We start from the raw sequence: 230,686 nt of genomic DNA, 5'->3' as shown, positions 1-230,686 counted from the left end.
CGCGGGTAATCAGGCAGAGCGAGTTATTCAAAAGCACAAAACCAAAGCTTTAGTCGCTATTTCTGTGTTAGTACTGTTACTTTGGTGGCTCAGTACACTTATTTAATAAATAAAAAATACTGATTATGGTTATCCTGTCTATACTTTGAATTAAGGAAAGCGCTTAATAAAAACAACAGGATGACCCATGAATACCCTAGTGGCTGCACTACCTATTTTGGTGCTGATCTGGATGATGGTAAAACGCAGCCCCATCGCTTCTTATATTGCCTTACCCATAACAGCGCTACTTGCTGCTTTACTGCAACTGTTTTACTTTCAAGCTGATTTAAGGCTGTTGCTTGCTAATTCGTTTGCTGGTGTGTTGTCTGTTATGACGCCCATTTCGATTATTGCAGGGGCTATTTTACTTAACCGAATGTTGGCAATATCTGGGGCTGAAACCACGATAAAACATTGGCTAGAATCAATTAGCAGTAATCAAGTTGCACAGTTGATGATCATTGGTTGGGCATTTGCATTTATGCTCGAAGGCGCATCGGGGTTTGGCACGCCTGCGGCTATTGCTGCGCCTATTTTGGTCGGGCTTGGTTTCTCGCCTTTTAAAGTGATTATTTTCACTCTTATTTTAAACTCGATCCCCGTATCCTTTGGTGCAGTAGGCACACCAACATGGTTTGGCTTTTCGGCGCTAAACTTAGATGATGGGCAAGTGCTGGCTATCTCAAGATGGACGGCGCTGTGTCATGTTGTTGCTGCTTTGGTTATTCCTATGATTGCGCTGTGTCTTGTTTTACCACTAAAAAAGGTGCGTCAAAATAGCGTATTCATTTATTTAAGTGTGTTTTCATGTGTCTTACCTTATTGGTTGTTTGCCCAGTGGAACTATGAATTTCCTTCGTTGATAGGTGGTGCAGTAGGTCTATTAGTGACTATCTATTTAGCAAGTAGGGGAGTGGGGTTAGATAAGTCAGCTGTAAATGCACAAAGCACGAAAGGCAAGGTTGAGCTCACACCCAAAGCGCTATTTTTAGCATTATTCCCGTTATTACTTTTGATTGTTGTGCTGGTCATAACCCGTATTCATCAGTTGGGCATTAAAGCATTGCTTAACGACGAAACGCTCTGGGTGAGTATTCATTTGGGCTTTGCACAATTTGAATTAAGCAAAGCGCTGATCTTATCTTTACATGAGATATTCGGCACCTCAGTGGGGTGGTCGTATAAAACCTTGTTTGTACCAGCGTTGATCCCGTTTGTATTGGTGGTGTTGATCTGTGTGCCGTTACTTAAAATGAGCAAGCCACAAGTAAAGCAAATGTGCTCCGACACCTTAGGCCGTATCGCTATGCCATGTATCGCTTTAATCGGGGCGTTGGTGATGGTGAATGTTTTAATGCAAGGCGGTCATAATGCGCCCATATTCTATATGGCGAGTACCTTTGCTGATTTAAGCGGTGAGCACTGGGTGTTATTTGCCTCGTACTTGGGAGCACTCGGGACTTTCTTCTCTGGCTCTGCAACCGTGTCTAATCTTACCTTTGGCGGTATTCAATATGGTATTGCACAGCAAGTGGGCTTATCAGAAGCCTTAGTGCTTGCGTTGCAATCAACGGGGGCGGCGATGGGGAATATGATCTGCATTAGCAATATTATTGCTGTAGCCAGTATTGTTGGAGTGAATAATCAAGAAGGGCCAGTGCTTAAGAAAACCTTTTTGCCAATGCTGATTTACGGTGCAATAGTTGGATGTTTTAGTTATTTATTTTACTGATTAAACATGTTCAGATAAAAAAGGTGCCCAGATAAACCGAGCACCCTTACGGAGTAATTTATTGAATGGCTTTTTTTACTTCGCGCCAGTCAATAATCTTAAAGTTTTGCGGTGCCTGTGGCATACGGTTGTAACCATCTTGCACAATTAGCACCCCTTCAGGGTATCCCGGTAACGCAGCTGGTGTTACCGTTAGGCCATCGGTTTCTGATACGCCATCAATTGCTAACTCTAGGTTATTACTGATTGCAAATTTACCCGCAAACTCAAGGCTAGGAGTATTGCCATCGATAATTTTATAAAGCACATAGCTGTAATCACCTTGGCTAGAAACCACTAAATAGCGGGCATCTTTTGCGTGGTAGATTTCCATGCCTTCTACATCATCAACCAACATATCGTTCACAGTTTGCAGCATTACAGGTTTATTTCCTGCTGTTGGCTCAGCGCCAATAAACCAAATACCTTCGTCTTCTTCACCTAAAAATAGCTGTGCGGTTTTATCATCTGCACTGCAACCTTCAGGTTGGCTTGGAACACTAAATTCGCGTACTAGTTGTGCTGATACGCTCTCATTATTACCTGTTAATTTGTATTGCTGAAATAGACCTGATTTGTCATTCATAAACACATAGTTGCCTGTGTTTGATGAGTACATACACATACCGTAAATTTCTTTTAGAGTCGTTGGCAGCTCAGCAAGATGTTGCACCTGATTGTGAGTATCGACGCTGTAAACACTGATGCTGTTATGAGTACGGTTACTACCTGCAATCCAGGTATTTGTTGCGTTGTTGATACTTGCATGTTGGCGCACATCAACATTATTTAAACGGCCTGTTTCTAGCGTTTGTAGCTCTTTACCTGCAAGGTCATACACCATTAAACCGCGGCGTTTATCGGTACCTAAGATCAGGCTTTTAGCTGCATTATTAGGGTTTACCCAAATAGCAGGATCATCGGCGGCATCACCAAAAGCACGTACTGCATCGGTTTGCGCTTGTGCATTGATGTAAGTAACAGCGGCTGGTTTAGCACTATTATGTTGTTTAGCCTGCCCATCTATTTGACCTTTTACATAATGACCTGATTCGTCATCGTATAACACGATATCAGCTTGCTTATTGTTGAAGCGCACTGCGGCAGATTCAATCGCCAGTTCACCAGCAAATTGCCAGCTGTTAAAACGTTTAGTACTCTTTTCGTAGCGATGTAATTGGTTATCTTCAGAGGTGGTGAACCATAAGCTACCATCATCTGTTGTGGTTAAACCGCCAACTTCAGGCGCTAAGCTGCCAAATGGCGACATCAAAGCCACGGGCTTTTTATCGGCGCGCGATTCAGCATCTGCGTTAATTTGCCAAATGCCTAGCTCGCCTTCACTTAAATAAAGAGTTTTACTGTTATCATCAACCGCACAGCCTGATGTTTCACTTACACCAGCAAACTCGCGTAATTCAAGGTTTAATGTGCGTTTGTTTGCCATATCAAACACCAGTGTTTCGCGGATAAGACCACGAGCGTCTGCCACAAATGCCGAAACAGCTTGAGTTGTCGGGTTAGTAAATAAACACACCGCCTCAGGTTTTGCTTTTGGTGGGCTGATACGGCTAATTTCAGTTAGCTGCCATTTAGCTGCTTTTTGTAAGCTAAAAATCACCGCTTGGTCGGCTTCGTTGTCGATACTAGCAACAAGATAGCTGTTTTTGTTGATCGCCTTAACAGATAACGCTTCGAAGTTACCTTTTTGTAATGCGTGCTGTTTACCTGTGGCATCAATAAGTTGCAGGCCTTGGCTTTGTGAGCTTAATAGCCAAGCGTCATCAGCAAGGGCTGCTGCTTGTGAGCCTTGCATATTTTCAGTCGTGCCAAAGGCTGTTAATTGGTTTTTACTTGGTGCCTCGGTCGCCGTTGTTTGGCTACACGCTGCTAGGGTGCTTAGCATCACTGCACTGGCAACAAGATTAAGTGGTTTTTTAAAATTCATGGGATCCCCAAATATACAACAAGGCAGCAATACGCTGCCTTAATAACTCTTATGTGTATTAAAACGCGTAGCGCAGCATTAACTGGATAACAGGGCCTGCTTCTTCAGACTCCAGTTCATACTCGTCAAAGTCGCGGTTGATTTGGTCATCAACCGTGTCGAACTTGTTAAAGGTTTCGTCTTTACTTGCATCTAATAGGTTTGAGCCCACTAAACGAAGCGTGACGTCTTGCCAGCGTTTTTCTACAAATACTTCAAGGTCTGCGCCGTAGTGTGTGGTTACTTCTTCACCCACGATACGGCCATAAGCATCACCTTGTTTACGGTAAGTTGCACCGAACGAAGCGCCTAAATCAGGTAGGTCTTGAATAAAACCAACGTTAAACACATAGTCAGATTGGTCGTTGAATTTACGGCTACCAAAGGTGTCATCTACTTCTGAATCAAGCCATGAGTAGTTAAAGAATACCCCTGTGTTTGGCATGCTAATGGCGCTTAGCGGCGTTGATAAATCAAGCTCGATACCTTGTACATTGCCATCACCGGTGTTACGCGGTTGCAAAATGTAAGTACCATCACCTTCTGAACCTTGTTGGCCTGTATTAGCTATTTCGATAAGGTCAGTCACATCGCGGTAGAACACATTGATACCCACGACGCCGCTTTTACCTAAGCGATATTCATAGCCTAAGTCCATACCCCAAGATGATTCTGGTTGTAGGTCTGGGTTACCTAAAAAGTCGTTATCGCCTAATTCTTTTTCAAGTAGAGCAGGGGTGATGTAATCAAAATCAGGGCGTCGTAAGCTACGTGCTACAGATGCACTGACACGACCGTTTTCAGAGACGTTAAAGCGTAAATGGGCCGATGGTAAGAAAAAGTCATAATCGTTTTCAGCGCTTACACCTTCTGCTTTGTCTGTAATAGTTGAGTCGGTTGTTTCGTAGCGCACACCTAACTCCCACGAGAAGTCTTGGTCTTCGTGCTTAACTAATGCAAATACATCAAGGCGGTCTTCTTCGAGTTTATTGACGCCACCGGCGGCTGCTTCAAACTCGTTGTTAAAGCCTGCTAGTGACAGTGGTGTTTTGCTGAACTGATCCCAGCTTGTAAAGCTTTGTTCACTTTCACCTTCTGCTTGATAAACCGCTGTATCGCGCTCTTTACCTTGGACAAAGGCACCGAATTGTATGGTTTTGCTCTCGCCTGCAAATAAGCTATGTTGCCATTGTAATGACCATTCTTTGTCATCAAGGTCTACGGTTTCTTCTTCTTCCTCAAACACCATAGGTAGCTCAGAAGTATCGATTTCTACTTCTTGCTCGTAAACAGACTCTTCAAAGCTTGCAAAACCAAGCTTAAATTTACTTGTGCCACCAAAAAGGGGTAACTCATAACCCGAGTTGATGTTGTAGTTAGTTTGATCGATGAAAGATACATTGGCGTTGTCGGTTTCAAGGTTACCGCCTTCAACAATTGAGTTATTGATTGCTGTTGGATCGTCATATTCGAATGAACGCTCATCTTCTGTACGGTCGGTATCTACCCAAATTGCGCTGATATCGAACTTGCTGCCGTCATCAAAAGCTATTTCGTAGCTGGCGTTTAGCGAGGTGTCGTCACCGTCACGGATGTCTGATTGATCTTCGCGGTTATCGAATTCTTCGGTTTTGTAATTGGCGTTATTCTCTGGGCTGTCGCCATAGCGTAGGCTTGATTTTTGTTTTGGGTTATAACGACCTTGTAAGTTCGCACCAAGTAATAAACGGCCACCAGCAAACTCAGTGCCGTATACACCAGCAAAGCTTTCTTTTAATTCGCCATCGTCATAACGCAGGCCACCCGCACGAAGGTAACCACCATCTAGGCTGTAACCGTCACGTAATACAATGTTTAGAGTGCCGGCAATGGCATCAGCAGAGCGGTTTGCACTTGAAGCACGAATAATTTCTACACGCTCAATAAGCTCAGCAGGAATACGGTCAACAAAGAATGAGCGGTCAGCACCTGCACCAGGTACTTCTTCACCGTTAATAAGTACCTTTGTGTAAGCTGGGCTTAAGCCACGCATACGCGCGCCATCAGACTCTAAAACATCCGATAAAAACGTCACACTCGGTACACGTTTTAATGCATCACCGGCAGTCAGCGGTTCAAAACGTTGAAAGTATTCTTGTGAGTATTCAAGCGTCGGTGCCAGCTCTTGTGAGCGGTTGCGATAACCAATTTCACCGTATACAACAAGCTCTTCAGAGACTTTTACTTTTTTCTCATCGCTGCTTTGTTCGTCTTGTGCGTAAGCGGCAAATTGGCATAAGGCGAGGGCGCTTACTAACGCCTTCGTTTTAAATTGTTTCATGGGTTTGCTCCTGGTTGTCCTTGGTTTGATGAGCAAAGTACGCAGCTTAAATGACGCAAATGTGACAGAAAATCGCTAACAGCCAGTAAAAACAAGTGATTAGTGGGTTTTAAAAGTGCTTTTGAGCTGCAATAACCCCATCTTTTTAAGGCAAATACAGTGCTTAAAGGGTTTAACAAGGTTTGACTGTCGTTTTGCTGTCACATCATTGAGCTAATATGACCCTGCTGCTTTAAACGCTAACGAGTTAGCATGGCAGCGTGAATTATTGTTAGGTACTGAGAATGCGATATAACCCTTTTACTCATCATCGATTTTTAACCAATGCTGTTATTGCACTGTTTGTAATTGCGTTTTTGCTAAGCGCGCAAGCAGGAGAATTAAAGCCTTTTGCTGATATCGCATGGTTAGATATTTTAGGCGAGGGTGGCATTGTGCTTATGACCCTTACTTGGATAGCTGCGCTGCTTATTTCGAGGCCGCCCGGCAAAGTCACCAGCTTTTTAGTGCTTGGGCTTGGGCTTTTTATGTTTTCAGCTTCCCTTGATTTATTTGATGAGTGGTTACATCAACCAACTAACACGTGGCTTACTTGGATTGAATCATTGCCTGCGCCGATTGGCATGATTTTCACAAGTCTTGGACTTTATCAGTGGCACCAAGAGCAATACGTACTGAATAGGCAGCTAAAGCGCCGTGAAGCACAGCATCGTGAGCATGAGTTAGTGTGCTCAATAACAGGGTTGTATAAGGCTGATTACTTACAAGATGTACTAAAAGAGCAGTTAAGTGAGCCACAGCCATTGCAACTAGCCGCCATTGATATTCGCGGTTTTGCTGATTTTAACGCTGAATTTGGTTTTATCGAAGGCGACCGCTTACTAGGCGAAGTAAGCGAGCTTTTATTGATGAATTGCCGCCTTAGCGATGTCGTTTGCCGTTATGCAGGAGACTGCTTTATGGTGCTAATGCCAAATACCAGCGCAGTACAAGCAAAAGAACTGGTGGCGCAAATTACCTCGGCGCTGAGCCATTGTGCATTTAAGGTCGAAGGTGAAAAACACGCGAAGTTTCAAGATGTAACAGCGGCATTAGTGGGAAGTATGCAAGGCGATACACCACAAAGTTTAAGCTCGCGTTTACACGCTAAGTTACAACAACAAAAACAACAAAGAGTCAGCCATTGTGAAGCCGTATCTTAACCAAGATGATAAATACCTAACCGCACAAGGGCTAATTACCACGCTGGTGGAGCTGGCCTTAAGTCGCGGCATTGCACTACATAAGTTACTCAGAGGCACAGGGGTGTTTGAGCAAGACTTAATGAGTGTGCAGCATCAGTTTAGTATTTCACAGCAAGTGCGTTTATTGACGCAGTTTAAGCAGCTGATGAAGTCCGCCGACAGCGGTTTTTTATTAGGCAGTCAGCTGGCGAACGATACCTCTGTTGCCGCCCAAGGCGTGTTACATGCAGCGCACATCGGCCAAGCTTTAAAGCAGTTACACAATTTGCGCATGCAACTGGCACCTTTGTTATTTAGTTACAGTTATGTACATAACGAGCAGTATTACATTGTGCTGCAAAATGCTGTGGGCTTGGATGATGAAATAAGCCAGTACGTAATGGAAATTTATAGCGCCGCGTTTTACCAAGTTCTTAAAAAAGTGGCGGGTGAGCGAATCCCTTGTCAGTTTGAGTTTGCCTATAAACGCGCCAGACATAGCCAAGAATATGAGCAACACTTGGGCCTTAAAGTCGCTTTTGAAAAACCTATAACCCGCTGGGTATTAAATAAACACGCGCTTAGGCTTACTAACCCCGCGTTTAGTAGTTTTAGGTTCTCACAAATTAACTCGCAGCTAGCTGCATTAAATTCTGCAAATAGCACCTTTGTGGAAGCCGTGAGCCGATTAATTTATCAAACTCCGGCGTTAAATTTAGACCAAGTAGCCAGTCAATTTGCCATGAGCCCTGCAACCTTCAAGCGCAAACTGAAAGCCCATGGCGTGCGGTTTTCTACCTTGTATGATGAGCAAAGTAAGCGCAAAGCGATTTACCTACTTGCCATGCGCGAACAATGCAATGAGCAAGTCGCCATGCGTTTATCATTTTATGATATTGCTAATTTCAGACGAGCGTTTAAACGCTGGACCGGGCTTACGCCAAGTCAATTAAAGGGGTAAGAAAGCCCGCTCTTATCGCTAAGAGCGAGCGTGCAGTTAAAGGGTTTCTAAAAATGCGATGAGTGCATTTTTTTCATCCTTACTGAGCTCTAACTTATGCAGTAACTCAGTTGTCTGTGGGTAGTTTGGATCATCTTTAAATTTTTTTCTCGGTTTTGGCCTTGCTCCACCTGCGTTGTAGAAGTTGACTATCCCTAGCAAACTTTGAAAGCCACCATGGTGCATCCAAGGCGTACTTTGTTGTAACGCTAAAAGAGAAGGGGTTCTAAACTTGCCAATATCAGCGGGGTCTTGGGTGGCATCAAAACGCCCTAAATCCTGAAGTTTTCTACCATAAAAATGTAGCCCCGTAACATGGAATTCATTGTCGCTGAGTAAAGCACCTTCATGACAAGTCATACACCTCGCCTTGGTTCTAAATAAATGTAAGCCTTCAAGTTGTTGATCGTTTAAAAGTGCAACCGCTTCACTAGGATTCGTTTGCGCTTTATCAATAAAGCGCGTGAATAATGACTCAGGTACATCAAAGGTGCGCTCAAAAGCAACAAGCGATAGAGCTAATAGCTCTTTATTAAGCGCTTCTTTGCCAAAGGCATTGAGTATTGGTTTTTTATAGTCCTCAGCACTGTTTACTTTTTTAAGCACAAGCTCAACCGAACTGCCCATTTCTATAGGGTTTTCAATTGGCATTAACGCTTGCTGAGCTGCAGTTTTAGCTCTGCCATCCCAAAAGAAGCTTTGCCAATGATCAATACCAATAATGGCTTGGGTGTTTCGTGTGCCGACTTGACCGTCAATGCCGACAGCTAACTTTCGCCTGTCTGAAAACGCTAAACGAGACTCATGACAACTTGCGCAGCTTACCGTGTTATCTCGCGACAAACGGGTATCGTTAAATAGTTTTTCACCTAATGCGATGATCTCATCACTTTGATTAATCGGCTTGGCTTTTAAAGGTTTGAGTGGTGCAGCTGGCACATCTTTACTGCTAATAATAGCTGGCCACTCATGTTGGGGCTTTGCGTATAATTCACGTATTGACTGCTCTTGCGCAAAGGCGCTCGTTGTAAAAATGCAGCAAGTTAATAAAAATAACCATTTATTCATAGTTATAAGACACCCCTAACCAAAACATTCTTCCGGGCTCAATACCAGAGTTTCCTTCTGTAATAGCATGACTACGTGCGTTGAATAAGTTGCTGACATCAAGGCGAACTTCAAGAGATTGAGATTGACTTATTTGATAATTCCAACGGCTACTTAAGGCAAACATAATGCGAGAATCAAAGGTATGTGCTTCGTATTTTGGTACAAATATTTCAACTGCTTCACACGTAGTACACTCACTACCAATACCAATTCGTTGATCACTACTAGACTTAATTGCAGTTGTGTAACTGCCGCTGTAAGTTGCTGTTAAACCAGTTGAAAAAGTATCAGTCCAATCTGTATTCCAACCAAAGTTAGCAGTTACTGGGCGACCAAAATTCGCTTTAAGGGTATCTAACTCAGATAAGCTCATGAGCTCACCCTCATAGTAAACCAGCGACTCAATAGGGGTGTTGTCGGGTGTTGCAGTGTAGTCACTATTGCTTTCACTATTTTGGCTATAAGATGCATTGGCCCATATTGAATGGTCGCCAAATTTTGCATCCCAAGACAGTGAGTAACGTTCGCTTTTGCCAGTACCATTATTATAAATAGTAATATATTGATAACCATCGTTTTTTAGGTTGGTTTCTTCATTTCTAGATAGCTGGTCTTTTTTGTCGCGATGTACGTATTTCACTGCAAAGTTACCGAAACTCTCGGTAGCATGGCGAAGACCTAGCGCAATTTCATCATCGTAAGGGCTTTTCACATCGTCAAAAATATAACGAAAGTTACCTGTGTAAGAAGAAGGAAGCCAAGCTTGTAAGTAACCACTTTGAATAGGACGGTATTCACGATAAGCGAACTTTTGTTGCTCTTTAATTTTATAACCGAGTAGGCCTGCATCGTAATAACGGTTTAAACCAGCAGTCAGTAGTGTATTGCCATCGTTAAATACGTCATAACCCATTGATAAGCGTGGCGCGATATTGTGATTTTTGAAAAAATCATCGTAGTCGTATCTAACACCTAAATGAAAATCAAACTGTTTCCAAGTGATCACATCGGTAGCATACAGTGCTGCTTTATTTAGGCTTACATCGATATTTTCACTTGGTGTGACAAGACGAGAGTTAAAATACTGGGCAGTTGTCGCTACGTTATTCGAGTAGGCAAGTAAGTGCTCTGGGTTATTAAAGTCGATACTGCCGCCTAATTGTTCGGCAAGGGTATCTAAATCAACATAAAAGCTTTGCTCAACACAATCAAGGGTATAGCCACTACAATTAAGTTGTGCGTTGGTTGATGAGTATTGAACTGGTGAGTCATACTTATAATAGTTTTGTTGGCGAGTACGCTCATAGTTTTGATGGTTAAGTTCAGCGCCAACGCGAATTGCGTGTTCAGTACTGCCCCACTGTTTACGCTCAAGTGTTAAGGTATTTCGCCAATTAATGCTGGTTTGCGTATTATCAAGATTGCCATAGCCGCCGTACTCTGAAACAGGAGTTGAGTCGGCGCTTTGATCTGCTAATTGACCCCACTCTTTCCCTTTTGCTTGAAGCCAAGTATAAAAGTGGGCAGGCCCTGTACGGTTGTTATCACTTTGACTCATATTAAATTTGCTGCTGAAGTGACCAAGGCGAGTTTCTTCAGCTAAATTTGCAGTAAAACCAATGCTGCCACCCTCAACTTGATAGTCACTATTGAGTACGTCTTTTAAATAAGAGTCCGATGTATATGGGGCATACATAACGCTTAAATCAAGTGAGTCAACCCAGCCATCGCGGTAGCTGTATTTCAGTAAGGCGTTGATGTTTTCTCTACTTTCGACCTTCTGCGCCGAGAGCGAAATATCCGAAATATCACTTTTTAAATAGCTCACGCTCATTAGTAAAGCATGTTGTTCATTTAACTTTTTTTGGATTGAAAAATCGATATTAGTTTTTTCATAGATTGGTGGCTCAAGGTCGTCTTTGCCCTCTGCGGTGTCATCAGGCTCATCGTTATCGATTATATGGTACTCCCCCCAATCACTGCGATTACCACGAATACCAAAGCTCACACGAGTATCTGTAGAAAAAGGTGAAATAGTTTCGGCATCGACCACGCCACCAGAAAAGTCACCAAAGTCTGCTGGAATGTTATGATCGTAAACAGTAATCGACTCAACAATTTGACTGTTAATGTTCATGCTCTGCACACCGCCTGACACCTCATTTTCAGAGGCTCCAATACGGCTCGCACTGGCAGGATCAAGACGATTGTTATAATTCATGCCATCAATCATAAAGCCTGTTTGCCAAGGCTTTGCACCCGAGATACTTATTTCAGGGGCGCTAATTTCAGCAAGGTTATCAATTGAGTAGTAGTCTTCACTTAATTGCACGCCCGGTAGTAAGGCAATCAATTCGTTGATATCACCATTACCTTTGGGGGTTGCTTCGATAAAGTTTCTATCTAAATAGGCACGACCTATCACCTCAGGTACTTCAATTCCGATGTATTGCCCTTTAACAGTAATGCGCTCTATCTCTTTGCATTGCTTATTGTTCTTATCGTTACATTGAGGATCTGTTGTTTGTTGCTTTACTTCATTAGCGTGTAAAGGGGCATTAAGTAAAAGCATCAAACACGCTGATAAGTAGCGCATTTGCATGGTAAAACTCCTGAAATAGTACCAATTAGATTAAAGAGAAGGCCGCTTAAGAGCTGGCAATAGTTAATTACCTTTATTAAATAGCTTAATTTGTTGCATATTTTGCACAAAGGTAATAGCGGGTGATTGTAACAATTAAAAATGCGAATAGAAATAGATCTCAATTGTATTTGTTGGTTTTTTAATTTTTTAAGGAATATTAAATTCTTTATGTTTGTATTTTTTATGAATTTTTTTGAGGTTTTTAACTTGGCGGGCGAGGCATAACTGCCTCGCCGTGATATGAACGTACTACTCCCCTAAAGGAGTTAAATCGATACTGTCTTCAATACCATCATTGTCGGCATCTTTATCAGCAATTAAGCCTGAGTCGGCAATTGCTTGCTCTGATGCGCCTGATAAGAAGAAGTTGGGTTTACCATCGTGGTCCGTATCGATACTCGCAATCGAAGATGTAGGGAAGTCATTTTTAGTTGCTCGAATTACAGCAAAATTTGCATAAAGCGCTAATTTATCGGCTTCACCAAGTACAGATTGATTAATTAGCTCAGTAACTGCTGCATCGTCTTCAAGTCTTGCAAATAGTGTGACTAGCATAGCAGTGTTATCTATTACTAATTTTTCAGATTGCTTCATTAATGCCTGATTTGCATCATTAGCTAAATCATGAAGTGCAGCTATAACTTCATTATAAATTGACAAATATTGAGAGTTGGACGTTTGGTATTTTTTCAAAGATGTAACAAACGAATCTTGATAATAAACTCCTGTAGTTATTGGGGCATCACTTATTGAGGCTATTGCCGCCTTTTCTACTAAATCTATGTAATCTTCAAATTCTAAAGATGTTTTGAGGTTTGAGATAATAAAATATGTTTGTAGTAGTTGTTGCTTAGCTACCTCTACTTCGCCTGCTTTAACTAAGTAACCAGTGATCGCTAAATATTCTTTAACTTTTTCACTATCATCAGAGAGTAATGCTATATGTTGATTAATTATCTCTAATGCAGCTGTTAGCTCAGAGTTATCATTAATAAAGTCGTATATATTAATTAAATTACGATAAGCCTCCAGTGCCACTTTCGTGGTGAATAGCTCTGAGTTCGGAGATAAATAAGTCGCGAGCATAGTTTTACATCTGCTTGCATAACTTTTAGCATGATCTAAGCCACCTAAAGAGATAGCTTTTTGCACTATCCCTGCACATCCATAAGTGCCTGTAATATATCTTGCATATTTTTGCTCTGTAATGAAAGCTTCAGAAAATAAGATGTCTGCAGCATAGTCTAGAACCTGCAACGCGAGTTCGTTTTCTCCTCTAGCTTCAAGTACAAGTACAGCGCCATCTTGGTTAGATTCCCAGGTTAAAGCTTTGTAAAAGCTGGTTATATTAACTTTGCTATCTTCTGTAAAATAAGTCTTTGCGTATGATACTGCATCGTCAATTTCCTGACCTGCAATGAGGTTTTTAGCAATGTCTTGTCCCATACTGTACTCAAGCGCGTCACTTATATTTGCTTCTTTTGTCATTAATTTCAAAGCAGGGTTTTCGTCGAGAGGTATGTTGTAAAGGCCGTGAATGAGTCCTGTAAGGCTTTCTAAGGGAAATTGATATTGATGTTTGGTTGCTTCATAGTAGGGACTGGCTTGGTACACATAGTTACTATCTAAGCCTGTAATACCATATAGTGATAAAGCTAAATTAACATACTTTTTGGCAAGCTCTGTTTCGTTTAGACGCAATGAAGCTTCAGCTGCCCTTAAGACGTATAGTGCTTTAATTCGATCACTAGGTAAGCCTTTAAAGTCACCACTTTTTTCGATGAAGTAACCTGTTTGCTCAGCTAGTTCACCCATAGCAATAACGCTCTCAATTGCTTGCTGTCTTTTTTCTTCTGTTCTATCAGAGTAGTAGTCTTCTCTTAATGAGTTAGATGTTTTGTAAAAAGAAGCTAAATATTTTGCGTAAGCGACTGTGTATTCATCGCTTTTTATTTCGTTTGCAAAAGTAGTGAGGGTATTGAGTAATTCCTTTGCTAAATTTGTTTGACCTGCACGATTATATAGTTTGATGACATTCTGATAAAAATCAGGATCGTCTGAACTGATATTATTTAGCCCTTTTTCTGCAAGGTACTGGTTGTAGGCTATGACAGATTTAGCACGAAACTCGGCTGCTATGTCATACTCCCCAAAGGAGTCATATTGTGAAGATGTGCTTCTGTAAGCCCTGGCTTTTTCATCTAAGCTGGTAATAGCATTAAAGTGTTGATTTGATTTTTCTTCGAAACCAGCAACAACATAACCAAGACCTAAGCTTGCATTAATTGTATTCAAATACACATCGTCATTGATATTTTCACTAATCGCTTCAGCTTGTTTTAAATGAGACTTATCTGAGCTGTAGTAGTAATTGAGCTTATCTTCGTTCGTAACATACGAAGGTTTTAATTCAATGGTTGCGCTGATAGGCGAGCTAATATTGCCATCGGTAAATTCAATAACAAAACTATCGTTAATTTCTGACAGCGTTTCTGCGGTAAATGTAAATGCCCCTGTTAGTTCATCTAGAGTAAGGGTACCGTTGGTAGGAGGCGTTACTAAAGAGACAGTTACAGTGTCACCGTCGGCATCATTAAAAGTTAATGAACCTTCAGTTGTTGTTGAGGTGGTTACAGTGATTGACTGGCTCGTAAGCGTTGGTGCATCGTTAACGTTGTTAACCGTAAAAGTAAGTACTGCATCAGTACTTAAGCTGCCGTCAGTGGCGGTAACGGTTACTGTGTCTTGGCCTGCAAAATTTTCTTTTGGGGTATAGGTAAATGTACCATCAGCATTTAAAGCAAATAGTCCGTTACTTGCTGCAGAGCCTAGGGTATAGCTAACAGCGTCATCATCTGCTGCCACAACTTGGCCCGTAATAGATGTATCTTCATCTAATGTGAATGTTAAGTTGCTGGTGAACTCAGGTGCATTATTACTATCTGAACCACCGCAGCCAGTGAGAGCAAATGCAATCACAAGTGGTAAATACTTTATTCTGTTTTTCATGCTGATACCTGTATTTATTATTGAGAAAGTTAAGGAGGGCTGAGATGTTATCATTATAATGCGAATGATAATAGATCTTAATTGCGTTTGAATGTGCTTTTTTATGCAATTTTGATTCTCTAGCTTGAAACAGTGATTTAAAAACGATGTTTTACAGCTGGGGGTAATTGTTTGGTTTCAAAAAATATACCTTTTCAGAGCAGTTATTTTTCCCGAGCTGCGTTAGACTATTGTTATTGATGTAATTAACCGAGGTCTCAAATGATTGAGTATCCTGTTGACCAACTTCCCCAGTTAATTGATGACTTGCTTCAGTGTGATACCACAACACGCAAAAATAAGTTACTTGCTGATGCTAAAGAAAAGCTTTCTACTGAACATTTATCGTTATTGTTTGAAGCCTTACCTAAAGAACAGCGTCTAGAGATTTGGCAATTACTTGATGAAGATACACAACATGAAATTTTCATTAACCTAGGTGGCGATAGCTGTCGCTGGTTATTGCAAAGTCTAGAAGAAGCCGAAGGCTTTAAGCTACTGGACGAAGTGAGCGTAGAAGAGTTACTTGAACTTGAAGAAATTATTCCTGAGCGCTTTGTTGATTATGCACGCAGACAACTCGATGAAGTTCAAACAAAGCAGTACGACCTTGCACAGCAATATAACCCAGAGCAGTTAGGTCACTGGCTCGATTTTGATGCACTAAAAGTGTCAGAAAAACTCACCGTGGCTGGCGCGCGTAAAATATTTCAAAAAGGCTTACCGCAATATACCGAGGTGATTTATCTAGTCAGCCGTAAGGGCACTCTCATTGGCGAAGTGGCTATCAATGCTTTATTTAAAGCTAACGATAACGACAGCCTGCTAGATTACGCGAACCTAGATGTATCGGCTTTACATGCTGATGACGACCTATACGAGGCTGCTGAAGTGGTTATTCACAGTGAACAAATGGCAATGCCAGTTGTGAATGCCGACAACAAACTATTAGGCCGATTGTCAGTGTCATCAGCTTATGAATTGCGTCAAGAAGTGACCGACGAAGCCGCTGCAAAAGCCGGTGGTCTTCGTGAAGACGAGGATCTGTTCTCAAGCGTCACTAAATCGGCAAAAAACCGCGGTATTTGGCTTGGTATTAATCTAGCAACGGCGTTTTTGGCCTCTTGGTTTATTGGTTTGTTTGGTGCAACTATTGAGCAAGTGGTTGCGCTGGCGGTATTAATGCCGGTTGTCGCTTCAATGGGTGGTATTGCAGGTAGTCAGACGTTAACGGTAATTGTGCGCGGTTTAGCGCTTGGTCAGGTTACCGACTCCAACCGTAGAGCACTGCTGAAAAAAGAGCTAAGAGTAGGGGCGCTAAATGGCTGTGTTTGGGCCTTTGTGATTGGTGTACTCACTTATTTTTGGTTCAACGATGGCATGTTAAGTTTAACCATCACTATCGCTATTTTACTTAACTTGGTTGCTGCTTCATTATCAGGGGTAGTGATCCCATCGATTTTAGATAAGCTTAAAATCGATCCAGCCCTTTCAGGGTCTGTGATCCTGACCACAGTCACCGACATCGTTGGCTTTGTCACCTTCCTAGGTTTAGGTAGTTTACTCCTTCTTTAAGGGATTGGATGCTGGCTAAAGTAGTGTTTAGCCAGCTTTTACAAAATTACTCCCCTCAAGTGATACCTTTCCAAGAAACATAAAATAAACACTTTTATTTACCTAATACACAGTTATTATGAATTGTGACTCAGTCAAACTAAAAGGACGTTAATATGGTATTAGGTAAAAAAGCAGCACTCGCTGCTTTATCGGTAATGTCAGTGTTTAGTGCATCAGCAGCACAAAGCGCTTCGGGTGAACAAACTAAACTGAGTGAAGATCCCACCAAGGTCGTCACTCAGTTTGGCGCAAGTTATTCAGATGAATTAAGGATCACCGGTTCGCTAAGTTTAGGAGCAGTTAAAAAGCTTAATGCTAGTGTGAGTGCCAATGGTGATGAATGGCGTGTTGGTGGCTCGTGGCTATTTGATATTGGCATTGTTAATTTTAACTTTGGTAAGCAAAGTTATGATCAAGGAGCTGAGCGCACAACCTACAGTATTGGCACTTTTATGCCACTGAGTTACTTTGATATTGCGCCCTATGGTTGGCAAATTTTCGCTATGGGTGGTTATAGCCATGTTGATGGTGACATTGCTTGTTTAGCAGGGCAAGGTGCGTGTTTAACAACAGAAATTCCTGGCCCTGAAGGTTGGGTGCTTATTCCAAACAGTAGTGATGGTGGTTACTTGGGCGCGTTTGCTTTAAAGCCATTATCCGAAAAATGGACATTAATGACTGCAGCAGCGTATTCGGTAGGTTCTAACGATTATTCAGGTTATTTCGCCGCTATTGGTGCAAGTTATCAATTTGATAAACAACAAAGTTTTAAACTATTTGCTGCAACAGAAGACAGTGATTACGGCTCAGATCAAAATTTAGTGCTGGGTTACACTTATCAATTTAATTAAAAATTACTGTTATAAGCTGTTAAATTTTGTTAGTTTTCTGAGTGAGTTATCGCTGAGAAAATAGTGCATGAAGAAAAAGTTAGCCTTGTTATTGTTAGGATTATCGAGCCTTAATGCCAATGCCTCTGAAAATTTTAGTGATCATGAGATGTTTTGTGAGAAACAATCACAAATTAGTTGCTTAGATTACATTAATCAACAGCTAGCAAGCAGTGAGCTTGGCTCTGCACGTTGGTATGAGATTAAATCTTATCAGTTTGATTATTTCTACGACAAAATGGAATATCAAATCTTGAAAGATAGCACTGAGCCTTTCATTACCAGTGAAGAGTTACCTGTTGTATTTCAGGTGCAAGTTTACTTTTATTACGCCAAATCAATGCATTATTTAGGCGACTTTGAAACTGGTCGTAAATATGCCGCAAAAGCATTTGAAAAACTGCAAGCAATCTTTGACTCTTTTGGTAACCCTATGCGTATGGTTGAATTGGCTAATTTGCAATACGTGTTTGGTAATAAAGAAACGGCATTGCAAATTCTTGATAGGGCAGAGCGACGCTTTGGCAAAAGCAAAGATCCCATTTTCCACTTTGAACTGGCTTCGAATAAAGCAAATGTTTTTCACTCATTAGGTGATGTAGACGGTGCACTTGCAAATCGAAAAACCGCCGCTGATTGGATTTTAAAAACCAACCATAACCGCAAAATCTCTGTTGCTTTAGGTAATTTAGCGCGTACCCACCAACTTCTGGCAAATTATGAGCAAGCCGATGAAGTTTATGTACAGTCTCTTAAGTACATGGATACAGATTCAGATAGGCATGTGATTGCTATTTATAAGTTACGTCTTGCTGAAATCAATTGGCAAGCAGGAAAGCAAGATCAAGCATTAAAATGGTTTAAGCAAGTGCATAAAGAAGACATTCGGCAATCACATGCGAAACTTTATGCACACCTAGGTAACGTGCTTTAGATAGTGTAAAAACACCCTGGTTTTTCGTCTTCACCCGGCGCTAAAATTTGTAGATGGGTTGACTCACCTTGTTCCATCAAAGGCTTCATAGTTTTATCAAACTGCTTAGCGGCATGTTCAATTAATTTTGCTTGCTGTTCCAGTGCTTTAAAATCGGCATCATGAGCAGCCATAAGTTTATTGAGTTCTTTGGCCAGCTTATCTTGCTCTTTTAATAAACTTTTATTAATTCGCAAGTGGTTCTCGTCTTCAATAACTGCTTCTTCGGTGATTGCTTCTATTTGCTCAGAGTACTCAGAAACTTGTAGCTCTATGTCATTAATTGGTTGCTCAAGTGCTTCTAATTTTACTTGCTCACGCTCAAGCTCTAGGTATGCTGCAATTTGCTCGTTATTGAGGGGACTTTCGCTTACCTTTTTACAGTCTTTAAAAGTGATAACGCGATAATCACCCTGGTTGTTTGTTGTGCTGGCATTAGAGAGGCCAATACAAGCAGTGGTGGCCGTTATTAAGAGTGCACTTACGCTAATACGTACTAAATTCATAATGATGTCCTAATGGGTTATGTTATTTAGTTAGTCGTCGCAAGTTTGAAAAAGGTTGTTTAAATTTTAAATTTATATCCCACGCCATAAATTGACTCAATGTAATGACTATCAGGATCGGCTTGAGTCAGCTTTTTACGCAAGTTTTTAATGTGTGAATCAATACTGCGCTCGTAGCTCTCAAAGTACTTTCCTTGAGTCATGGTTAGTAAATCTTGGCGTGAAAAAACCTTATTAGGTGAGGCAATTAATATTTTTAATAAACTAAATTCATTAATTGTTAGTTTCAGTTCTTCATTTTTTACCAGTACTTTGTATTCGCTCGGATCAACAATAATATTGCCTGCTTTGAATGTACTAGGTTTACTACTTGGCATTCGGCGTCGTTTTAAAATAGCTTTCACACGCGCCATTAACTCTTTTGGTTTGAATGGTTTAGTAACATAGTCATCGGCACCAACATCAAAACCAATTAAATGATCAATTTCTTCAACCCGTGCCGTAAGCATAATAATAGGCACATCACTGTATTGTCTTATCTTGCTGCATAACTCGATGCCGTTAGTGCCTGGCAGCATGATATCGAGAATAATCAAATCAGGGCTTAGCTCATTAACAGCATCCAGTGCGCAGTTGCCATCGTGAATTAGGCTTGTTTTAAACCCTTCAAGATATAAATACTTTTCTATTAATTCGGCAATTTTAACTTCGTCTTCAATAACGAGAATATGCTGTTTAGCTAAGGTTTCTGACATATTATTGCGCCTCTGCAAGCGGGAGTTTTAACGTTATACACAGACCGCCTAAGCGGCTTTTAGTTGCATTTATTTTTCCCTGGTGGGCTTCAACAATTGTTTGGCAAATCGCCAAGCCTAAGCCAAAACCGCCGGTTTTTCTGTTACGAGAGCTATCGGTGCGATATAAGCGATCAAATAGTTTTTCAAGAGCCTCATCAGGAACACCGGGGCCTGAATCTTCTATCGACAAAAATACATGATGGTTAGACACGGTTAAATCTAACCAGACTTTTTGCTGTTCATCGGTATAGCGTAAATTATTTTCTAAAATGTTTTGTAGAACTTGTGTAATACGATTTTGGTCGGCCAAAACCATCACTGTTTGCTCTGGTAAGGTGGCATTAAGCGTGATGTTTTTGGATTGAAATTTAAACGCATACTTATGCGCTTGTAGGGCCACCAAGGCATTAAAATCAATAGTTTCCATATGATAGTTAAAGCTGTGTCTGTCGAGTGAGCTGACTTTGTGTAAGTCGTTCACAAGTCGGCTTAACAGCGCCACTTCTTCTTGCAGTGAGCTTATTGCCTTTTGGTTTGGTTCGATAATGCCATCGTTAATGGCCTCTAGTTCACCCTCTAAAATAGTTAAAGGCGTGCGTAGTTCATGAGAAATATCCATGAGCCATTGGCTTTGCTGCGACTCAAAGCGTCTGAGCTCTGTGGCAATACGATTAAAATCATCCGCTAAGGTCGCAAATTCATCACTACTGTTGACGGTTATTTGGGTCTCAAATTCGCGTTCTGCAAGGGCTTTTGCGCCTTTTTTCAGCTGAGAAATAGGGTTAGTAAAATGACGTGCGAGTAAGTAACTAAACAATAACGCAATTAATAAACCAATCCCTGCTGTCCACAAACTGATATTAATTTGTGTATTTAGGTAATGCTGAGTTAGCGCGCTAACATGATTGCGGTTAGCATGCAGCTGAAGCACCGCAACAACCTCGCCATTGTGGGTGATTTCTTGCTCGTTCACGACCTCAGTTTCGGTATTGCCTGCAATCAATATTTCGCCTTTTTCATCAAGCAAACTTAGGCGCTTTTCAAAGGGCATGAAGTCATCAGCCATGGGGTTATTGCGAGGTGCCGGCTCATGCATGTCAGCAAAGTTTGCAGGCTCGTTAAACTCATTTGGTGGGGCAAATTCAGGTGGTTGGTCGAACGATGGTGGCATCCCAAAGTCATCGGGGGGTGGCATCGGCTCATTTTGCATATGCTTTTCAGGAGGCCCAATTAATGGAAAAGGGCCGGGCTCTCCTGGTTTTGGGCTATTGGGCGAAAACAATAAACGGCTTGAATGAAAATTACGGTTGATTAGCTCATACCACAGGGCTTTAGAATCGATAAACATCCCAATCGAACCCGTTTGCTGATACTGCAGGCTAATTTCAGTGGCTATTCGGTTAAATGCTTCGTTATCTATATCTTCAAACACATTATTGAGCATACGCTTATTGGAAATTGCATTTAGACCAAACATGGTCAGCACCAGTAGTAGCGTAATGATAAGATTGGTAATTAAGAGTTTGTGAATTAACTTCATAGATGTAATAGTAAAATGTAATAGCCAGAAATGAATATACTATAAATGTCTATTTTTTGGCATGTGCATCCTAGTCACTCTATAAAAGCACCACTTTTTCTACACAAAGTCTCTACATTTGTTCTTTATACTCAACGTTAATTACTCATGTTAGCGAAGGGGCACAAGATGACTTTAAAACCTGAACTTTATACTCGTAGAAAAATGCTTAAAACATTAGGTATTTCAGTTGCTGCTGTGCCTATGTTGGCATTTTTAGGCTGTAACTCAGATACAGTATCGTCCACCGATACAACATCAGACACCGATACATCAACAGATACAGACACCAGCACTGATACAGACGATACAACAACCACGAACGACAGTGATTATGTATCAGGCACAACAGCACTTATTACTGATGACTTTCCTGATGACAGCATTTTTGAAACATCAACCGCATGTGTGTTAGCACTCACTCAAGCAACAACCGAAGGCCCATGTTATTTCCAAGCTGATTCAGACGAAGACATCTCGGATGGCCTAACGGGTTTACCTATGATGCTGTGTTTACAGTTAATTGATAGCGACTGTAACCCATTAGCAAATTACGAAATATCGGTTTGGCACTGTGATACCAGCGGTATTTACTCGGGCGATACTAGCAGTAGTTCTGATAGCTCACGTTTTGCGGGTGACTTCTGTACTGGTGACGATGCCGAAGCTGAGGCAAGTACCTGGTATCGTGGTTCATTGATCACAGATAGCAGTGGTCGTGTGAACTTTAAAACGCATTTCCCAGGTTGGTACTCTGGCCGTACTATTCATATTCACTTTAAAGTAGCAAACAACAATAACGACTATGTAATTAGCCAGTTCTGTTTTACTGATGCGTTTGCAAAAGAAATTTGTACCACTCATAGCGATTACAAATCACGCGGTGAACAAGATACAACCCTTGCTAGCAACGACAACGTGTTTGGTAGTGATTATGAGCAGTTTATTTTAAACACAGCACAAAATAGTGATGGCACTTTATTGGCGTATCACACTATTCAAATTAGTTAATTTATTCACTTATCATTGTAGGTTAGGGCGTGTTAGCAATTGCTGCTTTCACGCCCTATTTTTTTAGAAGCTATAAGTGATGTTACCGTAAATAAAACGGCCATCTAAGCTGTATGGCGCAAAGCCACTATAAGGGAAAATTTGATTAAAATTACTAAAACCAATATTACTCACAGTATCTTGAGGGTACTGATCGAATAGGTTGTTGGCACCTAATGCGAACTTCCACTGCTCATCAGGGCGGTAAGCCACTTCTAAGTCAGCAATCCATTTAGCATCAAGTACTTCATCTCCATCAGGAGTACTTGATGTATCAACTACTTCACCATAACGAGTTGCTCGTAATGTAGTTTGGAAGTTTTCATAATCCCATGTTGCAGATAGGTTCCATTTATCGGCTGGTGTGCCTTTTTCAAAACGTGTGATTTCGCGACGAGAGAAATACTCGTAGCTATCACCTAGCGCTTCTAGCTCTGCTGGGTTTTCTTTAACATTCGTCACTTCTGTGTCGTTAAAGTTAACCGCTGCACTTAAGCGTAAATCACCATAGTTTTCTAAACCTAATGAGTAGGTTGCAACAATATCAACACCTTGCGTACGTGAATCAATAGCATTAGTAAAGTAACGAACGCGCTGCGTATTAACTTCGCCTGCTTCGGCTAAAATCGCTTCAACTTCTGGGCCGCTTAAGTTTTCAGACAATACGATACGGTCGTCAATTTCAATGCGGTACGCATCAAGGGTTAAGCTAAAGCCGCCTTGCGTAAAGATGAAACCCGCCGTCATATTAACTGACTCTTCAGCGTCTAAATCACGAGCTCCCAGTGCTTGCGCTGCAGGCTCATCAACAGGGAATAAACCCACTTCATTTGGCACACCATTTTCAAAAACAGTGCTTACTGATTTATAAGATGTTTGGGCAAGTGAAGGCGCTCTAAAACCTGTGCTAATTGCACCACGTAGCGACAGCGACTCATTAATGCTATAGCGCGAAGCAAGTTTAGAGGTAAAGGTACTACCAAAATCACTGTAATCTTCAAAACGACCTGCTAAAACAAGGTTCCAATCTGTAGTTAGGTAAGTATCAAACTCTGCAAATACCGCAATGTTATGACGGCTTTTATCGGTTGCACTTTCTGGTGAGAAACCAGGTAACACTTGCGCGCCACCGGCAGCAACTGGGTTGCCATCGTCATCTAATACAGTTAGGTAAGAGGCTGTTTCACCTGCTTTAATTTGGTAGTTTTCGTGACGATACTCAGCACCAATCGTAACAAACACATCATCAGGTAAACCTAAGTCTAGTGTGTTGCTTGCATCCATGTTCACTAAGTATTGTTCATAAACAAGCGAGCCATCATCAAACTCTGTTGGGCTGCTAACACCCATCGAGGTATTTAAGCTGTTGCTTACGCCAATGCCAAAATCGTTGCGACCATAATTGGTGCTTACATCCCAAGCCCAATCATTAGTTTCGCCATTTAAGCCAATTGCAAATGAGTAATCATCAACATCGGTATCAATTTGCGGTAAGAAACCGTCAGGATACACTTCAGTTAAGTTACGAGAATCTTTAGCGCGACGATAAAAACCGCCTGAGTTACCTTTACGGTTTGAGTAACTTGCAAATGAGTAAAGCGACAGCGAGTTATCAAACTCATAGCCTAGGTTATAAAAAAGCGCGAAGTCTTCGATATCGGCTTTACCAAAGCGGTGATTATAGCGGTCAAAGTCAAATTCACGTGAATCTAAATCGCCATTCTCATCACGGCTATATTGCTCACGTGCATCAAAGCCAGAGCGATTTGTTGGCTCGTTATTACGTGACTCAATCGACACGTTAATAAAGCCATTATCGCCAAGTGCAAAGCCCGCATTAGCACTTGCTGTACGCGTAATGCCGTCGTTTACTTCACGGTCGCTGCCAGTTTCAAAGCTTAAGTTGCCTTCGCTATCGGTTGTGGTGTTTAGTAGCTGAGGAGAGCCTGCCATTTGTGTGTCGTATTCACCGTATGTGTAGCTCACGCTACCGCCTTCATCGGCATCTTTTAATACAATATTGATCACACCGGCAATCGCGTCAGAACCATATTGAGCTGCAGCGCCATCACGTAGAATTTCAACACGTTTAATTGCAGAAGTAGGTATATTATTTAGATCTACTGCCGTTGAACCACGGCCAACCGTACCATTTAAGTTTAATAATGCACCGGCATGGCGGCGTTTACCATTGATCAGAACTAATGTGTGATCCGGAGCAAGGCCACGTAAAACAGCTGGTTTCGCGTGGTCAGTGCCATCAGCAATGGTGGCACTTGGGTAGTTAAAGCTTGGTAATTGTGATGCCAATACTTGGCTCATATCAAGCTGGCCTGTGCTTGATAAATCGCGGCTAGTTAATAAATCGACAGGCACGGTACTTTCAGAAATGCTACGAAGGCTACGGCGAGTACCAGTAACAGAAATAACCTCAACATCTTGAACGGTGTTGTCAGTTGTTTGCTCAGCAGCGATTGCAGTCACTGATGTAGCTAGCGTACTTGCAATTGCGAGTTGCAAAGGTACTTTTTTAAAAATTGTCATTGTTGGATCCCATCTAACGTTGATTTCGCTTCGCAGTTTATCAATAAAAAAGGAACAAACAAATAACATAAAAGTATACTATATGATTATCTAAACAAGCTATTTAGCTCACTGTATTTACATTATATTAACTTTTATTATGCGCTAATACTGATTTTATTTCTGCCCTCTGTTTTTGCTCGGTATAATGCAGTATCTGCGGCGCAAATTAATGCCTCTGAAGTACGATATTGATTATTAAACTCGCAAGCAATTCCTTGGCTTACACTTATTCTAAAATCACTCGGTAAACCTATATCAGTAAATGGCATGTTATTTACTTTTATTTGAATATGTTTAGCAATGGCGGCGGCCGTGTCTTTTTGACAACGGGGTAATATTACGGCGAATTCTTCACCACCATAACGGGCTGCTAAACAATCGCGAGAAGGGAGTGACTCTGCGATTATACTTGCTACTTTTTGTAAGCATTTATCGCCTTTTACATGGCCGAATCGGTCGTTGAATAATTTAAAGTAATCAATGTCGATTAATATAGTGCTAATAGCTTGATTGGTTTGTACGCTTTCTTGCCAATGCTCTTTTAATGACTCTTCAAGGGTTAATCTATTAGCAAGGCCGGTTAAATGGTCAGTAGTAGCCTGTTTTATTAAGCGGTTATATTGTTCTTTGTGTGATGATAAATCATGTAATACACAAATAAATAAATTTTCTGCAACGGCAATGTTTTTTGGCAGGCTCGATATACATAAATCCGCCTCAAGGGTTTTATTATCAGCGCGGTTTATTTTAACTTCGTTTGGCCCAAGACTTATCGGCGAGTCTTTATGGTCTAACCAACTGAGTAGGGTATACATGTATTTATCACGGTCGGTGTCGTGTAGGTAATGTAAAATGTTTTGCCCGATTAACGCTTCTTGGTTGTCACCTAAAAGCTGAGCCGCCATCGGGTTTGCAAATTCAAACATGCCTTGGCCATTAATGATAAACACTCCTTCAGGAATGTTCTGAAACATTTGGGCAATCAGTGCAAGTTGCTCTGAATTTATAGACTGCGCAAGTGCGCTTTTCGCTTCTGATTTATTAGTGCTTGGTTGTTCATTTTTATTAGTAGACACGTTCGTTTCCTTTTTGCCGATGCAAACGATTTTGGTGTCTATAAAGTTACTTAAAAAAGTGTAAATAAACCTTCTGGTAATCTTCTGGTTTTAAGTTGTTGTTTTAAAATAAAAAAGGCTCCTTGGTGGAGCCTTGTGTTGGTGTCATTTCTAGATTTTATACTTCTTCTTTATTTTCAAACTGTGGATCTTCGCTTTGATATTCCTCACCATTGCAGCTAACCGTGAAGATCATACATGCTGTACCGCTGTTTTCATCGGTATCTGAAATATTGATTACCGTACCAGCGTTTGTAACCTCGTAACTGAAATCTTTAGCACAGTCACCCTCATGATTACTAAAAGTAGCGGCAGAAAATAAGAACCCTCTTTTTTGAGTTTCTTCATTTAGGGTGTAAATACCAAGACTATTTCTTTCTGTAACAACCCCACCACCAGATACTTGTTGACCATCTTGGAAGTATGTAAATACAGCTTTTTTGTTGCTATCTAATTCAATATTCACTGTGAAATTGTAAACTTTACCTTCAATCATGTTTTTTCCTTTACTTTATAGTTGAAAATTAATTATTCCCAGTTCTCTTACCGGAACAATGGTCGCTTCTATTTCGTGTGATTTATTTAGGCAGGTATATGCCTGAATTAATGGGTAAGTAAATTTTATACTTTTAGTTTTTTTACTTATTTTATTTAGAGTGGTTGCTGCGTCTTCACATAAAGAATTTTTTTCTTGTTGTGATTCAGCCAATCCCGCTCTAATTAACAAGGTTCTTGTATGAAGTCGTGCATTGTCTATATCCAGTGCGCTGGATAACATGTTATTTTCATCCAGGCTTTTTAAAAGATCTAAAGCCCTTTTAATATTATTTCTATTAATGAAATATTCTATCAAGCTAATTTTTGTACCAATAACTTGTCTATTCGATGACTTGTTGGTACCTAAAAACTCTATTATTTCACTAACTCTATTATCTATATTTGGGTTATCAGAGAGAGAGAGTTGATAAGCTAGAAACTGATAGTATGTTCTTTCAATAGTTTTATTTTGAACATCTTGCAATCTCGCTTTGTTAATCGTTTCTGTTGCTTGCTTTGCTTTTTCGTAAGATTTTGATTTATCAGGGAAGTAACTTAATAAGTAGCTTTGCTGGATATGTTTATATGCTAACGATGTTAATACACTAGCATCGGCCGGATACTTAGTTAACATTTTATTTGTTTCATTTTCTGCATGTTCAAAAATCTTGAGAGCTTCATTGAAATGCCCTAAGTTTTCTTCAGTACTTGCAATCCAACTGATGGTATCTGTCTTATCGCGTAATAGATTTTTGTTATTAGGTTTTAGCTCAAGGGCTTGGTTTTTAAGTTTTAAAGATTCAGTAAAGTTCTGTTTTGCGAGAGCGTAGTCAAATTGCTTTAAGTACAATGAACCTAACGAGTTATAAGAATAAGATAACTCCATAATTGAGTTAAAATCGTTGGGTGCTAATGTGTACATTTGTTTGCTGTGCTCTTGGTAGCGTTTTATCCAAGGTTCGGCGCCTGTATAGTCACTGTTATCAAAGTTTAATTGCCCAAGCCAGAAAGCATTGGCCCCTGCAAGCATTAAAACATCAAGGTTGTTGGGTTGAATTTTTAGTAATGATTCTAGGCGCGTTCGCGCATTTTCAAAGGCGGTGAAGGCTTCGTCGGTTTTGCCGCGCGAGTAGGCCACTTCGCCCATGGCCTCTAAGGTTTGAGCGTATTGAAAACGGTTATTAAACTCGGCTTGTTTATCGCTAAAGTCAAACAACGAGGCCGCTTCTTCGTCTTGATTGGTAAAATACTCAAGGGCTTTATTGCTAATACCATCTAGTAAATCCATACGCTTAACGCTTCTCAGTTTATCGGCAAATTCACCGACCATAAAACCCAATAAACTCTCGGCCTCTTGGCGTTTTTGTTTTGCAACTTGCTCAGCATGGTAGCTACGCACGCTCATAAATGTAGCAATAAAGGTTAAGCAAACAAGTGCAGCCGCCGTTATTTGTAACATGCGTTTTTTACGTTTGGCTTTGTTGTTAGAAGCTTTAATTAACGCTTGTTCGTCGCTCGATAAGCTAAACATAGGGTTTTTAACTAGGCTTTGTGCTTCTTGCAGCGGTTTGCCTTGGGTTAATAAAAAGTCGCTGTGTTTATGTTCAAGCAGCCAGCGCTCGGTGGCTAGTTGCACGCGGCTTTGAATTGCTAAGCTTTGTTGGTGTTCTTGTACCCAATCTATGGCGCGTTGCCAATGGCGTAGCAGCGCTTCGTGGGCAAGGCTAAAACAGGCTTGCTCATTTTTAAGGTGTGACACAAACAAGCGGCTATCGACCATGGCCTGAACAAGCTTGGTTGCAGCAGGGCAGGTTAATTCGCTCCAACGTGCTGCACGGCTGGTGAGCGTTTCGCCATCTGGGTTTAAGGTGATCAGCTTAGAAAGGACTGCGGCAAGTTCAGTTTGTTGGTCTTTGGGTAATTGGCAAAATACCTGTTCGGCTTTTTGGCCGATGGCTCCTTCGATGGTGCCAAGGGCTTGGTATTCAGAGAACAATAATTCGTTGTCTGGGCTGCGCTGTAAATAAAGCTGTTGCAAGGTGTATTGCAGCATTGGCAATGCATCTGGGTTATTGGCAGTATCGTTACAAAGTTGTTCATCAAGCGGTGTGTGGTGCTCTGGGTGATGTTGCCAGCTTAAGCCTGCTGCAAGTGCTGGCAAACGGATCATTTGCTTAAGCTCAGAGCGAGTTGGCGCTAATAAGTCAAAATGTGCGCCATTGGCTTTGCCTGCCATTAAACTTGGTTGACTCACTACTTGCGGGTAAAAGTCATTACGACAGGCACTAAAAATGATCATGCAGCCACTTGTTGCTAAGCGCTCAATTAGTGCTAACAGCTGGTTGCGCTCGTCATCGTTAAATAGCGGCGATGACAATAGCACTTCGAGCCTGTCGATAAATAAAAATAAATAGGGCGTAGTGCGCTCTGCATTTAGCGCTGCAAGTGCTGCTTTACAGCGGGAAATAACCTGTTCTGGGTCTTTTAATAACAATTCAGCCAACGCATCGGCGCTTATATCGCTAAGTACAGGTGCGTCGTTTATTTCTAAATCGAGCAAGGTTGAGGCTAAATCAAGCAGTAAGCGCTCTTTGCTGACATCGGCAAAGTCGAGTTGGCAGTAACTATGTACTCTAATGCCATCGTAGCCATTACTCGACATTAAAGCGGGCAATACACCTGCGTTAACTAACGACGATTTACCTGAACCACTGGCTCCCAAAATTAAGCAAAATGCGCGACCAAACTCAATTTGAGCCGACACTCGCTGTAACAAGGTGGCAATTTGTTTGTTACGACCAAAAAACACATCAGCTTGCTCTGGTGCAAACGCACTTAAGCCAACAAAGGGCGAATCACCTTGCCAACTGGTTTGGCTGGCTTTTTGTTCTTCGTTGAGTGGAAAGTTGATTTCGGCAATTACTCGATAACCGCGTTTACGAATGGTTTCTATGTAATGCGGATCGCTTGCTTTATCGTCAAATGCTTTACGTAATTGGGTGATCACTTTATGAAGGGGATTGTCACCGAGCGCTACATTTGGCCAGCAGTGGCTGATAATTTCTTCACTTGTTAGTAGCTCACCTTGTTTTTCGCAAAGCAGCAGTAATACATCCATCGCCTTGGGTTCAAGATGCTTTGTTTGTTCACCGCGACGGATTGAATTAGTGGCCGGAGTAACTTGCCATTCGCCAACGAAAAACAGTGCCGTATTCATAGTGTTATCTTCATTGTTATTGTTAGAAACGCAGTCCGATTGGACCCGATTTTATATTAGATTACGGGATACTTTGATTAATACAATATTATGAGATTAACAGCAAGCACCTTGCCTTTTCTGACATTAAAAAATCATATTGATGTCGTGTATATAAAACTATTTGTAAAGTTTGTTTGACTTTTTGTGTTGCTAGTTTAATCTTTAGTCAAGTCTACTTTACTTTTAAGGTGAGAATAATGAATCAAACAGGATTAACCTTTAAACAACGTAATAAGCAGAACACGCTAAACCTCGCGAAATGGACATCTGCATGGGTGATTACTTTAGCAATTGCCTCATTTGGGCCGCACTTTTTATGGCAAGAGCAGGCTATTTTTAGTGTTGTGGCAATCTTAATTAATGTAGTAGTTGGCATCATGATGATTTTATCTAACAAACGACAACTACAAGGAATGGATGAGCTGCAGCAGCGTATGCACCTTAATGCAATGGCCATTACCTTGGGTGCAAGCTTGGTATTTGGTTTAGCTTATTCGGTGGTGCAATCAAGCGGTTTAATTAGCTTTAAAGAAGATATTTCACACCTCGTGCTCTTTATGGGCTTAACCTATTTGGTGAGTCTTTTAATGATGAATAAGCAGTTAAACGACGAGGGCGAAGAATGAAAAACCGCTTGAAAGTGCTTCGTGCAGAGCACAACTACACCCAAGCGAAACTCGCAGAGCTTTTGGATGTGTCTAGGCAAACCATTAATGCGATAGAAAAAGGTAAATTTGACCCAAGTTTGCCGTTAGCATTTAAAGCCGCGCGTTTATTCAACCTGAGTATCGAAGAGATATTTCAGGATGAGTAAGTCTGATAGCGTAGGAGGCGTTTTAACGCCGAATGTTAAACGCCACTTATCCTACGTGATATAAAATCGCTGCTACATTTTTGCTAACTTTCGACTCGTAGTCTTTTCATCTGCATCGCACTTAACGACCACATTAAAAAGCCACCTAAGAACAGACCCGCAGAAACATAGCCTGTTTGACTAGGGAGTGCGCCTTCGGCAATAGCCATACCGCCAAGCCAAGGGCCAATCGCATTAGCTGTATTAAACGCACACTGTACTAGCGCACCAATCATGGCATGCCCTTGTGGTGACACATCCATTAATAGCGATTGGATCACGGTACCTAAACCAACACTAAAGCCAATAAAGAAAATCACCGCGTATAACAGCCAAATATTATGGCTTGCGCTTACATAACTGGCTGCAAATACTACAGCACCAATCAGCGCTGCGCCTGTGGTTTTCAGCGGTGAATGGTCAGCGGCTTTACCTAATACATAGTTACCTAAAGTACAGCCAATACCAAACATGATCATAGCAATAGAGATAGTGTAAGCAGGGGTATGGGTGACTTCTAAAATAGTGTCGGCAATGTACGTGTAAACACAAAATACGCCACCAAAACCAATAATTATGATACCCAGAATAGTCCATACGAGCTTATTCTTTAATACACTTAACTCATCGAGAATTGATGTTGGCGCGGTATTTTTTACGTTAGGTACGTATTTCACTATCAATACCAAGGCAACTAATGCAAGTACAGCGGTACCCGCTAAACAATAACGCCAGCTAAAGTTTTGCCCCACTAGGGTGACCATGGGCACACCAACGATAGTGGCAATGGTTAAACCCATAAATACCTTTGACATAAAGCTTGCGCGTTTATCGGCAGGGGCAATGTCGGCTGCCAATAAAATAGCAGCGGCAAAGTAGGCACCGTGTGGTAAACCACTTAAAAAGCGAAATAAAATAAGTTGCTCAAGCGAGTTTGCAAAAGCACTTAAGCCATTGAATAAAAACATCATACTGACAAACATCAACAGGGCATTGCGCTTACGCATGTTGGCGGTTGTGATCATAAATAGCGGCGCACCGACGACTACGCCTATCGCGTAAGCACTGATGGCATAACCACTTTGCGCAGGCGTAGACGAAAATGTTTCGCTGATCAGGGGCAACATTGGCATCATAGAAAACTCTGATAGGCCTAAAATGAATGTGCCTAAAGCCAATACTATCAGAATGGTAAACGTGCTTGCGTTGCCTTGGGAGTTGGCTACGTTAGTCATGTAATTCCTTTAAAATAAATTTAAAAACAAAATAGATTTTTGATAATTGAAAATGCCAGTAACAAATACTTTGTTCTGGAGTAGAGATGTGTGCCCAGCGCTATTGTAATACAAATTAATGGGGTTGATACAGTACTTTTTGGAACGTTCTATATTTGTTTGCTATAAGAAAATAACCTGAACTTCTTAAGTCTTTGCTGTTCAAAATAAATACTGATAAAAAGCCAACTATACTTGGTTAACTAAATTGGTTTAAAGGAGAGCGCAATGAAAAAGATATTTGCTTGTATCGACGGTTCATGCATGACCGATGCGGTGACAGAAGCGGCTATTTGGATTTCTAAGCGCTCCAGCCATCCAATTAATTTTCTGCATGCATTAGAGCCACCTTTGCCGCAGGGCAGTGATGATTTAACCGCAATTATTGGTTTAGGTTCGCAAACCTCATTGTTAGAGCAATTGGCAAAACTTGAACAAGAGCGCAACAAAGTAGCGTCGCAGCACGGTCAATTATTGCTAGATGAAGCAATGAAAAAAGCCGAGCATGCAGGCTTAACCGAGATTGAGCAACAGCAGCTTTCAATGAGTCTTGTTGATGCCTTACTTGAACATGAAGACAATGCCCGTGTGATGATAATTGGCCGCTCTGGTAAAGGCCATTACGATGATTTTAAAGTACTAGGCTCGCATATTGAAACGCTGATCCGCCAGGTGCATACCCCGGTTGCGATTGTGCCGCCGCAATTTCATGAGCCTACAAACTTTATGCTGGCTTATGATGGTAGCGAAAGTACCGACAAAGCGATTACACAAATTATCAATGGCGGTATTTTATCCGGCTTAGATTGCCACTTGGTGATGGTTGATAAACAAGACGGTCACAGTCAAGACAAACTTGATACTGCCTCAGCAAGGTTGGCTGAAAATGGCTTTAATGTGAGAGCGCGCATGCTCGATGGGGATGTTTACCAAGCGCTGTGGCGATATAAAAGTGACCACGCCGTTGACTTAATGGTGATGGGCGCATTTGGTCACTCTAAATGGCGACAATTCTTTTTAGGCAGCACGACCTTAAAAATGCTTGAAGATAGCCGTATTCCATTAGTGGTGCTGCGCTAAGTTATTTACCTGTGACAGGGTGCGACAATATGTCACGTGTTCAGACTAATTAATGAGTTTTATAATCGGCGTCATTAATTATTTGCTTTGATTTTAAAAGAGTTATGAACACGCAATCTTCTCGCCCTGGTTTTTTATTTTCTAAAATTGCTGCAGCACTTAGCTGTGTTTTAAGTATTTCGGCCTTTGCTGATGATTCTATTGAAGTGATAGAAGTACAAGGTCATGCCCAAAATAACCATCAATTAGTTGGCTCTGCAGACGCGTTACTGAAAGATTTAGGTGTTGATTTTTCAGCTGCCGGAGGTGTGTCTAACTTGCCGGTGATGAACGGCATGATGGGCGATAGAGTTAAAGTTTTAGTCGATGGTGCTGATGTCACAGCAGCGTGTGCTAACCAAATGAACCCGCCACTCTCTTATGTTTCGGCAAACCAAATTGCCTCTTACAGTGTCGTTGCTGGTGTATCACCGGTAAGCAGTGGCGGTGATAATATTGCCGGCGTTATTAGAGTTAATACGATTGCCCCTGAATTTAGTGATTCAGACTCAGTGAACTGGCGCGCAGGCTATGTTACCGCCCAGTACAAAAGCGTTAACGATAGCCAAGCATACGCGCTAGGTGCCAGCCTTGCGAGCAAACAGTTTAGCTTGTCTTACCAAGGCAGCTTTGAAGATGCTAACAGCTATGATGATGGGCATGGTGAGCGTGTACTTGATACCTTATATCGAGTGCAAAATCATGCTTTAACGGGCGCTATTCGTGATGAGAAACAACAGCTTGTAGTTAAGCTGACGCATCAAAAAATTCCTTACCAAGGCTTTGCAAATCAATACATGGATATGACCGATAACACCAGCTATGGTTTCGTTGCTCAGTATCAACGTGAGCTTGAAAATGGTGATTTGCAGGTGCAAGTGAATGCGCATGATGTAAAACACGAAATGGGTTTTTTCAGTAATGAGAAAACCGGCATGATGCCAATGAATACCGATGCACAAGATTACAGTTATCAAGTTCATTGGCACACAGATTTATCAAAACAGTCATCATTAATGCTTGGGCAAGAATATTACGGATATCGAATTGATGATTGGTGGCCGGCGGTTGCAGGGTCAATGATGATGGGCCCAAATGAGTACGTAAACATTAACGATGGCAAACGTGACCGCCTTGCGGCATTTGCTGAGTACCAAAACCAAGTAAACCAAGCATGGTGGGTGTCGGCAGGTGTTCGTGTTGAGCAAGTCACCACAGATACTGGCGAAGTGCAGGCTTATAACGAAGGTGGCATGAGCGGTATGGCTAATATGGGCTCAATGATGGATATGTCAAAAACCGATGCCCAAGCTGCGATGGAATTTAACCAATTAGACCGTAAACGTGACGACACCTTAGTTGATATGAGTTTACTTGCTCGCTATCAATTATCGAACAACGATGAGCTACAATTTGGTTTAGCTCGTAAAAACCGCGCCCCTAATTTATATGAGCGTTACAGCTGGGGTGTAGGTAGGATGGCAACCACCATGATTGGTTGGTTTGGCGATGGTAATGGTTATATTGGTAACCCAGATTTAGAAGCCGAAACAGCTCACACATTGAGCTCTAGCTATACCAAACTTGCCAAAGACGATAGCTGGCAAATAACAGCAAATGTTTGGTACACGCAAGTAAATGATTATATTGATGCTGAAGTTACTAAGAGCTTTAATCGCACCGACATGGCGCATACCAAGCGCAATATTCTTACTTTTACGAACCTAGATGCGACACTTTATGGTGCAAAACTGGCGGGTTTGGTAGAGCTTTACAACACAAAGCAAGCAGGAAAGTGGCAGTTAAAAGGCTCACTAACCAGTACTCATGGCGAGCGTGATGATAGCAATGAAGACTTATATCAAATTATGCCACTGCACACTGAACTGAGCCTAGAGCACGAATACAAAGGCTGGCAAAACGCACTGAGCTGGCAATGGGTTGATAGTAAAACCCATGTTGATGAGCGCCGTTTAGAAAACCAAACCGACAGCTATCAGCTATTGGCTATCTCAAGTCAGAAAACGTGGCAAAATTTAACCTTTAAGTTAGCAATTACCAACTTACTTGATGAATATTACCAACAGCCGCTTGGCGGTGTAAGCATTGCTAATTATAAGCAAGACATGAGCAATGGTTTTGAGCAACTTGCCGGACAAGGCCGCTCGTATAATGCCAGTGTGAGTTATAGGTTTTAGGGAAGGGAGTTAGCGAGTTGCTAGAGTAAAGTTAGCAAGCTGCTAGGGGAAAGAGTAAAGAGAGCTGTCAGCTATCAGCCGTCAGCTTTCAGATTAAAAACCAGAGTTTCTAGTTACGAGAGTAAAGTTAGCGAGTCAGGTCACGTGTCCGATATAAATGTGAAATAAGCTGTCGTAGGCGTGAAATTTATTTCGCGCGAGGGTGCTTGTTTTGTGTGGCGGTTGAGACGCGCCAAGCAAGCGTGACGCCTACGGTGTAGGAGGCGTTTTAACGCCGAACAGCTTTATTCACGGCTAAAGCCGCTCCCACGTTTTTTGATGTAGGCGTGAAATTTATTTCGCGCGTTATCTTTTTATATTGCGCGATATAAAATCGCGCCTACAATATCTCGCATCTCGCATCTCGCATCTCGCATCTCGCATCTCGCATCTCGCATCTCGCAACTCGCAACTCGCAACTCGCAACTCGCAACTCGCAACTCGCAACTCGCAACTCGCAACTCGCAACTCGCAACTCGCATCTCGCAACTCGCAATCACTTTATCGGCAAATATATATCCGTTTGCAGGTCACATTCATCAACTTCATGGATGAGGTTGAGGTAATGAAAGAAGCAGGGGAAGTCTCTGACCTCTTCGCCGCTTTGCACCAGCCATTCACGGTATAAGTAGTAAACTGTATCGCTAATGGTGTCATGAGAGCCATTATGACGAACAACGGCGCAGCGTCCTGCTGGAATTTCACCATTTCGCACACCTTGCGGGTTTTCAGTAATCGGTGAGGTGATACTGCCTGCGAAGTCAAAACGAAATGCATGGTCTTCAGTGGTGGCCGGATCGCTATATGGGATCCCATATGTGTTACTGGTTTTAACAGGTGAAAAGCCTGATTCTTTTCGCCACTCAATAAATTTTGCAGCGGTATTCATTAGGGTATTAGCAGCGCCTTGGTGGGTTAATAAAGCCACCGGCTGTGTTTTAAAATCAACAATGTTTACATTCATAGGGCAAACCTTTTTGTCAGGTAATGAAAATTCAAACTGTGTGTGCCAATTAGGCCAGTTTGGTTTGCTTCTGAATTCGCTAGGCGACTGCGTAAAGGTGCGCTTAAAAGCACGGCTAAATGCTTCAGGACTATCAAATTGCGCTTCTAATGCAACATCAATAATTTTAAGTTGATGTTCAAATGCAAGTCGAAATGAGGCACGCTTTAAACGCGCAAGCTGCGCATATTTGGTAACGCTTAGGCCAACTCCAGCGACAAATAAACGATGAAAATGATATTTCGAACAACATGCCACCTCACTGAGTGTCTCCAGTGATAAAGGTTCATCAAGATGCTGGCTAATGTAGTCACAGACTAACTCAATGCGTTGTTGTTGCTTCGTTTTCATGGTTACTCGTTAATGCTTTTCAGAAGTGGGGCCAGTTTGCCATGGCCCCTAAGTCGTTACCTGATTGAAATTGCGCATTTTGAGTTTAGTTGATAGCTGTCACTTTAAAGGTGTTTTGATAGAGCAACTGTTGGTTTGCGCCCATCACATCTAGTGTCCACGTACCTGGAGTCGATGTTTCATCTAAAGTGCGGTAGGTAGACCATTCGGTAATTGGGTCGCCCCATAGAGTCTGATAGTAAACAAAATCATTGAGCGCTTTATCGTCAGGAGTGAAGTGCCATTTGGTAAACACAACAAGTCGATCTCTACGAGTATCGAGGCCATCACGATTCATGTAAAACTCTATGCCAAAGCGTTGTTCATCATCGAGTTTATAGATGAAATCTAATTGCTTTGATAGCTGTTCTATTTCAGGTTCACCGTTAAACTTATCGGATAGTACTAGTTTAAATAATCCTTTGCGTTCTAACTCCAAAATAGCATTCGGGTAATTCAAGCCATAAAGTTTAGCTAAGACACTGTGAAGACCTTTTAGCTCATTCTCGGAGTAGTTTCCTTCTTGCATAATGATTGATATTTGTTCTCGAACATGTTGGCGAGATTCATTATCAACTTTATTCGCATAGCTATTAAGCATAGATAAACACTTATCTACATCTCTGATTTCATTATCAGCGATACAATAGATAGAGGCTAAGTTAAATGCATTATCAACACTATGTTCTTTATCAAAGGCCGTTTGAAAGAACTCTTTTGCTTTATGATAATCCGGTTTAACTAGCTTACTCACAGAGTATATATAGCCTAAACGCTCCAGCGCTTGCTCATAGCCTAATTCTGCCGCTCGAGAGTAATACTCAATAGCTTCTTTGATATCGATTGGTCTATTATCACCACGATGATAATAACTACCGACATTAAACATTGCTCGGTCATGATCTAAGTTGGCAGCTAATTGGTAGTAGTCAAAGCTTTCTTTTTTACGATCAGTTTCTATAGTCTTACTGTCAAAAGTATCTGCTAACAATATGGCATCACGTTGAACCGCTTTCTTTTCTGATTCAGTATAATTAGTCAATGTACTGTTTAGATTAAGTTTTCTTTCAAGAAAGTCGTTAGCTAAAGCTGCTTCTACTTGATCGTAATACCAAATCTGATGGCCATGCCCTGAACGCTCGAAAAACGCTTTTTCAACATCATGACCTAAACGCTTTAAAACATAGTAAAAGCGATTACTTTGCTCAAAGCCCGATATTTCATCTTGTTTACCAGCAATAATAAGAACTGGGGCTTTTAAAGATGTAGCCTGATAGACGGGGGAAATATCTTTTAAATCTTGGCTATATTCACCAACCGTACGTTCTATAAGCTCTTGATAATCTTTAGTTAAAGCGATATTACTTGCGTTATAAAGTAGAGGTAAGTCATAAATACCAAAACTTGCAATCACGCATTCATAAATATCAGGGTGTTTAATTGCCAGCATCACCGCAGAATAACCACCATAGCTTGCGCCAATAGAGCAGGTATGTTTAAAGCTATATTGTGAACGAATTTCTGCCACTGCGGCAGAAATGTCTTGTTCGATAAGGTTACCAAATTGACCAACACCGCTTTCTAAAAACTCTTTACCAAACCCTGCTGAGCCTCTGAAATTAACACGTAAGATAGAAAAACCACGGGAAGCAAGGTATTGCACCTCAGGGCTAAATTCATCACTTTCACGAATACCTATTGGGCCACCATGTGGCATCACTAATAATACCTGCTTATCGTTGTTAATAGGTTTGGTTAAGTAACCTTCTAGGTTAGTTCCATCGTAGGCTTTAAAGTTAAAAAACGTTGTTTTAGCGTACGTTGCGTCTTTATTTTTGGCGACAGAAAACAGTAACTCCATGTGATTTGTTTCTGATTGGTATAAATAGTATTTGCCAGGTACGGTGGCTGAGTGACTGAATAAAATTTGTGTCTTACCATCGATAGAGCTATCAACCCAAAAAAACTGTTCGTCTCCTAAAGCTTCCGCAACTTTGCTATGTAATTGCTCATAGGCGTCAATAAAATAATCGGTAGTATATTTACCATGCTTGATATACGAGGCAGCAATAAGTTTGCCATTATCATCAAGCTCAGCGGACTGAATGTCATATTTTGGGTGCTGATAGAGTGTGTCGGTGATTTCTTGTGTGTTGATATTAAAAAGGCTCACCTGGCTCTTATCGGTATTTTTGTTGGTAATGACGGCAAGGTGATCTTGGTCTGTAAATCCAATTGGTAAAAACTGATAATCTGCGTCAGTGAGAGTAAAAATCGGGATCCACTTTTTATTGCCAATAACCTTATAGAAGAACTGTAAACTCTTTTCGTCTTCATCAAATTTTGCAGTAAAAAGCTGCTGTTTGTGCTCGTCAAAGAAGTAGCTATAGGCACCTTTTAAACCTTTTTCTATAGGAGTATAAGAGCTGTAATCATTACTGTATAAAGCTGTTAAGGGCACTTGATAAAGCAGTGTGTTTTTCTTATCAGGTTTAGCAAATAAGATATGTTCAGGATCACTGAGTAACCTATCTACGATGTAGCCTTTTGCTTTAACTCTATGCTGTTCAATTTTTGGTTTTTTTTCGCCTTCAATAACATTCACGACGACTTCAAAATCGTCACTATCGCGACTTTTTACACTGATAAAAATATCATCGTCTGTTAACCATTGATAATTGTAAAAATCATTATCCTCGTCGAGTTTGACGATATAGTACATTTTCATCGAATCCATATCGATGATATTGAGAGTTTTGGTTTTGTCTTCCTGCGCTTCTAAAAAGCTGATCCAACGGCCACTGGGCGATACTTTAACTTGGCTTTGATCGGGCGAATACATTAAGTCTTCACTCGATAACATTTCAGCATGCAAGGGAAAAATAAAAAATAATAAGATAAGTAGCTTTTTCATTATTTTGCTTCCTGCTGCGAAAATGTTTGTTCCAAATAATCAAAGAATGAGTCTTCGCCGGGGCCGCCATAATTTAGCGAGCGACCAGACAAAATCGTTGGGAAGTTTTGTTCCATGTATTGCAGTGCTTCAGAACTACGGTTTTCTAAAACAATATGAGAGCGTGTGTTCCAGTAACCTATAGTTGTTATGTCTAAATGGCCAACATAATTAACTTTGTTAGGGGCAAGTGTGAATTGCCAACTTTCTTCATCGTTATCAAATTTGAGAAATGAGTAATGACTTAAGTTCAAGCGTGTGATGGTGTAATCACCCAGTGGTAGATTCGCTAAAATATAATTGCTACCACTTCGAATGTCCTTAGCCGTAAGAACTAGCGACTTTGGACCATCAATATAAATGGCTTTTAAACTGCGGTTAGTTTCAATGCCAATCAGTAGGTAGCCTTCATCGGCTTTAGATAGTGTGTCTCGGTCTTCTTTTATGTTGGTAACTTTAGATGCGCATGCACTTAACAAAAGCGCACAGCTAAGCAGCAATAAACGTCTCATTCCCTTGTATCTTATTGTTGTTATTTTATTAATTTTAAAATACTTAAAAATCGGAACTATGTGAAGCACAATTTGTGAATGAGTGTGAAAAGAGTTGAGTTGCTAGGCGTGAAATTTCTACGCGCAAAACCAGAGTATCTAGCTACGAGAGTAAAGTTAGCGAGTCAGATCACGTGTCTGATACAAATGTGAATTGAGGTGTTGTAGGCGTGAAATTTATTTCGCGCGAGGGTGTTTGTTTTGTGGTGGCGTTTGAGACGCGCTAAGCAAGCGTGACGCCTACAGCTGGCAGCGGCGTGAAATTTCTTTTGCGTGTTGCGCGATGTAAAATCGCGCCTACAACCCTACCGCTGACCGCTAGGTATTTTAACTTTCCTGCTCAGCTTCTTGCTGTGCTAATTTTTCGCGTTCTGCCTTTGAGATGTATGCCGGTTTATTACTTTTATGCAATTTTGCATTGGCGCGCTTATCTTTTTGCTTAAGTTTAGTGAAGATCTTTTTTCTGCGGTTCATGAGTCTAACAAACGAATTAATAGGGTGAGTGGCTATTGTACCTTGTTGGTATTTTTAAGCGATCTATTTTGCTTGAATTAGAGATGTTATGTCGGCGTTATAAGCGTTACAATCAAGGCGACTTTCTAAAAACCTTCTTAAACTCTGGAGCTTATCTTGAAACATTCATTACTTGCTGCATTTTTATTAAGTGCTTTCTCTAGTCAGGCAGCTGTGTCTGAGCAAAGTGAAAAGCTGGCTAACTACGCGGTAGAGCAATATCAACAAGCGCAAATTCATACCTTAGAGAATTTAGTTTCGTATCCAACGGTAAATAAAGAAGGGCTAGCGAATCCAGATAACCCAGATTTCATTGGCTTTAAGTCGTTCTTAAAAATGAAAGCGGCGCAGTTTGGGTTTGATTATCAAGATTTAGGCTACACAGTATTAATTGGCATGGGTAACCAAGCTGACAAAGTAACCATAGTAACCCATGGTGATGTGCAACCAGCAGATGCCAGTAAATGGCAGCAAAGTCCATTTAAAATGGATAAAACCTCTGAGCCAGGAAAGCTAATTGCACGTGGTACAGAAGATGATAAAGGCGCAATTGCGACTGCACTGCATGCAATGAAGGCGATTAAAGACAAGGGTATTACATTAAATAACCGTATTGAATTAATGGTTTACCTTGCAGAAGAGTCTGACTGGGCACCACTCGAAGAGTTCATGAAAACCTATCAGCAACCAAAATACGCTGTCACTATTGATGCTTCATACCCTGTGGTTGTTGCAGAAAAAGGCTGGAGCTTAATTGCCCCGACTTTCTCTGCGACCTCTGCACAAACAGGCTTATATGTTAGTGACTTAAAAGGCGGCGCCTTTGTTAGCCAAATCCCTGAAGATGCCAGTGTGTTAGTACATAACGCTGATGCGGCAACTGTGGCTAAATTACACGACAATGTTGCTCAGCTTAAAAACGTCAAAGTGGCGATGACTGAGCAAACAAATGGCTTGTTAGTCCAAGTGAAGGGGATTTCAGCGCATTCATCTGAGCCAGAGGCGGGTGAAAACGCCATTGCGCACCTTGCAGAAATCTTTAAAGGTATTGATCTTGAGAACAATAGCGATGGTCAAGCAATTGAGTTTATCAATCAGCTAATTGGTCTTGACTTATACGGCGCGCAATTCGGTGAAATTGGTTATAAGCATGACTTTATGGGCCCGATGACTGTTTCGCCAACCTTATTAAGCCGCGATGGTAACGACATTAAGTTGTCGATTAATATGCGTCGTCCGGTAGGAAAACAAGAAGCGGTGCTTGAGCAGCAAATTAATGAAGCACTTAGCGCTTGGCAAACTACTAATGGTGTTACGTTAAAAGACACTAAAGTTGTGATTGGTACGCCAATGCTGTTAGATGGTGCGCCTCATGCAGAGGCGTTACTCGATATCTTTAAGCACTTTACCGGCGATAAAGACGCGGGCTTTGTGTCAATTGGTGGTGGCACAAATGCTAAGCTGTTTGATAATGCGGTGTCATTTGGTCCATCAATGCCAGGTAAAAAGTACACAGGCCACTCAGAGCATGAGTTTATTACTAAAGAGCAGTTAGAACTGAACTTAAAAATGTACACTGCAATGATGATGAAGCTAGGTAATATGTAATTCTAGAAACTGAAAACGCCGCTTTACAAGCGGCGTTTTTGTTTAAAGCTATTGGCTCATATCAGTTTAAAACTGGGCAACAAACTTAAGGTTATAAAGTTCAGCAGAGCCGCTTTCAGTGTAATTCGCGGTTAAATAGTATTTATCATTAATAAAGTACTTGCCTTGTAAAACGAGTTCAGAATCATCCAAACCTGCGCCTATGGCATAGTGATCGCCGAAGTAGTAGCTGATCATGGCATTGCTTGCTGAATCATTAAGGCTGTCTTGGTGGCCAACATCGACAGTAATGTAATGGCTACCACTTAAATGATTAAAGTATCTGGCAGAGACATTCCAAACGTCGAGTTCATCATCTGTTTCCGCGCTAAAACCAAGGTAATCCTTATCGTTTATTTGGAGGTTATACTGCGCTTTTAAGCGGAAATAATCATCACCATATTCACGCACATCCCTATTTACAGAGACCTTTAAGGCATCGGCAAATAAATAGCCTATTCCTAAGGTATAGTCATCAGCATCATCAACATCGTAAATTTCACCTGTAACAAACCAGTTTTTATAAAATCCTTCACCAAACATGCCAAGATAATCAGTGTAATCGCTATTAAAGTAATTCACTCGGATGTTTGAATCTGTATCTAGGTAACCATAATCATCAAGTACCCCAGAGCTCTGCTGCTCCTCAAAGTAGTAATGGCTCACTAATTGGTAAGCATTAAAACTATATCTGTTACTCTCTATGTGCGTATAGTCGATACTATTGAACCATTGTTTACTCATCTGTTGTTCTGTTGCGATTGAGCTGCTTGAATAAGCAAGTGCTGCCAGAGCAATAGGGGCAAGTTGTTTAAACATACATATCCTTGTTGTATTTGGTTTTGCTTCATCAAGATAATACAACAAGTAGGTATTTACATTGTAATAAAGTGTTGTGGGTCTGTTAGTTTGTGAAAAGGCCAAGCAGTGCTTGGCCTACAGAGATTAATTAAGCGTTGTGGTGAGTGATATTTCGGCATTCATCAGTTTAGAAATAGGGCAGCCTTGCTTGGTTTGCTCACAAAGTTGCTCAAACTTTTCGCTCGAAATTTCTTTTATCTTAGCACTAACATCAAGTGCAATGTGGCTCACTTCGAAGCCGTCATCAACTTCATCAAGACTCACTGTTGCTTTGGTCGTTATGTCGTCAGCGACAAAGCCTGCTTCAGTTAGTGCAAGCGATAGCGCCATGCTAAAACAGCTACTGTGTGCCGCTGCAACCAGCTCTTCAGGGTTAGTGCCTGACTTATCTTCAAAGCGAGTGTTAAAGCCAAATGGCTGTTTCTCAAGCGCGCCACTTTGACTAGAAATATAGCCTTTGCCAGATTTAATATCACCAGACCAACTCGTATGTGCAGATTTTTTAATCGTCATCGTCATCTCCTTTGTAAATTTTTTCGACAACCGTGAAAGGCTTTCAGGGTTTTGTGCCGAAAACTGTGAGTTAACGATATAAGTGCAACTTAAACGCCAATATTTCTTTTTGCTTCACGCTTGCAACGCTCTGAGCAGTACTTTACATGCTCCCAGTCACGTTGCCATTTTTTACGCCACATAAATGGCCTGTCGCAGACGGGGCAGGTTTTGCTGGGTAAATTAAGCTTTTTATGAGCCATGGCGTTGTCTTTTAAGGCTTGTAACATGCTTATGCAGTACGGCTTTTGTGCCACGCTTTACATCATCACGTTCTCGAAATGACCATAATCGCTCACGTGCTTGTTTGGCTGCATGTTCAATATCTACCATAGGCTCAGGGTAGTCTTCGCCGAGTTTAAAGTTATTAAATAAGGCCTCCATTGGCGGCTGTTGCCATGGCTGGTGGAGATCTTCTATGGGTAAGTTTTTAAGCTCAGGGCACCATGTTTTAATAAATATGCCATCTGGGTCTTTATCTTCAGATTGCTTTATTGGGTTATACAAACGAATCGTGTTGGTTCCTGTGACCGATGCTTGCATTTGGATTTGTGGGTAGTGAATACCAGGCTCAAAATCTAAAAAATAACGCGATAAAATAAAGCTGACGGATTGCCAATGAATGTTCATATGATGAGTCATAAAGCTGACTAACATAGCGCGCATTCGAAAGTTAATGTAACCCGTTGCCTTGAGGCAGCGCATACACGCATCAATAATGGGAATACCTGTTTGACCTTGCTCAAAGCGCTTTAGGTGCTCAGCAACATGTTCATCATCGCGATAAGGGTAGTGCTTGTAGCCCGCATTTTGCGGTGCAAACTCCATGCTGCATTGAGTTTCGAATTTTTGCATAAAATGGCAATGCCAGTGAAGCCTTGACTCGAAAGCATATAATGAGCGACGCCAGCTTAAAGGCTGCTTTGCTAAATAGTATTTTAGAGTTTGATAAACTTGTCTGAGGCTCAAGTTGCCAAAGGCTAAGTAAGGCGAAAGCCTAGAGCATGAATCTCTACTTTTGGAAGGACTCGAGATGCCACTTTGATAGCTCTTTGCACGCTCTTCTACAAAGCTCTGTAGGCAAGCTCTGGCTGCATGAGGGCCACCATATTGAAACTGCGGGTCGTGCTTTAGAAAATTATCAGCACAGGTTGCTGCTTGGTAATTATGAGGCTGCACTGCATTAAAGGCTTGCCAATTTGGCGTTACAAGGCGTTGGTTCATCACGCCATGCCAATGTGTTTGCCAATCAAACTGTTTTGGCCTCGCTCGTTTTACACCTCCAAGTGGCGTTTCATGCCAAGGAATTGCTTTGCTGTTTAGCCAGCGTTTGACCTGTTTATCTCGCTCAAAGGTATTGTAAAGACCTATTTCTTCATGACTATAAACCCCTGCAATATCAAAATCTTCACTAAGGGTTTCTAACAAGGTAATCATTTCTTGATTATAAATAGCGATTTCAGCGTTATATTTTTCGAGCTGTTGGTTGATGTCTTTAAGTGACTGAGCAACAAAACGCCAGTGCCTAAAGCTGTAATGGGGGTCTTCGAGTAATAGGGGCTCAAAGTTGTAAATAAGTAAGCAAGGCAGCTCTGATGCAATTGCACTGGCAAGTGGCTGATGATCAGATAGTCGTAGGTCACGTTTAAACCAAACAAGATTTACTTTTTGTTTTTTTGAGCCTGCCATAAACGTGGAGTTGAAAATTGCTTTGGTGCTTATACGTAGCAAGTCACAACTTAGATTAATTACTAAAGCAATCCACAAAGTTTCCACATTTGTAGCATATTGCCCACACACTTTTGGATGATATTCAGATTATGCTTACGGTCAATTGAATGACATAAGAGGTTCGCTATGAAGCAATTATCTGCACTTTCTGTTTTAGTTATTTCGTTGTTAGCCACAGCGCCCGCTTGTTTTGCTCGCGACCATCAAGGCGGTCCACCCCAGCGACCTGACTTTGCATCGATTGATATAGATGGCAATGGGGCGATTGATTTTACTGAGTTTAGTGAACAGCCTATGCCTGAAGATATGCTGCAAACCATTTTTAATGACATGGATGCTGATCAAAATGGTGAAGTAACTGAAGACGAGTTCAACAACCATAAACCACCAAAACGTAAGGAAAATCAACGATGATCAACAGTGTTTCATCGGGTGCGAATTTTCAGCCCATGCAACGACCTCAAGCAGAGCCGTTGACCAGTGAACAAACAGAGTTAATGAATAAAACCTTAGCTCAATTTGATCCTGAAAACTTAACCGCAGAAGATGCACAATCTATTATGCAAACATTTATGGATGCGGGTATTCAACCGGGTCAAGAAATGGAAGCAATTATGGCTGAAGCTGGCTTTGATGCCGCTGAAGTCGGTGAATTAGGTCGTCCTGAAGGTGAGCGTCCGCCTGGTCCGCCACCACCGCCGCCAAGTGGTAATTCACTTGAGCAGGTTGATAGCGAAGAAGTTGTCAGTTATTTAGATGAGTTGTTAGCGCAATATTCTGATCAACTGGGAGAAGAAGATAAAGAAGCGATTCTAGCCTCTGTGCAAGAAAAGTTTGGTTTATCTGAAGGTGATTCGCTGTTATCGGTCACAGCGTAAATCACAAAGCGGTCATGATGACCGCTTTTTTATATCTAGCTTTATTAATCACATATTAAAGTGACGCGGTGAAAGCCTTTATTTCGTTTTGTGCTGCTTCTAAGCTTTGCTCTGCACCTGGCATCGCAAGGCCTTCAGCGTAAATAAAGTTAACATCAGTCATACCCACAAAACCAAGTACATCATTTAAGTATTTAGTTTGTGTATCCATGTCGGTGCCTTGATATACACCACCACGGGCAGCAAGTACCACTACTTTTTTGTCTTTAATTAAACCTACAGCGCCTTGCTCTGTGTATTTAAATGTAATACCAGCACGAGCAATACGATCAATCCAAGCTTTGAATGTTGATGGAATACCAAAGTTATACATTGGCATACCAATAACAATCAGCTCGTTATCGTTAAGTTCAGCAATTAAATCGTCAGAAATTGCAGCAAGTAGCTTTTGCTCATCGCTACGTTCGTTTGCATCAGTCATCCAAGCAGCCATTTCTGTCTGCGTTAAGTGAGCAATCGCATTGTCGCTTAAATCGCGAGTTGTTACTGAAATTTGTTGGTTGTTAGCAAGCTGCTCAACAAATAGTTGGCTAAGCTTGGTTGAATTACCTTGTTCACCATTTAAAGATGAATTTAACACAAGTACTTTTTTCATCATGTCACCTAAGAAAACTGAAGTTGTGCGGCTATTATAATTAGCAAAAAATAAATTAATAATGCTATTAATCGAGCATTACGTTCGTTTTAAACGAATGGAAGGGGTGTCTAATTTTTTGAATTAGTCTTTTTTTGTAATTTAATGTTACTATTGCCGCGACAATAAAAAAGAAATGGACTTTATTATGAAGTACTTACTGCTAACTCTTTTTGCAGTGCTGAGCTTAATGCCTCGTGCTGCTGAAAACACACAACTCCCTGTAGAATCATTCGCCTCTTTACGCGCTTTTAGCCAAGTAAAATTTTCGCCAAATGGTAAAAATTTATCGTTTATTCGAAATGTAAATGGTGAGCTGGTTTTAATGGTTTATAACCGTAAAACTAAAGAAGCTGATTCTATTATTCGTTCAGATAATCACACTATTTTCTTCGATTGGTATGAATGGGCAAATGATGAGGTACTACTTTTAGGTGCCCGCTATATTCAACGCCAATTTGGCGGCCCTAAATATACCTCTACCCGTTTATATGCATATAAAATTGGTGGTGATGGCAAGGCGAAACTGGCTATAAAGCCTAACTTTAATCGTGATGAACGCCAACCGCAATTTGGTGATCAGGTAATCAGCTTTTTACCCGATAAAAAAGATAAAATTTTAGTTCAAGGTGATTTTGATGTTGCCAATGCCCCTGGCGTATATGAACTTGATTTAAGTACACTTCGTAAGAAAAAAATTCAGCGCTCACGTAGTAAAGTTATCGATTGGACAGCAGACCGCCAAGGTAATGTGCGTATTGCTCTAAAAATGGATGAAGACGAATTTGAATATATTCTTTATGACGAAGATCGAGATAACCGTAAAACGTTATTCAAATATAAAGCATTTAGCCCTGATGTAGTGACTGTTTTGGGATTTGATAAAGACCCTAATATTCTTTACTTCAAAGCTCTTAAAGATGGCTATGATGCGCTTTATAAAATGGACCTAACGACCATGAAAAAAGAGTTAGTGTTCAGCGATGATAACTATGACTTCGACGGTCATATATTCTATTCATCTCTTACAGGTGAAGTAGCAGGGTTTACGCACTCTCAATTAGATGAGGGGATCCGTTACTGGGATGAAGATTTAAACAACCTTTATAATGGCTTACGCGCTGTATTGCCGGCAGATAAGTTTGATATTGATATTATTGATACCAGTAAAGAACAGCGTCAATACGTGGTTTACGTTTCAGATGAGCAAATTCCTGGTACCTATATGCTGGGTGACCGAGATTCTAACGAGTTAACTGCATTTGCCTCGGCATTTCCAGATGTTGATGAAACTGTTTACAGCGGTAAAAAGCAAATTAGTTATAAAGCCCGTGATGGCTTAACTATTGAAGGATATTTAACTTTACCTGTGGGCTACAAAGAAGGGGATAAATTACCAACAATTGTGTTCCCTCATGGCGGGCCAATGGCTCGTGATTACGCTGGTTTTGACTATTGGACTGCGTTACTTGCTTATAATGGTTATGCAGTACTACAACCAAACTTCCGTGGTTCGAGTGGCTATGGGCATGAATTTGAGATGGCTGCAGTTCAAGGTTACGGTAATGAAATGCAAGATGACTTGCAAGATGCGGCGAATTGGCTTGTTGAAGAAGGTATCGCAAATAAAGATAAAATCTGTATTGGCGGGGCAAGTTATGGTGGTTATGCTGCATTAATGGCGGTGGTTAAACACCCAGAAACATTCAAATGTGCAGCAAGCTTTGCTGGCGTTACTGATCTTGAGCGTATTGTTAGTAAAGCGCGTTATTTCACTAATAAAGAAATTGTGCGTAAGCAATTTGGAACTGATGGCGATAAACTAGAAAAAGTGTCGCCTGTTAATTTTGCAAAGCAAATTAATCGTCCGGTGCTATTGGTTCATGGCTCTGATGATAACGTGGTGCCTGTTTATCATAGCCGTGAAATGGATGATGAACTTAAAGACGAAGGCAAAGATGTTACTTACATTGAGCTCGAAGATGGCGACCATTACTTATCGCACCAGCCGTATAGAATTAAAACGTTGAAAGCGTTTTTAGAGTTCTTCGATAAGAACTTAAAAAACTAGAATTAGCAAAGAAAAAGGCGACCTAGGTCGCCTTTTTTAATACCTGATTTTGCGTCAATTTTATTTATAAGCTAATTCAGCATCAATATTGCGCATTAAGTTGGTAACCCAATTGATATATTGGCGGTGGATTTTTTTGCCATTGTAATCAAGGTTTATCGAATCTTTGTAATCAATAGAATATTCTTGCTCGTTAAACGTAATATCAACACGTAATTGGTGTTTACGAATATCAAGTTTACCTAAGATTTGACCCTCGGCATTTGAACGACACGTCCAGCCTAGTTTCATACATGCTTTTAAAATATTGGTTTTGATACTTTCAAGGTCATGTTGGCCAGACGCCATTTGCGGTACAGGGTTTGCGTCAAAGTTACGAATAGGCACACTGGTGCTACAAGCAGAAAGTGTAAGTAGCGTAAGAAGTGCAAGAGCTGCCTTTTTCATAGTAAGTCCTTTTTGGAAATAAAATCAGCGCGATTATGCGCTTTTTTTACTGTAGGGTCTAGGCATCGGGTAAAAACCACGCACTAATTGCACCAAGTAAGCCTAAGATACTGTAGAAAAAAATTAACTCAGCAGTCGTTAAGTAGGTATTTAGTAAGCCGACGCTACCTAGCAGTAATAATATAACTCCGATCACCGTATTACTAACAGAGACATAGTCTGTGCGCTTGTTTCCTTCAGCCATATCAACAAGGTAGGTTTTACGACCAAGCCGAACCCCTTGATGAGCTACGGTGAGTAAAAAATAACATAGCGGTAATAGCCAAAATTCATTGAGTGTTTGTGGGCTCAGGTAAGCAACTAAATAAACGGCAAACCCGTTGAGGGTGACTAGCATTGCTGCGAATACTAATACTTTGCGGCTCGATAAATCACTTAATCGCCCCCAAATTGGCGCAGAGACTAAGCTGGCAAGCCCCGAAAGGGCCATAAATGTAGCAAGTAGTGAAAAGTCGAAAGCCTGTTCACTAGCAAGAACGATATAAAACGGGGCGCTCAAAGCAGAACATAGCAACAACGCACGAGTGATAATAAAGTGAGCAAATTGCTTATCCTGGTAAAGCAGTTTTAATTTTGATAAAGCATGTAAAAAGCCGTTTTCAGCGCCCTCGGTTGCGCCCTTGTATTCTTGAATGCGGCTATAACTGAGCGCTGCAAACAGCCACATTAAAGCGGCCAGCATTAAAGCTACATACACCCCATTTTCATAGCCAAGGCTTTGTAGATACCATAAACCAAGACCAAAAGTGAGCGTTGCAAATCCGGCAAAACTAGCAGCAAGGCCGCTAATGCTGCCTCGTTGTTGTTTAGGTATGACCTTGCCTAATACATCTTTTGCAGCAATGGAATTAAAGCCACGAGCAAGGCTAAAGATAATCAAAATAGCGATGATAGCAAAACCTGCCGTTGCACCTTGGAGTGTTAAAGCACATATAAGCATGCCAACAATACACAAGGCTTGCACTATGGCGCCAATCACCCAAACCCACTTTCTAACAGGCAGCCTACGAATAGCACTGGCGATGGCTAGTTGTGGCAACATTGAGCCTGACTCACGAATAGGCACAAGCCAAGCAATAAAACTACTTGGTACATTAATGCTCTGTAAAAGCCAAGGCAGGGTCACTTTAGGGTTTAACAGGGCATCGGCAAACTTACTAAATAGTTGGCTTACTAATAAGGTAAGAAAATTGCCGGGCACTACTTTACAAGCAGCTTCATCAATTGCTTTGCAGGCACGAGCATCCTCGGTGTTACTGAGGCGTTGGTAGATATCTTCTTTACTGAGCTTTTGCATACTTTTTATTTTTATGAAAAAGGGCATTTAAGCCCTTAAAAATCTTCCTTAGAGTGGCGCTCTGCTAACTGCTCAGCTTCATCACCCCATGTTTTGTTTACTCTGCGACCTCGTTTTACAGCAGGGCGGCGCTCAATTTGTTTTGCCCAGCGCATCACATGACTATATGACTCAACATCTAAAAACTCTGCCGCATCATATAAATTGCCAAGTACCAAGCTGCCATACCAAGGCCAAATAGCGATATCGGCAATTGAATATTCGCTACCAGCCATGTAGTCATGGTCGCTTAAATGGCGGTTTAATACGTCTAACTGGCGTTTTACTTCCATAGTGAAGCGATCAATTGGGTACTGCATTTTGAAAGGGGCATAACTATAAAAGTGACCGAAGCCTCCGCCTAAGTATGGGGCCGAGCCCATTTGCCAAAATAGCCAATTACGACATTCTGATTTACTGGCGTGATCGCTTGGGATCAGCGCATCAAACTTTTCTGCCAGGTATTGTAAAATTGCACCTGACTCAAACACGCGAGTAACGGGCGTTGTACTGTGATCCATTAAGGCTGGGATTTTTGAATTAGGGTTAACACTTACAAACCCTGAAGAGAATTGGTCACCATCGCCAATTTTAATTAAAAATGCATCGTAGTCGGCTTCATCAATACCAAGCTCTAATAGCTCTTCGAGCATGATAGTGACTTTTTGGCCGTTTGGTGTCGCAAGCGAGTAGAGTTGTAGGTTATGTTTACCAACGGGCAAGTCTTGCTCGTGGGTTGCACCTGAGACCGGACGATTCGTCTTCGCCCATTCACCACCGTTTTCTGCATCCCATTGCCACACTTTAGGTGGCGTATAACTGTCGGTATTACTCATTGAAACTCCTAAATTGTGCTTTAATGAATGTCATTACGAGATTACCATCCTAGTTGATCAGATAGAGCAAGGGAAGTACAGTTATTAATTATGAATAACAAGGAGGATGACATGAAAAAGCATGGTTTAGCCATTGGCCTTGAGCGAACTGGCACGACTTTTTATCTCACAATTAAAGTAGTCGGAAAGCTTACCCACGAGGATTATAAAACTCTCACTCCTCTTATAGATAATGCTGTAGCAGCAGTTCCGAGTGCAAAAATAAGAGCCTATGTTGATATTACTGAGTTAGAAGGCTGGGAGTTACAAGCGGCGTGGGATGATTTTAAGTTAGGCCTTAAACATAACAAAGAGTTTTGCCGTATAGCAGTGCTTGGTAACAAAAACTGGCAACAAGTGGCAAGCAAAGTGGGTAACTGGTTTATCAGTGGCGAAGTGAAATACTTTGAAGACCCAATTATTGCCACTGAGTGGTTACACGAATAAGGAATTAAGTGATAGAAAACAGTCAACTAAAGGTGGCAACGTTTAATTTATATAATTATTTAGCGCCACCTGACGCATTTTATGATTTTCAGCGCATTTATAGCGCTGAGCAGTGGGCCAAAAAGCAGCGCTGGTTGGCCGATTACCTTAAAAATCAGCAGCCAGATATTATTGGCTTTCAAGAAGTGTTCAGTATCAATGAACTAAAACAACAAGTTAACGCAGAGGGTTACCCTTATTTTGCATTGGTTGATGAGCCAACGGTGATTGATGACTTTATTTATCGCGATCCGGTTGTGGCCATTGCCTCACGCTATAAAGTTGTTGCTGTCAGTCAGGTTGAGGCAGATCAAGATGATATTTTAGCGATGGGCTTGAGGGATAATTTTAACTTTAGCCGCAGTATTATTCGCGCGACACTTGAAGTACCTCACTTAGGACACGTCGATTGCTATGTAGTGCACTTTAAATCAAAGCGCAGCATGCTCCATCACCAAGATGATGAAAGCCACAGCGAACAGCAAAACTTAGTTATGCAGTTAAAATCGCAAGCCCTTGGGCGCTGGGCATCAAGTATGCAGCGTGGCAGTGAAGCAGCGCTGTTACTCGTTGAAATCATTAAGCGCAGAGCGCACACCAATAACCCTGTGATTGTGATGGGGGACTTTAATAATGAGTTACACGATGGTGTGCTCAACCATTTAATCGCTGACCACCTTCGTTTTAGCGGTCATAGGCAAAATAGCCCATCTCGTTCAGAGTTCAAACTACAAGATAGTTGGCAACTCTATCAGCGCCATGTTGTCACCGAGAACGACAGAGAAGCCACCCACTATTTTGGCAGTAGCAGCTCAGTATTTGATTATATTTTGTTATCCCGTGAGTTTGATGCCGGGTTTCAGGGCAGCTTTTTTGAGGTCGTTGATTATCACACCTATGATCAGCACTTAATCAACCCACAGTTTGCCTATGACGATCAAAGTACCGACCATGGCGTTGTGATGGTGACAATGAAGTTAAGAGACTAGAAGCTTATAGCTTTCAGCTTTCAGCTTTCAGCTGTCAGTTTAAAGCTTAGGGCTCTTTTGTTTATCACGCTTTGCCATAATATAGCCAATGAATGCGCCGCTAATTGCGCCGAATAAATGACTTTCGAATGAAATATGAATGCGCTGCGGGAAGACCCCCCAAATCAGGCCGCTGTATAGCACAACAACCGCAATACTGATTAAAATGGCTTTGAATGAGCGGTGCATAATGCCATAGCTAATTAAATAGCCCCATAAACCGTAGATAACACCACTTAGCCCTACATGAATATTGCTGCGGCCAAATAGCCATACTAGTAATCCACCAATGAGCGCAGTGCCTGCAAACACCAGCCAAAAGCGCTTTACGCTAAATTGGCAAACTAGCCAGCCGAGAATAGCAAATGGCACTAGGTTACTGAAAAGGTGCGCCCAGCCACCATGTAAAAATGGCGCAAAAAACACCCCCGATAAACCAGACATTTGTCTTGGCAAAATACCTAAACCGTTTAAGTTTATGCCGGGTAGGGTATTAATTATTTGCAGTACCAAGCACACTAGCATAATGCCTAAAATTGCGAATCGCTTACTACTGATAGGAGGAATTCTGACAGCTTTTTTTTCAGTCATGATGAGAAGCTCTTAAATCAATGTGACCGAATGAGTATAACTTATTAAAAGTGAAGGTAAACACCTTGATATGCAAGGTGTTTACTAAAGGCCTAGGGCATGTTGACCTATTTTAACCTAATTTGGTTAATAGTTTTTTCGCAGCAAGCTCTGAGCTTGCAGGGTTTTGCCCTGTGATTAGTAGGCCATCTTCAATCGCAAGCTCGCCCCAATCATCGGTTTTTTGATACTGACCACCTTGTTTGATTAACTCATCTTCAACAAGTAATGGCACAACATTGGTAAGCTGTACGGCATCTTCTTCTGAATTACTAAAGCCGGTTACTTTTTTATCAAATACCACAGATTTACCAGCTGCATTTTTCGCATTCAGTAATACTGCACTGGCGTGACATACTGCACCCACTGGCTTCTCTGAATTAAGAAATTGCTCAATCAAGCTAATTGAATCTTGGTTATCAACTAAGTCCCATAACGGACCATGGCCACCAGGGTAAAATACCGCATCAAAATCATCGGCTTTAACTTCAGCCAGAGGTTTAGTGTTAGCCATTAAAGTTTTTGCCGCACTGTCTTGCTCAAAACGTTTTGTGGCATCGGTTGCTGCATCAGGAGCTGCACTGTTTGGATCAACCGGAGGTTGGCCACCTTTAACAGAGGCTAAAGTTACCTCTACACCAGCATCAATAAATGCGTAATAGGGCGCTGCAAATTCTTCAACCCAAAAGCCTGTTTTATGGCCGGTATCGCCAAGTTCATCGTGTGAAGTGAGTACCATTAAAATTTTCTTAGCTGACATAGTGAATCCCTTTTTGTGTATTAAGCATCGTTGATAACACTATAGGGGTGAAAATAGAGTTAAACAACGCAGATAAATTTGACTTCATTGGTTTAATAATTGATACAATCATTCAGGTTAGATTAGGAGTTTTTATGAAAGTATCGTTTGAGCAGCTAAAAAGTATGGTGGTGTTTGCCCACATTGTGCAGCAAGGCAGCTTAACTAAAGCAGCTCAGCAACTTGGTTTATCAAGGGCTGTTGTTAGCTATCACTTAAAGAAATTAGAACAGCAACTAAAGCTTACCTTGCTTAATCGCTCAACACGCACCATGACCCTCACCGAAGCAGGTATGGCGTATTATGAACGTTGTCAGGCTATCACCGAGCACGCTGAGGCTGCTAACTTACACCTTGAAAACTTAAAGAGTGAACCGGTTGGGGTTATTAAATTGAGTTGCCCGGTGAATGTAGGCTTGCAACTTGTGGTACCGGCACTGGCTCAGTTTAAGCGTTTGTATCCGAAAATTGATATTGATTTACAGCTTAGTGATGATGTGGTTGATATCATCAAAGAAGGCTACGACTTAGCGATTAGAGGCGTGGCCCTTGAAAGCTCAAACTTACAAGCCACTAAACTTGCAAGTATGGCTACTTGCTTATGTGGCTCAGTCGATTACTTTACAAAATACCCTATACCAAAGAGCATCGCCGATTTAGCGGAGCATACATGGGTGGTGTATCAACCAAGTAGTGCTGTTGTCACGCTCGAAAAAGATAAACGCCGCTTTGAGGTGGCAGTTAGTGGTGGCATAAGTACCAATAACGCTGCTGCACGAACTGCCTTTGTAGAAGCCGGGCATGGCTTAGCGAAAATCCCAGTTTATGATGCATTGCCAAGGATCAAAGCAGGATTGTTACGCACAATCTTAGATGATTACAAAACTGCTGATATTGAACTTTATGGCGTATTCCCGCCAGGGGCGGCGGGAAGTAAAAAGCTGCGGGTTTTACTTGATTACTTGAAGGATTATTTTACTAATCAAGTAGCCACTATGACGATTTAAACAAGTGTGCGATTAAATAAAGCGACTGCTTGTTGATACATGCTGATGGCAAGAGCTGGGTCGTATCGGTCGCCTTCGTCGCGCATAAACGCATGTTGGGCGTTCACTTCTTGCCACTGGTAATTAATGCCTGTTGCCACCGCTTGTTGGTAAATTTTAAGACGGCCTTCTTTTGGTACATGTGGGTCTTGTTTACCCCAAACAAAGTGGATCTCACCTTTAATATCTGCCATGCGCTCAAATGAGTTGTTACCCGCTTGTGCTGGTAAAGTATCGCTGTGTATATCTGTTGCGTATAAACAAAAAGCGGCTTTGATACTTGGGTTTAATGCAGCACGGTATGCAAGGTGACCACCAATACATACGCCCATCGCACCTACTTTTCCTGTGCAGTAATCTTGCTGACGTGCAAATGCAATTAAGGCGTCAGTATCTGAGTCATGGCTCTCAAGCGGTTTTGCCCATTTGTCGGCATTGCCTTTGTCTTTACCAGCATCGTCATAGGCAAGTACTGTCCCAATAGGATTTAACTCATGAAAAACTTCTGGCACTAACACGACAAAACCATGACCAGCAAGTATTGCCGCAGAGCGTGCAATTGGTGCTGTTTCTTGGAAAATCTCAGAATAGAAGATAATACACGGGTATTTACCTTCTTCTACAGGACGATAAATACTGGTGCGCATTACACCTGTGTTGGTCGCTATGTCGTGGCTATGGTGCTGAATAATCATGTTTATCCTTGTAAAAAACGGTTTAGCTAATAATACCTCAGCCCCACCTTTTGGACGAGTAAAAGCCCTTGAAATTTATTGATGCTCAGTTAACTCTCTGAGGCAGGATACTGCATACAGCTTGCGTAATAGGTAAGAGTAGCAGGCCAGTCAGAGAAAATAGCCATCACACCCACTTGCTTAGCAAGGACGTCTATCACTTTCATCATTTGCCCATCTTGTTTAATTACACGGGCAATCGACTGGTAATAATAACCACCGCCATTATTTAATGGACCAGAGCGCTCTAAACTCCAAGTAATGATGTTCAGACCGGCTTGTTTAGCTTTAATAGCATAAAGGGAAGGCACGATTGCACCTGACTCATCAAGGCTCAAAAGCATCCACATTGGCGGTGCGATAATGCGTACTCCATCGTTATATAGAGCCTGCATTGAAGGCTGCCAAGTTGTTTCATCCATAGCATCAAAGTCTGCTTGCTCATCTCGGCCATCAAGATAAATACTGTTGCTTGCAAATTCAGGGTGATTGTTTAGCCAATACTTCACATCTTCAAGATTAAATGATTGCGGATAAACATCTTGGCTATTCACACCTAAAGCTCGATACTCATCAAGCATTTTTTGCGCATAATCTTGCTGACTAAAACCGTTAAATGGCATGCTGACTTCTGGACTTTTTAGCTCGGGTGTCATTTTTACACCTAGAGATTTGAATAACTCAATGCTTTGCTGGTGGGTCATAACAGTGCCACTGTTTGCGTATAAATCAGTGCGCCAGCTTGGTGTGCCTTGCATATACTCTGCGACCGTTTTGGCATTTGCATTGGCACCATCCATTTTAGCTTTTAAGGTTAAAAACTCAGTTTGGGTGATATCGCTGGTGCAGCATTTAGCTTGAGCTGGTTGGCCGTCTTTGGCCGGAGTAAAAGGTTGGCTGCATTTTGCAGCGAGCTCAGGAATCGCTAAAATGTTGGTAGTGGTGTGTAAATCGCACTGTGAATGGCGACACACGAGTTGTTTGTCTTTAGTAAAGGCGACGTCACATTCAAGTACGCCAGCGCCCATTCTTGCAGCGGCTAAATATGACTCTTTGCTGTGCTCAGGAAACTGCATGGGGGCACCGCGATGACCAATTACAAAATCAGTTTTGTAAAAAGGGCCATTACCGCATTCAGCAAGTTGCTGCTTTAACGGCCCATCTGTCATCTTGTCGATTAAATAGTAAGGTCTAGCACCCACTTGCACTGCCTGATCCACAGGCAGATTCTTACAGCCTTGAATAACGAAAACTAAACAACATAAAACCAGTGCGCGCATAACAGCATCCCTCTAATCGAATAGAGTTTAGCCTATCATGACTCCGTGGCAGTTTTATTAAGTTTCTGATTTATAATAAGTGCTAATAAGATAATCGCTGCGCCGATGGCAAGCTTGATGATATCGGCATCACGATTCCAAATCACAATGTTAACGATGATCCCTGCTGGGATCAGTAGGTTATTCATTACAGCCAAGGCACCTACATTGACAATAGTTGCGCCCTTATTCCACGCGAAATAACCAAGCCCTGAAGCAATCGTGCCTAAGTAAATTAACACGCCCCATTGTGTCGTTGTGGTGGGTAGCTTACTGGTATCACCAAATAAGCCGTAACAAATTAGTGCGACAATTAAAGCGCCAATGAAGAACCAAGCAAACACCCGAGAGTGGGGGAGTTGCTCATATTGCATTAGACGTTTGTAAGTTACTTGACCGGTAGCAAAGCAAATATTAGCAGCCTGAACCATTAGCATACCAATGAGATAGTTTTCATCGACGCCTTCATAGCGAATAGCAACGGCACCTAAAATAGCTAGCATTGCGGCGAATAAAAACTTGGCATTAAAACGCTTTTCAAGCAAATCGTTTAACAAAGTGATGTAAAGTGGCGTCATTACCGTAAATAGCAGTACCTCGGGCACGCTAAGGTACAAAAAGGAATGGTAATAGAAGCTGTACATCACACCAAGCTGTACTGCGCCTATTGCCATGAGCTTTAGCGCTAAGGCTTTAGGGGTTTTACGCCAGTGTAAAAAGGGCAAAAACACGCAAGTTGCCAAGCCAATGCGCATTAACACACTAAACCATGCATCCACTTGGCCTGCTAAATAAACACCAATAAGACTAAACGAAAAGGCCCAAAGCAGGGTTACAGCAAATAAGTAGGTCATGTTTGATTAATTTGTAATTTTAAAAATTGCACTATAACAAAAAGCCCGCATTAATTGCGGGCTTTCATCATTTTGCGAATAATTTTAGATTATTCAACTAAACCACGACGCTTTAATAGTGCGTCTGTTGTTGGTTTTTGACCACGGAACTCAATGTAGCTTTGCATTAAGTCGCGGCTGTTACCTTTAGATAAAATCTCTTTACGGAAATTATCACCGTTTTCACGTGTTAAACCACCTTCTTCGGTCATGTGTGCAAACGCATCTGCTGCGAATACTTCAGTCCAAAGGTAAGCGTAATAACCCGCTGAGTAACCACCGGCAAAGGTGTGGCTAAAGTAACAAGACTTATAGCGTGGTGGTACTGGGTAGTAAGCAATACCGTGCTTGTCTAATGCATCATGTTCAAACTTTTGAACGTCTGTAATGTCAGCATCAACACCAAATGAGTGCCATTCCATATCAAGTAGTGCCGCAGCTAAATACTCAGTTGTATCAAAGCCTTGGTTGAATTTTTGTGATTCAAGTACTTTGTTTAAAAGCGCTTTTGGAATTGGTTCACCTGTTTTGTAGTGCTTGGCATAGTTTGCAAGTACTGTTGGTTCAATATTCCAGTCTTCGTGTGCTTGTGAAGGGAATTCAACGAAGTCACGAGCTGTTGCCGTACCCGCTAAGCTTGGGTATTTAACATCAGAGAATAAACCGTGTGCAGCGTGACCAAACTCATGGAACATAGTCGTTACTTCAGAGAAAGTCATAAGTGTAGGTTGACCTTCAGCTGGCTTAGGAATGTTCTGTGCGTTGTAGATCACAGGCATAGTGTTTTTAAGGCCGCTTTGGCTAACATAAGCACTCATCCATGCACCACCACGTTTACCTTCACGTGCGTAAGGGTCCATGTAGAATAGACCGATAGCGCTACCGTCTTCGTTAAATACTTCAAACACCATGACGTCTTCGTGATAAACCGGTAAGTCTTTACGCTCTTTAAAGGTAATGCCGTAAAGCTTATTCATCGCAAAGAATAAACCGTCGTGGATCACTGACTGCATTTCAAAGTAAGGCTTAACTAAAGCTGGGTCTAAGTCGTACTTCTCTTGGCGAACTTTTTCAGCGTAAAACGCCCAGTCCCAAGGTTGAAGCGCAAACGTTTCACCTGACTTTTTAATTACTTGTTGGATTTGCTCTGCTTCAGCTTCTGCTTTAGCAACCGCTTTCGGTGCTAAGTCATCAAGGATGCCGTAAACATTTTCAGTTGTTTGCGCCATACGATTAGTCATTACATACGAAGCCCAATCTTTATAACCAAGTAATGCCGCTTTTTCTGCACGTAGCTTAGTTTCTTTGATGATGATAGGGCTGTTTGTTGCTTGTGCACGCGTTGAAGAAGTTGTCCAAATCTTTTCACGAAGCTTGCGGTTTTCAAGGCTTTGTAAGATAGGTTGGCGAGTCGTGTTCACCAATGTGATCATGTAACCTTCTTTACCTGCTTTTTTGGCAGCAGCTGCAAGGCTTGCAATTTCACCTTCAGATAAACCCGCTAACTCGCTTTTATCTTTAACTAAAATCACATCTTCTTTAAATGATTTTAAGATATTTTGTGAAAACTCAGTTGAAAGCTTGGCAAGCTCTGCGTTGATTTCACGCATTTTTGCTTTTTCAGCTTCAGTTAGTTTTGCACCCGCGTTAACGAACTTTTTGTAGTAGTAATCAACAAGACGTTGATCTTCAGCATTTAAAGACGCTTTGTTGTCGTAAATGCTTTGTACGCGAGCAAATAAAGCTTTGTTTAAGTAAATGTCATCAGTGTGAGCTGACATAATCGGCGCCATTTTAGCGGCGATACGTTGGTACTCACTGTCAGAGATTAAACCTGATAAGTTAAAAAATGCCGCAGACGTGCGGTCTAATAGCTCACCAGAGTACTCCATTGCAACAAGGGTATTTTCAAATGTTGCTGGTTCTGGGTTGTTTGCAATCTTTGCAATTTCAGCTTTTTGCTGTGCGATGCCTGCTTCAAACGCTGGCTCGTAGTCTTTGGTCGAAATTTTATCAAACTCAGGAGCCATGTATTGTAAAGGGCTTGGCTTGAAAAGAACGTTTTCAACATTAGCTGTTTGTGTTTCAGCGGCAGTTTCAACTTGAGTTTGAGTGTCGGCTTGTTGTGAACTACAAGCAGATAATAAAAGCACACTAGCAATCGTAGTTGCTACTAAGGTCTTACGCATGAGAGCTCCAAAAATGTGGATAAATCTTTTCTAACTTATCAAATTTTTGGCTAGAAACAATCAAGTTTGTCGTTTGGTTAGGGAATTTGAACGCAAATAATGTGATTGAGAGGATAAATGTGTGTAAAAAGCCATCAATTGTGTATTAATGGCTCACTTAAGTAAAAAGTGGCACTAGCTGCCAGTTTAAATCTTGATGGTAATAAGTCACCATAGATTAGTTGTAACCCAACACAAACTTTTTCTCTGAGCCAAAGCTTTCAGGCATAGCGTTGCCAAACTCTTTGTTAATTAAATTCAGTGAGTGTTCTTGCTCAGCAAGTAAGTTTAAGATGCGGTTACGGTACTCCAAACTTGATTCAAATAAGTTTAGATCAACCAAAGGTTGTAAAGTGGCAAGTTTTTGTGTGAGTGTCATTTGTGACATTGTGTTCTCCTCGTGCTATTCAAAGCCTGTGAAACCTCAAGCTCTCTCTATGTATATAGCAGCTGTAGTCTAAAATAGTTAATAATTAGCGCATATTGCGCATAAAGAACTTAGTATTTACCAAGTTTTCACCTATTATGCCGTGCTAAACTTAGTCACAACTGAACCAAACTGATTTTTACTAGGAATGTTAATTTATGACCCTTGCTGATCTGCAATCTGCATTATCGTTTGTATTGTTCACCTATAATGATGTGCAAATTACTGTACTAAAAGTAATTCAAGTGCCTTTGGTGCTGTTTTTGATGTGGTTTGTGGTTACCTGGATTGGTCGATTAATTAAAAAAGCATTACTGGCAAAAAACCTAGGCCCTGACGCGGTTCACTTATTTACCCGTATTTACCTTGTTGTGACCATCGCAGTACTTGTGTTTACCTCGCTAGAGGTACTCAACATTCCTCTAACGGCGTTTGCATTTGTTTCTGGTGCCATTGCAATTGGTGTTGGTTTTGGTGCGCAAAATATTATCAATAACTTTATTAGTGGTTGGATTTTAATGTGGGAGCGACCAATTCGTATTGGTGACTTTTTAGAAGTGGGCACAGCTAAAGGAGTCGTTGAGACAATTAATACTCGCTCAACTCGTATCCGCCGTAACGATGGTGTGCATATGCTGGTACCAAATAGCCAGTTATTAGAAAACACAGTAACTAACTGGACCTTAATTGACCGTAATGCCCGTTCATTTGTGAATGTTGGCGTTGCTTATGGTTCAGACGTGGTGCTTGTAGAGAAGCTGATGAAGCAAATTCTTGATGATCACCCAGCCATTTTAAAAACACCAGCATCATCCGTGTTATTTGATGACTTTGCTGATAGCTCTTTAACTTTTAGCGCTATTTTCTGGGTATGTGCTGAATCAGAAGCACCGCTTCGCCAAGTGCGCAGTGAGCTGCGTTTTAGCATTTATAAAGTATTTGCTGAAAACAACATTACCATTGCATTCCCGCAGCGCGATATTCATATCGATGGTGAGATTGCTTTAACAAGGCGTAATAACCAAAAATAAAAAAAGCGGCTTAGCCGCTTTTTTTATGCTTGTTCATTGAGTTTTTTTAGCTTCATAGCAAGCAACACCATCATTATGCCAAATACGATGGCATAGGTTGCAACTAGCCAAAGTAGGGTGATTATGCCCGCGCCAGGGTTAAATATCAGATAACCACCAAAGATAATCGAAATAATACCGCTACCAATTAACAGCCATTCATTACTGATCTCTTTGCGTAGCTTACTCGCAATCAATATTTCAATCACTCCGATAGCAATGGCCCATGCGGCAATAAAGTACAGCATTAAGATAGCCGTTACGTTGGGAGCAAACAGGGTTACAAGTGCAGCAGCAATTGAAATTAAACCACCAACTAATAGCATCCACCAAAGTGGATTTTCATTTTTTGAAACAATAGCTAACCAAGTTCTAATGGCACCATCGACAAAAAAGTAAGCGGCGAAAATAAACATCAGAATCGCTAATGAGGCTTCTGGGGCAAACCAACCACATAAGCCAAAAACGATGGCAATGGCACCATGGATCATTAATGATGACCAATGGGGGATAAGTGAACTTGAGATTTGCATAATAGTATCCTTTGCTTAAGCCTCTATATAACTAACATTTCAGTGCTTGCTTGCAAAGATTTTTAATTATTTTTTGTACAGTTACACAAACCATGCTCTAATTTAATTAGCTGATTATTTCAGCGATTTAATGTTTATCGAACAAGGAATAGAGTGTGAGCCGTTGTAATACCAAGTTTTCATTACAATTTAGTAAGTTATTAGTGTGTTTTTTACTGTTGTTTAATGCGCCATTATGGGCAACAACTACACCTGAAGTGACCGTTAAATCCTTAATTGATAAAGACAACAAGGAAGAGCAAGCCGAACAAAAGCCGGCCAAACAAGAATCTGAAACGAATACACCTGCTACAACGGAAAAAGTGCAGGAGCCTCTTGAAGATGACTTACCCTATGATGCCTTTGACCGAATTACACCACGCAGCTCCATGCAGGGGTACTTAAAAGCGGCCCGGGACCGAGATTTTGAACGTGCCAGCCATTATCTTGACTATCGTAACTTACCCAAAGAAGTTGAGGCATTAGGAAAAATTCAGCTTGCTGAAAATCTATCAGTGGTACTTGACCGTACCTTGTGGGTCGATGTTGATAACTTGAGCAATAAGCCTAAAGGAAAGCAAAAAGAAAGCGTGCCTAGTTATCGTGATTTGGTTGGAGAAATCAGCACTTCACAAGGTAAGGTGCAAATTTTATTGCAAAGTGTACCTGATGATAAAACAGGTAACCGGATCTGGAAAATATCGAATGCCACCGTAAGTCAAATCCCTCTACTCACCAAAGAGTATGGCTATAACCGAGTTGGTGAGTGGCTTTACGATAACCTACCAGACATTGAATTTTTGGGTGTGATGCTTTGGCAGTGGATTTACTTTGCCTTCACATTTGTACTGTTTTTAGCGGTCGCGATTATCATTACCCGCATAATCACATTTATTCTCGCACACTTAAAAGTCCCTATAGAAAAAGACGTTATTGGTTTTATTAATGGGCCGGTTAGCCTGTTACTTGCGGTATTTATGGCGCGTTCATTGAACGACCAATCTAATGTAACTATTGCTGTGATGGCGCTATTCCATGGCGCGACCGTGTTATTGATCGCTTGGGGCTGGATTTGCCTACGGGCAGTTGATCTTGCCAAACACAGATTAAGCCAGCGCTTTATTAGACAAGATAAACCACAAGCGATTTTCTTATTACGCCCTATAAGTAATGTAGCAAAAACCCTGATTGTCATTTCGTTGCTATTCATGTGGTTTGAAAACTTAGGCTTTAATGCCACTACCTTACTGGCAGGTTTAGGTATTGGTGGCCTTGCAATTGCCCTTGCAGCGCAAAAAACGGTTGAGAATATCATTGCAGCAATCACTTTATATATTTCTGCACCAGTAAAAATAGGTAGCTTATGTAAGTTTGGCAGCCAGTTAGGCACGGTAGAAGAAATAGGACTAAGAGCAACGCGAATTCGAACGCTTGATCGTTCAGTTATCTATGTAGCGAATGCAAAGTTTGTTGATATGCAGCTTGAGAATGTTTCTGAACGAGAGCGTATTTCTTATCGACCTAAATTGATGCTCAGTGCCAATACTAAGCAACAAAACCTAATGTCGTTTATGCAAGCCCTAAGAGAGCTTTTAGAGCAACATAAGCACATTGCCTTTGAGCCTTGCCGTGTTCGCTTTAAAGGCTTCACGCCTTGGGCTTTACAAGTGGATGTACTAAGCTACGTAGAGACCGTCGACTTTGCTTTTTATATGGAAGTAATCGAAGAGTTAAACTTAGCAATCTTAGGCTTATTAAATGAGCATGAATGTGAATTAGCCAACCCAGAATTCGCACGTGTGGCTGATTAGTTGCTAAAAAAGGGGTAAATGAAAGCGGCTCTCATTTGTACATAATGTCTACACATTGTTGCAATTAGATGCACAGGACATATGTCCGCTTTGGTGAAAAATAATTGCATAAAATCTTCTAAATGCGGCGATGTTGCCGCTAATTGTTGTAAAAAAATTGTATATTTCTAATTTTTAATGCAGTAAAAGTGTCATAAAGTGTTATAATCGTCAGCGTTCGTTCAGCCTCTTTACTTCGTTTTGCACTCTCGAACTAGAGGTCCGCGCAGCTTATTACAAGGCGCGAAAAATTGGCCGAGCCCGTCAAATGAATTGACGCAACATCATCACCGTTGAATAAGAGTGCATAAAAAAGGTTAAAACCCGACATGAAAGCAATGAAAAGATCTACGTTAGCAACACTTATCAATGCAACGTTGTTCTCTGCCGTAGCAGGTACTTCATTTTCAACTCTTGCTGCCGACGAAGCGACAGCAGAAAAAAACAACCAACTAGAAGTTATTCAAATCACCGCTCGTAAACGTGTAGAAAACGCACAGGAAGTACCTGTAGCTGTATCTGCATTACAAGGTGACAGCTTAGACGCTTACAGCTCAGCTGGTATGGATATTCGTTTTATGAATGCGAAGATCCCAAGCTTATCAATCGAATCTTCGTTTGGTCGTTCTTTCCCACGCTTTTATGTTCGTGGTCTAGGTAACACTGACTTTGACCTAAATGCTTCTCAACCAGTTTCGTTAGTTGTAGACGAAGTTGTTCAAGAGAACGCAATCTTAAAAGGTTTCCCTGTATTTGACGTAGCACGTGTAGAAGTTCTACGTGGCCCACAAGGTACTTTATTCGGTCGTAACACACCGGCTGGCCTTGTTAAATTTGATACAGTTAAGCCATCACAAGAATTTGAAGGCTATGGCTCAGTATCTTACGGTAGCCGTGGCGCAGTTGATTTTGAAGGTGCTGTTGGCGGTGGCCTAACAGACCGTTTATCAACGCGTGTTTCTGTACTTTGGCAAGAAAAAGACGATTACATCGATAACCGTGCACCGGGTTTTGAACAAGATGACGTATTAGGTGGTTACACTGAAAAAGCTGCACGTGTTCAGTTCTTATATGAAGGTGACGATTTCACTGGTCTTTTCAACTACCACGTTCGTGATATGGACGGTACGCCAATCGCATTCCGTGGTAACGCTATTAAAGCAGGCACAAACGATTTAGCTGATAACTACGAACATGATGTGGTTTACCACGATGCTGCTTCTCGTGCGACACAGCAAGTTGAATCTCAAGGCGCAAGCTTAAAGCTTGAGTGGGATATCAATGATTTAACTCTTACGTCAATCTCTGCATGGGAAAGCGCTGAAATCTATTCTCGCGCTGACATCGACGGTGGTTACGGTGCAAGCTACTTACCAGATATGGGCCCAGGTTTTATCCCGTTCTATTCTGAAAGTGCTGACGGTATTCCAGATCAAGACCAATACACGCAAGAACTTCGTTTATCTAGCAACTATGCTGGCGACGTAAACTTCCAAGTAGGTGTTTTCTACTTTGATGAAGCGCTAACAATCGAAAACTTCAGCTACGACACTTATGGTTCAACACCAGGTGAGTTAAACGGCTATGTTATCCAGCAGCAAGATACAAAAGCATGGGCGGTATTCGGTTCATTAGATTACACAATCACTGACGACTTAAAAATCACTGCAGGTCTACGTTACTCAGATGACGAAAAAGAGTTCTCTGCAAACCGTACTTTAAGCCCAGCAGGTGGCGGTGCGTTATTCCTAACAGAAAACCCAAGTGACGATCACGTTAGCTGGGATTTATCTGCTAACTACAAGATCAACGACGACGTAAACTGGTACGCGCGTGTTGCTAACAGCTTCCGTGCACCAAGTATCCAAGGTCGTATTTTATTCGGTGATGAAGTAACTGTTGCTGAGTCTGAAACTGTGACGTCTTTTGAAACAGGTATCAAATCAGACGTACTTGACGGCCAAGGTCGTGTAAACGCAACTGTGTTCTACTACACAATGGATGACCAACAATTAACAGCTGTAGGTGGTGGTGCAAACTTCAACCGTTTAGTTAATGCTGATAAGACAACTGGTTACGGTTTTGAGTTAGACACTGAGTGGGTATTAACTGACAACCTAAACGCTACATTTAACTTAAGCTACAACAACACTGAGCTTGATGATAAAGACCTAGCCGTTGACGTATGTGCGCAGTGTACTGTAACAAACTCATTAAACAGCGCAGGTCAAGCTATCCTTGATGGTAACAGCTTACCGCACGCACCTGAGTGGATCTCTAACCTTACATTACGCTATAGCCGCGAAGTAGCTGACGGTGAATTCTTCACTTACGCTGACGTGTCTTACCGCAGCGAAATCAACTACTTCTTATACGAGTCAGTTGAGTTTGAAGGCAAGCCGTTAACTGAAGTAGGTTTACGTGCAGGTTATGCTTGGGCTGAAGGCGACAACGAATATGAAGTATCAGCATTCGTTCGTAACATGTTCGACGAGCAACAATCAATCGGTGCTATCGACTTCAATAACAACACAGCAATGGTGAACGAAGAGCGTTACATCGGTGCTGAGTTCAAAGTAAGCTTCTTCTAAGCTGAAATAATAAGTCCTATTAAAACCCGCTGTATAGCGGGTTTTTTCGTTTATAATCGCGTTGGTAACTGCTAAAGTGGCAGGATTAATTGAAGAGAAAGAGAATAACTATGGCTGGATTTTGGAACTACCGTGTAATTTTTTGTGAAGCAACAAAAGATGAAGCGGCACAATATCAAATTCATGAAGTTGAATATAACTTAAATGGTAAAGTAACTAACTGGTCAGAAACCGGTGCAGCACCATTTGGTAATACAGTCGAAGAACTTGAAGCAGATGCAGATCGTTTAAAAACAGCGTTTTCTAAGCCGGTTTTAAAAGTGGTAAGAAAGCAACGTGGCTACGAGCTGGTTGATGTAGAAACAGGCGAAGAAGCGTTTGCTGAGCCACCTGCGGGCTTAACTGAATAATCATATTTAAAGGTGCCTATGGCACCTTTTTACTTTGAAGGAATGAGGATGACTTTAAAAGCAGTATTGTTTGATATGGATGGCACCTTGGTTGACTCTGAAAGTGTGCATTTTAATATTTGGAATGATTTGTTAGCTCCTTTTGGCGTGCAGTATGATGAAGCTACGTTTTGTCAGCGCTTCTCAGGAAGACCAACACTTGAAGCCGCTAAAGAGGTTGTGACAAATTATGGGCTTACTATCAGCCCAGAACAGTTAACGGATGATAAGTACGCTGCATTTGGCCGTTTTGTTAGTACTAATTTGCCCGCCTTTATGCCACATGCAAAAGCGGTGCTTGAGCAAGTCAAAGCCAGTGATTTAAAAATGGCATTAGTAACAGGTAGTGCAAAAGATGAAGCCTATCCTATTTTAAAAGGCTATGGCATTTTCGATTGGTTTGACTGTGTGGTTACCAAAGATGATGTTAATAATCCTAAACCTGCTGGTGACCCTTATCAATTAGCTCTAGATACGCTAGATATAAAGGCTAATGAGGCTGTAGCCGTCGAAGATACCTTTACCGGTGTCACTGCAGCAAGCAATGCCGGTGTTGCTGTGTATGCGGTGCCAAATCATTTCACGTTAGAGCATGATTTTAGTAAAGCCGCGGGTGTGTTTGCTGATTTGAACGAATTTTTCAAATGGCTACAAACTAAACTATAATTAGCTGACTGTTGCTAAGCTGCTTTTGTTAAGTAGTCAAAGCCAGTTAATACTCACAAATTTGCAAGGAAGCAATGATGGTTAAATTCACTCGTGCGCTTTTGTGCGCAATCACGTTATTTATAGGCTTTTCAGCCGAAGCGCAACAAGCTCCTTCAGTCCTTTTAGCAAACGTCTATCAAGCCGAAAAGGTAAATGTATCTGACTATTTAGTTAGTGAAAAATATGATGGCGTTCGAGCTATTTGGACAGGGAGTCAATTAGTAACCCGAAATGGTAACCCAATTTATGCCCCCAAGTGGTTCACAGATCCACTGCCAGGTGTTTGGCTTGATGGAGAGCTTTGGACTAAGCGCCAAGATTTTGCCAATGTGAGCGGGATCGTTCGAAAAGTCACACCTGTAGAATCAGAATGGCAAACCGTCAGTTATATGATATTTGATATGCCGGATGCGACAACGCCATTTAGTCAACGCTATGAAAACTACACAAGGTTAGTAAACCAGCTGCAAAGTGAGCATATTAAAGCCGTTGCGCAAATGCACTTTAATGATAACAAGCAACTTAGTTTGTTTATGGATGAACTAATCGCACAAGGAGCTGAGGGCGTCATGTTGCATCTAGCAGCTGCAAAGCATAGTGCAGGGCGAAGTGATGCATTGCTAAAGTTAAAGCCTTATTTTGACGCTGAAGCGGTTGTAATCGGTTATATCGCAGGAAAGGGTAAGTATAAAAATATGCTTGGTGCACTCAAGGTGCGCAGCAGTGATGGTACCGAGTTTAAAATTGGCTCGGGGTTTACCGATCAACAAAGATCATCGCCCCCAGCGATAGGTAGTACTATTACCTACAAATATCATGGCTTTACTAAGAATGGCCTACCACGTTTTGCAAGCTTTTTACATGAAACGCCATAGCGTCATTCAAAAACGGCTGCGACTATGGTAAATTTCGCGGCCTTTTTATTGATGTATAGGTGTTAGAATGTTTGCAGGCTTTGATTACGGTAGCTCAAATTGTGCAATCGGTGTAATGAATAACGAGCAACAAGTCTCTTTAGTGCCGCTTGAGCAGGGCAAGCAATATTTACCCTCAACACTTTATACTCATCACAGTGCATTAGTTGTCGATTTTGTGACAAAACACCTTACGGGTAGCCCATTTGAGCACGACTTTAAAACTGAGCGACAAGCGCTTTTAAATACCATTCCTCGTATTAAATCTGATCTTGATATACAAGCTGGTGATGAGACCTTATTTATAGGTCGCGAAGCAATTAGCGAGTATGTGCAATTTCCTGAAGAAGGTTACTTTGTAAAATCACCTAAGTCATTCTTTGGTGCAGTAGGCTTAAAGCAAGGGCAAATAAACTTCTTTGAAGACATTGCCACGGCGATGATTTTAAAAATTAAACAACGCGCCGAGCAATCATTGCAAGACACATTAACAGAAACGGTAATTGGACGACCGGTAAACTTTCAATCAGTCGGTGGTGAAGAGTCTAATCAACAAGCGCTCGGCATATTAGAGCGAGCAGCAAAGCGCGCAGGCTTTAAAGAGGTGTCGTTTTTATATGAGCCATTAGCGGCGGGGATTGATTATGAAACCTCATTGCAGCAAGACCAAAAAGTGTTGGTTGTCGATATTGGCGGGGGTACTAGCGATTGCTCATTTGTACAAATGGGGCCGAGCTTTCGTGACAAGCAATGCCGTGACAATGACTTTTTAGCTCACAGTGGTAAGCGTGTGGGTGGAAATGACTTAGATATTGCGCTGAGCTTTCATGGTTTAATGCCATTACTAGGTTTAGGCACTGAGTTTAAATCGGGTCTTCCACTGCCGAATCAACCGTTTTGGCAAGCCTGTAAAATCAATGATGTGAATCTGCAAAGCCAGTTTTATAGCGATGCCCATCATCGTGAGTTACTGACTCAACTTCGAGAAGTTAAAGAGCCTGCACTTTTTAAACGCTTAATTCAATTGCAGCAAAATAAGCAAGGTCATCAATTAGTGCAGCAAGGCGAGGCGGCAAAAATTGCGCTCTCGTCAGCCAATGAATTTACTACAGATTTACGCTTCTTAGATTCAGACTTAATACAGTGCTTAACGCTAAAAGATCTAGCTTTAGCTGTTGATGACTCAATAAGTCAGATAGTGAGCCTAGCTAAACAAGCGATTCAAGAAGCTGGCACAACACCTGATGTCATTTACTTAACAGGCGGTAGCGCGCAATCACCGCTGATCAAGGCCGCGTTAAAATCCCATTTAGGCGATATAAATATGCTGAACGGGGATCACTTTGGTAGTGTTACTGCAGGTTTAACTAAGTGGGCGCACAAGCTTTATAGCTAATAGCCCCCACTTTGATATATCGACTTATAGAACTAAAGAGTCACTTGGCGCGTTGCGAGGTATTTTTCGTAATCTGGCAACGTGCGGCACAGCTCAGTTTCCATCATAGGTGAGCTTAATAGCATATCGGCACTGACTTCATTACAGGCAACAGGAATATTCCAAACCGCAGCTAAACGTAGTAATGCTTTTACATCAGGGTCGTGTGGCTGCGATGCAAGTGGATCCCAGAAAAACACCAGCATGTGCACTTCATGTTCAGCAATTTTAGCACCGAGTTGTTGATCGCCACCCATAGGGCCGCTTAGCAGCTTAATTACTTCAAGCCCTGTTGTACGCTCGATTAAATGACCTGTTGTGCCCGTACCGTATAGTGTGTGCTTACTTAAAATGTCTTGGTGCTTTTCACACCACGCCTGTAGGGCTGCTTTTTTACCATCATGGGCTACGAGGGCAATATTCTTTTTGGCTGGTAAGGCTTGTTGTTTTTGTTCCATAAGTGCTCTTATATCAATAGGTTAATTGCTAGTGCAATAAACACCAGCCCCGTGATCCGATCAATCCAAATTTGGGTTTGTGGGTGCTCACGAAAATAACTGGCTATCTTATCGCCGAAATAAATATACGTGCAGTCGATAGGAAAAGCAAAAAGCGGGTAGAGTAATCCAAAAAAAGCGAGCTGAAAGGTCGTTGAAGATAAGCTCGGATCGACGAACTGCGGAATAAACGCAATAAAGAATAGAGCGACTTTTGGATTAAGTACCTCGGTCATCATTGCTTGAAACATCACATTTTGCTTTTTACTGGTACTTACATGGGGTTTTTCTTCGCACTCTGACTCAGGCTGTGTAAAGGTGTCTTTTAGCGTCATTATGCCCAAATAGCACAGGTACGCCGCACCTAAATACTGAACTGTGGTATAGGCAACAGTCGACGCTTTTAAAATTGCCGTTAAACCTACCACCGCAAAAAAAGTATGCACCACACCACCTAAGGCAAAACCAAAGGCACTTTGCATCCCGGCTTTACGGCCATTGGCAAAGGTTTGTGCCATTAAAAATGCATTAGAAGGGCCGGGGGCCACGGCAATTAAAAAGCTGGCGCCTAAAAACGACAGTAGAAATTCTGGATTGATCATCGGCACAAAGATAAAAAGCTAGGTAGTTGATTTTAACAAGCTTCTAGAAAAAGAAAAAGCGGGCAATCAATGCCCGCTGATTTGGGTTGGGGAAAGTATTAGAACGTCACAGTGCTGTTGTTTGAACAAACAGTTGTGCTTTGTGCTTCACATACTTGGTAAGTGTAAGTGCCACCACCTTTTGTTGTGATAGTGTCAGTATAGCTGTTAGTGTTTGCCACTGAGCCTACTTTGCTACCATTACGGTAAACATCTACAGTGCTTGTAGCAGCGCCACTCCAGCTTAAATCAATGTATTTAGTGCCTTTTGACTTATAACCTGAAGTAGAAAGACTAATATCATCACCACCTGGTGTTGTGCCACCGCCATTATCGCCACCACCTGCACAGCCATTGGCTGTTAGGTATGCATCTGCGTCAGCTGCTTTAACAATACCGTGACCGAAGTAAACATCGTGACCAGAAGCACCTTGATCTTCTGCCGTTGCTTTTAGTGCATCACGGATTTCTGTACCCGTACACTCAGGGTGATTTGACCATACTAGCGCTGCGACACCTGAAACAGCTGGTGTTGCCATTGATGTACCGCTCATGAAACCATAATCACTGGTACCAATTGCGATATCAATAGTTGTGCTTGAAAGAAGAGCTGAACGGTCTTCAAGTGCCGCACCTACAGCTGGAATTGTTGTATCGTTAGTTTCGCCTAGTGTAGCGTATAACATGCCTGCTTCGTTATTGATGATAACAGCACCGATACCGCCTGAATTCTCGCAGTTATTTACCTTGTCATAGAACGAGATATTACCGCGGTCAATCATACAAATTTTGCCCGCTGCGCCAGCATCTACGCTTTCAGCAGTACCCATGTAATACGCCGTGCCTGATGCATTACCTGAGTTTTCCATTGATGAAGTAGCAAAGCCTGCGCCATCAGCTGCTAAGCTAGCTGACGTTGCCATACCAGCAGGGTAAGTAGAAAGAGTATCAACACCACCTGCTGTTACTTCAACACAGATAGTTTCATCTGTAGTAGCGCGTTTACCACGACCCGTTGTACAGCTAGGGAACTGCGAGAAATCTGCAATTTGGTTGTCCGCATCATTTGCGCCAACCATCATTACTGATGGATAGCCTGCAGGGTATGAACGTACGCTGTTACCATCGTTACCCGCTGCTGCAACGACTAAGCCGCCAGCACTTGTGAAATTAGCAAATGCGTTAGATTCGGTGCTATTTGAACCACCGCCACCAAGGCTCATGCTGATGATATTTGCACCTGCTTGAGAACATAAATCTGCTGCGTGTGCTAAGTCTGAAGAGTAACCCCAGCCTTCAGCGTTGAATACTTTGATGATGTGCATTGCCACACCTGGTGCCATACCAACCACACCAACATTGTTGTCTGCTGCGCCAATTGTACCTGCTACGTGAGTACCATGTGGGCCACCATTGTCGTACCAGTTGCCTGTGCCACTGTCATTATCACCTGTAATGTTACCCCAAATGAAATCAGGGTTTGTAGCATCTAAACCTGAGTCAATTACACATACTTTCATGCCAGCATTTGCATCGAAGGTAACTTGATCAGCTTGTGATTGGTAAACTGCGTAAGGCGTTAATTGCTGCTGCATTGCATTACCAGCGTCATCGTTATAAAGCGCCATTGGTACACGTTTTTGGTCTTCTTCAACCAGTTTGATGTGAGGGTTGTTTAGTAAGCCTTTTACACTTGCAAGGTCATGACCTGTAAATTGCGCTGCAATAAAGCCATTACCATCAACTTTAATATCACCACCAAGCTTTTTAGCGAGTGCTTTAACTACGCCTTTTTTATTGTTGTCTACTTGAATGATGTAACGGTCATTTGCTGCGTTTGCAGTTCCTGCTGCACATAATCCACTGATGATCAGTGCTAATGCTAATTTATTCTTTTTCATAATTCGTATCCCAAACATGTTGTTGAGTTAACCAAATGTTAACGCAAGTAAACAGTAGTTTAATGAAGCTATAGGTACAAGCAAAATAATCCATAAAACTGGAACAAATTATTCTAGAAAGATGCTTTTTATAACGGTAGGAAATAACAAGATGTCTAAACGGGTAAATAGAATATAACGATTCTCATTTACCCGTTATGACAAAAGTATGATAAAACTTTTTTATGACAAGTGCTTATGTTTGAACAATAAATAGGTAAATGGGATGAGCATTAAAAAGTGCACGCCAATTAATACCGGTGTTGTTAAATTTAACAATTGCGTTATAAACACTAATAAGCTTGCGCCACTCATTTGCATTAAGCCAATAAGTGCTGATGCTGTGCCTGCTTGCTTAGGAAATAAACTTAGTGCACGGCCTGCTGATGAGCCAAGTGTCAGTGCAAAACCAAACGCAGCAATAAACATCGGAAACATCAACGCAAGGGCCGTTCGTTGTTGGCTAAAGGCCAACATTAGGATACCGGCTGTTACAAGTAATAAGAGTCCTGCTTTTAACGCGCGTTTTGGTTGGCGTTTGATGTACAGCGGCATAATAAAGCTTGCAACAATGCTCAATACTGCATTACAGGTAAACCAGAAAGTAAAGTCGGTAACACTGCCACCTAATTCAGTAATAAGCCAACCAGGGGCTAAGGTAACGAATACTAAAATAGCCGACATAGTTACTAAGCAAATTAAGCTATGAAATAAAAACAATGGTGTGCCGATGATTGGCATAAAACGGCGTAAGTCAAGAATATGCCCACTATATACACTATCTGCAGGGCGGGTTTCTTTATACATTAACAAGGTTATGAATAAACCAATGAGTGCAAATACAGCCATGAATAAAAAGTTCATGCGCCAGCCAAACTGTACTGTGAGCCAAGCGCCTAAAATAGGCGCGAGGGCAGGGATAAAGCAGACGATACCATTAAGATAAGTAATGATTTGGCCGCTGCGTTCACTACCAAATCTATCTCTTACAATCGCAAATGCTACTACAAATGTGGCACAGGCCCCCAATCCTTGTAGTGCTCTTGCAATCATCAGGCTTGCAAAATCAGGTGCCAGATACGCGCCAAAAGCCGCTAAACCATAAATTGTCACACCGGTGATTGCCACAGGCTTACGACCAAATTTATCTGCTAATGGCCCTGCAATGAGCTGTCCAAGCCCAACGGTAAGCATAAAAATAGCGACGGTTTGCTGAATTTGCTTTTCTGAAGCGCTGAATTGTTCTGCAATGGTCGGAAATGCGGGTAAGTAAATATCAATTGCTAACGGGCTAAAGATAACCAGAAGGCCAAGAATAAATAGTAAGCTGAGGTTTTTGTGCTGGCGTGACTGCATTCGCTCTCCTTTAAAACGGTATTTTATGTGCCCCTAAAGGAAAAGAAAAGCGTTCAGGTAGTTAAAAGTGAAGTACATACGTAATCATCAAAACTGCTTACAATAATTTTCCATTCCGCTATCTGGTCTGATGTGTTAGTTTTTTATCTCTCATCATAAAAATAATGGATAAACGTCGTGAGCTCACAATCATCATTATTAAAAATATGGACTAAATGTCAGTCACTGCCGAAGGGTAACTGGTTGTTTAGTAAAGCCGTGTGCTTTAAAGCCCCTTACTTTGGTTCAATAAAGCCATTGATCACAGATTTAACTGCTGGGCATTGCAGTGCAACTGTTAAAAATCGCCGAGCAATCCATAATCACATTGGTACCATCCATGCAATTGCACAATGTAATGTTGCTGAGCTATGCGCTGGCTTGATGGTTGATGCAACTGTGCCGGCAAAAACACATCGCTGGATCCCAAAAGGCATGACAGTGAATTATTTAGCGAAAATTGACACAGATATGCGTGCTGTTGCAAAGGTTGAAGTGCCGAGTGAGTGGTTAGAAAAGCAAGACTTGCTAGTACCAGTGAAGGTTTATAATAGCCGCGATGAACTCGTTTTCACCGCGGATATCACAATGTATGTAACCGCCAAAAAGCGTTAAGACTTATCAGCGGCTTGTTTGTTTACAAACGACAGGTCGTTGTCATCATCAGCCAGTATTGAAGAGCTGTTTTGTTCTTCAGGCTTAATAGGCGCCACATTATCTTCTTCATTACGATGTTTTAAGCTGCCTTCAATGATTGCGCCGGCTTCGATGCTCAGGGTGTCATGAAATACATCGCCATGAACTTCTGCAGTGCTTTCAATTGTCACTTTATTGGCAATAAGCGAACCAATAATTTTACCTTTGACGATGACACTGTCTGCTTCAATAACACCTTCAATCATGCCAGTGTGACCAATCACTAAATGCTTAACACGTAAATCGCCTTCGATACGACCGTCAAGCTGAACTTCACCTTGGCTGCTGAGGCCGCCAGTTAAACGAACGTCTTCAGAAATAATTGAAGGAGTGTGGTTGGTTCTTTTTAAAGATGAGCCAGACGAGCTAGCTGCTGATTGTTTTTTTTTACCGAACACGAGAAAGCGCCTTTGTTATTTTAACAGGGTTGACATGTTTGCCATTCACTAAAACTTCGTAATGTAGGTGAGTACTGGTACTACGGCCAGTACTACCCATTAAGCCGATGACATCGTCTTTAGTCACTGTTTGGCCTTTTTTAACCTTAATTTTATTAAGGTGACCGAAGCGAGTAACGAAGCCATTTTTGTGTTGTAGTTCGATAAAGTTGCCATAACCGCCATTACGACCAGCACGCAAAACGGTGCCGTCAGCGGGAGCAAAAATTTCGGTTTTATGCCAACCTGCTAAATCAACGCCTTTGTGAAAAGCGCGGCGGCCATTCATTGGATCTTTTCGTAGACCATAACTACTTGAAATGTAGTAATCGGCAGCAGGAAGTGTTTGTGGTAATTCGCTCAGTAAGTTTTCGAGGTTATTTAATGCCAGCAATTTGTCGGCAATTGCTAAAAACTCAAGAGGGATTTTTGATTCGTCGAATAAGTCTAATGGACCACCCTGTGCGGTATCTGTACCTTCTAATACCGAACCATTGGCAAGGCTACTATCAAGGCCTGCGCCCTCTAACATCGCAACAATTTCTTGGTGGCGAAGTTTAATTTGCTCATCTAATACAACAAAGCTGTTGTTATAAGCTGCATCAAGGCGAGCTAGGCGCTCAGAAATGCTCTCTAAGCGTTTAACTTGTTTTGGTTGCTGTTCATCTTCTAAAGGTGCGTGAAACTCTTCAGCGTGCTCCTGAACAGGTAAAAGCAATGGCTCTGCGTCGGTTGGCAGTGCCGGTTTGTTCATTGATTCTGGTAATGACTCGATCATGCTTTGCAATAGCGCTTGTTTTTGTTCAAGTACGGCTAATTGCTCGAGCTGTTTTTCATAGACAGCTTGTTGCTGATAATGCTGTTTTTGCCATTCTTGCTGTTTCGTAAGCTGGGTTTGTTCAATGCTGGTGATCTTGTCAGCTTGAGAAATGATTTGTAGTGTCGAAATGCTTAACCAAACAATAGCGGTTAAAATGACTAGTAAAGTCGTTAATTGCACCCAAGGGGCTAATACTAAGTGTTTTACCTCGCCATTTTGACGGATCAACAGCTGACGAGCTGGAAAAAACGTGCGATAAAAAGACTTAAGTTTAACTAACATGGCGTACAAAATTTGACTAATAACCGAGCTAAGATAGCAATCTGATTTAAAAAAGCCAGCAAAAAATTGTAACTCAACTGAAAAAAATGCAAAAAAAAGGGCAAAAAATGCCCTTAATCGTTGTTCTGGAAATAAAAATAGCTAGTTATTTTTATTTGGCAGGTAGTACTGTACCTTCGACTGAACCAAAACCAATACGTGCAAAACCGTCTTTTTCACACCAACCACGCATGATTACGTTGTCGCCATCTTCTAAGAAAGCACGTTGTTCGCCATTAGCTAGGGTGATCTTTTCTTTACCACCGCGTGATAGTTCTAATAATGAGCCTGCTTCTTCGTGCTCAGGACCTGATTGCGTACCTGAACCTAACATGTCGCCTGGTTGGAAGTTACAGCCATTTACAGTGTGGTGAGTCACCATTTGCGCGACTGTCCAGTAAGAGTGCTTGAAGCTTGATTTAGATACTTGTGTTGGTGCTTCGCCAGCTGCACGCATCTTTTCAGTTTCGATTTGTACATCCATTTTGATATCGAATGCACCAAACTCACGGTTATGAGCTGACTCTAAATAGTCCATTGGTTGTGGATCGTTCTCGTCACGTGTCCAGTTTGTTCTAAATGGTGCCAGTGCTTCTGTCGTAACAATCCAAGGAGATACAGTCGAAGCGAAGTTCTTCGCAAGGAATGGACCAAGAGGCTGGTATTCCCACGCTTGTAAATCACGGGCAGACCAGTCATTAAATACACAGAAACCAAATACGTGGTTTTCAGCATTTTCGATGGCAATAGCATCGCCTAATTCATTACCTTTACCAAGGTAGATACCTAACTCAAGTTCGTAGTCTAGACGTTTACAAGGGCCGAATGATGGTACTTCTGCATCTGGCGCTTTAGTTTGACCGTTAGGGCGGTGGAACGTTTGACCTGAAACATCAATTGACGAAGAACGGCCGTGATAACCAATTGGTACCCATTTGTAGTTAGGTAGAAGTGGGTTATCAGGGCGGAATAGACTACCTACCGCTGTTGCGTGGTAAATAGAGGTATAAAAGTCAGTGTAATCACCAATACGGCACGGTAGCGCAAATTCGATGTCTGCCTGAGCGATAAGCGCTTCGCTTAATTGCGCTTGCTCACTCGCACCTTCACGGAGTGCTTTTGATAATGCTAGACGAAGTGCAGACCAATACTGCTGACCAAGACCCATAAATTCATTGAGTGTAGTTTGGCTTGCTGCTTTAACGGCAACCTGTGCATCACCAGAGAATAAACCAAGTTCATTTACTTTTGCTAAGTCGATAACTTGATCACCAATTGCGACAGCGCCACGGAACGCTTCGTCTGAATTTTTACGACGTACTTCTGCAAAAGGAAGATTTTGAATTGGGAAGTCACAGTTCGCTTCGTTAGCAGATGCAACCCAGCTTTTTAGATTAATATCGTGGGTTTCGTTAATTAGGCTCATACTCTTTCCTTATTGGTTCGCGCTGATTTATTAGTTATGTATATGGAGGCAATCAACGCAATTTAAACAGTTAGTTTAAAACAGAATTTAAAACGACAAAAAGCAGCGTGTGAATTTACCCAAACCACACGCTGCTTTTTATTCATTATGATGATTTAGATTACACCACGACGCTCTTGATCACGTTCGATTGATTCGAAAAGCGCTTGGAAGTTACCTTCACCGAAACCGCCGTCATCTACACGTTGGATCATCTCGATGAAGATAGGACCGAATAGGTTCTTCGAGAAGATTTGTAGTAGGTAACAGTTTTCGCTTTGGCTATCTACTAGGATCTGATGCTTACGGATCTTCTCTTTATCTTCTTTAACCCAAGGCACACGGTCAAAAATAGTGTCGTAGTACTCAGGGATGATATCAAGCGTGGCAATCGTTGATTGGTCAAGCTTATCAAGTGAACTTACTAGGTCATTCGTAAGGAATGCTAAATGTTGTACACCCGGACCATTGTACTCATTTAAGTACTCATCGATTTGGTTATTGTTGTTATCTTTACCTTCGTTGATTGGAATCGAGAAAGTACCGCACGGAGATTTAAGTGCGTAAGATAATAACGCAGTTTTTTGACCTTTAATGTCGAAGTAACGAACTTCAGTAAAACCAAATACGTCTTTATAAAAGTTAGCCCATGTTTCCATCGTGCCTTTATAAACGTTATTGGTTAAATGGTCGATACGGATGAAGCCTTTGTCTTCAACAATGTTTTGCTCGCTTAAATCTTCAAAGTCTGACTCATAGATAGAACCTTTGTCGCCAAATTGCTCGATGAAATAAATTAAGCTGTCGCCGATACCGTAAATAGCAGGGTATGGTAAGTTTTTGTGAGTTGAATCTGTCGCAGGTTTTGCACCGCGCTCAACAGCAACTTCGAATGCTTTTTGTGCATTCTCTACACGCCAACCCATAGAACAGATTGCTGGACCGTGGCTTTTAGCAAATTCAGCAGAGAAACCTTCACGTTCATTGTTTAATAAGAAATGAATGTCATGTTGGTTGTAGTAAACAATGTCTTTACCTTTGAATTTTTTTAGCTTTGAGAAGCCAAAATCAGTAAACACTTTGTCCATGTAATCTGCATCTGGTGTTGCGTATTCAGTGAATTCAATGCCCATTAGGCCTAATGGATTATTTACTTCGCTCATTGTCATTACTCCCGCAATTATAAGCACTGCGCTAAAAAAGAATTATTGTTCTGTAATGAGCGGATGATTAACCAGAATCTCAATAAGGGGAAGAGCCCTGCACTATTTAGCCAAAGCCCCTTTTGTAAATTAAATGGGACAATGATTTTAATTTCAGCAGTTGCAGTTTCAAAGGCAATGAGTAAGCCACCAGACTGACTAAAAGAGGTTAGCCTTTTTTATGTCTATCTATATGTAATTAATAGTAAATTTCATTGTTTATCAGGCAATAAAAAAGGCCTGAAACGACCTTTTTTATTAAGTTGATTGTATAGTTTAGTTTACAGTTTGGCGCGCTTTGTTAAAAAACTTGCTGCGTTGTTGTAACCAAGGGTTATTCATAATTTGTGGCGCAGCTTGATAATGGCGCTCAACCACTTGGTTTAAGGTACGGGTTGATTGCGTAAAATTAAGTTGCTGCTGTGCAGCACCCATATTAGCAATCTCGGCATCTGTCATTGCACGACCAGCAAATAACAAGGCGTTTAAGTAACCCGGCTTAGTTTCGTAGTCATTATCGGTTAAAAGTAAGGCCGCATCGTTGATTGCCCAGCGCTCATTGATTTCACCTTCATCTTTAATACCAATCAGCTCGCCATCAAGATAAATTTTTAGTGCCCCGTTGTTTGGAGCAGCATAAAACACAAAAGCAATACGGTGCCAGCTGTTTGCTGTAAGCTCGCCAAAGTAACCACTGTCACTGGTGGCAATACCGATGGCGTTATCTCGACTAACGTAAAGGTCTGCGTCATCACTATTGGTAAGATCTGTTTGTAGTAATGAGCGCCACTCATTGGTGCTTTGTTCTGGCCACATAATATCCATCACTAAGGTGTAATCAGCGATAAGCCCTTCAGATTGGTAATCACCGTTTGCAGCACTATTAGCCGTTAAGGTTAAGCCTTGCGTTGGGCTATGTCGAGCAAAGGCGAGCACGCCTGAAGCACCGTTTGGTAAATCAGCAACTTCAAGCTCAGTGGTGGTGGCAAATTGGCTATCTTCTGGGCCCCAATTTTTGTCTTCAGGGTCATAAAAGCTGAGTGTTGCAGGACCAAAGTCGCTGCTAAAGCCTTGCTCAGGGTTGTTAAAATTCCATACTGTGACCGCATCATCTGCTTTACAGGCATTAAGCATGTTATCGGTATCGATATATAAACATTGGCTGGTGCGTGCTCGCGCGTAGTTATCAAGCAGCCACCAACTTTCAGCGACCAATTGTACTTCTAAGTTTGGCAGAGCAGGGAAGAACAATTCGCTATTTAGCGCTGGGCCTTTAAATAAAGCAACCTGGTAAGTGCTTGCATCGTCAATGTTATCTGGCACAACCAAGACCCATTCAGGCTGGCTTTCGAGCATGCTTTTCAACTGGCTGCCAGTCACCTCAACTTGATAAATTGAATTAAAGCCTGGGGTGTTTGATGGTTGGCGTTCAACCTTAAATGCAGCATGGAAGTCTTCTTGGGTTAACGTACCCGGTAGCCAGCGATCTTGTACTTGGCTTGCATCAAGCAAGGCGGCATCAATCTCGGGAAACTGCTGCATAGTCGCTTTGGCTGTAATCGTGGTGAGTTCTTCTGCAGTGGGGTAGTTTTCTGAAACGGCAATTTCGGTGTTTGCGTCTGGAGCATAGCGACCCATGATTTCATCGATGGCGGTTTTAGTGCTTTCATCTAGGGTCGTAATGTTGGCGGTTGGAACTGTATTGTAATTAACATCCGCAAGTGTTTTGTCCTCAAGGTTAAAGGTTAAGGTAAGATCAGTCAGACCTTGTGCAAAAAAGTTTGGCTGAATAACAATACTGCCGTTATCTAAGGTTTGATAACTTTCACCGCCATGGGTATGCCCACCAAGCACTAAATCAATTCCCGTAACATTTTGTGCAATGCGGGTGTCAGTACCTTCACCTAAGTGACTCACCATGACCATGTAATCAACATCTTGACGATATTGGTTAACAATTTGCTCAGCCACTTCTTGCCACTGCCAATTCATTTTGAAATTAGCGATAAAATCAGGAATTGGCTCGTCTTCAACTGGTTCATCGAGTTCATTCCAAGGCACAGAAGTCATGCCAAAAAAGCCGATACGTAGGCAACCTACTTGGACAACCGAAAAATCGACACCGGCAAACGGCGTCTCGCTGCTACCATCATATTCGGTGTTACTTGAAAGCACGATGGCATTATCGTCATCGGCAAAGTCCAATAGTTGCTCAGGTCCCCACGCATAGTCGTGGTTACCAATCACACGTACGTCGAAAGCCATGGCTTTTATTGCTTCAACAGTGGCTAACCCTTGTGATGTTTGTTCAGCTACGGTGCCTTTTTCATAATCGTCACCGCCATTGGTGAATAAGGTGTTAGGGTTTTCAAGTTTTGCATTGTCGTAGTAACTGCGAATACGGCTGAATAACTGCTCTTTAAAGCCAAAGCGCGCGTGTAAGTCAGCAACATGAATAAAGCGTACTGTTTGGTTACTGGCTGTGTCATTACATTGCTCGCCAATGGTTTTACTGGCTGCAGGAACGGTGCGAGACATTAAAGCAAAGCTACCAAATTCTGTAATAGCACTGACTGCAAATCCATCATTGCTTTGTTCTGTACTGAGAGTTTGCCATTGCTCATCGACTAACTGCACTATGCTAAAAGCAAGGTTGGTTTGTTCATCGGGTAATTTAATCGCTAAAGTTAATGGCTCAGCAAATATCAGGTTATTAGGGCGAAAGGTATGAATACTCGAGACAATACCTTGCTCTATATCCGTGCTTGAAGCGCTCGTCTCAGTGTAAGTAAATGTGGTGTCTGTTGTGACTGTGTTACTTATTGCATTAAGTGTGACATCGCCTTGTGCGAATTCAGCTGATAAGCCATTTTCGACAGTAATAATCAAACCAGACTGATCAGGAGCTGTTGCGACTTCTTTTGTTGTTTTATCGCCACCGCATGCTGTTAGTAATAAGCTGGTCAGAAGAATGACCAGTAGTTGAGTGTTAGAGCGCACTTACTCAGTTCCTTTGCAAACCAAATTAATATCAGAATATAGTATCAGTTTTAAGGACGCTGAGGGAATAGGGGAGAGAGAAATTCCCCGCAGCGGGTGCTACGGGGAATAAGTATTATTGCTTTTCAGCTGTCACTTCTAGCTCTTCAGCTAGGATGTGCTCAGTAGTTTGTGGCTCGTGTTGACCTTCAGCACCATGCATCCAAGCGACTAGCTTGTCACTTAGTAAGTACATGATCACAGCAGAAAGAACCGCTGTTGCGCCTAAACCAATGAAGATACCCATCGCGTTGTCTAACGCTTCTTCACCTTCACCTAGGAAAGAACCTACGAAACCTGCAATCTTGTTTGCAACCGCTGTACATAGGAACCAAATACCCATAAGCATTGAAGCTAAACGTAGAGGTGCAAGTTTACTTACCATAGATAGGCCAATTGGAGATAAACATAACTCACCTAGGGTGTGGAATAAGTAGAATAAAACTAACCACATCATGCTGATTTGTAGGTGCTCACCTTGACCTTGTGTCATTAGCGCTAGGATCATAGTGATGAAACCAAGTGCTAAGAAGATAAGTGCAATAGCAAACTTAACCGGTGAATTTGGTTCACGTTTATCAAGCTTTAACCAAATAATGGCAACTAAAGGTGCAAAAACAATGATGAAAATTGAGTTTAAAGATTGGAACCAAGAAGCTGGTACTTCAAAACCAAGTAACATACGGTCTGTGTAATCGTTAGCGAAAAGGTTCATTAAACCACCCGCTTGTTCAAAGCCCATCCAGAAGATGATGCTGAATACACTCATAGTAAAGATAACTTTAATACGGTCAGTTTCTACTTTAGTTAGTGGCTCTTTAGTGTTTGATTCAGACTGTGCTTGAGAAAGCTTAGCAGAAGGCACAACACCGATATCGCCTAAGTATTTGTTGCTTAATGCAAGCTGTAAAAGTACAGATAACACCATACCAATACCGGCTACGATGAAGCCCCATTGCCAGCCCATTGCAGCTGCAGCATAACCCGCAACTAGAGGACCTAATGCACCACCTAAGTTGATACCCATATAGAAGATAGTGAACGCGCCATCACGACGTTGGTCACCTTCTTTGTATAGATCACCTACCATAGTTGAGATGTTTGGCTTGAATAAACCGTTACCCACACAAAGAAGTGTTAAACCAATGTAGAATACATTTTCTTCTTGGCCAGCTAAGTAGCTGTGCGGGATACCCATAGTGAAATGGCCTGCAGCCATCAATAAACCACCAAGGATAATTGCTTTACGTTGTCCTAATACGTTATCGGCTAACCAACCACCGAATAGTGGGGTGATGTATACAGCCATTGTGAAGGTACCATAAAGGCTTAATGCGTCTGCATTTGACCAACCAAAACCACCTTCTTGTACAAGCGCTACTAAGTATAAAACTAAGATGGCGCGCATGCCGTAATAACCGAATCGTTCCCACATTTCTGTGCCGAACAACAGGAATAACCCTTTAGGATGCCCTAAAAAGTCACCTGCTTTAGGTAATGAACTCATATTTACTTCCTAACTCTAAGTTTTTATTTGAGGCCTTATTGTTTTTGCTTTGGTCGTTCTATGTATTTATTTAGTGAACGGGCGGCCATGTTTTTTGATGCAGCTAAGATAATGGTTTGTTGCTCAAGTTTTGTACTCGAAGGAAAGGGACACACCCTTATCCTAGCTACAAGTGCGCTACAGTATACATAGACCTTATGGAGAGGGGAAGAACTTGCGACACTTGCCCCTTGTGATGCGACAGTTAGTAGCTTGCATAAGGCACAACAGGTTTACCCGGGAAAGCCAGTTCGCTATACACCGGATTAAAGTAATAACGGAAGTACAACTGAGCATAATTCGGCTCGTAAAAATCGGCTCTATCTAAGTTGACGTAACCACCAAAGAACCAATGAGGCGTGAATCGATACTCAAAACTTGCCCCTAAGTTATACGATAAACCACTGCTGGTATCGCCTTCAAAGTAAGGTACAACACCCGTGACAGCTGTTTGAGCCTCTGCTTGGCCTTGCAAAATAGGGTCGTTAGGGAAAAATGCAATATCGTCTGTCGTGGTGGTTGACCAAGATACGCCAGCGCGCAGTCGGTATACAAAATTATGACCAACTCGCTTATCAAAAATCACAGGTAATGAAGCGCCCAAGTAGTTTTGTGGACTGTAATAGCCACCATGTCCCCAGGTTTCTTCACTTAAATTATACTTATACGACCAGTGTAATAAGTTAAGGCCTAGACTTAATTCGGTGTCTCTTTCGCGAATATAACGATAATAACTGCCACCCATTAGGCTGTAGCTTTGATTGTCTTTTACGTTTTTACCTTGCAAGATTTGATAGTTAGTACTGCCCCAAAAACCCCAATCTAGGCCAAGGTCATGAGATAGACTAAGTTGTAATTGCGTAGCTCTAACACCGCCCCATACTTGGTTGGTAAAGACATCTTCAAGTCCGGCGTAAGATAATACAGAGCTGGTAACCGGGCGTTTATTAAACGTGACGCCATATCCAAAGTCGCCTAAATCACCATTGTAATTAACGCCCCACACGATATCTTCGACTAAAAAGCCAAGTGGAGTGGTACCAACATCAATTCGCCATTGCTCGTTTTGCCAAGCAAGGCCAATATCCATACCTTGTTGCTTTGGTTTTATACTTAAAAGTGGGCAGTCAAAAATACACAGGGCTCCTTGACCATAGCGGCTACCAGCAAAGGTTTCATCAAAGCGGGTTTCTTGGCTCGATATTGTCATTGGGTCTAATTTCACAATCCCAGTGCCACCCCATAGCGGGAAACCTGCTTCAATAGGCGTTGCGCCAGCGCCCAGTGTGGACTCATTTTGTGTGCTGGTTTGGCTACTTAAGTTGATTGCAGCAGTGATATACGCTTGCTCATCGCGCTCAATACCTTGCAATTGACGCTTGGCATTATTTACATACCAAGCTTCATTTTCATCAAGGGCATACAGTTCATAGTTCTGCTCATCGCTTAAGGTGCTCGTTGCCGTATCTGGATCAACTGCAGCGCGGTACCAGCTTTGAGCAAGTGTAGTTTGTTGCTTAGCTTGCGCAACCGCTGCTGCTTGATAATAAAGCTCTTGGTTGTTGTTTGATTTAGCTAGCAATTGCTCAGCTAGATTTATTGCACTTTGTGTATCTTCAAATTGTTCAAGGGCAGTCATCAATTGCTGCTGACGATAGCTTTGCTCACTCGAAACTTGATTAATTTGCCCAGCAATGATGCGATCTGCTAAATCATCTCTTTGCTGCTGACGAGCAAGTGTCGCAATAGCTAAAGCAGTATCCGTTGACACAGTTTGTCCTTTTGCAACGTGCTGCTCAAAGCGGATAATGGCCTGGCTACTATTGCCTTGCTCGATATGAGCATTGATCAGCGCCTCTGACAGTTCTGTGTTATCAGGGTAACGTGTTGCAAGCTCTGAGAGCTTAGCAACTCGTTGGTTACTTTCACTAAAGCGATTAACGTAATTAACTTGTAGTGCTAACCATTGTGATTGCTCTGCATCGGTTGCGTTACTCGGCAGTTGATAGTCTGCAAACCAGCTATCAGCAGCGTTTTTATCGTTGCTTTCAATTAGCCAATTTGCATATGTCATGTGCCAATATGGGCTCAAACTTGGGTCACGAGTAAGAGCTTTTTTCAATTGTCTAATCGCATACTGCTGCTCATTAATTTGTTGCCATTGGCTGGCAAGCTCAGCTTGCATTAAAGGTGTTAATGGCTTTGCTTCTAACTCGGTGAGCTTATAAATCACCGTGGCTTTATTAGTGGCTGTATTGTTGGCAGAGAGTCTTTCTAGTTTGGTATTAATGCTTAGCTGCTCTGTGAGCACATTAATTTGTTCAGTACGCGCGTTATTGGGGATGTAATCTAAGGTTGCCAGTGCTCCTTGGTAATCGTTCAACGAACGTAAAAATAGGGCATGGCTATAACGTAAATCTGCATCTAGCGGAAATTGCCACAAGGTTTTTTTATACAGAGCTTTGGCATGATCAACTAAACCTTGTTGTTGATATAAATTTGCAAGGTCGTAGTAAAGCCAGCTTTGACGTGGGCTTTGTTTGATTGCCATAAGTAGCACATCAACTGCTTCATCAAGTTGACCTTCAGCAGTAAGCTCATCAGCACGGGTTCTCAGTTGCTGTGTTTGTAATAGGGTATAATCTTCAGCAATTAATGCCTGTTGCTGACGAGTTAAGCCATTATAAAAACGGTGACTACGAGCATAATTACCATCTGAGGCGGTTAATTCAAGCATGGCACGCAAAGTAGACTGTTGCAGAGGATCGTCTTTTAGCACTTGCTTATAAAGGTTCATCGCGTTTTGAAGTTGGCCTGCTTGTTTGGCAAGTTCAGCACGGTAAAACAATACCGTATTAGGGTCTTCATTTAAGGTGTCAGCTAAATCCAGCTTAAGCGCAGCCTGTTTGAGTTCATTGCTACTAATGGCTGATTTAGCTTCATCTATGTATTGCCAAAAACGAGCAGTATTGGCGAGGCCTTTTAAAACTGTTATACGGTTTGCATCTATGCTGTATTTTTGAGCTTTTTTAAAGTACTGGTAAGCATTGGCATTACGACCTTGCCTTAAGTTCAATAAACCTAAGCTATTGTATATTTCAGGATCTTGAGGACGACCTCGCAGTGCTTTATTGAAAAGCTTTTCTGCTGCATCAAAGTGGCGTTTTTCAAGTTCGACACTGCCTTTAAGCCATGTCTGATACGCAGGGTCTGCTTGCTTTTTTTGCTCCGCTAAATGCGCTTTTTTAAAGTCACTAAATTGTAGCTGACCTTTACTGCTTTTAGGGTAGGCTGCAAAGTAACGCTGATATTCGCGCTCAGTTTGTTTATTAAGCGGCATATCCTCAAGGGCTGCAAGCCACGCAAACTCAGCTTCAACACCATATTGGTTACTATGTGCATAATGGCTCAGTAATTCAATGGCTTCTTTATTTGTTGGGTTTTGCTTTAACAGATGTCTTGCATAGGCAAGCTCAAAACGGCCACTATTTGGGTAGCGTTTTAGTAAAGAACGATAACCGCGCAGTGCTTGCTGATATTGATTTGGATCTTGAGCAAGCCAGTTTATGTGCTCCAGCTCATATTCAATATTAGGGTAGGCGGATTTAAATAGCCGATTGTAGATTTTTACCGCGTCACTGTATTGTCCGGCTCGGGCACGAAGCTTGGCTTGTTGAACCGCTTCTTTGTCTTGGTTATTGACGCGTGCAAGTAGGGTTAAGCTTGTTACGCACGGATGTGATAGGTTACTAAGCTCTGCTAAACGCGCATTGGCTTTGTCGGTTTCTTTGAGGCTATATAAAACACGCACCTCGGCGCATTGCACTTGAGTATTTTTAGGTGCAATGCTTTGCAGCTTTTCTAAGCTGTCGGCCATTAACTGATTATCACGCTCAATTTCACCAAGTTGTACTTGGCTAATTAACCAATCAATTGATTGACTATCAAGGTCTTTTTTTATTGCTGCGGATGCACTGGAGCTTGCTAAAACTGCAGCAAGTAGCCACTTTATCGGCATTCATTGCTCCAGTTAGTTGTTAAAGCCCCGTTTTTATCAATACTAAAACGTTTGTTCAATGCGCTGTTACCAAATAAATACAACACGCTGTCGTAGTAGCGGCTGGTGGTAAAGCGGGTATCCATCATAATTTGCTGTTGTAAAGCCGTCACAGTTTGTGATGCATCATCTTCAGCAAGCAATGGCAATAAGGCGGCTACAAAACCACTTGGGGCGTTGCCTGCCGTTTTGCCCGAGACTGCATTGGTTTCTAATGGCACTTTGCCTGAAGAAGCAATGCTATCAACAAAAGGTTTAAACTGCTGTGTAAGGGCATTTTTATAGGGGGCATCTTCTGCCATCATACTGGCCCAAAGGTAGACGCGGATAGCATTGTAACTACCTATAGCAGGGGCGCTTTTATCATGATAAAAGCCTTTTTCCACGCTGTAATTAACCCAATCAGGGCTCACGCCTTTTGGTGCTGTATCTATTAATAACTGCGCCGAGTTATCGTGTAATGTTTGCCAAGGCGAGTGCGGGTATAGGTGCGCAAATTGCGCAAATATAAATAGCGGTGCATAGCTTGGATTTAATTTCCAGCTACTGTCTTTTTCAAAACCTGTTGGCCCAGGTAAAAGAGTCAGACCGAGGTTTGGTATCTGCGCTGTTTCTTCACGAATGATGCGCTCAGCAAGCACTGAGCTGAGCACTGCGTAGCGTCTTTCATTCCATAAGATAGCCGCTTGCGACAGGGTATAAGCAATCCATAAATCTGAATCAGAAGCTGGATTTGAATCAAGGATTTGTCCTTGATTTTGCTTTATTCCCCATTGCCACGCTGGTAAACGGGTGCTTAGGTCACCTTCAGAAAGGTGTACTTCAGTCCACTCAAGTAACTTATCGAAGCTGGCTTTATCATTGGCAAGTAAAGCAAAGAATAACGCATAAGATTGCCCTTCAGAGGTGGTGATGCTGTATTCACTGCCTAAATCAACAACGCGTCCTTCTGGTGTAATGAAGTGAGTTTTAAAGTTATTCCACTGCGGCCAAGCGCTGCAGCTTAACTGAGCTAAGGCGTTGCTTGAAAAAACAAAAACGAATAGTAAAGAAGCGATAGTTTTCATTATGCCTGATCTCCTTCAGATAAACGTTTTTTGGTAAGTAGCGCGAGCACTCGCCACAACATAAATGAAATAAGTAATAGGGTTAGTAGTGATAGAATCGCTAACAATACTGGGCGGTCTGAAAAGTGGAACCAAATGAGGGTATGAATAGGCACGTGACCGACAAAATACTGTTCATCGGTTTTAATCGTTTTGATGCCTTGGCTATTGATAATAGCTGAGCTTCCCATTATTTGAGCTGTTTTATCATCATTCAGTAGAGCATCAGAGAGAAGTGCAAAAGCATTTTCATTACTGGCAATCAAAGAGACTACTGAGCGGTCTGAATCAAACGGTGACTGGAACCCGGACATCACGGCTAAACGACCAATGCTGCTGATGTTTACTTTAATTTTTTCAGCACCTTTAGTGTCGTAGGCACCATTATAGATAGCTTGATCAACAATGCGTTGGTTGTTGTTGATAAGCACACTTAGGGCGCTGTCTTTGGCAAGTGAGTTTAAGAAAGAGTCAGGTTTACCAATAATAATAATGTCTTTATCGTTTAGCGCCAATTGGTTACTTGGAAATTGAATGTCTAAACGGTGCGCTGGGTAGCCTGTTATGGCACCCAAATGACCTGTGAAATTAAGCAATAAACTAATCGCGTTAACTGAGCTGTTAGCTTCCATTACAAGCGTGCTTTGGTGTAAATCGGCATATTTGGTGAATGGGAAACCGCCATTTGCAAAGGCGCGTAGGTTTGGCATGGCAATATAGTGATGGAAGTCACTTACATCAATGGTAGAGCTGCCATCAATTGCACCAAATTCACCGCCGGCAGGAATGGCGCTACACTCACCGGTTTTTACGACTGCAAAATTAAAATCATAAGTCAGCTGGTTATTTGTTGTTAAATCTAACCCTGTTAGCTCAAAGTCTTGACGAGTTTTGGTTGGATTGAATTCAGATAAAAGCGGTAACAGGGTATCGGTTGTAATCGTTTTACCACCTTCGTTATCAAGAATAAAACCATCCACAAACTTACCGTTAATCAACATATTCAAACGCGACAACATGTTTTGCTCAACAGGTGTGTTGCGGTAATTCAAGGTAATTGGAATACCATTTTCACGCCAAGTGAATAAATCTGGTGCAAAACGCAAGTCTAACCGAACAGGTAGACCGCGATAGCCTTCCGATTGCAGCTGAGTTGGGTATTCAATAAATTCATCAAAGCTTACTGGGCGATCAGAACGCACCCACAGTGGCGCATCGTAGGCTTCTCGAAGCGGTAAGTTGCTAATTGCATCAATAATTGCACTGCGACCAGTCATGACTTTATAGCCAAAGACTAAACCTACTACGGCTTCTTTCAATTGTGCTGTGTCTTTACCTAAAACAAGCAGTACTTTGGCGTACCGCTGAGTAGGGCTGCTAATAATTTCTACAGTTGGCTTTTCAACATCAGGGTAATTCAGTAAAAAATCTGGCTTGTTGTCGTTTGTTGCGAATACGACACTATGTTCTGTCGGTGTTGCATTAATTTGCACAGGGAACTGTGCTTTGCGCCATTTTGCTTGTGCGCCAAAAAAGCTTGATAGTGCAGCTGCTGCTTCGAGTGTGTTTTCATCAGGTTGTGATGCAAACACAAATGGTAAATTGACCTTGTTGTAATCTCGCGAATCAAAAAATGGTGCAGGGAAATACTCAAGTAAGCTTTCAAGAGCAAGTGACTGACGGTCAATAGAAATACGGCTGCTTTTACTAAGCTCGGCCCATATTGTTTTACTATAGTCATCCTGACAAACCAGATCGTAAAAACCGACTAGTTCGAAGCGAATTTGGTTAAAGTCTTTAATTAGCTTAGGGTTAAGAACAATGCTGCGCTCAGAGACTGTGCCAATTGGCGTTGTCTTATCATCAATAGGTAGCACAGTGACAAGGTTTTCATTTAAGAAAATTTTCAAATGTGAGACACGACCAATAAGTGATGGTGAGGTTGTGTATGAAAAGTCTAGGGTCAGTTTTTTCCCTAATTTATCGAGGCGGTTTGTAAAATCAACACGGGTACTATTACTCACTCCATCAAGCTTGAACTTGCTTAAACCAAGCTTTTCAAAGCTTAGCGTCATGCTTTCAATTGGTGCTTGCTCTGGGTAACCATCATCAAAAATCGCTTTATTAGAGAGAGGCTCAGCACTTATCGCCCAGCCAGATATGCCGAGTGTGCCAAAAGCTAATAACAAGGTTAAAAAAGTTTTTATCATGATGTTTTTAGTACTTTTGTTGGTTTTTTAGGTAATAACGACGCCACAAAGTACAAGACTCTTGATGCAAACGCAATCGCGGGTCTTAATTCATTTGGGGCATGGAAAATCAAGTTCTTAAAGCCTCTTAGACTGGTATAAAAAACGTGAGAAAAGCTGTATGAAGGCTTGTCGTGTTTAAAGTTTTCTTGCCAATCAAGCCAAGCATCAGCACGTGAGAAAGTGCATTGAATAAAGGCTTTTTGTTTTTCTAAATCTAAATCCCTGAGGGTAAGACCCAGTTGTTTATCGCGGGTGTTACAGATATAAGTTGGGAATGAAAACTGCTTCAAGCCACGGCTCATGAGTAGCTCGACTTTATCATTTACACGGCAAAGGTGATTATGGTCAGTTTCAAGGCCAACACCATTATTTGAGTAGTCCGTAATTTTCACTTTAATGGTACGGCCATTAGCAAGGCGAATAGCAGCAGGGAAATTTGCTTTAATGCGGTGTGAGCTGCGTACTTGTTTGGCTTCAGCGGCAACAGCCACAGCTGCACCCAAAATTATCACGTTATAGCTTGCCCACAGCATGCTAATGACGAGTACACCTATCTGTGAACTATCGCCGAAGAGCAATCTAAACACGCCGTAGGTCATACCCAAAACGTTAACAAGCAACAAGATTATATAAGGCTTTGAAATCGTCCAATCGTAGTGATCTTGCTTGTTTAAACCGCCTTTTTCAGTCACGTTAAATTTACCCTTATTCGGGTTGATAAGCGCAACTGTCGTGGGTTTTAAGATATACCAAGCAAGTACTGACTCATAAACTTCGCCCCAAAATGAATAGCGGTATTTACCTTGAATTCGAGAGTTGGTTATTTTTACCTGTAACAGGGTTGGCACAATATAAAGAAAGATGGCAACAAACGGTGCATAGATAATTTGCGCATTAAAATAAATTAATGCCAGTGGCGCTGTTAAGAATACAATTCGCGGAATGCCTGATAAAAAGTGCAACATAGCGTTTAAATAGCACAAGCGCTGCGCGATATTTAGGCCCTTACCAAACAGCGGGTTATCTAATCGGAATATTTGTGCCATGCCGCGTGCCCAGCGAATACGTTGACCAACGTGGGCAGATAAACTATCTGTAGCCAGGCCGGCGGCTTGTGGAATATTAATATATGTTGTTTTGTAGCCAGCGCGCTGCATTCTTAGCGCGGTGTGGGCATCTTCAGTGACGGTTTCTACGGCAAAACCACCAATTTCTTCAAGGGCACTGCGCCTTAAAACAGCACACGAACCACAAAAGAAGGTCGCATCCCACATATCATTGCCATCTTGAATTAAGCCATAGAACAACATATTTTCATTTGGGATTTTCCGATGGTTTTTGAGATTGCGCTCAAATGGATCGGCAGAAAAAAAGTGGTGAGGTGTTTGTACTAAACACACTTTACTGTCATTGATGAATTGTCCCATTGTCATTTGTAAGAATGAGCGAGCAGGGATATGGTCACAGTCAAAAATAGCAATGTAGTCGCCATTAGTTACTTTCATCGCATGGTTCATGTTACCGGCTTTGGCATGTTTGTTATCAGGGCGAGTTAAATAACCAACACCAATTTGCTTTGCGAATTCGGCAAATTCAGGGCGCTTACCATCATCTAAAATATAAATGTTAAGCTTATCTGCAGGCCAATCAATACTTTGCGCGGCGATTGTTGTTGGCTTCACAACATCAAGCGGCTCATTATAAGTAGGAATATAAATATCAACTGTTGGCCAGTTTGCTGTGTCTTTTCCTAACGCGATTGGTTTACGGTTTAATGGATTGATGGTTTGGAAAAAGCCTAATATTAGTACTAACCAAGCGTAACTTTCAGCAAGCAGCAAACCAATCCCTAGGGTAAGGGCTAAAGGGTCACCCCAGTTAAGAGTGTCAGTGTAGCGCCACCATAGATAACGTGTAGAGGTTGTAACAGAAAGGGTGATCATTACAATAGTGGCCATTTTCCCTTCAACCCGTCTTAGAGAATAAGCAACAACCAAAATTAAACTAATGAACACTGCTTGCGCTTCAATACTAAATGGCACGGTTACAAATATAGCCACCGCAAAAACAATGAGAGTGAAAAAAGCGACCTTTAAGGTGCTGTTTTTCCAAAGTGGAGAGCTACTCACTGCTTTATATGATTTAGTTTTTGTTTGCTTTCTAGCAACTAACCAAAGCCCTTTACAAGAGCGTACTAGTTTACTGTCTGCCAGTCTCAATAAGCGAGCTGATCGTGTTAATTTACGCCAAGATTTACGCTGCTCAACGGCGATATGTTGCTGTGAGGTTGTGGTGGTATTGAATAGCGCGAGATACACACTTTGCAACGCAATCCGAATGCAATTGCTTGGTGTGAGTACAGGTTGAGAAACATGAGGATATAAGCGTTTAAGTTTAAGCTTTAACTCACGCTTTTTATTGTTATCTAATTTAATAAACAATGACAAAAAAAGCACAAAGAAGGGGAGTAAAATCGCTCCCAATAGGCTCATTTTGTGTTGGTTGTAATAACTATAAAATTTTATAAATACGAAGCGGACAAGTTGCTTCGTTAAAAACAACCCTAAAATACCTTTAAGTAGTCGGTGTGTGATACCGAGTGAGTGGATGCTATTGGTCATTCTGACTCGCGCGGCTTACAAGCCAACCGGCTAGCGTTTCAAAGTCATCATTAGCAACGCTGTATGGAGCACAGTTAATTGCCACATTTCTAAATGCAGTTGCTTCTTTGATGACTTCATCTTTATTGATATATAAAGGTGCAATTAATGGTAATTCAGTTTGCCAAAGCTGCAATAAATCTGATTCAAGCTCAGAGGCTGAATTATATTTATTGGTTAAAAAATAATGCTGCCAAGATGATTCAGCCTGCTTTAGAGTGTTTAAACGTTTGAAAGCAAAACTGTGACAAATAGCATCACAATTAATAATCTCAAGGAATATATCGTCTTCATTTAGCGAATAGCGGTGCACATCAACATGGGCAGGGCAGTCAAATAAAAACCAGCTGTCATCGCTGTCATTAAGCTGCTGACAACTCTCTATAATGCTTGAAAAGTCTAACCCTAAGTTCGAATGGCTGCCATAGGGTAAAAACTTTACGCCGTCGTTATCTTGATGAAACTGCTCACATGCAGAGGCAAAGTTTGGGTAATCACTCCAGCCTAGCTGATGCTCCCAAGCAAGACCAAGGTGTAGGCCTAAGTCGCCTTTTGGATCTAAATCGATGGCATACACAGGCACATTTGATTTTCTCAAAGCACAAGCAAGGTTGGCCACAATCGATGTTGTACCAGTGCCACCTTTAATTCCTTTTAAAAAAATTCGCTTCATTTATGATTCTTTATTGCGTTTTTGTTAATTTTTTTTGTGCTCTGTGTTTGTGTTGTTGCTAATGCGATATCGTTAAGCAAGGGGTACTTTTCAATCGTTTTTCGATTTTTTTCAACATCAACAATTTCAACATAATCCGTTTCCTTGCCGCCAAATTGGCGTAACAGCTTTTCAATATCGTATTGAGTTAAGGTGTGTGAATTTTTTACTGCAAAGTCATTCATCTAAAAAAACCGTTATGAGAAAAATTAGCTTAAAAATGTTCACGATCCATGGACATAATCTGCATTATATATAGAATAGCGTTTAAAACTAGTACTAAAGTATCTTTTTTAAGGGTTTGTTGGTGCCTCATTTAAATATTACAGGACTAAACGGAGCTTTCTCTGAGCTAAAGCGAGGCGCAAACTATGCTTTACTTGCCCCGCTAGATAATCAGCTATTAGAGTTAACAAGGCATCTTTTAACCAATCATAAAGACTCGGTTTTTTTGCTCTCTGAACAAGTCGAACTATTTTTCGAAGGAGAGGGAAGCGAGTTACTATTTACCTTGTTCGAAGAAGGGGTACTACGTCCTTTCCATTTACATCATAATGAGAATGTATCAAAAAGTTTGCATTTTTCCCGTGGTGTTATTAACGAAATAAAACAGTATGAGCAACTGAAAAACAGTACGGTTATCGTGCATGTCGATTCAGAACATTTAGTCTCTTTGAACGAACAGCAGCTTGGTGAAAAACTCAAGCTCTATGTTGCTTTGTCACAATCAAAAAATGTCACTTTAGTGTTTTTAATGTCAGGTGCTTATGTCAGTGAATTGAGACGTCAGTTATTAGCCTTAAACCGTTTCTTTGATGGCCTTATTTATATAACTCAAGAGGCATCAATTCGCACTCTTGAGTATGATTATTGGTGTCATAAAGAAGGAGTTATCGCTGGGCGTTCGGTTAATTTACAGCTTCATGATGGTCAACTTGCATTAGTTGAGGTAGAGCAAGAGGCTGATGATAAGTCGCAAGCAACGGAGCAAGACTTTGATGAAGACGAGGTATGGCTAACTCGCAGTGCTGTACCTGAGGGTACAAAGCTACCCGTGTTTTATAAAATAATTGATGATAATGATGCTCTTTTTTCTAAAGGGCTTACCAAAAAATCAGCGACGTTAGTTTTTGCAGTTACCCGATACACTGATTTAAAAGCGTTAGCCAAAGATTGCTTCTCTCTTCGAAAGAAGTGTGGTCGCCGACTGAAATTAGTAATTCAAAATGTTGATGGCATTATTCGTCACCAGGACGAGTGCTTATTTTTAACTTTAGGGGTTAACCTTATTTTATATAGTTATTCTGAGCCTTCGCGTTTACTGTCACAAATTCAGTCAATTCAAGGGTTTCAGTTTACAAGGCCACTACCGAAATCTATTGATGATGTTCTAAAATACAGCGAAAATGTATTAGCTAAAGGTTATTTGTCTCCAGATAAGTTCGTACAGCAGGTTGCTAAACATAGTGACTCAGCTGCCAATCTGGGTGTAAGTGGCGTGCTTGTTATGTTGCAGCTTTTACCGCGTATTGATGCCATACACCCATTACATTTATTTCATGTAAAACGTGAAGGGGATATTTTTAGTTTTGCTGATGGCACGGTTTACCTTTATCTACATGCTTGTCGAGAACACGATGTGGAAAGTGCGATTAAACATTTATTTAAATTACAGGTAAGCGACTTTTTTATGTCAAAAAATGTCATTGCTGATCATTTTTATATTCAGCAAGAATGTCGCCGCATGCAACGTCATTTTGCTAATACTGAAATAACAGACTTTACCCAGCAGTTACAAGAAAATGTAAGTTATATTTTTGATACAAAAACAGCAGATATTGCAAATTTAAATACAGAGACACCGGAATTTAAAAAAGTGATTCGACCTATATCTGAGCCAGTAAAAGTGACCTTAAAAGGTGAGCTATCATGAGCTTAAATCAGTTTTTTATTACTTTTATCATCGCAATGCTAATCGGTATTTTGTTGAGTAATACAGGTAAGGTATTGTTTAATAAAATAGTCGTGCTCTACCGAAAACTAACATTTAGGCATGTATTATTAACGCCCTATACGCCAAAACGACACAAGAAGGATAACAAGTGAGGCTTTCAGGATTAGGTATTTGGAATTTATACTTTTTAGTTAAGTTTGTTCTGTATAGCCGAGGTGATATTTCTTTTGATTTATTTGCAAACTTAGCATTTTTTGCTTTTCTAGCTATCTCTTTTCAACATGTTTGGTTGTCTCGTATCAAACACGCTATAAGTGTGGTGGTAGGAGTGGCTTTATTGTATCACGATTCGTGGTTGCCCCCGATTTCTAGGCTCACCAAGCAAGTTGGCAATGTACAAGACTTTAGCATCGGCTACTTTTTTGAGATCACAGCGCGCGTTGTTAGCCTTGATATGGTTTTTGCGCTCTTTGCTTTAGTGGTTTTTTATTGGTTTACGGTGAAATGGTTACGTTACACCAGTATTTCAATAATTGGCTTTATGTATGCGTTTTGGTTAGGTGGGGCTGTTACGAGTGATGAGGTTACAACTCAAGTTGCAAGCAATAACCAAACTACAAAAAAACAAGTACCCGTTTTAGTTTCTGATACAGCAAAACAAAAGACACCGGATCAACAGTTACAAGACTTTTACCAGCAACAGAATTTACTACAAAGCCAGTTTCCTGACGTATTTAATGGCCAACCATTTGATGTTGTTGTGCTCAATATTTGCTCTTTAGCGACGGCTGATTTAAATGCAATTGGTGTTGAGCCACGTAACTTATTTGCTGATTTTGATATTTTGTTTAGCCAATTTAACTCAGCAACGTCGTACAGTGGCCCTGCGGCAATTCGTTTATTACGAGCAAGTTGCGGGCAAACAAGTCAAGAGCAACTATTTAAACCTGTTGATGAGCAATGTCAGCTATTCACTAACCTTGCTGAGCTTGGCTATAAAACCAGTGTGGCTCTTAACCACGATGGACATTTTGATGACTTTATTGGTTTGATCAGACAATACGGTGGTGTTTCTGTGCCAAAACTGGATTTTAGCCAATTTAGTGCTGCGCAGTATGGCTTCGATGGCAAACCGATTTATTCTGATGCGGATATACTCACTAATTGGTTGAAAAAGCAAGGTTCGAGTGAGCAGCCTAGGGCTCTTTACTACAACACCATTAGCTTACACGATGGCAATCAACTTGCTGGTCGTGAACGTATGAATAGCTTTGAAAGCTATCCGCTTAGACAACAGCGCTTATTTAATGACATCGATAAGTTTATAACTGAGTTAAAAGCGCAAGGTCGAAATGTAATGCTGGTGGTTGTGCCGGAACATGGGGCTGCCTTACAGGGTGATAAACTACAATTCTCTGGTTTGCGCGAAATTCCGAGCCCTTCAATAGTTTCAGTGCCAACTGCGGTTAAATTCATCGGTCCTGATATAAAGCATGATGGGCTGAATGTCGTTGATGAAACAATGAGTTACTTTTCACTGTCAGAGTTAATCAACAATACGATGAAGCTCGATTTGTTCACAGGTACGGTACCCATTAACCGAGTGCTTGATAATTTACCAACTTCAGCCAAGGTCGCCGAGAATGAAGATACGGTAATGATGTATATAAAAGGGCAGCCTTACATCCAATTAGATGGTGGAGAATGGACCAGGTACCCGACTAATTAAGTTATTTGTCCAAAATTGTTTACAATAGACTACCCAGCTGCAGGGAGTTAGCGTATCATTCTCATACTATAGGTTCCCGTTTTTTGAGGATGTAATGCGTTTAGATATCCACTGTGCTGACCGAATTGGTATCGCACAAGAGATTCTCAATATCTTGGTTAGTTACCAAGTTGATTTAAAAGGCATCGAGGTAGATTCGGTTAATTGTCGAATGTACGTAAGCTTTCCGCCTATTGAGTTTGAACAATTCCAAAAAATTATGCCATCTATCCGTTTGATAGATGGCGTGAAAGACGTTCGTACAACTGCATTTTTACCTTCTGAGCGAGAGCATAATGAGTTAAATACATTACTACGTGCATTGCCAGACGGTGTGATATCTATTGACGCTAAAGGCTGGGTGCGTTTATGTAATGATGCCGCGTGTCGCGACTTGCAATTATCTGAGAGCGAAGTGATTGGCGCTAACATTAATAATTTGCTAAAAGGCTTTAATTTTACGCGTTGGTTAGAAGGCAAAGAAGTACTTGGTCAAACAACCCGAGTTGAAGTAGCTGGCGAAGACTTTATCGCCGATATTCTACCTATTTCAGTCCCCCAAGGTGCTGAAGGGGATGTGTTAGCCGGTGCAGTTATCAATATCAAATCACAAAGTCGCTTAGGCCAACAAGTCAGTGCGTTCCGTCGTTATGGCCAAGAAAGTTTTGCAACCATACATAACTTTAGTACTGCAATGCGCCGTGTGGTTCGTGAAGCGCGTAAAATGGCACAACTTGAAGCGCCAATCCTGATTACTGGTGAAACAGGTACAGGTAAAGAGCTACTTGCTCGTGCTTGTCATTACGCATCAAACCGCTCAGTAAAACCGTTTATCGCTTTGTCGTGTGCTTCGTTGCCTGATGATGTCGCTGAGTCTGAACTATTTGGTTACGCAGGCTATGAAGAAAACGCTGCACCAAAACGCGGCGTTTTAGAGCAAGCTGATGGTGGCACAGTATTTTTAGATGAAGTTGGTGAAATGTCGACTCAGCTACAAACTAAGCTACTACGTTTTTTACAAGACGGTACCTTCCGAAAAGTCGGTGATGAAAACGAAGTAAAAGTAAATGTGCGTATTGTTGCCGCAACACAAAAAGATTTACCAGCGATGGTGCAAGAGGGAACATTTAGAGAAGATCTCTATTACCGAATTAATGTTTTGACCCTAGAAATAGCCCCATTACGTGATAGAAAAGCTGATATCGGCCCGTTAGCAGAGCACTTTATTCAAAAGTATGCCCAGCAAAATGGTCATTCTGTGCCTGTGATGTCTGAGGATTGTTTACGCTTTTTACAAGATTACCCATGGCCGGGTAACGTGCGCCAATTAGAAAATGCGATTTATCGTGCTGTGTCGTTGTTAGATGATAACGAATTGCGTATTGAGCACCTGCAGTTACCAACGTTTACCCATGATTTAGGTTATCTTGAGTCTGACTTTGAGGGAACCTTAGACCAAGCGGTAAAACGTTTTGAGGCGACTTTACTTCGTAAGCTTTATCCTGCTTATCCAAGCTCTCGTCAACTCGCTAAGCGATTAGGTTTGAGCCACACGGCAGTAGCAAATAAGCTTCGAGATTACGGTATTAACCGTAAGACAGTGAAGGTTTAATTATAAAACTCAATTAAGCAAAAAAGGCTTAGGTAAAACCTAAGCCTTTTTCTTTTCGGTTAAAAACTATTGTTTGGTACCCATATCTTTGGTGACACCATCGATAGCGATATTTTTAATCCCCTCATCGTCGAACTTGATCACAATACTGATGTTATTACGGGCAAAAAAGTAATCGCGGTTATCTAGACTAATAATGTAATCACCTTTTACAGAATCACTAAATTTTCGCTTTTCGAGTTTTAGGGTGTGATCAGCAATTTGCCAGTTGAAACCTTCAATAAAACCATTATTGAATTCTTGCACCCATACTTGTTGCTCGTCTTTGCTGAGTGTTATTGCCACTGAATATGACTCTGGCAGAGACATGTCATAGCTTTTATCGCCAATAGTGAACTTTTCAGTATCTTGTTGCCAAGCAAAACCAAACTTGAATGCTTTCTCAACACCCGTTGGGTATTTTAAAGTGCCATCACCCGGAAAGTTGAAGTCAGCAAATGCTGAGCTGGTGAATAAGCTTGCACTGAACAAAGTTACCAAATTAAATAATTTCATTAGGTTATTCTTTTTTTATACTAATATATGCACAGATTAGAGCAGAAAATTCGCCTTAGCAATATGCTGTGATACACTTTGTTCATTATCAACTGGTTAGACCTTTGCCGTGAACCTCTATTTTCGACTTATACTACTGTTTTTTAAAATTAAACGTAATCGTGATTATCAACAATTGTTAGACACGATTGATATTGAATTTAAAGCGTTACCAACCGATTGCGATATCAATTTTCATCTAACTAATTCTCGTTATTTAGCGATGATGGATCTTGCCCGTACTTGGATGACTGAGCGAGTAGGCTTGTTAAAGCACATAATGAAACGCCGTTGGTTCCCAATCGTTAATGCAACTGCAATTACCTACATACGCGATATTAAACCAATGCAAAAGTACACAGTCAGTACGCGTTTAGTTGGTTGGGATCATAAATACTTTTACATTGAGCAAAGGTTTCACTCTGAACGAGGCCTGCATGCTATTGCTTATGTACGTGGTGTATTTAAACGTAAAAAAGGCGTTGTAAGTGTTGAAGAGATGCTTGAAGTTGCAGGCTTTAGCGGAGTTGCACCTATTTTGCCAGCAGAAGTGATGCACTGGAAAGAAATGTTAGAGCAAAAGAAGCTCACTAATAAGTGATACCTAAGATTAGCTAAAAAAAATGCCAGCTAAGCTGGCATTTTATGGCTTTAAACACAGTTTACTCTGCTGCGCAAACTGCTTCACTAACAAACGTTAAATCGTTTACGTGTGCTGGACCATCCATTACGAATGTCGCTTCAGCGGTGTTTTGATCTAAGGTGTAGATTTTTGCATTCTCGCCGCTTTCTCTACCTGAAATATAAATTGTACCGTCATCAGCAATCGCAATACCTGACGCCCAATTAACACCGTGCTCACCGATTCGAGTTAATTCAAGGTTACCTTCGTCTACTGTGTAAAGTGCTTGACCTGTTAACACGTAAAGTACGTTGTAATCACTTGAATAAGCGATATCGCCGTCTGCAAATGTATCGCCTTCATACGATAGTTTACCTAATACCGTTTTTTCACCTGTAGTTAGGTCAAAATCATACATGTATGTTTTGCTTGTCGCACGTAAAGATAGACCATCCGCAGTCACTGTTGAGCGATAAATAGGGAATGATGTCGCATCTGCAACTTCAGCTTGCGTATCAGTGGCTAAATCTAGGCTATAGATTTTTGACGCTTTGCTGCTTTTATCAAGTTGCTCCATGAAATAAAGCACACCGTCATTGCTAGCAATATTTGATGCTGTATTGCTCAGGCCTGCAACTACAGTTACAGCACTTGATTCTGGATTGAAGTGATATACATAGCCTTCAGTTTCAGAGCCAAAGTTATTAATACCGTATAAACCAGTAGTAACAGCGCAAGGCTCAGCAACTTCAGTAACAACTACATTGTCAATAAATGCACCTAATGAATCTGATGTACCGGCACCTGCAAAGCTTAGTAATGAACTGGCACTGTCAGCTTCAACAGTAAAGCTGTATTTAGTCCAACCTTGAGTGCTGCTATTAACAACTGCTAATGACTCGCCATTCCAAAAAACTTCAGCTTTATTTGTTTCTTCATTGCCAACTACACGCGCAGAGTAATAAAAGCTTAATTCGTACTTTTTACCTGCAGTTGTAGCAAGCGCTTGTGTGATGCTGTAATTAGATCTTGAATCAAGCTCAATGTGCTGCTCACCATCTTGTGCTGGAACAATGCCAAGTTTATTCGTTTGAATTTCAAACCTAGCGTTACTGCTACGAGTCCAACCTGGAATTTCGTAAAATAACTGCCACTTACCATTGTTAGCGGTAATTGTATCTGTATTTTCGAATGATCCGTTTTCTACTATATTTGTGCCAGCCATTGCAATACCTGATGCAATAGCTAAAGGTAAAACTGCTAGTTTAGTAACCAAGCTTTTCATGACACTCTCCGTTATGTGGTTAACATAAAATTAATATTGAATAGTATAATTTTACTGCTTTAAATGGCTTTTGTTCAATTAAGGAACAAGCCGAATCTATAGTGATTTTACATTTATTCGTTTAACTTTATGATTTATAAAAGCTTGTTTTTTGATCGGAAATTTCTGATTTTTCAAGATTTTTTTATAGCTCAAAAAAACCAAACCCGTAAGTATTGTGGTTTGGTTTTGGGTCTAACCCTAAAGTTAGTCTTGATTTGACTTGTTCGCGAACCATCCAGACTTTTGATTGCGACTAAGTTTACCGAGTAGCTTAATCGCTTTTTCTAAAGTGATACGCTGATCTGCAATATCGCGATAAATTTGGTTTGCGCGCTTTTTCCGTTTTACTGCAGCACCGGCATCTAAAAATGATTCAATTAGTTGATTGAAGTATTTCACAAGTAAGGCTTGTTGTTGCTCCTGCTTTTGGTTTGATTCATCTTCTTCAAGTTTTTCTAAGAGGCTAGATATTTCAGCCTGGCAAAACTCATTTTGCGCAAGGTGAGTTTTCTTTAAAGTTGCTAAATGTTGTTTCATATAGTCTATTTCAATGAGATTGAACGAAACAATCATATTTAAGTTTGTAAGTGCGGTACGAAACTCTTTAGCTGAACACTGTTCAGTAAATAAGTGACGTATGGTTTGATGTATTTTCTGCCACTGTTGCCATGCGTACACGTAGTTTAAACCCGCACCTTTTATGTTTTGCATGCCTACAATAACTTGATGCGTATTTGGCAGAGCTAAATCGGCGGTTGAAATAGTAAGTTCATCGGCAGATAAGTTACTATTTTCATGGACTGTTATTTTAGACTTAGTAATAGTTAATAGGCGCTCTTTTATTTCATTTGCATTTTCAGCTATGTTTTTTTGTAAAGCTGCAAGCGCATTTCGTTGAAAGTGGTGGCGGAAATAATTCAAAATAACACCTACTTGTGAGTCTAAAATATCTCCGAGAATTTCTTTTACGCAGGCTTTATTGAGTGTCCCTTCACTCAGCGACATTAATTTATCTGCATTGGTTTGCCCATATGCATGGATAAAGCGGGCATGGAGCTGCTCTGCAGTCAATAGGTTCAGTTGTACCAATAGGCTTTCAAGTTCTTCAATATCATTATTTTCAATGAGCTTATCAATTCGCTCTGTTAATGCATTAATAAAATAACTATAAAAGCCATCTACATTACTACCTATCACTACAATTCGGTCAAACCTTAAGTCATGGCTCAAAATATTAGCGAATACTTTCGAGCGAGCGACACGATCATTACGGTTATTAATCAATGCAATGACTTGTGTCTTAGGGCAATCATTGAGCTCATAAAGACTGAGTCTGCACCAATTCTCAAGCGTTGCTAAGCGCTCATTTGCCGACATACTATTTACAAAAGACTGCTCTATAGAACCTATTGGTGCCCGAGGAAACTGTTGTAATACGCCGATGTCAGGAATAATTCGCGCAGAGGTTTCTTTAAAGACATAATCTTTGCTGAGGCCAATGTGTTTTGCCATCTTACAAACTAAGGCAATATTTGCAGGATGCTCTTGATATGGATAAAGAGCTCGAATATCTTCGGTAATTTGTAGGCCGTCAGCCCAATGAACTTGAATTAAATTTGAATTCTTTTGCTTCGCATTCGCCTCAAGTATAGGGGCCATATTTTGCTCACTGGTGAATACTAAGCTGTTTTCACCAATAAAATGGCTTGTTTCATTAGCAACATCGATACCTGTTGGTCCTAAAATGTCTTCATGATCCGGATAGGCGTTAGTGATAGTTGAAAAGCTATCTTGCATCCAGTTGCGCAAAATTCTCACATAACGCGGAGTTAAGCCCATGCATTCCCATAAAAAAACATCCGCATTAACATTTTTGGCAAAGTGTAAAACGTCACTTTGTTCCCAAATGCTGGCTTTATCAAAGGGTCTAAATAGAGGGATTTCGAACTGTTCACCACTGGCTCGGGCATAGATCATGGTCGCTTCACAGCCTGTGGTTTTACTAACAACTTTTAACGTGAGGCTACTAAAAAGTGCGGCTTTTAAGCGCTCAGTTCCTGACTTTCCTCGCGTTCCCCAACCACCAATTGAAACAGGGATCTGTGCTCTATCAGACTTTATTTGACGACTTATTTTCAAATGCCTTGCCCAAAAGTAGGCAATAAAGCTGAGCACAAAGAATATAAGCTGGCCTATGCTATTTTGGTAAATTGAATAAGCATACTCTTTAAAGCTTGACCATAGATTAAAAAGAAATGGTGTAATTGCAAGTTTGTTATATAAACTACTGATACTTTTTTCTACCGGGAAGTTTGTATCAAGTACGCTACCATACGGCTGAAAATCAAGTGTAAACCCTTTACTTTTTAGTATCTCTAAAAACTGTTTTTGTTCAACTTCTGAGCCACTTCTCAGTTCGTTTAATTTTTCATAGTTAAACGATATCCAGCTATAGCAGTAAAGCCTTTTAAAAAGGCTATTCGGTGGGGTCACTATGAGAATACCATCCGGTGTATAGGTTTTTGCTGGCGTTTTTAGGTTGTCTTGAGAAAGGCTGCTCAAAAGAAAGTCGAGTAATGGCAAGTGTTCACGAGCACTAAATTGCTGTTCATCAAAGCGTGGTTCGCCAGGGACTTCTGTTTGACTAATTTCAGCCACTGTACTACTAGGAATATGCATAAATGCACTTGGTTTTCTTGCATGCAAGTGGTTAAAACTCTGGCGTTTATCAGTACTCGGCGTTTTGAATTCATGCCAAAGTCGCCAAAAACGAAAGCCTCGCTTGTAGCCATATTGTACTTGCCATGACTTCTTGTGCGCACTGACATTGTAGGCTTCATAATTTTGCGCTTGATTACTTAATAACCTGCCAAGTAACTGCTCATTCCAATCAGCTAAATCTAGATTTTTGTGGGCGCTCAGGTCAACTTCAAGTTGTGCTACTTGCTGCTGGTGCATAAAGCTGACAAGTTGTTCTCGTACACGGCTGATAATGCGACGAATAGCGAGGCTTGGCTCATCTTCTAGGCGCTGATTTAAAAATTCCACAAATGATTTAAATAAACTATTAGCTTGCTGCTCTGTATGGCAATCCACTTGCAGGTTAAACATAATGCGAGGACTTAACTCGAGTAATAAGCGCTTTTCAGCAAAGCTAGCCGTTACTATTAATTGCTGTTGCCAAACTTTGAATCCTTGCTGATGCTCACTGAAACGTGGATCGGCTAATTGCTTAATCAGAGTCAATCTAACAGCTTGTTGAGTCTCATTTTGTAAGCCGTCTAAAATAAGCTGTTGCGAGCATGGCCATGGCAATACAGCACACTGCTCATAGACACTTTGCCTTACTCTTGGGTAGCGATGTTTGGCGAGTAAAAATAATAGCTTAATGTTAACCTCACTGAGGTTAAGCTGTTTGCTAAGGATGCCAGCAAAGGCACTGAGTAAAAATAACTGCCTTCGGTCAATTTGCTCATTTTCAGGTAGCTCTAAATCAATATGAGAGCGCATATAGTAGCGTGTGAATGTTGGCCTTAAATTAATTAAAATTTCTAAGATATCGACTTTTGCAGCATGCGGGGTTGTTATTTTTTCAAGAGACTGTAGTAAGTTTTCTACTAATTCGGCATTAAACTCAGGATCATCTACATATTCACTTATTAGCTGCACTTGGTTTGCCAAAGCGCGAAAAATTGAGTTGCGAATGGCTTCATTGTCCGTTTTTTCTAATAACGACAAGAAAAAGCTTTCTAAATTTAGAGTCAACCATGATTGCGCAATTTCGTCAGCGTGGCTACGTAAATAGCGATTCGCTAAATCCCCAAGTTTACCAATTAAAAATTTCAGTGATTGTTCAAGCTCAGAGGTTTTATCTTGATAGCGATTAATCATCGCACCTTCATCAAACCAGCGCTGAAAAGCCTCTTGATCTTTTTTTAGCTGCAGTCGGTCTGCCCCTAAAATGTATGCGTAATCAAGAATGTGAAACTCACGTTCTGCTTTTAACTCCGCATGGCTCAAACGCTCTACAAAACGGCGATGGTCGGTATCAAGTTTAAGCAACTGATTCTGCAAGGTTTCAATCTTGTGAGTAAGGAAAGCAATCGCTTGTAATAAAAGCCAGTCATCTTCATCATCGTCGTCAGGTTGATTTTTTATCAGCTCCCATTGGCTTAATTCATCAACAAGTTCATGATACTTCTGACGGTATAAGTCTAGCCAAAAACTAGCTATATCAGCAAATAGCAAGGTTTCTAGGCGTTGTTTAAGTTGTTTACTGCTCATAATCACTGTGCTCTAGCAAATGGTTAAGTTGAAGTGCAGGGAAAATAATTTCATCATGAGCAAAAGGTGCAAAGCCGGTGTGCTGGTTATTACCTGATGAAAACTCGAGACTAATATTATGATTGTTCCAGACCCAGTCTTGCTGCCAGCTTAGTTTCAGCCAGCCATTAGTAAAACTGCCTAAATTGACTTGTTTTTGCCACGCAAAGCGAGTGATGTATTGCCATGTGGCTGTAGCTCTATGCTCATCGGCAAAGCGATAGTAGCTATCTAAACCAACTTGAAAAATGTGGCCACGATAATACTGATTCCAGCTTGAGTTGAAACGTAAGTAGTCTAGGCTTATCCAGTCATCGTTAGAGCCAGAGGAAACACCAAAGTTAAGGTAGTTATCAACCCAAGGTTGATAACGGTACTGGTAATAACTCAACCAGCCAGATGCATGATTTTCACGGTAGAAGTTGAAAACGCTCGAGTTTAGTTGCTCATCGGCTAAGTAATCATCAAGGTCTGCGCTGCTATAGCGAATGTAAGGCGTTACTTGCCATTGGTGACGGTGCACAGTATCGCGCTGCCAAGACTGACCAATACTGATACTTGCATCTAATGCATACTGTAAGTCAAAGCTATCATGGCTTGGCTGCCAACGTGAGTTGATTTGCGTGTCGATATACCATGGGCTGTTTTCATCTTGCCAAGAATGGTAACCATTTAGGGCAAAAATATCAGCCTGGCTATCGCTCATAGAGTAATAGCCCTCTAATTGATACCAGTGGTTATCATCATTGAGGCGTAAGCGGGCACCTATATCTACTTCTTCACGGGCAGGTATATCTTCGGCACTTTGGAAAATTGTTTGTTGATCGTAGCGAATAAATCCCTGCCAATTTAATTCGTCACTATGTAGGTTTATCTGCTTATTGATAATAGAAGGCTTTTCTGGCGCTTGATAAGTGACCAGTTCAGGCAACAGGGTTTTTACCTGTGAGTAAGGTGAAATTTTATTGCTTTGCTCACTTAGCTGCCAGCTATACAAACGAACGTATTGTAATTTATCTGCAGTCACTTCAACCTTACCTGCAGGGTGGAAGAAACGTCTTTCTGTTCGCTTAAACTCATTCATCTGTTCTAACTTAATGAGTCTGTCAGCAGGTAATTTGGCCATTAAAGGCGTATCAGGTGTCACTGTGTAAAAGAGTAACGTTGTCGGCAACTCTAGGTGTTGCCAGCGACCTGTAACATATTGTTCAGCCTCAATTGTTAGATGCTGCGATAGATACGGGTTCAACCACCTGACAGAAATGATGTTGTTATCCAATTCACGTTTGTTAAATGTGAAAGGAATGCTTTGCTGCTCTGTGACTGACCAGATCTTTTGATCATTTGCTAATTGTAATGACAGGTTAGCAACATTTGCACGAGCCAATTCAGCAGTAGAAAAGTTAAATTTAAAGCGAATTTGTTGCCCTTCAGTTTGTGCTAAATCAATGTTTAATGTGTGGAATGGGCGCAGCAGTATGCCTTTATTGGAGCCTGCCTGTGTATTAAGCAATGTAAAACGATCTGCAAAGCTACTTTGTGCTGTACTTTGCATGTCAAATAATCGCGTACCAGCAAAGTCTAGCAAACTATCTAATGGCTGCCATTGACCATAACTTTCTATTCTGTTTTGTAAAAAGGTCGACTTAGAATCCGCATCTAAGGTTTCTAAGCGCTGAAGAAGTTGTGTGTATTGGTTATTGGTAAGGCGCTTTTTACTAAGTAAATAAAGCCCATTTAATAAAAGTTCGGCTTGTGTAGCGTCTGCAGAGTAGATAAGCGACATAATATCATTTGATGGGGATTTATTTGCTGCGTCAGACACATAATCGAACTGACTAAATAAAGAGTCTGGAATGAAACTCACATCAAGATAACTCGTATGGTCAGCTGTTATTTTTAGCGCTTCACCAGCTTTAAGGCGAATTACTAGTGTGGCTGCAATTGAGGCCGCTTGTTGGTTTTTAACAAACAAAGTAGTTGCGGGTATATCACTAAAAATAGGCATGAGTTTATGCTGATATTGACTCTCAGCCATAAGCCAAGCGGTTTGATACTCACCGTTCTGCTTGGCTGCTGTGCGAGCCTTAATAACTAAATTAACAGGTGTTTGGGCTGTAAAGTGCCATGGCATTGTTTGTGTGATGACAGTATTTTGATATTTCCCCTGGCTGTTAATAAAGGTTTCTTGCATACCTGTTTTTTCTAAATAACGCGCTTCATCAATGAAGGGAGGGGCACTGAGAGTTTGATAGTCAAGCGCTTTAAAGCTTTCAGACACTTTAGTTGGCACAGTTGATGAGTGAGCCAGCCACGCAGCCAATCGATGTTTTTGCTGTTTTACCGCTAAATTAATCAAAACTGGCGGGCACTCATTTATGGTTGTTAAGTTACCTGCACACAGTGCAAATAGTTTAATATCTTGACTTTCTGTTTGATAACTATCAATCAAGGCTTTTGCTGCAAATTGCTTCAGCTCTAATTGTTGTGTACTTTTGTATAGGCCCTCTAAATAACTATTGGCTAAGTGGAACTGTTGCTGTTTACGTAAAATTGCGACTCTAAGTTGCCAAGCTTGTTTAGCAATTGTTGTATTCGCATTTTGGGTCAGAGGTTTTAAAAATGCTAAGGCATCGAGAGGGGCGCTATTAGCTAAGTCTTTCGCTGTTAATAATGATTGTTCGGCATTAAATGCAGAGATGTTTTTACGTGCTGGCGCGTAGGGCTCGATGGCCGCTAAATAATCAGCATGTTGTTTGTGTAAGTCATCTGCAATCAGTTTTGATATCGCAGGGCTCATATTCTTAGCATTAACTGCTTGTTGATATATCACTTCGTCGCTGGGCAGATCAGCAAGCGTTCTTGCATACAGCGCAAACTCAACTTTATTTGATTGACTACTTAAGCTTTGAATTGTTAATGACTGACTGCTCAGTGGCACAGAGATAAATAATGTTTGAAAGTCATTTGTTGCTTTTAGGTTTACTAACCAACTATTTTCACCTGCAGATAGTTTCAATTGGCTGTCTTTAGTGCTCTTTGCAATTAAAGTTAACCAAGGTGTTGCACGTTTTTCACTGGATAAATCAAATAGCTGTGCAGATTGGCTTAAAGTGGCTATAAGGCGGAGCTGTTGATTTATACGCGGATAAAACTGATCGTCTACTAAGCGTTGCTCAACGAGTTCAGTAACCATACTATTTTGAGACTCAACTGCGTTCAAAGTGCGATAACTACCCTTAAGCTGAGATTGCCCAGTCATCATAGATAGCAAGTTGGTACGGCGTTTTAGGGCAAGTGAGTTATTTGCTTTAAATACATCATCACTAAACACTTGCAATGAGTGGTCGCGATAAACCGCTGTAATGGCATCATCAGCGATTTGATACCAGTAGGGTAACAGTAATTTTTCTTGTTCTTTTTCTGCAGCATTATCATCATAAATTGCGCGGTGACTTTGCTCCAGTTTGATAAATGCATCGGTTTTACTTTTTATCGTTAAGTATTGTCCGGCAGCGATAGCTAGGTACTCAGTATTTTCAAGGCCTAACGACTGTTCTTTATATTCTAATGCTTGGCTATTAATGGTATTGATTTTAGCAACCAATTGTTTATCGAGATACGCATAAACAACACCTTTTTCATCAGGCTGTTGCATATTTTGGCGAACAGATAATTTAAGCTTTTTTGCCGCCGAGAAAAACAAGGTGACTTCGTCATTTTTGCTTAGTTGATAATAACGTTCACTGCCATTGCGATTTTTAGTTACAATTGAGGGCTTAGCAAGCGACAAAGCTCGTCTAAAGCTATCTACATTTTGTGGTATATGGCCAATCATAGCGCTGAACATGGCACCCTCATCTAGGTGATTTTGGATGGCGACAATTCGGTTATGGCCCATAGCGGGGAGTTGGCATCGCTTCGTATCGCATAATAAATCGCGATGCACTTGTAGGCGTTGTTGTATGTATTGCGTATTCCCCGCACTAATAATGAATTTATTAAGAAGCTCAGGGTCAATGTCTAGCCAATGTCCTTTAGGAAGCCAAAGATAGCGATGTTGCTTGGCACTAAAGCTCATATCTTGGCTGGTGGTATAGGGCGCGAGCTTTGGCGAAGTTTGCAGCCAATTTGCGGGCTCAAGAACACCTCTATTGGTATCAACAGCGTATGCAGGCTGCATTGAAAGCAGCAATAAAATAATAGCAATTATGAAATAAGGCATTGGTTAAACAACTTAAGTAGCTGGTTATTAGAAACTAATCGCTCACGCAACTGGCGACTTAACTCGATATGGAAAAACTGACTGTTTTTAGGAGCCAGCGATACAAGAATATTGGTGGTGCCTCCAAGTTCTTTAACATCAAGGCCATAAACCATAGCTGTAATATCTAGCTGTTCATTTAAACAGGCTGTGATTGCAATCGTCCGCTTGCTAGGTATTGCATGACCATTACTTATAATTGCATCAGCTTTTTTACCCTCAGGAGTCTTCCTTTTTTCTTTTGCGTAACCATGGATCTGATAAATCGAAAATGACTCAACATGTTCAGAGTATGCAAGAATAAAGGCATTACTCGCGCTTGGTTTATACTTACCAAAGTCAATAAGTTCTCCATGCTCATCACGGTCGTTGCGGTGTTTAGTGTTGCTTAAAAATACTTGGCAGTGTGCATATAGTGCCCTTGCAATAGTATGTGTGTGTTTGTCATAAAAGCGATGTGGTGCATAAGCAATGCACTTTTCACCTTGCTGTTTATAATGAATTTCACCACCGGAATTTAAAGATTCATTTGCAAATAGAGCACCTTGGTTGACATTAAAGTGTGTGGGAGTCTGTTGCTGATCAACAAGCCATAACTTTAAGCTCAAGGTAAGCTCATTTAAACTAGGTGTTGCGTGGCATGTAGATACAAAGATCCAAACTATAATCATCATTATTTTAGTTTTCATGGTTCCACCACCTTACTTTTTGCTCCTGCAAAGGATATTCCTCAAGTATAGAAACCCACACCGTGTCAGTTGTTTGCAGTGTTAGGGAATGTAATTCAGCAATGTCATTAGTGATTGTTTGTGTAACGCTAGGATAGCTTGTTAACTGACTATTTTTTGGGTGAATTAAAAAAGCATCGAGTAATGCCGATTGATGTAGCATAAAGCGTTGTTTAGCGATGCTGTATTCACTGGTCAGCCCAGACTTGTAGTCAGCATTTTGTGTAAGCGATAACTCAACAGGTTCGCTGCTATTTGCACGAAACACTTTAAATACTACGCTCATAGGGCGCTGTTGCTTTGTGAAATCAAGTGTCAAAGGGGTATTTTTATCAAGCTGGTAAATGCGTTGCTTTATCCATGGGCGATCTCCATACCAATTTTGATAAATAGTTTTCGCCTGTGACTGTAATTGCTGTAATGCCTCAACCGATAGCTCAGACATCGCGACTTCTTTGCTGCTTTTGTTAGTTAAGCGATAAACTAAACTATTGTCCTCAGAGTCGTCATAAGGTGCATAGTTATTTTTGTTATATAAGCCAAAGTTAAACACCTGCGGTGGTAACTTCGGCATAAAATAGCGATCAGGACTTAACACTAAAGCGACATTTGATAATGGCAGCTTTGCAAAGAGCTCTTTAGATTGATAAAAAGTTGTCACTAAATCCGGCTCTTTCGGCGGAGTAAAAGTACGGATATTAGTAAAATGTGCTAGCTGCGTTAACTCATAATGATTTGCAGCTCTTTGTTCATACCAAGCGGCAATATCGTAAAAACTATTGATTGGCTCGGGTAGATATTGATGAGAAATTGTTCGTTGATAATTGAAATCTGCTAACCGAGATTTTAATCGAACGTAGACATCTTTTTCAGCGCTAATTTTCAGATGATGAGCATTATCTGGGGCACGTAAATAGTAACTATTGAGCATACCGACACGCTGTCTTTGAGTTGTATCGGTGATCAATCGGTCGAAGTCTGACACTTCACCTTTTAAAGTCACTGTGTAATCTTCTATTGCTAGGTTACGTTCATCATAAATAACCACGTTAAGTTGACTACTTTGCAATGCACGAACGTCAATATTGAGATTACTATTTGGCTCTATATCAAAATCTACACTGGCAAATTCATTCACCAAATAGCTGCCCGCATAACTCGTTAAAATTGGTGTGCTTGACGCTGTTCGCCAATTAGTCAGTAATGGCTCTTCACTACAAATGGTGACTAGGCCAGCATCAATAAGCTCTGTCTTATAGCTATTTTTGCTATCGGTTGGAGATACACTGATTGGTACTGGCGCCTTGAACTGATGCTTATCATACCAAGTTAGCGATGGTAATAACTGCTCTGAGTTGACGGTGAAAATAAGGCTGTCAGTCACATCAAGTTTAATACTGGCACAGAGGCCAAGTTCAGTGTAATAAGCGCCTAAGTCATGCTGCTGCATGCTAAAGTCATAAGTAGTGACATTGTAAGGTAGCGTTTCATACAAAATGTCAGATTTAAAGTCGATACCAGGGATCCCTTGAGGTGCAATTTTTTGCCACCAAAATGCCATCGCATTACTAATTTCAGCGCTGGTTAGCGTGTTTTCACCCATAGTTAAATAGTCAGTGGCACGTCTTCGCCTTTCTAGAGGGCGTTTAAGCCAACTGTTGAGTGGGTCGATATTTTGCTCAGGAGTTTTTGCATGAACACGGACAACCACGCCTTGTAGTGATTTTTCTTCTGGGATCAGCGTTAAATCAAGGCTTTTGGCATTTGGATAATGAGTGATTGGCAAATAAAAAGACTGTCCAGAAGCAACGTTTAGTGATTGTTTATTCTCTATTATTTGTTTGATCTGTTGTTCTTCACTATTGTTAACTAGCTTTGAAGCGTGATGGTAAATTTTATCTAAAATCACATTACCTTTATCGTCATAAAGAACGTATTTAATTGCGTAATTGACCGGTAATTCAAGAAACACAGATTGGTCAAACACGGCATTCGAGAGAATTCGTAAAGAATGAGTTCGCTGATTAGAAAATGTAAATCGCAGTGGCTTTTCGCTACTTAACCACTGTACATTAGATCGCGTTTCGGTATTGCTACGTGCATCCACGGGCTCTGCTGAGTCTAGCCACACTAAAAAGCTGCGCCCTGCAAAAAATATAGCTAAAAGTAATGTCAAAATAAGTAATAGGGCGAATAAGCGTTTAATTAAATACACGCTGACCTCCTCCCATTAGCAGGTTAAATGCTTTTACATCAATCAGTTGATTGTTTGTCGGGTTATAGATCGCAAGGATGTTATTGTTCTGCTTTATCATTAGTGCGAATTTATCAAGGTGTTCCAGCTTGATGGTTTGTAAACTACAAGCGGGGATTTGGAAGCAAAAATCTCGCAATGATGTGAGACGCTGATTAGCGACATAGTTATTTACAAGGGTTTGTAGCTGTTGGTTCTTGTTAACATCCAACGGTTGCCAGTTAAATGGTGATAGAGTGGCAAGGTTTATTACCTTAACCTTAGAGTTACTCGAAATGGCTAATAAACGCTGTAATACACTACTTTGATCCATCGAAAACTGTTGTTTAAAGTCTGAAGCGAGCCACAAGGTTGCCAGCTCACTATTGGCATTAAACTGCTGGTAACCGGCTTGCGGAGAGCTACCAATCTCGAGACCGCGAGTGGCTTGTTGCCCCATGACTGTTTGATAATTGACACCTAACGCATTGAGTTCATTATCAATTTGCTTCATTAATGGGATCGCAGTATCGCTTATTTGTGTTGTTGAGAATGCGATTGCATTTGGACGTATCCATGAAGGTGCGCTATGGCTGCGAATTTGAATATTCAAGCTAGGCTGGTTTTGTGTAAATCGTAAGAAGCTTTGGTGAATAATATTGAATAAAGAATCAACATTATCTGCAGCTAATACATTTGCTTGTGGATGTGCATAAGGGTGCGCTCCTGCAACGAGTAGGTTAGCAGCGTTCGACTTAGCAAATAACTCACTGGCAAAGCTTAACGTATTACTTTCAAATAAAGGTCTAGGGACACTTAAGGTAATTGCTTCGTGCTCGGTCAAATTAAATAGGAATATGCCTTGGCCTTGTTGTAATGCAGCAGGAGTATCTAGCGGGCTCAGCAGTAAATAACGGCCACTGTTGTTTTTCACAAGTCTTAATTGATAGCTCAAAAGCTGTGCGGTGCCATTAATTTGTTTTAGCTGATTTAGCATATCTTCAGTCAGCGCATCATTACCAATGCGAGCAATCAGCTTGTAAAGTGGCGTTAAGACTTCAAACTCCCAAAGTGCGACCTGACTATTAGAAAGTGGTTGATAGTCAAAACTGCCCTTTTTGCTTATGTGAGTCGAATAAATATCAACTATTTGATTAATTTCTTCATTTAATTCATTCAACTGTAGATTACTGTAATTGAAATTATCACGGTATATACTGGCTAAAATATTGGTGTAATTATCACCATCTAAAAACATTTCGAACATTGAGCCAGAAAAGCTTGAAGAAGGTAGGCTGCTACTCGTTGCAGTGCCAAAAAAGGTTGTTTCACTGCCAACAAAATCATGTAGCTCGCGTTGACTTACTGAGCTTGGTAATTGGTTATAGATCCAATATTGGCTGTTTGCATGTGTTGTTTTTTCTGAAAACAAAGTTGTAGTATGGCGATTGGCCTCTCGAATTTGCAATATCTCTGTACCTTCTAATGCAGAGATAAACGCCAGATAAAATGGGCTTTGTTGATTTTCTTTCGCTAAGGTCTTTTGTGGTGTTTTACTTGTACCAAATACCAAAGCTTTACTTTGTAGCTGTTCGAAAATCAGGGCCGCAGAATCACTGGCTAAACTTTCAGTAATTGGAAATGGCACGGTGACTAATAAAGGGGTTTTAGGTTGTTTGTTTAAAACAAACAGTCCGCGTTGCCTATCTTCAATTGTATCAATCAGATAAATATAGTTTTCATCACCTTGCAATAAAAAGCCAATGCTAGAAAATAAAGCTGAGAGCTCAGCGGTATCTTGCTGTTCAATGATTGCCTTATTAAGCTGATAAACAGCATACTTAAACTCAGCAACGGCTTGATTTGCTTTATAACTACTTACACTAACTTTATTACTACGACTGGTATAAAGGTAACTTTTATATTGACTAACTTGCTGATTAAGCGTAATAACATGCTGAATTTCAGTTTCGGGTTTAAGGTTCGGCTTAGATAGTATCGAAGGAATTAGCATAACAATAAAGCCAACGATAATGGCAAGTACACCACCCACTATCGAAGTTTGTAATGTTGCTCTGACGACAAGACCTAACGCGTTTTTTTGATAAATCTTTAAAGCGAGTAAAGTCGCTAACATATAGCCAAACGCGAAAGTATCGGTCACTTTTATGGCAGGGAAATACCAGACCACAATGTAGTTAAGAATCAGTTTATAAATAAAGCCGATAGTGAAGAACAGCATCAATAATCTGGCACCTTCAATATTGGCGTGTCTAAGCCTAGTAAAGTGAATAAGTGACCCGCCAACGGCCAAAATAATGGCTGTTTCAGCAAATGAAGTTAGTAATTTACTCGGTTGAGTAAGTTGCAGGGCAAGAAGTGCTGGTAGCATGATACCGTTAAACTCCCAGCCGTACTTAATATTCGCCCGAGAGGCAAGAAAAGCGGTAATAACTAGGATGATATAGGCTTTGGGAGCCGCAATAATCGACGCAGCTACTGCTTCGTACATAATACCCAAGTTAGCAATACTAAAGTTTGTGAAAGGCATGAGCACAAAACGTACGAGAATAAAGGTAATAAGTAACTGAATAAAGGTTACTTTTAAGCCATATTTAAAGCCTCCGTTCCACATTACATTAGCTGTTAAAGCGATAATGATCAGACCAAGAGAGTAGAGCTGTGAAGCATAATCAAAGGTGATATCCCAGCGACTTAATTGGTTTGCAATTAACGGCCAAAACAAGGTATCCATACATACTCGAACTAGAATACTTATCAATATGATGGCAAAGAAACGATCACGACCAAACATTTGGCTATAGCCAAATTTTTCCATCATATAATGTGCGCTGAAACGCATTAAGGCATAAACAACAATAGCTTCAATGATAATAACTGCCGCAGAGGTCGGACTAATTATTAACAAAGGAACGATATAACCGGGTACTACAAGGCCTGTTAATGGAAAGCCGAAGCGCAAGTTAAGTAAGCATACAACTGCAGTGCCTACCCAAACTGTTGTAATAACAGATTGACCAAGGCCACTACCTGCAGGGAAGAGTGCTAACACAAAATCCATTAACCTTGCCCCTCATTACGAGCTACATGGTTATCGATAAATTCAAATAATATACCTGATACTTGAAAAGGCTCACCGGATGCCGCTTGTGAGCTGTCAGTGTGTAGGGCTTTAATATTTAAGGTATAGTCTTGTTCGCCAAACTTAGCTGGTAAGGCTACTTCTGCTTTGTTTAGAGTGATATAACGCAATTTCCCTTTAGCAATTTCAGCGTCTAAATCACAGCTCTTGCAAAGTAGGTCTAGTGCCGTCATTTCAAAAATCGCAAGTTGGTGCTGCTTGGCAAATTGTTCAAGGGATGCGTTTGTTTGAATTACTTGACCAAACAAATTAAATAAAACAGTGGCAGAGCGGGTGTGATTAAACACCATTTCTAAGGTTGTTAGCTTTTGCTCCATTTCATTAATAGATTGTTTAACCTGCTCACTAATCGGCTCATGAAGCTTTAAGGTTAGTAATTGATTTAATAAGCTATTGTTACTCGCTTGAGTCGTTTTAAATATATGATAATGGAAAAGCAATTCAGCAACTTGAGCTGCGAATTTATTGACGTTTTTTTCAAACGCTTGCTGATTGAAGTATTTGTTAGGGATAACAGATAATGCCCAAAAGCCGCGGACGTCACCGGCATAAACCAAGGGCGCCATAAATTCGATTTCACCTTCTTTAATATGTGTAAAGAAGGGGCGGGTAATTTGTACAACCCCTAATGATTTTAACGCTTTGCTGTAAGGAGTGCGCTTGTAATCACGGCGCATCTCTTGAATATCATCTAAATTACAATTAATCGCACGAATTTCAACAACACGATGATCGTCTTCTTTTCGAGCAAGGAAAATTGATTTTTCTAAGTCTAGCTGCTGGCTAATTAATTGAATGATTGGATCCCACGGCGAGGCTTGCTCAATAAAGCTTTGTGGGATAAAACGGCCCATCATTTTTTGCTGAATATTGTTCACAACAGTGTTCAGCTCGTTATCTTCAGACATCTTTCGAACAACAATCACCCAAAATAAGGTGATAAATGTCAATACTATGTATTGTCCGATCGGGATGAAAAGTTGACTAAATTCAATGAAAAAATAGCCCAATAAGCACCATAGTAGCACGCTATTTAAGGCAATAATAAAAGAATATATGAGCGACAGTTTTTGAAAGCTAAAAAGCAGTACAAAAACAAGTGCAAGCTCAATAAAAATAGTCAGTAAGTTATTTAGTTGTTTTACAGTCGTTTGTTTATCAATACTGTCAGCGAGATAGGCTATCAGTAATAAAGGATCATTTAAGCCGTCGACTTTTGGGGCGTGAATAAAGACATTAAAAGCGGCCGCTTTTTGACCAATGATAATTATCTTATTTTCAAGTTGCTCACTCATTACGTCAACATTTAGCACCCGTTCAGCACTAAATTTTGGCAGCGCAGTGACAGCTAAATCAAAGTCGATAAGTTGTACGTGTTCTGCATCATAATTAAATATCTGCTGCCAAATACTTTTGCATTCAAGCTCATTTGATTGAGGAATGCGCATTTGATAAGTAGCCCAATTATCAATTTGTGGTACGCAATATTCTCCCTCAGCGTATGGGTAATAGACATTTTCTAGTTTTGGTGCGACTAATGTTTCATTAGCCAGCACTACAATCGCACGAGGTTGATATTCAACCAACTTTTCAACGAGTTGCAGGTGGTTGTCTGTTAAGCGGTCGCTGGTAATAAGTACAACATTAGTTTGTTGAGTGTGACTTAGTGACTCTAAATTTTGATAGAAAAAAGCATTGCTCGCCTGAAAGAGGTTGAACATATTGCTTAACAAGACCACACAAAATAAGCTTAAAGTAAGCCAAAATGCGCGCAAGTTTTTTAAACGCAACAATTGTTGAACAGCAGACACATCTCCTCCTTAATCAAGTAATGTGAACGTAATTTTTACACTCGTATCATCACTTGCTGAGATTTTTAAAAAGTCAAAACCGTGCATTTTCTCGGTTTGCCATAGTCCATTATCTAAGCTGATAGCATCTTGCCAGCTAATTAGTGCAACATTATCTAAGCGAGAGATTGCTTCACCTTTACTTGGTGCATAATGTCTAAATTGCAGTTTCACACCTCTTGGTGGAAGTTCTTTTGGTCCTAAAGTGAACTCATCTGACGGTAAACTAAAGTCATGACTAAATGCATGCCATGCTTGGTCACCGCCTTCACTTACATCTATTTTATGTTGTGAAAAAGTAAGATCGTCTATTTCGGTTGTATAACTTAATAGTGCATCAATTTTTCCACCATTTTCTGATTGTAAATAACCATAAAATGAGAAGTCTTTACTCAGAAGTGGGTCGCCATTTTCATCTGTTAGTTCCATCACTCGCATTGTATGTCTAAACGGTATTATCGATGGCGTATTGTCGAACTCGTCACGACTTGAGCACAGTGCTTGAATCCCAGCATAAGGTTGGTCTGTACATGGAAAAACACTGTCACTGGTGTGATCCCAGCGGCTTACTTCAAACGCTTCGCTGTCGTTATCCCAATCTTCAAAATCACCAAACACCATTATGTCGCGGCCAAAGACCATACTACTGAGTTCGCCACTGGTTACTTCGATCTCGGATACGAATGCGGCTGATGAAGGGGCGTATTGTCGCAAGTCAATAATGTCACTATTGCTATTTACCTCAATAGTGACGTCTGTCGTGCTCTTGGTTGCCTGATTTTGACTAAAATAGACTTCACCATAATTATCACGAGGAATTAAAGTGATATTGTCATCAGAAAACTCAGCAAGGCGTCTTAATAAGTAGTGAGTTAAAAAACCGGTTGTAAAGCGTGGTTTATAATCTTCAACAAAAATAGGATAAGCAAAAGCCCGGTTGACGGTTTGCGTTTCCGTGTTTAAATCGATCATCACAGCAACACCGAGTAAGGTATCAAGGCGAGGTTGGTCAAATACGAAGTTACCAAGACCGAGTACAGCAGGAATATCGTTATAGACAGCAAAGCCTTGCGCTACATGGGGGTGGTGAGCAATAAGGAGATCTGTATTTTGCTTCGATAATGCTTCAAAGCGGCTGCCAATATAGCTTGAAGGAGAATAGGTGTATTCATCACCTCCATGCATTTGGGCAATGATAAATTGTGAAGAATCCTGTTCTTCTAGTGAAGATTTAACTGTATCCGAGTTGGTTAAATTTGCAGCCCCGCCTTTTTCAGTATCAGCAATGTAGCTGTATTCGTGTTCTGTCCCTGTGATTGAAGTGGCGGCAAAAAGCACGAGCGTTACATCTTCAAGTGTTTTACTCACTGTGGTCATTGCTTGGGTTTCATCAAGTCCTGCACCGCTATGTAGTAAGCCAGCATTGCTTACTTCAATGAGGGTATCTTCTAAGCCGGATTGCAAGTAATCGAAGATATGGTTATTACCAAGACCAACATAATCTATGCCTATCTCGGTTAGCCCTTGCAGTGAATCGGGTAGACTAAAAAAGCTAAACTCTTTGGTTGGATGGACGGTTGCTGGATTAGTCGTCACTGGCGATTCTAGGTTAACTGATGCAAAGTCAGCATTTTCAAATAGGGCTGCTACATCAGCAGTAATTGCAATGCTGTCTGCCCCTGCTGTATCTGGATGGATCAAGGCATCAGTTACATCGGGAATAGACGTGCCCATGGTTTTTAAATTGGGATCTAAATAACGACGGCCAAACATGGTATCGCCAGCAAATAAGAGGCTTTTACTGCTCGATGCTTTAGTTTGGAGTTGAACGGTAGTTGTCGATGAGTTTGGTTGATTAACGACAATACTTGCACGCGGAAAATATCCCGTTTGCTCAACCATAATCGCATGATTGCCATAAGCAAGGTTACTAACACTTATAGTACCATCGCTATCAGACTGATAGCTTTGCCCAGCTAAGGTAACACTGATATTGCTTAGAGGTGTTTGATTTTCATCGGTGATCGTAAAAGAAATATTTGCACTACCAGCAAGCAGTTTTTCGCGATCGCTGATTGCGACCTGCGTTTGCTCATCTGGTTTATCTTCGTTCGGGTCTTTTACTTTACATGAAGTTAAAATAAGACACGTAAGCAGAACTAAAGAATTAAAAAATATTTTCAACTAACGCCCCTCGTTATCACGCAATTTACATTCTATACGTCAAAATTATTATGGTTATTTTATAATTGCTGGCTAATAGGGACAACAATTGACCAGCTCTGAAAATTCAGATATTGCATGCTCTTGGGCATAGTTTCGATGATATTTTCTACTGGTGACTTAATAACCAATGATAAAGGTGTAGCTTAAGTTTTAAGTGTAGTTCAAATTTATTGGTTGGCAGAATTTGTCTTAAAATTTAGACAAATAGCAATTTGGTATTAGGAAATGAATGGAAATAAAAAAGGCCAATAAATGGCCTTTTTGTGCGTATGGGCTTTCACAAAATGAAAGTTAGAATTTGTATTTCACACCGAACATAGCAACAACTGGGTCGATTTCTACAGTTGAAGTTAACGCTTTTGCGCCGTCAGCATAAACTGTTGCGTCTGTATCGATGTCGATTAGTGAAACCATGCCATGTAGGCCCCAGTTTTCACTCATCATGTAGTTAAAACCAGCTTGAGCTGCAAAGCCAAATGAATCATCTAGTTTAACTTCTACATCGTCAGTACCTAGTGTTGCTTTTAGTGCAGCTGAAGGCTCTTCATCAAAGAAAACAGTATAGTTTACGCCTACACCCACAAATGGACGGAACTTATAAGTTGAGTCTAAGAAGTGGTATTGCGCTAAAAGTGTTGGTGGTAAATGTTTGATTTTTGCAATTTTGTTACCTGCTAAACCACCTGCACCTTGAACATCATGACTAAAAGGTGTTGCTGCTACTAATTCAATTACCCAATTGTCATCAAGCGCATAATCTACGGTAATACCTAGCTGAGTATCATCATCTGCACGTAGACCTAACGTTGGTGCTTCATTGATTTTTGAGCTGTCGTTATCAGGGTTTACATTAATTGCACCTACGTTCACGCTTAAGTTTGCGTTTGCAACAGGAGAGAGTGCTAATAGTGAAGTAAGTAATGCAATGCTTAATTTAGTTTTCATGTTGTTCTCCGCGAACTACTTGTCTTATTTGGTTGAGGCTATTATTACTAACTTGAAGCGGACAAAACCTGTTCTAGATCAAAGTTTCAAAAATGTTTGAACTAAGTGAAGCCATTTATTGATTTAGATTAAGTTTTTAAACAGGTACAGCAAAAAAAAGATTGACTCTTATTGACTCTATATTCAGTTGCGGCTGGTAAACTAACAGAGTTATTTGCTTAATTAGGTGTTTTTCATGGCTGATCCGCAGCACTTATTTCTTCATGGCTCGATTTCAAAAGCGTTACTTAAATTAGGTATCCCGATCATCTTAATCAATATTTTGCAGTCTGCTTATCAGTTGACCGATGCATTTTGGGTAGGGCGCTTAGGGGCAGAACAAGTGGCTGCCGTTTCTGTCAGTATGCCAGTTACCTTTTTGGTGATTGCTATTGGCTCTGGTTTGGCAATGGCGGGCGCTATTTTATCCGCTCAATACATGGGAGCTGGTCAGCAAGATAAGGTAAACCATGTTGCAGCCCAAACTATGTTGATGGTGACAATTACCGCAACCATACTTGGCTTAATAGGCTATGTGCTTTCTCCTTACTTTTTGACTTTATTAGGTGTTGAAGATCAAGTGTATGGTGATGCACTTAAATTTATGCACGTATCTTTTATTGGCGTTGTGTTTGTGTTTATTTATGCCATGTTTCAAGCCTTAATGCGTGGCATAGGGCAAACCAAGGTGCCGCTTTATATTGTAAGCGGTACTGTGTTACTCAATTTTGTGCTCGACCCTTTACTGATTTTTGGTTTGGGTGACTTTTCTGGATTTGGCGTAATGGGGGCTGCATTAGCCACACTAATCACACAAAGCTTAGCGGCTGCAATCGGGGTATGGGTATTTTTGCGAGGCCGCCACGGCATCCAACTTAAACTCTCTAGTTTTAAGCCAGACTGGCAATATATGAAACAAGCCTTCTTTTTAGGGGCTCCTGGCTCGGTTGAACTCTCTGCAAGAGCCTTTGGTCTAATCATTATGTCGTTTTTGGTGGCAAGCTTTGGTACACACACCATTGCCTCTTATGGTGTTGGTTCTAATATTTTACAAATGGTGATGATCCCTGCAATGGGCCTTTCAATGGCTGTTTCAACCTTGGTTGGTCAAAACATGGGGGCAAGAAATCCACAGCGTGCAGCACAAATAACACGTTTAGCCTCGCTTTGGGGGTTACTAGGCCTAACATTAGTGGGCGTTGTTGCTTATCTGTTTGCTGAATACTTTGTGGCTTTTTTCATTCCTGATGATGAGTCTGTGATTGCTGGTGGCGCAGAGTTCATACGCGTTATGTGTTTAACTTGGGGCGGAATAGGCGTGCAGCTTTGTGTGGTTGCTGCATTTAGGGCTTCAGGAAACATGCTCAATGCTATGGTTGTGTCACTACTTTCGCAATGTGTTATTCAATTTCCTACCGCGTATATTTTATCTAAGCATACCTCACTTGGAGCACAGGGAATTTGGTATTCGTTTGCTATTACTAATGTACTTGTGGCGATTATTACTTATCTTTGGTTCGCAGCTGGTCGTTGGCAGCGAACACAGTTAACCAAAGAAGACAAAGATATTGCCAAGGTAACCCAAGAAACCCTCATTGAAGAAGGAAATCATTAATTTAAGTTTCACACTGCGGTCATAATCTCTCGTTGTAATAACCTAAGCTTTCTAACTGACTAGGGTTATTATGAGTTTGATATCAAATGCAGAGTTAGCAACGCACTTCTCGGTGCAATCAGATGTGGTAGAAACATTACAAACCTTGATCCGATTTAAATCGGTTACGCCTGCTCAAGCTGGTGCAATTGATTGGCTTGAAGATAACTTAAGCCAGCTCGGCTTTGACTGTGAAGTATTTAGCTTTAATCATGTTACTAATTTAATTGCTAAAATCACCTTTGGTGATGGCCCTATCGTTGCTTTTTCTGGTCATATTGATGTGGTACCTGCTGCAGAAGGTGATTGGCGAGTTGATCCATTTAGCGCTGAGATAGTCGATGGCAATATCTATGGCCGTGGCGCAGCAGACATGAAAGGCGGCGTTGCTGCTATGCTTTGCGCAACAAAACGCTTTTTAGCGCAAAATAGCAATAAACGCGGCACATTTTACTGGTTAATTACCTCAGATGAAGAGGGCGAGGCTGAATACGGCTCTTTACTGATTGCTGAGCGGTTAGCCAAACAAGGTGTTGTGCTAGATGGTTGCTTAGTAGGCGAGCCGACGAGTCATTTGCATGTGGGTGATACCATTAAAAATGGCAGAAGGGGAGCTTTGTCTGCTCGATTATCTATTCAAGGTAAAGCTGGGCATGTTGCTTATCCAGCAAACACTATAAACGCAGCGCATTTAAGTGCAGAGGTTGTGAAGCGCCTAACGGCAATTAGCTGGCACAAAGATGAAGCCAGTTCGGCTACAACACTGCAAGTGACCGGAATTAATATTGCCAATGTGGTAGATAATCTTGTTCCTGCTCAATGTGAGCTCACGTTTAACGTACGTTATAGTCATGGCTATAAAAGTAAAGACGTTAAAGAAGAAATTCAGTTTGCATTGGCAGATCTAGCATCACAGCTAACGCTTGTTTGGGAGCGCCCGTGTGAATCATTTTATACCCTGCATCAAGCAAGCAATTGCTTATTACAGCAGCTTGAACAAGCCGTGCATGAAGTAACTGGCAGCTTCCCTATGCTTAGTACCAGTGGTGGCACATCAGATGGTCGCTTTTTTGCTAATGAGCACACGCAAGTGATTGAATGTGGCGTGCGAAACCATACCATTCATCAAGTTAATGAGCATGTTCCTATCGCAGATTTAAAAATTATTGAGCAAATATATTTAGCTGCACTTAGAAATATCTTTAATTAAAAAGAAAAAAGCCGGCGAGTGTGCCGACTTTTTTTTAGCTATTTTATAACGACTATTCGCGTGTCTGCCCTAAGTATCGTTTAGCTTTACTCGCTTTCACTTTATCTAAGTCGACAAGCACTAAACCATCAATGCAGTTATTAAACTCAGGATCGATGCTAAAACTTAAAAATTGTACGCCACCAGGTTCGCAAAGCTCTGTGTATTGTTTAAATAGGGTTGGGACTTGCGCGCCGATATTGGCAAGTACATGCTTAAGTTCAACAAAGTCTTCTTTAATATCATCCCCAGCAAATAGCTGAGCACATTGTTCTTTTTGTGATTCGGTATGGCGATATTCATTATTGGGGATAGCTAACACTTGTTTAGCACCATAATAATGCTGGTAATAATGAACGAGTAGTGATTTAGCTTGCTCGGGGAGTGCGTTAGATACGCTAACTGCGCCAAACAAATAGCGGTATTGCGGGTAGCGGTTCACAAATGCGCCAATGCCAAACCACAAATAGTCTAGGCTCTTTCTACCCCAGTACTTGGGTTGCACAAAGCTGCGACCGAGCTCAATGCCCTTTTCAAAATACGGCGCCATATCATCGCTGTAGCTAAATAGGCTGTCAGTATATAAACCTTTGCGGCCATGTTTTTCTATAATGTCTTGTGCGCAGGCAAGTCGGTATGCGCCGACTAGTTCAAGTTGCTTAGCATCCCACAGTACAAGGTGTTGATAATCCATGTCGTATTTATCTATATCTCGGCGTTTGCCACTGCCTTCACCGACTGCCCGAAACGCAATTTCACGTAGTCGCCCCAGTTCACGGAAAATCGGTGAGCTACCACAGTATTGATATAAGTAAATTTTCATACCATCAGAGGTTTCTCCCAATAACTCACACTCTTCAATGGCTTTTTTAAGGTCTTTCGTTGCTTCTGGACTGGCAATAGGGGTTTGCGTTTTTAACGGCAGAGGCTTTTTTGTGATCAGTCGATACAACTGCTTTCTTATCAGCTGAGCTATTTCTTTGTCTTTTAAATTCTCGATTAAATATGACTCAGGTGGGATGGACGCGCCAATTTCAAACTCTAATGATTTTTGTCGCTGTTTGAACATCTCTTTGACTAACAGCAAACTGGCTAAGGGTTTGTAGATCATTGAGGTGCCGTAAAATAATGGGCTGTTTTTCGCTTTAATGTAAATAGGCAAAATAGGTGCGTTGGCTTTCTTTGCCATACGTAAAAAGCCAGTATTCCATTTACAGTCTTTAATACCCGTTGGACTTAAGCGTGACACCTCACCTGCAGGAAAGATTAATAACGCACCGTCTGATTTTAAATGCTTTTGGATATTAGCAAGTTCTTTCTTTTTACTTGTACCAGAGAGGTTATCAACGGGAAGGAGTAACGAGTGCATCGGAGTGATTGACATCAGCATGCGGTTTGCAACGACTTTTAAGTCAGGGCGTACACTTGATAAGACTTTTATCAGCGCTAATGCATCAAGAGAGCCGATAGGGTGGTTAGCGACAATAACGACATTACCTTCACTTGGAATATGTTCCATTTGCTTTGGCTTATAGCGCGTGTCAAAGTCTAGCTCATCAAGTACTTGCTCTACAAACTCAAGTCCTTGTAAGTGTGGGTATGCATCACCAAAGGCAACAAACTCTTGCTCATGTAATAAATAACCCAAACCTTTCTTTACTAAGCCTTTTACTTTTGGTGAATTTTCTAACTGTGGTAAATTTGCTTCTATTACTTTATCAACACTGATCATACAAACCTCAAACATAAACGCATTCAGCGATGAGGTTAGGGTAAGAGTTCGCTGTGACAGTTAGGTTGCAGTTGTGTGACTTTTTAAAGAGCGCTTCGAATACGAGGCAAAATGGAGAAGACAATGATTTTACTTGTAGCTGTAACAGGCCGAGATTGCAGCCAATTAATTGCCCGATTACAAGCGTTATTACCAGAGGTTGACGTGCAGCTTTGGTCTGAGTGCACTGATTACCAAGCCGTTGAGTTTGTACTGGCTTGGAATGCCCCTGCTGACTTATGGCCTAAGCTGGTAAATTTAAAAGCGGTTTCTTCATTTGGTGCTGGCGTTGATAGCATCGACTTAACGAAGATAGCGGCGCACGTCCCCGTTGTTAGAATTGTCGATGATAATCTTGCAAATGATATGGCAGAGTACGTGTTGACCCATGTGTTGGCACACAAGCTGAGACTCAAAGAATATTATTTAAAACAATCAGCCAGTACTTGGAAGCCAAAGCGAGCGTATTCACATCAACATGTGGGTATTTTGGGTTATGGCGAACTAGGTAAAGCCTGTGCTAAGCGTTTACTCGCAAATGGCTTTAGAGTGAGTGCCTGGTCTAATAGTGAAAAACACGATGCTGAAGTTAATACCTATTACACACAGCAGGGGTTAGATGACATGCTTGGTCAAATTGATTATCTCGTGTGCTTGCTGCCACTTAACCAACACACTCAGGGTATCATTAACAAATCACTGCTAAGTAAATTGCAGAATCATGCGGTGCTTATTAATGTTGCCAGAGGCAAGCATGTTGTCGATGAAGACTTGCTTGAAGCACTTGATAGTGAGCAATTACGCGGCGCTACCCTTGATGTGTTTAGCGAAGAGCCTTTACCTAAGGCGCATGCTTACTGGTCTCATGAAAAGGTGACCTTAACACCTCACTGTGCTGCATTGTCAGATTTAGAGACTGTGACTTTGCAAATTGCGGGTAATGTCAAAAGATTAATTGAAGGGAAAAATCTAATAAATCAGGTCGATAGAACAAAAGGTTATTGACACATTACAAATTAGTTTAATATACACCTTGTTAACATCTGTAACTTTGCTATTCTGTTGTTGCTCAATAAAAAAACAATAATAAAAAAGAGGCGTTATGAAATCTAATCAAGGTGGAGCTAAATTTAGTCTAGTCGTAGTGTCAGTAATCGTTCTTGGTGTTTCAGCATGGTTTAATCAAGCGAATGCATCAGAGCAGCCGGCTCAGGTTATTGAAGTAAGCCAATCATAACCAACCAATCACAGTTAATATGTGCAGCATGTTTTTATGCTGCACTTCAACCACTTATTCTATTAACTTCTTTTTGAATGGATTTCTCTGTTCTCGTGTTTCTTCTCGTCTGACTTTTTAATCATCACATACGTCGCACCGCTACCACCATGATGCTTAAGGGCGCTATGAAAGGCTAAAACCGCTGGAATTTCTTGCAGCCACTTATTGGTATAGCTCTTTAAAATACCCGGCTGTGATTTATTTTTGATACCGATACCATGGCGAATTAGTACGACACGAATATTTCGTTTATGGCAGTCATCAATAAAATTAAAAAGCGTACTGCGCGCTCGTTGAAGAGGCTGGCCATGCAAATCAAGCGTGGCATCGAGTTGATATTTAGCTAAACGCAGATTTTTATATACTTGGCCTTGTACGCCATCTTTTTTAAATGCCAATATGGCATGAGGATCTAATAGCTCAACGAATTCAGTACGTAAATAGTTTTCATCAATTGCTAAATCACACTCAGCTGCTTTACGTTTTTCTTGTTGCGCTAAAGAAGGGCCCTGTTTCGTAGAATCAAATTGAACAGTGTCATGCTTAAGAGGTTTTACGTCTTCCATTGATGAGAGAAATAAGTCGAAGTCGTTTAATGACATAATGTACCTCCAAATTATCAATACTCAAACCACCTCAAGGTGCGAGTTTCAGTTGGAATTAAAAGCGATTTAGGCAAGGCATTGATTGCAAATAATAGTGGTTCTATTGTTAAAATCAATAACGCAGTATAAATCGCTTTTAAACCAACCCTCTGGGCGTTTCACAGGCACTTACTCTCATAGTTGTTACTTCTTAAAAGGGACCACCATTCTTGCAAAGTAACGCCTTGATATTAAGCACCTGTGAAACGCTGAATTCTGCATCTTGAGGTGGCTTGGGTATATATACGCCGTTTATGGTATCTAAGTTCAATCATTTTGTAAGTAAAAAAAAGCCCAAGCAGAGGGCTGCTTGGGCATAAAAGCTGATAGATGGGATAGCCTATTCTATCAATTTATCTTAGGAGAAGATTAACCTTGATTGATATTCAATTGGCCAAATGTGTAGACCTTGAATAAATAAAATGTGTTGATCAACACCAAGCTCATATTTGAGATAACGCTTGATGACATCAGATCTAAACTAAACGATAAAAATAATAAACTACACGCGCTAATCGCTGCAAAACGCAGTAATGTAAGCTGGTTAATAAAAAATGCACCTAGTCCTAGTGCAAGTAACGTTAAGTTTAAAAGCCAATCTAGCTCGTTTAGCATGGTCGTATCTGATCGTGTCTGTGTTGAAAAAGGAGCGCCATTATGGTGATCTTTTACACAGCTTTCAACCAAGTAATTTTAAATTTTCGGATTAGATTTTTTAATCCATTATTAGCTTTTTCATGGCAGCAAAAAAACCACTTTGCTCTGTCACGCGATACTTCTGGCAGGTATCTGGTTTGCGCTTATCCTGGCAGAGGTAAATAATGTTGCGGCTTAGGTCTGCACGGGGGCTGAGGGTTGAATCAAATAAGTTTGCACCATAACCAAAAACCCCTGGCCAAAATACACTTTGCGAGACCATACCTAGCTTTTCATAAGTGATTAACACAGGTTTGGGCGTAATTAGCAGAATTAATACAACTGCTGCGAGCGCATACCACCGTGTTTTACTTTTTTTAAGTTCGACTTCAGGAACGCTTTGCTGCGCAGCTTGTGCTCGCGCTTGTTGCTGGGGAGCTGGTCTTTGGCGCTTTGCTTGTGTTGGCTTTTTTCGTGCAGGTGTTTTACCAAGCAAAGATTGTTTTTTTATTTTATTAGACATAAAGCTTATCTGGCCTTTTTAATATAGGTCTCTATAATGAGATTATAACGAAGTTTTTGATATAATAGTCAAATTCAAATTACTTATAGCTTAAATGCGTTACACTCTTAAGTGCAATGAGTGTTTATCTTCATAGTTAAGAGGAATAGTATGGATACGCAGCTTTCAATTCTTATTGTGGACGACGTAGGCACGGTTCGCAGTTTTTTAAATCAAACATTAATGCACCTAGGTATCGACAATGTGCGTGAGGCTTCTACGGCCGCGCAGTGTTTAAGCGCATGTAAAGAAAAAGAGTTTAATATTATCTTTTTAGATATTGAATTACCCGATGGGGATGGTAAAGAGATTATCTCGCAAATCAACGAAATCTCGCCTGAAGCAAACGTTGTAATGGTTTCGGCTCATTCAACAGTAGAAAACGTTAAAGAAGCGATTGAGAAGGGCGCTAAAGGCTTTGTGGTTAAACCTTTCACACCTAAGAAAATTGCCGCAATGTTGAAAAAGTTCTACCCAGAGCTCGAAATTGTCTAGCTAATTAATTATTGGGCATTTAGAAAGTGCCTAATTAAATTACAGGTAAAAAAAAACCGGCAAAAGCCGGTTTTTTCATATTCATCAAAAACAAATTATAGCGCTTTGATTTTAGCTGCTAAACGGCTCTTATGACGAGCTGCTTTGTTCTTGTGGATTAGACCTTTAGTTGCGTAACGGTCTAGGATAGGTGTTGCAACAGCGAATGCCGCTTGTGCAGCTTCTTTGTCGCCCGCTTCAATAGCAGTAACTACTTTTTTGAAGTAAGTACGCATCATTGAACGACGGCTTGCGTTATGTTGACGATTTTTTTCGCTCGTAATAGCGCGTTTTTTTGCAGACTTGATGTTAGCCAAGGTTTGCTCCTAACAATCTTAAAATAAGCTTAATTTAAAGGCCGTGGAATATGCCTGTTTTTATCATGAATGTCAACGAAATTTTGACATCTCAAGAAAAACTGCTCCTTATAACGAACATCAATTTGCCGCTTTAGCAGTTAATATCGCTATTGTAACAAAGGGTCGGGTTCGAGCCTAGTGCTTTAAGGATATTTTAGGCATAATCGCCCATCTTAGAAGTTTTTTGATAATAGGTTTAAGGTGGCAAAAGGATTATTTCGTTCTGGGATGATTGTTAGTGCAATGACGATGATCTCGCGTATTTTAGGGTTAGTACGAGATGCTGTTGTGGCAAATCTGCTAGGTGCCAGTGCTGCTGCGGATGTGTTTTTATTTGCCAATCGAATTCCTAACTTTTTAAGGCGGTTATTTGCCGAAGGAGCCTTTGCTCAAGCTTTTGTGCCGGTTTTATCTGAGATAAAAGAACAACAAGGCGATGATAAAGTCAGGCTGTTTGTGGCTCAAGCAGCCGGCACCCTAGGAACTATTTTATTAATTGTTACCATTTTTGGGGTGGTTGCCTCTCCAGTCATAGCTGCTTTATTTGGTACCGGTTGGTTTATCGATTGGTGGCAAGGAGGCGAAAATGCAGAAAAGTTTGTACTGGCTAGTGCACTGTTAAAACTGACTTTCCCTTACTTATTTTTCGTGAGTTTGGTTGCCCTAAGTGGTGCGGTTATGAACGTATATAATCGCTTTGCTGTGGCGGCATTTACCCCTGTGCTGTTGAATATATCAATTATCACTTGTGCTGTTTTTCTACACGATAAATTTTCGGTGGGGGCATACGCGCTTGCCATCGGCGTGTTTGTAGGGGGCTTAGTACAGTTATTGTTCCAGTTGCCATTTTTGTATCGTGCCCGTATGTTGAGCCGCCCTAAATGGGGCTGGCAAGATGAAAACGTTAAGAAAGTCCGAAAACTCATGCTACCAGCCTTGTTTGGTGTGTCTATCAGTCAAATAAACCTGTTACTCGACACTATGATCGCCTCGATGTTGATGACCGGCTCTATCGCGTGGCTTTATTACTCTGACCGTTTAATTGAGTTTCCTCTTGGCTTATTTGGTATCGGTATAGCAACGGTCATACTGCCTGCATTGTCTAAGCTACATAGCACCAAAAGCACAAAAGATTTTCAACTAACCCTCGATTGGGGGGTGAGGTTTGTTATTTTCTTAGGCTTACCGGCCATGTTTGGCTTAATGGTGATAAGCCCGCTCATTATTACGGTTTTATTTGATCATGGTGCGTTTCAAAACGGTGAAATTGATCATGTAAAAGCGGTAAGTTACGGTGTGATGGCCTACTCTGTGGGACTGGTTAGCTTTATGTTAATCAAGGTGTTAGCTCCAGGTTTCTATTCACGTCAAGATACTAAAACTCCAGTAAAAATAGGCATTAAAACACTGGTGTTAAATATGGTGTTTAACATTATGCTAGCTCCATTTATTGGCTATTTGGGGTTAGCGTTAGCAACCGCGATGTCGGCCAGTTGTAATGCCTATTTGTTGTATCATCAACTACGTAAAGAAGGCGTTTATCAGTTTTCTGCGATGAGCCTTGGTTTTACCTTTAAGTGTTTGTTTTCAAGTTTATTAATGGCTGCTGCAGTGTGGTATGTTGGCCAGCAATTTGCGTGGAAGGCATGGTACTTTACTGAACAAGTGCTGCTGTTGAGTGGGTTATTAGTGCTGGCGGTTTTTGTTTACTTTGCGGCCTTATTCATTTTAGGTGTGCGACTAAATACGATAAAAAGTGTTGCAACTACTGAATCAAACTAAAAAAAAGATTATAATCGGCGCTTCAAGCCCGATATCAATGTTTTGGGCTCGCTGATAAAGGCAAAAAGGTGGTATGGAGTTAATTAGAGGTATTCACAATATTCGCGCGCAGCATTATGGCTGTGTGTTGACCATTGGTAATTTTGATGGCGTGCACTTAGGTCATGCAGAAGTGATTAAAGGCTTGCTGCAAGACGCAGAAAAGCATCAATTGCCAAGTACTGTGATGTTATTTGAGCCTCAGCCACAAGAGTTTTTTGCTAAAGATAATGCACCCGCGCGTTTAACGCGACTACGTGATAAGCTCAGTTTGCTTGCTAAATTAGGCGTGGAGCGAGTGATTTGCATTAGCTTCAATCAGCAATTTGCCAACATGGAAGCAGAACAGTTTGTCAGCCAAGTACTGGTTGAAAAGCTAGGCGTTAAAGCATTAACTGTTGGTGATGACTTTTGTTTTGGCAAACGTCGTCGTGGCGATTTTGCGTTACTAAAAACCATGGGCACTGAGCTGAACATGGATGTGAAAAGTACTGCAAGTTTTCGCAGACTCAATGATAGAGTAAGTAGTACCCTTATTCGCCATGCGCTTGCTGCAGGGCAATTAGAAGATGCAAAAACCATGTTAGGTCATGGTTATGCGATTTCTGGACGTGTTATTCATGGCTGGGCGAAAGGTCGTGAATTAGGGTTCAGAACTGCCAACATAGCACTAAAACGCCAAGTATGCCCTGTAAATGGGGTCTTTGCGGTACGAGCTAAAGTTGGTGATAAAGAATTATATGGGGTTGCAAATATTGGCAACAAACCCACATTTAATGGGACACGCGCATTGTTAGAAGTCCATCTTTTCGACTTTGCGCAAGATATTTACGGACAATTTATGCACGTGGAGCTAATTAAAAAGCTTCGCGATGAGAAAAAATTCGAGACATTAACACAACTGACGGCGCAGATTGCAGATGATGTAACCGCCGCTAAGCAGTGTTTTGGTTTAAATTAGGTAGCCGATACGGAAAGTAGGATTAATGAGCGACTACAAACATACTTTGAATTTACCGGAAACAGCGTTTCCAATGCGCGGCAATTTGGCACAACGTGAACCAAAGATGCTTAAGACATGGTATGAAGACGATCTTTATGGTCAAATTCGCAGCGCTAAAAAAGGTAAAAAAACCTTCATTTTGCATGACGGTCCTCCGTATGCAAACGGTGATATCCATTTAGGCCACTCGGTAAACAAAATTCTTAAAGATATTATTGTTAAGTCAAAAACTTTGTCTGACTTCGACGCACCTTACGTGCCGGGTTGGGACTGTCACGGTTTACCAATTGAATTAATGGTTGAAAAGAAAGTAGGCAAGCCAGGCGTGAAAGTATCGGTTGCTGAGTTCCGTGAAAAGTGTCGCGCATACGCTAAAAAACAAGTCGAAGGTCAAAAAACAGACTTTAAACGTCTTGGTGTATTTGGTGACTGGGACAAGCCTTACTTAACAATGAACTTTGACTTTGAAGCGAACGCGATTCGCGTACTTGGTCGCATCATTAAAAATGGTCACTTACACAAAGGTGCTAAACCTGTTCACTGGTGTACAGATTGTGGTTCAGCACTTGCTGAAGCGGAAGTTGAATACCAAGATAAACAGTCTCCAGCAATCGATGTGCGTTTTCAGTTTGCTGATCAAGATGCTGTAATCAATGCGTTTGAACTTGCTGAAGGCCATGAAGGTACAGGTGCAGTTAGTACAGTGATCTGGACGACAACACCTTGGACATTACCAGCTAACCGTGCAGTAGCGGTTCACGAAAAGCTTGAATATGCTCTTGTTCAAATTGATGATGAAGGTGCACAGCAACGTCTAATTTTAGGCTCTGAGCTAGTTAAAGATGCTATGGACCGTTATGGCTTCAAACATTACCACGTACTCGGTTATGTAAAAGGTGCTGCACTTGAGAACTTACAAGTTGCTCACCCATTCTATGACTTCACAGTGCCTGTGATTGTTGCTGATCACGTAACGACTGATTCTGGTACTGGTGTTGTTCATACTGCACCTGGTCACGGTCAAGAGGATTTCGCGGCAGGTCTTGCTTATGGTTTAGAAGTAGCTAATCCGGTTGGTGCTAACGGTGTTTACTTACCTGACACACCAATGTTTGCAGGCCAGCACGTATTTAAAGCGAATGCGAGCGTTATTGACGTATTAACTGAAAACAATGCGTTATTGCATCATCATGCGCTTACGCACAGCTATCCACATTGCTGGCGTCATAAAACACCTATTATCTTCCGTGCTACGCCACAGTGGTTCGTAAGTATGGACCAAGCTAACCTTCGTCAAGATTCATTAAACGAAATCAAAAAGACTGAGTGGTTACCTGAGTGGGGCGAGAGCCGCATTGCAAACATGGTTGAAGGCCGTCCTGATTGGTGTATTTCACGTCAACGTACATGGGGTGTGCCAATTGCATTATTCGTTGATAAAGACACTGGTGCGCTTCACCCGAATACACAGGAGCTTATCGAAGAAGCTGCGAAATTGGTTGAAAAATCAGGTATTCAAGCTTGGTATGACTTAGACCCAGCTACTTTACTTGGCGATGACGCTGAGCAATACATGAAAGTACAAGATACGCTAGATGTATGGTTTGACTCAGGTGTTACTCACGCATGTGTGGTTGATGCACGTGAAGATTTAACCGGCCCTGCTGATCTTTACTTAGAAGGTTCTGACCAACACCGTGGTTGGTTTATGTCGTCAATGATGACATCGGTTGCTATCAATGGTCATGCGCCATATAAGCAAGTGCTAACACATGGTTTCACGGTTGATGAAAATGGCCGCAAGATGTCTAAATCATTAGGCAACGTAATTTCGCCACAAAACGTGATGAACAAACTAGGTGCTGACATCTTACGTTTATGGGTTGCATCAACTGATTTTACAGCTGAAATGACTGTATCTGATGAAATCTTTAAGCGTTCAGCAGACCGTTATCGTCGTATTCGTAACACGAGCCGTTACTTACTTGCGAACTTAAATGGTTTTGATCCAAAAACTGATCAAGTTGCTATTGAAGACATGGTTGAGCTTGACCGTTGGATTGTGGGCCGTGCAGCTGAACTTCAAGATGAAATCTTAGCGGCTTACGACAAGTATCAAATGCTACTTGTAACGCAAAAGCTAATGAACTTCTGTACTGGTGAGCTAGGTTCGTTCTACTTAGACGTAATCAAAGATCGTCAATACACAGCGAAAAGCGACAGCCACGCGCGTCGTTCATGTCAAACTGCGCTTTACCATATTGCTGAAGCTATGACGCGTTGGATGGCACCGATCTTAAGCTTCACCGCACAAGAAATCTGGGAAGCATTACCAGGTGAGCGTGACAAATTTGTATTCACTTCAGTATGGTACGATGGCTTGCAAGCCTCTTCACAAGGTAAGTTCAGCAACGATGATTGGTTAACAATCCTTAACGTGCGTGATGAAGTAAACCGTGTACTAGAAGCAGCTCGTAAAGAAGAAGTTATTGGTGCAACTCTACAAGCAAACGTAAACATTTATGCAGGTGAAGAGCTAAGCGCGAAATTAGCTGCATTAGGTGATGAACTGCGCTTTGTACTATTAACGTCAGGCGTAACCGTTGAAACTGTGACAGCACAGCCAGAAGATACGCAAGCTACAGAAATTGATGGCTTATACATTAAAGTTGCTGCAACAACCGCTGAAAAATGTGAGCGTTGTTGGCATTACTGTGATGATGTAGGTGCTGATCCTGCTCACCCTGAGATCTGTGGCCGTTGTGTAAGCAATGTTGATGGCGATGGTGAACAGCGTCAGTTCGCATAGGAGTTGTTTGTGAGCAAACTAGCCGGAAAAAGTGGCTTGGTTTGGTTATGGCTTAGTCTACTACTTTTGGTAGTAGACTATGCGACAAAATCACTTGTCGTTAGTACCATGGCCTACGAAGAGTCGATTGATATTCTGCCATTCTTTAATTTCACCTATGTACATAATTATGGTGCAGCCTTCAGCTTTTTAAGTGACTCAGGTGGCTGGCAGCGTTGGTTCTTTAGTTTAATTGCAGTGTCGATCAGTGTGCTTTTAGTGTGGTGGTTGAAACGCTTGCCAGCGTCTAACAAAGTATTATGTTCTGCTTATGCGTTAGTATTAGCCGGTGCGATTGGCAACTTATACGACCGCATCGCTTATGGCTATGTCATTGACTTTCTGCATGTATATTACGAAAACTGGCACTTTCCTGTTTTCAATATTGCCGATTGTGCAATTTGTATCGGTGCCGCATTACTTTTATTTGATGCCTTCACAGGCGAAAGTCCTAAGGAGCAACAAGCATGAGCCAAGCTGTAATTGGTGAAAACTCTGAAGTGATCTTTCATTTCTCAATTAAGTTAGAAGATGGCTCTGCAGCCGACTCAACTAAAGTACATAATAAACCTGCAAAATTGCGAATGGGTGATGGCAGCCTGACAGCAAATTTTGAAAAGTGTTTACTTGGTTTATCTGCTGGTGACAGTAAGTCATTTGCATTAGAGCCTGAAGATGCATTTGGTCAGCCAAACCCAGATAACATTTATTATGTTGATCGCAGCAAGTTTGGTGCAGATACTCCAGCTGAAGTAGGTAATATTATTGCCTTTACTCAACCAGATGGCACTGAGCTACCAGGTCTTGTTCGTGAAGTTCAAGGTGACTCAGTCACGATTGACTTCAACCACCCACTAGCAGGACAGCGTCTAACCTTTGAAGTTGATATTTTAGAGGTAACAGGTTAATGGATATTTTATTAGCGAATCCTCGTGGCTTTTGCGCAGGTGTAGACCGTGCAATTAGTATTGTGGAGCGTGCACTGGATATCTTTGAAAAGCCAATTTATGTGCGCCATGAAGTCGTTCACAATCGATATGTTGTTGATGGTTTAAAAAATCGCGGTGCTGTGTTTGTTGAAGAGCTAGATCAGGTTCCTGACGACAGTATTGTTATCTTCAGTGCGCATGGTGTATCGCAGGCGGTACGTAGTGAAGCAAAACGTCGCGACCTTAAAGTGTTCGATGCAACTTGCCCATTGGTAACAAAAGTACATATGGAAGTTACACGCGCAAGCCGTAAAGGCACTGAGTGCGTGTTAATTGGTCACCATGGCCATCCTGAAGTAGAAGGTACAATGGGGCAGTACGACAACGAAGCGGGTGGTATTTACTTAGTAGAAACCCCTGAAGATGTTGCTAGCCTGACGGTTAAAAACCCTGAAAATCTATTTTACTGTAGTCAAACGACGTTATCTGTAGATGATACGGCAGATGTGATTGATGCACTTCGTACTAAGTTTCCGGCAATTGATGGCCCGCGTAAAGATGACATTTGTTATGCCACGCAGAACCGTCAAGATGCAGTTCGAGATTTAGCAGATAAAGTGGATGTGCTGCTTGTTGTAGGGGCTAAAAATAGCTCTAACTCAAATCGTTTACGTGAACTTGCTGACAAAATGGGCACCACTGCTTATTTAATTGATGATGCGAGTAATGTTGAAGCGGATTGGTTCAACAGCATCAATGCAGTGGGTGTAACTGCAGGTGCATCTGCACCAGAAGTTTTAGTTCAACAGGTTATTGCTCGTCTAAAAGAATTGGGTGGTAACCAAGTTGTTGAAAATCCAGGTGAAGAAGAGAACATAGTATTTGCCGTTCCTGTTGAGCTACGCTAATCTAAGCAAATAGTAGTCAACAGTTAAAAGAGGAGCCCATGAGCAAACAGCCAAATTCAAACGGCTTGCTGATTGCGGCTCTTTTTCAATCTCGCGGTGTCCTTGCCACACTGATCGTCAGCCAAGTCATTGCTATTTTGCTCGCCTTCTCACCCATGAGTTTAGGTGATGTTTGGTTACGCCTTGCTATATTTAGCTGCTTTTTACATCTAATCTTTCTATCAAGCTTGTCGTTACTGTATGTGTGCCGAGCCTTACTTACAGAGCTGTCACATTCAAAGCAGTTATTCATTCTGATATTCACATTACTGGCATTAACGTATGTTTTTAGTTGGCTGTTTTTGTCAGTGTTTTCAGATGTGTTCGCTATGGAGTCGAGGTCGAGTTTTATTGTCAGCAATTTACTGATCATATTTTTAGTAACGGCGCTATTTAGTCAGTTTTTGCTTATTCATAATCAAAAAGAGCAGCAAACGAAAGCGTTAGCGCAGGCTGAGCTTGATGCCTTACAAGCAAGAATTCGCCCCCACTTTTTGTTTAATAGTTTGAACACTGCAGCTGAGCTGACACATTATGATGCTGACGCGGCTGAACAAGCAATTTTAGCGCTGGCGGCGCTGTCACAGGCTGCTATGCGCAGTGGTAAAGCCATAAAGCTTGTTGACGAAATTACTTTGTGCCAACAGTATGTAGCCCTTGAGCGTTGGCGCTATGGCGAACGCCTAGCATTAAGCTGGCAATTACCTGGCGAGTTGCCAGACATTGATATTCCGTGTTTAACAATACAGCCAATTATTGAAAATGCGGTATTTTATGGCGTCGAGCCAGCAGAACAAGGTAATATTTCTGTTGAAATGCATCAATCGGATAAAGCTTATACCTTTATTATAACGAATCCTGTAGCTGCAGAAGTGAATAACTCACGAACAGGAAATGGGATGGCACTGGATAATATTCGCCAACGTTTGGCGCTTTTCTATCAACAAAAAGCGCAACTTACGACGACTATCCGTGATGGAATCTTTAGAGTGAAGCTGGTAATACCAAAGCAGAGGGATGCATGATAAAAGTTTTGATTGCTGATGATGAACCACTAGCAAGGGCGCGTATCAAACGTTTATTAGCTGCAAATGAGGGTTGCACTATTGTTGGTGAAGCAAGTAATGGTGAGCAAGCAATTGAACTTTGTAAGCAACTACAGCCCGATTTAGTGATGCTTGATATTAATATGCCTAAGCAGTCTGGCCTTGAAGTGGCCGCAGAGCTAAAACTGTTTTCGATCCCGCCTGCAGTTATGTTTTTAACGGCCCATTCAGAGCATGCTCTAACTGCATTTGAGCTCGCTGTTGATGGCTATTTAGTTAAACCTGTGTCTGAGCAGGCATTAACCAAAGCAATGACGCAACTTAGTAAATTAAACCGTACTCAAGTAACCGCCCCCGAAAATAACTACATTAGTTATCAACTTGCAGGTGTAATACGACGAGTCAATGTAGATGATGTGGTTTGCTGTATCGCAGAGCAAAAATATACCCGAGTAGTGTTTTTTGAAGGTGAGGCACTTGTTGAGCAAAGTTTAAAGCAACTAGAGCAAACCTATCCGCTGCAGCTACTTAGAATTCACCGAAATACACTTGTGAATAAGCAACATATTGTTAGCCTTAATAGCCCATCTTCAGGTGGGCATACAGTTACGATGAAGCAGTTTGAGGAGCCTTTGGCAGTTAGTCGCCGAGAGCTTAAAAATGTTAAAGCTCTCATGGGTAAATAATAACAATCTTCATTGCAGCATCTTATCTTCAATAATTACTTTCTTTAGTAGTCATTATCTAACTTTGAGCAAAGTTTAAGTACCGTTTATCGCGCATTTTGACCGCTCATCCATATACAGATTGTTATTTATTTGTGCCGTAATACTCTTACTGTATGTAAAAGTATCCATGAAACTTACCATGATTAAACATTCTGAGCAGCAAGGCTTTACCCTTATAGAAGTACTTATTGCCTTTGTTATTTTAAGCTTTGGTTTATTAGGCGCTGTGGCCCTGCAAGCAAAAGCGAAGCAGGCAAGCTTTGATTCTATGCAGCGTGCAGCTGCTGTAGCATTGGGAAATGACATTATCCAGCGTATGCGAGCGAACGACTCACCTGGCTTTGCAGCGTTATATAATGGCACTTTCGATAGTGATACAGCTCTAAATACGAGTTTGAGTTGCTATAACTCAGCATGTAGTGCTCAGCAATTGGCAGAATTAGATAAACAACAGTGGGTGCGTGCAATTCAGGCTCGTGAAAACACCGGCGCTTTAGACGATGCAACTGTGTGCATTAGTAGTACTCCCGTTGCTGCAGGCAATGCCAGTGAATTCAATATTGAGGTTGTGATCAGTTGGCAAGGCCGTCAAGAACTTAGTGCTAATAAAGATACAGCTGCAATTGATTGTGGTTCTAAAGGCGATAAGCGACGTTTGATTGTTCTACAAAGCTATATTTATTTAAGGTCTTGATATGAAAAAGCATAATGGATTTACTCTCGTCGAGATGATGGTTGCTTTATTCATCGGAGGTGTGGTGCTCGGCGGGGTGATGTTTACCTATATAAGCATGAAATCAACAACTCGTGACACGATGACAATTGGTGAGCTACAAGAAACTGGTAGACTGGCTATGAATATCATGCAACGTGATATTGAACAGATTGGTTTTTGGGGCACGTTTTATGAAGACTCATTTTCGGATGCAAATACAAACAGTTTAGGAAATCCGGGTAATGATTGTTCAGAAGGCCTTAATAATGGCAGCTTTCCAGATACAGCTGCAACCAGTAACTTTCGCTCGGTTTACGCAGTGCAAACAACCAGTAACTCAGCCCTTGGGTGTATTAACAACGTTGAGAAAAATACAGATGTACTGCAAATTAAGTTTTTAGAAGGCTTACAAATTCAACCTGCCAATACTAGCGATAACTATTACTATTTTATTGCCGAGCAAGAGCTTGCTGAGTTTCAGCGCGGCCCAATCGCGGCAGCAGCTGTAAATGGTAATGCCACGATTTGGCGTTATCGACATCATGTTTATTACATAACAAAGCAAACCTACACCATTAATGACCAAAGAGTGTCTGTTCCTTTACTTAGACGTAAACGCTTAACTCCTTCTGGGGGCATGACAACTGAAACGGTTATGGAAGGGGTAGAAAATATGCACTTTGTGTTTGGTCTTGATACTACAAATAACAGTCGTGTTGATACATATAAAAGTATCAGCCAGATGACCAACACTGATTGGGAAAATCGCCGTGGTATTTTGACAGTGCAAGTATTCTTACTTGTGAGATCGCTTTTACCAGATTCAAACCTTAAGTTAAAAAATCAAACTTATACATTGGGTGAAGACGCAAATAGCCGCGTTCTTACATTTGACGATAACTACCGACGCGCACTATTTACGACCACTATCCGCTTGAACAATGTTGGGGCAAACTTATGGCGCATTTAACTATGATGCATAAGCAACAAGGTGTTGTATTAATCGTTGCTTTGATCATGGTTATTGCGATAACCGGTATTGCTGTGACTTTGATGAGCAGCAGTAGTGTAGATATTAAAATCACAAATGCCGCTCAAGAGAGAGAAGCGGCAGAGAATGAATTAATTGGTGATGTACAAAACGTCATTGCTAATGAAGCAAAAAAATTAGGTAACAGCCGGTTTTTCTTTAGTAGAGGGCAAGTTCCTGAAACAGGCCTCGATCTAGGTAATACGAATGACACATCTAATACCATGTTTAACAAAAATGAAGGCCCTATGGCTTTAAGGTGCCCAAGACGTTTTGATGATACTGCAGGCTTAAGATGCAATATGGTTGAGATTAATTCAGTGATTGAATATGGCTCTAAAAGTAAGCATAACCTCACTATTACAACAGGGATTGCTCAAGAAATGCTGAGCTTAAATAGTGGAAATTAATGGAGTAAGGCGAGTATGAAAATGAAGTTAAACAGCCTATTTTTTATTTTTGCATGTGTATTTTGCCAAAACCTTTATGCTGAAGATATTGATCTATATGTAAATTATGACGTAGCGGAAGACGAAAAATTACGAGTCTTACTTGTTTTTGATACATCAAATAGCATGGCATTCTCGATAGAGACGGGCAAAGTCTGTAGAAGTAAGGGGAAACTCGCACTATGTCCTGAAGGAAGTCGTTTAGAAGTCGCACAGGAAGCGATGATTAAATTAATTAACGACAATAGTGATATTGAATTTGGTTTAATGCGGCTTATTAAGGGGACGGGTGGATATGTTATTCATGGGATTGGTACAAGCCATAAAAAGATAAAAAATACCATAAGAAACTGGGATGTAACGTCGTTACAGGCAGGAACACCCCTTGTTGAAACCATTACAGAAGGGTGGCGATACCTAACGGGCGATGAAATATCCTATGCGAATTTAGTAGACCCCATGGAACGTGATATTTCTATAGAACAAAGTGGCAAGTATATTTCTCCATTCAAGCACTACTCAGGTGATCCAATTCGTTGTGATAATAGCGTTAATATCATATTGATGACAGACGGTGAGCCTTATTGGGATGTTGGGCAAGATGACTATATTAAACGCTTGTACAAAAGTATTTATGGTACTGAACCTGAAGCAGTTGGTAAGAGTCATTTACCCTCAATGGCAACAATTCTTCATGGTAAAAAGAATGAAAATAGGGATATATATCCTGAAACAAGTGTTATAGATGGCGCGAATGTTTACACGATTGGTTTTGGTAAAGGTTTATCTAAAAACGCAGGAGATATTTTACAGGCAACTGCTGATAATGGTGGTGGTGATTATATTTTCGCAGAGTCTCCAGAAGAGTTAAGTAAGGCATTTAATAATGTTCTGACCGATATCAGAGAGGTCAACTCAACTTTTTCTTCGCCATCGGTAGCATCAAATAATTCAGATAAATTATCACATCGCGATGCAGTTTATTTTCCTATGTTTTTACCTTCTAACGATGCTCGATGGCGAGGGAACCTAAAAAAGTTGAAGGTGTCAGGTGGTAGCGTGGTTGATGCTAACTCAAAAATCGCAGTAGATAGTGATGGTGCAATTTTATCTACAGCTAAAACCTTTTGGTCCGAGGATACGGCACTACCAGACGGTAATATCGTGCAGTCAGGGGGAGTGAATGCATACTTAGCAAAACAAAATAGCATCGCTCTTGCACGTGGTTCTAGAAAGATTATTTCAAACCTTAAAGATGACATTATACGTCACTTTAGAGGCTTAAGTATTATGGCGTTTTACGGAACTGTTGGAAAAGCCGCAGCCGCTTTTGGTGATCCAAGTTTGAGAGTTTCTGATATTTATAACCTTTCTAATTGGTCTCGTGGAATTGATATCTATGATGAAGATGGTGATGGAGATCGACGGGAAACGCGAGAGGATGTATTTGGCGATCCTCTTCATTCTAAGCCTGTCACTATTGACTACGGAAAAGGTGATGTTCGGATCCTCATTGGTACCAACGCAGGCTATCTGCATATGTTTCAAGATAAAAATGATGTCTTAAAGGAAAGTTGGGCCTTTATACCAAGAAGCTTATATAAAATTATTAAGCCATTGCGGGATAAAGAAAAGCGCACAAAAGTTTATGGTGTCGACGGGCCTATCTCAATATTCTTCGATGATAAGGATAGTGACGGTGTAGTTAATGGTTCTGATCGAGTATGGGCTTTTTTTGGGTTAAGAAGAGGTGGCAATGAATATTATGCACTAAATATAACAAACCCCAACAAACCTGCACTAATGTGGAGAGGTCCTATTGTTGGCGGTACAGGAGACTTCAAAGAGTTAGCACAAACTTGGTCTAAGCCTAAGGTTACTTTCATTAATCTCAAAGGTTACGAAAATAGACCTCTATTAGTATTTGGTGCCGGCTACGACACGAATAAAGATAATTCTATTTCTGCTGACTCAAAAGGGCGGGGCTTATACATTGTCGATGCAGAAACAGGTAAACATGTTTGGGCGTTAACAAACTCAGAAGGTGGCTTTAAAGGTGAGCATAGTATAGCGTCAGACATACATTTACTTGATTCTGATTACGATGGTTACACAGACAGACTGTATGCAAGTGATACTGGCGGTGGAGTTTGGCGAGTTGACTTAGCTACAAACAACAAAAAAAATTGGACGCACTTTCAACTTGCAAAATTAGGCAATAATAACCGCCGCTTTTTTTATGAGCCATATGTTTCAAGAACTCTGTTCAGTAAAGTAACAGAAACAACACTTGATGGTGAAACAACTTACTCAAGAATTGATACTCCATTTGATGCGGTGCTTATAGGCAGTGGTGATCGCACAGATCCTTTTAATTTAAAGGTAAATGATAAGCTCTATATGATTCGTGATATGAACACGGTAACTCGAAGCTTTGAAGAGGATGAAATACCAGACTTAATTTGGCAATCAGATTTAATGAATGTAAATAGTGATCCATTTGCCAAAGTGACCGATAGCTTGAATGATTTTGTTGAGCTAGAAGCTGATTTAGCTGAAAAAGATGGTTGGTACTTTAATTTAGGGTGGGGTGAAAAGGCAACTTCGAAGGCTACTGTGTTAGGAGGCGTTGCTTACTTTACTACATATAAACCAGATACCAGTTCATCATCTGATTCACAGTGCTCGATTGCAGAAGGGCAAGGTTATCTTTATGCATTTCATCTTCATTATGGGACCAAAGTTTATGACTGGAGAAGGACCCCAACAGCGGCAGAACTACCAGATACACCAACCATGTATGTGGAAGATGGGGAAGTATTTATTTTACAGTTACCAAATGAAGATTCTAATTGTACAACTAACTGTAAGAAAACTGCACCAAAAGTAATTAATGGGCCTACCCCTAGCGTCGATGAAAATGGCAATGTTCAGCTTTATGATGAAGAACCTCTTAAATTAGAAGTCCATCAAAGTTATATTTATAAGCAAGAACAAAATGATAATAGCTTATGATTAAAATTTTCGTTAATTAGTTTTTATATTTAACTTTTCTTTATTTAACTTGTGTTTTTCAACCCGGATCTTTTTCTGGGTTGAATGCTTTTTATAATCACTTTTTCATTGCTAATTATCTAGCTTCATAATCTCTCACAGCAACTTTGTACTGAAAAGTTTACACTTAAGTTTTTGTAATATCGTTATTTTTTTGTTTTAACTCTAGGCAGTTTGTAACATTTTAAATTGATTGGAATTTTCTTTTTTACCTTTCTGTATTTTCTTGAATTAAATCTTTAAATTTTTTAATAAATAACTGGAATGATGTTGTTTATTTATTATAATACTAATTAGTTAGCATTAATAGGTTGTGTTTTTTAAATTTAAAAACACTTTTTACCTGATTTTTTTTGGCTTAGATATTACTAGGCGAAATGTAGATGAAATATCAACACGAAGGTTTGCTATGAAAAATTTTTCAATTAATCAAAATAGAAAAAACAGTGTTCCTAATATACGCAAACAACAAGGCATAGTGCTTATTATTGCTTTGATTATGGTCGTTGCTGTGACAGGTATAGCTGTGACTTTAATGAATAGCAGCAGTGTAGATATAAAAATTACAAATTCAGCTCAAGAGCGTGAGACTGCAGAAAATAGCTTAATTGGTACAGTGCAAAAAGTTATCGCTAATGAAGCGGCAGCAGGTGGCAATAGTGCTTTTTTAATGAAGGCATCTGAAATACCTGAGGGCGGTTTTGGTATGGATGATATGGATGGCGCATCTAATACTATGACAAATCTAAATAATGGTGCGCTAGATTTACCATGCCCACGTAAATTTAACTTTACCGCCGGTGTGTCATGTAACATGGTCCAAGTAGATACCACTATTACTTATGGCACTAAGAGTAAACATACCTTAACGATCAGCACAGGCGTTGCCCAAGAAATGGCTAGCCTCAATACCGGTGGTTAGTGGAGAAAAGTGATGAATTTAGAAAAAATAACTCAGCGTATACTGCTAACTTCTTTAGCAGTATTTAGTTTTTTGGGTCACGCGGAAGATATTGAATTATATGTCAATCACAATGCCAATCTAGATGAAAAGCCTCGTGTTCTTATCGTTTTCGATACCTCAGGTAGTATGGCTTTTTCGACTAGTTCCGGTAACAGTTGTGGTTACTCACGTGGTTATATTTTATGTAGTGATAGCCGTTTAGGCGTTGCCCAGGATGCTATTACTAAACTGGTTGATGGTAACGATGACATTGATTTTGGCTTAATGCGTTTTAACAGTACCAATGGTGGCTATGTGCTTGCAGGCATTGGTTCAGAAATATCAGCCTTAAAAACCACAATTGCGGGGCTGCCTGCCGATGGCGGGACACCACTGACCGAAACGCTTTGGGAAGCCTACCTTTATATAACAGGGCAAAGTCTTTTCTACGGTGAAAAAGTTAATGCCGCACTACGTGATACGTCCATAGAGAAGACCGAAACAAGTACATATATGGAGGAGGTATGTGAATGGCGCTATAACAGGGGGTGGAGGTATGTTTGTTGGGATGAGCCCCGCATTGCTTATAACAGCTCATACATTTCCCCGTTTGATAATTCAGAAGAAATAAAGCGCTGTGATAACTCAGTTAACATTATCTATATGACTGACGGTGACCCGTCAGCTGGCTCTGATAATGAACAAGACTCTAATATTAGTGCGTTACACAAGTCGTATTTTGGTAGCTCTCTATCAAGTGATGATAAGATCGCTGGTGTTTACTTACACAAGCTCGCAAAAATCATTCACGGTACTGATGATGTAGAGGTGGATTTAAGGCCAACGACGACAGACATCCACGAAACAGGTCGTGTCTATACCATAGGTTTTGGTTCTGGTATGAGTGATAATGGTAAGCGCTTACTATCTGAAACGGCTGCTGAGGGGGGCGGTAAGTACCTACATGCCAATACCGCAGAGCAACTTTCTGAAGCTCTTAAAAATACGATTACTCAAATTCGAGAAGTGAACGATACGTTTACGGCGCCATCTATAGCAAGTAATAATGTTGACCAAACACGCAGCCGCGAATCAATCTATTATGCGATGTTTTATCCTAAAACAGGGGCTCGTTGGCGCGGAAATCTGAAAAAGCTAAAAGTATCTGGCGATCAAATTATCGATAAAGATGGTAAACCTGCTTTAAATGAAGATGGTTTAATCGATAAAGACGCTAAAACTTTTTGGCTGCCTAGCGGTGAAAGCGCTGATGGTAATTCAGTTGAGTTAGGTGGTGTAAATCTGTATTTGTCTAACTCTTCTAGCGTGCCGAATGAAGGGCGTAAAGTACTAACAAATGTCAACGGTCGCATGCTTAACTTCACCCGTTATCGGGTTGTATTCCATTACGGGACTATAGACAAGGCTGCCGTTGATTTTGAAGCTGATGCGGATGAAGTTGAAGATCTTATTAATTGGTCAAGAGGTCTTGATGTTGATGATGAAGACAAAGATGGATCGACAACGGATTCACGTAAAGACATATTCGGTGATCCGCTGCATTCAAAACCTGTAACAATTGATTATGGTAATGATGATATCCGAGTTTTAATAGGCACTAATGCTGGTTACTTGCACATGTTTCAAGATAAAAATGATGTGTTAAGTGAAAGCTGGGCGTTTATTCCTAGAAGCTTGTATAAAATAATAAAGCCACTTCGTGATAACCAAGCAGATACCAAGGTTTATGGTGTTGACGGGCCAATCTCAGTATTCTTTGATGATAAAAATAGTGATGGAGTAGTAAATGGCTCAGACCGAGTTTGGGCATTCTTTGGCTTAAGACGCGGTGGAAATTACTACTACGGGCTCGACATAACTAACCCAGACTCGCCAAGTTTACTGTGGGATCAACCAATTGTAGGTGGCACAGGTGACTTTAAAGAATTAGGGCAAACTTGGTCTAAACCTACAGTGACGTATGTGAATCTAGATGGTTATAAAGACAGGCCCGTGCTTATTTTTGGTGCGGGTTACGATACAAACAAAGACAATGTTATTCGTACAGATGATACCCATGGACGTGGTATTTTTATTGTTGACGCGCAAACGGGCAAAAAAGTGTGGGCATTAACGCCGAGTGAGAATGGCTTTTTAGGTAAGCATAGTATTGCGTCAGATATTAGTATCTTAGATTCTGACTATGATGGTTATATTGATAGGCTGTATGCAACGGATACAGGCGGTGATGTGTGGCGTGTTGATATGCCTTCTGACAGCCCCACAGATTCAGAAAACCCATGGACACATTTTAAATTAGCAAGTTTAGGCAGTGCACTTTCAACCCAAGATCGCCGCTTTTTCTATAAGCCTCTGATTGCTAGAACTATGTTCAGCAAAGTATCAGAAACGGCCGTCAATGGTGAAACAGTGACTACACGAATTGATACGCCATTTGATGCTGTGCTAATAGGTAGTGGTAACCGCTCTAAACCAACGGGCACTGTTACTAACGATCAGCTATTCATGATCCGTGATATCAATACTGTAACTCAGCCATTCCTTGGTAGTGATGTACCAGCAGCAATTACACAAGCAGACTTGATGAATATGGATTCTGACCCATTTGGAAATGCTCTGGATGACGTGGATAAATTTACTGACTTAGAAATTGAGTTAGGTGAGTATCACGGTTGGTATTACAATTTAGCTTCTGCAGGTGAAAAGTCCCTTGCAGCAAGTACAGTCATCGGTGGTGTCGCTTATTTCACAACCTATACACCAGCTTCATCTACAGAAACAGCGAATCAGTGTTCACTAACTGGTGGTTCAGGAAGTTTATACGCTTTCCACTTACATTACGGTACAAAAGTATATGACAGTTTGAAATTTACTACCTCGAATGATGTTCCTGATACTCCTCAACTTTATTTTGGTGTAGGTGACAGCTGTGTTGATGGTAATAGCGATGGTTACTGTGATGACAACACAGATGAAAAGGTTAAAGAGCAAAGCCAGTTCTTAACCATTGGCCCAGGTATCAAAGGTGAGCAAAATCCACTGAAAGTACAAGAGATCCAAGGTCCAGGTTTAGTTATCGAAGATGGTAAAATTAAACTTGTAAGTGATGCAGTGCCTATTGGCTTTGGCTTTAAAACACAACAAACTTTCATTTATAAGCAAGAGCGAAACGATAATAGCCAATAAAGCACTAAGTGAATGCTCTGCCTTACATGTTTAGGCAGAGCATATGGTAGCTATTTAAGTACCCGCCTTAATTGCATAATTATTGTCAGCCATCTAAGATAAGAACAATTAGAGGTAATTCCTCTAAAAACAATTATATAGGTTTTTAAAAAATGAACTTTATAAGAACAAAGAGTCATAACGGTTTTACGCTAATCGAGTTGATGATTACTGTAGCTATCTTGGGGATCATCGCTAGCATTGCTATTCCTAGTTATTTTGAGCACGTAAAACGTACCGCTCGAACTGAGGCAATTACTTCGTTATTAGATGCAGCTAATAAACAAGAGCAATACTTTGTCGATAACCGAGAATATACAAGCACAATTGCTGATTTAGGTGTTTCTACGACAACAGAAAGTAACTTTTATACCATTAGTGTTAAAGTAGATAATGATGCAGGTACATTTACATTTAAGGCAACACCTAAATCTGGCCCGCCATTACAAGATGCTGAATGTGAAACATTGTCTATTTCTGATACAGGTTTAAAAACGTCAACAGGTTCTGCTGACTCAAGCACCTGCTGGGGTAAATAAGCTTTATTAATTATCAGTTTGACATCTATCTGTATCAATTAATCTAACTCGGCCTATCGGGCTGACTCTAATTGCAAGCCCTTTGAGGCTTGCTTTTATGTATTCTGGGCAGTAGATAAATGTACCATTGCCTAACCCCATCGGCATACCTGCTGGACTAAACGTAACTGCACGACGCGGGTATGTTAGCATGTCAAACTTACTTATAGCTTCGATTTCCATTAGTTTAGTATCACCACTTTCAAATACACCTAGCACGCCTCTGTCTACAAAAACGGTTAACGATTTGTGCCATATAGCTTTGTTGCATCTGTTGTGTTTTAAGGCGCAGAAGGTGACATAGGCATCATTTGTTTGCGCTTTTAGGCGAGTAAACTGCAGTGCTCTTTTCACCGTTTGCATGTTGCTTTCTAAACGGTTTGTAGCCAGAAGTGGCTTATATTCAAATAAGGCGATATGCAGCAGGAGTGATAAAATTGATAGCACTAAGAGGCTTTCAATTAACGTCGCCCCATTGAGGCTGCGCAGAGTTGTAAATGCCTTCATCCTTGAAGACTCCAAATTTGCGACTGTTTATTTAACTATAATTCGAGAGTGTGGGCTGTCAATTTAACAAGCTTAATTACAGACATCTGTCGTAGTACCAATATATAAAGCAGTCCCTGAGGCAAATACTTCTAGTTGTTTGTTATTATCGTTATCAGCTTTTGAAGGGCAATAAGTGAACTTTCCTGAGTCTGAAGTGAGCATACCGCTGGTATCAAATGTGATAAAGTTATCGCCAGTGAAATTTAACTGACTGTTCTCAGGCACTTCTTCCATGACTCTTAAAATGATATCGCCATCGTCCGGGTTGTAAACACCATCTTGGTTTGAGTCAAAAAACACAAATACGCTGCCGATATTCCAATTGCCTAAGCATTGATTGGTTGAATTATTTTCGATATTGCCTGTATTACCACTACACACAACAATAATTGCATCACTACTTGTTGCTTTTGCGCGAGCAAAACTAAGTGTGCGTTTTAACTCTAATAAGTAGCTCTCAGCTCGGTCATTTTCAAGCATGTCTGAGCTATCCCATAGTGCTATCAGTGCAACGATACCCACAATAGCAAGCGTGACCATCAGCTCTAATAATGTAAAACCCCGTTGTAATGATTTCATTGTTGTCTCTATTTTGAATCACTTTGTTTAATAATATCATGATTGCTGATTTAATCACCGTAATTCATAGCTTTGTTTGCCATCAGCAATGGGATTGTCTAAAATCGATGCAATCGAGAAATAATAAGTAACCCGAAAATGAAAAAAATCGAAGCAATTATTAAACCATTTAAGCTAGATGATGTGCGCGAAGCATTATCAGATGTGGGCATCACAGGTATGACGGTAAGCGAAGTAAAAGGCTTTGGCCGTCAAAAAGGACACACAGAGCTTTATCGCGGTGCTGAGTACATGGTGGACTTTTTACCTAAGGTAAAATTAGATATCGTATTAAGCGACGAAGATGTTGACCGTGCTATCGATGTTATTGTTAAAACATCGCAAACAGGCAAAATTGGTGACGGTAAAATCTTTGTCACTGACGTTGAGCGTGTCGTACGTATTCGTACCGCTGAAGAAGATGAAGACGCGATTTAAAACTAATCCACAAACATTAAAAAAGGCGCCTAAGGCGCCTTTTTTGCTTTTTAGTCTGCTTTAACGCTTGTTAGCTTCTCGCGTCGCTTTAGCGTGTTCACTTAGCTCAGGTAAGCCAAGTTTGTTATAGCTTTTTTCCATGATCTCAAGTGCTTGATCAAGGTAGCTGCTTTGTGAGTAGTGCTCAACCACATATTTACCACGGTTTGCAGCAGCAAGGTATGCCTCACGCTCATAGTAGTATTCAGCAACTTTTAACTCGTAGCGTGCCATTTTATTCAGTAGCCACACTAAACGTTTTTTCGCTTCTGGTGCGTAGGCACTGTTAGGAAAACGTTTTAAAAGCGTTGATAAATCAGTAAATGCAACACGAGTACGGTTTGCATCTCTGTCGGCACGGTCCACACCAAAATATTCTTGGAATGCGTTTTCATCCGCTTTGATGTTTACCAAGCCACGCATGTAGTACATGTAGTCTAAGTCTTTGTGGTTTGGGTTTAATCGAATGAAACGGTCGATAGTTGCGAGTGCTTGTTCAGTATTACCTGCTTGATAATGCGCAAACACTAAGTCCATTTGTACTTGTTTTGATAAAGGACCAAAAGGGTAGCGCGAATCAATAGCACTTAATAGCTCAATTGCACGAGCATACAAGCCTGAATCTAATGTTTGTTTTGCATCTTCGTATAAAGCTTGCGCAGATTTATTAGGAACGCGTTGGATATCTTCTTGATCTGGTGCTGATGAACAGGCACCTAAGCCAAGTACAGATACTGAAAAAACTATGGCGAACGCACGTTTCCCTATTTTATTTATCATTTTATTTCTTACCTTCGATGTCTTCGGCTAGGCCAAGTGAGGAAAACCGAGTAAACTATACGTATTATATTAAAGCGATTCTAACCCAGTCGAGCACAGCTTGCACTGGTAAATTGGGTAAAGTTACTAATGTCAGAGCAAATTTCTCTCCAAGCCGAGGTTCCAATTGACCTTGGCGGTAAACGTCTAGACCAAGTATTAGCGCAATTGTTCCCTGATTATTCTCGTTCACGTATAAAAACGTGGATTTTGGATGATAAAATCACTGTAAACGGCGAAATATTAAACACACCGCGCGAAAAACTACTCGGTGGCGAAGTGGTGAGTGTAGAAACAACCATCGAAGCCCCTCGTGAATACGAGGCACAAAATATCAAATTAAACATCGTTTATGAAGACGATGATATTTTGGTGATCAATAAACCTATGGGATTAGTAGTACATCCAGGGGCGGGTAACCCAGATGGCACGGTATTAAATGCTTTGCTACATCATTATCCTGACATCATTAATGTGCCTCGTGCAGGTATTGTGCATCGTCTAGATAAAGACACCACAGGTTTAATGGTGGTAGCGAAAACAATTCCGGCACAAACACATCTAGTATCTGCATTACAAAAGCGTGAAAACTTCACCCGTGAATACGAAGCAATTTGTAATGGCACAATGACAGCAGGTGGCATGGTTGAAAAGCCAATTGGTCGTCATGCAACAAAACGTACTCACATGGCCGTGCATGAAATGGGCAAACCAGCTGTGACGCATTACCGTGTTGCAGAAAAATTCCGTGCACATACACGCCTACGTTTACGCCTAGAAACAGGCCGTACTCACCAAATTCGTGTACACATGGCTTATTTAAACCACCCATTAGTTGGCGACCAACTGTATGGTGGTCGTCCGCGCCCGCCAAAAGGTGCTACACCTGAGCTGTTTCAAATGCTACGCGACTTTAAACGTCAAGCATTACATGCTGTTAAGCTATCAATTGCGCACCCAATCACTGGAGAGCTAATGACTTGGCAAGCGCCAATTCCAGATGATATGGCAGCTATGACAGAAGCTTTACGCGCTGATACTAAAGCAAACCCAAATATCGAGTTTTAAGCGTTATGATCACACCAGCATGGACTGCCCCAAACACTATTAGCGCATTGAGTACTACCCGGCAGGGCGGTGTTTCGGTTGCCCCTTTTGATAGTTTTAATGTGGGTTTACATGTTGGTGATGATGAGCAAGCCGTGCTTGCAAATCGTGCCTTACTTACAAATCAGCTGCCTAATCCTGCTGTGTGGTTAAACCAAACACATAGCAGCGATGTAGTCGTGATTGATGAGCAGTCTGATTTAAGCCATGTACGCTCTGCTGATGCGCTTTACACCCGTTTAGTAAAGCAGCCGCTGGCGATAATGACCGCAGACTGTTTGCCGGTATTACTTTGCTCGACTTCAGGCGAAGAAGTCGCTGCTGTTCATGGTGGCTGGCGTGGTTTAGCGCAAGGTATATTGGCAAACACGGTTTCGCACTTTCAAGCGCCAGCAAGCGATATTATTGCTTGGTTAGGCCCAGCCATCGGTCCTTTACAATTTGAAGTTGGGCAAGAAGTTAAAGAGTGTTTTTGCTCACAAAACCCAGAGCATCAACAAGCTTTTACAGCCAAACATGAAAAATACATGGCTGATATCTATTTATTAGCACGTCAGCAATTAGCACAATTAGGTGTGGTCAAAATACATGGTGGTGAGCACTGCACCGTCACTGAAAAATCACAGTTTTTCTCTTATCGCCGCGACGGACAAACAGGCCGTATGGCGAGCTTGATCTGGCGCAATTAATACGCCTTTTTTGCGATTAAATTTTCTTCTTTTACTTGAACAAATCACTAAGCATACCCATTAATTAAGCAATTAGATTTTTTAATAGGTAAACCCTTATGCGTTTAGATAGATTTACAAGTAAATTTCAATCTGCGCTTTCAGATGCGCAGTCATTAGCACTTGGGCGCGATCATCAATTTATTGAGCCTGTGCATTTAATGTATTCATTGCTTCAGCAAAATGGTTCAAGTGTGCGTGCGTTACTTGCACAAGCAGGTGTCAGTGCTGATGAGTTAAATACCAAGTTATCCCAAGAAATCGAAAAATTGTTTAAAGTTGAAGGCATTGGTGGCGATGTTCAGCTGTCAAACAACCTGATTTCGTTAATTAACTTATGTGATAAATATGCTCAAAAACGAAAAGATAAATTCATATCGAGTGAGTTGTTTGTTCTTGCCGCGTGTGACGATAAAGGCCCATTAGGCGACATTTTTAAAGCGTTGAATATTACTTCTAGCAAGATTGAATCTGCAATTGAAGCCATTCGTGGTGGCCAAAAAGTAGAAGACCCAAATGCTGAAGAAACTCGTCAGGCATTAAAAAAATTCACCATCGATTTAACTGAGCGAGCAGAGCAAGGTAAGCTTGACCCAGTCATTGGTCGTGATGACGAAATTCGCCGTACTATTCAAGTTTTACAACGCCGTACTAAAAATAATCCGGTGTTAATAGGTGAGCCAGGTGTAGGTAAAACAGCGATTGCGGAGGGCCTTGCACAACGTATTATCAATGGTGAAGTACCTGAAGGCTTAAAAAACAAGCGAGTATTATCGCTCGATTTAGGTGCTTTGGTTGCTGGCGCAAAATACCGTGGTGAATTTGAAGAGCGTTTAAAATCAGTATTGAATGAGCTTGCCAAAGAAGAAGGCCAAGTCATCCTCTTTATTGATGAAATCCATACTATGGTAGGCGCAGGTAAAACAGACGGTGCAATGGATGCGGGTAATATGTTAAAGCCTGCACTTGCCCGTGGTGAGTTACATTGCGTGGGTGCCACAACCCTTGATGAGTATCGTCAATACATCGAAAAAGATGCGGCACTTGAGCGTCGTTTCCAAAAGGTGTTTGTTGATGAACCATCGGTTGAAGACACCATTGCGATTTTACGTGGTTTAAAAGAGCGTTATGAGCTGCATCACTCGGTTGATATTACCGATCCGGCCATTGTTGCCGCGGCGCAGTTATCGCACCGTTACATCAGCGATCGCCAATTACCAGATAAGGCAATAGATTTAATTGACGAAGCAGGTTCTTCAATTCGTTTGCAAATTGACTCAAAACCAGAGTCTCTAGATAAGCTAGAACGTCGTATTATTCAGTTAAAACTGGAAGATAATGCACTGGCGAAAGAAAAAGACGAAGCAAGTCAAAAGCGCCGCACCGAAATGCAAGAACTGATCACTGAACTTGAAGCGCAATACCGCGAGCTAGACGAAGTGTGGAATGCTGAGAAGGCCTCACTGCAAGGCACGCAAGTAATCAAAGCAGAACTTGAGCAGGCACGCCTCGATTTAGACGTGGCACGCCGTGCCAGCGATTTACAGCGTATGTCTGAGCTGCAGTATGGGCGTATTCCTGAACTTGAGCGCAAACTCGACCTTGCTTCACAAGCAGAAATGCAAGAAATGAGCTTGCTTAAAAACCAAGTAGGTGAAGACGAAATCGCTGAGATTTTATCGCGTTGGACAGGTATTCCGGTATCGAAAATGCTGCAAGGTGAACGTGAAAAGCTTCTGCAAATGGAAGATCAATTACACCATAAAGTGATTGGTCAAGATGAAGCTGTTGTAGCTGTTGCGAATGCAATTCGTCGTTCTCGCGCAGGGCTTGCTGATCCAAATCGCCCAATTGGCTCATTCTTATTCTTAGGCCCAACAGGGGTTGGTAAAACTGAGCTGACCAAAGCACTAGCCAGCTTCATGTTTGACACTGAAGATGCCATGGTGCGCATTGATATGTCCGAGTTTATGGAGAAACACTCGGTGGCACGTTTAGTCGGTGCACCTCCGGGTTATGTTGGCTATGAAGAGGGTGGCTATTTAACTGAAGCGGTACGCCGTCGTCCGTATTCAGTCATTTTATTAGATGAGGTTGAAAAAGCGCACCCTGATGTATTTAATATCTTACTGCAAGTCCTTGATGATGGCCGCTTAACGGATGGTCAGGGTCGTACCGTTGATTTTAAAAATACGGTGATCATCATGACCTCTAACTTGGGCTCAGATATTATCCAAGAGCAAGCAGGTTCAAATGATTATGCTGGGTTAAAAGAAAAAGTGATGGGCGTATTAGTCAGTCAGTTCCGCCCTGAGTTTATTAACCGAATCGACGAAACCGTGGTATTCCATCCACTTGCTAATGAGCACATTAAGGAAATTGCAGATATTCAGTTAAGTAAGCTACGTGAGCGATTAACTGAAAAAGGCTACATTCTTGAAGTTACGGATGCAGCTTTAGACCGTATCGCTGAAAGTGGTTTTGATCCTGTGTATGGGGCAAGGCCTTTAAAACGTGCTATTCAACATACCATTGAAAACCCATTAGCACAGCGCCTGCTCGGTGGCGATTACCAACCAGGTGCCATCATCCATATTGATGCTGATGAGAATGGACTTGTTTTCTCAAGCCGTTAATTAGTCTCAAAAACAAAAGCCGCATCAATTATGATGCGGCTTTTTTGTATCAGTTAAGTTTAAACTTTAAAGGTTAACAGCATATCGTTAACTTTGCGTGAGCCTTCAACAAGCCCCGCTGCATCTTTAGCCACGTTGTAGCTAAGCTTTAAGTTCTCTTCGCTGTGTCCTTTAATGCTTTCTACATTTTCTCGTATATCGGTGCTAACAACTTGTTGCTCCTCAGCAGCCGTCGAAATTTCAGTCGCAAGGCCTGATATTTCATCAATTTGTGCGAAGATGCTCGCAAGCTCAGTTTGTGTATGGGCGGTAGTATCAACACAACTATCTGCTTGCGCTTTAGTTGATTGCATCACTTTAGACCAGCTAAATAACGTATCTTGGATCTCTTTAATTGAACTGTGAATTTGTGCTGTCGCATTTTGCGTGCGTGAAGAAAGTGCGCGTACTTCATCTGCTACAACCGCAAAACCACGGCCATGCTCACCTGCACGTGCTGCTTCAATTGCTGCATTCAGCGCTAATAAGTTTGTTTGTTCAGCAATGCCTTCAATCTCACTCATTACTTGGCCTATTTTGTCAGCTTCACTAGCAAGAGAGTTAGCGGTAGTGGCTGCTTGCTCTACTTGGTTAGCTAGATCAGTTACCATGCTGCTATTATCTTCAATATGCAGTTTGATATCGTTACAGCTTTGGTAAGTGGTTTTAACCTTATCAGCAGTGTGATGGGTATTAGCTGAAATCTCGCCAATAGTTGCACTCATTTGTGTCATTGCCGTAGCAATATCACTTAAACGTTGGCCTTGTGCTGCAATACCTTGCTCGGTTAGTGACGATTGTTTATCTAAGTTGGTAGCAATGTCTTTGAATGAGTAAGTAGAGTCTTTAACACGGCCCAATACAGTTCTTAGCTTAGCGAACAGCATTTGCTGATTATAGGCAGCAATACTAAATGGATGAGAGCCTGAATACACATAACGTGATACTGAATCAAACTCTGCACGTTGCTGCTTTAAATGGTTTGGCGTAACAACGAGTTCGTCATAATTTAAAGCAAAAAGTAGTACTACAAGGACACATGCGGTTAAAGCAACCATCCATGAGGTGGTCATTGCTAACCCAGCAATACCTGCAACCAATAAAATCGCAGACACTATTTGTCTGAGTGAGATATTCTCACGAAATGATGCGATAGATTTTCCATCATTAATTTTAGTGTACAGTGCCATCGCACGGGTTTTTAATTGCTCAGATGGCTTGGTACGCACTGATTGATAGCCAACTAGCTGGCCATGTTCATAAATAGGCGTAACGAACGCATCGACCCAATAGTAGCGACCATCTTTACAGAGGTTTTTTACCATGCCACGCCAAGAGTGGCCCTCTTTAAGTTTTTCCCACATCTCTTTAAATGCCGCTTTAGGCATATCTGGGTGGCGTACAATATTATGATTTTTTCCGAGAAGCTCTTCTTCGGTGTAACCTGCTATAGTACAAAATTCCTTATTTACGTATGTGATTACACCGCGTAAATCTGTGGTAGAGACAAGCTCTTGATTATCTGAGTATGTCACTTCTTGATTGACGATTTCTTGCCCACGACGCATATGAGTCCTCGAAATATACTTTTTTATGGTGTGCGGATTATAGTCTCAGAAAAATGTAAGGGAAGGGGGGACATAGTGTTAACTGTGAAACTTTTAATAATTTCATCTTCCCTTTGATCTAAAACAATATCTTGCCTGAATTATTATGTTTAGCCTCAGTCTTTTATATTAGTTAAAAGGTCTAATATCCTCAAGGAAAAAGCCTAAATTGTATTTTTAACCGTTTTAGCAACAATGAAGTGCCACCAAAGCAATTGTATATTGTGACTCACAATGGCAAGATTGAACTTCAAGTGTAGGGGTACATAATGAAAGTTATTTTTCTCTCTTGAGTAATTGTTTTTTGCCCCCATACACTTAGGATTACAGCCACGCGGCTCGAGGAAGCATTTTTGATAAAACATGATTTAAATAAAACGCTAGAAGCGTTAACGGCACAATTTCCTAACGCAATTAATGGGATTCAACGTGGTATCGAGCGAGAAGCATTAAGGATTAAACCAAGTGGTGTTATCTCACAGCAAGGTCATCCACAAGGCGTTGGTAGCGCTTTAACGAATGATCATGTCACCACTGACTTTTCAGAATCACTTTTAGAATTTATCACTCCGGTTAGTACATCTGCAGAGCAAACACTCGCGCAGCTAAAAGACTTGCAAAAGTTCACCTTATCGCAGATGGACGATGAGCTGTTATGGCCGATCAGTATGCCATGCTTTATTGAACATCAAGATGACATTGTACTCGCACAGTTTGGTGACTCAAACATTGGCCGCATGAAAACACTTTATCGTGAAGGCTTAAAAAATCGTTATGGCAGCATGATGCAGGCCATTGCCGGCGTGCATTTCAATATCTCTTTTCCTGAGAGCTTATGGCAAAGCCTATATAGCTTAAACGGTAACCAAGGTACATTAGCTGAGTCTATTTCAACTGGCTATTTAGGGCTTATTCGTAACTTTAAGCGTGAGCTTTGGTTGATCAGCTTTTTATTTGGCGCATCACCAGCGTTATGTAGTTCATTTTTGCAAGGGCGCGAAACTGATTTACCATTTAAAAAATTAGGTAAAGGTACTCTTTATTTAGAAGTGGGTACCGCGCTGCGTTTGGGTGATCTTGGGTACACTAACAGTGCACAATCGTCTTTACGTGTTATGTATAACTCTCTAGAAGAATATGTAGCAGGCTTAAAAGAAGCGATTCATACACCATCAGATATTTATGGTCATATAGATGACTACACGAGTGCTGAGCCAAAGCAGTTGAACAAAAATATTCTGCAAATCGAAAACGAGTTTTACTCGCCAATTCGTCCTAAGCGCAATGCAGCATCGGGCGAAACACCAACCGATGCATTACTACGCGGCGGTATAGAATACATCGAAGTACGTGCGCTTGATGTCAACCCGTTTAGTGAAACGGGTATCGATTTACAGCAAATTCGTTTCTTAGACGTATTCTTAACCTATTGTTTATTGAATGACTCGCCAGAAATGGATTGGCAAGAGCAAAAATTAAGCACTACTAACCTTGATGCGGTTGTCAATGAAGGTCGAGATCCAGAACTTTTGCTTAACAAGCAGGGTGAGATGGTGCGTCTAACAGATTGGGCTGAGACAATTTTTTCTCAGCTATCTGAAGTTGCCCGTTACATGGATAATGCATATGGCGTGAGTTATTACAGCGAAACCATAGCTGAGCTTGCAACTTGGGTGAACAATCCAAGTAAAACTTTCTCTGGCAAATATGTTAGTGCGCTGGCAAAAGAGAACCAAGATAATGGTCATTTCGCTTTAGCACTTGCACAGCAGTACAAGCAAAGCCACCTTGATGCTGATTACCAATTTTATGATCAAGCATTTTTGGCAAAGCAAGCGGCTGACTCTGTACTTAAAGAGCGTGAAGTTAAAGCAGCAGACAGTGTATCTTTCACTGCATTTTTAGATGACTATTTTGCTAAAGCTTAGTATTGTGAAGGCATAAAAAAACGCAGCCTAGGGAGGCTGCGTCAAAGATTCTTCAGGGATGAAACAATGCTATACTGCTGCATTCATAAGTTCAGACTGACCTGATGAGAAAAAGTTCAGCGAGATCCATAAAAAAATGAAAAAAAGTATAATTATTTTATCGCTGGCCGCATCTTTGGCTGGTTGTGCAACGGCTCCCCCTGAGCAACCTCATGATATATGTAAGATTTTTGAAGAAAAACCTGACTGGTATTACGATGCTCGTGATGCACAAGAAAAATGGGGTTCGCCAAAACATGTGCTAATGAGCATGATGTATCAAGAAAGCTCATTCCGCCATGATGCAGCGCCACCAATGGAATACTTCTTATGGGTAATTCCAATCGGACGTGCTAGCTCTGCATATGGCTACTCTCAAGCGAAAACCCCAACATGGTCGGATTACATTCGTGAAACAGGTAACAGCGGTGCAGACAGAGATGATTTTGATGATGCTATCGACTTTATGGCCTGGTTCGTTTACAAAACCCATAAAGTAAATGGTATTTCAAAATGGGACGCCTACGCCCAGTACCTAAATTACCACGAAGGGTGGGGCGGCTATAAGCGAGGCACTTATAAGAGTAAAAAGTGGCTAATGAGCGTTGCTAATAAAGTTAAACATCGAGCTAGTCGCTATGGCGCACAACTTAAAAAGTGTGAAGCCGATTTAGACAAAAACTGGTTTGAACGCTTATTTAGTTAATGCATAAATAGAAAGCCCGCATCAATTAGCGGGCTTTTTGTTAGCTATTTACCAGGGAACTGGTGAATGTGAACATCCCTTTGCGGGAATGGAATCGTAATATCAGCGGCGTCAAAGGCAATTTTAACGCGTTCGTATAAGCCAAAATACACTGGCCAGTAGTTATCAGACTCAACCCATGCCCATACCAGCATGCCAATATGGCTTTCACCGTGCTGACTAACATGAACCGATGGTTTTTTATCTTCTATATCTTTTAGTATCAAATCATAGTCATTAAGCACGCTCATAAGCACATCACGGGCTTTATGAACATTATCGCCATAGCTGATACCAAATTCGATAGCTACGCGGTGTGTTGGCTCTGAAAACTTATTCTTAACGCAGCCATTTGATAGCGTGCCATTTGGGATTATGATTTTTTCATTGTCGTAGGTGAGTAAAACAGTGACAAAAATTTGTATTTCAACAACTGTACCCATGTAGCCTTGCGCTTCGATTACATCGCCAACTTTAAAAGGCTTAAAGAACAGAATAAGCACGCCACCTGCAAAGTTAGCAAGGCTACCTTGAAGTGCCATGCCCACCGCAAGGCCAGCAGCACCCAGCATTGCGATAAACGATGTGGTTTCTATACCAATCATAGAAGCAACAGATATCAGCAACAGTACTTTTAAAATGACCGAGATAAAGGAGACTAAAAAGTGCGTAAGGCCAACCTCAAACTTGACCTTATTCATTGATTTTTCGGCCATATTGGCAATTCTACCAATTAACCACCAACCTATGATCAAGACCAGTATTGCGAGGATAAACTTTGGCCCGTAAAGCATCAGTAATTCGATAGCTTGGTTATAGATTTTTTCGATTGATATTTCGTCCATTATTTTCCCTTTTATATCAATATATGCAAAAGAAAATAATAGTAGAGGAATTCGTGTTTGGTTGTGCAGGATAGCTTATAAAATGTGAATCTTCAGAGGTAATTCAGCTATAAGTAACAAAAAAGGAGTAGCAAGCTACTCCTTTTGTTTAGGTGGTGTAGAAAATTATTCTGTGCGTTTACTTGGAATAACTTTAACTAACTTAACCATATTTTCTTTTATCTCGATAACTTCAATAGGGTATCCGGCAATACGTAAACTTAGGTTTGAGTCTGGGATGTCCTCTAAGTATTCAACAATTAAACCACTTAGCGTTTTCGGGCCATCAATCGGTAGCTCCCAACCCATTTCTTTATTTAAATCACGAATATTGGCACCGCCATCAACAAGTACTGAGCCATCATCTTGCTCTGTTACTTCTTCACTCGGTGTACGCGTTTGCGTTGTAGTGAAATCACCCACTACTTCTTCAAGAATATCTTCAAGGGTTACTAGACCTTGAATATCACCATACTCATCGACAACTAAGCCAATACGTTCTTTTGATTGCTGGAACTTAAGTAGTTGCGTGTTCAGTGATGTGCCTTCAGGAATAAAGTAGATTTCACGTACCGCACGCAGAAGTGATGGTTTATCAAACTGCTCTTTCGTTAATAGACGCAGAGCATCACGTGAGTGAATAAAGCCAACAGCATCATCAATTTGGTCACGATACAACAGTACACGGGTGTGCTGTGCATGAGTAAGCTGGCGGCTGATAAGCTTCCAATCGTCATTGATATCGATAGCAACAATTTCGTTGCGTGGGATCATGATATCTTCAACAGTGACTTGCTCTAAATCTAAAATTGAAGTCAACATGCTTTGGTGACGAGCAGGTAATAGTGCACCTGATTCGTTCACCACAGTTTTTAGTTCTTCTTTACTTAAGCTGTGCTCTTCAATTTGTGCTGTGGTAATACCAAACAAGCGTAACATGCCGTTGGTCATCCAGTTTACGATAACCACAAACGGGAAAAGGATTTTCAATAGGCCTTTGAGCACAATTGAGCTTGGAAAAGCAACCTTCTCTGGGTATAGCGCAGCAAGTGTTTTTGGCGTTACTTCGGCAAAGATTAAAACAACCAGCGTTAGCGCGCCGGTTGCAATAGCGATACCGAGATCACCATACAAACGAATACCAATAATCGTTGCAACCTGTGCTGCAGCGATATTTACAAGGTTATTACCAATTAAGATCAGACCAATGAGTCTGTCAGGGCGACTTAATAGTTTGCTGACGCGCTTCGCTGCACGATGATCTTCTTTAGCAAGATGACGCAGGCGAATACGGTTGATTGACATAATTCCAGTTTCAGAACCAGAAAAATAAGCAGAAATAAGTATCAATAATCCCAATATAATAAACAGGGTACTAGTCGATATGTCGTCCAAGGATGGATCCTTTTTTTATAAATCAGTGCATATTAAGCTAGAGACAGCTTGCTGAGTCAAGTTAAAACTTATTTAGAACCACTTCTTGGATGAAACGGCTGCCAAAATAAGCAAGTGACAAGATAAAAGCGGCTATCATGATCGAAAATACCACAGGCTTACCACGCCAGCCTTGGCGTAAGTGACCTACAGTGACCACAGTAAAAATTAGCCAAGCAATTAACGATAAAACCGTTTTGTGGATAAACTCACTGGCAAACATTCCCTCTAAGAAGATGAACCCAGAAAGGAGAGCAAAAGTCAGTAAGATAGTACCCAGCGTGAGTAATTGATAAAGCTGGCGCTCAACCACCATTAAAGGAGGGAGGTGGCTGTGTACAATTGCCAAGTCTTTGCGTTTGAGGCGCTTATCAATAAAGTAGAACTGGACCGCATAAAGTGTTGAGATTATCAAAACACAATAGGCTAGGAGTGATAAGGATATGTGAGTAACTAAACCAAGCTCAACATCGATTGATTGCAAAATCACATGATGCGGTATAAACAAGCTGGCAAGGGTCAGTAAGGCTGCAAAACCATAAACAACTGGCAACAATAAAGTCGCGGGGAATTTGAGAGACACAGCAGTCACCGACACCACAATGACCCAACAGGTTAATAAGGCAACGTTGACGATACTTAAATCTTGGCCGTCAGCACGAAAAACTGAATTAACCAGTAATAGCATATGAGCAAGGATAGCCACAGTGCTAAGAATGACTGTGAGTTTTTGGCTTGGACCTTGTTTGTGGAAAAGGCGTGATAGCACATGTGACGTTGCTAACACATAAAACAAACTAGCAATAATAGTTAAACTAATAATCATCGTGTTTTGGCCACTTAATTTATATCGATAAATCCTTGTCTCTTTGATGCCATTGTATTTTATAGCAAGGCAAAAGCATAGAGTTTGTAAAAAGAAACTCAAACTGCGCACTTGAACACTGTATTGTCGACCACCATTTACGGTATACTGCTAGGAATTAAATTTTAATATTGCCTGTATTGTCGCCAAACTTGTTTGATTTATGTACATTGCAGGTGCAACACGTTTTATCGGAACCTTTACATGTTTGAGAATCTCCAAGAACGCTTAGGTAAAACCTTAAAAAATATCAGTGGCCGCGGACGCCTAACTGAAGACAATATAAAAGATACATTACGCGAAGTCCGCATGGCATTTTTGGAAGCGGACGTTGCATTACCGGTTGTTCGTGAGTTCGTTAAGCAAGTTAAAGAACGCGCCGTAGGTGTTGAAGTAACAAAAAGCTTAAGCCCAGGCCAAGTCTTTATTAAGATTGTTCGTGAAGAACTTGAAAAAGCCATGGGTGAAGCTAACGAAGAGCTAAGCCTTAATGCACAGCCGCCAGCGGTGGTGATGATGGCGGGTTTACAAGGTGCTGGTAAAACGACCAGTGTTGGTAAACTAGCTAAATTCTTAAAAGAGCGTAAAAAGAAATCTGTATTAGTTGTGAGTGCCGACGTTTATCGTCCGGCAGCAATCAAACAGCTTGAAACACTGGCTGATGAAGTGGGTGTTGAGTTCTTCCCAAGTGACATTTCACAAAAGCCGGTTGATATCGCAAACAATGCGATTTCGCACGCGAAGAAGAAATTCATTGATGTGGTATTAGTTGATACCGCAGGTCGTTTACACGTCGATAACGACATGATGGACGAGATCAAAGCACTTCACAGCGCGATTAACCCAATCGAAACCTTATTCGTTGTTGATGCGATGACAGGTCAAGATGCGGCAAACACTGCAAAAGCATTTGATGAGGCGCTTCCTCTAAGTGGTGTGATCTTAACTAAGACCGATGGTGATGCCCGTGGTGGTGCTGCATTATCGATTCGTCATATTACCGGTAAGCCAATTAAGTTTATGGGTGTGGGTGAGCGCACTGATGCTCTTGAACCATTCCACCCTGACCGTATTGCTTCTCGTATCCTAGGTATGGGTGATGTACTTTCATTAATCGAAGAAGTCGAAATGAAAGTAGATAAAGAGAAAGCTGCTAAAGTTGCCGAAAAAGTATTTAAAGGTGATGGTTTCACATTAGATGACTTTGCTGAGCAACTTCGTCAGATGAAGAACATGGGCGGTATGATGTCGATGCTTGATAAGCTGCCAGGCATGCAAAACCTACCAGACGCTGTAAAAGGCCAGATGGGTGATAAAACTTTCGTACAAATGGAAGCTATCATCAACTCTATGACGCCAAAAGAGCGTGCCCGTCCTGAAATCATCAAAGGCTCGCGTAAAAAACGTATTGCTGCAGGCTCTGGCACTCAGGTGCAAGAAATCAATAAACTGCTTAAGCAATTTACGCAAATGCAGAAGATGATGAAGAAGATGAAAGGCAAAGGTGGCATGAAGAAAATGATGCGCGGCATGAAAGGCATGTTACCACCAGGTATGATGGGTGGCGGCCCTAAATTTTAATAGTGCTGTCTATTAAGTGTATAAAAAGGAGCATATAGCTCCTTTTTTTGTAGATAATTTATGCGTAGTTGTTAGCTGCATGTAAGATTTAAAGCCCAGATCAGTGTTTAATCAACTAAACTTACATTTTGCAGCAGTTCTTACTTGCAATGTTGCAAAAAACTCGTACAATTCCCCAGCTTCCCGTATTGGGGAGTAAATCTTATTAATGAAAACAGTCAATCTAATGTAGAGGACGGTATGGTAACTATTCGTTTGCAACGTGGTGGCGCTAAAAAACGCCCTTTCTATCAAATTGTGGTTGCGGATAGCCGTTTCTCGCGTGACGGTCGCTTCATCGAGAAAGTAGGTTTCTTTAACCCAATCGCTTCTGGTCAGGAAGAAAAAGTACGTTTAGATTTATCTCGTGTTGATCACTGGGTAGGTCAAGGCGCATCTCTTTCAGATCGCGTAGCTAAGTTAGTTAAAGACGCTCGTAAAGCGGCTTAATAGGCGTAAGAGTAACCATGAGTCAAGAGAACACCTCGTATATTACAGTAGGAAAGCTCGGTGCCCCGTATGGTATAAAGGGCTGGCTTAAGGTGCATTCATTTACTGATGATCCCGAAGGGATCTTCGATTTCAGCCCATGGTTGATAGGGCAACAAGGTAAATGGCAGACCTTAGAAGTGGTCGACTGGCGTCGCCACAACAAAGGCTTTATCGCTAAAGTTGCGCAAGTAAACGACCGAGACGAAGCAATGGCTTTAACCAATGCAGAAATCTCAGTAGATGCAGCGCAGCTACCAGAATTACCGCAAGGTGAATTCTATTGGCGAGATCTGATCGGCATGTCTGTTGTAACTGATAAAGGTTATAACTTAGGCACTGTTGATGACCTAATGGAGACAGGGTCAAATGACGTTTTGGTTGTGAAAGCAAACAAAAAAGATGCATTTGGCCAAGCAGAGCGTTTAATTCCTTTCTTAACAGATTCTGTTATTAAAGAAGTTAAACATGATGCAAGAGAAATTACCGTAGACTGGGACCCAGGGTTTTAATGTCACAAACGAGTTCGCTATGGGTAGGGGTGATAAGCCTTTTCCCGGACATGTTTGATGCGATTACCACCCAAGGGGTAACAGGTCGCGCAGTTAAAAATGGTCTAATCGACTTTAACTGTTGGAACCCACGTGACTATGCCACTGATAAGCATAGAACTGTGGATGATCGTCCTTACGGGGGCGGTCCTGGCATGTTAATGATGGTTGAACCATTGAAACAAGCTATCCTTGACGCCAAAAAAGCGGCAGGTGATGGTGCAAAAGTAATTTATATGTCCCCGCAAGGGCGCAAATTAGATCAGCAAGGTGCAAGCGAGCTTGCACAATCAGAAAAGCTGATTTTAATTGCAGGTCGCTATGAAGGTATAGATGAGCGAATCATAGAATCATACGTTGACGAAGAATGGTCAATTGGTGATTTTATTTTAAGTGGTGGTGAACTACCCGCGATGACGCTAATTGATGCAGTAGCACGATTAGTACCAGGGGTGTTAGGTCATAACCAGTCAGCTGAGCAGGATTCATTTTCGAATGGCTTGCTTGATTGTCCTCACTATACACGGCCAGAGACATTGGATGATAAACAGGTACCTGCTGTATTACTCAGCGGAAACCACCAAGAAATCGCTAAGTGGCGCACAAAGCAATCACTTGGTAGAACTTGGCTTCGTCGTCCTGACTTGTTGCATAACCTAGCTCTGACTGAGGAGCAAGCGGCACTCCTTGCTGAATTTCAGCAAGAGTACCAACAAGCTTGTGGCTAGAAGACAGTTACACCTAGGAAAGTGAGAAATATAATGGCAAAAGTAAACCAAAATATTATTAAAGCGCTTGAAGAAGAGCAGCTTAAAACAGACGTACCAGCATTCGGCGCTGGTGATACAGTAGTTGTACAGGTACGTGTAAAAGAAGGTAACAAAGAGCGTCTACAGGCCTTTGAAGGTGTTGTAATCGCTAAGCGTAATCGTGGTCTTCACTCAGCATTCACAGTTCGTAAAATCTCGAGCGGTGAAGGTGTTGAGCGTGTATTCCAAACGCACAGCCCTCTTATCGATAGTATCTCAGTTAAACGTCGCGGTGCAGTTCGCCGTGCGAAACTTTACTATCTACGTGAGCGTTCTGGTAAATCTGCACGTATTAGAGAAAAACTTAACTAATACGCGCTGTTTTACAACGCAAAATAAAACGGGTTGCAGCCTTAGGTTGCAACCCGTTTTGGTTTTTATAGCACAAAAAAATTTCCCTCCCCTGAGAAATACTCCCTTCTAAATTATCTGTTATCCCTTTATGAGCTATGCTACATGCACGTTAGGGCTTTGTGCTTTGGCTGTTATCCTGTTACTATAATTTGTATTAAAAGCTTTACTTTTTTGTATATAAATATTTACGTTTTTAGGGTTTGAGGTGTAGTAACGTGGTAACAGTGAATGATCTAGCTGATTTAAGAGCAGGAATAGATGAATGTGATGCACAATTGGTGGCATTACTGGCAAAGCGTAATGGGATTACAGAAAAAATAGGCGCAATTAAGCAACAAATCGGTGCACCATTACATGCCCCAGATCGCGAGGCTGATTTACTCGCGGCACGTCGTCAAGAAGCAATCGCACAAGGGGTTAACCCTGAGTTAGTTGAGGACATCCTACGCCGTATGATGCGTGAAGCCTATCAGAATCAGCAAGGTAGCCTTGCTTGTGTTGCGCCTCAGTTATCACCCATTGTAATTGTTGGTGGTGAAGGGGCTATGGGCCAGTTGTTTGCACAACAGTTTACTCGTTCAGGTTATGAAGTGCGTATTTTAGATAAAGCACAGCAAGCACAAAGTGAAACGATATTAAAAGGGGCAAAATTGGTTCTTGTTAGTGTGCCAATTAATGCACTTGAGCAAGTTGTCGCAGCGTTACCAACACTTGATGATGACTGTTTACTGGTTGATATTACCTCTGTTAAGCAAAAACCTTTAAAAGCACTTATGGAGGCTCATAGCGGCCCAGTAGTTGGCTTACACCCCATGTTTGGCCCAGATATTTCACATTGGGTAAAGCAAACGGTCGTCGTGTGTGAAGGGCGAGATCATGAAGTGGCTAAAGGGTTAATGGCACAACTACAAGTTTGGGGCTGCCAAGTGGTTGAAATGGATGCTAAAAAACACGATGAAGCAATGCAGATCATTCAGGTTATGCGCCACTTAACAACCTTTGTATATGGTCAGTTTCTTGCCAAGCAAAGCCATACACTTGCAGAGCTTCGCAGCTGCTCATCACCCATTTATCAATTAGAGTTAATGATGGTAGGGCGCTTATTTGCTCAATCTCCAGAGCTTTACTCTGACATCATGTTAGCGCAATTCGACGATGTAGAAGCACTGCTTGCAAACTACCAAGATACTTTTGCAGACACGCTCGAAAAGCTAAAAGCTGGGGATAAAGCATCATTGATTGCCGCATTTGCTGATGCAAAAGAATACTTCTCAGATGCGACAGCACATTTCTTAACGCAAAGTCGCAGCTTACTCAATAAAGCAAACGACGCAAAAGTGCTAGATTAAACAGCTCTAATCTAGCAAAAAAACTCTATCAAAAAAGCCCGCATCAAGCGGGCTTTTTAGTTTTAAATAATCGTTCTAGTGACCACCTAATGAGCCAGGTAACGCACCGCTGTGGTGATTGATTAAGCCCCATTGATACAGTAAGTCAGTCATATCTGAAAGGCTGAATAAGGTCATGCTCAAGCCAACAATTGTCAACACTATGGTATAAGGTAGTGCCATGTATACCATGCGCCCATAAGATAGTCTTAACACAGGGGCTAATGTTGATGTAAGCAAGAATAAGAAGGCTGCTTGTCCATTAGGAGTCGCAACACTTGGTAAATTAGTACCTGTGTTAATTGCCACAGCTAATAGGTCAAATTGATCACGGGTAATTTGACCTGCCTGTAACGCTGCAGCCACTTCATTGATATACACAGTACCCACGAAAACGTTATCGCTGACCATCGACAGAATACCGTTGGCAATAAAGAACATCACTAGTTGCAGCTGGCCTTCAAAGGTAAGCACCCATGCGATCACAGGTGTAAATAAATGCTGGTCGATAATAACAGCGACAATTGAGAAGAATACGCAAAGTAATGCTGTGAATGGTAGGGCTTCTTCAAATGCTTTACCTAATTGGTGCTCTTCAATAATACCAGCACTGGCTGTGGCAAAAATAATTACAGACAAACCAATTAAACCAACAGTGGCTAAGTGAAGGGCTAAACCTATGATCAACCAAACAGCAATGAAAGCTTGAATCGCTAAGTTCACTTTGTCGCGTGTGGTGCGTTTTTTCTCAAGCTTTTTAGCATGATCCGATAAAATCGTGTGGATGGGGGCAGGGAGTTTTGCGCCGTAACCAAAGGCTTTGGTTTTTTCGAGTAAGAAAGTAGTAGCAATACCGGCAATCATAACGGGTAAAGTAATAGGCAACATTCGGAAGAAAAATTCGCCAAATAACCAGCCAGCACGCTCAGCAATGATCAAGTTCTGTGGCTCGCCTACCATGGTACAAACACCGCCTAAGGCAGTACCAATTGATGCATGCATTAATAAGTTACGAAGAAAAGCACGAAACTCTTCAAGCTCTTGACGATTCACAGGGCGAACTTGGTTATCGTCATTAATATCATGCTCGCTGCTAGAGTCTTTTCCTGATGCAACCTTGTGGTAAATACTGTAAAAGCCCATCGCAACGGCAATAACAACGGCCATCACCGTTAACGCATCTAAGAAAGCAGATAAAAAGGCCGCAGCAATCGTAAAAGAAAGTGATAACACGGTTTTACTTCGCACCGAAACGACCAGCTTTGTGAAGATATATAAAAGCAAGTCTTTCATAAAATAGATACCGGCAACCATAAAGATAAGTAACAGGATCACATCGATATTCTGTACTATTTCATGTTCAACTTGACCGGCGGTTGTCATGCCGATAAATAAGGCCTCAATTGCTAATAAGCCTCCCGGTTGTAGCGGGTAACATTTAAGTGCCATGGCGAGTGTAAAAATAAACTCTAGCACTAATACCCATCCTGCCAGGTAAGGGTTAAGTTGAAATAACACCGGGTTGATTAATAAAAACGCAATAATGGTGTATTTATACCACTGTGGTGAAGTCCCCAAAAAATTTTTAAATATTGCTGGTAAAACGCGCTGCTGCATGGCCGTACCTTTTAATAGTGCTGGTTGTTATTGTTAATATTTGGAAATTGAATATACCGAAAGTATTGTTATTTGGTGTACTTTTAATCCAAAAGGTCATTTATTTATCGAGATTTTACAGATTTTTATGCACTGCGGAGTTAGTTTACTTGTTAGTTGCTGATCATCTGGTACAATCAGTGAGTTGAACACCAAATGCGGTAAAAGTAGTTGCTAACTCAAGTGGAAATTGGATGAGAATTTTTAAAGCGAAAAGCCCAGCAGGTTTTGCTGAAGAATACATTGTTGAATCTATTTGGAATGGTGACTTTCCGCCTGGCTCAATTCTTCCTGCTGAACGTGAATTGTCAGAGCTGATTGGTGTAACACGTACAACCTTACGTGAAGTACTTCAGCGTTTAGCCCGTGATGGCTGGCTAACAATTCAACACGGTAAACCTACCCGTGTTAATAACTTCTGGGAAACCTCGGGTCTTAACATTCTAGAGACGCTAGCACGTCTTGATGAAGACAAAATGCCAGAGCTAACTGATCAATTACTTTCGGCACGTACGAATATCAGCGCGATTTACACTCGTGCAGCAATCAAGCTAGCCCCAGAGCGCGTTATTGAAATTTTATCGCAAAGCGAAGAGCTTGAAGACAGTGCTCAAGCATTTGCTGATTACGATTATAAAGTTCACCATGAATTAGCAGTAGCAGGTAATAACCGCATTTACGTGCTTATCTTAAATGGCTTTAAAGGCTTCTATTCAAAAATTGGCTGCCATTACTTCTCTGATTCACGTACACGTGAATTAGCACGTCAGTTTTATAAAGATTTAACAGAATTGGCAGAGCGTCGTGAACATGACGGTGCGATTTCTATGATGCGTAAATACGGTCATCAAACAGGTGAAATCTGGCAGCAAATCCGTGGTGATATGCCAGAAGATATCATGGACTAAGCGTCTGTATTGATATTCATTTAAGAACCCAGCTAAAAGCTGGGTTTTTTGTGTTCTGTCGGTCAATTTGCACACTAATGTAGAGTTATCTCAAACCCCGTTTATTGCGAATCAATTTTTCCGATTAAGCATATCGTTTTTTTCGATTGTTCATTTGTCTGTAACCTCATTAAACTATCTTGCAAATTATCAATACTTACTCTTGGTTTTTGATTTTTAGTAACCATATCTAAGTGAGTATTGCATAGGCAATTGGAAATAAACTCAAATATTTGGAGATAAAAATGGGTGTATTAGTTGGCCGTCAGGCACCAGACTTTACTGCAGCAGCTGTTCTTGGTAACGGTGAAATCGTTGAAAACTTCAACCTAAAAGAAACTATCAAAGGTAAAAAAGCAGTTATCTTCTTTTACCCGTTAGACTTCACTTTCGTTTGTCCTTCAGAGCTAATCGCTTTCGACAAGCGTTTTGAAGAATTCCAAAAGCGTGGCGTTGAAGTAATCGGTGTTTCTATCGATTCACAATTCTCACACAATGCATGGCGTAACACTGCCGTTGCTGACGGTGGTATTGGTCAAGTTAAATATGCACTAGTTGCAGACGTTAAACACGAAATCTGTCAAGCATACGACGTTGAGCACCCAGAAGCAGGTGTTGCTTTCCGTGGTTCTTTCCTAATCGACGAAGAAGGTAACGTACGTCACCAAGTAGTTAACGACCTTCCACTAGGCCGTAACATCGACGAAATGATCCGCATGGTTGACGCGCTAGCGTTCCACAGCGAGCACGGTGAAGTATGTCCAGCTGGTTGGACTGAAGGTAAAAAAGGTATGGACGCAAGCCCTGCAGGTGTTGCTAAGTTCCTTTCTGAAAACGAAGGCGACCTATAATCTAGGCCTTAGTTAAAGAATTAAAAAACCCGCCAATTGGCGGGTTTTTGTTTTTAAGCTCAACGAGATTAGTTAAAGCGCATTGTTAGCTTAGTATAGAAATAACGACCACGTGGGTTATGTACGCTTGATACATAGCCATATAAGTCGCCATCACCATCACCGATTGCAAACGGAGGATCTTCATCAAACACGTTATTCACACCCACAGAAAGTTTGATTTTCTCTGAGAAGTTATACGCAGTCTGTAAATCAACCAGCGTTTGTGAATCAACCATACGTGATGTGTTGCTATCAAAGTCTAAATTACCGTCAAAGTCGATATCTGGCGTATCTTCAAACTCGCCAGTGTAACTAACGTTCACATTAGTGTTGAAGTCACCCATTTCCCAGTTTGTTGAGAAAATCCAACGGTTTTCAGGATAACGGTACTCGCCAGTGTAATCGCGGCCATCTTTCTTAAATTCGTTTTGGTAAGCCCATTCTAAATTGAATTTTAAGAAGCCGTAATCGTTCATCGCATGTGTGTAGTTAGCCGATACATCGACACCTGATACTTCTTGTGATGAGACATTTTCAAAAGTGCTGTAAACTTTTTGGATTACACCTAAACTCTGACCATTTTGTGGAGCTAAACGCACACACACAGTGCTGTTTTGGTCATTACAGTTGTTATCATAGATAGGGCCGAACTCTTGTTCGTCAATCTTATTATCTTGGGTAATGCTCCATACATCGATTCCGAAACCAAACTCAGCGGTTGGTGCCCAGATGAACCCCACATTCCATGACTCTGATTCTTCAGCTTCAAGGTTCGGGTTACCCGCAAATTGGATATTGTAATCTAGAGCGTTACAATCCTGTCCTGTTGCCTGACAGCGATAAGTATCTACAAAGAATTGACTTTCTTCCGACGGACCTAAACCAATTTGTGCCAGTGAAGGCGCGCGGAAACCTTGAGCCCACGAACCACGAACAGTGATTGAATCAGTTGGTGCCCAGCGAACAGCTACTTTAGGGTTTGTTGTTGAGCCAAAATCGCTGTAGTCATCGTATCGACCCGCTAATTGCAGTTCTAGGTTATCTGCTAAAGGAATTGAAAACTCAATATAAGCTGCGTATTGGTCGCGTTCTGCAGCGGCTGATACAGACTCAGTACCAAAGATTAAACCACGTTGGAATTGGTCGTCTGGAATATCGCTCACATCTTCTTCACGGTATTCAATACCAGCAGCCATCATTACTACATCATCGCCAAAGCTGAATGCTTCACCACTGATATTTGCATCAAATGAAGTCATATGAGACTCACCACGGCGCACTAAGCTTGTCGTGATACGGTCAATAACTGCTTGGTCATTATAGGTGCCACCAAATGGGTTATAGTTACCTGCATCGATTTCTTGTTGTAAGAAATCAGTGCGCACCCAACCTTGGCTTCTGTCACCGGTTTGCATTGATTTACTGCGACCTTTTTGAACTGCTGCTTCCCAGCTCCAGTCGCTGATCTCACCTTTTAGGCCCGCAACAAAACGCAGCGTATCTGATTCAATATCCCATTGGCGAGGGCCGGCATCTACCGTTCTGTAACGACCAATTTCGATATCTTGGCCAAACGGGTTGTTAGGATGGCTTGCTGGCACTGTAAGGCCTGCATCTTCATCAAGAGGCGTTGGTGCACCTGCAGCTTGCGACGTATTATGTTGTACTGCAACCTCTAAGAAAGCTGAAATACCATTGTCGAAGTTATATTCAAATTGCGAGATAGCACCGACACGTTCAGATGCTGGGGTTACGTAGCCATACGGGCCGTAGTCAAATAAGCAGCTGCCACTTGCAGTTGCATTTTCTGCCGGACAGGCTGGATCAATTGTTTTTTCACCATCTACATAGAAGTAGCCCGGGAAACCACGGGATGAGCGAAAATCCATACCACCGTATGGTTCTTGGTTTGCTGTGCCTAGACGTCCCATTTCATCAGAAGAAAGTGCAGTGTTGTTAAAGTAATCAATAATAATAGATGCGCTGCTTTTTTCTGTACTGGTACCCCAAACTAGGCTTGCTGTTTTTTCTTCGTAGTTAGGACCGTCAGTGCCACCATATCCAAGGTTTACTTCTAGGCCGTTAATATCTTTCTTTAAGATGATATTAACTACACCAGCAACTGCATCAGAGCCATAAATAGCTGATGCGCCATCCTTTAAAATATCGATACGCTCAATCGCAGAGACAGGGATTGAGTTGATATCAACAAACGAATTAGTAATGCTTTCAGCAAAAGCGCTAATAGATACACGACGGCCATTAATAAGTACCAATGTTGCGTCTGAGCCTAAACCACGAAGGCTGACTGCTGCAGCACCATTAGCTGTAGAGTCTTGGTTATTACCGCGAGTAGAGAAAGTACCATTACCTGCAACTGGCATACGTTCTAATAGTTGTTGTAGGTTGTCGTAGCCCATGTTATCGATGTCTGCACGACTGATTGATTGAACCGGTGATGGCCCTTCAATATCTGAGCGCTTAATGCGAGAACCTGTAACTTCAATACGCTCGACCTTTTCAGCTCCGTCTGACTCTGCAGCAGCTGACATAAAACTCGTGCCTGCTAATGCCGCAACTGTAAATGCATAGAGAGGTCGTTGTATAAAGCGATGGGTGTTCTTCATATATTTCAATCCTTGTATAATTGTGAAAGTGTTGTGAATTAATCACGACAAAGATTGATATCATGTAAATGGTGGCGAATGAAATAGCAAAAAAGTATGGGTTTATTAAGGGGTTAAGGTTCTTAAGTAGGGAAAGTCAGGACTGGTAAGGGGTACGAGCCTACCAAAAAGGTTAGGCTCATTTCATAAATTAAGCTTTATGTTTCATCAGGCGTTCTTTTTCACGCGCCCAATCTTTATTTTTTCCGTCTTCACGTTTGTCGTGCATCTTTTTACCTTTAGCAAGGTGGAACTCCAACTTCACCCAGCATTTTTTCCAGTACATTGCAGTCGCGATTAATGAAAAACCTTCGCGTTCTGTAGCACCGATAAGACGATCGATTTCACGCTTATTTAAAAGTAACTTACGATACCTTAAAGGATCGCAAATTACGTGAGTAGAAGCACTGTTGAGAGGCTGAATTTGACTGCCAAGTAAAAATGCTTCGCCGTTTTTAATGTGAATATAAGTCTCAGAGATGTTTACTTTACCAGCTCGGATACTTTTTACTTCCCAGCCCTGTAGTTCAACCCCTGCTTCGAACTTATCGTGTAAAAAATACTCATGACGCGCTTTTTTGTTAAGCGCGATGGTATTACTTGTCGATTTAGATGATTTTTTCTTAGCCATAGTGGCTCATATTATACGGAAAAACAGCGTTTTTACATCGCTTTTTTAAGGCTTTGCAGATATTTTCGTGTTACTAAAATTTGGGGAAATAGCCAAAGCTTGCTAAAATTCGCCGACAAAGTTGGGAGTGAATATGCCGCAAATAGAAAAAAGTGCGCTGGTAATGTACAGCAGCAAAGAAATGTTTGATTTAGTGAATGATGTTGATGCTTATCCAGAGTTTTTACCACATTGCTCAGATGCTAAAATCGTTACACAACAAGCCAGTGGCATGACGGCCAGTTTAGAGATCTCAAAAGCCGGCTTAAAAAAGTGGTTCACTACCGAAAATACCTTTATTGATGAGCAAACTGTTGCACTACGCTTAGTCGACGGCCCATTTAAAAAGCTGCAAGGTAAATGGCATTTTTTACCGCTGGACGATAAAGCATGTAAAGTTCAGCTTCACCTTGAGTTTGAATTTGCTAGTAAACTTATTGAGATGGCTTTCGGTAAAGTATTTAACGAAGTCGCTAAGAACATGGTTAATGCATTTACACAACGTGCTAAAACTGTATATGGAGTTCGCCCATGATCACTGTTGAAGTGGTTTTTGCCTTACCAACAACGGCAACCAGTTTGCTGGTAGAAGTGCCAGTAGGCACTACAGCTGAGCAAGCGGTGATTAAGTCAGGTATTATTGATAAGTGCCCTGAAATAGACGCAAATAACCTAACGCTTGGGATTTGGAATCGTACTTGTAAACTGCACCAAGAAGTAAAAGATGGCGATCGCATAGAAATCTATCGACCGCTTATTGCTGATCCAAAGGATGCACGCAGACGCCGGGCTGAAAAAGCCAAAGAAGAGGGCCGTGCTAATAAGATTACAGGTGGGCGTCCACTTAATAAGGCATAAAAAAGGGTAGCTTAGGCTACCCTTAATTAATTCGAATTAATATTACTCTTGCTCTAAAGGTGTATTAAATTCGCTAGGTTGTTCGTAGTCACCCGATAACGAAACAAGCTTATCGTTTTCGAAGTTAATAGTGAGTGACTTACGTTGCTCGTTACTGCGACCAAGGTTGAATACGTACAGGTAGTGCCAGGTATTTTTATCAAATGAATCTTCAGCTACTGGCTTGCCAAGTACATACAGTACTTGCTCGCGAGTCATATTTACACGTAGCTTATCTACATCTGACTGCTCTAAGAAGTTACCTTGAGGAATATTGATTCGGTAAACCCAGCTTGAACACCCTGCTGTAGCACTTAAAGTAAGGGTAAGTACTAACCAAAAAGAAAAAGTTTTAAACGACTGCATTATTTGTTTGAATCCTTATTTTTTATACACTGCATGATACCGATTAGTCACAGAAGGTAAAACCCTTTTCAGTAATTGTTTTTACTGAAATGCGATTAACAATCACGAGGCACAGATTTGACCACAGCAAACCCAGAAAGTTTACAGCAGCCTATAAAAAACAACGATAATTCAGAGACTCTGTGGCATTTGTATATAGTGCAAACACGTTTAGGTCATTGGTACACTGGGATCAGCACTAACGTTGAAAAGCGTTTTATGCAGCATCAAGCGGGGAAAGGGGCTAAAAATCTTAAAGGCAAAGGGCCTTTAACACTTATCTATCAACAGCAGGTAGGTAATCGTAGTGAAGCAACTAAACTTGAAATAAGTGTAAAAAAGCTCAGCAAAGCACAAAAAAGGCGGTTTGTTTTAACTTCTGAACTACCCAAATAACTAACTTGGAAGCTTTTCAATAAATAGGGCTATCTTCGCCATAGCATATTCGAACAATGTAAAGTCAATGTGTGCCGCTGTGTCAGTGCTTTGATGATGATGTTTATCGTGTCCGATGCCAAAATAAATGTAAGGGATCCCCGCTTTAGCGAATGAATAATGGTCACTTGCTCTGCGCCAGTCAACTTTGAGATCAAATAATCGATTCAGCCTCGCTGACGAGCTAGTTGCCATAAAGGTTAGATGCTCATCAGATAGGGTTTTAATGTCAGTTTGATATTGCGCTAATGATTGCTTATCTAAAAACGCATAGATACGCGGTTTTCGTGGGTTCACAACGAGCATATCTAAATTAATATTAAGTTTGATTTCGTCTTTATTAAGTGTCGAAACCAAGTACTCGCTACCATGTAGGCCATTTTCTTCTGCATCAGTTGCAACAAAAACTAATTGATAGGGCTGGGGGCTTTGTGCAAAGTGCTCAGCTAAATAAAGTAAAGCAGCAACGCCGCTGGCATTGTCATTAGCACCCGGATAAAGCCGACTGCCTTTTTGCCCTAGGTGATCATAGTGGGCAGTAAAAATAACTTTTTTACAGTTTTCACAGCGGCTATTTTGGGACGCAATAATATTCCGCCCAGTAGCCTTGCCAAAGAATCCTGATTGATAAGTAAAACTTTGTTCATTAACAGAATAGCCAAGAGCTATAAAGCGCTCTACTATGAAGTCAGCGGCTAATTTCGCGCCCTCGGTATTCGTTTTTCGCCCTGCAAATTGAGGCGATGTTAGCGTTATTATGTCTTGTTCTAAGTCTGTATTGGCAAATGCTTGCCCAGTGCTTATCAGTAAAGCACTAGCGGTAATCAATAAGCTTTGCAGTATGCGAGCGAAGCGCTTGTAATTTACTCTCGTAACGCTGTTTATCATGATCAAAGTCTGCTTTATTGTTTGCCATAGTTAAGTACTTTTTAGCCAGTTTTAAGTCACCCAATTGATAGTAGGTTCTCGCTAAACCAAAATCAGTATCATGCAGGGTTGGATTTAAGTCACGGGCTTTTTTGTAGTGCTTTATGGCATCTTGATAACGGGCGGTTGTATAGGCGTCATTTCCTAAAGAAATATGGTAATAAGGGTTTGCTTGGCGTTTATTATCAAGCTTGGCTAATATAGCTTGACCTTGCTCTTTACGATCGGTCAGGTTATAGAGTCTTGCTAAATTGCCTAATGCGGTGTTGTTGTCTGGATCTAAACTAATCGCGTATTGGTAGGCTGTTTCTGCACTTTGATAGTCATTTGTTAATCTGAATAACACGCCAAGGTTGCCCCATGCACCTGAGTAGTTGCTATCAATATCAACTGCTGCTTTGTAATAGCTAAAAGCAGTATCATAATCATGTTTTAGCATCGCAGCTGCGCCTTTATTGTTATAAAACATTGCTGTGATGCGGGCTTTATTGATGTTGCTAGTTTTAAACGCTTCTTGGCGGCTGTTAGGGTCAAAGTCTATCACTAAAGAGCGCTCTTCTGGGTAAATGACTTTTCTATTTACCACAAGTTTTTGAGCTTCACTTACTTTTAAGTTGATATGGCCTGTGAGTAAATTAAAGCCATTATCAAGTGCCCAATATTCTGGGATATGCACTTTTTGAAATTGTCCTTCAAGGCCGAGGTAGTCAGCAAGGCTATAGGCTAAAATCGATAATGATAAACAGTTAGCGTTTAAGTTTGAGTAGGCTTGATTAGCGGTTAAGGTAGCACCAGATTGATAAGATAAAGACGCATCGCCATTTTGCAGTAGGAACTTCAATAAACGTTTAGTGCTTTGCAATGAACGGCTGTCTTTTGGAAAAGCACTATCAAGTTGCTCTTTTACATGTTCGCTTAATGCAAAAATTTCTTGTTGAGTTTCAACTGGGGTTTGAGTAAACGTATTACTTTGCCTCAAAGCAAGTGGTGGGGGAGCGGTGTTATTTTCTGTACTACTACACGCTGTTAATAAGCAAAAGCTTGAGGCTAAAACAATGCTAGATAATTTCATCTGACCCTCTTAATTCATGGCCTAATACCATTTAAGTATAGGCCGTGAATGAAAAAGGGTCAGGGTTAACTGTTACAAAACGTGTCAGCGTTTATCAAACGTCGCAACAAGGTCATCAAGGGTTTGCGCACTGTTCGCTAAGTCTTTGATTGCTTGTTCACTGTCAATTTGTTCACGCATGACGTTGTCACTAATGTCACTTATTTGCTCAATGTTACGACCTACATCTGCCACAACATTACTTTGCTCTTCGGTCGCAGTTGCTATTAAGGTTGCCATATCGTTTATTTCATTAGCAGCATCGTTGATGGCGTTGAGCAATTCAACAGAGCTTTGCATTGCATCAACGCTTAATTGAGCTTGTGATTTTGAGTGATTGATGTGATTAACCACTAAATCAGAGGTGCTGGTAAGTTCACTGATCATAGTTTGAATTTCGGTTGTTGACTGTGAAGTGCGATTTGCAAGCGCTCTTACTTCATCAGCTACAACAGCAAAGCCTCGGCCGTGCTCACCCGCACGAGCAGACTCAATCGCCGCATTAAGTGCTAACAAGTTGGTTTGCTCAGAAATACCCCTGATAGAGTCAACAATACTGGCGATAGCTTGCGTTTTGTTGGCCAGCTCGTTTACTTGCTCGGTGATATTATCGATATCACATGCCAGCTCTATTATCGCTTCTTTACTTTGCGTTACCTGAGTATGGCTTTGTTCAGTGTTCTGCTTACTATTCTCAGTGAGCTTAGCCGTGTTCGCTGCGCTTGAGGCAATTTCTTGCACTGTCGCACCCATTTCATTAATCGCCGCAGCAACCGAGATAGTTTGCTCTTTTTGATTATCAAGTGCTTCTGAGTTCTTCTGTGCTTGCTGAAACACATGATCAGCGCTTTGTCTGATTTCACTACTTTCTTGAGCAACTTGGCTAATTGCAGTTTCAATCTTAGAGATAAACTGGTTAAAGCCTGCAGATAAGTTAGCAAGTTCTGGCTGCTCAGAGTCAGGAAGTCTATATGCTAAGTTAGCATCACCAGAGCCTAAACGGGTGAATAACTCAGCCATTTTCGACAGCGGCGATGAAAGCGTGCGTGCAAGCACTAAACCAGCAAAACTAGCTATCAGCGCAATCACTATTGCAAAGCTAATAATTTGCCATTGTAAAACCTGAATACTCGAAAACACTTCGTGCTTAGGTACTTGGGCAATAACAAATAAATCGGTGTTTTTAATAGGGCTTGCTGCCACTAAGGTTGCTTCACCATTAAGATCAATCTCTTGTAAATTGAAGTCGCTTTGCGTTAGCAGAGTACGCGTGATGCTTGCTTTATAAACGTCATCTAAGTTAGCTTTAGCGACTTTGTTTTCGTCTTTATGTAGCTGAATGAGGCCGTTTTTATCGGCAACAAATACAAAACCGGTTTCTTCGATTTGGAAGCGCTGCAGCATAGCCTGCATATCGTCAATGCTTTTAGCAAGACCTGCTAAACCAATGCCGTTGGTTTGCTGGTGGTTTACAAACATTTTCACATCAGTCGGTGATTCTTGATAGATACTGATAGAAAAAGGTTGTGCGGTGTTAGTAAATGCAAAAAACCAACCATCTTGTTCTTTAGTTAAAACGCGCAAGAAACCGTCTTGGTTCCAATATTGTGCGGTTTCACGATTAGCCCACGAAGCGGTTGCTAAATCGTATTGCTTAACAAGGCGGTTAAGTTCTTTTAGCAGTGTTTTATCATCAGTATTGCCTGAACGCGCCCACTCTAATACAAACTCGTTACTAGAGAGTTGCTCAGCTGCACTGATCATTTGATTTATATCGTGAGTAATATAGTTATCAATTGCTTGAAGTTTGCTAGGTAGTTCAGATTCAATCATTCGTTGTTCGATGATTTGTTTTGCACTGTATATCGCTGTTGCGCCGATTAACGCAGCAACAATGAGGGCAATTGAACTGCCAAGCAGTGTAATTTTTTTAGTAATGGTGAGTTGATTTAACGCCATGAAAGTGTCTTAGTTTACAACATTTAAGTCAGTAATTTTAGCATACACTTTACAGATGACGAATCAATGTAGGGACAAAAAAAAAGCCCAAAGCATATAAGCAATTGGGCTTGGTTTCTAACAAGCGAAACTTACTTTCCAGGGTTAAACAATTTTCTTCATTGCTGACATGTAACCACGTAGCTTGCTACCAATGATTTCAACCGGGTGCTCGCGTAGTGCTTTATTCACGGCAATCAAGGTTTGGTTATCAACTTGGTTGCTAGCACTATCAAGTCCTTTACCAATCACATCAGTGTCGATGTCTTTCATAAAGTCTTGAAGCAGCGGTAAACACGCGTGGTTGTATAAGTAACAGCCATACTCTGCAGTATCTGAAATAGTTCGGTTCATTTCGAAAAGCTTCTTACGAGCAATGGTGTTTGCGATAAGCGGCGTTTCGTGTAGTGATTCATAGTAAGCAGATTCAGCGATGATACCTGCAGCAGTCATGGTTTCGAAGGCAAGTTCAACACCTGCTTTAACCATGGCAACCATTAAAATACCTTGGTCGAAGAATGCTTGCTCGCTGATTTCTTGGTCGGTATTTTGTTGCTTTTCGAATGCAGTTTCAGCTGTTTCTGCGCGCCATGCTAGTAATTTTGCGTCATCTTCAGCCCAGTCAGCCATCATACCGCGAGAAAATTCGCCGCTGATGATATCGTCCATGTGCTTGTTATAAAGTGGACGAATAATTGTTTTAAGCTCTTCACTTAATTCAAATGCTTTCACTTTTGCTGGGTTTGATAAACGGTCAAGCATGTTTGTTACACCACCATACTTAAGCGCTTCAGTGATCACTTCCCAACCGTACTGGATTAGTTTTGACGCATAGCTTGCATCAATGCCTTTTTCGACCATTTTATCGAAGCAAAGTAGTGAGCCTGTTTGTAACATGCCACATAGAATCGTTTGCTCACCCATTAAGTCAGATTTAACTTCTGCAATGAATGATGATTTTAATACACCCGCACGATGACCGCCGGTACCTGCTGCATATGCTTTAGCTTGCGCTAAACCATGGCCTTGAGGGTCGTTTTCTGGGTGAACTGCAATTAATGTTGGTACACCAAAGCCACGTTTGTATTCTTCACGTACTTCTGAACCAGGGCACTTAGGTGCAACCATGATTACTGTTAAGTCTTCACGGATTTGCATGCCTTCTTCAACAATGTTGAAGCCGTGTGAATAAGCAAGTGTTGCGCCTTGTTTCATTAACGGCATGATGGCAGTGACAACAGCCGTATGTTGTTTATCAGGCGTTAGGTTTAATACTACATCTGCTGTTGGGATAAGCTCTTCATATGTGCCTACAGTAAAACCATTTTCAGATGCGTTTAAGAAAGATTGACGACGCTCAGCAATAGCTGACTCACGAAGAGTATAAGAAACATCTAAACCAGAATCACGTAGATTTAAACCTTGGTTAAGGCCTTGTGCGCCACAACCGACAATAACGAGTTTTTTCCCTTTTAAAGCGTCTACACCATCAGCAAACTCTGCTGGGTCCATAAATTCACATTGCGCTAATTGCGCTAACTGCTCTCTTAAAGGAAGAGTATTAAAATAATTCGCCATTGTTAGTGTCCTATAAATACAATTTTGTTAGAAAATCAAAGAACCGACGTGGTGTTCTTTGTATGTATTAACACTATGCAATTTTTTACCTTGCGTAAAATGATATATTTGAATTAAAGTATTTCATAAAATGAAATGGTGGCGATATGGATCACAAACATCTTAATTACTTTTTGGCGTTAGCTAAGACGCTGCACTTTGCTAGGGCCAGTGAGCTTTGTCATATCAGTGCGCCAACTTTGAGTCGCAACATCAAGCAACTTGAAGAAGAAGTTGGGGTAGTGCTGTTTAATCGGGATAATCGCACCGTAAAATTAACTCGCGAGGGTGAGTCATTTATTGAGTACGCTAATGCGACGCTGGCTAACTGGCATCGTTTTAAGGCTAATGTGCAAGAGCCGCAACAGCATGTTTATGGCAATGTCAGTATTTATTGCTCAGTAACCGCCTCTTATAGCTTTTTACACCAAATACTCGAGCAACTGCGAATGCAACATCCATATATTGAAATTACCCTCAATACCGGTGATCCTGCTCTTGCCATAAACCGTGTTTTAGATGGCCATGAAGATATGGCTATTGCTGCAAAACCTATGAAGTTACCTGGGCAAATAGCCTTTACCAGCGTTGGTTACTCACCATTAGTACTGATAGCACCAAAAATAGTGTGCCCGATCAGTGAAAAGCTTTCTGCCAGTGAACAAATTGATTGGTCAGATTTAGAATTTATTGTTGCTGAGCAGGGGTTATCAAGACAGCGCCTTGAACAGTGGTGGCGTAAAAAGAATATTCATGGCCGTATATATGCGCAGGTTGCAGGCCATGAAGCTATGGTTTCTATGGTGAGCTTAGGCTTGGGTATTGCCATGGTGCCAAAAATTGTACTGGATAACAGCCCGCTCAAAGATAAAGTACAAATAGTGAGTGATGCAGAGCAGACTATTGCAGGATTTGAAATTGGTCTAGCTGTTTTAAATAAAGAGCGCCATGATCCGGCACTCAATGCCATTTGGAGTATTGCTCAATCGCTTACTCAGCAAGCAATCTAGCTTAAGATCTAGTCAATAACACTTTATTGTTAAATATATTATGTTGATACAAATGGCTTAATTTAAATTAATTATTAAGTATTGGTTTTTGTAAAAAATATTCGTGGTTTTTGCTGGTTTTACGTTTGTAAAATCCTTTTTCATTGATTTTTTTAATGGGGTTGATACCGTATTTTAAAATAATAAAACTTTCATGGCCTAGACTCATGATACTTTCAGCGCAAGCCGAACACTCTTTAAGCTACTCGAGCCACTGTCTGAAGCTCGCAATTCCTCTAATGGTTAAGTACAAAATGCCAATTACTCCGCTTAATTATGCGCTTTGGTATTGTTATGTTAGCGAAAAGAACCAAGACTTAAACAAAGAGCTTGATAGTATTATTAAAAAGCACAATACCTGTAGCCATGAGCAGGCAAAGCACCTTTTCAACAAGTATTTATCTCGGGACGACTTGGCACTATTTTATCAGCTATCTGGCGGCTTTAATGATGTTGTAGGCAGAGTCCACCAAGATATCAATGAAGCACTTAGTTACTCAGCAGATTTTAATGAAGCCCTGCAAGAATGCCGTAACACACTAACTAGTGCAGATATCAGTCAGGAAAGCGGCTTTGATGATGTACTTGATTGTGTAGAGCGCTTAAGTGACGAGTCGGCAGCTTTGCAAAGTCGTGCACAAGATTTTCAAAATCAGCTTGCGCTGGCTTACTCAGAAATTACAGAATTAAAACAAGAGCTTGTCAGGTCTAGAAGTAAAGCCGAAAAAGACCCGCTTACAGGGCTTTATAACCGCGGTAAGTTTGATGAAGATATCACGCGGTTTTGTCAAACCAATGACTTAGCTGAAGTCACTGTTCTTACTATGGTTGATATCGATCACTTTAAACAATTTAACGACACTTTTGGTCATCAAAAAGGAGACCAAGTTTTGCGTGCAGTTTCAGCAAAACTACTTAAACATGTATCTAGCGTTGGTCAGGCCTATCGTTATGGTGGTGAAGAGTTTTGTTTCACCGCACAGTTTGCAAGTATAAGTGACATGACTAATTTTACTCAGCAGCTGCGTCATGCTGTCGCTAAATTACAGATTAAAGAGCCTAAATCTAATAAGGTGTTAAGCCAAGTCACTGCTAGCTTTGGTATTGCTATAAAAGCTAAAAATAGTAATCCAGAACAACTCATAGCAAAAGCCGATAAAGCACTCTATTTAGCCAAAGAGCATGGCCGAAATCGTATCGAAATCGTCGAAGAGTAACAAACTTAACCGATATATGTATCAAATTTGTGAATAGTTGTAACCTTGCAACGACAGTTTGTTCACATCTTGATATTATGCTCTTATTGCAAAACCCCTTTGGTCGTAAAATAACAATGAAATCTCAAACGATCAGGATGTGCGCAGCGGTTTATGTCTTGATAGGCATGCTAGTAAGTCAAGCAAGCGCCGATGACTCAACGCGCACTGAACGTGAAAGCCGTGTGGCAAATCAACAGATCGATACCCAACAGTGGCACCTAAGTATTAATACGGGAGCTGGGGTGATTACGAACCCACTTCATGGTGGTGATAACTTACCATTAATTGTGCTGCCTGAAATCGCTTTTTATGGTGAAAAATGGTTCTTTGATAATGGCCGTTTAGGTTATTCATTCCAAGAAAGCGATACTCATGTTGTTAATTTCGTAACCGAGTTCAACCCTGAGACTCGCTTCTTTATAGATTTTCACCCTAGCAATGTTTTTGCACTGCAAACATCGAATAGCTTTATTGTTGAATCGACCACCAGTAATGAACTGGCAGAAAAGTCAGTATCTACGAACGATATTAAAAAGAGACGATGGGCATTAGATGCTGGCTTAAGCTATCACTATATTCATAATAATCATGTGATTTCTTTACAGGCACTAGCCGATGTTTCGGGCGTTTATAAAGGCCTTCGTAGTGCTTTACAATGGCAATCACATCACCGAATAGGAAACCTATCTGTCGCACCTAGCTTAGGGGTTTGGTACAAATCAGCCAGACTAAATGATTATTTTTATGGTTTATCGGCTAAAGAGTCCTCATATGGGGAAATAGATGTTGGCAGTAGTTGGCAACCTTATGCTAAAATCGACGCCCGTTGGCCCCTGAGTGAGGCTAACTCTCTTCGTTTTCATTTAGCATATTATGACTACTCAGCCGTGGATGACAGTCCGCTTTTTGAACACACGTACTCGATGACTGCATTTATAGGATTCAATCATATTTTTTAATATGAAGTATTTTGTTTTTAGTCTGTGTGTGTTTGTTGCTGTTATTTGGGTTACCCCAAGCCATGCGCAAGCGACTCAGTTTGATATCACGCCAAAAGTGTGTGTTGTATTACAACAGCACGAATTTTGTGATCTTGAGTTAAAAATCAGCTGGCAAACACAGCTGCCTCAAGATCTGTGTTTGTTTCAAAATAACCAACAAATTCAATGCTGGAACGACAGCAAAAAAGGGCTTTACAGCCATAAAGCGCGGGTTCAGGTTGAAACAATATACTCCTTAGTCAATCCGCACACGGGGAGCAAAATTGCGACCGCAAAAGTCGAAGTGCAAAGCACCGAAGCAAAAACAACGAGGCGTAGATTACGCTCACCGTGGAGCTTTTTTTAATTCAGGAGCAACCAATGGCAAAGATTTTACTTGTTGAAGATGATCTCGGCTTACAGCAGTTAACACGTGATTACCTTCAACATAATGGGTTGGATGTTGCGGTCCTTGAACGCGGCGACGAAGTATTTGAATACCTTGAAAACAACCCAGTTGATTTAATGATTTTAGATGTCATGTTACCGGGTAAAGATGGCTTTAGCGTTTGCCGTCAGGTACGTGATAAATTTAGCTTACCTATCTTAATGCTGACAGCTAAAGGTGAGGACTTTGACCAAGTGATTGGCCTTGAACTTGGCGCAGATGATTATGTAATTAAGCCTGCAGAACCTCGTGTATTGTTAGCACGTATCAATGCATTGTTACGTCGCGGTCAAGCTACAAACAAAGCGCCAGAAGAGCTTAGCTTTGGCGATTTAACCATTGATAAAACTAGCCGCATTGTTACACTTAAAGGCAGTGAAATTACACTGACTTCTCATGAATTTGAGCTGCTTTGGTTGCTTGCGTCAAATGCTGGTGAAGTGTTAAGTCGTGAGCATGTTCATCAACACATGATTGGTCGTCAATATGATGGTTTAGACCGAACCGTTGACGTACGTGTATCGCGTATCCGTAAGAAATTAGGTGATAACAGTGATAAACCATACCGAATTAAAACAGTTTGGGGACAGGGTTACCTTTTCGTATCTGACGCATGGGATATGTAATTTTTAATGGGGAAACTATTTGCTAGCTTATATCTTTATATAATAGTTTCTCTGTTTCTAGTTAGTGGGGTCATAGAGCAGTTATGGCCCTACGAAGAAACGCAACAGCAAATAGCCCTAGATCAAGAATTTGGTAAATCTCTGTGGTTATTAAGCCAAACTGAAAATGGCTTAGCGACACTCAAACAAGAATTCGAAAGCGAGATAATTAACCTCACCGATCTAGCACTTCCTGAAGACCTAAAAACACAGCTCAACAATGACCATTACCTGTATTTGTTCAATCAAGAACAAAAAGTGGTTTGGTACATAGCTCTTAATGACACTCAGCTTTTATATGTAGGCCCACTTTCAGTTGAAAACCCCAACTTTAGCTCCGTTTGGCCATACTTTTTATTATTAACTGTGATTGGCCTACCAATTGGACTCTGGAGCCTATTGCTATGGCGTGACTTTAATAAATTGACGCTCGCCTGTGAAGCTGTAGGAGGATCGCAAGACTTTGAGCTTCAGGATGCCTCTAAATCATTTTTTCTGCCGATTACTGATACCCTAAACGCGATGCAAGAGCGTATTCAGTATCTACTGGCTGCGCAGCAAGAGCTAACTTCTTCCGTTTCTCATGAGTTTAGAACACCCCTTGCACGTTTAAAGTTTGCTGTTGCCATGCTCGAAGAGCAAATCGAGAATGAAAAGTCGTATACATACATTGATAACATGCAGGCTGATATTGCAGAGCTTGAAGCACTGGTGTCAGAAATGCTTGAATACGCACGACTTGATTCACACCAACCAAGCTTAAAGCCCCGTTCCTGTGACCTAACAGCGCTTATCAATAGTGTGGTGAATAAACTCGAGTTTGCTACTGATATAGAGGTAGCAGTGACTGCACCCAAGCAGCTTTACTACGAGTGTGACGAGCATTTTATGGCGCGTTGTATTCAAAATCTATTAGGCAATGCACAAAAATACGCAAACCATAAAATTCATGTAAGTCTTGAGGAATTAGGGGATTCAATACAAATAAGTGTTGAAGACGATGGTCCTGGGATCGCTAAATCTGAGTGGCAAAGTATTTTTAAGCCATTTACTCGTTTAGATAAAAGTCGTGACAAGAAAACAGGGGGCTTTGGGTTAGGGCTTGCCATTGTCGCTAAAATTGTTAGTTGGCATCAAGGCCAGTCTGAGGTGTGTGACTCACCATTAGGTGGAGCTAAATTTACTATTCATTTGTTTAAAAGTAACTCGCTTTAAATTGCATGCATAAAAAAAGCGCCTAGGGCGCTTTTTAAAGATTAAAACCAAAAATAAACAAGTAGCAAAGTAATAGACCGCACTTAAAAATAAAAGTTCGAAAAAAGTTTAATTATTTTTCATCTAATAACGGCATTAGCATTTTCTCAAGGCCATTGAGCTTCACTTCATACATCATTGCTAGCTGTGCACCTAACTGGGAATCTGGAAATCCTTGCTGTTTAAACCACACTAAATAAGGCTCTGGCAGCAGCAATAAAGGGCGACCAGCATACTTTCCAAATGGCATCTTAGTATTTATGGCGCGTTTGAGTTGAGCTGAATCCATCTTTATCTCAAAGAAACTTTAAAGCTAGATGATACGGTAAAAAGGATAGAGAAAATAGGCTGTGACGGGCAAGAAACAGCCTATTTAGTGAGGGATGTAGGCCCTCAGAATAACAACCACTAATTAATTACGGCGTATTAGTGTAGTTGGTGACGACGCTTTTTCGTAAAGCCAAGTTTATTTAGCTTAACGACAATAGCTGGGTCGTCGATTCGTTCTGGTGTTTCACCATCACGAAGAAAATGATCGCTTGGTACTTGATATACATCGAGCATCTTGTTGAATAGCACTGTTCTGATATCCATTGCAGTCATGCCATTGTTTTGTAACTCATCAAGTTGCTGCTGAATATCTGAAAGTTTCCCAGCACGTGCGTCATCCGTGTTTGCTAAAAATTCGTTGGTAAACTTATCTTTCATTTAAACAACCTCAATCCATCTAACAGTGCTGAATTAAAAACAGCGGTACTACACAACACTGTTAAACTTTTTTGTGTTAAAAATAGATACTTAGCTAAGCACCTTGAAATTAATTCTACTCTTTTTTTTAGCCTGATTGCTAATCTGGATGTAAAGCTTTGTAAATAAGCTTGACCCAATAAAGGGACTGATTTGGTTTGTCGTGAAAACTAGTTAGCCAACTAACTGAATACAGTGAAAATAATTCTCAGTACCATGAAAAGGTACCGAGAATTATTTTTTACATTAAGAGAAAAGTTTTTGTTTTACATGCTCAGCGAAGCCGCTACCAGCTTCTAAATAGAAGTTATAAGTAGAGTCGACCCCCATATCCTCTAGTTCTTTTTGCTGATCTGGGTAGTTTGCAATCGCCGTAACTTGACCTTCATAACCAGAAGCGCGAAGTTGCTCTAAGGCAAAAATATTTTGCATGTGTTTTGGCATTGCAAGCATCACCATACCCACATGTGAGTGGTTTACACGTTGCCAAAAGTCAGGGTCAGTGGCATCAGCAAGTAACACCCGGCGGCCTCGTTTAATATGCTTATCGACAACATCTGGCTTAATATCAATGCCAGCAACAAGGTTAGGGTGAGTTTGACTGATTGTTTCATAGGCACCTGTACCAATTCGACCCATACCAAAGATTACGATTTTAGTGTCATTTAGATTAACTGGCAGCTCTTCTGCAAGACGGCTGTCACTTTCAAATTTTAGTAGCCAATGTTCTATTTTTACATACACTTCATTCGAGCGTTTATTTAATGGTGATGCGAGTATAAAGGTGATTGACACAGCGATAGCCATTACGGCCAGCCATTCAGATGTGATCATATTGCTGGTGGCTGCAACGGCGCAGACAATCAAGCCAAATTCACTGTAGTTAGCTAAACTAAATGCGCTCAACAAAGAAGTGCGAGCACGTAATTTGAACACGTTTGTTAGTACATAATAAAGTGCAACTTTTATTGGCAGGACTAAAATAAGGATGAGAGCAACAATCACAGCATGACTTGTCAATTCAGCATTCAAGCCAATATTTAAGAAAAAGCCAACCAGCAACACGTCTTTTAAATTAAGGAGTGACTTTGATAGTTCACCAGCTTTTTTGTGTGAGGCGAACATCATACCGATGATCAACGCACCTAAATCACCTTTAAGACCTGCAAATTCAAACGCTTGATAACCAATAATCAGCGCAAAGAAAAAGCCAAATAGAGGTAATAATTCACCGTGCTTTGAGCGGTTTAATACCCAAAACATCACAGGGCGTAAAATGGGTAAACCAACTAATAATGCCAGCGCCCAAATGTTCGGGGCTTTACCCGTACTTATAGCTAAGAAGATAACGGCAAAGATATCTTGCATAACCAAGATACCAATGGCGATTTTACCATGGAGGCTTGCCATCTCACCGCGTTCTTCAAGTACTTTTACGGCAAACACGGTGCTAGAGAAGCTAAAAGCAAAGCCGACTAACAATGCGCTTTGCCAAGTAAGCTCATTAAATAACGGCAGTGCAAGGGCCCCCAATAACAACATGAAACCACTAAATAGCGTACTGCTCAGAACAATATGCATTGAAGCGGGCGCCCAAACTTGCGGTTTTATTAAGTTAGATACTTTGAGTTTAAGACCAATACTAAACAATAATAAAGTAACACCCAAGCTTGCTAAGGTATTGAGCAGCTCGGTTGTTTTATATCCATATAGGTTAAGTGCAAAACCCGCTAACAAAAAGCCGATAAGAGGGGGGAGCCTTAACTGGTAAACAGCAAAGCCACAAACGAACGCGGTAGCAAAGTAGATTAATTCCATAATTGTTCTTTTTACTTCATTTGCTAGAAGTGTAGCGAAATATTCGTTATTGGAAAACAAGATTGAGCAAGAAGAGTTCAAAAAATAATCACTTATACATGATTTATTGATTAATCCGCCAAAAGCATCATTTTTTCGCTGACATTAGCTTTTAATTGTGGTTAAGATGCATTAACAAAGGAATTTAAGCCATAGGTTAGAAGCTGGCTTAAGGAGAAAAGATGTTTAAGAAAATCCTTGCATCAGTAGGTATTGGTGCAGCAAAAGTTGACACTGTACTTGAGACAGAGCATTTACAACCGGGTCAAAAATTTAATGCCGTTATTGTTATTAAAGGCGGCGATGTTGATCAAGACATATCGGGTTTAGACTTAGCACTGATGACACGTGTTAAAGTCGAAGGTGAAGATGGTGAGTACTTTACAAACCATGTAATTGAAAAGTGGCGAATTACAGATATCGGCACGATTGCAGCAGGTGCTGAAAAACATATTCCATTTGAAGCGCGACTGCATTCAGAAACACCGATCACTGAAATTAATGCTGGTTATAACCAATCACATGTGTGGCTTGAAACAGGCTTGGATATTGATTTAGCACTTGATCCAACTGATCGTGATGCACTTCATATTTATCCTAACGATGCCGTAAGCACGTTGATGGAAGCGATGGATAGACTTGGCTTTAGCTTAGTAAAAGCGGATGTTGAAAAAGGCTTCTTAAGAGCACCTACATTTCAATCACATTCGGGATGCTATCAAGAGCTAGAGTATCGACCAAACAGCCGAAGCCTATTTGGTCTACAAGAGATAGAGTTGTCGTTTGTTCCTGAAGCGCACAAAACTCATGTACTCATTGAACTTGATCGTGCCTTTAGAGGGGATGGTTATGTTGATTTAACCATTGAGCATGATCATGTAAATCTGTCACAGCTGTGTGATCAGCTAGAGCGATTATTTGCTTAGGCTAACTGCAATTAAGTTAGTTAAAACCCAGCTACGGCTGGGTTTTTTGTCTTCATAAAGGAGAGTTATGTTTTCTGTTAAAAGTTATAGCGAACTCAGTAAAGATGAGTTATTTGCCATTTTACGGGCACGGGTTGATGTATTTGTGGTAGAGCAAACTTGCCCTTACCCAGAAATTGACGAAGTAGATAACAATGAACTGACCCAGCACGTGTTCTTGTTTAAAGATCAGCAAGTGGCAGCCTATGCACGATGCTATAAAAAGAATGAGCAATTGAGCGCATTTGGTCGTGTGCTGGTAGCAGAGCAATTTCGTGGTGAAGGTTTGGCGAGTAAGCTTGTGCAAACTGCGATAGACACATGTAAAGAGCATTGGCCTGACAAAGCGATTATGATTGGTGCTCAGTGTTATTTAACAGGGTTTTATCAGCAATTTGGTTTTGAAAATGTGGGGGATGATTACCTAGAAGATGGCATTCCACATCAAGATATGTGTTTGAAGTAGCCTAAATGGCCACTTCAAACACAAACATTTGTTAGCTTAACAGAGAGTTAGCAAATACGAGCGAAATGGCTAGTGGACAAATAAACTTGATATACCATGGCCATACTTTCCAGAAGAAGCTATTGGCTGCTTCAGGGCATCCTTGTTGAATCTCTTTTAGTAACGAAGCGCGATGCCAAATCCAACCAACAAAAATACAACACATTAAGCCTAGAATCGGTTGACCAATCTTAGTGGTTAAGGTGATCACAAAGCCAAACAAGGTGCCTAGGTTAAAGACAATTGTAAAACTAATGAGGGCAATAATACCGCCAATGATCCATGTAGCTTGCACACGCTTTAACGCAAAGCGTTCAACAGCATAAGAAACCGGTGCTTCTAGCATCGAAATCGATGAGGTTAACGCTGCAATACTCATTAACGCGAAAAAAGCAAAGCCAACAAAAATACCCACATCACCCATGCTAGTGAAAAGTGCCGGCAGAACTTGGAATACTAAGGTATCTTCTGAAAGTAGTGCGCCTTCAGCAGAGAAAATTTGTACGCCTTGAGCTTGAGCAACATACATAGCCGGAATAATTAGTAAACCGGCTACAAAGGCAATGAATACATCGATCAAAGTCACATAAGCACCTAGTGATACTAGATTTTCTTTTTTGCTAATGTATGAGCCGTAGATGATCATTACGCTGGTACCAAGCGACAATGAGAAAAATGCTTGTCCTAACGCATTCACTAATAACTCAGGGTTTAAAATCGATGAAAAGTCTGGCACTAAGTATGCTTTTAGACCTTCCATTGCGCCATCTTGCGTCATTACATAGATGATTAGCATAAACAAAATACCTAACAGGGCAGGCATTAAGCGCTTAGACCACTTTTCGATGCCGTTTTCTACGCCTTTAGAGATAATAGAGACGGTTAGAATAATAAATCCAGCAGTAAATAAAAGGTTTCTTGATAGTGACTGCTCACTAAGCCAAGTGCCAGCTTGCTCTTGCCCGACTAATTGTGCAACAGGTTCGAGGGTCGCACTCAGCATCCAGCCAGCCACAATCGCATAGAAGCTTAAAATTAGACCCGCACAAATAATACCGCCAAAACCCACCATGAAGGCGAACTTCTTTTGCCATGCTTGATTCGTTACTTTTCGAAGTGAAGTGACGGCATTAGCTTGACCATGACGACCAATTACTAACTCAGCCATTAAAGCAGGATAAGCAAGACAAAATGCTAACACTAAATAAGCCACTAAAAACGCGGCACCGCCATTACTTGCAGTTTGTGTTGGGAAACCCCAAATATTTCCTAAGCCAACAGCAGAGCCTGCTGCAGCCATAATAAATCCAAAGCGGGAGCTGAACTCCCCACGTGATGCGCTCATATTATTGTTACTTCTCTATTTGTGACGGCGCTGACAATCTACTCGAATTAACACTAAATAAAAAGGGTTAATCATCCGCATTTTCGTTGTTCTTCGTTATGTGCGAGCTGTCAGCGTAGAATTCGTGCAATTGCGCATTACAATACGAAACAATTAACACAAATGAAACATGTTTATTGGCTTTTATTTTGAATTGAAAGAGTAAAACACGCGCCACCTAGCTGCTTACTTTTTGATACTTCGACCGTGCCATGATGCCAATCAACAACTTTCGCAACGATAGCAAGACCAAGCCCGTAGCTTTCTCCATCCCGGTTACGATGTGTTTGTTCTTGGAAAAATGGACTAAATACTTTTTGCCAGTTTTGTTCGCTGACACCCGGACCGTCATCTTCAATTTTTATGGTAACGGATTCACTGGTACTCGTTGCACTGAGTAAAATTTCTGATTCAGCAAAGTCGCAAGCATTACTTAATAAATTGACAATGGCCCGAGCTAACCAGTGTAAATCCGCACAAATATCACCGCCTTCAACGAGGTGATTAATGCGCAAGCCTTGTTGTTCAAGCTTGGGCTCAATTTGATGAATTAAAGTAAGAATATAGGTTTCTAGATCAGAATGATTAAAGGTCAACTGATTCGCTTTTTGCTCAAGGGTTGCAAATGCCAGATAGCTTTTTAGCATTGACTCCATTTGGTCTAAGTCGTTTTCCATTCGAGCAAGATACTCAAGGCGCTTTTCGTCATTAGGGCAGTCTTGCGCTGCCTCGAGACCAAATCTTAAGCAGGCGATAGGTGTGCGAATATCGTGAGATAAACTTGATGCCATTAACTTATTTTCATCAAGGAGTTTTTCAATTTGACTCGCCATACGGTTAAATGTCAGCTCAACATCTTTGATATAGGTAAAGTGAGATAAGTGAATACGGCTTTTTAAATCACCTTTAGCAAAGCGTTGTGCCGCTTCGTTTAATACCGTTAAACGCTTGGCCAGTGGCGCAATGATAAAGCCCATAAATACACATAACCCAGCGTAGAACAACAAGGTGAGTAATACATCGTTGCCTTGCTCGTGTGTTAAGTCTTTATCTAAACGCATTTTTAAGTGGTGTGAGCCTAAAGCTGCTTCACTGTAAAGTAAATAGTAGCCTTGCTGATCTTCGAGGATAAGGCCGCTAGGTTGGGTCATTTGTGCTAACAATGAATGAGGTAGCGCGAGCGACTGTGTAGGGCGATACTCTAGTTGCACAGCAAAGTTTTGGTTAATATCCGCAATAGCTTGCTCACGATCTTTAGCATCATGCTTAGCGAGTTGCTTTGCAAAGCCTTTAATCATTTGTGTTTCGCTAGAAAACACATCCTGAGGTGCTTGGGTTTGTTGGCTAAAAGCATCAATTAGCCAACCCAACACGATGATTGAAAGCAGGGCACTGCCAAGGAGTGAGATATAGAACTTTTTCACAGGCGCGAGTCGTTATTGCCAAGCGGTGGCAACAAGTAAATAGCCTTTGCCCCAGATAGTCTTAATTTTTTCAGGGTGCTGAGGGTCATCATTAAATTTTTTACGTAATGATGAAATCAGCACATCCACACTTCTGTCTAAGCCATCATATTCGCGCCCTTTCGTTGCCTTAAACACTGCATCACGTGAAACCACTTGACCTGCATTACTTGCTAAATAATGCAGTAGTAGGTACTCAGCGCTTGAAATATGCACTTCTTCGTTTGCTAAATATACAGTACGTGACTCAGTATTGATTGATAACTTACCCACATTAATAAGCTCAGAGCTTGTGCTTGATTCTTGTGTGTCTGATTTAGAGCGAAGTGCTGCTTTTATACGTGCTAATAAAGCGCGAGGGCGAACGGGTTTCATCATGTAATCACTGGCACCAACTTCAAGGCCAATCACTTCATCCATTTCATCATCACGTGCGGTGAGCATAATAATCGGGGCCTGATAAAACTGTCTTAAATCACGGCACACACTAATACCGTCTTGACCAGGCAGCATAATATCTAACAAAACTAAGTCAGGGTTTGTTTTACGCACCTGTTCAACCACTTGATCGCCACGTTGGCATATGATTGTTTGATAGCCTTGTTCAATTAAATATTCCGCAACCCAATTGGCGAGAGAAATATCATCTTCTACTAATAAGATAGTTCCGTAATGTTCCATTATTTACTCCTGCTTAGAACAGTCTCCAACGACGTTTCTTCTGACGATTTTGATAGACCCACTGTAATTGTATTTCAGTGCTTGCAACAACCTTACCGTTATCACTGCTTATAAGTTCAAAACCTATGGTTTCTGCTGAATCAAATTGGTATCTAAATAAGCCTTTTTGTTGCATCAACCAGCACTGAATAATGTGCTTGCTTTGTGCGTTACGTAAGCAGTAATTGCCAACTTGTTGCTGATGCCATGTTAAATCAACTTCAGCGAAGCAATTTCTACCTTCACGCAGCGCTACGCAAGTGTCGGGCAGGGCAACTAACGCATTTTCAATATCTTTCTTACCTGCAGGCTGTTGCTCAGCGAGTAATGGCCCCGATAGTAATAAGGTAAAGCACAAGTAATACTTAGAAAACATAACGCACGCCTACCTTGGCTTTATGCTGATACTCTTGAGAAATTATAGGGCTTTGGTGAATATCGTTTGAAAACCAAGTCGATAACCAACCAGTTAGAAACACCCAATGCCTGTTAATTGGGTATTCTGCATGAAATTCAAAAATAAGGCTGTAAGAGGTATCTGGGTTATATACAGGGCGACTTTCTAGCGCTTCAGCTTCTGAAATGCCAAAGTAGTAATTTGTAAAGTCTTCTGAGTAGGCACTTAAGCCAACGCCAGAGCGAAATTCCCAATTTCGCCAAGGGATGATCTGGCTAAAAAACGAATTCATCACCCAGCCATTATGTGCTCCTGAAATATCATGTAAGTACTCAAATGATATTTGCGAATTTTCAAATCGACGTGATAGGCGAAGGCCTACATCAAAGTCGTAGTCGCGTGTTCTGATCCCTTCAAGCTCTTCGATAACATCGTTACCATAAATATTTAAGCCTGTTTCATCAAAGCCAGATTGAACGTTGGTGCCGACAATATCTAAGCCCCATTCAAATTTATCGATAACGCTGTAACCTAGGGTTAAACCGCCGCTAAGTTGGCTTTGGTCGTAATCAAGGTAAAAGCTGTCGTAAGAAACGGCGAGGTGTACGTCAGGCTCTATACCATCATTGTAAGAGTCCATGCCTACAAGGTAAGAATCTTCAATGTAGTAACCTAAACCAATGCCCCAGTCCCATGCAAAGCCTTGGCTTGGCTCTAAAGTATTGTCTGCATAATAGCGGTTACTTGCTTGGCTTGTGGTACTAAGCAAGGTTAAACATATCAATAATAAGGCACTGTAAGCTCGCAACGTTGCTTCCTTGTCTGTGAGAAAGGGTAATAGCTTATAGTATATTGTTAAGGAGTTCCTGTAATCTGTAAAAAAATGTAGTGACAGAAATTGGAAGTGTAAGAAAGTGTTGCAAATTCAAGAAGGAAGCTGTTTGCCTATGGGCAGACAAACAGCAAAAGTTAGTTACTGAACTTTTATTTTATCGATTAAAATGCTGCTCAGGTAGTACTGCATCATAGGCGTAAGCGCGCTAATTTCAGTGCGGTTACACGGGCCTTGCTCTTTTTTTAAGGCGGTCATTTGCGTGATAGTTTGATAAGCAGGAATTGTCACTTCTTGATTAATTCGCGCCATGCGAGCTTGTTCCGAGTTTTGCTCGTGCACAAAGCTCGCTACTTCAAGCTCATTCTTGATTACTTGCTGTTGTACAAAGCTATAAATAAGTGGCTCACGATGAAAGCTTGCGCTATCAATTGATGATTTTGCGAACCACACAACATCACCGGTTTTCTTGTGAGTTAAGCGCATGCTTACTTGACCTAAAATAGTCGCACATTGCTGAACGGGAAACTGTTTTGCAACTTCATCAAATAAAGGCAGAGGCTTTTCAGGTTTGATTAATTGATATTCTGTGTCTTCAATCAGTTCAAGATCAAGCTGGTGAATAGATAGGGTATAATCTGCTTTAGTGCTATCTTCTACAACCTTTAATTGTTTGGCTGCAAGTGCTTCAGTAAGCTGACCATAAAGAGTATCAGTCACACTGGTTTTGTCGGCAACTATCATCACAGTTTGATTTTTACTCACAGTATGTGCAGGCAATTGCACCGACTTTACTTTAGGAGCCGCATGCTCTGTTTTATACTCTACTTGAAAACGTTGGCTTTGTAAGCTTGGTTTCTTTGGCATCGAAAGTAATGGAGCTGGCTCTGGTTTAAGGGCGCAACCAGCTGAAATTAAAGTAAAAAACAAAACTACAAGTAAGCGCATAAAGATTAATCTACCCATAAATATTTAAGATTAAGCGTATTGTACGTTAGTCGAGGCAAAAGTTCATGATATTATGTTATAAGAAACTTCCTAAACAGACTTAAAAAAATAAATAATGAAGTACAGCTTATCTTTAATTCCTTTTCTTTTTTCTTTTTTACTGCTTTTGGTTAGCGGAGAAGCTGCTTCGAGTGATAAGCAATGGCAAACTTTCGTTGCTGATTACAATAAACACCTTACCCGAAAATTAAAAAGTAAAGGGATACCAGGTGGTTCATTGGCGATTGTAAATATTGGTCATGATGATTTTATTAATGGTATTGGTCGAACAAAAATAGAAAAAGGTCGCAGAGTCGATAAACATACCCGCTTTCGATTGGCATCAGTCTCTAAAACCTTTGCGGGCTCATTAACCGCTAAACTTGCAGCACAAGGGGAGTTTAATATTGATGACCCAATAAGTAAGTTTATTCCTGCTTTTTCTAATACGGCTTACAAAGATGATTTAAAAATTTATCACATCCTTAGTCATTCTAGTGGCCTGGTACCTAATGCATACGATAACTTGATTGAGTCTCGTATGAGTTACCCTGATATTGTCGAGCGGCTATTGACTGTTGAGCCTATCTGCAAACCAAGTGAGTGCTACGGCTATCAAAATGTGATGTTTAGTTTGATTGACTCAGTGATTTATAAATCAACACAGATGGACTACTCACATTGGATTTCAGAATATATCTTTGCGCCTTTAAAAATGGTGGATGCCAGTGTTGGTTTTGAGGGGATGGTTAAAGACAACAACTATGCTCACCCTCATGTACGCGGTAGAAAGCGTTGGTATACATCTCGTTTAAAGAAGAATTACTACAAAGTGCCTGCAGCTGCAGGTGTGAACGCCAGCGCAAATGACATGGCTATTTGGTTAAATGCGCAGCTAGGACAATACCCAGACGTATTACCACTTGAAGCATTGATCAAACAAACTCGTCCATATACACATACTAAAAAAGAAACTCGTCGCCGAGTTTGGCGAAGTCATGTTAAAGATGCTTACTATGGATTGGGTTGGCGTGTTTACAACTATGATGATGAAGTACTTTATTACCATAGTGGTTGGGTACAAGGTTATCGCAGCGATATTGTAGTATTTCCGCATCTAAACATAGGGTTTAGCTTAGTTCTCAATGCAGAAACAGGGTTAATTAATGAGCTAACCACCGAGTTTATTAATCGGGTACTTAGATACACACGAGAACAAAAATAGTTTAAGAAAAAAGTTTAGTTACAAATTAATGCAAAATTATTTTTGCCTACAAAAAAGCCAGCATATTTGCTGGCTTTTTCTGATTCGAAATTTCACAAGGCAGGATTAACCGCGTGGTAATTGAATCTTTTTCTCTTCGCTTTGGCGATACAATACAATTGTATGGCCAATTGTTTGTAGTTTTGTTGCGCCTGTCTCGCGAACAATTGCATCAAAAATCAATGTTTTAGTTTCACGTTCATCTGTAGGAACTTTAACTTTGATTAGTTCATGAATCTCTAGAGCGCTTTCAATTTCAACTAAAACGCCTTCTGTTAATCCGTTTGCACCAAGTAATACAACAGGTTTTAAACTGTGCGCTTGACCTTTTAAAAACTGCTTTTGTTTGTTCGATAATTTCATCATGTTACAAATTTTGCTGAATATGGCTTGAATTAAGGGTATTCTAACGCCATCTAGAGAATATTACTAATTAGTTACGTATTAATTTTATGGCAAATAAAAAACATTCAGCCAGTTCTAAGCGTTGGCTGAAAGAACATTTCGACGATCCTTATGTTCACGAAGCGCAAAAGAAAGGTTGGCGTTCTCGTGCGGTATTCAAATTAGACGAAATTCAAAACAAAGATAAATTAATCAAACCATCAATGACAGTGGTTGATTTAGGTGCTGCGCCAGGTAGTTGGTCGCAATATTTAGCAGAAAAAGTAGGTGATAAAGGCCAAGTAATTGCTTGTGATATCTTACCTATGGATTCCTTAGCAGGTGTTGACTTCTTACAAGGCGACTTCCGTGAAGAAGCGGTGCTTGATGCTCTTTTAACGCGTATTGATGGAAAAAATGTTGATGTAGTTTTTTCTGATATGGCGCCAAATATGAGTGGCAATACATCTGTTGACCAAGCTGGTAGTATGTACTTAGTTGAGTTGGCATTAGACATGTGCCACCAAGTTTTAAAGAAAAATGGCGCATTTTGTGTCAAAGTCTTCCAAGGCGAAGGATTTGATCAATACTTGCAGGATGTACGTAATAGCTTTAAAGCGGTTAAAATTAGAAAGCCCGATGCATCACGCGCCCGTTCTCGGGAAGTTTATATAGTGGCGACAGGCTACAAACTGTAGTACAGTTGTGCTGCGTTAAGTTGAATTTAAATTAATTGGATACAAGAGGTTAACTCCTTGAGCGATATGGCGAAAAATCTAATACTCTGGCTGGTCATTGCTGTTGTGCTAATGTCAGTGTTTCAGAGCTTTAATGGTGGTGATCAGGCAGATCGCCAAACAAGTTACACTCAATTTGTAAGCGACGCTCGTAGTGGCGCTATCCAAGAGGTCTCAATAGAAAGCACATCAGGTACTATCACAGGTACTAAGACTAACGGTGAACGCTTCCAAACTATCATGCCTATGTATGATAAAGACATCTTGAATGATCTTTTAAAAAGCAACGTTAATGTAAAAGGTGTTAAGCCTGAAGAGCAGTCATTCCTCGCCAGCATTTTAATCTCTTGGTTCCCAATGTTACTGCTAATTGGTGTATGGATTTTCTTCATGCGTCAAATGCAAGGTGGTGGCGGTAAAGGCGCGATGTCTTTCGGTAAGAGTAAAGCGCGTCTGATGAGTGAAGACCAAGTTAAAACTACGTTTGCTGATGTTGCTGGTTGTGACGAAGCGAAAGAAGATGTAACTGAGCTGGTTGACTTCTTACGTGACCCATCAAAATTCCAAAAGCTAGGTGGTAGCATCCCGAAAGGGGTGTTGATGGTTGGTCCTCCTGGTACGGGTAAAACGTTACTTGCTAAAGCAGTAGCTGGTGAAGCTAAAGTGCCATTTTTCACAATTTCAGGTTCTGATTTCGTAGAAATGTTTGTAGGTGTTGGTGCATCACGTGTACGTGACATGTTCGAGCAAGCGAAAAAAGCAGCACCTTGTATCATCTTTATTGATGAAATCGATGCAGTAGGCCGTAAGCGTGGCGCTGGTATGGGTGGTGGTCACGATGAGCGTGAGCAAACACTTAACCAAATGCTTGTTGAAATGGACGGCTTTGAAGGTAACGAAGGTATTATCGTTATTGCAGCAACGAACCGCCCAGATGTATTAGACCCTGCGTTATTACGTCCTGGTCGCTTTGACCGTCAAGTTGTTGTTGGACTTCCTGATATTCGTGGTCGTGAACAAATTCTTAAAGTTCACATGCGTAAAGTGCCATTAGGCGACAACGTAGAAGCTGCAGTTATTGCACGTGGTACGCCAGGTTTCTCTGGTGCTGACCTTGCAAACTTAGTTAACGAAGCCGCGTTATATGCAGCTCGTGGTAACAAACGCGTTGTAAGCATGGCAGAGTTTGACGCTGCAAAAGATAAAATCATGATGGGTGCAGAGCGCAAGACCATGGTGATGAGTGAGCAGGAAAAAGAAATGACTGCTTACCATGAAGCAGGTCACGCGATTGTTGGTCGCATGGTACCTGAACATGACCCAGTTTATAAAGTGTCTATCATCCCTCGTGGACGTGCGCTTGGTGTCACTATGTACTTGCCTGAGCAAGACCGTGTGAGCCACTCAAAAGAGCTTTTAGAGTCAATGATTTCTAGTCTTTACGGTGGTCGTATTGCTGAAGCACTAATCTACGGTGAAGATAAAGTGACAACCGGTGCAAGTAACGATATTGAGCGTGCAACAGATATTGCTCGTAAAATGGTTACTCAATGGGGTCTTAGTGAAAAACTAGGTCCATTACTTTATGCTGAAGACCAAAACGAAATGTACATGGGTGGCGGCGGTAGTCGTTCTATGAGCATGTCTGATGAAACAGCAAAAGTTATTGACACAGAAGTTCGTTTATTCTCAGATCGTAACTATCAACGTGCAGAGCAAATCCTTAAAGATAACATTGATATCTTACATGCGATGAAAGATGCACTAATGAAGTACGAGACGATTGATGCGGGTCAAATTGATGACTTAATGGCACGTCAGCCTGTACGTGAGCCACGTGATGTTCATGACCGTCGCTCAGATGATAAAAAGCCAGCTCCTTCTGCTTCAAAAGTTGTCGAAAAAGACACCAAAGAGCCAGAAGAATCATCAGAAACAAAAACAAATGTTGATGACAAAGCCGAATAGTCGGTACAATTAGACACAGAAAGGCCCCGCTAGTCGGGGCTTTTTTATTTCAAAAAATGCGCAATTTTCAAACTATTATCTAGAATAATAAATGCGCAATTGACGCTAATTTATAGCATAGGTGTTCAATGACCGTTCTTAACTTACCTCGAGGTCGCACATTACACCTCGATTCCCCAGTGGTGATGGGGATTTTAAATGTCACTCCAGACTCATTTTCTGATGGCGGTAGTTTTTGCCAACTAGACAGCGCTGTCAAACAAGCTCATACGTTATTAAATCAAGGCGCAAAAATAATTGATATAGGTGGTGAGTCTACCCGCCCAGGGGCACCTGATGTATCTCTTGAAGATGAGCTTGAACGCGTTATTCCTTTAGTGAAATCGCTTAGAGCAAGCAGTGATTGTATTATTTCGATTGATACCAGCAAGAGCGAAGTAATGCGCCAAGCGATAATCGCAGGAGCTGACATCATCAATGATGTTAGAGCGTTACAAGAACCTGGTGCAATTGAGGTACTCGCACAATACCCAGAGGTGGCAATTTGCTTAATGCATATGCAAGGTCAGCCTCGTACTATGCAAAGTAACCCACATTATAATGACTTGTTTAATGATATTAATGATTTCTTTGCAGAGCGTTTAGCCGTGTGTGAGCAAGCGGGCATTCAGCAACAACGTATTATTTTAGACCCGGGCTTTGGCTTTGGTAAGACTTTGGCTCATAATTATCAAATACTTAAAGAGTTTAATATATTTAATAAATTCAATTTACCAGTACTAGCAGGCCTTTCTCGTAAATCGATGATTGGTAATTTATTAAATAGAGACACACATGAACGCTTAGCGGGAAGCCTTGCGGGCGCGCTGATAGCAGCACAAAATGGCGCAAAAATTATTCGTGTTCATGACGTCCAAGAAACAGCTGACGTGCTAGCGGTTTGGCAAGCATGTGATCGAGGAATTTCAAATGAGTAACACAAGAAAGTATTTTGGCACAGATGGTGTTCGTGGCATGGTGGGTGAGTTTCCAATCACACCTGAATTTGCTTTAAAGCTAGGTTGGGCTGCAGGTCGTGTTTTATCAAAAATTGGCACTAAAAAGGTCATTATTGGTAAAGATACCCGCATTTCTGGCTATATGCTTGAAACATCACTTGAGGCAGGTTTGATTGCTGCTGGTATTGATGTTGTTTTGTTAGGGCCAATGCCAACACCAGCAGTTGCATATCTTACGCAAACTTTCCGTGCTGAAGCGGGTATTGTAATTAGTGCATCTCATAATCCTTACCATGATAACGGTATTAAATTCTTTTCAAGCAGGGGCTTAAAGCTACCTGATGAAGTTGAGCTTGAAATCGAAGCTATGATGGATGAGCCAATGACCTGCGTTGCCTCTGACAAGCTTGGTAAAGCGCGTCGTTTAGAAACAGCTGATGGTCGCTACATTGAGTTTTGTAAAAGCCAATTCCCACAAGGTCTATCGCTAGAAGGTTTAAAAATTGTACTCGATTGCGCAAATGGTGCTACATACCATATTGCACCGTCAGTAATGCGTGAATTAGGTGCTGAAGTAATCTGTCACGCCTGCGAGCCAAACGGGGTAAATATCAACCTTGAGTGTGGTGCAACTCATGTTGAAACCCTTAAACGTAAGGTTTTAGAACATAATGCTGATGTTGGTATTGCCTACGATGGTGATGGTGACCGAGTAATGATGGTTGACCACAATGGTCGTGTATTTGATGGTGATGACATTGTTTATATTATTGCTTGCCAAGCTGCAAATGACGATATTTTAGGTGGTGGTGTCGTTGGCACTGTGATGTCAAACATGGGTCTAGAAAATGCCTTAAAAGCGCGCGGTATTGGTTTCGCTCGCAGTAAAGTAGGCGACCGTTACGTGATGGAACTACTGCAAGAAAAAGGCTGGAAAATCGGCGGCGAGAGCTCAGGTCACGTATTAAATCTAGATTTAATTAGCACGGGTGATGGCATTATCTCAAGCTTGCAAGTATTAGCAGCGATGGTAGCGCAGAATAAAACATTGCAAGACTTAGGGGCTGGCTTTACAAAATATCCAATGAAAATGATTAATGTGCGCTACCCACAAGGTACTGATCCAACGCAAGATCAAACGGTGATTGATGCTGTTGCACAAGTTGAAGAAAAATTAGGTGATACAGGTCGTGTATTACTTCGTAAATCAGGTACTGAACCTGTTGTGCGAGTAATGGTTGAAGCTGAACAGGAAAAAGTTGTCCTTGATAGCGCACGTAAAATAGCCGCAGTTGTCGAAACTGTGAGCAAACAAACCGAGGCATAACAATAACCTCTTGTAACTTTGGGCAAGTCGAGTTAGTATCTTGCCCGCTTTCTAATGTGGAGTGGAATAATGGCAACACGTAAGCCGATGGTCGCAGGTAATTGGAAAATGAACGGCTCTCTAGAGCTTGTTGAACAGTTATCAACTGCTATCAAAAATGTTCAATCGGATGAACTGGATATAGTGGTGTTTCCACCATTCCCATTGTTGAGTTCTTTGCAGCAACAAGACGTAACGTTTGGTTCGCAAACAGTGTCTGAAAACCAAGCCGGCGCATTTACCGGTGAAGTAGATGCTCAGCTAGTTAAAGATCTAGGCGCAGCTTACACGTTAGTTGGCCATTCTGAACGTCGTAGCATTTACGGTGAGTCAGATGAAGTTGTTGCAGATAAGTTTGCGCGAGCGCAGCAAGTTGGCTTAACTCCTATCCTATGTGTGGGTGAAAGCGAGCAGCAACGTGAAGCAAACGAAACTGAATTAGTGGTTGCAGCTCAAATTGATGCTGTAATTAGCAAATTAGGTGTAGCAGCACTGAAGAATTCTGTGGTAGCATACGAGCCCGTTTGGGCCATTGGCACAGGTAAGACTGCCTCTCCTGAGCAAGCGCAAGCCGTGCACAAGTTTATCCGCGAGAAGATTGCTTCTTCAGATAGCGACGTAGCACAGCAATTAACCATCTTATATGGTGGTAGCGTGAATGAAAAAAATAGCGAATTATTATTTGCACAACCAGATATAGACGGCGGCCTTATTGGTGGCGCGAGTCTTAAAGCAGATTCATTTACTGCTATCTGTGAAAGTGCAAAAGGGACCGTATAAGATGTACGAAATTTTATTAGTAGTTTATTTAATTGTTGCTTTAGCGTTAGTTGGTATGGTTTTAATCCAACAAGGTAAAGGCGCAGATATGGGTTCATCATTTGGTGCTGGCGCTTCTGGTACCGTGTTTGGCTCATCAGGTGCTGGTAACTTCATGACTAAAACAACAACAATCTTAGCGACGATCTTCTTCGTACTAAGTATTGTTCTAGGTAACCTTACTGCAGGTCAAATCAAAAAGACTGATGAGTGGGAAAACCTAGAAGCTGCGCCAGCTGTTGAAACTGTAACGCCAGCACAATCTGATGTGCCTGCGACAGAAGATAAAACGTCTGACGTACCTAACTAATTAGCTTTGCTAGTTATCGTTAAGCAGTTTTCATTCCTCAAGTAAACTTTTAGCTTAACAACATACAGAATTGTATGCGGATGTGGTGGAATTGGTAGACACGCCATCTTGAGGGGGTGGTGGCTTCGGCCGTGGGGGTTCAAGTCCCCCCATCCGCACCAAAATTAAAAAGCTGTAGCTCATTGAGTTACAGCTTTTTTCGTTTTAGTGCTTCATAAAATAAAATGCGCACCTTTATAGTGCTTTTATTCTAATTCTATTCCCCTTTTCGAGACTAACCAATTGATTATTAAGTGAAATAAAACTTGGAGCCTTCCTTGCTTAACTAGAGTTGGTATCACTACTTTAAGGAAGCAAGATGGCAAGAATGAGTTATTTAAGTGCTATAGAACGCTATGAAGAGCAACAACAGCTTATTCATGAACTTCTTCTTTCTATACTTGCCAGTGTTCAGGCATCGTTGACTAACAAGCAAGCGTACCAACAGCTCGTCAATCAATATCCATTTTTAGAATTGCAATATTGTTTGAATGAACAAGGCATTCAGCAAGGTGATAATGTCTGCTTTAAGCGTCAGTACAAAAAGAAACTAGGTCATGTTGGAGCTGGGCAAGATTTAAGCGCTCGCCCTTATTTTTTAGTCGCCTCTGCTGCGCCTGTTCCGCACTTTACCTCGCCATATATTTCGACTGCGACTAAGCATCTTTGTATCTCAGTGATCAAAACAATCCCTTCAGGCAACGATGAACAGCAGTTTTTGGTTATCGATGTGTGCTTAACAGAGCTGATTGAATTTATTATGGGAGACACCAAGCGAGCCAGAATGACACCTTACTTTAAGGTAGGTTATGGCTTGATTGTCGCTTGCTTGTTCTGCTTGGTGTTCTACTTGTTATATAAAGTGTTTGCTGGAATGGTGGACTTAGTCATAAGCGAAGACACTCAGTCAGACCCGCTTAAACCATTTACCATTATTATCTTTGTTACTTTAGCGCTGGCCATTTTTGATTTAGGCAAAACAATTCTAGAAGAAGAAATCCTCATGCATAAGGATATTTTTCGCCACAGCTCAACAAGACGAACGATCACACGTTTTATTTCAACAATTTTGATTGCAGTATCGATAGAAGCCTTACTAACCATGTTTAAAGCAGCACTCGGGCAAACTGAGTACGTTATACCTGCTGTATTGATGATGTTTGCTGTGGTAGGTCTGTTGATCGCACTGGCAATTTACGTTTACCTAGGCGCCAAGGCTGAAGATGTATTGACCCAGGTGCAACGCTTAAAAGTAAAACACTAATGAATAGGGCGCTTTGTTTAAAACGCAGCGCCCTGAAATTGATTAAAGTGTACCGCCAATACCAATACTTGGGTTAACGTATACAGGGCCCACTTTAAACGGCGCATTAATATCTAGGCTTGCATAGGGAGTGCAGGCATTTAAAGCTAACATTGCAGTTGCAAGAGCAACTAAGCGAATTATTTTTTTATTCATTACATTTGCTCCTGAATTACAATACCAGCACCCGCTGGATCACGAATGATTGCGACGCTGCCACTTCTTACTTTGTCATTTGGTGCCATTAGAACTATGCCGCCTGCGGCGGTTACTTTTAATAGGGTCGCGTCAACATCGGCTACTTTAATGTAATTCACCCATGTGTTGCCTATCTCGGCATCTGGTTTTTTTACAAAGCCAATCGCAGGTGTGCCATTTAAGGCTAAGTAACTGTAATTACCATTATTAAGCGGTTTATTTTGTGCTGAATAATTACCAAGTGATTGGTAAAAGGCTTTGCTCTGCTCTGGGTTATCACTCCATACTTCTTGCCAAATCCAGCTGTTATCAGTTTGATGGGTTTCAGGGTCACCATTAACTGTATTGATCAGTGAAAAAACAGCCCCTTGTGGATCTTCTAATACAGCAATAGTGCCACGGCCTTTAATTTCGGTACTGCTTACTAAGACTTTACCTCCGGCTTTGATAGTTTTTTCACTAACGGCAGCGATGTCTTTACTACTGATAAGGCTCAGCCAATGGCTGGCATTTTGTTTATTATCAAGTTCTGCCATACCAGCAATTAATTTTCCATCTAATGATGCCAGCGTATAGCTTTCGTTAACGGCTTGAAACTTCCAACCAAACACACTGCTATAAAATGCTTGAGATTGTGACAAATTTGGTGTGATCAAATCATGCCACACAACGTGACCTGAGTTTTTTGTACCTGAATTACTGATTGCAGGTAGTTCGCTTGAGGTAAGCTGGCAACCAGTCAATGAGACTGCTGTGACTGCCATTAAAATTGCAGCACGTAAGGGGGTGAGTACTTTCAAAGTTTGCTCCTTGCAAAATGGGGTCAAATAAAAGCATAGACCATTATTTGTTTGTTATTCAATCAAAAAGAGTTTGTTTAATGATCTAAAACCATTATTGAACCAGTTTTAGTTCAATAGTGTTTAATTAGGTTTATCAACTACTTTTGAATTAATTAGCGAAAAACCATCAAGTAAATCTGCACATCATTAAATCCAAGTTATTTTTGATATTAAAAGCAATGAGTTAATTATTTTCGCTTTAGTGGGAGTATCTCGGCGTTTAATTTTCATTCACTTAATCAAACTGCGAAGTTAACGGCTTAAACGCATCTAAGCAAAATTCAACAATTTTAAAATCCTAATTCACATAATCTAAAACTGTTAACGAGATAATTCATATGGAAGTGAAGTGGCTAAACGATGAAGCTATTACCGATCTTACTAGTAGTTTGTGTGGTTAATCCCTGTTTTGCATTTGATGATGTGAGTCTGACGCTAACTGGAGAGGTTAGTGCAAAGTGTGGGTTTGAAGCACAATCGACGGAACTGCAGTTTTCAGAGAGTGGCTTAGTTAACACGGTATTGGTAGTCAACTGCAATACACCTATGAAGGTGTCTATACACTCTCAAAATGGTGGATTACGTCATCAGCAAAGCAATGTAATTAACAACTACAGAATGAGCTTGTCAATTGTGAATACAGCGCTAAAAAAGTCATATATGGCGGAGCAACTTCACAACAAACAAGTATTCTCAGTGAGTGATATTTTGTTTAAGCGAGTGATGGATTTGCAGTTTCAGCTTACCGAACCACTTATATATGCGGGTGAATACAAGGATATCTTACGCATAGAAATGACCCCAACCATTGCCTCTGGTGGTGTTTGGTAGTCGCTAATAATTTTATAAGGAATAGTGGAATGAAAAAGCTAATCGCATTATCTGCAATTGCAATGTTGTCGTCTGGCGCTGTGCTTGCTGAAAACATTAATATCAGCGGTTCTGTAGCCTCTGTTTGTGAGGTAAGTAATTTAGATACATCTACTTACTTTCCAAGTATTGCTAAAGATCAAACGACTACACTAGATTTTGAGTTGCAATGCAATGACTCAGATGGTGCCACACTGACATTAACTACCTCTGAGGGACACTTGCAAAATGCTGATGACGAGGATGATGGCGTAGGTTATACCGCTGCGCTAACTGCGACACCATTTGCTTTTACACTTATTGCAGATGACGGTGATAACGATGAAAGCGCAGAGCAAAGTCAACCTGGCTCTGCAGCATTGGCAGCAGGGGGTGTTCCAGGCACGATTGTGCTGACTATTACAGAAGATCCAGTTTACTCTGGTACCTACTCAGATACTTTGATGCTAACTGTTACAGCTAACTAAGTTAATTAAGGCAGTCAAAGACTGCCTTATCATCAAAGGAAAGATGATGCATAAACTTACCTTTTTATTCTCACTTCTTCTTACGTTTCATTGTGATGCATTTCAAGTGCAGCCAATGGTTGCAGAGCTTGCGCCAAATGGTTCTGGGGCGCAACAAACGTTGCGTGTAATGAACAATTCATCGTCTTCGCTCGCCATTGAGTTAACAGCATTTGACCTAAAGATTGAACCGTCAGGAGAAGAGAAGCTAGTACAAAACGAAGTAGACTTTTTCATTCTCCCAATGACAACCATAATCCCACCAGGAAAATCTCAATCAATTCTAATACGCTATGTGGGCGACCCCATTTTAGCAAGCTCAAAATCATACAGGATTGGCGTTGACCAAGTGATGATTGATACAGATGAATCGAGCCAGTCCGGTGTTGGTATAGCAACTAGTTTTCGAACACTATTCACCGTGGTACCTAAAGGAGCTAAAGCAAAGCTTGTAATTGAACAAAAACAGCAACATCAAGAAGGACTTTGGAAAGTGCTGCTAAAAAATGAAGGCAATAAATTACTGCGTTTATCTAAAGCAACTTGGCTTATTAAACAAAATGATGACACTGTGAACTTAGCAGGTGAGGAATTAAGTCGTTCTTTATCAGGTAAACTCTTATTGCCACACTCTGCTCGAGAGGTCTTGCTAAAAGTACCTCCACAGTTTAAAGCTGAGCAAAGTCAGTTGAAGGTACAATTTTAATGCGTATCTTTGCTATTTTAATTTTATTTAATTCACTATTCTGCGCTGCTGTGGAAGTAAGTCCAATGGTGCTAACCTTAGATCCAACTAAGCCACAGCAAGTAACTTATAGTACGATACATAACGTTTTTAATCGTGAAGTTGCCTTTGATATTGAAGTCTTTGAGGTTGATTTTTCTGGCTCAAAGCCAATGTTTCGTTATCAAGAAAATAGCCCTGTTTGGGTCTTTCCGCCGACATTACTTTTGCACCGAGGTGAAAGTCAACGAATTCAACTGCGTTGGGTTGGTGATGCTCCGAGCCTTGATAAAACTTATCAAATTAGTTTAGTAGAGCAACCACTTTCAAAGCCTACAAATGCGTTTGAGCCACAACTAATGATGTTGCTTAATGTGAATTTAATTGTTCATGTACATCAAGAGAGCTTTTTACCTGAACTTGTTGTCGAAAAAAGCTTATGTAGTAATTACAGCTGTGAAATAACGGTAGCAAATAATGGTAAGGGCGCCGCCCGCCTGAGCGAATATGATCTTACGATATATTTGCCTCATCAAAAAACCGCTTCATTTAAAAAACAACAACTAAAAGCATCGGGTTATGACGTGTTCTTTGCGCCAGAAAGCAAACAGCAGATGCTCATCCCGTTAAAGGATAGCGTTAATGCAGAAGTTATCTCGCCAGACGTTGCGCTATCTCAGTAGTTTGCTTTTTTGCTCTGTGTGTATGTTTTTGCTTAATGCAGGTTTAGCCAATGCAAAAATAAATACCACCTCAAAAGAGCTTGAACTCACGGTGAGCTGCTACTTAAATAAGCAACCTCAAGCAAACATTTCCTTACTGGTGACTTCAGATGACACCTTGCTATTAAAGCATTCAGAATTGATGGCGTTTTTAAGGCCAATAGCAAATACCCAAACCCTTGAACACATAGAAATGCTAGTTGATGAAAGAGGCTTAGTAAATATTGAAGAGCTTCAAACATTGGGCATTGGTGCTGTGTTCGAAATGCTTGATTTTAGCTTAAACATAACCTTGCCACTGAGCATGATCAAAGAGAAAAGTATTGCTGCAGTGTCAAAGCGAAACCAACAACAAGCAATAAAAAGCGCAAACTACAGTGGCTACATTAATGTGTATTCGAGCTATGTCTATCAATCGAATCAAGCACAAGATTATGAACAAAAGCAGCTAACAGTAAGGCCTGAAGCGGTTTTAAATCTAAAAAATTGGGTGATTGAAAACGAAGCCCAGTTCGTAAATACACCAAGTAACCATGACTTTAAGCGTCTAGGCACGAGAGTAATCCATGATTTACCCATTCATGGCATGCGTTTTTCATTGGGTGATAATTACAGTGCGGGCAGTTATTTTCAATCAACAGCTCGCATCCTTGGACTGTCGCTTGCCCATGATTTTACACTTGTTTCTGACAGAACGATTCGACCAAGTGCATCACAGCGCTTTACGTTAGATAGCCCATCGTCCGTTGAAGTATATATTGATGAGCGTTTATTTAGGCGCCTGAACTTGCCTGCCGGTATTTATTCACTGGACGATATTCCGTTAACAGAAGGCAATAATCACATTGTGTTAAAGATCACGGATAATGCGGGTGTTACAAAAGAGGTTAATTTTTCGCTTACCACAGGTCTCGACTTGTTCTCTGAAGGGCAGCTTGAATACGAATTTCACTTTGGTTACCCAGCACAATTAACAGACAAATTAGACTACGATTATGATCAGCCTTTATTTTCTGGCTTTATTAACTACGGTATCTCAACAAGTTGGACCGCTGGGTTGTCAGCTCAAGGAAATGAAGAGAGCCTGCAACTAGGGCTTAAGCAAATATTTGCGACCCCAATAGGGCAGTTAGCATTTGAAAATGCGATTAATCTTGATGATGCTAAAGGCTATGCATATCGGCTTATCTATAGCTCATTTAGGCAGCCATCTCAGTCGGGGGCTGATTTCAGTATTGGCTACGAATACAGTAACCCTGAATTTTATCAGATAGCTTTCAATAATGAATTGAGCTCGCTTGCTAGTTCTAGGCAGCACTTTATCCAAGCAAATATCAACTTTATGAGCGAAACATCAATACAAACGTCGATTTTTGCCAATGTTTCTAGGCGTCATGAGCAAACACAGTTTGAAAAATCAACGGGGGTAACTGTTTCAGGCAAAATTGACACGAATCAGTGGTATTTTTCACTCGGTGGACAATGGCAAGAAACAGAGCAACATCAGCAGTGGAGTTTTAACTTATCGTTGAGTTATCTGTTTTCGCAAAGGCAAAGATTAAAGTTATCGCACCAATCTAAATACGATAAATCCAGATTGGAGTTTACTCAAAATGAAAATCAGCGCTTTGTTGGTGCACTAAATTTACGAGCAGGCTTAGAGAAAAATAACAATAACGAAGCCGTGTTTGATCTCAACAGCCAATACAATACAAATAGATTATCATTAGGTTTTGACCATGGCACTTACTACCAGCATTTAAATGGCAATCTGTTGTCTCATCAAAGTCGTGCCAGTGCTGCAGCAAGTATTGCATTTGCTGATTCTCAATGGGGGGTGGGTAAGCCTATTCAAAATAGTTTTGCTTTGATTAGTGCACACCCAAGTTTAGCGGATAAAACCATTAAGTTAGGTTTACAAGAAGAAGATTATTTAGCCACTAACTCTGATCTGCAGACCGTGTTACTCACCGATATGAATGCCTATGACAGAGCCACTATTGGGGTTGATGTTGAAGACTTAGCACCTGGTTATGACCTAGGCGCTGGTAATATTACTTTTTATCCTTCCTATAAAAGCGGCCATGATGTTGTAGTAGGTTCGCAGAACAATATCTCCATGCTGGGAACTTTAAAAAATAATGAAAACGAACCGCTTGCATTGCAAGTCGGTGAGGCGCGTTGTATTGACGAGCAAGCAGCAGAGCCTTACTTATTTTTTACCAGTAAAACAGGGCGTTTTGCATTGACTGGGCTAAAACCTTGCCAATATCAAATTGTGCTAAAAGATGTCACCCATGAGCCATTAATTATCGAAATAGACGAAAAGCAACAGTTGCATAATAAAGGAGTGATTTATGTTCATTAAACGATTTTCAAATGGAGTCTTTTTAATTCTTACTCTCTTCATCACAACGGAGTGCTTTGGCCAGTGCTCTGCAAAGATACAAAGAATTGAGCATCTATTCGATAACTTACAGGAATACCGAGCACAACAAAACCAAGACGCTGAAAAGCAGGTTAAAGTATTCATAGAGGGCGATACAAATTGCTCATATTATTTGCAGGTTTTGAGTGAAAATAATCAACAGTTGTTAGGGCAGTATCAACACATACCTTATTTTATCGGTAATTCAAACTCGCTTCTTAGTAACACATCCTTAAATAACCTCGCTATTTCTGATAACTCTATTACTTTAAGGTTTGTGATTGCTAGAGGCGTCATCGCTCGTGCTGGTCAGTATCAAGATACAGTTAAACTAATACTTAAAAATCAATTTAATGAAGCTCTTGATGAACGAGATTACGACTTTGACGTAACAATTCCGACTCATTTAGCACTGTCTTTTTTAGGTTATAACAGTGCTAGTACAAGTATCGACTTAGGAGAGCTTATACCTCAAAAGGAATATAGCTTATTACCTAGTTTATTGGTTGTCGCAAATACAGATATCGCAATGACTATTTGGTCAGAGAATAAAGGTAAATTGGTACATGAGTTTTACCAAAACAACTATTCAATTAACTACTCACTGGCCCTTGCTGGGGATTATATTGAGCTACATCACGCAATGAAAAAAAGTTTCTTGTTTACAAAGCAGACAGATTTTTTAATCCCTTTAAAAATAAAATTAGCCGCATTTAGTAATCAAGCTGCAGGACAGTACCAAGATACAATTCGATTCCAAATTAGCCCGCAAGTTTATTGATTTTATTCATGTTCCTTTCGCACCACTGTAAGGCTTTTTGTTTGTTTTTAACATTAATCTTCTGGTAAATCTTGTGCAAATGAACTCTCACCGTGGCTTCGCTAATAAACAAAGTATCGGCGATTTGAGGGCAAGTCGCGCCAGAAGAAAGCAAGTGCAGTACTTTAGATTCTTTAAACGTTAAGTTATTTGATTGAATTTGATTTTTTTGCTCAGTTTCGAGCATCACTCTCATCCATTTATCGCTCACCGTTCTTGGAAACCACAAGGATCCCTTTTTAATTTCTTGCAGTCCTTGTTCAAAAATATCTGTTTTGGTGTTTTTAAAAAATAACCCTTTTAGCTTTGGCCAGTCTTTTAATGGCAACACATCCGCTCTATCAGGCATATTAAAAATTACCAGATGATGATAACCATGCGTCTTCATAAACTCACTTATTAATTCACGGTTGGTCAAAGTGTCTAAAGAGTCGTAATTAAGCAACAGAGTTTTATCATCGTTCGCAATACAGTAAGGAAGAATTGAAGCTGATGAAACAGAATCAGCCGCGTTTTTATTAAAAAGAAAATCCATATTCACGCCAAAAACTATCGGTAAATGATAACAAGTAAATTGTGTTGCTGATTATTACGTTTAAAAAATGAAATTCCAACAGAGGAAAATTTTGCGCACATTTTTGTTTAGTTAGCTTTTGCTAACTTGGCAGCACGATATTAAACATTACCTGAGGTAGGTACTCTTTGGAAGCTGAGAAATTTCTGAAATTGGTTTCTATTTCTATGAATAATAACAAAAATCGCGTTCATTTTTTGTTCATAGAAATTGTGTTAAATGACAGGTTTATTGCGGTAATACAGAACTAAACATTTATTTTTATTTACTATTTTGTAAAAAGTTTAGTGACTTATAATTCGAATATGGGATGATAATGTGGTTTATTTATACAGTTTTTGATAAAAATCAAAAAAATTATACATATTTTCACAAAACTGACATATAATGCCCCTCCAGAGGAAAGATGCTTATACCTAAGCGTCTTTTTTTATGCCTGAAATTTACGGGTAAAAATACACACACACGGTATCCTTTGGAGTTTTAATTGAAATTACGTCACCTCTCACAGTTAACTGTAGCCATTGTTGCTGCATTATCTACTTCAGCCTTTGCTGAGCAAGAAAAAACCACTGCTAAACAAGATGCTTTCGAAAAAATCGAAGTAACAGCGCGTAAGCGTACAGAAAGCATTTTTGAGTCGCCAACCGCAGTGACATCAATCGGTGAAAACCTGATTGATAAAGCGAATATGAGCAACCTTGAAGACATCGGTAAATATGTACCTAACCTAAACATCACTCGTTATGGTGTAGGTAATGCGGCCCATGCGTCTGTATTTATTCGTGGTATTGGTTTACAAGACCACGTGATCACAACTGATCCGGGTGTAGGTGTTTACTTAGACGGTGTTTACCTTGGTCGCCAAATGGGCTCTAACTTATCATTACCAAATGTTGAGCGTGTAGAGGTATTACGTGGTCCACAAGGTACTTTGTACGGTCGTAACACATTAGGTGGTGCAGTAAATATTATTACTAAGCAACCTGGTGATGAAGGCATTGTGACTACAAATGCAAAAGTAGGTAGCCGTGGTCGTTTAGCCGGTGACGTTTACTTTAATAACAGCCTTACCGACACTGTAAGCATGTCTGCAAGCGTGTCTTATAAGCAACGCGATGGTGTAGGTGAAGCGATTAACCTTGCAAACCCAGAAAAAGAAATTGGTGAAGAGCAAGAGTTAAGTGGCCGTATGGCGCTTAAATGGCAAGCAAACAGCGACTTATCTTTTGTATTCTCAATTGATGGTGTTGATAACGAATCAGGCCAATCACCATACACAATTGAACTAACGGCGCCACTTGATCCGAATGACCCGTTCAATGGTGATTTCCCATTACTTACAGAAGACATGTTACCAAGCGATCCTGATGATTTAGCAACGACGGTAGCGGGTATTGAGTCGACGGCTTATTCAGGCTGGGGTACTTCATTAACAGCTGACTGGGATATCAATAATACGTATATAGCTAAGTTCATCACCAGCTACCGTAGCTCAGAATACGAAGGGGGTCTTGATGATGACGCTGTTGCCCTTAACTTATCAGAGTTCCCTGAAGAAGGCGGCGCAGATCAATATTCATTCGAAATCCAGTTAAACGGTAGCTTCGATAACATGGACTTTGTGTCTGGCTTATACTTCTTTAATGAAGATGGCTTTACAAGCTCTGGCCCGTTTGTATTTAGCCCATTCAACACACCAGATGGTCTTCTGAATGATGGTACTACAGCGTCTTTTGGTGATTACGGTTACTTTGATATCAACCAAGAAACTAACTCATACGCAGCTTATATCAATGCAAGCTATGACCTAAGCGACGATTTAACTGTGGGCGGTGGTCTACGTTATTCGAAAGATAAAAAAGAAGCTGATGCCTTATTCCCAACGTTTGCGACACGTAAATACGTAAGTGCTGATTTTGATGCGGTAACATGGGATTTAAATGCGTCTTACCAGCTTAGCAATAACATGAACGTGTATGGCCAAATCCAAAAAGGTTATCAAACAGGTGGTTTCCCACCGCGTCCATTTGGTGGTCCTGATCAATTTGTTTCTTTCGATGAAACAAAAGCAATTAACTATGAGCTTGGCCTAAAAGGTCAAGTACATGAAGACGTATCTATGATGCTTGCGGTGTTTGTTACTGATTACACAGACCTGGCATTACCATTCTCTGATCCAACTGCAGGTGGCGGTTTCGTTACTATCGTAGAAAATGCGGGTGAGTCTAAAGCACAAGGTATCGAGCTTGAGACAACAATTGCATTTACTGATGACTTTACGCTACGTAGCGCAATTGGTTACCTAGATTCAGAAATCACAGAAGTTGATGACGGTGTATTAGGTATTGGTAAAGGTGATTCACCAGCACTTACACCTCGTTGGACTGTTATGGTCGCACCTTCTTATTTCATTGATTTAAGTAACGGTGGCACAGTGGCAGTAAACGCTAACTACTCATACCGTAGCGATATGCAAGGTCAATCAGTTTACAACCAAAGTGAACACATTGATTCTCGTGAATTAGTGGGCTTCAACATTTCTTACTTAAACCCGAACGGTGACTTTGAAGTGACTCTTTACGGTGAGAACGTGTTAAACGAAGTATACGACGTAGGTCGCTTACAACAATCTGGTTTTGTTGGAGTAATGCGCAGCAACGACCGCAGTGAATTTGGCTTAAAATTCAAAAAAGAATTTGAGCTTTAATTACTAACAAAAAAGGGCAAGTAAATACTTGCCCTTTCTTTTTAATTATTTTTCTCTTGCTCGCGTTTTTCGCGCGCTTCTCTTAATTTTTCAGCCAGTTCTTTTGCTTTTTGTTTGGTTTTTTCAGAAAGCTCACCAGCCGCTTCTTTACTCTCAATCCATGCATCTAAGGCAATTTCTTTACCGTCGTCATACATGCTCAAGCCCATTTTCTTACTCTCTTCGAGTAACTCTTGCAGTGAGTCGTCGTTAAACTCATTGGTGGCGTCTTTTACGTCGCTCCAAGCATCATTTAGGGCTTGCTTTACTTCATCTTTTGCTTCGCTGGCATCTTTTTTGGCTTGCTCTGCGTCATCACAACCCGTTAAGGCAATACAGCCTAATAAAACTAAGCTTGCTAATTTGTTCATATTTTTCTCTAATGGTTAATCAACTATAAAGCAGTATAAGCAATAAAAAATGAATATAGCTAGAACAGCACGATTAAGTTTTCGGTTAATGGATGAGAATGATGCCGAGCTATTTTATGAGCTCGATAACGACCCTGAGGTAATGAAACATTTAACTCGTGGCAAAGTATCCACTATGCAGACCATTAAAGAGGTGTTTATTCCTCGCTTGAATGCCTATCGAAATGAGCAAAAAGGGTGGGGGCTTTGGCAAGTAAACATCATCGAGAGCAATGAATTTATCGGTTGGGTATTAGTCAGGCCTATGGGCTTTTTTGAACAGCCTGATTTTAGTGATTTAGAAATTGGCTGGCGCTTTAAAAAAGTGAGCTGGGGCAAAGGCTATGCGTCTGAGGCAGCACTTGCCATTGCTAAAGCCGTAAGCGAGCCAGAAGAAATAAAGTCGCTCAGTGCCACAGCACTTAAAGATAACCTAGGCTCAATAAAGGTGATGGAAAAACTAGGCCTTAAGTTTGTAAAAAACTATATCCATAAAGATGAGCAAGGTGAATTACCTGCAGTACTTTATTCATGTCCTAAAGAGCAGCTTAGCTAAGTTAATCGTAACTAATTGACCTTATAGGTTTCACATGTCTAAATGGTCAAAATAACATCAAGAAAAAGGAAGTACCATGGCAAATTTAGTCAAATACGCGGCACATTTGTTGATCGTTACCGCGATATTCTTTCATCCGTCAAGCTTTGCAAAGCAAGCAGCTGTCGCGATGCCTGATAGTTACAGCAGTGATACGGCGCGCGCTATTTTAGAGCAAGGCGGCAACGCCGTTGATGCGGCAATTGCGGCACAGTTTGTATTAGCTGTTACTTTACCAGAAGCCGGTAACATTGGTGGCGGTGGCTTTATGCTGATCCAAAAAGATGGCAAAGGTGATTTTATTGATTACCGCGAAACAGCCCCTGCTGCAGCTCATCGCGATATGTACCTTGATGATAAAGGCGATGTTATTGATAACATGTCTGTGTACGGTATTCACGCAAGTGGTGTTCCGGGCAGTGTTGCTGGTATGTGGCTTGCCCATCAAAAGCACGGCAGCTTAGATTGGAAGACCCTGCTAGAGCCTGCGGTTAAATTAGCCGAGCAGGGCTTTATTGTGCATCCTAAGCTAGCAGCGAGTATCGAGCGTTACATTACACGAATGGCCAAAAAGTCAGTAAACATTAACTTTGCCGATTACTTTGCCGATGCCAAAGCAAATAAGATATTTAAGCAGCCGGAACTTGCTGCCACATTGAAACGTATTCGTGATCAAGGTAAAGCAGGTTTCTACGAAGGTGAGACAGCGAAGATCATTGCGACGTTTATGAAGCAACACGGCGGCATTATTACTGAGCAAGACTTAAAAGCTTATCAAGCTAAGTCGCGTACACCAATTAAGGGTAACTGGCGCGGTTACGGAGTGCTCACATCACCACCGCCAAGTTCAGGTGGTATTGCTATTTTACAATGGCTAAAAATGTACGACTTGGCAAAGCCTGAAGGAAAGCTTGAGCACAACTCAACCACCTATGTTCATATTTTGGCTGAAGTAGGTAAACGCGTATTTGCCGACAGAGCTGAATATTTAGGTGACCCAGATTTTTATGAAGTGCCAAAAACAGCTCTACTTGCAGATGATTATCTTAGCAGTCGCGCAAGTACAATTCGCCCAGATGTCATTTCAACAACTGAGAACATCAAACCGGGTTTACACGAAAGTGAACAAACAACGCATTTTTCTATTCTAGATAAGTGGGGCAATGCCGTTGCGAATACCACGACCATTAACTTAAGCTTTGGTAGCGGCGTGGTTGTATCGGGCGCAGGATTTATTTTGAATGACGAAATGGATGACTTTAGTGCCAAGCCAGGTGTGATGAATGTATTTGGGGCAATTGGTGGTAAAGCTAACGAAATTCAACCCCATAAACGCATGTTGAGCTCAATGACACCGACCATTCTACTTCAGGGTAACAAAGTTAAAATGGTAACTGGCTCTCCGGGTGGTACCACGATTATTAGCTCTGTGTATGAGTCTATTTTAAATGCGGTTGAATTTGATATGACTGCAGAGCAAGTGGTAGACAGCCCACGCTTTCATCACCAGTTATGGCCTAAAAATGTGATTAGATACCACACAGGTCTTGAACCAAAGGTTGTTAAAGCGCTTGAGAAGATGGGTTATACACTTGATGAACGCCATTTTGGTGATATGCATGTGATCATCAATAAAGACGGTAAATTAGATGCAGCATCTGAAGCATCTGGCCGTGGTAAAGCAATGGTGTTTTAATTACACTTTAAACCAGACACAAAAAAAGCACCCAAGGGTGCTTTTTTGATTTGATAAGTTGTTTAACCAATCGCTGGAATAAGCCCCGCCATTTGCAAACCTTGAGCACTAATAATAAGCACACCAAACAGGGCGGCCAGTGCTAAGCCAATATTACCGCCTTTAACTTGGTAACCCGCATCTGGTTTGCTGCTTCGTTGCTTATAGACCATAGCAACCGGTAAAAACACCGCTAAAATAACCAGCGCAATGGCGGCGTAGCCAAGTGCCATAATAAACCCTTGTGGATAGAATAGCGCAAAGCCTAGCGGTGGAATAAAAGTGATCAACGCTGTTTTGATTCGATCTTTACTGCCATCACCTTTTTTAAATGCATCAGCAAAAAAGTCGAATAAACCTAAGCTCACTCCTAAGAAAGACGTTGCTAACGCTAAATCAGCAAAAATGTTCACAGCAGTAGCAACATGTGGACTGTGAGCAATGCTAGCAACACTGCTTACAAAACCTGGTAACCCTTGGCTTTGCAGTAAATCGCTTTGACTCATCATGCCTTGGCTAAGTAATTGCCAAAAAATGTAAATCACTAAAGGCAGTGCTGCACCGGCCACCATCACTTTACGAAGTGTTTTGATATCTAAACCCACGTACTTCACAATCGACGGAATAGAGCCATGAAAACCAAACGAGGTAAACACCACTGGAATTGCAGATAAAATCAGACCTTGTTCAATCGGCATTTCAAGTAAGTGTTGGCCATGAACATAAGGTGTCAGCATATAAAATAAGCTGGCTAGTACGCACACTTTAATGGTGAACAGTACGCGGTTAAGCTTATCGACTTTGCTGGTACCGAGTGTAACCACAGTACCAATCACAATAGCCAGAATAACTGAGCCAACTTGCGGTGCTAAAGAAAGCGATAAACCATTGTTGAGCTTTTCTTGTAATTGCGCACCGCCACCTGCGATATACGCAGCGCATAGTGCGTAAAACAAAAACATTACTGAAAAGTTAGCGACCCATTGCCCACGTTTACCCAACCATGATTTAGCTAACGTATTGAGGGTTGCATCTCTGTCGGCATATTGATGCAGCTCTAGCATTAGTAATGCTGTGTAGGTCATTAAAAACCAAGTTAAAAAAATTAGTGATAACGCTGTTGTGAAACCAAGCCCTGCGGAGGCGATAGGCAATGCCAGCATCCCTGCACCTATGGTGGTGCCAGCAACAATTAACATGCTACCTATTGTTTTATTTTTAAGCACTTTTTGCCCCTTAAACTTCGTGAGAGGCAAGCAAGATATAACTTGTTTAACAAAACTTAAATAGTTTTGTTATAAATCAAAGAAATTAAATGTAACCTATGATTTACATGTGCAAACAGGCTGTTGAAATCAGCAAAAAACTTTTTGCCAAATAGTATGAGTATACGTGTTGACAAAATCACCATTTAGGCGGATTCTTAAGCTTCTTCAACTTACTTTTTAAATACCATGATGCAGCTAAACCAACGACCAACAAACAATTGTATGCGCCTGACTTCGTCAGTCGTGTGGTCTGTTATGTGCTGCGGTTAATTAAGTAAGTTTTACTAACCGCGTTCTAAGCGGTTGGTTATTTCCCTTTTAAATTTTCTTCCGCTTTTTTCGCCTTTTTAAAGGAATAAGCTTGTGCCTGTTAAAGCCTCATATTTTTTAATGGTGGTGATTTGGTCAACAACACCACTGGGTATTGTTTGGAGTAGTGAAACGGTAGCACCAACCCTGGCTGTGTTTTTACGCATGCTGGTGGGGCTGGTGATGGCTTCGTTTGTCGTTGCTGTTGCCAATATCCGAGTGCCCTGGCATCGCCGTGCTTTATTCCTTTATGGCTATTCAAGCATAGGCATTTTTGGCGGCATGTTATTAAGCTACATGGCTGCTAAAACAGTGCCGTCAGGGTTAATATCATTGATGTTTGGCCTTGCGCCAATTTTATCGGGCTTACTTGCGCAAAAAATCTTGAACGAACCTAAGTTTAGCGCCATTAAGCTTGGCGCCCTTGGCTGTGCCTTAATTGGTTTATTTTTAGTAAGCCAACGCCATATTCAAGGGGGAGTAGAGCAGCTTAGTGGTCTGTTATATGTATTTATTGCAGTGTGCTTTTTTAGTTTGAGCGGTGTCATGATCAAACGGGTAAGAATTGCTATTCATCCAATGGCCACCACATTTGGTGCGTTGGTTTTTGTAACCCCACTGTTTTTTATTACTTGGTTGCTGGTAGATGGCCAACTTAATAGCCAGATGTGGAGTGCAAAATCACTGTACTCAATTGTTTACTTAGGCGTGTTTGGTTCATTAATTGGTGCGCTGGCGTATTTTCATGTATTGCAAAAGTTGAACGCCAGCACGGTCGCATTAACAACCCTGATCACACCAAGTTTTGCAATCGCGATTGGTGGTTTACTTAATGATGAGCCCATTGACCAAGCACTGATTGTTGGCGCGATCATTATTATGATAAGCCTCGCATTTTTTCAGTTTGGCGATAAGTGGCTAAAGCGTTTTAAGCGCGTGAAGTCGGTAGAAATGAGTTAAGGCTAGTAGCCGCTTCGGCGGCTACATTTTTGCAATTTGAATGACTAAACGACGGTTTTTGTTTCGGTCTAAAATGTTGTCGTTGCTGGCAACATGACGCTTTTCACCGTAACCATCGGTATCTACTTTGCTTTCATCAACCCCTAAGCTAACAATGTAATCCTTAATCGCTTTAGCGCGTTTTTTTGATAATTCGAGGTTGTTCCAGCGACCACCGTAGCTGTCGGTGTAAGAAGATATTGAAATAGATTCGATGTTGGTGTCGTACTTTAAGTATTCGCCAATTTTATCTAAGCGTTTTTGTGATGATTTAGTCAGCTTGCTAGTATTTGGCTCATAGTTCATCACTGTGAACGAAATATCTTCAAAGCTGTAAGGCAGCATTGCATCTCGGCACTGTAAAAACGCCCAATAGGCTTGTTTAAAGTTTACACTCGATAAACCAACGGCAATTTTATCGGCACTGTTTTGCCAGTCTTGGTAATAAAATGTCGGTTGGTAACCTTTTTCAAGTTCGGTGAGCATTTCCCAAGCGGTTTTATTACCAAGCTCGCCGTCAAACTTACGTAATAGCTTCATATTCGCTAAGTCTCGGGCGGGCATACCAGCACGCCAACTAGGTGGTACGGCTTTTAGGCCAGCAATACTGTAATTGTCTGGGCGTACGACCATATCAAGGTTAAAGTTTACGTCTTTATTTTTACTGGCAGTGGTGCTGAAAATTGCTTCACCATAGTAAGGAACTTCATGATTTAATTGGCATTCTAAGCGAGAAGTTTTAACCATTTGCCAGTTAGACATATCAGCATTAGCGGTATACTCACGCATGGCTGCGTTCGCATTAATACTTGCAACTGAGGTCAATAGGCTTAGGCTTAAAGGAAGTAATGAGAGCTTCATCACGGTAATTCTCCAACAAATCATCAATGCCAAATAATTGGCAATTTTTTGTGTTTAATTGCTTCAGCGCACTAAACACAGGGCTAGCTTAATAATATAAAGCAAGTAATGTGCCTAAAAACTCTGTAAGAATCTGCGATTTCACACTATTTACTCTAGCAGAGTAGCCGTGGTTTTTGACATAATAGCCAGCTTACACTGGCAAACCAAGAAGACTATGGAAAATACTGAACAAACTCTTTTCGCAAAACGCTTTCGTGGCTTTTTTCCCGTTGTGATAGATGTTGAAACTGCAGGTTTTAACAAAGACACCGATGCGTTATTAGAAATTGCTGCATCTGTACTTAAAATGGATGACGACGGCGTGTTAAGTATTGATCATACTGTGCATTTTCATGTTGAGCCATTTGAAGGCGCTAATATCGAACAAGCGGCCATTGAATTTAATGGTATTGAGCCTTTTTCTGCGCTGCGTGGTGCAGTGCCTGAAGAAGAAGCGATTAAAGAAATCTGTAAAGTTGTGCGCAAGGCACAAAAAGCAGCGGGTTGTCAGCGTTCAGTGGTAGTAGCACACAATGCAGCGTTTGATCACGGCTTTTTAAATGCTGCCATTGAGCGTTGTAAAATTAAGCGCACGCCATTTCATCCATTTGTTAGCTTTGATACCACATCACTGGCAGGCCTTGCACTAGGGCAAACAGTATTAGCTAAAGCGTGTAGGGCGGCAGGTATTGAGTTTGATAATAAACAAGCTCACTCAGCTCTTTATGATACCGAGCGCACAGCAGAACTGTTTTGTTTAATCGTTAATCGCTGGCAACAACTCGGTGGTTGGCCATTGCCTGAAACTGAAGCGACAGAAGAAGAGCAAGACTCAGCCGCTAAAACGACTGAGTGATTTTACCCTCAAAAAAGCGCACCATGTTAGGAGGGTAAATACGTGAAAACTGTTTACTCTCTTGTGCTATCTTCAGCTCCACCCCAGGATGCATTAATTCATTTACTTTTAAGCGACTCGTTGCTAATAAACGTGCAATCTTAGTTTTTACTAAGTGTTTCTTTTTCTTGGTATTTGCCGTTTTAATTTTAATCTGCTGCTCGCTGGCGGTGATCTTATTAATGTAATGCGCACGCTGGGCTGGGTCTGGTATTTTACTGGCCTTTTTTCGTGCTTGCTGTAGAGCTGCGGCTTTTGTCGCTAATAACTTTTCAAAGTCATTAATTTGTTGCTGCTTTTGACGTAAATCATGCCAGTACTGAGCTATAAAAACCCGTGTTTTAGTGCCTGATGGCGCACCAAGCTCACCGGTTTCAATTCGCATCGCATCTAAAATATTGCCACCAATGATTTTGCCTCGCGGGTTATTGGCTTTGCCGACTCGAATAAGGCGGCGAGCGCTTAAGTCACAATGCAAGGCTTGGCGTTCAATGAATAAATCTTGCTCTGTTTTTATATGGCAGTACTGAGCATAACCAACAGAGATAGTGCGCGAAGCCGTGATGTTGCAGGTAAAGTTCTCGACGTTTTCACGTTTTCTGCCAACAGCCCCAAGCATCACGGTGACTTCACTTTTACTTTCAATTGTGGCTGATTCAACAAAGCCTAAAACAGTGATATCACCCGTGGCTTTGACTCGCATACCATCTTTTACATCACCGCTTATAATGACACTGCCATCAAATTCGACATGGCCCGTACTTACATCAACATGATGAAAACACAATACGTCGTCCACGCGCATTCCGCGGGGTAGGGCAACAGGCACGCCTTTAGCATCGGCAATCAACATATCGCTATTATTAGGATCAATTCGCGTTCCTTCGAATGGCTCAAGAGGTAAATCTTTACCAGGTTTTGCAGGCATCACATCACCAAACACTGTAAAGCCATCTTCACCGGGTGTTGCAGGAACTCGCTGCATTAATGGCGTGCCGGGTTTAACGGTAATAATGGCACCTAAATTACGCATGTCGACTTTACCGCCAGAGGTCGCTTGCGGACTAAGAACGCGATCTTGTGCGGTGGAGCATAAACGCACGAATTTAGCATCAGTGCCTTCTTTGGGCATTCTGCCATGGGCAACGATTGCGCTGTAATGAGCACCAGGTGGTTGTTTAAATTGCTGGCCTAAAAAGGTATCAAGGGCACGCATACTAATGCCTTTAATCACGCCCGCCTCTGTAAGCACCTCTTGCGCCATATCCATGCTCACAATTTTACCGCCACGGGCTGTTGTTAGGTTTGCTTCAACTACCATGTTTTTAGCGTCAACTTTAACTTCAAGATGAGCATCAACCGCTTTAGCAACCACTAAAGATTGGTTTTGATATTGGTTGCTAGGTATAAACAACTTACCAATATTAGCGTCGATAAATTCGTAGCTGGCATAAGGAGATTGCTCAAGTAATTCAATTAATTGAGAACTCGTAGTAGGAAAACCCGCATCACGAGGATGCTCACACAAAGAGACATAGCCGCTTTGTTCATCGAATGAAAACATCGACATCTGAAAAGCCCTGTAAAAAACTGCCTGTTATTATAGTTATGTGTTGTTACAGGTTATTTTTGAAGAAGGGTAACAACGTTTCCTATTTCAGCACAACTTTTGTACTATGTTAAGATAATGTATGCATTAAATGTAAAAATATGTATAAAAACTGACTTTTCTTGCTTGAAAATTCAGCATTCAAAAGCACTTAGCAAAAATTTCCTGATTAATGCCTTGAGTATTCATAAGCTCGATAGGTGAATTAATTTACTTAAATTGATCTTTTATGGAGCGTTGAAAATATAAGGGCCACTCTAACCCCTTTATTTTGGTATGACTAGTTATGAAGGTTTCTGACTAATAACACATAGATTATTGTAGATGATCTGAAGTCTGATTTGATAACACTATCAGAGTTTATAGACAGAGACTTAATAGCCGTTGATGTAAGATCAGGTGTCGAAGTCCAAAAACTTAAATTATTGCTGCTGTCATATGTGTTTGCAGGTTTTAATTATAGATTCTATTCAAAAGTTATAATTTATATTAATGAAGTCGCTGATAACTATTCAGCAGTCTATGTGTTATTTATTTAAATTATTTTAAAAACATCCATCAATCTGTTCCTATAAAGTTGTTTTTTATTGAAACTTATATTTTCATATCTTTTATTGGTACGTCAATGCTACAAGTTAACATTTGTGTTCCTTTTTTGTTATTTAAACTGTTGAAATTTATACTTATTTTTGTTTTTTATTGTAGATTTTTTTAACGAATGTAATTAAGATGAGCCCCCCTTGGAACTAAAGTTAGCAAAGTGTTTATATCTATTTTAAATTTGTTGATTGGTTTCCTGGAATTCAAAAATTGAAAATAAAAATAAAGGAAAGTAAGTAAATTTAAATCATAGTCGTAAGCTGCGACTTTAAACGGGCTTTTTTAATTAATACTACATTCATGAAGGAAATTATGAAGTACTCAACCTTACTTTGTGGGCTTTTGCCCACTTTTTTATGCCTCTCGACTAGTGTATTTGCTCTAGAAGATGTTGACCATAACGATGATGGTATCGTAGATCAGAATCACTACAAGACTAACTTGCTAAGTAATAGTTCGTTTATTGGAAACGAAAATTGGACTCAGAGTGGCTTAGAGCAACCAACACACACGAATCGAAATGGTATTACAGAGCAGATGCTGGCGACATCATACTCTTATAGTGCACAGTCAGGTTATGCAGAG

General features: G+C 41.0%; 192 protein-coding genes and 1 tRNA gene (1 of these 193 cut by a window edge). 97 read left to right on the top strand and 96 right to left on the bottom strand.

All coding sequences use genetic code 11. The annotated features are described in order from the left end of the window. Window positions 1-106, top strand: partial view of a YqaA family protein gene (locus AUR67_RS12770; protein WP_058585551.1) — the 3' end only. 479 nt of this gene lie to the left of the window's left edge; 106 of the gene's 585 nt are visible here — the last part of the coding sequence; its start codon lies off the left edge, out of view; its stop codon occupies window positions 104-106. A gap of 81 nt (window positions 107-187) precedes the next feature. Continuing rightward, the gene (locus AUR67_RS12765) at window positions 188-1,774 is read left to right on the top strand and encodes an L-lactate permease (RefSeq protein ID WP_058585550.1); all 1,587 of its coding nucleotides are present in this window, start codon (window positions 188-190) and stop codon (window positions 1,772-1,774) included. A gap of 58 nt (window positions 1,775-1,832) precedes the next feature. Here AUR67_RS12765 and AUR67_RS12760 read toward each other — a convergent pair whose 3' ends face one another. Together AUR67_RS12760 and AUR67_RS12755 are read right to left on the bottom strand one after the other, a co-directional pair. Further along, window positions 1,833-3,761, bottom strand: a complete 1,929-nt coding sequence (locus tag AUR67_RS12760) for a phytase (protein ID WP_058585549.1) — start codon at window positions 3,759-3,761, stop codon at window positions 1,833-1,835. Window positions 3,762-3,819: 58 nt separating this feature from the next. Further along, on the bottom strand, window positions 3,820-6,120 hold the full coding sequence (locus tag AUR67_RS12755) for a TonB-dependent receptor plug domain-containing protein (protein WP_058585548.1): 2,301 nt from the start codon (window positions 6,118-6,120) through the stop codon (window positions 3,820-3,822). Window positions 6,121-6,404: 284 nt separating this feature from the next. On the opposite strand from AUR67_RS12755, the gene AUR67_RS12750 reads away from it, so the two are divergent. Further along, on the top strand, window positions 6,405-7,322 hold the full coding sequence (locus AUR67_RS12750; protein ID WP_058585547.1) for a GGDEF domain-containing protein: 918 nt from the start codon (window positions 6,405-6,407) through the stop codon (window positions 7,320-7,322). After that, the gene (locus AUR67_RS12745) at window positions 7,306-8,304 is read left to right on the top strand and encodes a helix-turn-helix transcriptional regulator (protein WP_058585546.1); all 999 of its coding nucleotides are present in this window, start codon (window positions 7,306-7,308) and stop codon (window positions 8,302-8,304) included. Before AUR67_RS12750 ends, AUR67_RS12745 begins: the two co-directional genes overlap by 17 nt. Window positions 8,305-8,340: 36 nt before the next feature. Here AUR67_RS12745 and AUR67_RS12740 read toward each other — a convergent pair whose 3' ends face one another. From AUR67_RS12740 to AUR67_RS12730, 3 genes are all read right to left on the bottom strand, one after another. After that, window positions 8,341-9,411 (bottom strand): cytochrome-c peroxidase, encoded by a 1,071-nt coding sequence (locus AUR67_RS12740; RefSeq protein ID WP_058585545.1) that lies wholly within the window; start codon window positions 9,409-9,411, stop codon window positions 8,341-8,343. Then, the gene (locus tag AUR67_RS12735; protein ID WP_058585544.1) at window positions 9,404-12,055 is read right to left on the bottom strand and encodes a TonB-dependent receptor plug domain-containing protein; all 2,652 of its coding nucleotides are present in this window, start codon (window positions 12,053-12,055) and stop codon (window positions 9,404-9,406) included. The genes AUR67_RS12740 and AUR67_RS12735 overlap by 8 nt, the downstream gene beginning before the upstream one ends. A gap of 291 nt (window positions 12,056-12,346) precedes the next feature. After that, window positions 12,347-15,106 (bottom strand): cadherin-like domain-containing protein, encoded by a 2,760-nt coding sequence (locus AUR67_RS12730; RefSeq protein WP_058585543.1) that lies wholly within the window; start codon window positions 15,104-15,106, stop codon window positions 12,347-12,349. 261 nt (window positions 15,107-15,367) lie between these two features. Here AUR67_RS12730 and AUR67_RS12725 point away from each other — a divergent pair, with 261 nt between their 5' ends. The 3 genes from AUR67_RS12725 to AUR67_RS12715 all read left to right on the top strand — a co-directional run bounded on the left by AUR67_RS12725 (window position 15,368) and on the right by AUR67_RS12715 (window position 18,586). Further along, window positions 15,368-16,720 (top strand): magnesium transporter, encoded by a 1,353-nt coding sequence (locus AUR67_RS12725; protein ID WP_054560666.1) that lies wholly within the window; start codon window positions 15,368-15,370, stop codon window positions 16,718-16,720. Window positions 16,721-16,875: 155 nt separating this feature from the next. Continuing rightward, on the top strand, window positions 16,876-17,613 hold the full coding sequence (locus AUR67_RS12720; protein WP_082665633.1) for a hypothetical protein: 738 nt from the start codon (window positions 16,876-16,878) through the stop codon (window positions 17,611-17,613). 67 nt (window positions 17,614-17,680) lie between these two features. Further along, window positions 17,681-18,586 carry a tetratricopeptide repeat protein gene (locus tag AUR67_RS12715; protein ID WP_058585542.1) on the top strand — a complete coding sequence of 302 codons (906 nt, stop codon included), beginning with the start codon at window positions 17,681-17,683 and terminating at the stop codon, window positions 18,584-18,586. On the opposite strand, the gene AUR67_RS12710 is transcribed toward AUR67_RS12715, so the two are convergent. From AUR67_RS12710 to AUR67_RS12700, 3 genes are read right to left on the bottom strand one after another with little or no spacing between them, the layout of a single operon-like run. Beyond that, a complete protein-coding gene (locus AUR67_RS12710; RefSeq protein WP_058585541.1) occupies window positions 18,583-19,131 on the bottom strand; it encodes a hypothetical protein in 549 nt (182 codons plus the stop codon). The two genes, AUR67_RS12715 and AUR67_RS12710, sit on opposite strands and share 4 nt — an antisense overlap. A gap of 59 nt (window positions 19,132-19,190) precedes the next feature. Beyond that, entirely contained in the window at window positions 19,191-19,886 is a 696-nt protein-coding gene (locus AUR67_RS12705; RefSeq protein ID WP_058585540.1) for a response regulator, read from the bottom strand. Window position 19,887: 1 nt separating this feature from the next. Then, entirely contained in the window at window positions 19,888-21,405 is a 1,518-nt protein-coding gene (locus AUR67_RS12700) for an ATP-binding protein (RefSeq protein WP_058585539.1), read from the bottom strand. A gap of 231 nt (window positions 21,406-21,636) precedes the next feature. Between AUR67_RS12700 and AUR67_RS12695 the strand changes: the two genes are divergently transcribed. After that, window positions 21,637-22,518: an intradiol ring-cleavage dioxygenase gene (locus AUR67_RS12695; RefSeq protein ID WP_082665631.1), complete on the top strand. Its 882-nt coding sequence runs from the start codon at window positions 21,637-21,639 to the stop codon at window positions 22,516-22,518. Between the two features lie 63 nt (window positions 22,519-22,581). Here the strand turns inward: AUR67_RS12695 and AUR67_RS12690 are convergent, their stop codons facing one another. From AUR67_RS12690 to AUR67_RS12675, 4 genes are all read right to left on the bottom strand, one after another. Then, on the bottom strand, window positions 22,582-25,101 hold the full coding sequence (locus AUR67_RS12690; protein WP_058585537.1) for a TonB-dependent receptor plug domain-containing protein: 2,520 nt from the start codon (window positions 25,099-25,101) through the stop codon (window positions 22,582-22,584). Between the two features lie 137 nt (window positions 25,102-25,238). Continuing rightward, entirely contained in the window at window positions 25,239-26,219 is a 981-nt protein-coding gene (locus tag AUR67_RS12685) for a GGDEF domain-containing protein (protein ID WP_235591835.1), read from the bottom strand. A gap of 157 nt (window positions 26,220-26,376) precedes the next feature. After that, window positions 26,377-26,754, bottom strand: coding sequence for a DP-EP family protein (locus AUR67_RS12680; protein WP_058585536.1), 378 nt, complete (start codon window positions 26,752-26,754; stop codon window positions 26,377-26,379). A gap of 15 nt (window positions 26,755-26,769) precedes the next feature. After that, the gene (locus tag AUR67_RS12675) at window positions 26,770-30,012 is read right to left on the bottom strand and encodes a winged helix-turn-helix domain-containing protein (RefSeq protein WP_058585535.1); all 3,243 of its coding nucleotides are present in this window, start codon (window positions 30,010-30,012) and stop codon (window positions 26,770-26,772) included. Between the two features lie 239 nt (window positions 30,013-30,251). On the opposite strand from AUR67_RS12675, the gene AUR67_RS12670 reads away from it, so the two are divergent. Together AUR67_RS12670 and AUR67_RS12665 are read left to right on the top strand one after the other, a co-directional pair. Beyond that, a complete protein-coding gene (locus AUR67_RS12670; RefSeq protein WP_054551821.1) occupies window positions 30,252-30,680 on the top strand; it encodes a hypothetical protein in 429 nt (142 codons plus the stop codon). Beyond that, window positions 30,677-30,868, top strand: a complete 192-nt coding sequence (locus AUR67_RS12665) for a helix-turn-helix transcriptional regulator (protein ID WP_054551820.1) — start codon at window positions 30,677-30,679, stop codon at window positions 30,866-30,868. Before AUR67_RS12670 ends, AUR67_RS12665 begins: the two co-directional genes overlap by 4 nt. A gap of 83 nt (window positions 30,869-30,951) precedes the next feature. On the opposite strand, the gene AUR67_RS12660 is transcribed toward AUR67_RS12665, so the two are convergent. Further along, the gene (locus tag AUR67_RS12660) at window positions 30,952-32,142 is read right to left on the bottom strand and encodes an MFS transporter (RefSeq protein WP_058585534.1); all 1,191 of its coding nucleotides are present in this window, start codon (window positions 32,140-32,142) and stop codon (window positions 30,952-30,954) included. 267 nt (window positions 32,143-32,409) lie between these two features. On the opposite strand from AUR67_RS12660, the gene AUR67_RS12655 reads away from it, so the two are divergent. Then, window positions 32,410-33,261: a universal stress protein gene (locus tag AUR67_RS12655; RefSeq protein ID WP_058585533.1), complete on the top strand. Its 852-nt coding sequence runs from the start codon at window positions 32,410-32,412 to the stop codon at window positions 33,259-33,261. A 104-nt stretch (window positions 33,262-33,365) separates the two neighbouring features. Next, on the top strand, window positions 33,366-35,498 hold the full coding sequence (locus AUR67_RS12650; RefSeq protein WP_058585532.1) for a TonB-dependent receptor: 2,133 nt from the start codon (window positions 33,366-33,368) through the stop codon (window positions 35,496-35,498). A 535-nt stretch (window positions 35,499-36,033) separates the two neighbouring features. On the opposite strand, the gene AUR67_RS12645 is transcribed toward AUR67_RS12650, so the two are convergent. From AUR67_RS12645 to AUR67_RS20920, 4 genes are all read right to left on the bottom strand, one after another. After that, on the bottom strand, window positions 36,034-36,891 hold the full coding sequence (locus AUR67_RS12645; RefSeq protein WP_058585531.1) for an AraC family transcriptional regulator: 858 nt from the start codon (window positions 36,889-36,891) through the stop codon (window positions 36,034-36,036). 85 nt (window positions 36,892-36,976) lie between these two features. Further along, window positions 36,977-39,844, bottom strand: coding sequence for a prolyl oligopeptidase family serine peptidase (locus tag AUR67_RS12640; RefSeq protein ID WP_058585530.1), 2,868 nt, complete (start codon window positions 39,842-39,844; stop codon window positions 36,977-36,979). Then, window positions 39,844-40,395 carry a hypothetical protein gene (locus tag AUR67_RS12635; protein WP_058585529.1) on the bottom strand — a complete coding sequence of 184 codons (552 nt, stop codon included), beginning with the start codon at window positions 40,393-40,395 and terminating at the stop codon, window positions 39,844-39,846. The genes AUR67_RS12640 and AUR67_RS12635 overlap by 1 nt, the downstream gene beginning before the upstream one ends. Before the next feature lie 366 nt (window positions 40,396-40,761). Then, window positions 40,762-40,908 carry a DUF2986 domain-containing protein gene (locus AUR67_RS20920; protein WP_064971746.1) on the bottom strand — a complete coding sequence of 49 codons (147 nt, stop codon included), beginning with the start codon at window positions 40,906-40,908 and terminating at the stop codon, window positions 40,762-40,764. A gap of 156 nt (window positions 40,909-41,064) precedes the next feature. On the opposite strand from AUR67_RS20920, the gene AUR67_RS12630 reads away from it, so the two are divergent. Next, entirely contained in the window at window positions 41,065-42,555 is a 1,491-nt protein-coding gene (locus AUR67_RS12630) for a dipeptidase (RefSeq protein ID WP_058585528.1), read from the top strand. Window positions 42,556-42,621: 66 nt separating this feature from the next. Here the strand turns inward: AUR67_RS12630 and AUR67_RS12625 are convergent, their stop codons facing one another. The 4 genes from AUR67_RS12625 to AUR67_RS12615 form a co-directional block, all read right to left on the bottom strand. After that, window positions 42,622-43,413, bottom strand: coding sequence for a putative porin (locus AUR67_RS12625; protein WP_058585527.1), 792 nt, complete (start codon window positions 43,411-43,413; stop codon window positions 42,622-42,624). Window positions 43,414-43,539: 126 nt separating this feature from the next. Next, a complete protein-coding gene (locus tag AUR67_RS12620; protein WP_058585526.1) occupies window positions 43,540-43,968 on the bottom strand; it encodes an OsmC family protein in 429 nt (142 codons plus the stop codon). A gap of 89 nt (window positions 43,969-44,057) precedes the next feature. Further along, window positions 44,058-44,210 carry a DUF2256 domain-containing protein gene (locus tag AUR67_RS20915; RefSeq protein ID WP_082401584.1) on the bottom strand — a complete coding sequence of 51 codons (153 nt, stop codon included), beginning with the start codon at window positions 44,208-44,210 and terminating at the stop codon, window positions 44,058-44,060. After that, window positions 44,200-45,696: a cryptochrome/deoxyribodipyrimidine photo-lyase family protein gene (locus AUR67_RS12615; protein ID WP_058585525.1), complete on the bottom strand. Its 1,497-nt coding sequence runs from the start codon at window positions 45,694-45,696 to the stop codon at window positions 44,200-44,202. Before AUR67_RS12615 ends, AUR67_RS20915 begins: the two co-directional genes overlap by 11 nt. Before the next feature lie 168 nt (window positions 45,697-45,864). Between AUR67_RS12615 and AUR67_RS12610 the strand changes: the two genes are divergently transcribed. Next, window positions 45,865-46,152, top strand: a complete 288-nt coding sequence (locus AUR67_RS12610; RefSeq protein WP_058585524.1) for an EF-hand domain-containing protein — start codon at window positions 45,865-45,867, stop codon at window positions 46,150-46,152. Beyond that, on the top strand, window positions 46,149-46,616 hold the full coding sequence (locus tag AUR67_RS12605; RefSeq protein ID WP_058585523.1) for a hypothetical protein: 468 nt from the start codon (window positions 46,149-46,151) through the stop codon (window positions 46,614-46,616). Before AUR67_RS12610 ends, AUR67_RS12605 begins: the two co-directional genes overlap by 4 nt. A 55-nt stretch (window positions 46,617-46,671) precedes the next feature. On the opposite strand, the gene AUR67_RS12600 is transcribed toward AUR67_RS12605, so the two are convergent. Then, window positions 46,672-47,271 carry an FMN-dependent NADH-azoreductase gene (locus AUR67_RS12600; protein ID WP_058585522.1) on the bottom strand — a complete coding sequence of 200 codons (600 nt, stop codon included), beginning with the start codon at window positions 47,269-47,271 and terminating at the stop codon, window positions 46,672-46,674. 187 nt (window positions 47,272-47,458) lie between these two features. Here AUR67_RS12600 and AUR67_RS12595 point away from each other — a divergent pair, with 187 nt between their 5' ends. Beyond that, window positions 47,459-49,381 (top strand): alpha/beta hydrolase family protein, encoded by a 1,923-nt coding sequence (locus AUR67_RS12595; RefSeq protein ID WP_058585521.1) that lies wholly within the window; start codon window positions 47,459-47,461, stop codon window positions 49,379-49,381. Window positions 49,382-49,441: 60 nt separating this feature from the next. Here the strand turns inward: AUR67_RS12595 and AUR67_RS12590 are convergent, their stop codons facing one another. The 3 genes from AUR67_RS12590 to yghU are packed head-to-tail and all read right to left on the bottom strand — an operon-like array spanning window position 49,442 to window position 52,060. Continuing rightward, window positions 49,442-49,828, bottom strand: coding sequence for a hypothetical protein (locus AUR67_RS12590; RefSeq protein WP_054561969.1), 387 nt, complete (start codon window positions 49,826-49,828; stop codon window positions 49,442-49,444). 58 nt (window positions 49,829-49,886) lie between these two features. After that, entirely contained in the window at window positions 49,887-51,185 is a 1,299-nt protein-coding gene (locus AUR67_RS12585) for an MFS transporter (protein ID WP_055021473.1), read from the bottom strand. Between the two features lie 35 nt (window positions 51,186-51,220). Beyond that, complete coding sequence (gene yghU, locus AUR67_RS12580; protein WP_058585520.1) at window positions 51,221-52,060, bottom strand: glutathione-dependent disulfide-bond oxidoreductase; 840 nt, start codon at window positions 52,058-52,060, stop codon at window positions 51,221-51,223. A 111-nt stretch (window positions 52,061-52,171) separates the two neighbouring features. Between yghU and AUR67_RS12575 the strand changes: the two genes are divergently transcribed. Beyond that, window positions 52,172-52,546: an STAS/SEC14 domain-containing protein gene (locus AUR67_RS12575; RefSeq protein ID WP_058585519.1), complete on the top strand. Its 375-nt coding sequence runs from the start codon at window positions 52,172-52,174 to the stop codon at window positions 52,544-52,546. A gap of 8 nt (window positions 52,547-52,554) precedes the next feature. Then, a complete protein-coding gene (locus AUR67_RS12570; RefSeq protein WP_058585518.1) occupies window positions 52,555-53,574 on the top strand; it encodes an endonuclease/exonuclease/phosphatase family protein in 1,020 nt (339 codons plus the stop codon). A 39-nt stretch (window positions 53,575-53,613) separates the two neighbouring features. Here the strand turns inward: AUR67_RS12570 and AUR67_RS12565 are convergent, their stop codons facing one another. Together AUR67_RS12565 and AUR67_RS12560 are read right to left on the bottom strand one after the other, a co-directional pair. Continuing rightward, on the bottom strand, window positions 53,614-54,204 hold the full coding sequence (locus AUR67_RS12565) for a rhomboid family intramembrane serine protease (protein WP_058585517.1): 591 nt from the start codon (window positions 54,202-54,204) through the stop codon (window positions 53,614-53,616). Window positions 54,205-54,316: 112 nt separating this feature from the next. Next, the gene (locus AUR67_RS12560) at window positions 54,317-55,003 is read right to left on the bottom strand and encodes a type 1 glutamine amidotransferase domain-containing protein (protein WP_058585516.1); all 687 of its coding nucleotides are present in this window, start codon (window positions 55,001-55,003) and stop codon (window positions 54,317-54,319) included. 134 nt (window positions 55,004-55,137) lie between these two features. Between AUR67_RS12560 and AUR67_RS12555 the strand changes: the two genes are divergently transcribed. Beyond that, a complete protein-coding gene (locus tag AUR67_RS12555; RefSeq protein ID WP_058585515.1) occupies window positions 55,138-56,049 on the top strand; it encodes a LysR family transcriptional regulator in 912 nt (303 codons plus the stop codon). On the opposite strand, the gene AUR67_RS12550 is transcribed toward AUR67_RS12555, so the two are convergent. The 5 genes from AUR67_RS12550 to AUR67_RS12530 form a co-directional block, all read right to left on the bottom strand. Then, window positions 56,046-56,783, bottom strand: a complete 738-nt coding sequence (locus tag AUR67_RS12550; protein WP_058585514.1) for a dienelactone hydrolase family protein — start codon at window positions 56,781-56,783, stop codon at window positions 56,046-56,048. The genes AUR67_RS12555 and AUR67_RS12550 overlap by 4 nt on opposite strands. A gap of 89 nt (window positions 56,784-56,872) precedes the next feature. Next, on the bottom strand, window positions 56,873-58,102 hold the full coding sequence (locus tag AUR67_RS12545; protein ID WP_058585513.1) for a glycerophosphodiester phosphodiesterase family protein: 1,230 nt from the start codon (window positions 58,100-58,102) through the stop codon (window positions 56,873-56,875). A 35-nt stretch (window positions 58,103-58,137) separates the two neighbouring features. After that, window positions 58,138-58,995, bottom strand: a complete 858-nt coding sequence (locus AUR67_RS12540) for a carboxylate/amino acid/amine transporter (RefSeq protein ID WP_058585512.1) — start codon at window positions 58,993-58,995, stop codon at window positions 58,138-58,140. Between the two features lie 89 nt (window positions 58,996-59,084). After that, window positions 59,085-61,223: a M3 family metallopeptidase gene (locus tag AUR67_RS12535; RefSeq protein ID WP_058585511.1), complete on the bottom strand. Its 2,139-nt coding sequence runs from the start codon at window positions 61,221-61,223 to the stop codon at window positions 59,085-59,087. A 217-nt stretch (window positions 61,224-61,440) separates the two neighbouring features. After that, entirely contained in the window at window positions 61,441-61,650 is a 210-nt protein-coding gene (locus AUR67_RS12530) for a hypothetical protein (protein ID WP_054561957.1), read from the bottom strand. Between the two features lie 197 nt (window positions 61,651-61,847). On the opposite strand from AUR67_RS12530, the gene AUR67_RS12525 reads away from it, so the two are divergent. Next, window positions 61,848-62,720: a mechanosensitive ion channel family protein gene (locus AUR67_RS12525; protein ID WP_058585510.1), complete on the top strand. Its 873-nt coding sequence runs from the start codon at window positions 61,848-61,850 to the stop codon at window positions 62,718-62,720. A gap of 23 nt (window positions 62,721-62,743) precedes the next feature. On the opposite strand, the gene AUR67_RS12520 is transcribed toward AUR67_RS12525, so the two are convergent. After that, a complete protein-coding gene (locus tag AUR67_RS12520) occupies window positions 62,744-63,292 on the bottom strand; it encodes an HdeD family acid-resistance protein (protein WP_058585509.1) in 549 nt (182 codons plus the stop codon). A 155-nt stretch (window positions 63,293-63,447) separates the two neighbouring features. Here AUR67_RS12520 and AUR67_RS12515 point away from each other — a divergent pair, with 155 nt between their 5' ends. The 6 genes from AUR67_RS12515 (at window position 63,448) to yegD (ending at window position 71,239) form a co-directional block, all read left to right on the top strand. After that, window positions 63,448-65,142: a mechanosensitive ion channel family protein gene (locus AUR67_RS12515; RefSeq protein ID WP_058585508.1), complete on the top strand. Its 1,695-nt coding sequence runs from the start codon at window positions 63,448-63,450 to the stop codon at window positions 65,140-65,142. A gap of 368 nt (window positions 65,143-65,510) precedes the next feature. Beyond that, a complete protein-coding gene (locus tag AUR67_RS12510; protein WP_058585507.1) occupies window positions 65,511-67,772 on the top strand; it encodes a TonB-dependent receptor in 2,262 nt (753 codons plus the stop codon). A 110-nt stretch (window positions 67,773-67,882) separates the two neighbouring features. After that, window positions 67,883-68,182, top strand: coding sequence for a hypothetical protein (locus AUR67_RS12505; RefSeq protein WP_054561952.1), 300 nt, complete (start codon window positions 67,883-67,885; stop codon window positions 68,180-68,182). Between the two features lie 48 nt (window positions 68,183-68,230). Then, window positions 68,231-68,887, top strand: a complete 657-nt coding sequence (locus AUR67_RS12500) for an HAD family hydrolase (RefSeq protein ID WP_058585506.1) — start codon at window positions 68,231-68,233, stop codon at window positions 68,885-68,887. 77 nt (window positions 68,888-68,964) lie between these two features. Beyond that, window positions 68,965-69,804, top strand: a complete 840-nt coding sequence (locus tag AUR67_RS12495; RefSeq protein WP_058585505.1) for a DNA ligase — start codon at window positions 68,965-68,967, stop codon at window positions 69,802-69,804. Window positions 69,805-69,871: 67 nt separating this feature from the next. Then, the gene (yegD, locus tag AUR67_RS12490; RefSeq protein WP_058585504.1) at window positions 69,872-71,239 is read left to right on the top strand and encodes a molecular chaperone; all 1,368 of its coding nucleotides are present in this window, start codon (window positions 69,872-69,874) and stop codon (window positions 71,237-71,239) included. Between the two features lie 32 nt (window positions 71,240-71,271). On the opposite strand, the gene AUR67_RS12485 is transcribed toward yegD, so the two are convergent. The 4 genes from AUR67_RS12485 to AUR67_RS12470 all read right to left on the bottom strand — a co-directional run bounded on the left by AUR67_RS12485 (window position 71,272) and on the right by AUR67_RS12470 (window position 75,712). Next, on the bottom strand, window positions 71,272-71,736 hold the full coding sequence (locus AUR67_RS12485) for a methylglyoxal synthase (RefSeq protein ID WP_054551787.1): 465 nt from the start codon (window positions 71,734-71,736) through the stop codon (window positions 71,272-71,274). Window positions 71,737-71,744: 8 nt separating this feature from the next. Next, entirely contained in the window at window positions 71,745-72,377 is a 633-nt protein-coding gene (locus tag AUR67_RS12480) for a LysE family translocator (RefSeq protein WP_058585503.1), read from the bottom strand. Between the two features lie 98 nt (window positions 72,378-72,475). After that, a complete protein-coding gene (locus AUR67_RS12475; protein WP_058585502.1) occupies window positions 72,476-74,317 on the bottom strand; it encodes a S8 family serine peptidase in 1,842 nt (613 codons plus the stop codon). Window positions 74,318-74,539: 222 nt separating this feature from the next. After that, entirely contained in the window at window positions 74,540-75,712 is a 1,173-nt protein-coding gene (locus AUR67_RS12470; RefSeq protein WP_058585501.1) for a multidrug effflux MFS transporter, read from the bottom strand. 177 nt (window positions 75,713-75,889) lie between these two features. Between AUR67_RS12470 and AUR67_RS12465 the strand changes: the two genes are divergently transcribed. Beyond that, window positions 75,890-76,366, top strand: a complete 477-nt coding sequence (locus AUR67_RS12465) for a hotdog fold domain-containing protein (RefSeq protein WP_058585500.1) — start codon at window positions 75,890-75,892, stop codon at window positions 76,364-76,366. On the opposite strand, the gene AUR67_RS12460 is transcribed toward AUR67_RS12465, so the two are convergent. The 12 genes from AUR67_RS12460 to bcsR form a co-directional block, all read right to left on the bottom strand. Next, on the bottom strand, window positions 76,363-76,845 hold the full coding sequence (locus tag AUR67_RS12460) for a bactofilin family protein (protein ID WP_054561944.1): 483 nt from the start codon (window positions 76,843-76,845) through the stop codon (window positions 76,363-76,365). The two genes, AUR67_RS12465 and AUR67_RS12460, sit on opposite strands and share 4 nt — an antisense overlap. Continuing rightward, on the bottom strand, window positions 76,835-77,986 hold the full coding sequence (locus AUR67_RS12455) for a M23 family metallopeptidase (RefSeq protein ID WP_054561943.1): 1,152 nt from the start codon (window positions 77,984-77,986) through the stop codon (window positions 76,835-76,837). The genes AUR67_RS12460 and AUR67_RS12455 overlap by 11 nt, the downstream gene beginning before the upstream one ends. Window positions 77,987-78,137: 151 nt before the next feature. Next, the gene (gene fahA, locus AUR67_RS12450) at window positions 78,138-79,451 is read right to left on the bottom strand and encodes a fumarylacetoacetase (protein ID WP_058585499.1); all 1,314 of its coding nucleotides are present in this window, start codon (window positions 79,449-79,451) and stop codon (window positions 78,138-78,140) included. A gap of 155 nt (window positions 79,452-79,606) precedes the next feature. Beyond that, a complete protein-coding gene (hppD, locus tag AUR67_RS12445) occupies window positions 79,607-80,653 on the bottom strand; it encodes a 4-hydroxyphenylpyruvate dioxygenase (protein ID WP_055021474.1) in 1,047 nt (348 codons plus the stop codon). A 315-nt stretch (window positions 80,654-80,968) separates the two neighbouring features. Continuing rightward, on the bottom strand, window positions 80,969-83,692 hold the full coding sequence (locus AUR67_RS12440) for a metallophosphoesterase (protein ID WP_058585498.1): 2,724 nt from the start codon (window positions 83,690-83,692) through the stop codon (window positions 80,969-80,971). A gap of 115 nt (window positions 83,693-83,807) precedes the next feature. Then, complete coding sequence (locus tag AUR67_RS12435) at window positions 83,808-85,238, bottom strand: peptide MFS transporter (protein WP_058585497.1); 1,431 nt, start codon at window positions 85,236-85,238, stop codon at window positions 83,808-83,810. Window positions 85,239-85,482: 244 nt separating this feature from the next. Next, window positions 85,483-89,295: a cellulose synthase subunit BcsC-related outer membrane protein gene (locus tag AUR67_RS12430; RefSeq protein ID WP_058585496.1), complete on the bottom strand. Its 3,813-nt coding sequence runs from the start codon at window positions 89,293-89,295 to the stop codon at window positions 85,483-85,485. After that, window positions 89,286-90,401 (bottom strand): cellulose synthase complex periplasmic endoglucanase BcsZ, encoded by a 1,116-nt coding sequence (gene bcsZ, locus AUR67_RS12425; protein WP_058585495.1) that lies wholly within the window; start codon window positions 90,399-90,401, stop codon window positions 89,286-89,288. The genes AUR67_RS12430 and bcsZ overlap by 10 nt, the downstream gene beginning before the upstream one ends. Beyond that, on the bottom strand, window positions 90,401-92,650 hold the full coding sequence (bcsB, locus tag AUR67_RS12420; protein WP_058585494.1) for a cellulose biosynthesis cyclic di-GMP-binding regulatory protein BcsB: 2,250 nt from the start codon (window positions 92,648-92,650) through the stop codon (window positions 90,401-90,403). Before bcsB ends, bcsZ begins: the two co-directional genes overlap by 1 nt. Then, on the bottom strand, window positions 92,647-95,313 hold the full coding sequence (gene bcsA / locus AUR67_RS12415) for a UDP-forming cellulose synthase catalytic subunit (RefSeq protein ID WP_058585493.1): 2,667 nt from the start codon (window positions 95,311-95,313) through the stop codon (window positions 92,647-92,649). Before bcsA ends, bcsB begins: the two co-directional genes overlap by 4 nt. Further along, window positions 95,303-96,025, bottom strand: a complete 723-nt coding sequence (gene bcsQ / locus AUR67_RS12410) for a cellulose biosynthesis protein BcsQ (RefSeq protein ID WP_058585492.1) — start codon at window positions 96,023-96,025, stop codon at window positions 95,303-95,305. Before bcsQ ends, bcsA begins: the two co-directional genes overlap by 11 nt. Next, window positions 96,022-96,249 carry a BcsR/BcsP family cellulose biosynthesis protein gene (gene bcsR, locus AUR67_RS12405; RefSeq protein WP_054561934.1) on the bottom strand — a complete coding sequence of 76 codons (228 nt, stop codon included), beginning with the start codon at window positions 96,247-96,249 and terminating at the stop codon, window positions 96,022-96,024. The genes bcsQ and bcsR overlap by 4 nt, the downstream gene beginning before the upstream one ends. Before the next feature lie 122 nt (window positions 96,250-96,371). Here bcsR and bcsE point away from each other — a divergent pair, with 122 nt between their 5' ends. The 3 genes from bcsE (at window position 96,372) to tyrR (ending at window position 101,398) form a co-directional block, all read left to right on the top strand. Next, complete coding sequence (gene bcsE / locus AUR67_RS12400) at window positions 96,372-97,997, top strand: cellulose biosynthesis protein BcsE (protein ID WP_058585491.1); 1,626 nt, start codon at window positions 96,372-96,374, stop codon at window positions 97,995-97,997. Between the two features lie 169 nt (window positions 97,998-98,166). Then, a complete protein-coding gene (bcsG, locus tag AUR67_RS12395) occupies window positions 98,167-99,747 on the top strand; it encodes a cellulose biosynthesis protein BcsG (RefSeq protein ID WP_058585490.1) in 1,581 nt (526 codons plus the stop codon). Window positions 99,748-99,841: 94 nt separating this feature from the next. Further along, window positions 99,842-101,398 (top strand): transcriptional regulator TyrR, encoded by a 1,557-nt coding sequence (gene tyrR, locus AUR67_RS12390; protein ID WP_054561931.1) that lies wholly within the window; start codon window positions 99,842-99,844, stop codon window positions 101,396-101,398. Window positions 101,399-101,464: 66 nt separating this feature from the next. Here the strand turns inward: tyrR and AUR67_RS12385 are convergent, their stop codons facing one another. Beyond that, a complete protein-coding gene (locus AUR67_RS12385; RefSeq protein ID WP_058585489.1) occupies window positions 101,465-101,953 on the bottom strand; it encodes a hypothetical protein in 489 nt (162 codons plus the stop codon). 109 nt (window positions 101,954-102,062) lie between these two features. Between AUR67_RS12385 and AUR67_RS12380 the strand changes: the two genes are divergently transcribed. Continuing rightward, window positions 102,063-102,593 (top strand): thioesterase family protein, encoded by a 531-nt coding sequence (locus AUR67_RS12380; protein WP_058585488.1) that lies wholly within the window; start codon window positions 102,063-102,065, stop codon window positions 102,591-102,593. A gap of 61 nt (window positions 102,594-102,654) precedes the next feature. Here AUR67_RS12380 and AUR67_RS12375 read toward each other — a convergent pair whose 3' ends face one another. The 9 genes from AUR67_RS12375 to AUR67_RS12335 form a co-directional block, all read right to left on the bottom strand. Beyond that, window positions 102,655-103,899, bottom strand: coding sequence for a DUF642 domain-containing protein (locus AUR67_RS12375; RefSeq protein WP_058585487.1), 1,245 nt, complete (start codon window positions 103,897-103,899; stop codon window positions 102,655-102,657). Window positions 103,900-104,145: 246 nt separating this feature from the next. After that, a complete protein-coding gene (locus AUR67_RS12370) occupies window positions 104,146-108,225 on the bottom strand; it encodes a hypothetical protein (protein WP_058585486.1) in 4,080 nt (1,359 codons plus the stop codon). Further along, complete coding sequence (locus tag AUR67_RS12365) at window positions 108,215-112,447, bottom strand: hypothetical protein (protein ID WP_161936942.1); 4,233 nt, start codon at window positions 112,445-112,447, stop codon at window positions 108,215-108,217. The genes AUR67_RS12370 and AUR67_RS12365 overlap by 11 nt, the downstream gene beginning before the upstream one ends. A 26-nt stretch (window positions 112,448-112,473) precedes the next feature. Beyond that, window positions 112,474-113,217, bottom strand: coding sequence for a hypothetical protein (locus AUR67_RS12360; protein WP_058585484.1), 744 nt, complete (start codon window positions 113,215-113,217; stop codon window positions 112,474-112,476). Next, a complete protein-coding gene (locus tag AUR67_RS12355) occupies window positions 113,207-115,471 on the bottom strand; it encodes a hypothetical protein (protein WP_058585483.1) in 2,265 nt (754 codons plus the stop codon). Before AUR67_RS12355 ends, AUR67_RS12360 begins: the two co-directional genes overlap by 11 nt. Then, window positions 115,458-118,571, bottom strand: a complete 3,114-nt coding sequence (locus tag AUR67_RS12350; RefSeq protein WP_058585482.1) for a poly-gamma-glutamate biosynthesis protein PgsC/CapC — start codon at window positions 118,569-118,571, stop codon at window positions 115,458-115,460. The genes AUR67_RS12355 and AUR67_RS12350 overlap by 14 nt, the downstream gene beginning before the upstream one ends. Continuing rightward, window positions 118,571-120,463 (bottom strand): hypothetical protein, encoded by a 1,893-nt coding sequence (locus AUR67_RS12345; protein WP_058585481.1) that lies wholly within the window; start codon window positions 120,461-120,463, stop codon window positions 118,571-118,573. Before AUR67_RS12345 ends, AUR67_RS12350 begins: the two co-directional genes overlap by 1 nt. 9 nt (window positions 120,464-120,472) lie before the next feature. Then, entirely contained in the window at window positions 120,473-122,686 is a 2,214-nt protein-coding gene (locus tag AUR67_RS12340) for a CapA family protein (protein WP_152996524.1), read from the bottom strand. A 333-nt stretch (window positions 122,687-123,019) separates the two neighbouring features. Continuing rightward, window positions 123,020-123,673 (bottom strand): OmpW/AlkL family protein, encoded by a 654-nt coding sequence (locus AUR67_RS12335; protein ID WP_054561921.1) that lies wholly within the window; start codon window positions 123,671-123,673, stop codon window positions 123,020-123,022. Window positions 123,674-123,908: 235 nt separating this feature from the next. Here AUR67_RS12335 and AUR67_RS12330 point away from each other — a divergent pair, with 235 nt between their 5' ends. Further along, a complete protein-coding gene (locus AUR67_RS12330; protein ID WP_058585480.1) occupies window positions 123,909-125,327 on the top strand; it encodes an MATE family efflux transporter in 1,419 nt (472 codons plus the stop codon). A 70-nt stretch (window positions 125,328-125,397) separates the two neighbouring features. After that, the gene (dapE, locus tag AUR67_RS12325) at window positions 125,398-126,576 is read left to right on the top strand and encodes a succinyl-diaminopimelate desuccinylase (protein ID WP_058585479.1); all 1,179 of its coding nucleotides are present in this window, start codon (window positions 125,398-125,400) and stop codon (window positions 126,574-126,576) included. A gap of 52 nt (window positions 126,577-126,628) precedes the next feature. Here the strand turns inward: dapE and AUR67_RS12320 are convergent, their stop codons facing one another. Continuing rightward, a complete protein-coding gene (locus AUR67_RS12320; protein WP_058585478.1) occupies window positions 126,629-128,347 on the bottom strand; it encodes a lysophospholipid acyltransferase family protein in 1,719 nt (572 codons plus the stop codon). Between the two features lie 123 nt (window positions 128,348-128,470). Here AUR67_RS12320 and AUR67_RS12315 point away from each other — a divergent pair, with 123 nt between their 5' ends. Next, the gene (locus AUR67_RS12315; RefSeq protein WP_058585477.1) at window positions 128,471-129,391 is read left to right on the top strand and encodes a 2-hydroxyacid dehydrogenase; all 921 of its coding nucleotides are present in this window, start codon (window positions 128,471-128,473) and stop codon (window positions 129,389-129,391) included. Window positions 129,392-129,488: 97 nt separating this feature from the next. Further along, window positions 129,489-129,623 (top strand): hypothetical protein, encoded by a 135-nt coding sequence (locus tag AUR67_RS21485; RefSeq protein WP_268801430.1) that lies wholly within the window; start codon window positions 129,489-129,491, stop codon window positions 129,621-129,623. A gap of 62 nt (window positions 129,624-129,685) precedes the next feature. On the opposite strand, the gene smrA is transcribed toward AUR67_RS21485, so the two are convergent. The 3 genes from smrA to AUR67_RS12300 form a co-directional block, all read right to left on the bottom strand. Then, window positions 129,686-130,267 (bottom strand): DNA endonuclease SmrA, encoded by a 582-nt coding sequence (gene smrA, locus AUR67_RS12310; protein ID WP_054561916.1) that lies wholly within the window; start codon window positions 130,265-130,267, stop codon window positions 129,686-129,688. A gap of 411 nt (window positions 130,268-130,678) precedes the next feature. Further along, entirely contained in the window at window positions 130,679-130,924 is a 246-nt protein-coding gene (locus AUR67_RS12305; protein ID WP_054551958.1) for a hypothetical protein, read from the bottom strand. A gap of 100 nt (window positions 130,925-131,024) precedes the next feature. Next, window positions 131,025-131,468 (bottom strand): hypothetical protein, encoded by a 444-nt coding sequence (locus AUR67_RS12300; RefSeq protein WP_054561915.1) that lies wholly within the window; start codon window positions 131,466-131,468, stop codon window positions 131,025-131,027. Window positions 131,469-131,618: 150 nt separating this feature from the next. On the opposite strand from AUR67_RS12300, the gene AUR67_RS12295 reads away from it, so the two are divergent. After that, window positions 131,619-132,002 (top strand): response regulator, encoded by a 384-nt coding sequence (locus AUR67_RS12295; RefSeq protein ID WP_054561914.1) that lies wholly within the window; start codon window positions 131,619-131,621, stop codon window positions 132,000-132,002. A 95-nt stretch (window positions 132,003-132,097) separates the two neighbouring features. Here AUR67_RS12295 and rpsT read toward each other — a convergent pair whose 3' ends face one another. Next, entirely contained in the window at window positions 132,098-132,358 is a 261-nt protein-coding gene (gene rpsT, locus AUR67_RS12290; RefSeq protein WP_054561913.1) for a 30S ribosomal protein S20, read from the bottom strand. A 243-nt stretch (window positions 132,359-132,601) separates the two neighbouring features. Here rpsT and murJ point away from each other — a divergent pair, with 243 nt between their 5' ends. From murJ to AUR67_RS12215, 15 genes are all read left to right on the top strand, one after another. After that, window positions 132,602-134,182 carry a murein biosynthesis integral membrane protein MurJ gene (gene murJ / locus AUR67_RS12285; RefSeq protein ID WP_268801429.1) on the top strand — a complete coding sequence of 527 codons (1,581 nt, stop codon included), beginning with the start codon at window positions 132,602-132,604 and terminating at the stop codon, window positions 134,180-134,182. 73 nt (window positions 134,183-134,255) lie between these two features. After that, a complete protein-coding gene (gene ribF / locus AUR67_RS12280) occupies window positions 134,256-135,182 on the top strand; it encodes a bifunctional riboflavin kinase/FAD synthetase (protein ID WP_054561912.1) in 927 nt (308 codons plus the stop codon). 25 nt (window positions 135,183-135,207) lie between these two features. Then, on the top strand, window positions 135,208-138,033 hold the full coding sequence (ileS, locus tag AUR67_RS12275; protein ID WP_058585476.1) for an isoleucine--tRNA ligase: 2,826 nt from the start codon (window positions 135,208-135,210) through the stop codon (window positions 138,031-138,033). Window positions 138,034-138,042: 9 nt separating this feature from the next. Then, window positions 138,043-138,543 carry a signal peptidase II gene (lspA, locus tag AUR67_RS12270; protein ID WP_054561910.1) on the top strand — a complete coding sequence of 167 codons (501 nt, stop codon included), beginning with the start codon at window positions 138,043-138,045 and terminating at the stop codon, window positions 138,541-138,543. After that, window positions 138,540-138,980, top strand: coding sequence for an FKBP-type peptidyl-prolyl cis-trans isomerase (gene fkpB / locus AUR67_RS12265; RefSeq protein WP_058585475.1), 441 nt, complete (start codon window positions 138,540-138,542; stop codon window positions 138,978-138,980). The genes lspA and fkpB overlap by 4 nt, the downstream gene beginning before the upstream one ends. Continuing rightward, window positions 138,980-139,909, top strand: coding sequence for a 4-hydroxy-3-methylbut-2-enyl diphosphate reductase (gene ispH / locus AUR67_RS12260; protein ID WP_058585474.1), 930 nt, complete (start codon window positions 138,980-138,982; stop codon window positions 139,907-139,909). The genes fkpB and ispH overlap by 1 nt, the downstream gene beginning before the upstream one ends. 38 nt (window positions 139,910-139,947) lie before the next feature. Next, on the top strand, window positions 139,948-140,973 hold the full coding sequence (locus AUR67_RS12255; RefSeq protein ID WP_058585473.1) for a sensor histidine kinase: 1,026 nt from the start codon (window positions 139,948-139,950) through the stop codon (window positions 140,971-140,973). Then, on the top strand, window positions 140,970-141,680 hold the full coding sequence (locus AUR67_RS12250; RefSeq protein WP_321166305.1) for a LytTR family DNA-binding domain-containing protein: 711 nt from the start codon (window positions 140,970-140,972) through the stop codon (window positions 141,678-141,680). Before AUR67_RS12255 ends, AUR67_RS12250 begins: the two co-directional genes overlap by 4 nt. A gap of 181 nt (window positions 141,681-141,861) precedes the next feature. Further along, a complete protein-coding gene (gene pilV / locus AUR67_RS12245; protein WP_062564361.1) occupies window positions 141,862-142,416 on the top strand; it encodes a type IV pilus modification protein PilV in 555 nt (184 codons plus the stop codon). Window position 142,417: 1 nt separating this feature from the next. Continuing rightward, window positions 142,418-143,407 carry a PilW family protein gene (locus AUR67_RS12240; protein ID WP_058585471.1) on the top strand — a complete coding sequence of 330 codons (990 nt, stop codon included), beginning with the start codon at window positions 142,418-142,420 and terminating at the stop codon, window positions 143,405-143,407. Next, window positions 143,395-143,877 (top strand): hypothetical protein, encoded by a 483-nt coding sequence (locus AUR67_RS12235; RefSeq protein WP_058585470.1) that lies wholly within the window; start codon window positions 143,395-143,397, stop codon window positions 143,875-143,877. The genes AUR67_RS12240 and AUR67_RS12235 overlap by 13 nt, the downstream gene beginning before the upstream one ends. Before the next feature lie 15 nt (window positions 143,878-143,892). After that, window positions 143,893-146,931: a PilC/PilY family type IV pilus protein gene (locus AUR67_RS12230; protein WP_058585469.1), complete on the top strand. Its 3,039-nt coding sequence runs from the start codon at window positions 143,893-143,895 to the stop codon at window positions 146,929-146,931. 448 nt (window positions 146,932-147,379) lie between these two features. Beyond that, window positions 147,380-147,892: a hypothetical protein gene (locus AUR67_RS12225; protein ID WP_058585468.1), complete on the top strand. Its 513-nt coding sequence runs from the start codon at window positions 147,380-147,382 to the stop codon at window positions 147,890-147,892. A 12-nt stretch (window positions 147,893-147,904) separates the two neighbouring features. Beyond that, window positions 147,905-151,120, top strand: a complete 3,216-nt coding sequence (locus AUR67_RS12220) for a pilus assembly protein (protein ID WP_058585467.1) — start codon at window positions 147,905-147,907, stop codon at window positions 151,118-151,120. A 152-nt stretch (window positions 151,121-151,272) separates the two neighbouring features. Then, window positions 151,273-151,698 carry a type IV pilin protein gene (locus tag AUR67_RS12215; RefSeq protein WP_058585466.1) on the top strand — a complete coding sequence of 142 codons (426 nt, stop codon included), beginning with the start codon at window positions 151,273-151,275 and terminating at the stop codon, window positions 151,696-151,698. 6 nt (window positions 151,699-151,704) lie between these two features. Here AUR67_RS12215 and AUR67_RS12210 read toward each other — a convergent pair whose 3' ends face one another. Together AUR67_RS12210 and AUR67_RS12205 are read right to left on the bottom strand one after the other, a co-directional pair. Then, on the bottom strand, window positions 151,705-152,244 hold the full coding sequence (locus tag AUR67_RS12210; RefSeq protein ID WP_058585465.1) for a GspH/FimT family protein: 540 nt from the start codon (window positions 152,242-152,244) through the stop codon (window positions 151,705-151,707). Between the two features lie 72 nt (window positions 152,245-152,316). Continuing rightward, window positions 152,317-152,865 carry a GspH/FimT family pseudopilin gene (locus tag AUR67_RS12205; protein ID WP_058585464.1) on the bottom strand — a complete coding sequence of 183 codons (549 nt, stop codon included), beginning with the start codon at window positions 152,863-152,865 and terminating at the stop codon, window positions 152,317-152,319. Window positions 152,866-153,003: 138 nt separating this feature from the next. Between AUR67_RS12205 and AUR67_RS12200 the strand changes: the two genes are divergently transcribed. Beyond that, window positions 153,004-153,342, top strand: a complete 339-nt coding sequence (locus tag AUR67_RS12200) for a P-II family nitrogen regulator (RefSeq protein WP_054551748.1) — start codon at window positions 153,004-153,006, stop codon at window positions 153,340-153,342. Between the two features lie 60 nt (window positions 153,343-153,402). Here the strand turns inward: AUR67_RS12200 and AUR67_RS12195 are convergent, their stop codons facing one another. Then, a complete protein-coding gene (locus AUR67_RS12195) occupies window positions 153,403-154,161 on the bottom strand; it encodes an outer membrane protein assembly factor BamD (protein WP_054561898.1) in 759 nt (252 codons plus the stop codon). Window positions 154,162-154,290: 129 nt separating this feature from the next. Between AUR67_RS12195 and rluD the strand changes: the two genes are divergently transcribed. The 3 genes from rluD (at window position 154,291) to clpB (ending at window position 158,671) form a co-directional block, all read left to right on the top strand. Continuing rightward, window positions 154,291-155,268 (top strand): 23S rRNA pseudouridine(1911/1915/1917) synthase RluD, encoded by a 978-nt coding sequence (gene rluD / locus AUR67_RS12190; protein ID WP_058585463.1) that lies wholly within the window; start codon window positions 154,291-154,293, stop codon window positions 155,266-155,268. Between the two features lie 5 nt (window positions 155,269-155,273). Beyond that, on the top strand, window positions 155,274-155,996 hold the full coding sequence (gene pgeF, locus AUR67_RS12185; RefSeq protein WP_058585462.1) for a peptidoglycan editing factor PgeF: 723 nt from the start codon (window positions 155,274-155,276) through the stop codon (window positions 155,994-155,996). A 98-nt stretch (window positions 155,997-156,094) separates the two neighbouring features. Further along, window positions 156,095-158,671 carry an ATP-dependent chaperone ClpB gene (clpB, locus tag AUR67_RS12180; protein WP_054561895.1) on the top strand — a complete coding sequence of 859 codons (2,577 nt, stop codon included), beginning with the start codon at window positions 156,095-156,097 and terminating at the stop codon, window positions 158,669-158,671. A 59-nt stretch (window positions 158,672-158,730) separates the two neighbouring features. Here clpB and AUR67_RS12175 read toward each other — a convergent pair whose 3' ends face one another. Further along, window positions 158,731-160,278 carry a methyl-accepting chemotaxis protein gene (locus AUR67_RS12175; RefSeq protein WP_058585461.1) on the bottom strand — a complete coding sequence of 516 codons (1,548 nt, stop codon included), beginning with the start codon at window positions 160,276-160,278 and terminating at the stop codon, window positions 158,731-158,733. Window positions 160,279-160,670: 392 nt separating this feature from the next. Between AUR67_RS12175 and gshA the strand changes: the two genes are divergently transcribed. Both gshA and AUR67_RS12165 read left to right on the top strand, forming a co-directional pair. Beyond that, the gene (gene gshA, locus AUR67_RS12170) at window positions 160,671-162,245 is read left to right on the top strand and encodes a glutamate--cysteine ligase (RefSeq protein ID WP_058585460.1); all 1,575 of its coding nucleotides are present in this window, start codon (window positions 160,671-160,673) and stop codon (window positions 162,243-162,245) included. 136 nt (window positions 162,246-162,381) lie between these two features. After that, window positions 162,382-162,990, top strand: a complete 609-nt coding sequence (locus tag AUR67_RS12165; RefSeq protein ID WP_054551741.1) for a hypothetical protein — start codon at window positions 162,382-162,384, stop codon at window positions 162,988-162,990. 44 nt (window positions 162,991-163,034) lie between these two features. Here AUR67_RS12165 and AUR67_RS12160 read toward each other — a convergent pair whose 3' ends face one another. The 3 genes from AUR67_RS12160 to AUR67_RS12150 form a co-directional block, all read right to left on the bottom strand. Next, a complete protein-coding gene (locus tag AUR67_RS12160) occupies window positions 163,035-163,874 on the bottom strand; it encodes a mechanosensitive ion channel family protein (protein ID WP_054561892.1) in 840 nt (279 codons plus the stop codon). A gap of 165 nt (window positions 163,875-164,039) precedes the next feature. Continuing rightward, window positions 164,040-165,308 carry an HlyC/CorC family transporter gene (locus tag AUR67_RS12155; protein ID WP_130051057.1) on the bottom strand — a complete coding sequence of 423 codons (1,269 nt, stop codon included), beginning with the start codon at window positions 165,306-165,308 and terminating at the stop codon, window positions 164,040-164,042. 61 nt (window positions 165,309-165,369) lie between these two features. Then, complete coding sequence (locus tag AUR67_RS12150) at window positions 165,370-166,173, bottom strand: inner membrane protein YpjD (protein WP_054551738.1); 804 nt, start codon at window positions 166,171-166,173, stop codon at window positions 165,370-165,372. A gap of 243 nt (window positions 166,174-166,416) precedes the next feature. Here AUR67_RS12150 and ffh point away from each other — a divergent pair, with 243 nt between their 5' ends. The 6 genes from ffh to tyrA all read left to right on the top strand — a co-directional run bounded on the left by ffh (window position 166,417) and on the right by tyrA (window position 171,384). Next, window positions 166,417-167,793 carry a signal recognition particle protein gene (gene ffh, locus AUR67_RS12145; RefSeq protein WP_054551737.1) on the top strand — a complete coding sequence of 459 codons (1,377 nt, stop codon included), beginning with the start codon at window positions 166,417-166,419 and terminating at the stop codon, window positions 167,791-167,793. Between the two features lie 240 nt (window positions 167,794-168,033). Next, complete coding sequence (gene rpsP / locus AUR67_RS12140; RefSeq protein WP_054551736.1) at window positions 168,034-168,282, top strand: 30S ribosomal protein S16; 249 nt, start codon at window positions 168,034-168,036, stop codon at window positions 168,280-168,282. Window positions 168,283-168,299: 17 nt separating this feature from the next. After that, window positions 168,300-168,833 (top strand): ribosome maturation factor RimM, encoded by a 534-nt coding sequence (rimM, locus tag AUR67_RS12135; protein WP_054561890.1) that lies wholly within the window; start codon window positions 168,300-168,302, stop codon window positions 168,831-168,833. Beyond that, entirely contained in the window at window positions 168,833-169,600 is a 768-nt protein-coding gene (gene trmD / locus AUR67_RS12130; protein WP_054551734.1) for a tRNA (guanosine(37)-N1)-methyltransferase TrmD, read from the top strand. Before rimM ends, trmD begins: the two co-directional genes overlap by 1 nt. A 33-nt stretch (window positions 169,601-169,633) precedes the next feature. Then, window positions 169,634-169,993 carry a 50S ribosomal protein L19 gene (rplS, locus tag AUR67_RS12125; RefSeq protein WP_054551733.1) on the top strand — a complete coding sequence of 120 codons (360 nt, stop codon included), beginning with the start codon at window positions 169,634-169,636 and terminating at the stop codon, window positions 169,991-169,993. A 257-nt stretch (window positions 169,994-170,250) separates the two neighbouring features. After that, a complete protein-coding gene (gene tyrA / locus AUR67_RS12120; protein WP_058585459.1) occupies window positions 170,251-171,384 on the top strand; it encodes a bifunctional chorismate mutase/prephenate dehydrogenase in 1,134 nt (377 codons plus the stop codon). A gap of 75 nt (window positions 171,385-171,459) precedes the next feature. Here the strand turns inward: tyrA and nhaB are convergent, their stop codons facing one another. After that, window positions 171,460-173,040: a sodium/proton antiporter NhaB gene (nhaB, locus tag AUR67_RS12115; protein WP_054561888.1), complete on the bottom strand. Its 1,581-nt coding sequence runs from the start codon at window positions 173,038-173,040 to the stop codon at window positions 171,460-171,462. Between the two features lie 233 nt (window positions 173,041-173,273). Between nhaB and fadR the strand changes: the two genes are divergently transcribed. Continuing rightward, window positions 173,274-173,987: a fatty acid metabolism transcriptional regulator FadR gene (gene fadR, locus AUR67_RS12110; protein ID WP_054561887.1), complete on the top strand. Its 714-nt coding sequence runs from the start codon at window positions 173,274-173,276 to the stop codon at window positions 173,985-173,987. A gap of 284 nt (window positions 173,988-174,271) precedes the next feature. After that, the gene (locus AUR67_RS12105; RefSeq protein ID WP_054561886.1) at window positions 174,272-174,877 is read left to right on the top strand and encodes a peroxiredoxin C; all 606 of its coding nucleotides are present in this window, start codon (window positions 174,272-174,274) and stop codon (window positions 174,875-174,877) included. Window positions 174,878-174,945: 68 nt separating this feature from the next. Here the strand turns inward: AUR67_RS12105 and AUR67_RS12100 are convergent, their stop codons facing one another. Both AUR67_RS12100 and smpB read right to left on the bottom strand, forming a co-directional pair. Continuing rightward, window positions 174,946-177,471: a TonB-dependent receptor gene (locus AUR67_RS12100; protein WP_235591841.1), complete on the bottom strand. Its 2,526-nt coding sequence runs from the start codon at window positions 177,469-177,471 to the stop codon at window positions 174,946-174,948. A gap of 265 nt (window positions 177,472-177,736) precedes the next feature. Then, a complete protein-coding gene (gene smpB / locus AUR67_RS12095) occupies window positions 177,737-178,216 on the bottom strand; it encodes an SsrA-binding protein SmpB (protein WP_054551727.1) in 480 nt (159 codons plus the stop codon). 133 nt (window positions 178,217-178,349) lie between these two features. Between smpB and AUR67_RS12090 the strand changes: the two genes are divergently transcribed. Both AUR67_RS12090 and AUR67_RS12085 read left to right on the top strand, forming a co-directional pair. Continuing rightward, the gene (locus tag AUR67_RS12090) at window positions 178,350-178,790 is read left to right on the top strand and encodes a type II toxin-antitoxin system RatA family toxin (RefSeq protein WP_054561884.1); all 441 of its coding nucleotides are present in this window, start codon (window positions 178,350-178,352) and stop codon (window positions 178,788-178,790) included. Next, complete coding sequence (locus AUR67_RS12085) at window positions 178,787-179,113, top strand: RnfH family protein (RefSeq protein ID WP_058585457.1); 327 nt, start codon at window positions 178,787-178,789, stop codon at window positions 179,111-179,113. The genes AUR67_RS12090 and AUR67_RS12085 overlap by 4 nt, the downstream gene beginning before the upstream one ends. Before the next feature lie 42 nt (window positions 179,114-179,155). Here AUR67_RS12085 and AUR67_RS12080 read toward each other — a convergent pair whose 3' ends face one another. Beyond that, window positions 179,156-179,518 (bottom strand): outer membrane protein assembly factor BamE, encoded by a 363-nt coding sequence (locus AUR67_RS12080; protein WP_054551724.1) that lies wholly within the window; start codon window positions 179,516-179,518, stop codon window positions 179,156-179,158. Between the two features lie 117 nt (window positions 179,519-179,635). Between AUR67_RS12080 and AUR67_RS12075 the strand changes: the two genes are divergently transcribed. Next, the gene (locus AUR67_RS12075; RefSeq protein ID WP_058585456.1) at window positions 179,636-179,953 is read left to right on the top strand and encodes a GIY-YIG nuclease family protein; all 318 of its coding nucleotides are present in this window, start codon (window positions 179,636-179,638) and stop codon (window positions 179,951-179,953) included. Here the strand turns inward: AUR67_RS12075 and AUR67_RS12070 are convergent, their stop codons facing one another. From AUR67_RS12070 to ilvC, 4 genes are all read right to left on the bottom strand, one after another. After that, on the bottom strand, window positions 179,954-180,820 hold the full coding sequence (locus AUR67_RS12070) for a M20/M25/M40 family metallo-hydrolase (RefSeq protein ID WP_058585455.1): 867 nt from the start codon (window positions 180,818-180,820) through the stop codon (window positions 179,954-179,956). Then, window positions 180,807-181,991: a tetratricopeptide repeat protein gene (locus AUR67_RS12065; RefSeq protein ID WP_058585454.1), complete on the bottom strand. Its 1,185-nt coding sequence runs from the start codon at window positions 181,989-181,991 to the stop codon at window positions 180,807-180,809. Before AUR67_RS12065 ends, AUR67_RS12070 begins: the two co-directional genes overlap by 14 nt. Before the next feature lie 84 nt (window positions 181,992-182,075). Beyond that, window positions 182,076-183,989, bottom strand: coding sequence for a methyl-accepting chemotaxis protein (locus AUR67_RS12060; protein WP_058585453.1), 1,914 nt, complete (start codon window positions 183,987-183,989; stop codon window positions 182,076-182,078). Window positions 183,990-184,133: 144 nt separating this feature from the next. Further along, the gene (ilvC, locus tag AUR67_RS12055; RefSeq protein WP_058585452.1) at window positions 184,134-185,606 is read right to left on the bottom strand and encodes a ketol-acid reductoisomerase; all 1,473 of its coding nucleotides are present in this window, start codon (window positions 185,604-185,606) and stop codon (window positions 184,134-184,136) included. A gap of 146 nt (window positions 185,607-185,752) precedes the next feature. Here ilvC and ilvY point away from each other — a divergent pair, with 146 nt between their 5' ends. The 6 genes from ilvY (at window position 185,753) to AUR67_RS12025 (ending at window position 191,261) form a co-directional block, all read left to right on the top strand. Next, on the top strand, window positions 185,753-186,655 hold the full coding sequence (gene ilvY / locus AUR67_RS12050; protein WP_058585451.1) for an HTH-type transcriptional activator IlvY: 903 nt from the start codon (window positions 185,753-185,755) through the stop codon (window positions 186,653-186,655). Window positions 186,656-186,933: 278 nt separating this feature from the next. After that, window positions 186,934-187,911, top strand: a complete 978-nt coding sequence (locus AUR67_RS12045; protein WP_235591834.1) for a GGDEF domain-containing protein — start codon at window positions 186,934-186,936, stop codon at window positions 187,909-187,911. A 167-nt stretch (window positions 187,912-188,078) separates the two neighbouring features. Further along, window positions 188,079-188,912, top strand: coding sequence for a MipA/OmpV family protein (locus AUR67_RS12040; protein WP_055197444.1), 834 nt, complete (start codon window positions 188,079-188,081; stop codon window positions 188,910-188,912). Window position 188,913: 1 nt separating this feature from the next. Continuing rightward, window positions 188,914-189,300, top strand: coding sequence for a DUF3019 domain-containing protein (locus tag AUR67_RS12035; RefSeq protein WP_054561875.1), 387 nt, complete (start codon window positions 188,914-188,916; stop codon window positions 189,298-189,300). 14 nt (window positions 189,301-189,314) lie between these two features. Next, window positions 189,315-190,007: a response regulator gene (locus tag AUR67_RS12030; RefSeq protein WP_054562019.1), complete on the top strand. Its 693-nt coding sequence runs from the start codon at window positions 189,315-189,317 to the stop codon at window positions 190,005-190,007. 6 nt (window positions 190,008-190,013) lie between these two features. Continuing rightward, the gene (locus AUR67_RS12025) at window positions 190,014-191,261 is read left to right on the top strand and encodes an ATP-binding protein (RefSeq protein WP_058585449.1); all 1,248 of its coding nucleotides are present in this window, start codon (window positions 190,014-190,016) and stop codon (window positions 191,259-191,261) included. A 112-nt stretch (window positions 191,262-191,373) separates the two neighbouring features. On the opposite strand, the gene AUR67_RS12020 is transcribed toward AUR67_RS12025, so the two are convergent. From AUR67_RS12020 to AUR67_RS12010, 3 genes are all read right to left on the bottom strand, one after another. After that, complete coding sequence (locus tag AUR67_RS12020; protein ID WP_054561873.1) at window positions 191,374-191,589, bottom strand: DUF3820 family protein; 216 nt, start codon at window positions 191,587-191,589, stop codon at window positions 191,374-191,376. Between the two features lie 137 nt (window positions 191,590-191,726). Beyond that, window positions 191,727-192,008, bottom strand: coding sequence for a hypothetical protein (locus AUR67_RS12015; RefSeq protein ID WP_058585448.1), 282 nt, complete (start codon window positions 192,006-192,008; stop codon window positions 191,727-191,729). A gap of 285 nt (window positions 192,009-192,293) precedes the next feature. Continuing rightward, on the bottom strand, window positions 192,294-193,865 hold the full coding sequence (locus tag AUR67_RS12010) for a cation:proton antiporter family protein (RefSeq protein WP_058585447.1): 1,572 nt from the start codon (window positions 193,863-193,865) through the stop codon (window positions 192,294-192,296). A gap of 221 nt (window positions 193,866-194,086) precedes the next feature. Here AUR67_RS12010 and AUR67_RS12005 point away from each other — a divergent pair, with 221 nt between their 5' ends. Both AUR67_RS12005 and AUR67_RS12000 read left to right on the top strand, forming a co-directional pair. Next, on the top strand, window positions 194,087-194,830 hold the full coding sequence (locus AUR67_RS12005; protein WP_054561870.1) for a sporulation protein: 744 nt from the start codon (window positions 194,087-194,089) through the stop codon (window positions 194,828-194,830). A gap of 67 nt (window positions 194,831-194,897) precedes the next feature. Continuing rightward, window positions 194,898-195,335, top strand: a complete 438-nt coding sequence (locus AUR67_RS12000) for a GNAT family N-acetyltransferase (protein ID WP_058585446.1) — start codon at window positions 194,898-194,900, stop codon at window positions 195,333-195,335. Window positions 195,336-195,366: 31 nt separating this feature from the next. On the opposite strand, the gene AUR67_RS11995 is transcribed toward AUR67_RS12000, so the two are convergent. The 6 genes from AUR67_RS11995 to AUR67_RS11970 form a co-directional block, all read right to left on the bottom strand. Beyond that, a complete protein-coding gene (locus AUR67_RS11995) occupies window positions 195,367-196,719 on the bottom strand; it encodes a sodium-dependent transporter (RefSeq protein ID WP_058585445.1) in 1,353 nt (450 codons plus the stop codon). Window positions 196,720-196,892: 173 nt separating this feature from the next. Then, the gene (locus AUR67_RS11990) at window positions 196,893-198,182 is read right to left on the bottom strand and encodes an ATP-binding protein (RefSeq protein WP_058585444.1); all 1,290 of its coding nucleotides are present in this window, start codon (window positions 198,180-198,182) and stop codon (window positions 196,893-196,895) included. A gap of 12 nt (window positions 198,183-198,194) precedes the next feature. Further along, on the bottom strand, window positions 198,195-198,902 hold the full coding sequence (locus AUR67_RS11985) for a response regulator transcription factor (RefSeq protein ID WP_058585443.1): 708 nt from the start codon (window positions 198,900-198,902) through the stop codon (window positions 198,195-198,197). A gap of 13 nt (window positions 198,903-198,915) precedes the next feature. Beyond that, window positions 198,916-199,317, bottom strand: a complete 402-nt coding sequence (locus tag AUR67_RS11980) for a DUF3019 domain-containing protein (protein WP_058585442.1) — start codon at window positions 199,315-199,317, stop codon at window positions 198,916-198,918. After that, entirely contained in the window at window positions 199,307-200,146 is an 840-nt protein-coding gene (locus tag AUR67_RS11975) for a MipA/OmpV family protein (RefSeq protein WP_058585441.1), read from the bottom strand. The genes AUR67_RS11980 and AUR67_RS11975 overlap by 11 nt, the downstream gene beginning before the upstream one ends. Before the next feature lie 165 nt (window positions 200,147-200,311). Then, entirely contained in the window at window positions 200,312-201,118 is an 807-nt protein-coding gene (locus AUR67_RS11970; protein WP_058585440.1) for a hypothetical protein, read from the bottom strand. A 115-nt stretch (window positions 201,119-201,233) separates the two neighbouring features. Here AUR67_RS11970 and AUR67_RS11965 point away from each other — a divergent pair, with 115 nt between their 5' ends. Next, window positions 201,234-202,382 (top strand): serine hydrolase domain-containing protein, encoded by a 1,149-nt coding sequence (locus AUR67_RS11965; protein WP_058585439.1) that lies wholly within the window; start codon window positions 201,234-201,236, stop codon window positions 202,380-202,382. A gap of 105 nt (window positions 202,383-202,487) precedes the next feature. Here AUR67_RS11965 and yhbY read toward each other — a convergent pair whose 3' ends face one another. Next, entirely contained in the window at window positions 202,488-202,784 is a 297-nt protein-coding gene (gene yhbY, locus AUR67_RS11960; RefSeq protein WP_054551950.1) for a ribosome assembly RNA-binding protein YhbY, read from the bottom strand. A gap of 89 nt (window positions 202,785-202,873) precedes the next feature. Between yhbY and rlmE the strand changes: the two genes are divergently transcribed. From rlmE to AUR67_RS11920, 8 genes are all read left to right on the top strand, one after another. Continuing rightward, the gene (gene rlmE / locus AUR67_RS11955; RefSeq protein ID WP_058585438.1) at window positions 202,874-203,503 is read left to right on the top strand and encodes a 23S rRNA (uridine(2552)-2'-O)-methyltransferase RlmE; all 630 of its coding nucleotides are present in this window, start codon (window positions 202,874-202,876) and stop codon (window positions 203,501-203,503) included. A gap of 66 nt (window positions 203,504-203,569) precedes the next feature. Beyond that, window positions 203,570-205,510, top strand: a complete 1,941-nt coding sequence (ftsH, locus tag AUR67_RS11950; protein WP_058585437.1) for an ATP-dependent zinc metalloprotease FtsH — start codon at window positions 203,570-203,572, stop codon at window positions 205,508-205,510. A 128-nt stretch (window positions 205,511-205,638) separates the two neighbouring features. Next, window positions 205,639-206,487 (top strand): dihydropteroate synthase, encoded by an 849-nt coding sequence (gene folP / locus AUR67_RS11945; protein WP_058585436.1) that lies wholly within the window; start codon window positions 205,639-205,641, stop codon window positions 206,485-206,487. Further along, window positions 206,480-207,835 (top strand): phosphoglucosamine mutase, encoded by a 1,356-nt coding sequence (glmM, locus tag AUR67_RS11940; protein ID WP_058585435.1) that lies wholly within the window; start codon window positions 206,480-206,482, stop codon window positions 207,833-207,835. The genes folP and glmM overlap by 8 nt, the downstream gene beginning before the upstream one ends. A gap of 69 nt (window positions 207,836-207,904) precedes the next feature. Continuing rightward, a complete protein-coding gene (gene tpiA / locus AUR67_RS11935) occupies window positions 207,905-208,654 on the top strand; it encodes a triose-phosphate isomerase (protein WP_058585434.1) in 750 nt (249 codons plus the stop codon). Window position 208,655: 1 nt separating this feature from the next. After that, window positions 208,656-209,003, top strand: coding sequence for a preprotein translocase subunit SecG (gene secG, locus AUR67_RS11930; protein ID WP_054551698.1), 348 nt, complete (start codon window positions 208,656-208,658; stop codon window positions 209,001-209,003). Window positions 209,004-209,079: 76 nt separating this feature from the next. Next, window positions 209,080-209,164, top strand: a tRNA-Leu gene (locus tag AUR67_RS11925). Between the two features lie 197 nt (window positions 209,165-209,361). Further along, complete coding sequence (locus AUR67_RS11920; RefSeq protein ID WP_058585433.1) at window positions 209,362-210,306, top strand: general glycosylation pathway protein; 945 nt, start codon at window positions 209,362-209,364, stop codon at window positions 210,304-210,306. A 42-nt stretch (window positions 210,307-210,348) separates the two neighbouring features. On the opposite strand, the gene AUR67_RS21290 is transcribed toward AUR67_RS11920, so the two are convergent. Together AUR67_RS21290 and AUR67_RS11915 are read right to left on the bottom strand one after the other, a co-directional pair. Continuing rightward, window positions 210,349-210,501, bottom strand: a complete 153-nt coding sequence (locus tag AUR67_RS21290) for a hypothetical protein (protein ID WP_201024588.1) — start codon at window positions 210,499-210,501, stop codon at window positions 210,349-210,351. Beyond that, a complete protein-coding gene (locus AUR67_RS11915; protein ID WP_235591833.1) occupies window positions 210,501-211,343 on the bottom strand; it encodes a VOC family protein in 843 nt (280 codons plus the stop codon). Before AUR67_RS11915 ends, AUR67_RS21290 begins: the two co-directional genes overlap by 1 nt. Window positions 211,344-211,778: 435 nt before the next feature. On the opposite strand from AUR67_RS11915, the gene AUR67_RS11910 reads away from it, so the two are divergent. Genes AUR67_RS11910 through AUR67_RS11885 form a run of 6 tightly spaced genes read left to right on the top strand, consistent with a single transcriptional unit; the run spans window position 211,779 to window position 217,416 of the window. After that, window positions 211,779-212,216: a hypothetical protein gene (locus AUR67_RS11910; protein ID WP_235591832.1), complete on the top strand. Its 438-nt coding sequence runs from the start codon at window positions 211,779-211,781 to the stop codon at window positions 212,214-212,216. Window positions 212,217-212,245: 29 nt separating this feature from the next. Continuing rightward, window positions 212,246-212,722 carry a hypothetical protein gene (locus tag AUR67_RS11905; RefSeq protein WP_058585431.1) on the top strand — a complete coding sequence of 159 codons (477 nt, stop codon included), beginning with the start codon at window positions 212,246-212,248 and terminating at the stop codon, window positions 212,720-212,722. Between the two features lie 43 nt (window positions 212,723-212,765). Next, window positions 212,766-213,467: a molecular chaperone gene (locus AUR67_RS11900; protein ID WP_235591831.1), complete on the top strand. Its 702-nt coding sequence runs from the start codon at window positions 212,766-212,768 to the stop codon at window positions 213,465-213,467. Beyond that, complete coding sequence (locus AUR67_RS11895) at window positions 213,467-214,168, top strand: hypothetical protein (RefSeq protein ID WP_058585429.1); 702 nt, start codon at window positions 213,467-213,469, stop codon at window positions 214,166-214,168. Before AUR67_RS11900 ends, AUR67_RS11895 begins: the two co-directional genes overlap by 1 nt. A 22-nt stretch (window positions 214,169-214,190) precedes the next feature. Continuing rightward, window positions 214,191-216,575 carry a fimbria/pilus outer membrane usher protein gene (locus AUR67_RS11890; RefSeq protein WP_235591830.1) on the top strand — a complete coding sequence of 795 codons (2,385 nt, stop codon included), beginning with the start codon at window positions 214,191-214,193 and terminating at the stop codon, window positions 216,573-216,575. Beyond that, window positions 216,565-217,416 carry a hypothetical protein gene (locus tag AUR67_RS11885; protein ID WP_058585427.1) on the top strand — a complete coding sequence of 284 codons (852 nt, stop codon included), beginning with the start codon at window positions 216,565-216,567 and terminating at the stop codon, window positions 217,414-217,416. Before AUR67_RS11890 ends, AUR67_RS11885 begins: the two co-directional genes overlap by 11 nt. Here AUR67_RS11885 and AUR67_RS11880 read toward each other — a convergent pair. Further along, window positions 217,397-217,990 (bottom strand): LuxR C-terminal-related transcriptional regulator, encoded by a 594-nt coding sequence (locus AUR67_RS11880; RefSeq protein ID WP_201024587.1) that lies wholly within the window; start codon window positions 217,988-217,990, stop codon window positions 217,397-217,399. The two genes, AUR67_RS11885 and AUR67_RS11880, sit on opposite strands and share 20 nt — an antisense overlap. A 526-nt stretch (window positions 217,991-218,516) precedes the next feature. Here AUR67_RS11880 and AUR67_RS11875 point away from each other — a divergent pair. Continuing rightward, window positions 218,517-220,739 carry a TonB-dependent receptor gene (locus AUR67_RS11875; protein WP_058585426.1) on the top strand — a complete coding sequence of 741 codons (2,223 nt, stop codon included), beginning with the start codon at window positions 218,517-218,519 and terminating at the stop codon, window positions 220,737-220,739. Window positions 220,740-220,780: 41 nt separating this feature from the next. Here the strand turns inward: AUR67_RS11875 and AUR67_RS11870 are convergent, their stop codons facing one another. After that, window positions 220,781-221,149, bottom strand: a complete 369-nt coding sequence (locus tag AUR67_RS11870; RefSeq protein ID WP_058585425.1) for a hypothetical protein — start codon at window positions 221,147-221,149, stop codon at window positions 220,781-220,783. Between the two features lie 49 nt (window positions 221,150-221,198). Here AUR67_RS11870 and AUR67_RS11865 point away from each other — a divergent pair, with 49 nt between their 5' ends. Together AUR67_RS11865 and ggt are read left to right on the top strand one after the other, a co-directional pair. Continuing rightward, window positions 221,199-221,744: a GNAT family N-acetyltransferase gene (locus AUR67_RS11865; RefSeq protein WP_058585424.1), complete on the top strand. Its 546-nt coding sequence runs from the start codon at window positions 221,199-221,201 to the stop codon at window positions 221,742-221,744. A gap of 76 nt (window positions 221,745-221,820) precedes the next feature. Continuing rightward, window positions 221,821-223,479, top strand: coding sequence for a gamma-glutamyltransferase (gene ggt / locus AUR67_RS11860; RefSeq protein WP_058585423.1), 1,659 nt, complete (start codon window positions 221,821-221,823; stop codon window positions 223,477-223,479). A 62-nt stretch (window positions 223,480-223,541) separates the two neighbouring features. On the opposite strand, the gene AUR67_RS11855 is transcribed toward ggt, so the two are convergent. Then, window positions 223,542-224,744, bottom strand: a complete 1,203-nt coding sequence (locus AUR67_RS11855; protein WP_082665627.1) for an aromatic amino acid transport family protein — start codon at window positions 224,742-224,744, stop codon at window positions 223,542-223,544. A 405-nt stretch (window positions 224,745-225,149) separates the two neighbouring features. On the opposite strand from AUR67_RS11855, the gene AUR67_RS11850 reads away from it, so the two are divergent. Then, on the top strand, window positions 225,150-226,055 hold the full coding sequence (locus AUR67_RS11850; protein WP_058585422.1) for a DMT family transporter: 906 nt from the start codon (window positions 225,150-225,152) through the stop codon (window positions 226,053-226,055). 21 nt (window positions 226,056-226,076) lie between these two features. Here the strand turns inward: AUR67_RS11850 and AUR67_RS11845 are convergent, their stop codons facing one another. Then, window positions 226,077-226,955, bottom strand: coding sequence for a flagellar protein MotY (locus AUR67_RS11845; RefSeq protein ID WP_058585421.1), 879 nt, complete (start codon window positions 226,953-226,955; stop codon window positions 226,077-226,079). A gap of 217 nt (window positions 226,956-227,172) precedes the next feature. On the opposite strand from AUR67_RS11845, the gene rnt reads away from it, so the two are divergent. Next, window positions 227,173-227,853 carry a ribonuclease T gene (gene rnt, locus AUR67_RS11840; RefSeq protein ID WP_058585420.1) on the top strand — a complete coding sequence of 227 codons (681 nt, stop codon included), beginning with the start codon at window positions 227,173-227,175 and terminating at the stop codon, window positions 227,851-227,853. Here the strand turns inward: rnt and AUR67_RS11835 are convergent. Next, window positions 227,837-229,462: a FapA family protein gene (locus AUR67_RS11835; protein WP_058585419.1), complete on the bottom strand. Its 1,626-nt coding sequence runs from the start codon at window positions 229,460-229,462 to the stop codon at window positions 227,837-227,839. The genes rnt and AUR67_RS11835 overlap by 17 nt on opposite strands. Before the next feature lie 951 nt (window positions 229,463-230,413). Between AUR67_RS11835 and AUR67_RS11830 the strand changes: the two genes are divergently transcribed. After that, the coding region (locus tag AUR67_RS11830; protein ID WP_152996523.1) for a hypothetical protein at window positions 230,414-230,686 on the top strand (273 nt) is incomplete at its 3' end.

Source organism: Pseudoalteromonas sp. XI10 (assembly GCF_001469895.1).
Classification (GTDB): Bacteria; Pseudomonadota; Gammaproteobacteria; order Enterobacterales; family Alteromonadaceae; genus Pseudoalteromonas.
This window is presented reverse-complemented; position numbering and strand designations above follow the sequence as displayed.

Excerpts from the sequence above, each read along its gene's own strand:
- AUR67_RS12765 (WP_058585550.1), top strand. The coding sequence starts at position 188 with ATGAATACCCTAGTGGCTGCACTACCTATTTTGGTGCTGATCTGGATG.
- AUR67_RS12760 (WP_058585549.1), bottom strand. The coding sequence starts at position 3,761 with ATGAATTTTAAAAAACCACTTAATCTTGTTGCCAGTGCAGTGATGCTA.
- AUR67_RS12755 (WP_058585548.1), bottom strand. The coding sequence starts at position 6,120 with ATGAAACAATTTAAAACGAAGGCGTTAGTAAGCGCCCTCGCCTTATGC.
- AUR67_RS12750 (WP_058585547.1), top strand. The coding sequence starts at position 6,405 with ATGCGATATAACCCTTTTACTCATCATCGATTTTTAACCAATGCTGTT.
- AUR67_RS12740 (WP_058585545.1), bottom strand. The coding sequence starts at position 9,411 with ATGAATAAATGGTTATTTTTATTAACTTGCTGCATTTTTACAACGAGC.
- AUR67_RS12735 (WP_058585544.1), bottom strand. The coding sequence starts at position 12,055 with ATGCAAATGCGCTACTTATCAGCGTGTTTGATGCTTTTACTTAATGCC.
- AUR67_RS12730 (WP_058585543.1), bottom strand. The coding sequence starts at position 15,106 with ATGAAAAACAGAATAAAGTATTTACCACTTGTGATTGCATTTGCTCTC.
- AUR67_RS12725 (WP_054560666.1), top strand. The coding sequence starts at position 15,368 with ATGATTGAGTATCCTGTTGACCAACTTCCCCAGTTAATTGATGACTTG.
- AUR67_RS12720 (WP_082665633.1), top strand. The coding sequence starts at position 16,876 with ATGGTATTAGGTAAAAAAGCAGCACTCGCTGCTTTATCGGTAATGTCA.
- AUR67_RS12715 (WP_058585542.1), top strand. The coding sequence starts at position 17,681 with ATGAAGAAAAAGTTAGCCTTGTTATTGTTAGGATTATCGAGCCTTAAT.
- AUR67_RS12710 (WP_058585541.1), bottom strand. The coding sequence starts at position 19,131 with ATGAATTTAGTACGTATTAGCGTAAGTGCACTCTTAATAACGGCCACC.
- AUR67_RS12705 (WP_058585540.1), bottom strand. The coding sequence starts at position 19,886 with ATGTCAGAAACCTTAGCTAAACAGCATATTCTCGTTATTGAAGACGAA.
- AUR67_RS12700 (WP_058585539.1), bottom strand. The coding sequence starts at position 21,405 with ATGTTTGGTCTAAATGCAATTTCCAATAAGCGTATGCTCAATAATGTG.
- AUR67_RS12695 (WP_082665631.1), top strand. The coding sequence starts at position 21,637 with ATGACTTTAAAACCTGAACTTTATACTCGTAGAAAAATGCTTAAAACA.
- AUR67_RS12690 (WP_058585537.1), bottom strand. The coding sequence starts at position 25,101 with ATGACAATTTTTAAAAAAGTACCTTTGCAACTCGCAATTGCAAGTACG.
- AUR67_RS12680 (WP_058585536.1), bottom strand. The coding sequence starts at position 26,754 with ATGATTGAAGGTAAAGTTTACAATTTCACAGTGAATATTGAATTAGAT.
- AUR67_RS12675 (WP_058585535.1), bottom strand. The coding sequence starts at position 30,012 with ATGAATACGGCACTGTTTTTCGTTGGCGAATGGCAAGTTACTCCGGCC.
- AUR67_RS12670 (WP_054551821.1), top strand. The coding sequence starts at position 30,252 with ATGAATCAAACAGGATTAACCTTTAAACAACGTAATAAGCAGAACACG.
- AUR67_RS12665 (WP_054551820.1), top strand. The coding sequence starts at position 30,677 with ATGAAAAACCGCTTGAAAGTGCTTCGTGCAGAGCACAACTACACCCAA.
- AUR67_RS12660 (WP_058585534.1), bottom strand. The coding sequence starts at position 32,142 with ATGACTAACGTAGCCAACTCCCAAGGCAACGCAAGCACGTTTACCATT.
- AUR67_RS12655 (WP_058585533.1), top strand. The coding sequence starts at position 32,410 with ATGAAAAAGATATTTGCTTGTATCGACGGTTCATGCATGACCGATGCG.
- AUR67_RS12650 (WP_058585532.1), top strand. The coding sequence starts at position 33,366 with ATGAACACGCAATCTTCTCGCCCTGGTTTTTTATTTTCTAAAATTGCT.
- AUR67_RS12645 (WP_058585531.1), bottom strand. The coding sequence starts at position 36,891 with ATGAAAACGAAGCAACAACAACGCATTGAGTTAGTCTGTGACTACATT.
- AUR67_RS12640 (WP_058585530.1), bottom strand. The coding sequence starts at position 39,844 with ATGAAAAAGCTACTTATCTTATTATTTTTTATTTTTCCCTTGCATGCT.
- AUR67_RS12635 (WP_058585529.1), bottom strand. The coding sequence starts at position 40,395 with ATGAGACGTTTATTGCTGCTTAGCTGTGCGCTTTTGTTAAGTGCATGC.
- AUR67_RS20920 (WP_064971746.1), bottom strand. The coding sequence starts at position 40,908 with ATGAACCGCAGAAAAAAGATCTTCACTAAACTTAAGCAAAAAGATAAG.
- AUR67_RS12625 (WP_058585527.1), bottom strand. The coding sequence starts at position 43,413 with ATGTTTAAACAACTTGCCCCTATTGCTCTGGCAGCACTTGCTTATTCA.
- AUR67_RS12620 (WP_058585526.1), bottom strand. The coding sequence starts at position 43,968 with ATGACGATTAAAAAATCTGCACATACGAGTTGGTCTGGTGATATTAAA.
- AUR67_RS20915 (WP_082401584.1), bottom strand. The coding sequence starts at position 44,210 with ATGGCTCATAAAAAGCTTAATTTACCCAGCAAAACCTGCCCCGTCTGC.
- AUR67_RS12615 (WP_058585525.1), bottom strand. The coding sequence starts at position 45,696 with ATGGCAGGCTCAAAAAAACAAAAAGTAAATCTTGTTTGGTTTAAACGT.
- AUR67_RS12610 (WP_058585524.1), top strand. The coding sequence starts at position 45,865 with ATGAAGCAATTATCTGCACTTTCTGTTTTAGTTATTTCGTTGTTAGCC.
- AUR67_RS12605 (WP_058585523.1), top strand. The coding sequence starts at position 46,149 with ATGATCAACAGTGTTTCATCGGGTGCGAATTTTCAGCCCATGCAACGA.
- AUR67_RS12600 (WP_058585522.1), bottom strand. The coding sequence starts at position 47,271 with ATGAAAAAAGTACTTGTGTTAAATTCATCTTTAAATGGTGAACAAGGT.
- AUR67_RS12595 (WP_058585521.1), top strand. The coding sequence starts at position 47,459 with ATGAAGTACTTACTGCTAACTCTTTTTGCAGTGCTGAGCTTAATGCCT.
- AUR67_RS12590 (WP_054561969.1), bottom strand. The coding sequence starts at position 49,828 with ATGAAAAAGGCAGCTCTTGCACTTCTTACGCTACTTACACTTTCTGCT.
- AUR67_RS12585 (WP_055021473.1), bottom strand. The coding sequence starts at position 51,185 with ATGCAAAAGCTCAGTAAAGAAGATATCTACCAACGCCTCAGTAACACC.
- yghU (WP_058585520.1), bottom strand. The coding sequence starts at position 52,060 with ATGAGTAATACCGACAGTTATACGCCACCTAAAGTGTGGCAATGGGAT.
- AUR67_RS12575 (WP_058585519.1), top strand. The coding sequence starts at position 52,172 with ATGAAAAAGCATGGTTTAGCCATTGGCCTTGAGCGAACTGGCACGACT.
- AUR67_RS12565 (WP_058585517.1), bottom strand. The coding sequence starts at position 54,204 with ATGACTGAAAAAAAAGCTGTCAGAATTCCTCCTATCAGTAGTAAGCGA.
- AUR67_RS12560 (WP_058585516.1), bottom strand. The coding sequence starts at position 55,003 with ATGTCAGCTAAGAAAATTTTAATGGTACTCACTTCACACGATGAACTT.
- AUR67_RS12555 (WP_058585515.1), top strand. The coding sequence starts at position 55,138 with ATGAAAGTATCGTTTGAGCAGCTAAAAAGTATGGTGGTGTTTGCCCAC.
- AUR67_RS12550 (WP_058585514.1), bottom strand. The coding sequence starts at position 56,783 with ATGATTATTCAGCACCATAGCCACGACATAGCGACCAACACAGGTGTA.
- AUR67_RS12545 (WP_058585513.1), bottom strand. The coding sequence starts at position 58,102 with ATGCGCGCACTGGTTTTATGTTGTTTAGTTTTCGTTATTCAAGGCTGT.
- AUR67_RS12540 (WP_058585512.1), bottom strand. The coding sequence starts at position 58,995 with ATGACCTACTTATTTGCTGTAACCCTGCTTTGGGCCTTTTCGTTTAGT.
- AUR67_RS12535 (WP_058585511.1), bottom strand. The coding sequence starts at position 61,223 with ATGCGTAAGACCTTAGTAGCAACTACGATTGCTAGTGTGCTTTTATTA.
- AUR67_RS12530 (WP_054561957.1), bottom strand. The coding sequence starts at position 61,650 with ATGTCACAAATGACACTCACACAAAAACTTGCCACTTTACAACCTTTG.
- AUR67_RS12525 (WP_058585510.1), top strand. The coding sequence starts at position 61,848 with ATGACCCTTGCTGATCTGCAATCTGCATTATCGTTTGTATTGTTCACC.
- AUR67_RS12520 (WP_058585509.1), bottom strand. The coding sequence starts at position 63,292 with ATGCAAATCTCAAGTTCACTTATCCCCCATTGGTCATCATTAATGATC.
- AUR67_RS12510 (WP_058585507.1), top strand. The coding sequence starts at position 65,511 with ATGAAAGCAATGAAAAGATCTACGTTAGCAACACTTATCAATGCAACG.
- AUR67_RS12505 (WP_054561952.1), top strand. The coding sequence starts at position 67,883 with ATGGCTGGATTTTGGAACTACCGTGTAATTTTTTGTGAAGCAACAAAA.
- AUR67_RS12500 (WP_058585506.1), top strand. The coding sequence starts at position 68,231 with ATGACTTTAAAAGCAGTATTGTTTGATATGGATGGCACCTTGGTTGAC.
- AUR67_RS12495 (WP_058585505.1), top strand. The coding sequence starts at position 68,965 with ATGGTTAAATTCACTCGTGCGCTTTTGTGCGCAATCACGTTATTTATA.
- yegD (WP_058585504.1), top strand. The coding sequence starts at position 69,872 with ATGTTTGCAGGCTTTGATTACGGTAGCTCAAATTGTGCAATCGGTGTA.
- AUR67_RS12485 (WP_054551787.1), bottom strand. The coding sequence starts at position 71,736 with ATGGAACAAAAACAACAAGCCTTACCAGCCAAAAAGAATATTGCCCTC.
- AUR67_RS12480 (WP_058585503.1), bottom strand. The coding sequence starts at position 72,377 with ATGATCAATCCAGAATTTCTACTGTCGTTTTTAGGCGCCAGCTTTTTA.
- AUR67_RS12475 (WP_058585502.1), bottom strand. The coding sequence starts at position 74,317 with ATGAAAAAGAATAAATTAGCATTAGCACTGATCATCAGTGGATTATGT.
- AUR67_RS12470 (WP_058585501.1), bottom strand. The coding sequence starts at position 75,712 with ATGCAGTCACGCCAGCACAAAAACCTCAGCTTACTATTTATTCTTGGC.
- AUR67_RS12455 (WP_054561943.1), bottom strand. The coding sequence starts at position 77,986 with ATGTTAGTTAAACTTAAGTCTTTTTATCGCACGTTTTTTCCAGCTCGT.
- fahA (WP_058585499.1), bottom strand. The coding sequence starts at position 79,451 with ATGAGCCTAATTAACGAAACCCACGATATTAATCTAAAAAGCTGGGTT.
- hppD (WP_055021474.1), bottom strand. The coding sequence starts at position 80,653 with ATGAGCGAAGTAAATAATCCATTAGGCCTAATGGGCATTGAATTCACT.
- AUR67_RS12435 (WP_058585497.1), bottom strand. The coding sequence starts at position 85,238 with ATGAGTTCATTACCTAAAGCAGGTGACTTTTTAGGGCATCCTAAAGGG.
- AUR67_RS12430 (WP_058585496.1), bottom strand. The coding sequence starts at position 89,295 with ATGCCGATAAAGTGGCTACTTGCTGCAGTTTTAGCAAGCTCCAGTGCA.
- bcsZ (WP_058585495.1), bottom strand. The coding sequence starts at position 90,401 with ATGAAAACTATCGCTTCTTTACTATTCGTTTTTGTTTTTTCAAGCAAC.
- bcsB (WP_058585494.1), bottom strand. The coding sequence starts at position 92,650 with ATGATAAAAACTTTTTTAACCTTGTTATTAGCTTTTGGCACACTCGGC.
- bcsA (WP_058585493.1), bottom strand. The coding sequence starts at position 95,313 with ATGACCAATAGCATCCACTCACTCGGTATCACACACCGACTACTTAAA.
- bcsQ (WP_058585492.1), bottom strand. The coding sequence starts at position 96,025 with ATGAAGCGAATTTTTTTAAAAGGAATTAAAGGTGGCACTGGTACAACA.
- bcsR (WP_054561934.1), bottom strand. The coding sequence starts at position 96,249 with ATGAATGACTTTGCAGTAAAAAATTCACACACCTTAACTCAATACGAT.
- tyrR (WP_054561931.1), top strand. The coding sequence starts at position 99,842 with ATGCGTTTAGATATCCACTGTGCTGACCGAATTGGTATCGCACAAGAG.
- AUR67_RS12385 (WP_058585489.1), bottom strand. The coding sequence starts at position 101,953 with ATGAAATTATTTAATTTGGTAACTTTGTTCAGTGCAAGCTTATTCACC.
- AUR67_RS12375 (WP_058585487.1), bottom strand. The coding sequence starts at position 103,899 with ATGAAAAGCTTGGTTACTAAACTAGCAGTTTTACCTTTAGCTATTGCA.
- AUR67_RS12370 (WP_058585486.1), bottom strand. The coding sequence starts at position 108,225 with ATGAGCAGTAAACAACTTAAACAACGCCTAGAAACCTTGCTATTTGCT.
- AUR67_RS12365 (WP_161936942.1), bottom strand. The coding sequence starts at position 112,447 with ATGCAGCCTGCATACGCTGTTGATACCAATAGAGGTGTTCTTGAGCCC.
- AUR67_RS12360 (WP_058585484.1), bottom strand. The coding sequence starts at position 113,217 with ATGAAAACTAAAATAATGATGATTATAGTTTGGATCTTTGTATCTACA.
- AUR67_RS12350 (WP_058585482.1), bottom strand. The coding sequence starts at position 118,571 with ATGGATTTTGTGTTAGCACTCTTCCCTGCAGGTAGTGGCCTTGGTCAA.
- AUR67_RS12335 (WP_054561921.1), bottom strand. The coding sequence starts at position 123,673 with ATGAAAACTAAATTAAGCATTGCATTACTTACTTCACTATTAGCACTC.
- AUR67_RS12330 (WP_058585480.1), top strand. The coding sequence starts at position 123,909 with ATGGCTGATCCGCAGCACTTATTTCTTCATGGCTCGATTTCAAAAGCG.
- dapE (WP_058585479.1), top strand. The coding sequence starts at position 125,398 with ATGAGTTTGATATCAAATGCAGAGTTAGCAACGCACTTCTCGGTGCAA.
- AUR67_RS12320 (WP_058585478.1), bottom strand. The coding sequence starts at position 128,347 with ATGATCAGTGTTGATAAAGTAATAGAAGCAAATTTACCACAGTTAGAA.
- AUR67_RS12315 (WP_058585477.1), top strand. The coding sequence starts at position 128,471 with ATGATTTTACTTGTAGCTGTAACAGGCCGAGATTGCAGCCAATTAATT.
- AUR67_RS21485 (WP_268801430.1), top strand. The coding sequence starts at position 129,489 with ATGAAATCTAATCAAGGTGGAGCTAAATTTAGTCTAGTCGTAGTGTCA.
- smrA (WP_054561916.1), bottom strand. The coding sequence starts at position 130,267 with ATGTCATTAAACGACTTCGACTTATTTCTCTCATCAATGGAAGACGTA.
- AUR67_RS12305 (WP_054551958.1), bottom strand. The coding sequence starts at position 130,924 with ATGCTAAACGAGCTAGATTGGCTTTTAAACTTAACGTTACTTGCACTA.
- AUR67_RS12300 (WP_054561915.1), bottom strand. The coding sequence starts at position 131,468 with ATGTCTAATAAAATAAAAAAACAATCTTTGCTTGGTAAAACACCTGCA.
- AUR67_RS12295 (WP_054561914.1), top strand. The coding sequence starts at position 131,619 with ATGGATACGCAGCTTTCAATTCTTATTGTGGACGACGTAGGCACGGTT.
- ribF (WP_054561912.1), top strand. The coding sequence starts at position 134,256 with ATGGAGTTAATTAGAGGTATTCACAATATTCGCGCGCAGCATTATGGC.
- ileS (WP_058585476.1), top strand. The coding sequence starts at position 135,208 with ATGAGCGACTACAAACATACTTTGAATTTACCGGAAACAGCGTTTCCA.
- fkpB (WP_058585475.1), top strand. The coding sequence starts at position 138,540 with ATGAGCCAAGCTGTAATTGGTGAAAACTCTGAAGTGATCTTTCATTTC.
- ispH (WP_058585474.1), top strand. The coding sequence starts at position 138,980 with ATGGATATTTTATTAGCGAATCCTCGTGGCTTTTGCGCAGGTGTAGAC.
- AUR67_RS12255 (WP_058585473.1), top strand. The coding sequence starts at position 139,948 with ATGAGCAAACAGCCAAATTCAAACGGCTTGCTGATTGCGGCTCTTTTT.
- AUR67_RS12250 (WP_321166305.1), top strand. The coding sequence starts at position 140,970 with ATGATAAAAGTTTTGATTGCTGATGATGAACCACTAGCAAGGGCGCGT.
- pilV (WP_062564361.1), top strand. The coding sequence starts at position 141,862 with ATGATTAAACATTCTGAGCAGCAAGGCTTTACCCTTATAGAAGTACTT.
- AUR67_RS12240 (WP_058585471.1), top strand. The coding sequence starts at position 142,418 with ATGAAAAAGCATAATGGATTTACTCTCGTCGAGATGATGGTTGCTTTA.
- AUR67_RS12235 (WP_058585470.1), top strand. The coding sequence starts at position 143,395 with ATGGCGCATTTAACTATGATGCATAAGCAACAAGGTGTTGTATTAATC.
- AUR67_RS12230 (WP_058585469.1), top strand. The coding sequence starts at position 143,893 with ATGAAAATGAAGTTAAACAGCCTATTTTTTATTTTTGCATGTGTATTT.
- AUR67_RS12225 (WP_058585468.1), top strand. The coding sequence starts at position 147,380 with ATGAAAAATTTTTCAATTAATCAAAATAGAAAAAACAGTGTTCCTAAT.
- AUR67_RS12220 (WP_058585467.1), top strand. The coding sequence starts at position 147,905 with ATGAATTTAGAAAAAATAACTCAGCGTATACTGCTAACTTCTTTAGCA.
- AUR67_RS12215 (WP_058585466.1), top strand. The coding sequence starts at position 151,273 with ATGAACTTTATAAGAACAAAGAGTCATAACGGTTTTACGCTAATCGAG.
- AUR67_RS12210 (WP_058585465.1), bottom strand. The coding sequence starts at position 152,244 with ATGAAGGCATTTACAACTCTGCGCAGCCTCAATGGGGCGACGTTAATT.
- AUR67_RS12205 (WP_058585464.1), bottom strand. The coding sequence starts at position 152,865 with ATGAAATCATTACAACGGGGTTTTACATTATTAGAGCTGATGGTCACG.
- AUR67_RS12200 (WP_054551748.1), top strand. The coding sequence starts at position 153,004 with ATGAAAAAAATCGAAGCAATTATTAAACCATTTAAGCTAGATGATGTG.
- AUR67_RS12195 (WP_054561898.1), bottom strand. The coding sequence starts at position 154,161 with ATGATAAATAAAATAGGGAAACGTGCGTTCGCCATAGTTTTTTCAGTA.
- rluD (WP_058585463.1), top strand. The coding sequence starts at position 154,291 with ATGTCAGAGCAAATTTCTCTCCAAGCCGAGGTTCCAATTGACCTTGGC.
- pgeF (WP_058585462.1), top strand. The coding sequence starts at position 155,274 with ATGATCACACCAGCATGGACTGCCCCAAACACTATTAGCGCATTGAGT.
- clpB (WP_054561895.1), top strand. The coding sequence starts at position 156,095 with ATGCGTTTAGATAGATTTACAAGTAAATTTCAATCTGCGCTTTCAGAT.
- AUR67_RS12175 (WP_058585461.1), bottom strand. The coding sequence starts at position 160,278 with ATGCGTCGTGGGCAAGAAATCGTCAATCAAGAAGTGACATACTCAGAT.
- AUR67_RS12165 (WP_054551741.1), top strand. The coding sequence starts at position 162,382 with ATGAAAAAAAGTATAATTATTTTATCGCTGGCCGCATCTTTGGCTGGT.
- AUR67_RS12160 (WP_054561892.1), bottom strand. The coding sequence starts at position 163,874 with ATGGACGAAATATCAATCGAAAAAATCTATAACCAAGCTATCGAATTA.
- AUR67_RS12150 (WP_054551738.1), bottom strand. The coding sequence starts at position 166,173 with ATGATTATTAGTTTAACTATTATTGCTAGTTTGTTTTATGTGTTAGCA.
- ffh (WP_054551737.1), top strand. The coding sequence starts at position 166,417 with ATGTTTGAGAATCTCCAAGAACGCTTAGGTAAAACCTTAAAAAATATC.
- rpsP (WP_054551736.1), top strand. The coding sequence starts at position 168,034 with ATGGTAACTATTCGTTTGCAACGTGGTGGCGCTAAAAAACGCCCTTTC.
- rimM (WP_054561890.1), top strand. The coding sequence starts at position 168,300 with ATGAGTCAAGAGAACACCTCGTATATTACAGTAGGAAAGCTCGGTGCC.
- trmD (WP_054551734.1), top strand. The coding sequence starts at position 168,833 with ATGTCACAAACGAGTTCGCTATGGGTAGGGGTGATAAGCCTTTTCCCG.
- rplS (WP_054551733.1), top strand. The coding sequence starts at position 169,634 with ATGGCAAAAGTAAACCAAAATATTATTAAAGCGCTTGAAGAAGAGCAG.
- nhaB (WP_054561888.1), bottom strand. The coding sequence starts at position 173,040 with ATGCAGCAGCGCGTTTTACCAGCAATATTTAAAAATTTTTTGGGGACT.
- fadR (WP_054561887.1), top strand. The coding sequence starts at position 173,274 with ATGAGAATTTTTAAAGCGAAAAGCCCAGCAGGTTTTGCTGAAGAATAC.
- AUR67_RS12105 (WP_054561886.1), top strand. The coding sequence starts at position 174,272 with ATGGGTGTATTAGTTGGCCGTCAGGCACCAGACTTTACTGCAGCAGCT.
- AUR67_RS12100 (WP_235591841.1), bottom strand. The coding sequence starts at position 177,471 with ATGTCAGCTGCTGCAGAGTCAGACGGAGCTGAAAAGGTCGAGCGTATT.
- smpB (WP_054551727.1), bottom strand. The coding sequence starts at position 178,216 with ATGGCTAAGAAAAAATCATCTAAATCGACAAGTAATACCATCGCGCTT.
- AUR67_RS12090 (WP_054561884.1), top strand. The coding sequence starts at position 178,350 with ATGCCGCAAATAGAAAAAAGTGCGCTGGTAATGTACAGCAGCAAAGAA.
- AUR67_RS12085 (WP_058585457.1), top strand. The coding sequence starts at position 178,787 with ATGATCACTGTTGAAGTGGTTTTTGCCTTACCAACAACGGCAACCAGT.
- AUR67_RS12080 (WP_054551724.1), bottom strand. The coding sequence starts at position 179,518 with ATGCAGTCGTTTAAAACTTTTTCTTTTTGGTTAGTACTTACCCTTACT.
- AUR67_RS12065 (WP_058585454.1), bottom strand. The coding sequence starts at position 181,991 with ATGAAATTATCTAGCATTGTTTTAGCCTCAAGCTTTTGCTTATTAACA.
- AUR67_RS12060 (WP_058585453.1), bottom strand. The coding sequence starts at position 183,989 with ATGGCGTTAAATCAACTCACCATTACTAAAAAAATTACACTGCTTGGC.
- ilvC (WP_058585452.1), bottom strand. The coding sequence starts at position 185,606 with ATGGCGAATTATTTTAATACTCTTCCTTTAAGAGAGCAGTTAGCGCAA.
- ilvY (WP_058585451.1), top strand. The coding sequence starts at position 185,753 with ATGGATCACAAACATCTTAATTACTTTTTGGCGTTAGCTAAGACGCTG.
- AUR67_RS12045 (WP_235591834.1), top strand. The coding sequence starts at position 186,934 with ATGGTTAAGTACAAAATGCCAATTACTCCGCTTAATTATGCGCTTTGG.
- AUR67_RS12040 (WP_055197444.1), top strand. The coding sequence starts at position 188,079 with ATGCTAGTAAGTCAAGCAAGCGCCGATGACTCAACGCGCACTGAACGT.
- AUR67_RS12035 (WP_054561875.1), top strand. The coding sequence starts at position 188,914 with ATGAAGTATTTTGTTTTTAGTCTGTGTGTGTTTGTTGCTGTTATTTGG.
- AUR67_RS12030 (WP_054562019.1), top strand. The coding sequence starts at position 189,315 with ATGGCAAAGATTTTACTTGTTGAAGATGATCTCGGCTTACAGCAGTTA.
- AUR67_RS12025 (WP_058585449.1), top strand. The coding sequence starts at position 190,014 with ATGGGGAAACTATTTGCTAGCTTATATCTTTATATAATAGTTTCTCTG.
- AUR67_RS12020 (WP_054561873.1), bottom strand. The coding sequence starts at position 191,589 with ATGGATTCAGCTCAACTCAAACGCGCCATAAATACTAAGATGCCATTT.
- AUR67_RS12015 (WP_058585448.1), bottom strand. The coding sequence starts at position 192,008 with ATGAAAGATAAGTTTACCAACGAATTTTTAGCAAACACGGATGACGCA.
- AUR67_RS12010 (WP_058585447.1), bottom strand. The coding sequence starts at position 193,865 with ATGGAATTAATCTACTTTGCTACCGCGTTCGTTTGTGGCTTTGCTGTT.
- AUR67_RS12005 (WP_054561870.1), top strand. The coding sequence starts at position 194,087 with ATGTTTAAGAAAATCCTTGCATCAGTAGGTATTGGTGCAGCAAAAGTT.
- AUR67_RS12000 (WP_058585446.1), top strand. The coding sequence starts at position 194,898 with ATGTTTTCTGTTAAAAGTTATAGCGAACTCAGTAAAGATGAGTTATTT.
- AUR67_RS11995 (WP_058585445.1), bottom strand. The coding sequence starts at position 196,719 with ATGAGCGCATCACGTGGGGAGTTCAGCTCCCGCTTTGGATTTATTATG.
- AUR67_RS11985 (WP_058585443.1), bottom strand. The coding sequence starts at position 198,902 with ATGGAACATTACGGAACTATCTTATTAGTAGAAGATGATATTTCTCTC.
- AUR67_RS11980 (WP_058585442.1), bottom strand. The coding sequence starts at position 199,317 with ATGTTTTCTAAGTATTACTTGTGCTTTACCTTATTACTATCGGGGCCA.
- AUR67_RS11970 (WP_058585440.1), bottom strand. The coding sequence starts at position 201,118 with ATGCGCTTACTTGTAGTTTTGTTTTTTACTTTAATTTCAGCTGGTTGC.
- AUR67_RS11965 (WP_058585439.1), top strand. The coding sequence starts at position 201,234 with ATGAAGTACAGCTTATCTTTAATTCCTTTTCTTTTTTCTTTTTTACTG.
- yhbY (WP_054551950.1), bottom strand. The coding sequence starts at position 202,784 with ATGAAATTATCGAACAAACAAAAGCAGTTTTTAAAAGGTCAAGCGCAC.
- rlmE (WP_058585438.1), top strand. The coding sequence starts at position 202,874 with ATGGCAAATAAAAAACATTCAGCCAGTTCTAAGCGTTGGCTGAAAGAA.
- ftsH (WP_058585437.1), top strand. The coding sequence starts at position 203,570 with ATGGCGAAAAATCTAATACTCTGGCTGGTCATTGCTGTTGTGCTAATG.
- folP (WP_058585436.1), top strand. The coding sequence starts at position 205,639 with ATGACCGTTCTTAACTTACCTCGAGGTCGCACATTACACCTCGATTCC.
- glmM (WP_058585435.1), top strand. The coding sequence starts at position 206,480 with ATGAGTAACACAAGAAAGTATTTTGGCACAGATGGTGTTCGTGGCATG.
- tpiA (WP_058585434.1), top strand. The coding sequence starts at position 207,905 with ATGGCAACACGTAAGCCGATGGTCGCAGGTAATTGGAAAATGAACGGC.
- secG (WP_054551698.1), top strand. The coding sequence starts at position 208,656 with ATGTACGAAATTTTATTAGTAGTTTATTTAATTGTTGCTTTAGCGTTA.
- AUR67_RS11920 (WP_058585433.1), top strand. The coding sequence starts at position 209,362 with ATGGCAAGAATGAGTTATTTAAGTGCTATAGAACGCTATGAAGAGCAA.
- AUR67_RS21290 (WP_201024588.1), bottom strand. The coding sequence starts at position 210,501 with ATGAATAAAAAAATAATTCGCTTAGTTGCTCTTGCAACTGCAATGTTA.
- AUR67_RS11905 (WP_058585431.1), top strand. The coding sequence starts at position 212,246 with ATGAAAAAGCTAATCGCATTATCTGCAATTGCAATGTTGTCGTCTGGC.
- AUR67_RS11900 (WP_235591831.1), top strand. The coding sequence starts at position 212,766 with ATGATGCATAAACTTACCTTTTTATTCTCACTTCTTCTTACGTTTCAT.
- AUR67_RS11895 (WP_058585429.1), top strand. The coding sequence starts at position 213,467 with ATGCGTATCTTTGCTATTTTAATTTTATTTAATTCACTATTCTGCGCT.
- AUR67_RS11890 (WP_235591830.1), top strand. The coding sequence starts at position 214,191 with ATGTTTTTGCTTAATGCAGGTTTAGCCAATGCAAAAATAAATACCACC.
- AUR67_RS11885 (WP_058585427.1), top strand. The coding sequence starts at position 216,565 with ATGTTCATTAAACGATTTTCAAATGGAGTCTTTTTAATTCTTACTCTC.
- AUR67_RS11880 (WP_201024587.1), bottom strand. The coding sequence starts at position 217,990 with ATGGATTTTCTTTTTAATAAAAACGCGGCTGATTCTGTTTCATCAGCT.
- AUR67_RS11870 (WP_058585425.1), bottom strand. The coding sequence starts at position 221,149 with ATGAACAAATTAGCAAGCTTAGTTTTATTAGGCTGTATTGCCTTAACG.
- AUR67_RS11865 (WP_058585424.1), top strand. The coding sequence starts at position 221,199 with ATGAATATAGCTAGAACAGCACGATTAAGTTTTCGGTTAATGGATGAG.
- ggt (WP_058585423.1), top strand. The coding sequence starts at position 221,821 with ATGGCAAATTTAGTCAAATACGCGGCACATTTGTTGATCGTTACCGCG.
- AUR67_RS11845 (WP_058585421.1), bottom strand. The coding sequence starts at position 226,955 with ATGAAGCTCTCATTACTTCCTTTAAGCCTAAGCCTATTGACCTCAGTT.
- rnt (WP_058585420.1), top strand. The coding sequence starts at position 227,173 with ATGGAAAATACTGAACAAACTCTTTTCGCAAAACGCTTTCGTGGCTTT.
- AUR67_RS11835 (WP_058585419.1), bottom strand. The coding sequence starts at position 229,462 with ATGTCGATGTTTTCATTCGATGAACAAAGCGGCTATGTCTCTTTGTGT.